The organism is Streptomyces sp. NPDC043685, assembly GCF_056436585.1.
In genome coordinates, this window is record NZ_JBWKCH010000006.1 from 1 (window position 1) to 230,686 (window position 230,686).

Below are 230,686 nucleotides of genomic sequence, written 5' to 3' on the forward strand. Positions count from 1 at the left end.
CGCCCGGTTACATTCCGAACCCGGAAGCTAAGCCTTACAGCGCCGATGGTACTGCAGGGGGGACCCTGTGGGAGAGTAGGACGCCGCCGAACAATCATTGAAAGGGTTGGACCTGGAACTTAGGTTCCGGGTCCAACCCTTTTTTGTTGCGCGTCACTTGAAGTTCACGTTGCGCTACCACCATCCACGGCATGGGTACTGCTGCAATGCTCAGGGCCGCCGGTGTCGGACTCGGTGACGAAGTCGTCGTGCCGGCCTTCGGGAACGTCGAGGTGGCCGAGGCCGTGACCATGGCCGGGGCGCTTCCGGTGTTCGCCGACATAGCCCCCGCCACCTACTGCCTCGACGTCACCGCGGTGGAAGCGGCGGTCACTTCGCGGACCGCTGCGGTGGTGGTCGTGCATCGCTTCGGCCGGCTCGCCGACATCGCTCGGCTGCACGCCCTGGGGCAGCGGCACGGGCTGCTGGTGCTGGAGCAAGGGGAGTCAGAGGCGCCGTACGACGAGATAGCCCAGCGCAGGGAGCGGGCGGCCTACCTCGATGCGAAGCTGAGGGGCGTCCGGACACCGGAGGACGGGGACGGGCACACCTACCAGCAGTACGTCGTGCGGGTACCGGGCAATGGGCGGCCCGACCGGGACGCCTTCGCGCGGGCCGTGCGGAGCAAGGGAGTTGAATGCCGCGTGCCGGTGAAGACGCCCGTGCACCGGCTGCCCGAATTCCGGCGGTGTGTTGCGCTGCCGGAAACCGAGCGTGCCTCCGACGAGACGCTTGCGCTGCCCGTGGACGCGTCCCTCACCAAGCGGGACATGCAGCGGATCGTGTCCGCCTGCAATGCCCTCGGAGGACTTCTCCAGCCCGCCTTCTGACGTGGTTGGGAGCACGGGTCTGTTCGGGGTATGATCTATTCCGTTGCCGCGGGGGAGACCTCGCAAAGCAACAGGCCCCTATAGCTCAGTCGGTAGAGCGTCTCCATGGTAAGGAGAAGGTCAACGGTTCGATTCCGTTTGGGGGCTCCACCAGAAAAGGCCCCACCCTCACGGGTGGGGCCTTTCGCGTTCCCTGAGCCTTGTCCCGTACAGGCCCTGACCCTTCGAGCTCGTAACACGATCATGGGTGGGCCTTCTTGAGGCGTCTCCAGCAGATGAGGCTGCAGGCCCACGAGACGAAGGTGTCGTGGAGTTCGGTTCGGCGTTCCCAACGGACGGCAAGGCGTTTGAACTGGTGGAGCAGGGCGAGGGTCTGCTCCATGACGTAACGGAGTTTGCCCAGGCCCTTGATGTTCGGGGCGCCCTTGCGGGAGATGACCGGCAGGATCCGCCGCTTGGCAACTCCCGGCGGGCGGGGTTGGAGTCGTAGCCCTTGTCACCGAGGAGCGAGTCGGGGCGGCGGCGTGGCCGCCCCGGGCCGTCCGGCCACGAGCGGGATGCCATCGACCAGGGCGAGGGTCTGGGTGACGTCGTTGACGTTGGCCGCGGTGGTGATGACCTTGAGCGGGTGCCTCGTCCGTCGCAGATCAGGTGGTGTTTGCTGCCCGTCTTGCGGCGGTCGACCGGCGACGGACCAGTGTCGGCGCCCCCTTTTTCGCGCGGATGTGGGAGCCGTCCACGCACGCGCGGGACCAGTCGAGTTCGCCGGCCGCGTTCAGCTCGGCGAGCAGGATGCGGTGCAGTTGGTCGAAGACTCCGGCCTGCTGCCAGCGGTCCAGGCGCCGCCAGCAGGTCTGTCCTGAGCCGAATCCCAGCTCCAGCGGCAGGAGTTGCCAGGCTATGTCGTTGCAGAGGACGTACAGGATGCCCTGCAGAGACAGCCGGTCCGGTACCGGCCGTGGGCCCGGCGACTTCTCTGGCCAGGGCGGCAGCAGCGGCTCGAACAGCGCCCACAAGTCGTCGTCCACGCTCCATGGCCGGGTGCTCACATCCTCCCGAACGGCGGAATCGTCACATCGGTCACGCCGGACCCGGGCACTACAACAAGATCAAGTTGTCGCCGGCCTGGGCATGGATGGGAGTCTTGGTGATGTCAGGGCGTAACGGGGAGGCTAGCGAGGTGCCGCGAGTACGTCCCGGAGTACGTTCGCGAGCGTGACGCGGGCCAGCTCGTGTCTCAGGGTCTTCTCGATGCCCTCGTAGATGCTCTGCATCGCCGGCTGGATGCCGTGACCCACCACGCATCCCTGGTCCGGGGTGGTGCGGTGCATTGCGAACAGCGGGCCGGGTTCCACTGCCTCGTACACGTCGAGCAGGGTCATCGACTCCAGCTCGCGTGCCAGCGACCAGCCCGCGCCCACGCCCCGCCGGGACTCCACGAGCCCGGCCCTGCGCAGCTCGCCGAGCAGCCGTCTGATCACCACTGGGTTGGTGTTCGCGCTGGTCGCGATCTGCTCGGAGGTGGCGACCTCATGGCCCTGGCGCTGGTAGAGGCCGATCCAGGCCAGCGCGTGGGCGGCGATGGTCAGCCTGCTGTTGGCGCTCATGGGCTCCTCCTCTCGGCCGCACTGCTTCATGTTACGGCAGTCGTAACAGGGCAGGTTGCAACAGCCTGTCGTAACAAATAACGTTGCGACTGCCGGAAGGGTCAATCAACGAGGTGAGAAGAATGAGCAAGCCACTCACGGGCAAAGTCGCCCTGGTCACCGGGGGGTCGCGCGGACTGGGAGCCGCGACCGTACGACTGCTGGCCGAGCAGGGCGCCGACGTCGCCTTCACCTACGTCAGCTCCGAGAAACAGGCGCAGGCCGTCGTCGACGAGGTGCACGGCAAGGGAGCCAAGGCCGTCGCCTTCCAGTCCGACCAGGCGGACACGAGCCGGGCGCCGGCACTGATCGACGACGTGGTCGCGCACTTCGGCGGCCTGGACATCCTCGTCAACAACGCGGCGATCTCCGTGGCTGGCACGGTGGACGACCCGGATGCCGACACCGCCGCACTGGACCGGATGCACGCCACCAACTACCTCGGCGTGATCGCCGTCATCCGGGCCGCCTCCCGAGTGCTGCGCACGGGCGGCCGCATCATCACAGTGAGTTCCGGACTGGGCTCCCGGGTCGGCGCCCCCGGCCTCGCCGACTACTCGGCGACCAAGTCCGGGATCGAGAGGTACACCATGGGCGTCGCACGCGACCTCGGGCCCCGGCACATCACGGCCAACGTCGTGGAGGCCGGACTGATGGAGGGCGGCATGCAACCGCCGGACCCCGAGACCCTCAAGGCCCTGGTCAGCTCGCTGTCCCTGCAACGCATGGGGCACCCCGACGAAATCGCCGCGGCGATCGCCTTCCTGGCGAGCCCCGCAGCGTCGTACGTCACGGGCGCAGTGCTGGACGCCCACGGCGGCTACAACGCCTGAACCCGAACCCCTGCCGCGCGCTCCGAAGGACATCGCGCCTTCGGGGCGCACCGCCAACGACCCGCGTGTGCGTGGACACGCCTCAAGAAGCCCGGATCGTGATCGTGTGACGAGCTCTTAGCTGCACGATGCTCAAGGCACCGCCGGGCGACCTGATGAGGAGCAGGACGTGGGAAGTCTGTTGAGGAGTGTCTCCGGGGGCCGCTGGGGAGAACTGCGCGGCGCGACGGGCACCGCGGCCGGAGGTATCCCCTCTCTGCTGTCCCGGATCGCATACGGGGATGAGGACACAGCTCGCATCGCCATCGATGACTTGGGCGATGCCGTCTGTGCGCTGGGGTTCGTTGTTGGCTAGGCGACGGCTCCCACTGTTCCGTTCCTTCTCGAACTGGTCGGGTCCCCGCACGTCGCCTGCAAGGCCGAGGTGCTGGACCTGCTGGGTTGTATATGCCGGACCGACCAGTGGCACTCCGCCGCTGCGGCGGCCCAGGACCGCAAGCACGACGCGGGCTACCGGCAGCAAACCGGCTGGGAGGCAGACTCAAGGGCAGCCGTGTACGCGGGCCGGTCAGTCATCGAGGGTGTCGCTTCCTCCGTACGGCCAGAAGAAGCAACACCTGCTCGGAAGTTGTTGCAGGTGATGGACGAGACGCCGCCGTTCCCGGAGCCATAGGCGGTTATTGGCGGGACAGCCCTCAGTCCTTGTGGAGGCCCGGGACGCGCATCGCCAGGATCGCCATGTCGTCCGACGGGGCGTCCGACGCGAAGCGCTCCACCGCGCGCATGATGCGGGCCGCGACCGCGCCGGCCGTCAGACCCGTGCAGGTCGTGAGGACATCGGCGAGGCCGTCGTCGCCCAGCATGCGGGCGCCCTCGCGGCGTTCGGTGACGCCGTCCGTGACGCACAGGAGCACGTCGCCCGGGTCGAGGGTGACCGTCTGCTCGTAGAGCTCCAGGTCCTCGATGACGCCGAGCAGCGGCTGCGGTTCCGCGGCCGGTTCGACCGTGCCGTCCTGGCGCAGGCGCAGCGGGAGCGGGTGACCGGCGCAGACCACCTTCAGCTCCGCGCTGCCGTCCTCCTGCGGCCGCATCTCGCCGTAGAGGAGGGTGAGGAAGCGGCTGCGGGCGCCTTCGTCCAGGATCGCGGAGTTGAGGCGCTCCAGGACCATCGGGCCGCTGAGGCCCTCGCGGGCCAGGAGGCGCAGGGCGTGGCGGGCCAGGCCGGTGACCGCGGCCGCGTTCGGGCCGGTGCCGCAGACATCGCCGATGGCGAAGCCGTAGGCGCCGTCGCTGATGGGGAAGAGGTCGTAGAAGTCGCCGCCGACCTCGTTGCCCTCGCCGGCCGCGCGGTAGATGACCTCCACCTCGACGCCGTCGATCAGCGGCAGCTCCGGCGGGAGGAGGCTGCGCTGGAGGGACTGGCTGATCGCCGTGCGCTCCGAGTAGAGGCGGGCGTTGTCCAGGGCCAGGGCGGCTCGGCGGGAGAGGTCCTCGGCCAGTTCCAGGATCTCCTGGCGGAAGTGCTCGTCGGTCGGCTTGCCCAGGGTGAGCATGCCGATGACGCGGTTGCGGGCGACCAGCGGGAGGACCACGGTCTCGCCGCCGACGGCGGAGGCGGTGGCGAGGGTCGGGCCGATGCCCGGGGTGACCTGGCGGGTCGTGCTGCCGCTGAGGCCGAGGCTGCGCATGGAGCTGCGCAGGGCTGCCTGGTGGGCCACCTCGCCGGGGGCCGTCCAGACGCGGGCGCCGGGGGTGGGGACCGGGTCGGGCGGCGGGACCTTCGACAGCAGGGACTTGATGCCGTCGATGAGTTCCTCGTCCTCGTGCAGCACGTAGGAGAGGTAGGGCTCGGAGGCCTGGTCGGCGATGGTGTAGACGGCGCACCAGGTGGCGAGGGTGGGGACCGTCATCTGGGCCATCAGGGCGAGGGTCTGGTCGCGGTCCAGGGTGCCGGCCAGCAGGTCGGAGGCCTCGACGAGGAAGCTGAGGGAGCCGCGGCGCAGGCGCTCCAGTTCGCCCAGACGGGCCGACTCGACGGCGAGGGCGATGCGGTCGGCGGCGAACTGGAGGCGTAGGGCCTCCTCGTTGGAGTATCTGGCCGGGGCCTCGGCGGCGACGCCGAGGGAGCCGGTGAGACGGCCCTCGACCTTGAGGGGGACGGTGACGACCGAGCGCATGCCCGTGCCGTTCAGGAGCGGTACCGCCCCGGGGACGGCGGTGAGGTCGTCGTGGACGGCGGGCATGCGGGCCGAGCCGTAGCGGCCGGGGCCGGCTTCGACGGGGACGCGGGCGAAGCGCTGGCGGGCGGAGGGGAGGCCGGTGGAGGCGCGGACCTCCAGTTCCGTCTCGTCGTCGGTGGCGAGCAGCAGGAACGCGGAGTCGCCGTCGAGCATGTCGCGCGCGCGTTCGACCGTGCGCTGGAGGAGGCCGTCGAGGTCGTCCGGGGCGGGGGAGCCGATGAAGACCTCGAAGGGGTCGGTGCTCTGGCCCTCGGAGCCGGTGGCGGAGTCGGAGGAGGGGACGCGCAGGGGCGTCTGAAGAACTGCCCGTTCGTGGTCCCGTACCAGGAGGCACACGGTTGACGGTTCGCCGCCGGTGTCACGGACGCGCAGGTGAGAGGCGTAGACGGGGGTGACGCGGCCGGTGGCGGCGCGGATGCCGTAGCTGCCTTCCCAGCGGGAGAGGCGGAGGGCCTCGGCGATGCCGGTGCTGGTGCCGGGGGTGTGCGGCCAGGCGGCGAGGTCGGTCAGGGGCTTGCCGGTGACCTGCTCGGCCGGGTAGCCGAAGAGTTCCTCGGCGTCCTCGTTCCAGGCGGTGATGTGGCCGGTGCGGTCGATCTGGATGACCGCGACGCGGACCCGGCCGTCGGCGAGGGGGAGGAGGTCGGAAGGGAGGGCCGGGCCGGCCGCGCGGGTGCCCACCGCGCGCGCGGGCAGGTCCAGCTTGAACCAGACGGTCTTGTGGGTGGGGGTGTACTCGACGCCCCAGCGGCCGGCGAGGGCCGCGCACAGCTGGAGGCCGCGCCCTCCCTCGCGGTCGGGGCTGCCCATGTTGATGGCCGTGCCCTGGAGGGGGATCTCGCGTTCGGGGTAGCGGTCGGCGACCTCGATGCGGACGCCCTCGTCGCTGCGCAGGCACAGCACGTCGGCCGAGGTGCCGGCGTGGACCACGGCGTTGGTCACCAGTTCGCTGGTGAGAACGACGGCGTCGTCGACGATGTCGGCGAAGCCCCAGCCCTGGAGGGTGTCGCGAACGAAGGAGCGGGCGCTCGCGACAGATCGCCCGACGGGCTCGAAACTGGCGGCCGCGCGCGCGGTGATCACAGAACTCCTCGACCGGTTCTCGACGTGCTGGGCTGCGGGACCGACCGGCTCGCGCCGCTGTTGCGGCAGGGCGCCCGTCGGCCGGGGGTCCGGGGGCTGTCCCCCCGGGATCAGTCCGGTGGTCATGTGTGCGGCCGCCCCTCCGATGCCCGCTCGTCTTCGTGCCACCGCCCAGGCCGGACGGACCGGCGCGGCTGGACAGCCGGATGCAAGGTTACTTACCTTCGCGGTCCGAGCGGATGCCGGTCTGCAGTGTTTCCGTCCGCAGGGTGTGCGGACGATGTGCGAAGCTGCCGAACTGTTATGGCCTGGTTCGGCCGGGGTGAAACACTGGGCAGGCTTCTTGTGAAGGTCTGGGCAGGCCGTGTGCCCGATGCGGCCCGTGGGCAGCAGCCCCATGGAACCGGACCGGTATGTCAGGGCGAGAATACGCAGTAGTAACTGGTACGCCGAGCGTGGTACCCGAGCACAGCAGAGACGGTCGACCCCTGCGGGAGGGACACAGTGGAGTCTGGCGCAGCGACGCGCGGCAAGAAGGCGCGCGCGAAAGGCGGACAGTCCCCGAGCAACCAGGGCAGGATGCGCAGCGGCACGACCGAGGTGGACACGGCGGCCCTCAACCGGCTGATGGCGGCCCTGGTGTCGATGCGGGACGGGAACTTCCGCAAGCGGCTCACGGTGTCCGGGGACGGCGTGATGGCCGAGATCGCGGCGGTCTTCAACGAGGTGGCCGACCGCAATCTGCATCTGACGGGTGAGCTGTCGCGGGTGCGGCGGATGGTGGGTCGCGAGGGCAAGCTCACCGAGCGGCTGGAGACGGGTGCCTGCGAGGGCTCCTGGGCGACGGCGATCGACAACTCGAACGCCCTGGTGGACGACCTGGTGCGGCCGGTTTCCGAGGTCGGCCGGGTGCTGTCGGCGGTGGCGGAGGGTGATCTGTCGCCGCGCATGGAGCTGCGGACGCAGGTGCCGGACGGCAACAGCCAGCCGTTGCGGGGCGAGTTCCTGAAGGTCGGGCGGACCGTCAACAACCTGGTGGACCAGTTGTCGACGTTCACCGACGAGGTCACGCGGGTGGCCAGTGAGGTGGGCACCGAGGGCAAGCTGGGCGGGCAGGCCCGGGTGCGGGGCATGTCGGGTTCGTGGCGCGATCTGACGGACTCCGTCAACACGATGGCGTACCGGCTGACGGCTCAGGTGCGGGACATCGCGCTGGTGACGACGGCGGTGGCCAAGGGCGATCTGTCCCGGAAGGTCACGGTCCAGGTCGCCGGCGAGATGCTGGAGCTGAAGAACACCGTCAACACGATGGTGGACCAGCTCTCCGCGTTCTCCTCCGAGGTGACGCGGGTGGCCCGTGAGGTGGGCACGGAGGGCGCGCTGGGCGGCCAGGCGCAGGTGCCGGGTGTGGCCGGTGTGTGGAAGGAACTCACCGATTCGGTGAACACCATGGCCGGGAACCTCACGGCCCAGGTGCGCGGGATCGCGGAGGTGACGACCGCGGTCGCCAACGGTGATCTGTCGCGCAAGGTGACCGTGCCGGCGCGTGGTGAGGTCGCGCAGCTCGCCGACACGATCAACCAGATGACCGAGACGCTGCGGATCTTCGCGGACGAGGTCACGCGGGTGGCCAACGAGGTCGGAGCCGAGGGGCAGCTCGGCGGCCAGGCGAACGTGCCGGGTGCGGCGGGGACGTGGAAGGACCTCACCGACTCGGTGAACACGGTCTTCCGGAACCTGACCACTCAGGTGCGGGACATCGCCGCGGTGACCACGGCGGTGGCCAACGGTGATCTGTCGCAGAAGGTCACGGTCGACGTGGCCGGCGAGATGCTGGAGCTGAAGAACACCGTCAACACGATGGTGGATCAGCTGTCCGCCTTCGGTGCCGAAGTGACGCGTGTGGCGCGGGAGATCGGTGTCGAGGGTGAGCTGGGTGGCCAGGCGCAGGTGCCGGGCGCGGCGGGCACCTGGAAGGACCTGACGGACTCCGTCAACACGGCGTTCCGGAACCTCACCGGTCAGGTGAGGAACATCGCCCAGGTGACGACGGCGGTGGCCAACGGCGATCTGTCGCAGAAGGTCACGGTCGACGTCTCCGGCGAGATGCTCAAGTTGAAGAACACCGTGAACACGATGGTGGACCAGCTGTCGAGCTTCGCCGACCAGGTGACGCGGATGGCCCGGGACGTGGGCACGGAGGGCCGTCTGGGCGGTCAGGCCCGCGTGGACGGTGTGTCGGGTACCTGGAAGGAGCTCACCGACTCCGTCAACTCGATGGCCGGGAACCTGACGTCCCAGGTGCGCAACATCGCGCAGGTGACGACGGCGGTGGCCCGGGGTGATCTGTCGCAGAAGATCGACGTCGACGCGCGCGGCGAGATCCTCGAGCTGAAGAACACCATCAACACGATGGTCGATCAGCTCTCGGCCTTCGCCGACCAGGTGACCCGGGTCGCGCGCGAGGTGGGTACGGACGGCCGGCTGGGCGGTCAGGCGCAGGTGCCGGGTGTGGCCGGTGTGTGGCGTGATCTGACGGACTCCGTGAACGGCATGGCGTCCAACCTGACCGGCCAGGTGCGCAACATCGCCCAGGTGGCCACGGCGGTGGCCCGGGGTGATCTGTCCCAGAAGATCACTGTGGACGCGCGCGGGGAGATCCTGGAGCTGAAGAACACCCTGAACACGATGGTGGACCAGCTGTCGTCGTTCGCCGAAGAGGTCACGCGAGTGGCCCGTGAGGTGGGTACGGAGGGCATCCTCGGCGGTCAGGCCGAGGTGCAGGGCGTCTCCGGCACCTGGAAGGACCTCACCCAGTCCGTGAACGGCATGGCCAACAACCTGACCATCCAGGTGCGCAACATCGCCGAGGTCACGACGGCGGTGGCCCGGGGCGATCTGTCGAAGAAGATCACCGTCGACGCCAAGGGCGAGATCCTCGAGCTGGTCACGACCGTCAACACGATGGTGGACCAGCTGTCCTCCTTCGCCGAGCAGGTGACCCGGGTGGCCCGTGAGGTGGGCACCGAGGGCATCCTGGGCGGCCAGGCCCACGTGCCGGGTGTCACGGGCATCTGGAAGGACCTGAGCGACAACGTCAACCTGATGGCCAAGAACCTCACCACCCAGGTGCGGAACATCTCCCAGGTCTCGGCGGCGGTCGCCAACGGTGACCTGACGCGGCAGGTCACCATCGAGGCGCGCGGTGAGGTGGCGCAGCTCGCCGACACCATCAACACGATGGTGAAGACGCTGAGTTCGTTCGCCGAGCAGGTCACCAAGGTGGCCCGTGAGGTGGGCACCGACGGCATCCTCGGCGGCCAGGCGCACGTACCCGGTGTGGCCGGTACGTGGAAGGACCTCACCGAGTCCGTGAACCAGATGGCGTCCAACCTGACCGGTCAGGTGCGCAACATCGCCATGGTGACCACGGCCATCGCCAAGGGTGACCTGACGAAGAAGATCGACATCGACGCGCGCGGCGAGATCCTGGAACTCAAGACGACCATCAACACGATGGTCGACCAGCTGTCGTCGTTCGCCGAGGAGGTCACCCGGGTGGCCCGCGAGGTGGGCACGGAGGGGCAGCTCGGCGGCCAGGCACGCGTGCGTGACGTCGACGGCACCTGGCGGGACCTGACGGAGTCCGTGAACGAGATGGCCGGGAACCTGACCCGGCAGGTGCGTGCCATCGCCCGCGTGGCGACGGCGGTGACCAGGGGCGATCTGAACCTGAAGATCGATGTGGACGCGTCCGGGGAGATCCAGGAACTCCAGGACTACATCAACAAGATGATCGCCAACCTGCGCGACACCACGATCGCCAACAAGGAGCAGGACTGGCTCAAGGGCAACCTGGCGAGGATCTCGGCGCTGATGCAGGGCCGCCGGGACCTGGAGGACGTGGCCTCGCTGATCATGAGCGAGCTGACGCCGGTGGTCTCGGCGCAGCACGGCGCGTTCTTCCTGGCCATGCCGCTCGTCGACGGCGAGGACATGAACGCCGCCGACGACGACCAGTACGAGCTGCGCATGCTGGGCAGTTACGGCTACTCGATGGGTTCGATGCCGACGTCGTTCGAACCGGGTGAGGCGCTGATCGGGACGGCCGCCACGGAGAAGCGCACGATCCTCGTGGAGAACGCGCCCAGCGGCTACCTGAAGATCTCCTCGGGGCTCGGCGAGGCGCCGCCCGCGCAGGTGATCGTGCTGCCGGTGCTGTTCGAGGGGAAGGTGCTCGGCGTCATCGAGCTGGCGTCCTTCACGCCGTTCACGCAGATCCAGAAGGACTTCCTGAACCAGATCGCCGAGATGATCGCCACCAGCGTCAACACCATCTCGGTCAACACCAAGACCGAGCTGCTGCTGGCGCAGTCGCAGGAGCTGACCGAGCAACTGCGGGAGCGCTCGGCCGAGTTGGAGCAGCGGCAGAAGGCCCTCCAGGCGTCCAACGCCGAACTGGAGGAGAAGGCCGAGCTGCTGGCCCAGCAGAACCGCGACATCGAGGTGAAGAACACCGAGATCGAGGAGGCGCGGCAGGTCCTGGAGGAGCGCGCCGAACAGCTCGCGGTGTCGATGCGCTACAAGAGCGAGTTCCTCGCGAACATGTCGCACGAGCTGCGGACGCCGCTCAACTCGCTGCTGATCCTGGCCAAGCTGCTCGCCGACAACGCCGAGGGGAACCTCTCCCCGAAGCAGGTCGAGTTCGCCGAGACGATCCACGGGGCCGGTTCGGACCTGCTCCAGCTCATCAACGACATCCTGGACCTGTCGAAGGTCGAGGCGGGCAAGATGGACGTCTCCCCGACGCGGATCGCGCTCGTGCAGCTGGTGGACTACGTGGAGGCCACCTTCCGGCCGCTGACCGCGGAGAAGGGCCTGGACCTGTCGGTGCGGGTCTCGCCGGAGCTGCCCGCGACGCTGCACACCGACGAGCAGCGGCTGTTGCAGGTGCTGCGCAACCTGCTGTCGAACGCGGTGAAGTTCACCGACTCGGGTTCGGTGGAGCTGGTCATCAGGCCGGCGCGGGACGACGTGCCGCAGAAGATCCGGGAGCAGTTGCTGGAGACCGGGTCGCTGACCGAGCCGGACGCCGAGCTGATCGCGTTCTCCGTGACCGACACCGGGATCGGCATCGCGTCCAGCAAGATGCGGGTGATCTTCGAGGCGTTCAAGCAGGCCGACGGCACCACCAGCCGCAAGTACGGCGGCACGGGACTGGGGTTGTCCATCTCGCGGGAGATCGCCCAGCTGCTGGGCGGTGAGATCCACGCGCAGAGCGAGCCCGGCCGCGGCTCGACGTTCACGCTGTATCTGCCGCTGCACCCCAGCGAGCTGCCGCCGCAGGGCTACCAGCAGCAGCTGCCCGCCCTGGAGGCCGGGGACCTGGTGGCGTCGACGTCCGAGCTGTCGGAGGCGGAGGTCGAGACGCCGGCCGAGGTGACGTCGTACCGCGAGACGCAGAACGGTCCGGCCGCCCTGTTCCGGCGGCGGCGCAGGATGCCCGAGCTGCCGCCGCGCCCCGCGCAGCTGGATCAGTGGACGCCGCCCGAGCAGGATCCGGCGCCCAAGCCGAACCGCGGCATCCGGTTCGGCGGCGAGAAGGTCCTGATCGTCGACGACGACATCCGCAACGTCTTCGCGCTGACGAGCGTCCTTGAACAGCACGGCCTGTCCGTGCTGTACGCGGAGAACGGCCGTGAGGGCATCGAGGTCCTGGAGCAGCACGACGACGTGGCGGTCGTCCTGATGGACATCATGATGCCGGAGATGGACGGGTACGCCACGACCACGGCGATCCGCAGGATGCCGCAGTTCGCCGGGCTGCCGATCATCGCGCTGACCGCGAAGGCGATGAAGGGCGACCGGGAGAAGGCGATCGAGTCGGGCGCGTCCGACTACGTGACGAAGCCGGTCGACCCCGATCATCTGCTGACGGTGATGGATCAGTGGATGCGAGGGGAATGAGGGGAACGTCGGGCAGTCGCGCGAGCATGACGGGAAGGTTCGGTGTTCACACGGAGTTGCCGACTCGGTGTGCGCATAGTCGTGTAGAAGTACAAGATCTGGGGAACCTTCTGGTCTCCTGCTGCGTTTCCGCTACGTGCGCAGTGACATCACGGTGACAGGGTGTGGCGACGGGCGGGGTGCGGCTACGATGACCGGCACAAGGACGGACGGCGCAAGGGAGTCGTCCGCTGCGGCGGCACCCACCGGTGCTTCCACAGGTCCTGCGGACAGGGGAGGCCCCACGCCGGGGCGAGGAGGGCGGGCCATGGTGCAGAAGGCCAAGATCCTCCTGGTCGATGACCGGCCGGAGAATCTGCTGGCGCTGGAGGCGATCCTCTCTGCGCTCGATCAGACGCTGGTGCGGGCATCGTCCGGGGAGGAAGCGCTCAAAGCGCTGCTCACGGACGACTTCGCGGTCATCCTGCTGGACGTCCAGATGCCGGGCATGGACGGCTTCGAGACGGCCGCGCACATCAAGCGCCGTGAGCGGACCAGGGACATCCCGATCATCTTCCTCACGGCGATCAACCACGGCCCGCACCACACCTTCCGGGGATACGCGGCGGGCGCGGTCGACTACATCTCCAAGCCGTTCGACCCGTGGGTGCTGCGCGCGAAGGTCTCCGTCTTCGTCGAGCTGTACATGAAGAACTGCCAGCTCCGGGAGCAGGCGTCGCTGCTGCGGCTCCAGTTGGAGGGCAACGGCAAGGAGACGGGCGGCGAGGCCAAGGAGTCGGCCGGGCTGCTGGCGGAGCTCTCCGCGCGGCTCGCGGCCGTCGAGGAGCAGGCCGAAGCGCTGACCAAGCAGCTCAACGACGAGTCGACGGACGCCGCAGCGGTGGCGACGGCGGCTCATCTGGAGCGCAAGCTCACGGGGTTGCGGCGGGCGCTGGACGCGCTCGAGCCGGGCACCGGAAGCGCCTCCTCGGTGTCCTCGCCGAACTGACGCGTGCGCGGGCGGGATTGTCCCCCCGTGACCGCGCGTCAGTTCCGTGCCTTCCCCGGAGCGACACGAACGGGTGAAGCCGTAGACACACGTGTCCCCTGTCGTCTCCCCCGGTAACCTCACACCCATGGCCTCACGTCCCTCCGCAGCCAAGAAGCCGCCACCCGCGAAGAAGGCGGCCTCGAAGGCTCCGGTGAAGAAGGCCGCCGCCAGGAAGGCTCCCGCGAAGAAGGCGCCCGCCAGGAAGGCCGCGGCCAAGAAGGTCGCGCCCAGACCGGCGCCCAGCCCGACCGGTGGCGTCTACCGGCTCGTGCGCGCCGTCTGGCTCGGTGTGGCGCACGCCGTCGGTGCCGTGTTCCGCGGCATAGGGCAAGGCGCCAAGAACCTGGACCCGGCCCATCGCAAGGACGGTGTCGCCCTGCTGCTGCTGGCCATCGCGCTGATCGTCGCCGCGGGCACCTGGGCCGACCTCAAGGGCCCGGTGGGCGACCTGGTGGAGATCCTCGTCACCGGTGCCTTCGGCCGTCTCGACCTGCTCGTGCCGATACTCCTCGCGGTCATCGCCGTGCGGTTCATCCGGCACCCGGAGAAGCCCGAGGCCAACGGACGCATCGTCATCGGCCTGTCCGCGCTCGTCATGGGCGTGCTCGGCCAGGTGCACATCGCGTGCGGCTCACCCGCGCGCGGCGACGGCATGCAGGCCATAAGGGACGCCGGCGGCCTCATCGGCTGGGCCATGGCGACCCCCCTGTCGTACGCCATGGGCGACGTGCTCGCCGTGCCGCTGCTGGTGCTGCTGACGGTCTTCGGGCTGCTGGTCGTCACGGCCACCCCCGTCGCGGCCATCCCGCAGCGGCTGCGGCTGCTCGGGGTGCGGCTGGGCATCGTCCGTGATCCGGCCGAGTACGAGTTCGGATACGCCGAGGACGACGAGCGCTACGAGGAGCAGTGGCGTGAGGCGCTGCCCGAGCGCCCGCGCGGCAGACGTGCGCCGGCGCCCGCGGCGTACGACCCGGAGGGTGCCGAGCAGGAGGCGCTCACGCGGCGCCGGGGCCGCCCCCGGCGCTCCGCGGTGCCCCAGCCCGACATGGACCGGCCCAGGGACGCCGTGGACGTCGCCGCGGCGGCCGCCGCGGCGCTCGACGGTGCCGTGCTGCACGGCATGCCGCCGTCACCGATCGTCGCCGACCTCACCCAGGGCGTACGGGCGGGGGACCAGGAGGCGACCACACCGACGCCCGTCCCGGCCGCACGCCCCCAGCAGCCCGGGCGCCGGCAGAACCCGCCCGAGCAGGACAGGGGCGAGCAGGAGCAGCCCGAGCCGCAGAAGCCGAGGCCGGGGGTCCGCGACCTCACCAAGGCCCCGCCCGCCGAACCCCGGGACCTGCCCGCGCGAGCCGAGCAGCTCCAGCTGTCCGGTGACATCACCTACTCCCTGCCGTCACTGGACCTGCTGGAGCGCGGCGGCCCGGGCAAGGCCCGCAGCGCCGCCAACGACCTCATCGTCGAGTCGCTGACCACGGTCTTCACCGAGTTCAAGGTGGACGCCAGTGTCACCGGCTTCACCCGCGGGCCGACGGTCACGCGCTACGAGGTCGAGCTCGGCCCGGCCGTGAAGGTCGAGCGGATCACCGCGCTCACCAAGAACATCGCCTACGCCGTCGCCAGCCCGGACGTGCGGATCATCAGCCCGATCCCCGGCAAGTCCGCGGTCGGCATCGAGATCCCGAACACCGACCGGGAGATGGTCAACCTCGGCGACGTGCTGCGCCTCGCGGAGTCCGCCGAGGACGACGACCCGATGCTGGTCGCCTTCGGCAAGGACGTCGAGGGCGGCTACGTCATGCACTCGCTGGCGAAGATGCCGCACATGCTGGTCGCCGGCGCCACCGGCTCCGGCAAGTCGTCCTGCATCAACTGCCTGATCACCTCGATCATGATGCGGGCGACCCCCGAGGACGTCCGGATGATCCTGGTCGACCCCAAGCGCGTCGAGCTGACCGCCTACGAGGGCATCCCGCACCTGATCACGCCGATCATCACCAACCCCAAGCGGGCCGCCGAGGCGCTCCAGTGGGTCGTGCGCGAGATGGACCTGCGGTACGACGACCTGGCGGCTTACGGATACCGGCACATCGACGACTTCAACCGTGCCGTGCGCGAGGGCAAGGTCAAGCCGCCCGAGGGCAGCGAGCGCGAGCTCCAGCCGTACCCGTACCTGCTGGTCATCGTCGACGAGCTCGCCGACCTGATGATGGTCGCGCCCCGGGACGTCGAGGACGCGATCGTGCGCATCACGCAGCTCGCCCGCGCGGCCGGCATCCACCTGGTGCTCGCCACGCAGCGGCCGTCGGTGGACGTCGTCACCGGCCTCATCAAGGCCAACGTGCCCTCCCGGCTGGCATTCGCCACCTCCTCACTGGCCGACTCGCGGGTCATCCTCGACCAGCCGGGCGCCGAGAAGCTCATCGGCAAGGGCGACGGGCTGTTCCTGCCCATGGGGGCCAACAAGCCCACCCGTATGCAGGGCGCCTTCGTCACCGAGGAGGAGATCGCGGGGGTCGTCCGGCACTGCAAGGAGCAGATGACCCCCGTCTTCCGGGACGACGTCGTCGTCGGCACCAAGCAGAAGAAGGAGATCGACGAGGACATCGGCGACGACCTCGACCTGCTGTGCCAGGCGGCCGAACTGGTCGTCTCCACGCAGTTCGGGTCGACGTCCATGCTCCAGCGCAAGCTGCGCGTCGGCTTCGCCAAGGCCGGCCGGCTGATGGACCTGATGGAGTCGAGGAACATCGTCGGACCGAGCGAGGGTTCGAAGGCTCGTGACGTTCTTGTGAAGCCTGACGAGCTGGATGGCGTGCTCGCCGTGATCCGGGGGGAGTCTGAAGGGTAGGGAAACAGGACGCGGTGGTCTCTCGCGGGGCGTTGCGGCAAACGGGTGTCCTGATCGTGACTCACCCGTAAGGGACGCCGGGCAACCGTTTCCCTTCGGCGTACGTCAAGTTGAGCGAAGCGAAACGCAGTGAGCCCACCATCGGACTGTCGGGCCATTCCGATGGCGTACAAAGTGACACCGCCCGGTTGCCCCACCCTTTTGTACCCCCCCTAGACTGAACTTCCAGCACAGGCGGCTACACGCTCGAAAGGCGCCCCCGTGTCCATCGGCAACTCCCCTGAAGACGAGCGTCCGTTCGAAGACGAGCGCGTCGAAGCAGACCGCGAGGAAGCCCGCCCCTCCATCGGTCGTGTCCTGCAGCAGGCTCGTATCGCCGCCGGGCTGACCGTCGACGACGTCAGTAGCGCCACCCGTGTCCGCATGAACATCGTGCACGCGATCGAGGCGGACGACTTCACCCCGTGCGGTGGGGACGTCTACGCCCGTGGGCACATCCGAACGCTGGCCAAGGCCGTCGATCTGGATCCCGCGCCGCTGCTCGCCCAGTACGGCGACGAGCACGGCGGGGGCCCGGCGCCGACCCCGGCGGCTCCCCTCTTCGAGGCGGAACGCATCCGTCCGGAGCGGCGGGGCCCCAACTGGACCGCGGCCATGGTCGCGGCGATCGTCGCCGTGATCGGGTTCGTCGGGTTCACGATGTTCCAGGGTGACGACAGCGGCAACGAGGCGAACGTGGCCGAGGGCTCCACCCCCAGCGACTCCGCCTCCCCGACCACCAAGACCAAGAAGCCCGCCGACCCCGAGCCCGAACCCTCCGACAGTGCCATCGCGGCCGCCCCGCAGGACAAGGTGACGGTGCAGGTGGCCGCCGCCGACGGCCGCAGCTGGATCGCCGCCAAGGACCACAACGGACGGATGATCTTCGACGGCGTCCTGAAGCAGGGCGACTCCAAGACCTTCCAGGACAGTTCGAAGGTGCACCTCGTCCTCGGAGACGCCGGCGCGATCGACCTCTTCGTCAACGGCAAGAAGATCGAGGAGAACTTCCAGCCGGGCTCCGTGGAGCGCCTGACCTACACAAAGGGCGACCCCGAGGCCGGGTGACCGGTCCGAAAGGTCCAGTTGATACGGGGTTGGCCGGGAAACGGCCAACCCCGTCGACGTGGGGTGTCAGCGGGACGAAGTAGTCTTGAGCCCATGCCTGAACGCCGTACCGTCGCACTCGTCACCCTTGGCTGCGCCCGTAACGAGGTGGACTCGGAGGAGCTCGCAGGCCGTTTGGAGGCGGACGGCTGGCAGCTCGTGGAGGACGCCGAGGACGCGGACGTCGCCGTCGTGAACACCTGTGGCTTCGTCGAGGCCGCCAAGAAGGACTCCGTCGACGCCCTCCTGGAGGCCAACGACCTCAAGGGCCACGGCAGAACCCAGGCCGTCGTGGCGGTGGGCTGCATGGCCGAGCGGTACGGCAAGGAGCTCGCCGAGGCCCTCCCCGAGGCCGACGGTGTGCTCGGCTTCGACGACTACTCGGACATCTCGGACCGCCTCCAGACCATCCTCAACGGCGGCATCCACGCCTCGCACACCCCGCGCGACCGGCGCAAGCTGCTGCCGATCAGCCCGGCGGAGCGCCAGGAGTCGGCGGCCGAGGTGGCACTGCCCGGCCATGGCCCGGCCGAGCCCGCCGTCGCGCCCGCGGACCTGCCGGAGGGCCTCGCCCCCGCCTCCGGTCCGCGCGCACCGCTGCGCCGCCGCCTGGACGGCTCCCCTGTCGCCTCCGTGAAGCTGGCTTCCGGCTGCGACCGGCGCTGCTCCTTCTGCGCCATCCCGTCCTTCCGCGGCTCCTTCATCTCCCGCCGCCCGAGCGACGTGCTGAACGAGACGCGCTGGCTTGCCGAGCAGGGCGTGAAGGAGATCATGCTGGTCTCCGAGAACAACACGTCCTACGGCAAGGACCTGGGCGACATCCGCCTGCTGGAGTCGCTGCTGCCCGAGCTCGCCGAGGTCGACGGCATCGAGCGCGTCCGCGTCAGCTACCTCCAGCCCGCCGAGATGCGCCCCGGCCTCATCGACGTGCTGACCTCCACCCCGAAGGTCGCGCCCTACTTCGACCTGTCCTTCCAGCACTCCGCGCCCGGCGTGCTGCGCGCGATGCGCCGCTTCGGCGACACCGACCGGTTCCTGGAGCTGCTCGACACCATCCGCAGCAAGGCGCCCGAGGCCGGTGTGCGCTCCAACTTCATCGTCGGCTTCCCCGGCGAGAGCGAGGCCGACCTCGCCGAGCTGGAGCGGTTCCTGAACGGCGCGCGCCTGGACGCCATCGGCGTCTTCGGCTACTCCGACGAGGAGGGCACCGAGGCCGCCGGCTACGACGGCAAGCTCGACGAGGACGTCGTCGCCGAGCGTCTGGCCCACATCTCCCGCCTGGCCGAGGAACTCGTCTCCCAGCGTGCCGAGGAGCGCGTCGGCCAGACGGTCCGCGTCCTCGTCGAGTCCGTCGACGGCGAGGACGGCGTGTACGGCCGTGGCGAGCACCAGGCACCCGAGACGGACGGCCAGGTGCTGCTCACGAGCGGCGAGGGGCTGAGCATCGGCCGTATCGTCGAGGCGAAGGTGGTCGGTACCGAAGGTGTCGACCTGGTGGCCGAGCCGCTCCAGGGCTCGCTCACGTCGCCTGCGTGGAGTGAGGAGGCGGGCAGATGACCGGTGTCCCGGCATCCGCGGCGGGAGGCGCCTCCGGCGCGAGGAGGGCAGCGGCCGGAGCGGGCGCTCCGGCCCCGGCGGCGTCCGCCGCTCCGGTGGCCCCGGCTGTGGCGGCCGGGACGCCTGCTGTGCGATCCGCCGACGGCGGGGCGCCCGGCGCGGGGCCCGGTGCCTCGTCCGACACGGATCATGGCGAGGATGCCGGGGCGGTGCCCGGGGCCGGTGAGACGGTGCTGGGTGAGGACACCGACGCCGACGCACAGGGCGACGGGAAGACCCCGCGAGGCGGGAAGATCGCTGCCGCGGCCGTCAACCAGGCCAGCGTCTGGAACATCGCCAACCTCCTGACCATGCTCCGGCTGGTCCTCGTGCCGGCTTTCGTCGCGCTGATGCTCGCCGACGGCGGTTACGACCCCGCGTGGCGGGCCTTCGCCTGGGCGGCCTTCGCCGTCGCCATGATCACCGACCTGTTCGACGGTCACCTGGCACGCGCCTACAACCTGGTCACGGACTTCGGGAAGATCGCCGACCCCATCGCCGACAAGGCGATCATGGGGGCGGCGCTGATCTGTCTGTCCGCGCTCGGCGATCTGCCGTGGTGGGTGACCGGTGTCATCCTCGGCCGGGAACTCGGCATCACCCTGCTGCGTTTCCTGGTCATCAGGTACGGCGTCATCCCTGCCAGCCGCGGGGGCAAGCTGAAGACCCTCATCCAGGGCGTGGCCGTGGGTATGTACGTGCTGGCGCTGACGGGGTGGCTGGCCACCCTGAGGTGGTGGGTGATGGCCGCGGCGGTCGTGCTGACCGTGGTGACCGGGCTCGACTATGTGAAACAGGCCATTGTGCTGCGCAGGCAGGGAATCGCCGCGCGCAAGGCCGCGTTGGAGGAGAAGGAAGCGTGAGTTCCACGGCCACCGACGTGGTGCGACTACTCACGGTGAAGGGCGAGACGCTCGCTGTCGCGGAGTCGCTGACCGGTGGCCTCGTGGCGGCGGACCTCACATCCGTCCCCGGGGCGTCCAAGGTGTTCCGGGGCTCCGTGACCGCCTACGCCACCGAGCTGAAGCATGAACTGCTCGGTGTCGACGCGGCCCTGCTGGCGGCGCGCGGGGCGGTGGATCCGCAGGTCGCGGCCCAGATGGCGGCCGGCGTCCGCAAGGCGCTGGGCGCCGATTGGGGCGTCGCGACCACCGGCGTCGCGGGTCCAGAGCCTCAGGACGGACAGGCCGTCGGCACCGTTTTCGTCGCCGTGGACGGACCGGCCGGAGCCGATTCCGGTTCTGCCGGCGGCGGAAAAGTGGAGGCTCTGCGGTTGAACGGCGACCGCGCGGAAATTCGTAGAGAGAGTGTACGGAGCGTACTCGCACTGCTTCTGAAGGAGCTTGCGAGCGGACAGACTGGGAATGAGCGGGCACAGGATACGGAACGGAACGGGGGGTTTTGATGTTTGCAGCCCTGAGTGAACACGACATCGCTCCCCGCACGGCCGCGGCGCAAGGCGGTACGGTGGGGCGTAATGGATGCGGCTACGCGGTCCGAGGAGGGAGCCACCGATGATTCTGCTCCGTCGCCTGCTGGGTGACGTGCTGCGTCGGCAGCGCCAGCGCCAGGGCCGTACTCTGCGCGAAGTCTCCTCGTCCGCCCGAGTCTCACTCGGCTATCTCTCCGAGGTGGAGCGGGGGCAGAAGGAGGCTTCCTCCGAGCTGCTCTCCGCCATCTGCGACGCGCTGGACGTACGGATGTCCGAGCTCATGCGGGAAGTGAGCGACGAACTCGCCCTCGCCGAGCTGGCCCAGTCTGCTGCGGCCACCCCCAGCGAGCCTGTTCCCACGCCGGTTCGCCCGATGCTGGGTTCCGTCTCGGTGACCGGTGTGCCACCGGAACGGGTGACCATCAAGGCGCCTGCCGAAGCGGTGGACGTCGTCGCCGCGTGAGGCTCTGCGCCCACACGGCATGACAGAGGCCCCGGCCGGGCCTCTCCGGGAGATCCGGAGGGGTGCCGCCCGGGGTTTTCGCCTGTCCGGGGCCGGGTGACGTCGAGCCGCTCTCGCCAAGCCTTGGGTGATGTGTGTGCGTTTGCCGGTAGGGCGTGCGGCGGTCATCGTTGAGGGGATGGCGGGGGGCAGTCCTCGGAGGTGCGGATGTACGTCGTGAAGAGCCCGTTGTCGGACGCGAACCTGAAGACCGTGTCCGAGGCGCTGCAAGGTGCCCTCGTCGATCTCGTGGACCTCGCCCTCGTGGCGAAGCAGATCCACTGGAACGTGGTGGGGCCGCGCTTCCGTTCCGTGCACCTCCAGCTCGACGAGGTCGTCGACACCGCGCGGAGGCATTCCGACACCGTGGCCGAGCGTGCCGCGGCTCTCGGTATCTCACCCGACGGACGTGCCGCGACGGTGGCCGTCGGCAGCGGGATCGGGGTGACGCCCGAAGGGTGGGTCGACGACACGACCGCCGTGGGCACGCTCGTCGAGGCGCTGGGCGCGGTGATCGCACGCATGCGGGAACGGGTCGACACCACCGGTGAGCCGGATCCCGTGAGTCAGGACATCTTCATCGGCATCACGGCGGACCTGGAGAAGCATCACTGGATGTTCCAGGCCGAGAACGGGTGACGCGGAGCGCGGGCACGGATACCGGGCCGGGCGGGAGATGTGCCACCGCTTGGCCTGCGGGGGTGCGTGGTGTGCGTGCGGGCGTATGCGGCCTCGGTGAGGTGCCTGGCGTGGCTGGCGTGCCTGTGCGCCGGTGGTGTGCCCTGGTTGGGGCCCGGGGGCGCTTCATGGCCTCGGGCTGGAGGTGGCGGCCGTGGCGGGCATAGCGCGCCCGGGGAGCCGGCGCTGGGGGTTTCGCGGGGTCGCGCTGGGGTTCGGGGCGCTGTGGTGGTGGGCCGTGCTGCGGCTGGTGACCGTGCCTGAGGCGGGGGCGCTGGAGGCGGCGGTCGCGGCCGGAGGGTGGGGGCTGAGCGTGCTGCCGGTGCATTGCGTGCCCAAGCGGCGGGCGCGGGGGGTGGTGGGAGCGGGGCGATGGCGGGGGGTGTGGAGGGTGGGGAGTCGAGGGGTGGTGGAGCGGCGGGGTGGGTGAGATTCATGCGCGGGGTCTGTCAGGGGTGTGGTGAGGGGTGGAGCGGACCTGAGCGCCATGGTGGGCTTGAGCGGTTGTGGTGGCTGCCGTCTGACCTGAGGCCGGTCAGTGTGGCGGGTGGCGCTGGGCGGGTGTGAGGGGCGATGCCGGTGCGGCGTGCGGCCCTTCTGGCGGCTGTGGGCGGCCCTGTGGGCTCGTGGGGCGATCGGGCGGGGCCCTGGCGCCCGGAGCGGCGGTGAGGGGCTCTGGCCGGCGCAGGCGGGCCGTTCCCGTCACCACGGCATGGCCACGCCCCCGTTCGCACGCAGGATCTGGCCCGTCGTGAAGGCCGACGCGTCGGAGAGCAGGTGAAGGACCGTGTGGGCGATGTCCTCGGGCTCGCCGACCCGGCCCAGAGGTGACATACGGGCCATGGCGGACTCGGTGTGTGCCTGGGACGCGCTGTCGTGCCGGTCGGTCATGGGCGTACGGACCCAGCCCGGGGCGACCGCGTTGACCCGGATGCCGTAGCGGCCGACCTCCGTCGCGAGGGTCTTGGTCAGCTGGACCACCGCCGCCTTCGCCGCGCCGTAGCAGAGCAGTCCGGGGCCGCCCGTGTCGACGGCGCCCGAGGCCATGGTGACGATGCTGCCGCCGGTGCCATGGGCGATCATCAGACGGGCCGCCTCCTGGCAGGCGTACAGCACTCCTTTGAAGTTGATGTTCCACACCCGGTCGAGGTCCTCGTCCCGGGTGTCCAGGACGGGGCTGCGATGCATGATCCCGGCGATCGCGGCCAGGGAGTCCAGGCGGTCGCAGGAGGTGAGGGCCTGCCGCAGCAGGGTCCGGTCGGTGACGTCGAGGGTGTGGGTGCGGGCCGTACCGCCGCCGTCCTTGATCAGAGACGCCGTCTCGTGCAGGCCCTCGGTGTCACGGTCCGCGCAGTGCACGGTCGCGCCCGCCTCGGAGAGCAGGAGGGCCGAGGCGCGGCCTATACCGCTCGCGGCGCCGGTGACGAACACGGTGCGGCCGGTGAGGTCGTACGCCGTGACAGGCATACAGGGACCGTACGAGCATTTCTGACGGGTCGTCAATTGGCGCGGTCGCGCCGCCGGGTGGGGGAGGCGGCCGGGGTGGGGCCCGGCTGGCAGGTGGGGCACCAGTAGGTGGGGCGTTCGCGGGAGCCGTCGCCCTGGTCGGCGACGCGGATCGAGGTCCGGCAGCGCAGACAGGGGCGCGGTGCCCGGCCGTAGACGAAGAGGTCCTGGCCGCGACGGCCCGTCGTGCTGCGGATCGGGCGGTCGCGGTTGGCCTCCAGCAGCCTCTTGGCGAGTCCGGGCAGCTTGGCGGCGCGGTCGGCGGGCAGGTCGCCCGCGGGGAGCCAGGGGGTGACGCCGAGCAGGAAGCAGAGCTCGCTCTTGTAGACATTGCCGATGCCGGCGAGGTTGCGCTGGTCGAGCAGGGCCTCCCCGAGTTCGCGGGCGGGGTCCTGGAGGACGTTGGCGAGGGCCCGGTCGGGGTCCCAGTCGGGGCCCAGGAGGTCGGGGCCGAGGTGGCCGACCGCGCGGTGCTCGTCGCTGGTGCGCAGCAGTTCCAGAACGGGGAGGCGGTAGCCGACGGCTGTGTGGTCGGTGTTGCCGAGGATCGCGCGGATCTGGTGGCCGGGGCCGCCGGTCCAGCGCCGGCCGTTGCCGTACACCTTCCAGGAGCCGTCCATCCGCAGGTGGGAGTGGAGGGTCAGGCCGCCTTCGATGCGGGTGAGGAGGTGCTTGCCGCGCGCGGTGACGTCCTGGACGGTGCGGCCGGTGAGGTCGGCCGTGGCGAAGCGGGGCACCCTGAGGTCGCTGCGGATCAGCACTGTGCCCGCGAGGGCGTCGTGCAACCGCCTCGCCGCCTGCCAGACCGTGTCACCTTCGGGCATGGGTCAAGGGTGGCACGGAGGAGGCGTGCTTCGTCGGGGCGGCTGTGTGCGGGTGGGGTGGATGTGCTCAGCCTGGTTCTCATATGCGCGAGTGGTCTTCATGTGCTCTGGCGCGGTCCTCATGGCGTGGGTGGTCCCGATGTGCTGGTGCGGTCGTCCGGTGCTCGGGCGGAGTCCTCAGGTGCGCAGGCGGAGTCCCCGGGGTGTCGCGATGAAGCCCGCTCGTTCCAGGAGCGTGCCGATGGGGGAGGTCAGGGCCTGGGCGCCGTTGACGCGCTCCACCGTGACCGTGCCGAGCGACCCGGCGCGGGCCGCCGCCGCGAGGGCCTCCGCGGCGTCGGCCAGCCGGGAGTCGTCGGCCAGTGCGCCGTCCGGGTCGGCGGGCCAGGCCAGCAGGGTCTTGCCGCCGCGCTCCATGTAGAGCGTCAGCTCACCGTCGACGAGCACCACCAGGGAGCCCGCCTTGCGGCCGGGCTTGTGACCGGCGCCGGTCGGCGGTTCGGGCCAGGGCAGGGCCGCGCCGTAGGCGTTCGCCGGATCGGCGGCGGCGAGGACGACGGCCCGGGAGGCGCCGTCGGGGCGGCCTCGGCGGCCCGGGAAACCCTGGTCGTACGCGCCGCGTCCGCCGTTCTGCCAGGGCGGGGCCGCCTGGGGGCCGTAGTCGCGCGGGGGGACCCACTCGCCCGGGGACGGCTCGGGAACGTCGTAGGGGGAACGCAGGTCGGGAAAGCCGTCGGGGCCCGGGGCACCGGTGTGGTCATGGGAGGGGGCGGAGACGTCCGGACCGGCGAAGTCATGAGCGGCGAACGGATCGGGTTGCGTGCCGGAGGCCGGTCCCGGCAGGTCCGCACCGCGGTCGCGGGCGTTGGAGACGGCGCGCAGCCGGTCCACCGCGCCGTCCATCGCGAACTGCGCCGCGCCCAGGCCCTCCACGACGTAGCCCCGACGGGCCTGGCCGCTCTCCTCGAAGACGGACAGCACGCGGTAGGTGGCCGAGAAGCCGCCCTCGACGCCCTCCGCCGAGACCGCGCCCCTGGTGACCACGCCGTGCCGGTCGAGGAGGGTGCGGGCGAGGGCGTGGGCCCGCACGGTGGGGTCGGGCTCGTGGGCGGGGAGCAGGGACCAGCGGCCGGCGACCGTCGGCGGGCCCGAGCGGGAAGCGGTGCGGGCCGCCGCCGTCAGGGAGCCGTAGCGGCCGCGCGGCATCGAGCGCTTGGCGCGGTGGGCCGTGGAGCCCGCGGTGCGGCCCGAGCCGAGCAGCGAGCGCATCGGGGTGAGGGTGTCGTTCGTCAGGCGGCCGGACCAGGCCAGGTCCCACAGCGCGTCGGCCAGCTGGGGGTCGCCGGCCTCGGGGTGGGTGGTGGCGCGGACCTGGTCGGCGATCTGGCGGAAGAACAGGCCGTAGCCGCCGGAGAGGGTGTCCAGGACGGACTGGTGCAGGGCGGTCAGCTCCAGGGGGTGCGGAGGCGGCAGGAGCAAGGGGGCCGCGTCCGCCAGGTAGAGGGAGACCCAGCCGTCCTTGCCGGGCAGGGAGCCCGCGCCGGCCCAGACGACCTCTCCGGCCGCGGTCAGCTCGTCCAGCATCGCGGGGGTGTAGTTCGCGACCCGGGACGGCAGCACCAGCTTCTCCAGGGCGGAGGCGGGTACGGACGCGCCCTGGAGCTGCTCGATGGCGCGGACCAGCCCGTCGATGCCGCGCAGGGAGTGCCCCTTGCTGATGTGCTGCCACTGCGGGAGGAACTGGGCGAGCGCGGCCGGTGGCACCGGCTCCAGCTCGTGCCGCAGGGCGGCCAGGGAGCGGCGGCGCAACCGGCGCAGCACGGCCGCGTCGCACCACTCCTGGCCGATGCCGGCCGGGTGGAACTCGCCCTGGACGACCCGGCCCGCCGCGGCGAGCCGCTGGAGGGCGCCCTCGGTGACGGCGACGCCCAGACCGAAACGAGCCGCTGCCGTGGCCGAGGTGAACGGGCCGTGGGTGCGCGCGAAGCGGGCGAGGAGGTCGCCGAGCGGGTCCTTGACGGGCTCCGTGAAGGCCTCCGGGACGCCTACCGGCAGGGCGGTGCCCAGCGCGTCGCGCAGCCGGCCCGCGTCCTCGATCGCCGCCCAGTGGTCCCGGCCCGCGATCCGGACCCTGATGGCACGGCGGCTGCCCGCCAGCTCCTGGGCCCATGAGGCCTCGGCGCCCCGCTCGGCCAGCTCCGCGTCGGTGAGCGGGCCGAGGAGGCGCAGCAGGTCCGCGACGCCCTCGGCGTCCTTGACGCGGCGGTCCTCGGTACGCCATTGGAGCTCCTGCTCCAGCTCGGCCAGCACCTCGGCGTCGAGCAGCTCGCGCAGCTCCGCCTGGCCCAGCAGCTCGGCCAGCAGCCGGGAGTCCAGCGACAGGGCGGCGGCGCGGCGCTCGGCCAGCGGGGAGTCGCCCTCGTACAGGAACTGGGCGACGTAACCGAACAGGAGGGAGCGGGCGAAGGGGGACGGCTCGGGAGTGGTGACCTCGACCAGACGGACCTTGCGGGACTCCAGGTCCCCCATCAGCTCCACGAGCCCCGGCACGTCGAAGACGTCCTGGAGGCACTCGCGGACCGCCTCCAGGACGATCGGGAACGAGCCGAACTCGCTCGCCACCTGCAACAGCTGGGACGCGCGCTGCCGCTGCTGCCACAGCGGGGTGCGCTTGCCCGGGTTGCGGCGCGGCAGCAGCAGGGCGCGGGCGGCGCACTCGCGGAACCGGGAGGCGAACAGGGCCGAGCTGCCCACCTGGTCCGTGACGACCTGGTCGACCTCGCCCTTGTCGAAGACGACGTCCGCGGCGCCCACGGGGGCCTGTTCGGCGTCGTACTCCCGGCCAGCCTTCACCGGCTCCTGGTCCAGCAGGTCCAGGCCCATCAGGTCGGCGTCCGGCAGGCGCAGCACGATGCCGTCGTCGGCGTGCATCACCTGCGCGTCCATGCCGTACCGCTCGGAGAGCTTGGCGCCGAGCGCGAGCGCCCAGGGGGCGTGCACCTGGGCGCCGAACGGGGAGTGCACGACCACCCGCCAGTCGCCGAGCTCGTCGCGGAAGCGCTCCACGACGATCGTCCGGTCGTCCGGGATGTGGCCGCAGGCCTCGCGCTGTTCGCGCAGGTAGGACAGCACGTTGTCCGCCGCCCACGCGTCCAGGCCGGCGGCGAGGAGGCGCAGGCGGGCGTCCTCGTCGGACAGTGATCCGACCTCGCGCAGGAACGCGCCCACCGCCCGGCCCAACTCCAGCGGCCGGCCCAGCTGGTCGCCCTTCCAGAAGGGCAGCCGGCCCGGCACGCCCGGCGCCGGGGAAACCAGCACGCGGTCGCGGGTGATGTCCTCGATCCGCCAGGAGCTGGTGCCGAGCGTGAACACATCCCCGACGCGGGACTCGTAGACCATCTCCTCGTCGAGCTCGCCAACCCTGCCACCGCCCTTCTTGGGGTCGGCGCCCGCCAGGAACACACCGAACAGGCCGCGGTCGGGGATCGTGCCCCCGGAGGTGACGGCGAGGCGCTGTGCGCCCGGGCGGCCGGTGATCTCACCGGTGACGCGGTCCCACACCACGCGCGGGCGCAGCTCCGCGAACGCGTCGGACGGGTAGCGGCCCGCCAGCATGTCGAGGACCGCGGTGAAGGCCGATTCGGGCAGGGAGGCGAACGGGGCGGCCCGGCGCACGGCGGCGAGGAGGTCGTCGAACTGCCAGGTGTCCAGGGCCGTCATGGCGACGATCTGCTGGGCCAGGACGTCCAGAGGGTTGGCGGGGACCTTGAGGGACTCGATGGAGCCGGTGCGCATGCGCTCGGTGACGACCGCCGCCTGCACGAGGTCGCCGCGGTACTTCGGGAAGACCACACCGGTGGAGACCGCGCCCACCTGGTGCCCCGCCCGGCCGACGCGCTGGAGGCCGGAGGCGACGGACGGCGGCGACTCGACCTGTACGACCAGGTCCACCGCGCCCATGTCGATGCCCAGTTCGAGACTGGACGTGGCGACGACCGCGGGGAGGCGGCCCGCCTTGAGGTCCTCCTCGACCAGGGCACGCTGTTCCTTGGACACCGAGCCGTGGTGGGCACGGGCGATGACCTGGGGGGCGCCCTGGGCCGCTCCCGAGCCGCCCATGAGCTCGGCGGGGGAGTGATGCTCGTCGAGGGTCTCGCCCGTGGCCCGCTCGTAGGCGATCTCGTTCAGGCGGTTGCACAGGCGCTCCGCGAGGCGCCGGGAGTTCGCGAAGACGATCGTGGAGCGGTGGGACTGGACGAGATCGGCGATCCGCTCCTCCACATGCGGCCAGATGGATGGGCGCTCGGCGCCCTCCTGGCCCTCCGCCACCGGGGAGCCGCCCAGCTCGCCCAGGTCCTCGACCGGGACGACCACGGACAGGTCGAACTCCTTGCCCGACTCCGGCTGGACGATCTCCACCTTGCGGCGCGGCGAGAGGAAACGGGCCACCTCGTCCACCGGCCGGACCGTCGCGGACAGGCCGATACGGCGGGCGGGCTTCGGAAGGAGGTCGTCCAGCCGCTCCAGGGAGAGCGCGAGATGGGCGCCGCGCTTGGTGCCGGCGACCGCGTGCACCTCGTCGAGGATCACCGTCTCGATGCCCGCCAGCGCGTCGCGCGTGGCCGACGTCAGCATCAGGAACAGCGATTCCGGGGTGGTGATCAGGATGTCCGGCGGTCGGGTCGACAGGGCGCGGCGCTCGGCGGCGGGGGTGTCGCCCGAGCGGATGCCCACCTTGATCTCGGGCTCGGGCAGGCCGAGGCGCACCGACTCCTGGCGGATGCCCGTCAGCGGACTGCGCAGGTTGCGCTCGACGTCCACCGCCAGGGCCTTCAGCGGGGAGACGTACAGGACCCGGCAGCGTTTCTTCGGGTCGGCGGGGGCAGGCGCCGAGGCCAGCTGGTCCAGAGCGGCCAGGAAGGCCGCCAGGGTCTTGCCGGAGCCGGTGGGGGCGACGACCAGCACGTCCGAGCCCTCGTGGATGGCCTGCCACGCTCCGGCCTGGGCCGTGGTGGGCGCGGAGAAGGCACCCGTGAACCAGGCGCGGGTCGCGGGGGAGAAGGCGTCCAGGGCTCGGCGTGCGTTGCTGGGCATGCGTCCATCGTGCACCTCGGCACTGACATCGGGTCCCGGCCGCCCCCTGACCTGCCGCTTCACCGCGGGAAGCGGGTGGGGGAGCGCCGCGTCGTCCGCCGCCGCGGACAATGGCCGTATGAGCGAGCGCGCGCGGCATTGGCGGTACGACGAGCTGCCCGGGGTCGATCTGCTGAGAGCCCGCTACGTGCACAAGACGTTCGTGCGGCACACGCACGAGAACTTCGTGATAGCCGCCATCGCCGACGGCGTGGAGGTGTTCCAGCACGGCGGCGGCGACCAGTACGCGGGCGCCGGGGCTCTCGCCCTGGTGAATCCCGACACCCCGCACACGGGGCGGGCCGGGGTGCCCGAAGGGTGGCGCTACGGGGCCGTGTACCCACCGGCCGAGGTGGTGGCGGAGATCGCGGCCGAGACGACGGCGCTGCGCGGGACGCCGGGATTCGTCAGCCCGGTGGTGGACGATCCGTACGCCGCCGGCCTGGTGCACCAGGTGCTGCGGGCAGCCGACGAGGGCAACGCGCTGGCCGCGGACACACTGCTGCGGGTCGCCGTGACCAGGCTGCTGCGGTCGAACGGCGGACCCATGCCGCAGCGCGAGGTGCGCACGGCGGGAGCCCGGATCGCCGCACGCGCGCGTGCGGTGCTGGAGGAACGCATGGCCCGGCCGCCGACCCTGGAACAACTGGCGGCAGGTCTGGGCACCAGCCCCTTCGCTTTGCTGCGGGCCTTCCGGGACGTCTACGGCATGCCGCCGCACGCCTGGCTCACGGACGCGCGCGTGCGGCGCGCACGGCGTCTCCTGGACGCCGGGGCGGCCCCCTCCGAGGTCGCCGTCACCGTGGGATTCACCGACCAGCCGCACCTCAACCGGCACTTCAGCCGGATCGTCGGCGTGCCTCCGGGGGCGTACCAGCGCGAGCGCAAGAACGTACAAGACCCGAGGTAGCCGCTGCCCTAGCGTGCGGGGCGTGGCAGATCAGACAGCTCTCGAAGACAACGACATCGGCGGGAAGACGGACCGGGCGGTCGTTCGCGACGCCCTGGGGGTCGGAGTGGCCGTGGGGCTCTCCGGGTTCGCCTTCGGAGTGACCTCGGCCGGCGGCGGACTCTCGCTGCTCCAGACGTGCGCGCTCAGTCTCCTGGTGTTCACCGGTGCCTCCCAGTTCGCCCTGGTGGGGGCCCTCGCAGCGGGTGGCGGCCCGTTCACCGCCGCCGCCGGGGCCTTCTTTCTGGGTGTGCGGAACGCCTTCTACGGCCTGCGTCTGTCGCAGTTGCTCGCCCTGCCGCGCGCGGTGCGGCCGTTCGCCGCCCAGTGGGTGATCGACGAGACGGCCGCTGTCGCGCTGGCCCAGCCCACCCGGCGCACCGCCCGGCTCGGGTTCGTCGTGACCGGGCTGAGCCTGTACATCCTGTGGAACCTCACCACGCTGCTCGGGGCCCTGGGCGCCGAGGCCATCGGGGACACCGACGCGTGGGGACTGGACGCCGCCGGGCCCGCGGTCTTCCTGGCCTTGCTCGCGCCGATGCTGAAGAGCGGCACCGAGCGGGCCGTCGCCGGGCTCGCCGTGCTGCTGGGGCTCGGACTGCTGCCCGTGCTGCCCGCCGGTGTGCCGGTGCTGCTGGCCGCCCTGGCGGCGCCGGTCGTGCTGTGGGCGGACGGCCGCCGCAAGGGCCGGGGGGACGCGCGGTGAACGTGTGGATCGCGATCGGGGTGACCGCCCTCGGGTGCTACGCCGTCAAACTCGCCGGGCTCCTGGTGCCCGCAGGGGCCCTGGAACGGCCCCTCGTCAAGCGTCTCGCCGCGCTGCTGCCCGTCGCGCTGCTGGCGGCCCTCACCGCCCAGCAGACCTTCGCCGACGGGCGGACACCGGTGCTGGACGCGCGGGCCGCCGGCCTCGCCGCCGCGGCCGTGGCCCTGCTGCTGCGCGCCCCGTTCCTGCTCGTCGTCGCCGTGGCCGTGCTCGTGACCGCGGGAGTGCGGGCCCTGGGCGCGGGGTGATCAGTCGATGGGCCGGCCGTACGCCCTGAGCACGCTCAACGCCTCGATCGTCACCACCGGGCGGGCCTCCAGGGCGGGTGCCGGTGCCCAGTGGCGCCAGCGGACGGGCCAGCCGCCGTCCTCCTGCTGCTGGGCCGCGAGGTGGTCGAGGGACCGGGCCATCTCGTCGTCCGTGAACCACGCGCGCGCGAGTGAGCGCGGCGTACGCGCGTAGTCGTACGGGAAGTGGTGCTCACCAGGTGCGTAGCCGGGGGAGACCGGATACGCGCCCAGGTCACCGGGGTCCAGGGCCGCGAGGCGGTGTGCGCGGACCAGGCGGCCGAGACGGTCGGCGGCCGCCTGCGCGCGCGGGCGGTCCGGGACGGAGTCCAGGAAGGCCACGGCGGCCTCGATCTCGTAGGGGTGCGACTTCTCCAGTGACTCGACCGCCTGCCAGCAGAAGTCCGTCGCCCGGAACAGCCAGGCGTGCCACACCTCGTTGCGGTGCAGCAGCCCCACCACCGGCCCGGTGGCCAGGAGATCACTGGGCGGATCGTCCACCACCGTCACGAAGGGGGCCGTGGGGTAGCCGCTCTGGCTGGGGTGGATCGCCGGGAGGGCGCCGTCCGCCGTGGAGACCGAGGTCAGGTAGCGGCACACGCGCTCCACGCTCCGCCCGGCGCAGCGCCCGACCGCGTCCAGCACGCGCAGGGCCTGCGCGGTGTGCAGCGGCTGGCTGACCGGACCGCGCAGATCGGGCTCCAGCCCGTGGCCGTACCCGCCGTCCTCGTTGCGGTAGGCGTCGAGGGCGGTCTCCACCGGGTCGGCGGCGCCGCCCCGGAAGTGGTGGGCGAAGCGGTGCTGATCGAGCACGCGCGCGGTGAGCCAGACGAAGCGCTCCGCGCGCGTGACGGGACTGTGCCGCGGGGGCGTCGGGGGGAGTTCGGTAGCTCCTGTATCGGCCATGGGTCAGACCGTAGGGCGCCAAGCGGGGCCGGCAGGCGGTCCCGGCTCAGGCCCACCCTCAGGGGCGGGATACTGGAGTCATGCGGTTGACGGTCTTCTGGCAGCGGATGGCGGAGCACTTCGGTCCCGGCTACGCCGAAACATTCGCGCGCGACCATGTGATGTCGGAGCTGGGCGGGCGCACGGTGCACGGGGCGCTGGAGGCCGGCTGGGACGCCAAGGAGGTCTGGCAGGTGGTCTGCGCGGTGATGGACGTGCCCCGGGAGAGGCGCTGACCCTGCCCACGGGCACCGGGCACCGGGCCGGGCACCGGAGACCGCTGACCGGCTCGGCCGGCCCCCCGGACAGCTGGCGGCGAGGCGTTCGCGGAGCGTCGGCGACTGGGCGAAGCGGATCGCGGAGCGTCCGTGGGGTGGGGGCGGAGCGTTCGGCGGAACGCCGGTGGGGTGGGGGAGAGCACTTCGGCGGAGCGCCGGTGGGGGGGGCGGAGTGGTTCGGCGGAGCGCCGGTGGGGGGCATTGCAGTTCGCAGAGCATCGGCGGCTGGCCTGGGCGCTCGCAGATCACCGGCGTCGGGCCGGAGCGGCTCGGTCGCAGAGGGCCGGCCGGGCACGAAGATCGCAGCCGGGCGGACGGCTGTCGGTGACGTGGGCGAGACTTGGACCGTGGCACCCACTGACGAGACCGGGCAGGCAGCCCCGCAGCCCTCAGATTCCGGCACTACGCCGCCTGCCCGGCCCCCGGTCGGCGGGGCCGGGGCGAACGGCCGCATGCCGCGCTGGCTGCCGCGCGCCCTGGTGCTCGCGCTCGCCCTCGTCGCCGCGTTCCAGCTGGGCAGCTGGGCCTTCCACCAGCTCACCGGCCTGCTGATCAACATCCTTATCGCGTTCTTCCTGGCACTCGCCATGGAGCCCGCGGTGAGCTGGATGGCCTCCCGCGGCATGCGCAGAGGACTGGCCACGTTCATCGTCTTCATCGGCGTGATGATCGTCTCGGCCGGTTTCGTCACCCTGCTCGGATCCGTCCTCGCGGACCAGATCATCAAGCTGATCGAGGGCTTCCCCGGCTACCTCGACTCCGTCATCAACTGGATCAACACGCACTTCAAGACCGACCTGAAGCGCGTCGACATCCAGGAGGGCCTGCTGCGCTCCGACTGGCTGCGCAACTACGTCCAGAACAGCGCCACCGGCGTCCTGGACGTGTCCGCCCAGGTCATCGGGGGACTCTTCCAGCTGCTCACGATCGGCCTGTTCTCGTTCTACTTCGCCGCGGACGGCCCGCGACTGCGCCGCACGATCTGCTCGGTCCTGCCCCCCGCCCGCCAGGCCGAGGTGTTGCGCGCGTGGGAGATCGCCGTGAACAAGACCGGCGGCTACATCTACTCCCGCGGCCTGATGGCGCTGATCTCCGGCGTGGCCCACTTCATCCTGCTCCAGGCCCTGGACGTGCCCTACGCGCCCGTGCTGGCCGTGTGGGTGGGGCTGGTGTCGCAGTTCATCCCCACCATCGGCACCTATCTCGCGGGTGCCCTGCCCATGCTGATCGCGTTCACGGTGGATCCCTGGTACGCGCTGTGGGTCCTGGTCTTCGTCGTCATCTACCAGCAGTTCGAGAACTACGTGCTGCAGCCCAAGCTGACCTCCAAGACCGTCGACATCCACCCCGCGGTCGCCTTCGGCTCGGTCATCGCCGGTACGGCACTGCTCGGTGCCGTCGGCGCGCTGATCGCCATCCCCGCCATCGCCACGCTCCAGGCCTTCCTCGGGGCGTACGTGAAGCGCTACGACGTCACGGACGATCCCCGGGTCCACGGCCACCGCCGCGGGGGAGAGGGACCGGGTCTGCTCACGCGCGCGCGAGGGATGTGGGCGCGGCGGCCGGGCGCCGAGCGGCCCGCGGACGACGACTCCACGGGCGGCTCCACCTCCTCCTCCTGAACGGCCTGAGCCGTCCGGGTCCTCCTGCGTCGCGACCTCCCGAGGCCGCCGCTCGCCGGATGCTCGGCGCTGTGTGGCGCGCTTGACACAAAAATCGAACATCCATTCTGATTGGGGCACCGGCCCGGCTCAACGAAGGGCATTTCGACATACTTTGGGTGGAGAAGTGCCCGAGTTATCCACAGGCCGGACGTGCGTCGGGGCGCATTGTCAGTGGCAGGCGTTAGCGTCTTTGACGTGAAGCGATCGACTCAAGCAAATCGGGTGGAACCCATGGCAGGAACCGACCGCGAGAAGGCCCTGGATGCCGCACTCGCACAGATTGAACGGCAATTCGGCAAGGGCGCGGTCATGCGCATGGGCGACCGGACCAACGAGCCCATCGAGGTCATCTCGACCGGCTCCACCGCCCTGGACGTGGCCCTCGGCGTGGGCGGCCTGCCCCGCGGCCGCGTCGTGGAGATCTACGGACCGGAGTCCTCCGGCAAGACCACCCTGACCCTGCACGCGGTGGCGAACGCGCAGAAGTCCGGCGGCCAGGTCGCCTTCGTCGACGCGGAGCACGCACTCGACCCCGAGTACGCGAAGAAGCTCGGCGTCGACATCGACAACCTCATCCTCTCCCAGCCGGACAACGGCGAGCAGGCCCTGGAGATCGTGGACATGCTGGTCCGCTCCGGGGCCCTCGACCTCATCGTCATCGACTCCGTCGCCGCGCTCGTCCCGCGCGCGGAGATCGAGGGCGAGATGGGCGACAGCCACGTCGGTCTGCAGGCCCGTCTGATGAGCCAGGCCCTGCGGAAGATCACCAGCGCGCTCAACCAGTCCAAGACCACCGCCATCTTCATCAACCAGCTCCGCGAGAAGATCGGCGTGATGTTCGGCTCCCCGGAGACCACGACCGGTGGCCGGGCGCTGAAGTTCTACGCCTCGGTGCGCATCGACATCCGCCGCATCGAGACTCTGAAGGACGGCACGGAGGCGGTCGGTAACCGCACCCGCTGCAAGGTCGTCAAGAACAAGGTCGCGCCGCCCTTCAAGCAGGCCGAGTTCGACATCCTCTACGGCCACGGCATCAGCCGCGAGGGCGGCCTGATCGACATGGGCGTGGAGCACGGCTTCGTCCGCAAGGCCGGCGCCTGGTACACGTACGAGGGCGACCAGCTCGGCCAGGGCAAGGAGAACGCGCGCAACTTCCTCAAGGACAACCCCGACCTGGCCAACGAGATCGAGAAGAAGATCAAGGAGAAGCTGGGCGTGGGCGTGCGTCCCGCCGAGCCGGCCGCCGAGCCGGGCACCGACGCCGCGGACTCCGCCGCCGCACCGGCCGACGCGACCCCGGCCGTTACCGCCCCCGCACCGGCCAAGACCGCCAAGTCCAAGGCCGCCGCAGCCAAGAGCTGACCCGTGACACGGCGAACCGACTGGGCGGAGCACGAGTACGCGTCCGGTGTCCCACGGGGGAGGGGCACCGGAGGCGACCCGGGCCCGGCCATGGACGGGGATGACGGCTTTGGGCCCGTGCCCCCCGAGGGTGATCGGCAGTACGGCGACGACACCGGGCCGCGCGGGGGCAGCTCGCGTGACGGTGGGCCGAGGGGCGGTCGTCGCCGCCGTCGGCGTGGCTTCGGGGAAGCGGCTGCCGATGCCGAGGACGGAGGTGTCCTCTCCTCGTCGAGGGCCGAGCAGGAGACACCTCCGGCGGACCCGGTCGAGCGGGCTCGGGCCATCTGCCTGCGCCTGCTCACCGGGACCCCGCGCACGCGGAGGCAACTCGCCGACGCCCTGCGCAAGCGGCAGATCCCGGACGACGCGGCCGAGGAGGTGCTGTCGAGGTTCGAAGAGGTCGGCCTCATCAACGACAGCGCCTTCGCGGAAGCCTGGGTGGAGTCCCGCCACCACGGCAGGGGGCTGGCCCGGCGCGCGCTCGCCCGGGAACTGCGGACCAAGGGCGTGGACTCCACGCTGATCGACGAAGCCGTCTCCCAGCTCGACTCCGAGCAGGAAGAGGCGACCGCGCGCGAGCTCGTCGCGCGCAAGCTCCGCTCCACCCGCGGCCTCGACCGCGACAAGCGCCTCCGCCGCCTCGCGGGCATGCTCGCCCGCAAGGGCTACCCCGAGGGCATGTCGCTACGGGTCGTCCGCCGGGCGCTGGAGGAGGAGGGCGACGACACGGAGTTTCCCGGGGACGAGGGATTCTGAGGGACGGGCGGGTGACGGCGACGCGCTCGTCCGGGGCGGCGCCCGTCCCGGATGGCGGCTAGCCCTCCACCGGCAACCCGGCCCCCCGCCAGGCCTGGAACCCGCCGACCAGGTCCGTGGCCCGGTGCAGGCCCAGCTGGTGCAACGACTGGGCGGCCAGGCTGGAGGCATAGCCCTCGTTGCAGATCACGACGACGCGCAGGGCGTGACTCGTCGCCTCGGGCAGGCGGTGGCTGCCCTGAGGGTCGAGGCGCCATTCCAGTTCGTTGCGTTCGACGACCAGGGCGCCGGGGATGAGGCCGTCCCGTTCGCGCAGGGCGGCGTAGCGGATGTCGACCAGCAGCGCGTCGCCGGCCCGGGCGGCCTCGTACGCCTGCTGCGGTTCGATCCGCTCGTAGCCCGCGCGGACGCGTTCCAGCAACTCGTCGATGCCCACGGGTGATCCGGGGGCGTGACCGTCCGGTCCGGGTGCGGTGCTCACTGCCAGTCCTCCGGTCGCTCGACCTGCTCCAGGCGCAGGATCGGGCCGCTGCGGCTGTAGCGGCGGATCTGCGGCAGCGGCGGGTAGTAGGCGTGGACGGAGATCGCGTGCCGGTCGGGGGACTCGTTGAGCACCTCGTGGACGTGGTGCCTTCCGAAGGCGCGGCCCTGGCCGGCCCGCAGCCGGCGTTGCCGGTCCACGTCCTCGGTGAGTTCCAGGGTCTTCCAGCCGTCGGTGGGCAGCCGTGCGGCGAGCGAATTCTCCTTGAGCTCGCCGGAGGCGATCAGGAAGGCGCCGACCGAGTCGGCATGGTCGTGCCAGCCGGTGCCGGTGCCCGGCGGCCAGCCGATCAGCCAGGCCTCGCTGCCGCCGGGCCCGTCCAGCCGTACCCAGGTACGGCCCTCGGGGTCGAGCGGCAGGGAGTCGATCAGCTCGGTGTCGGCGGCCGTGCGCCGGACGAAGTCGTAGAGGTCGGCCTGGGTGGGAGCTGCCTCGGAGGAGACAGCGGGAGTCGCGGAAGGGGATACAGACACGGGTGCCGTCCTGAAGGTCCTGATGAGGGTTCGCGAGCAAGGCGCGGCAGCCGACGGACAGAGCGCGGCGCGGCGCACAGGGGAAGGGGGAGGCGAAATCAGCAGGACGGGCGACACACGCAGCCCGCGTAACGGAGGAGATCCATATGGACCCTCCGCCACAGGCGCACACAGGTGTCGGTCACGCACCGGAGTACACCATGACCGTCCGGGCCGGTCAACTCACTGTCACCATGCGGACGCACCGTGACAGTGAGCCCGTCGTCCGGGCCGGGCGTCAGCGGGAGCCGGCCGACGCCCCGGCCTCTGCCTGCGCTTTCACCGGCCCGCCCATCGTGGCCTCCGCCGCCGCGTACAGGTCGGCCGGGCGCACGCCGCCCAGCGCGGTGACGAGGTGCCCGTCGGGGCGCACCAGAAGCACCGTGTGCGCGGCGGCGCCCGGATAGCTCTCGGCGACGAGCAGCTCGGCCGGGTACGGCAGGGCCGTGACCGCCGCCGCGAGCTGCGGCATGATGCCCGCGCTCACCCAGTGCCTGCGCTCCCAGACACCGGTGCCCGGCGCGACCAGCACCACGAGCAGCGCGCCGCGACCGAGCCGGTCCCGCAGCCGTACGAAGGTGCCGTCCTCGGCGGTGACCCGGACATCGGTGACCGGCGCGCCGAGCGGCGTGACGACCGGGACCTCCCCTTCGAGGCCCCGGGGCGCGAGCGGTGAGTCGGCGTACGCCCCCGGCGCGCCGAGCTGGCCCTGCCCCAGGTGACCCTCCGTGAGCAGGGCGTCGTGGCCCCGGGACGAGCCGGGCACGACGGCGCGCAGGCCGCCACCGCCGCGCAGCACGGGCAGCGCTTGGTCGGCGGCGCGCAGCCGGGCGGAGACGACCGCCCGCCGTTCCGTCTGGTAGCTGTCGAGGAGTGCCTCGTGCGGCCCGTGGTGCCAGGCCACGGCCAGTTTCCAGGCGAGGTTGTCGGCGTCCCGCAGCCCCTCGTCGAGGCCGTGCGTGCCCAGCGCACCGAGCAGATGGGCCGCGTCCCCGGCGAGGAACACCCGGTCGGCACGCCAGCGCCGGGCCAGCCGGTGGTGGACGGTGTGGACACCGGTGTCCAGCAACTCGTACGGCGGCGTGGTGCCGCCCGCCCAGCCGGCCAGGGTCTCCCGGATGCGGGTGAGCAGCAGTTCGGGGGTCACCAGGTCCTTGCCGGGGGGCAGGAGCCAGTCCAGACGCCAGACGCCGTCCGGCAGCGGGCGGGCGGTGACCTCGCCGGCCGAGGGGCCGGACGTGCGCCAGGGCGGCAGCCGGTGCAGCAACGCCTCGTCGTGCCAGGGCAGTTCGGTACGGAGCGCGGCGACGGCGTGACGTTCCACCGCCGTACGGCCCGGGAAGCGGATGTCCTGGAGCTTGCGGACGGTCGAGCGGGGGCCGTCGCACCCCACCAGATAACTGCCGCGCCACCAGGTGCCCTTGGGGCCGCGGGTGTGAGCCGTGACGCCCGAGGACTCCTGTTCGAGGCCGTCGAGACGGCTCTCCACAGCGACCTTGACGAGCCGTTCGCCCGAGAGGGCCGCGCGCAGGGCGTCGGTGAGGACGTGCTGGGCGATGTGCAGGGGAGCGGGCTCGGTGTCGTCGAAGACGATCTCGCGCATCACCTGCTTGCGCCGCATCGACCGCCATCCGGCCCAGTACGCACCGGCACGGGCGAGGGAGAGGCCGGTCAGCCGTTCCATCAGCGCGGTGGTGTCCTCGCGCAGCACGACGGTGCGTGCCGCACGGGGTTCGTCTTTGCCCGGGCCCTCGTCGAGGACGACGCAGGGCACCTCCTGACGGGCCAGCGCGAGGGCGAGCGTGAGCCCGACGGGCCCCGCCCCGACGATGATCACCGGGTCCACGGCGTGGCGCCCCCTGCCCGCGGTGGTGTCCTGAGAGACGTGGGTGAACAGGAAGGTGGAGCAGGGTGCACGATCACAGAACGTATGCAACCCATTGCCGGTGCTTGCGTCAAGTGACCAGGGGCAGTGGCGATCATGCCACTGCCCCTGAGTGTGTCACGTGAGGTGAACGCGTGTCAGACGGTGCCTCCGGCACCGGTGCCGGCCGTGCCGGCGATCTCCGCGTCGTTCGCGCCCACGACCGCGCCCGTCGACTTCTTCGCCCGCCGCAGGCGGCGCTCCAGCCAGCCGGCGAACGTGGTGAGGGCGAAGTTGAGGGCGATGAAGATGACGGCGACGACCGTGAAGCTGGCGATGACGTTGGCGCCGTAGTAGCCGCTCATCGTGTTCGCCGAGGAGAGCAGTTCGGAGTAGGTGAGGACGGCGCCGCCGAGCGCGGTGTCCTTCACGATGACGACGAGCTGGCTCACGATGGCAGGGAGCATCGCGGTGATGGCCTGAGGCAGCAGGATCAGGCGCATCAGCTGACCCTTGCGCAGACCGATCGCCATCGCCGCCTCGGACTGGCCCTTGGGCAGGGCCAGGATGCCGGCCCGGACGATCTCCGCGAGGACGGAGGCGTTGTACAGCACCAGGCCGGTGACGACCGCGTAGAGCGGACGGTCGTCGGAGGTGACGTTGGTGTATTCGGCGAACAGGGCGAGGCCGAAGATCATCAGGACCAGCACGGGGATGGACCGGAAGAACTCGACCACGATCGCGGCCGGTACCCGGACCCACACGTGGTCAGAAAGGCGGGCAATGCCCAGGACCGCGCCGAGCGGCATCGCGATGATCACCGCCAGGGCGGCGGCCTTCAGGGTGTTCTGCAGACCCGGCCAGATGTAGGTGGACCAGGCCTCGGTGCCGGTGAAGAACGGTTCCCACAGGGCCCATTCCAGCTGCCCCTTGTCCTTGAGGGTCCGGAACACCCACCACAGCAGGGCCGCGACGGCGACCAGGAAGACCACCGTGAGGATGACGTTGCGCCGCTTGGCGCGCGGTCCCTGCGCGTCGTACAGGACGGAGCTCATCGCTTCACCGCCACCTTCTTGCCCACCCAGCCGAGGATCAGGCCGGTCGGCAGCGTCAGGACCACGAAACCGAACGCGATGATCGCCGAGATCAGCAGCAGTTGCGCCTCGTTCTCGATCATCTCCTTCATCAGTACCGCCGCTTCGGCGACACCGATGGCGGCGGCCACCGTGGTGTTCTTGATGAGGGCGATCAGCACGTTCGCGAGCGGCACGACGGACGAACGGAACGCCTGCGGCAGCACGACCAGACTCAGCACCTGGCGGAAGTTGAGCCCGATGGCGCGGGCCGCCTCGGCCTGCCCGACCGGCACCGTGTTGATGCCGGAACGCAGCGCCTCGCACACGAAGGACGATGTGTAGAGAATCAGGCCTAGGACGGCGAGCCGGAAGTTGATCGTCTCGACGTCGTCCGCGCCGAGGGAGACTCCCAGTGTCTGGTTCAGGCCCAGCGACGTGAACAGGATGATCACGGTCAGCGGGATGTTCCGCACGATGTTCACGTAGGCGGTCCCGAAGCCGCGCATCAGCGGCACCGGGCCGACGCGCATGGCGGCCAGCAGGGTGCCCCAGATCAGGGAGCCGACGGCGGAGAGCACAGCGAGCTGCACTGTCGTCCAGAAGGCTCCCAGCAGGTCGTAATCCTTGAGAAAGTCGAACACGATCTCCCGTGCTTCCGCGTGTAGGGATGCGCACGCCGGTGCGCCGCCCCTTCCGGTGGACGGCGCACCCTGTCAGGCGCTGCTTCAGCTCTTGATCTCGCCGATCTTCGGCGCCGGCTCGTTCTTGTAGTCGGCCGGGCCGAGGTTCTTGTCCACGGCCTTCTGCCAGGACTTGTCGGCGACCATGTCCTCGAGAGCCTTGTTGATCTTGTCCTTGAGGTCGCTGCCCTTCTTGACCCCGATGCCGTAGTTCTCGTTGGTCAGCTTGAAGCCGCCGAGCTTGAACTTGCCCTTGAACTGCGACTGGGCGGCGTAACCGGCGAGGATGGAGTCGTCGGTGGTCAGCGCGTCGACGGCACCGTTCTGCAGACCGGGCAGGCAGGCGGAGTACGTCGGGTACGGCTGCAGCTGCGCCTTGGGAGCCAGCTTCTCCTTGACGTTCTGCGCCGAGGTGGAGCCGGTGACCGAGCAGAGCTTGGCGTTGTTCAGGTCCTTCGGCGCCTTGATCTTGTTGTCGTCCGCACGCACCAGAACATCCTGGTGGGCCAGCAGATAAGGACCGGCGAAGTCGACCTTCTCCTGGCGCTCCGGAGTGATCGAGTAGGTCGCCGCGATGAAGTCGACGTCACCACGCTGGAGCATGGTCTCGCGGTCGGCGCTCTTCGCTTCCTTCCACTCGATCTGATCCGCCTTGTAACCGAGCTTCTTGGCGACGTACGTGGCGACGTCGACGTCGAAGCCGGCGTAACCCTGCGGCGTCTTCTGGCCGAGGCCGGGCTGGTCGAACTTGATGCCGACCGTGATCGTCTTGCCGTCGCCGGAACCGGAGCCACCCTCGTTCTTGTCGCCGCCGCAGGCGGTGGCGGTCAGGGCGAGAGCGAAGACGGTGGCCGATGCGGCGGTGACCTTGCGGAGCTTCATGGTGAACATCCTTTGCCTGGTGAAGAGATGCGGGCCCTCAAGGGGTGAGCGACACGGGCGGGGCGCGTCGAACGCGACCCGCGCCGTCAGTGGTGCAGGATCTTCGACAGGAAGTCCTTGGCACGGTCGCTGCGCGGATTGCTGAAGAACTGGTCGGGCGCAGCCTCCTCGACGATTCGGCCGTCCGCCATGAACACCACGCGGTTTGCAGCCGATCGTGCGAAACCCATCTCATGGGTGACGACGATCATGGTCATGCCGTCGCGGGCGAGCTGCTGCATGACCTCCAGCACCTCGTTGATCATCTCGGGGTCGAGCGCGGAGGTGGGCTCGTCGAAGAGCATCACCTTCGGCTCCATGGCCAGCGCCCGGGCGATGGCGACACGCTGCTGCTGGCCGCCGGAGAGCTGCGCCGGGTACTTGTCGGCCTGGGCGGCCACGCCGACCCGGTCGAGCAGGGCGCGGGCCCGCTCCTCCGCGGCCTTCTTGTCCTTCTTGCGGACCTTGATCTGGCCGAGCATCACGTTCTCGAGCACGGTCTTGTGCGCGAAGAGGTTGAAGGACTGAAAGACCATCCCGACGTCGGCGCGCAGCCTGGCGAGTTCCTTGCCCTCGGCGGGCAGCGGCTTGCCGTCGATGGTGATCGAGCCGGAGTCGGTCGTCTCCAGGCGGTTGATGGTGCGGCACAGGGTGGACTTGCCGGACCCGGAGGGCCCGATGACCACCACGACTTCACCGCGGGCGATCGTCAGGTCGATGTCCTGGAGTACGTGCAACGCGCCGAAGTGCTTGTTGACGCTCTTCAGGACGACCAGTTCTCCGGTCGCGGCCACATCTTCCTTGGCCACCGATACTTCGGTCATCGCTCTCAGGCTCCGTCCTCCTCGGTTTCGGAGGACAGTAGTAACCCTCTACGACCTGCGTCATTACATCTGAGGGGAATCTGAGCATCACGATCCGATAGCAATCGGACACGTGTCGTAGCACTTGGAGCGGCGCTGATACCAGCCGGGTAACGGAAGCGGCCCGCAACCGGAACCCTCTTGACGCCGTCCTCGTCCATCAGCGTGACTGCACAGGGTGCACGCGCGCGCGTGCACCCGTTTGTGTACACATCTAGATCGTACGACCAGTGAACCGAAGGGGGCCCGGATGAGACTGCTGCTCGTCGAGGACGACAACCACGTCGCCGCCGCCCTGTCGGCGGTTCTGGCGCGGCACGGGTTCGACGTCACGCACGCGCGCAGCGGTGAGGAGGCCCTCCAGGCACTCGTGCCCGAGAGTGACTGCTTCGGTGTCGTCCTGCTCGACCTCGGCCTGCCCGACCAGGACGGTTACGAGGTCTGCGGCAAGATCCGCAAGCGCACCAGCACCCCCGTGATCATGGTCACCGCCCGTTCCGACGTGCGGTCCCGCATCCACGGCCTCAACCTGGGCGCCGACGACTACGTCGTGAAGCCCTACGACACGGGGGAGCTGCTCGCCCGCATCCACGCGGTGAGCCGGCGCACCTCCCACGAGGACACCTCCAGCGGCATAGAGACCGAGCTGCGACTCGGCCCGGTGCACATCGAGCTGCCCACACGCCGGGTCAGCGTGGACGGGTCCGTGATCCAGCTGACCCGCAAGGAGTTCGACCTGCTGGCCCTGCTCGCACAGCGGCCCGGAGTGGTCTTCCGCCGGGAGCAGATCATCAGCGAGGTGTGGCGGACCAGCTGGGAGGGGACCGGACGCACCCTGGAGGTGCATGTCGCCTCCCTGCGCGCCAAGCTGCGCATGCCGGCCCTCATCGAGACCGTCCGCGGAGTCGGTTACCGGCTCGTCGCGCCTGCCGGGTAGCGGGGCTGGGTGCGCACTCGTCTCCTCCCCCTGCTCATCGTCCTGATGGCGGCCGTGCTGCTCGCGCTCGGCGTCCCGCTCGCCGTGAGCCTGGCCGGCGCCCAGCAGCAGAAGGTCGTCGTCGACCGGATCGACGACACGGCTCGGTTCGCCGCCCTCGCCCAGTTCGTCACCGACTCGCCCGACGGAACCGCCGGCGCCTTCGAGAACGAGCGCCTGGCCACCCTCAGCAGTGAGCTGACCAGTTACTACGAGGTCTACGGCATCCGCTCCGGTGTCTTCTACCGCAGTGGCAGTGCCATGGCCCTCGCCCCCGCCGACTGGTCCCTGCCGAAGGAGGGCGAGGTCCGGGACGCGTTCGCCGAGGCTCTGCTCAGCCGCCGCAGCCACGACCCGCAGCAGGTGTGGCCCTGGCAGCGCCGCAATCTCGTGGTCGCCTCGCCGGTCATCCGGGACGGCGATGTCGTCGCGGTCGTCGTCACGGACTCGCCGACGGGACAGCTGCGCTCCCGCACGCTGCACGGCTGGCTGGTCATCGGCGCGGGCGAGTTCGCCGCGATGCTGCTGGCCGTCGGTGCGGCCCTGCGGCTGACCGGCTGGGTGCTCAAGCCCGTACGGGTGCTGGACGCCACCACCCACGACATCGCCACCGGGCGGCTCAAGTCCCGGGTCGCCGCCGCAGGCGGGCCGCCGGAACTCAGGCGCCTGGCCGCGTCGTTCAACGAGATGGCGGACAACGTCGAGGACGTGCTGGAGCAGCAGCGCGCCTTCGTCGCCGACGCCTCGCACCAACTGCGCAATCCCCTCGCGGCGCTGCTGCTGCGCATCGAGCTGCTCTCCTTCGAACTGCCCGAGGGCAACAAGGAGATCGCCTCGGTCCAGGCCGAGGGCAAGCGCCTCGCGCAGGTCCTGGACGACCTGCTGGACCTGGCGCTGGCCGAGCACACCGACGCTGACCTGCGGATCACCGACATCGGCGAGCTGACCGCCGAACGCCTCGCCGCCTGGGCCCCCACCGCCGAGGCCAAGGGGGTGCGCCTGGTCGGGGACTGCCCGCCGACGACCGCGTGGGCCGACCCGGTCGCGCTGTCCAGCGCGCTGGACGCGGTGATCGACAACGCGGTGAAGTTCACGCCCGAGGACCGGACCGTCGAGGTGACCGTCGCTTCCCGGGGCGACCTCTCCACCGTCGTCGTCGCCGACCAGGGCCCGGGCCTCACGGACGAGGAACTGGCCCGGGTCGGCGACCGCTTCTGGCGCAGCGGCCGGCACCAGAACGTGAAGGGCTCGGGGCTGGGCCTGTCCATCTCACGCGCGCTGCTGGCGGCGGGCGGCGGTTCGATCACGTTCGACCGCCACGAGCCGCACGGGCTGAAGGTGACGGTGGCGGTGCCGAGGTCGGGGCCGAGGGCGTGACGGTGCCCCGGGCAGGGTGCCCTACGGCTTGACGGACTGGTAGTAGCGCTGGGCGCCGACGTGCAGTTGCAGGGGGTCGGTGTAGATCGCCGTGCGGACGTCGACCAACTGGGCGGAGTGGACGGTCGCGCCGATGAGGTCCCGGCTGTCCAGCACCGTACGGGTCAGCCATTCGGTGAGCCGCGGATCCACGTCGCTGCGGGTGAGCAGCAGGTTGGACACCGCCAGGGTCGGCACCGGGTCGCCGCGCTGGATGGTGGGGTAGGCCGACTCCGGCATCTTGGTGGCCCGGTAGTAGCGCGTGGCGCCACCCTGGTCGTGCAGCTTGGCCACGAGCGTGGCGTCGATCGGCACGAACCGGAACGCCGAGGACGACTTCTTGGCCAGCCGGCTGAGGCCGTCCGTGGGCAGTCCGCCCGACCAGAAGAAGGCGTCGAGGCCGCGTCCCAGCCGCCGCGGCCCGGTGTCGATGCCGTCCGACGACGGCTTGATGTCCTTCTGCGGGTCGATGCCGGCGGCCTTGAGCACACCGTTGGCTATCAGCCGGACACCGGAGTCGGGCAGCCCTATGGCCACGCGCTTACCCCGCAGGTCCGCGACGGAGCGGATGTCCGAGTCGGGCGGTACGACGAGCTGGACGTAGTCGTCGTACAGGCGTGCGACGCCGCGCAGCCGGTCGGCGTCCGGGGCGTTGCCGAGCTTGTACGTGGCGACGGCGTCGGCCGCGGCGATGGCGAAGTCGGCCTTCCCCGTCGCCACGTCGGCGACGTTCTCCTGGGAGCCGGCGCTGGTCATCAGCCGCACGTTCAGGTCGGGCATGTCCTTGTCGATCTCGGTGCGCAGCAGTTTGCCGTACTCGTGGTAGACCCCCGCGCGGGTGCCCGTGCTGAACTTGATGGTTCCGCCCGGCGGCTCCTCGGCCCAGGGTCGCAGCCACCACAGCAGCAGGCCGAGGACCACGAGGGCGGCGGCGCCGACCTGCAGGGCCCGGCTTCTGCCGATCGGGGGGAGCGTCCTGGACATGCGGGCGATCCTGCCAGCCGGGGTGCCCCTCTGACCAGGGTGGGGGTCACAGGCGGGGGCGGGGGGAGTGTCGGTGGCCGCCACTACAGTCGCCCCCATGAGCTCTTCGCCCGCCGACCTGGTCCGTGAATTCCACCGCGCCTTCGGGCTGGACGCCCGCACCACCCCGACGGAGGTGCCGCCGGAGCTCGCGGCCCACCGCGGTGAACTGCTCGCCGAAGAGGCGGCGGAGGTGGCCGAAGTGTCGGTGAACGGCCCCCTCGACCGGCTCGCCCACGAGCTGGCCGACGTCGTCTACGTCGCGTACGGCACCGCCCTGGTGCACGGCATCGACCTCGACGCGGTGCTCGCCGAGATCCACCGCTCCAACATGACGAAGATCGGCCCCGACGGCGTGGTCTCGCGCCGCGAGGACGGCAAGGTCCTCAAGGGCGACCACTACGAGGCACCGGACGTGTCGGGAGTGCTGCGCAGGCAGGGGTGGGTGCCGGGCGGGGAGGCCTGAACGGGAGTGACGACCTCCGGCGCCGGGCTCCGGGGCTCCCCCGTTGCCCCCTGGCTCGGGCGGCCGGGCCGTCTCGGGCAACTCGGACGCGGGGTGCTCGGGCCGGGTCGCGCGGGCGGGCTCTGGTCGGACCCAGGGTGCGTGGGCCGTGCCGCTTTGGCCCGGGTAACCACGCAGGGTCACCAGGGTCGGGGCCGCCTGGACCTCGTCCTCCCGGGGGCCTCAGGCCCTCGGGCCTCGGGCCGCCTGGACACCGGGCCGCTTTGAATTCGGGCTGCCCGGACGGGGGCACCCGCATTCGGGGTCGGGCAAGGATCATCAAGCCGCCCGGCTCACACCCACCCCACGCCCCCGGCCCTCCTCAATCGGCAACCGGCGCCTCGGCCTCCGTCGCCCGGGGCGTGGGCTCCGGGTGCTGAGGCTCGCGGCGGCGGGTCCACCAGCTCGCCACCGGCTCGGTGTAGCGGGCGGTGAGGGGGCCGAGGACCACCAGGATGAGGACGTACGCCGTGGCCAGGGGACCGAGGGACGGTTCGATGCCGGCCGAGACCGCCAGGCCGGCGATGACGATGGAGAACTCACCGCGGGCCACCAGTGCGCCGCCCGCCCGCCAGCGGCCCTTGACCGAGATTGAGGCCCGCCGGGCCGCCCAATAGCCGGTGGCGATCTTCGTCATTGCGGTGACGACGGCCAGTCCGAGGGCCGGCAGCAGGACGGGCGGGATGCTCGACGGGTCGGTGTGCAGCCCGAAGAAGACGAAGAAGACCGCCGCGAACAGGTCACGCAGGGGGCTCAGCAGGGTGTGCGCACCCTCGGCGACCTCCCCCGACAGCGCGATGCCCACCAGGAAGGCCCCCACGGCCGCCGACACCTGGAGCTGCTGCGCGACACCCGCGACCAGGATCGTCAGGCCCAGCACGACCAGGAGCAGTTTCTCCGGGTCGTCGCTGGAGACGAACCGCGAGATGACCCTGCCGTAGCGGAGGGCCAGAAACAGCACGAGCCCGGCCGCGCCCAGTGCGATCGCCAGGGTCACGCTCCCGGCCATCAGTCCGACTCCTGCCACGAGCGCCGTGACGATGGGCAGGTACACCGCCATCGCCAGGTCCTCCAGCACCAGCACGCTGAGGATCACCGGCGTCTCCCGGTTGCCGACCCGGCCCAGATCGCCCAGCACCTTCGCGATCACGCCCGACGACGAGATCCAGGTGACACCGGCCAGCACGACCGCGGCCACCGGCCCCCAGCCGAGCAGCAGCGCCACGGCCGCCCCTGGCAGTGCGTTGAGGGCGCAGTCCACGAGGCCGGACGGGTAGTGGGTCTTGAGGTTGGAGACCAGATCGCTCGCCGTGTACTCCAGGCCCAGCATCAACAGCAGCAGGATGACGCCGATCTCCGCGCCCGTGGCGATGAACTCCTCGCTCGCGCCCAGTGGCAGCAGACCGCCATCGCCGAAGGCCAGACCGGCCAGGAGGTACAGGGGTATCGGGGAGAGCCGGAACCGGGCGGCGAACCGGCCGAGCAGGCCGAGGCCGAGAATGATGGAACCGAACTCGATGAGCAGAACCGCGGAGTGCAACGGCTCACTCCCGCCCGAGTATGGTCGCGGCCGCGTCGACGCCCTCACGGGTCCCGACGACGATCAGCGTGTCCCCGCCGGCCAGCCGGAAGTCCGGCGCGGGCGACGGGATGGCCTCGGCCCGGCGCAGCACCGCCACCACCGACGCGCCCGTCTCCGTCCGCATCCGCATGTCGCCCAGCACCCGCCCGTTCCAGCGCGAGGTCGCGGGCACCTCGATCCGCTCGGCGACCAGCCCCAGGTCCGTGGTGTACAGCAGGCTCGGGCTGTGGTGGGTCGGCTTCAGCGCGTCGATCAGCGACCCCGCCTCCGAGCTGGTCAGCCGCAGGGAGTGCGCGCAGGAGTCGGGATCGTCGGACCGGTAGACGTTCACCGTGCGCGTGCCGTCGCGGTGCGCCACCACCGACAGATGGCGGTGTTCCCGGGTCTCCAGGTCGTACTGGACCCCGATACCCGGTAGTGGCGTCGCCCTCAGGCGCGGAGCTGACACGTTGCTTCCCCTTGTCCGTCTTGTTCGTTCGATTGGTCTTGCTTGTCGTACTTTGTCGGCCTGATGAGCGGCGTCGATCATCGGACGGCCCAACTCCGCATGCTCCCATCCGGCCGTACGGTGACGACATGGGTGTCGTGACGGATATACGCGGTCGCCGGCCGCCGGAGAGGCTGGACGGGGCGGTGCACTGCGCGAGGGCGGGAAGGAGCGGATCCGGAAACGTGTCGTTGTTCTGGCGGATCTTCTCGCTCAACGCCGCCGGCCTGGTCGTGGCCACCGCGCTGCTGCTCGGCCCGGTCACCGTGTCCACCCCCGTCCTCGCGGGCGAGGCCCTCGTCCTGCTCGGCGGTCTGGCGCTGCTGCTCGCCGGAAACGCGCTCGTGCTGCGCTTCGGCCTGGCGCCCCTGCAACGGCTGGACCGGGCCATGGCCACCGCTGACCTGCTGCGTCCGGGCTCCCGGCCCGTGGTCGCGGGACCGGCGGAGGCGGCCGGGCTGATCACGACGTACAACACGATGCTCGACCGGCTGGAGGCAGAGCGGGCCGCGGGCGCCGCCCGGGCCCTGTCCGCGCAGGAGAGCGAACGGCACCGGATCGCGCGGGAGCTCCACGACGAGGTCGGGCAGACCCTGACCGCCGTCCTCCTCCAGCTCAAGCGCGTCGCCGACCGGGCGCCGGAGGACCTGCGCGAGGAAGTGGGCCAGGCGCAGGAGGCGACGCGGGCCGGCCTGGACGAGATCCGCCGGATCGCCCGCCGTCTGCGCCCCGGCGTGCTGGAGGAACTCGGTCTGACCAGCGCCCTGCGCTCGCTCGCCGGGGAGTTCACGACCCACGGGCTGACCGTGCGCCACCACATCACCGGCGAGCTCCCCGCCCTGACCCCCGAATCCGAACTCGTCGTCTACCGCGTCGCCCAGGAGGGCCTGACCAACACCGCCCGGCACGCCGCGGCCGACCGCGCCGAACTCCGCCTCCAGCCCGTCCCCGGCGGCGTGGAACTTCTCGTGCGCGACAACGGCACCGGCCTCGGCGACGCCCCCGAGGGCTCCGGCATCACGGGCATGCGTGAGCGCGCACTGCTGATCGGCGCGGCCCTGACCCTGGAACCGGCGCCGGACGGGGGCACCGACGTACGACTGCGCATCCCGGTCGCCCCGCGCGAACCAGCGACTGAAGGACCCCGCTGATGCCCCAACCCATCCGTGTCCTGCTCGCAGACGACCACACCCTGGTGCGCCGGGGCGTGCGCCTCATCCTGGACGGCGAGCCCGATCTCACGGTCGTGGCCGAGGCCGGGGACGGCGCCGAGGCCGTCGCACGCGCGCGTGAGACCCCCGTCGACCTCGCCGTCCTGGACGTGGCCATGCCCCGGATGACCGGCCTCCAGGCCGCCCGGGAACTCTCCCGCCGACTGCCCGACCTGCACATCCTGATCCTGACCATGTACGACAACGAGGAGTACTTCTTCGAGGCGCTGCGGGCCGGAGCCAGCGGCTACGTCCTCAAGTCGGTCGCCGACCGCGACCTGGTCGAGGCGTGCCGGGCGGCCGTGCGCGACGAGCCGTTCATCTACCCGGGCGCCGAACGCGCCCTCGTCCGCTCCTACCTGGAGCGGCTGCACCGCGGCGACGGCCTGCCGGAGAGGGCCATCACCGAACGCGAGGAGGAGATCCTCAAGCTGGTCGCCGAGGGCCACACCTCCAAGGAGATCGGTGAACTCCTCTTCATCAGCGCCAAGACCGTCGAACGCCACCGCGCCAACCTCCTCCAGAAGCTCGGCATGCGCGACCGCCTGGAGCTGACCAGGTACGCGATCAGGGCCGGACTCATCGAACCCTGAGCCCGGGGCGAAGGTTTCCACAGGCGGCCGAGCCACGTTCGCCGAGCGCCTACCCTTGTCCCCATGAGCAGCATCGACCGGAGCCAGTCAGTGGGCGGCACGCGCACATACGAGGTACGCACCTACGGGTGCCAGATGAACGTCCACGACTCCGAGCGATTGTCCGGGCTGCTGGAGGACGCGGGCTACGTCCGCGCCCCCGAGGGCGCCGACGAGGCCGACGTCGTCGTCTTCAACACCTGCGCCGTGCGCGAGAACGCCGACAACAAGCTGTACGGCAATCTCGGCCACCTCGCCCCGAAGAAGGCCAGCCGTCCCGGCATGCAGATCGCCGTCGGCGGCTGCCTGGCGCAGAAGGACCGCGACACCATCGTGAAGAGGGCGCCCTGGGTGGACGTCGTCTTCGGCACGCACAACATCGGGAAGCTCCCGGTCCTGCTGGAGCGCGCCCGCGTGCAGGACGAGGCGCAGGTCGAGATCGCCGAATCGCTGGAGGCGTTCCCCTCGACGCTCCCCACCCGCCGCGAGAGCGCCTACGCGGCCTGGGTCTCCATCTCCGTCGGCTGCAACAACACCTGCACCTTCTGCATCGTCCCGGCCCTGCGCGGCAAGGAGAAGGACCGTCGCCCCGGCGACATCCTCGCCGAGATCGAGGCCCTGGTGGCCGAGGGCGTCTCCGAGATCACCCTGCTCGGGCAGAACGTCAACGCCTACGGCTCGGACATCGGCGACCGCGAGGCCTTCAGCAAGCTGTTGCGCGCCTGCGGGAAGATCGACGGCCTGGAGCGCGTCCGCTTCACCTCCCCGCACCCGCGCGACTTCACCGACGACGTCATCGCCGCCATGGCCGAGACGCCGAACGTGATGCCGCAGCTGCACATGCCGCTCCAGTCCGGCTCCGACCCGATCCTTAAGGCGATGCGCCGCTCCTACCGCCAGGAGCGCTTCCTCGGGATCATCGAGAAGGTCCGCGCCGCCATCCCGCACGCCGCGATCAGCACCGACATCATCGTGGGCTTCCCCGGCGAGACCGAGGAGGACTTCGAGCAGACGCTCCACGTGGTGCGCGAGGCCCGCTTCGCCCAGGCATTCACCTTCCAGTACTCCAAGCGCCCCGGCACCCCGGCCGCCGAGATGGACGGACAGATCCCGAAGAAGGTCGTCCAGGAGCGTTACGAGCGGCTCGTCGCCCTCCAGGAGGAGATCTCCTGGGAGGAGAACAAGAAGCAGGTCGGCCGCACCCTGGAGCTGATGGTCGCCGAGGGGGAGGGCCGCAAGGACGACACCACCCACCGGCTGTCCGGCCGCGCCCCCGACAACCGGCTCGTGCACTTCACCAAGCCGGACCAGGAGGTCCGCCCGGGCGACGTGGTCACGGTCGAGATCACCTACGCCGCCCCGCACCACCTCCTCGCGGAGGGCGCCGTGCTGGACGTGCGCCGCACGCGCGCGGGCGACGCCTGGGAGAAGCGGAACGCGGCCGAGAAGGCCAAGCCCGTCGGTGTGATGCTGGGCCTGCCCAAGATCGGCGCCCCTGCGCCGCAGCCCGCCGTGGCGAGCGGGTGCGGCTGCGACTGAGCCGGGCCGCTGCCGCCCTGTGCGGTGACGGCGGCTTCTGAGGGTTACCCTGCCGATCATGCTTGTCGCCGCCGCTGTCTGCCCCTGCCCGCCCCTCCTGGTTCCCGAGGTCGCGGCGGGTGCCGCCCCGGAACTGGACGCCGCCCGGGCCGCCTGCACGGACGCGCTGGGCGTGCTCGCCGCCTCCCGCCCGGGCCGCCTCGTGGTGGTGGGCCCTCTCGACGGTGCCGGGTGCGAGCCGTATCCGGAGGGCACCCGGGGGTCGTTCCGGGGCTTCGGCGTCGACCTGGACGTACGGCTGGGAGCGGACGGGAACGCGGGTCCGGAAGCACGACTGCCGTACTCGCTGGCGGTGGCCGCCTGGCTGCTGGAGCGGACCGGGTGGTCCGACGCCCCGCTCGAGGGACTCGGGGTGGGGGAGTCGTGCGCGCCCGAGCTGTGCGCGCGGACCGGGCGGGACATCGCCGCCCGGGACGAGCGGGTGGCCCTGCTGGTGATGGGGGATGCCAGCGCGTGCCGGACCCTGAAGGCGCCGGGCTATCTGGACGAACGGGCGGCGCCCTTCGACGCGGAGGCCGCCCGGGCGCTCGGCGCGGCGGACGTGGCCGCTCTCGCCGGCCTCGACACCGTGCTGGCCCAGGAGCTGAAGGCCTCCGGCCGGGCCCCCTGGCAGGTCCTGGCGGGCGCGGCCGAGAGCGCTGACCTGGGCGGATCGCTGCTCTACGAGGACGCGCCGTACGGCGTCGGATACGTCGTCGCCACTTGGTCGTAGCCGGGGAGCGGGCGCGGGCCGCCCTTATGTCCGATGCCGCGTGACGCCCGCGGCGGGGGAGCGGCCAGCAGAAGCGGCGACGGGCGGCGACGCGCCCGCACCGCCCGGAGAGCGCGGGAACGGCGGACGGCCGGGAGCCCCCGTGCTCCGCGGCCGTCCGCCGATGTGCCTTTTCCGCCTACCGACGCGCTCAGGAAGTGGGCGGTGGCCCCTCCGGCGGCGGGGTGGCGCCCGCGGCCGGAGGTGGAGTCGTGCCGCCCGTGCCGGGCGACGTCGTCGTGCCACTCGCGCCGGGCGACGTCATGCCGCCCGTGCCGGGCGTCGTCATGCCGCCCGTGCCCGGTCCGCCGTCGTCCTTGTGCGCGAACCGGCCCATGGCACCCTTGGCCCGGCCCGTCCCCGACTGGATCCTGTCGCTGTACTTGCCCTTGGTCCTCTTGTCGACAACCTGCGCGGCCTTGTCGAGACCGTGGTGGATCTTGCCCTCGTGCCGCTGTGCGAGGTCCGAGACCTTGCCCTTGGCCGGGCCCAGCTTGGCTTTCACGTTGTCCAGGAGACCCATGGCTCACCTTCCCTGGCGCGGGGCGGTCACGTACGGGCGCCCTCACCGGCCTCGTTGTCGGCCGCCTTGTCGGTGGACTGCTGCTTGGGGATGTCGGCGACCTCGGGCTCGGTGGCCTCCGGGGCGGCTTCGGCAGCCTGCCCGGCCGCTTCCCCGGCCGCGTCCTCGCCCTTCGCCGCCGCGGTCCCGGCCGCCTCGGTCTCGGGAGCGGCCTGGGCCGTGTCCGTCTGACCTTCGGCCGCAGGCGTCTCCGCCGTGGCCTTCGACCGCCGAAGAATTCGTGCCAAAACGCCCATATCCACTCCATACGTTACTCGTGCGGGCGAAATCCCGCGTTGCCCGGTGCGTCCGTTTGCGCGGCCCGGGCCACCGCCCTCGCGATCCGGCGGCAGGAACCTCGCAACGGGCAACGACCCCGCGGCCGTGGCGTCACGTAACTCGTTCGAGACCAGGGTGGGAGGTTTGCGAGACTGGGGCGGTGAGCAGTGCACCCCCCGCCCCCCGCGTCATCGCCGTCGTCGGCCCCACCGCAGCCGGAAAGTCCGATCTGGGCGTCTTCCTGGCCCAGCGCCTCGGCGGGGAGGTCGTCAACGCCGACTCCATGCAGCTCTACCGAGGGATGGACATCGGCACCGCCAAGCTGACGCCCGAGGAGCGCGGCGGCGTCCCCCATCACCTACTGGACATCTGGGACGTGACCGCCACGGCGTCCGTCGCCGAGTACCAGCGCCTGGCCCGGGAACGGATCGAGGCACTGCTCGCCGAGGGCCGCTGGCCGATCCTGGTCGGCGGCTCAGGACTGTATGTGCGCGGAGCCGTCGACAACCTGGAGTTCCCGGGCACCGACCCCGAGGTCCGCGCCCGCCTGGAGGAGGAACTCACGCTGCGCGGCTCCGGTGCGCTGCACGCCCGTCTGGCCGCCGCCGACCCCGAGGCCGCCCGTGCGATCCTGCCGAGCAACGGCCGCCGGGTGGTCCGCGCCCTGGAGGTGATCGAGATCACCGGCAAGCCCTTCACGGCCAACCTCCCCGGCCATGACTCGGTGTACGACACCCTCCAGATCGGTGTCGACGTGGCCCGCCCCGAGCTCGACGAGCGCATCGCGCGCCGGGTCGACCGGATGTGGGACGCCGGCCTCGTGGACGAGGTACGCGCACTGGAGGCGCAGGGGTTGCGCGAAGGGCGTACGGCGTCGCGTGCGCTCGGCTACCAGCAGGTGCTCGCGGCGCTCGCCGGGGAGTGCACCCTCGAAGACGCGCGGACCGAGACCGTCCGTGCCACCAAGCGCTTCGCGCGCCGCCAGGATTCCTGGTTCAGGCGCGACCCGCGGGTGCACTGGTTGAGTGGGGCGGCGGCCGATCTCGCGGAACTTCCGCAGCTGGCGCTGTCCTTGGTCGAACGACCGGTTACAGCCTGATCACGTCATGGCATCGGGACGCCCAGGCCGTCATCCGGTTGTTCGACGGCGTGCCATCATCGAGCTTCGATCGACCGAGTTGAGTCCTAGTTGGGAGGGCGCGTGGCGATGGAGGCCGGCCCTCGCGACACCGCACGAAGCACCGATCACATCACCGCCGATCGGGATGGGACGGAGCGTGGGGACGCACCCGAGCAGGAGGCGGACCACCTCAGCTCCGACGGGCCCGACGAGACACAGGGTGTGACGGACGACGGCCCCGAGCCCGGCGAGATGTTCGCCGGCGAGGTCGAGGTCGAGCTGCGCCCGCAGCGCCGGCTCCGCATCTGGCAGCTGGCGCCCATCGTGGGCCTCGCGGCACTCGGCTCCCTGATGTTCGCCTTCCCGCTCGCCTTCGACTTCGGCGACAGCGGGGCCGTCATCGCCATGCTGGGCCTGCTGATCTGCTCCTGCGCGGCCGGCTGGGGCATGATGGCCGCCCGCCGCGTCGGCTACACCTGGCCGGGCCTGCCCGCGAAGGGCTCCGGCCGTCGACCCGACTGGCGGGTCGTCCTCGCGTACGCCCTGCTCGTGGCCGTCGTGGTGGTGCTCGCCGTGTGGCGCGTGGCCCGGCTGCGCTGATCGCCACAGAGGCGCGGGAGCGCCCTCGCGGGCACCCCGGGGCGTTGTCGCTGCCACCCCTTACGATCGAGGCATGAGCACGCGGATCGCCTTCCTCAAGGGGCACGGCACCGAGAACGACTTCGTGATCGTCCCGGACCCCGAGAACGTCATCGACCTGCCACCGGCCGCCGTCGCCGCCCTGTGCGACCGGCGCGCGGGCATCGGCGGTGACGGGCTGCTGCACGTCGTGCGGTCCGCCGCGCACCCGGAGGCGCGGGCCATGGCCGCCGAGGCGGAGTGGTTCATGGACTACCGCAACGGCGACGGCTCGATCGCGGAGATGTGCGGCAACGGCGTGCGGGTGTTCGCGCGCTACCTCCAGCGCGCCGGTCATGTGACCGAGGGAGACCTCGCGGTCGCCACACGCGGGGGCGTGAAGACCGTGCACATCGCCAAGGACGGGGACGTGACCGTGGGCATGGGCAAGGCCGTCCTCCCCGACGGTGACGTCACGGTGAGCGTCGGCGAGCGCAGCTGGCCCGCGCGCAACGTCAACATGGGCAACCCGCACGCGGTCGCCTTCGTGGACGATCTGGCCCACGCCGGGGATCTGTACGCCCCGCCCCCCTTCAGCCCGGCCGCCGCCTACCCGGACGGGGTGAACGTCGAGTTCGTGGTCGACCGCGGCCCCGGGCACGTCGCACTGCGCGTGCACGAGCGCGGCTCCGGTGAGACCCGCTCGTGCGGCACGGGCGCGTGCGCGGTCGCCGTGGCCGCAGCCCGCCGCGACGGCGCCGACCCGACGGTCACCGGCACCCCCGTCACGTACACCGTGGACGTCCCCGGCGGCACCCTGGTGATCACCGAGCGGCCCGACGGCGAGATCGAGATGACCGGCCCGGCCGTGATCGTGGCCGAGGGCGAGATCGACGCGGACTGGCTGGAGACCGCCACGTCCGCGTGAGCCGCTGCGGGTCGCCCTGGAAACACCCGCACGCCTCCCGCGCACCTTCGGCCACTCGACCCGACCCCCTCCAACCCGTCCCGAAACCACCGTTGTCAATCGGCCACTTGGCGGAAACCGAACCATGGAGGCTGTGGTGTGCGGGGGCACAAACCTCACATTCGTCCCTCGAATGGGTGATCAGTTTCACGCTCGGCGAGAGGCGGTCGGTCCGGCATGGTGGGCTCGGTAGCATCAAGCACCGGCCCGGACGGGGGACCGAAGCCGCCTCCTGAGCCGTGTCCGCTCTGGGGCACCCCGTCCGCCGGTTGACGCAGCCGGAGGTGCCCATGAGTGCGGAGGCCACGAATTCCGTGACCCCAGGCCCGTTGCCGGGCGCGGTGTCAGGACCGGTGACGCCGACAGCCCCCCGCAGAAAGGCCCGCCCCCGGATCGACCTGCGCCGTCTCGGCCGCGCCGCCCTGCTGGGCCCCGCAGCCCGCGGCCGGCTGCCCGACGCCATCAGCCACGTCGTCGACGCCCACCGCGCCCACCACCCCGACGCGGACCTCGAACCCCTGCGTCACGCCTATGTGCTGGCCGAGTCCTCGCACCGCGGTCAGATGCGCAAGAGCGGCGAGCCGTACATCACGCACCCGCTCGCCGTGACCCTGATCCTCGCCGAACTGGGCGCCGAGACCACGACGTTGACCGCGTCCCTGCTGCACGACACCGTCGAGGACACGGATGTGACGCTCGACCAGGTCCGCGACCAGTTCGGCGAGGAGGTCCGCTACCTCGTCGACGGCGTCACCAAACTGGAGAAGGTCGACTACGGCGCAGCCGCCGAACCCGAGACCTTCCGCAAGATGCTCGTCGCCACCGGCAACGACGTCCGCGTCATGTCGATCAAACTCGCCGACCGGCTGCACAACATGCGCACCCTCGGCGTCATGCGCCCCGAGAAACAGGAGCGCATCGCCAAGGTGACACGTGACGTGCTCATCCCCCTCGCCGAACGGCTCGGCGTCCAGGCCCTCAAGACCGAACTGGAAGACCTGGTCTTCGCGATCCTGCATCCCGAGGAGTACGCGCACACCAGGGAGTTGATCGTCCGCAACGCGGCCCGCTCGGACGACCCGCTCGCCGAGGTCGCCGACGAGGTGCGCGCCGTGCTGCGCGAGGCGGACATCCCGGCCGAAGTCCTCATCCGTCCCCGCCACTTCGTCTCGGTGCACCGCGTCTCCCGCAAACGCGGCCGGCTGCGCGGCTCGGACTTCGGCCGTGTCCTGGTCCTGGTGAACGAGGACGCCGACTGTTACGGCGTGCTGGGCGAACTGCATACCTGTATGACCCCGGTGGTCTCGGAGTTCAAGGACTTCATCGCCGTACCGAAGTTCAACCTCTACCAGTCGCTGCACACGGCCGTGGCGCGTGAGGACGGCCAGGTCGTCGAAGTCCTCATCCGCACGCACCAGATGCACAAGGTCGCCGAGGCCGGTGTCGTCGCCCTCGGCAACCCGTACGCACCCGCCCCCGACGACCCGGCCGACGGCGAGAGAGTCGACCCCACCCGCCCGGGCTGGCTCTCCCGGCTCCTCGACTGGCAGGAGGCCGCGCCCGACCCCGATCACTTCTGGTCGACCCTGCGCGAGGATCTCGCCCAGGACCGGGAGATCACGGTGTTCCGGCCCGACGGCGGCACCCTCGGCCTGCCGGAGGGCGCGACCTGCGTGGACGCCGCGTACGCCCAGTACGGCGAGGACGCCCACGCCTGCATCGGCGCCCGGGTGAACGGCCGTCTGGCGACGCTGAGCACCGTCCTCAAGGACGGCGACACCGTGCAGCTGCTCATGGGCCAGGACGCGGCGTCGGAGCCCTCCCGGGAGTGGCTGGAGCACGCCCACACGCCCGCGGCCCGGATCGCCATCCAGCGCTGGCTGGCCGCCCACCCGGCGCAGGCGGAGTCCCAGCACAGCGAGGCGCGGACCGCCGAGGAGCGGACAGCGCTCCGCCCGGCCGACGTTCCCGACCCGGACACGGCGGCCCCGGATCAGCCCGCCGACCGCCCCGGCACCGGCCATGTCCTCGCCGACCTGCCCGGTGCGGCCGTCCGGCTCGCCCGCTGCTGCACCCCCGTACCGCCCGACGAGATCACCGGCTTCGCCGTACGCGGGGGCGCGGTCACCGTGCACCGCGTGGAGTGCCCCGCGGTGGCGCGCATGAAGGACGGGGGGCGTACGGAGGTCGGCGTGCGCTGGGGTGAGGCCGCCGAGTGCCGGGTCACGCTGACGGCCGAATCGTTCGTCCGTCCCCATCTGCTGGCCGACCTCACCGAGGCCATGGCTTCCGAGGGTGCCGAGATCGTCTCCGCGACCGTCGAACCCCCGACCCAGCAGCAGGTGCGGCACACGTACACCGTGCAGCTGCCGGACGCTAGCCACCTGCCCGCCCTGATGCGCGCGATGCGGGAGGTGGCCGGGGTGTACGACGTCAGCCGGGCGCAGCCACAGCCGCAGAACGGCTGACCGGCGGCCCGGGCTCGGGACGGACGTGCGGGCGGGTGGGGCGGCACCCGGCGCAGGACCCGGTCCCCGGTTCGGGTGGGACGAAAGCGCGCCGTCCGCGCCTCGCACAGGCGCGCTGGTAGCCGTGGGACATGCTCCTGACCCCCCACAGCCAGGCCACCACCCACACCCGGCGCCGCCGCACCGCCGCCGCCCTGCTCACCTCGGCGATCTCCGTCTGCCTCGTCGCCGCCAGCGCCCCCGTCGTCCCGCTCGGCGTCGGCGACCGCCTCTTCCCGTACCTCGGCAACCCCGGCTACGACGTGGCGGCCTACGACCTCTCCTTCACCTACACGGGCGACAACAGCGAGCCGCTGCGGGCCGTCACCACCATCGACGCCTGGACCACCGCCGACCTGGACCGCGTCAACCTGGACTTCGCCCACGGCACGGTCGAGTCCGTCGAGGTCGACGGCGACCCCGCCCAGTACCGCACCGCCGGCGAGGACCTGGTGATCACGCCCGAGGACGCGGTCTCGGACGGCCGCTGGATGCGGATCACCGTGCGGCACACCAGCGACCCCGTCCCCGCAAAGGACCGCGAGGGCGGCTGGGTGCGCACCGCGGACGGCCTCGCCATGGCCAACCAGGCCGACGCCGCGCACCTGGTGTTCCCCTGCAACGACCACCCCTCCGACAAGGCGATGTTCACCATCCGGGTCACCGCTCCCGACGGGCACACGGCCGTCGCCAACGGGCTGCCCGCCGCAGTGGAGAAGTCCGGCGGGAGGACCACGTGGACCTACCGCAGCCGGCACCCCATGGCCACCGAGCTCACCCAGGTCTCCATCGGCCGCTCCACGGTCCTGCACCGCACCGGTCCGCACGCCCTGCCCGTACGGGACGTCGTCCCCACCGAACACCGCGCGGCCCTCGAACCCTGGCTGGAGAAGACGCCCGCCCAGATCGCCTGGATGGAGAGCAAGGTCGGCCGCTACCCCTTCGAGACGTACGGCCTGCTCATGGCCGACGCCACCACCGGCTTCGAACTGGAGACCCAGACGCTCTCCCTCTTCGAGCGGGAACTGTTCACCGAGCCGGTCTACCCCCCGTGGTATGTCGAATCGATCATGGTCCACGAGCTGGCCCATCAGTGGTTCGGCAACAGCGTCGGCCCCCGCACCTGGTCCGACCTGTGGCTCAACGAGGGACACGCCACCTGGTACGAGGCGCTGTACGCCGAGGAGCAGGCCGGCAAGCCGCTGCGGGACCGGATGAAGGCGGCCTACGGGGCCTCCGACCGCTGGCGCGCCGCCGGGGGACCACCCGCCGCCCCCAAGCCACCCGACACCGCCCGCAAGACCAGCATCTTCCGGCCCAACGTCTACGACGGCGCGGCGCTCGTCCTGTACGCCCTGCGCCAGGAGATCGGCCGCCCGGCCTTCGAACGCCTGGAACGCGCCTGGGTCACCCGTCACCAGGACGACACGGCCACGACGCGGGACTTCGTCCGGCTCGCCGCCGAAGTCTCCGGGCGCGACTTGGGCGGCTTCTTCCAGGACTGGCTGTACGGCGAGAAGACCCCGCCGATGCCGGGGCACCCGGACTGGAAGCCGGAGACGCCCGCCGAGCCGCAGGCCCCTGCGGAGCGGACCGCGCCCCGGCCCTGAGGCCCGCCCGATATCCCGGTGACGAGACGCCCCGTGCCGTGCGACCATCTTCAGGTCGGCGCGGTACGGAGCGCCGGGAATCTCCCGGACCGCCCACGCGTTGCAGACAATGAACGACTTCCCATCGACGTAAGGATCCAATGACCTCCTCTTCTTCCTCCTCCCAGGACACCAAGCGCTTCGCGCACAGCCACCCCGAGGGTCTTCGGGCCGATGCCCTGATGGAAGAGGACGTCGCCTGGAGCCACGAGATCGACGGAGAGCGGGACGGCGACCAGTTCGACCGCTCCGAGCGCGCGGCCCTGCGCCGTGTCGCGGGCCTCTCCACCGAGCTCGAGGACGTCACCGAGGTCGAGTACCGCCAGCTCCGCCTGGAACGGGTCGTCCTCGTCGGTGTCTGGACCTCGGGAACCGTGCAGGACGCGGAGAACTCCCTCGCGGAGCTCGCCGCCCTCGCGGAAACGGCCGGCGCGCTGGTGCTCGACGGTGTCACCCAGCGCCGTGACAAGCCCGACGCGGCCACCTACATCGGCTCCGGCAAGGCCGAGGAGCTGCGCGACATCGTCGTCGAGACGGGCGCGGACACCGTCATCTGCGACGGTGAGCTCAGCCCGGGCCAGCTGATCCACCTCGAGGACGTCGTCAAGGTCAAGGTCATCGACCGGACGGCCCTGATCCTGGACATCTTCGCCCAGCACGCCAAGTCCCGAGAGGGCAAGGCGCAGGTCGCGCTCGCGCAGATGCAGTACATGCTGCCGCGGCTGCGCGGCTGGGGTCAGTCGCTGTCCCGGCAGATGGGCGGCGGCAAGGGCGGCGGCCTCGCCACCCGTGGTCCCGGTGAGACCAAGATCGAGACGGACCGGCGCCGGATCCGCGAGAAGATGGCGAAGATGCGCCGGGAGATCGCGGAGATGAAGACCGGCCGCGAGATCAAGCGCCAGGAGCGCAAGCGCCACAAGGTGCCGTCCGTGGCCATCGCGGGCTACACCAACGCGGGCAAGTCCTCGCTGCTCAACCGCCTCACGGGCGCGGGCGTGCTGGTCGAGAACGCCCTGTTCGCGACCCTCGACCCGACCGTGCGCCGGGCCGAGACCCCGAGCGGACGGCTGTACACGCTGGCCGACACGGTCGGGTTTGTGCGCCATCTGCCCCACCACCTGGTCGAGGCGTTCCGCTCCACGATGGAAGAGGTCGGCGAGTCCGACCTGATCCTGCACGTGGTCGACGGTTCGCACCCGTTCCCGGAGGAGCAGCTGGCCGCCGTGCGCGAGGTGATCAGGGACGTCGGCGCCACCGGCGTTCCCGAGATCGTCGTGATCAACAAGGCCGACGCGGCCGACCCGCTGACGCTCCAGCGGCTGCTGCGCGTCGAGAAGCGGTCCATCGCCGTCTCGGCCCGCACCGGCCAGGGCATGGACGAGCTGCTCGCGCTCATCGACAACGAGCTGCCGCGTCCGTCGGTCGAGATCGAGGCGCTCGTGCCCTACACGCACGGCAAGCTGGTCGCCCGTGCCCACGACGAGGGCGAGGTGATCTCCGAGGAGCACACCCCGGAGGGCACCCTGCTCAAGGTGCGGGTGCACGAGGAACTGGCGGCGGAGCTCATGCCGTACGTTCCGGCGCCGGCGCTCTGAGCATGACCTGAGCGCGCGTCTCGTCCGACGCGAGAAGGCCCGCCCCCATGCCGGGGAGCGGGCCTTCAGCATGTGCGGGTCACTGACCGCCGTACGTCTTGCTCATGTTCTGGGGGAGCGCCTCGGCGTCCCGGCCGAGCTGCGGACCGGCCGGCCGGGTGTTGCCGGCCTGGGTCTGCCGGCCGAGCGTTCGTGCGGGCGGCCGTCATTCCTTGCCGCGCAGGCGGGCGATCTGCTGCCGGGAGAGTTCAACGGTACGCCGCATGTGCCGGTACAGCAGCGCGCGCTCGTCCTCGGTGTAGTCGGCGAACATCGCCCGCCATCCCTCGCCCAGTTCGGACCACAGCTCCATGAGCTCCCGCATCGCCTCCGGGACCGGCTCCACCCGGACCCGGCGGCGGTCGGCCGTGTCGCGGTGCCGGACCACGTAGCCGGCCTTCTCGAGACGGTCGACCAGCCGGGTCGCCGATCCGCTGGTCAGACCGGTGAGTTCGGCGATCCGGCCGGTGGTGAACGGGCCGGGCTCGGCGGTCAGCAGGTTGAGGCACTGGACATCGGTCGGGTGCAGCTTCAGGTGGTCCGCGACCGCCTGGTTGAACATGACGTACGAGGCCAGGTACCGGCGGGACTCCTGCTGGAGTTCGTCAATCAGCATGCATACCCTCGCTAAATAACTGCGTGACGCAGTAACTGTGTTGTACGGTAACCGCATGACGAAGGAATCTTACCGGCCCGTGGTGGCCGTCGCCGGAGCGTCCGGCGCCCAAGGCGGTGCGGCCGCCCGCTCGCTGCTCGATCAGGGCTTCCAGGTCCGTGCCCTGACCCGCACCCCCGACTCGGCCGCGGCCCACGCGCTGAGGGGTCTCGGGGCCGAGGTGCACGCGGCCGACTTCGACGACAGCGAGTCGCTGGAGGCCGCCCTGAAGGGCGCTGACGGATTGTTCGCGATGTCCACGCCATTCGGCTCGGACCCGGAGACCGAAGTCCGGCAGGGCATCGACCTGTTGGAGGCCGCCCGTGGTGTCCGGCACATCGTGTTCACCTCGGCAGCGCACGCCGACCGCGGCACGGGCATTCCGCACTTCGAGAGCAAGTACCGCATCGAGCGGCACCTGCGAGGGCTGGGTGTGCCCTGGACGATCCTCGGTCCGGCCGCGTTCATGGACAACTACCGGGTCGAGTGGTCGCTCGAGGGTCTGCGTGAAGGCCGGTTCGTGCTGCCGATGCCGGCCGACCGGCCGTTGACACTGATCCCCGCGCGGGACATCGGCGCCTTCGCGGCCCATGTTCTCGCTCGGCCCCAGGAGTTCGCGGGCCGGCGCATCGACATCGCTTCCGACGAGCTGACCTGCCCGGAGATCGCGGAAGCCCTGACCGGCGTGTGCGGCCGGCCGATCGTCTTCGAGCGGCTGCCGATCGCCCACGTCGAGGCGTTCTCGGCCGATCTCGCCGCGATGTTCCGCTACTTCACCGAGGTCGGCCTCGATGTGGACGTGGACGCGCTGCGGCGTGACTTTCCGGAGATCGGCTGGCATCGCTTCGGTACCTGGGCGGCCAAGCACACCTGGCCGGTCAGCTGATCCCGCGCGGTCGGCACAGAGCCGGACTCATGCCGCGAGCCTGGTGCGCAGGCGCTCGGCCGGGGTTTCCCGGCCGAGCGTTTCGCGTGGGCGGCCGTCGAGTCCTGCGGCGACAGCGGCCAGGTGCTCACGGGTGTGGACGGACACAGGTCCGTGCTCTCGGGAAAGTACTGCCGCACAACTACGAGAACGGAAGTCACCGGGGAGCGGGCCTTCAACGTGTGCGGGTCACTGACCGCCGTACGTCTTGCTCATGTTCTGGTAGAGCGCCTCGGCGTCCCGGCCCAGCTGCGGACCGGCCAGCCAGGTGTTGTCGGCCGGGCCGATCGAGGTGTTGGAGACCAGCACGGACTTGCCGTTCAGGACCCGGAACCAACCGCCGCCGGAGGAACCGCCGGTCATGTCGCAGCCGATGCGGTACATCGTCGGCAGGGATGGGCTGAGCGAGAACCGGCCGGGGACGTCGATGCACTTGAACATCTTCTCGCCGTTGTAGGGCGGCGCGGCCGGGTAGCCCCAGGCGCCCATCTTGCGGGACTCGGCCGCGGACGGGGCGGAGAAGTCCACGTCCAGCGCGGCGCCGACCGTCTCCTCCAGCGACTTGGCCCCCTGCTCCGGCTTCACGTGCAGCACGGCGTAGTCGTACGCGGCTCCGTCGCCGCCCGTCTCCGAACCGCCCTGGATCCACTGGTTCGAGGTCGAAGCCCAGTTCGCCCACCAGTTGCCGTAGGGGGCGATCTCCGTCGGGTTGGCGTCGGTCAGCTCCGCCTCGGACTTGCCGAGGTCGTTGTAGGCCGGGACGAAGACGATGTTGCGGTACCAGCCGCCGTTGCCACCGGCGTGCACGCAGTGCCCCGCCGTCCACACCAGGTTGGACTTGCCCGGGTGGTTGACGTCCTTGACGACCGTGCCGGAGCAGACGGCCGGGCCGTCGGGGGAGTCGAAGAAGACCTTGCCGACCGGCGCCGCGTTGCGGTGGTACGGCGTCTTCTCGGCCTGCGCACGGACGGGTGCCGGATCCGGGTCGCTGACGCCCTGGCCGGCCGACGCGTCCTTCGTCGTGACCGTCTTCTCGGCCTCCTCGGCGGACTGCATCCGCTCGGGCTTCCAGAGGCCCTCGATCACCGGGTTGACGAAGTCCTTGGCGTCACTGAGCCACTTGTCCTTGTCCCAGTCCTTCCAGCCGCCGTCCCTCCAGCGGTCGACGTCGATCCCGTGCTCCTTCAGCTTGCCCGCGAGGTCCGCAGGGATCTCGACCTTGCCGCCGCCGTTCGCCGCGGCCGGGGAGCTGGTGGTGCCGGGCTTGTCGCTCGCCTCGTCGTCGGAGCCGTTGCAGGCGGTCGCGGTGAGCGCCAGGGCGGTGACGAGTCCGGTGGCGGCGAGGACGGCGCGACGCCGGCGCCTGGGCGCGGGCGCATGGGTGGAACGAGTGGAACGCATGGTGGATGACCCCCGTTGGTGCGTGTGAAATGCGTGCTGGTGCTGGTGCTGGTGTTTGTGTCGGTGCCGTGAGGTGTGGGGTGTGCCGTGCTGGTGTGGGATCGTGCCGCGTCGGCAGGTCACGGGCTCACGGGCGTGACGGGCACAGGAGTGCTCCCGTGCGGGTGGATCCGCGCGACACCCCACTATGCCCGTGGAGTTGAGGGCGTACCGGGGTGGGGCGGTGAAGGTTTCCGCTGGGTGCGCCGCCCCACCGACGGCGTCGTTCAGTCCGCTGTCACCGGCCGGCGAACTTCTTGCTGACCGAGTCGTACACGCCCTTGGCCACATCGCCCAGGCGCGGACCGGCCAGCCAGCCCGACGTCACCGGGCCGATCGAGGTGTTGGACACCAGCGCCGGCTTGCCGTCCGCGCCGGTCGCGATCCAGCCGCCGCCGGACGAACCGCCGGTCATGGTGCAGCCGATGCGGTACATCGTCGGGTCCGAGGCCGTGACCGACAGCCGGCCGGGCCGGTCCTGGCACCGGTACAGCTTCTGCCCGTCGTAGGGCGGCGCGGCCGGGTAGCCGATCGCCGTGACGCTCTTGACCTGCGGCACGGCGGGCGCCTTGAAGGCGACCGGCAGCGCCGAACCGACCATCTCCTCCAGCGACTTGCCGCCGCTGCCCTTCTCCGGCGTCACATGGATGACTGCGAAGTCGTACGGAGCGCCGTCCCCGCCCGTCGAACCTCCCTGCTCGATCCACTGGTCCGAGGTCTGCGCCCAGTCGCCCCACCAGACACCGTAGGGAGCGACGTCCTCGCGGGTGGCGTTCTGAAGCGCCTCCACCGGCCGGCCGTCGTCGTTGTACGACGGCACGAACGCGATGTTGCGGTACCAGCCGCCCTTCTTGCCCGCGTGCACGCAGTGACCCGCCGTCCACACGAGGTTCGACTTGCCCGGGTGCGCCGGGTCCGTGACCACGGTCGCCGAGCAGACGGCGGAGCCCTCGGGGGAGTCGAAGAACACCTTCCCTGCCGTCGGGGCGTTGGCGTGGTACGACGGCGGTACAGCCTGTGCCTCGACCGGCTCGGGCGTCGGGTCGGTCACTCCCCGGTCACCGGAGAGATCGCCGGTGTCGACACCCTGGTCGGGCTCCTCGGCCTCCCGCATGCGGTCCGGGTTCCAGAGCCCCTCGATGATCGGGTTGACGTACTCGTTGGCCTCGCGCAGCCAGTCGTCCCGGTCCCAGTTCTTCCAGGCGCCGTTCTTCCACTTGTCGATGTCGATCCCGTGCTCGCGGAGCCGGTCCCTGATGTCGTCCGGGATCCTGAGCTTGCCGTCGTCGGAGGCCGTGGCGGACGCGGAGGCCTCACCGTCGGCCGTGGCGTCGCCCGACTCGCAGGCGGTGGCGGTCAGCGCGAGTGCGGAGGCGAGGGCCACGGCGGCCAGGACGGGGGAGTTCCTGCGGCGCGCCCTCCCCCGGCTGACGGCGGACGACGGCCTGGTGGATCGCATGATGTGACTCCCCCTGATGTGGAACGAACGTGGACGAAACCGGTGCCTGGGCCGCGATTCCCGCTGCCCTGCGGGATGTTCGGGCCGCCTCACGGTGTCCGGGAACGGCATCACACCCTATGCGGTGGCTGTGGGGGCGATCCGACGGATCCGCAACAGTTCCGTTACGGAAAGGATCTTGAGGCAACCCGTAACCGGGTGAGTGATCCGCGGTTGGTAGCGGTGGGGGGTTTGCTGTCTGTGCGCGGTCCTCTGTGCCCGTGCCCAAGGGGAGGTCAGTGACGTCGTGGCGGAATCCACCCATGCGGGGTGTGCGTCGGAGGAGGCCGCCGTGGGGCCTACGCAGGTGAAAGGTCCCGGCGAGCTCCTCGACGACAGGGCCGTCCCTGCCCCTGCGGCCCCTCCCGCCCTCACGGCACGCTCGGCGCAGGAAGGGGTGCTGCGCCGCCATTCCACTCGCGAGTCCGCCGCCCGGACTTACGCCCGTGCCCTCCCGATCGTGCCGGTACGGGCCCGGGGACTGACCATCGAGGGCGCCGACGGCCGCCGCTACCTGGACTGCCTCTCCGGCGCCGGCACACTCGCCCTCGGCCACAACCACCCGGTCGTGCTGGAAGCCATCCGCAAGGTCCTGGACTCGGGTGCGCCGCTCAATGCCCTGGACCTGGCCACACCCGTCAAGGACGCCTTCCTCACTGAACTGCTCCGCACCCTGCCGAGTGGGCTGGCCGACCGGGCACGCGTGCGGTTCTGCGGACCGGCCGACAGCGAAGCCATCGAGACCGCCTGCGCGTTGGTACGCACGGCCACCGGCCGCAGTGGCGTGCTGACGTTCACCAACGCCGGACGCTGGACCGAGTCCCTCCTCGACCACTCCAGGGCCGGGGTGCCGGTGCCCGCCGGGGTGATCGTCGAGCCGGTCCAGGGCGCGGGCGGGGTGGTCCCCGCGCCGGATGCCTGGCTGCGGGGCATGCGACAGCTCACCGCCGACCGGTCCGTCCCGCTGATCGCCGACGAGACCCGGACGGGCGTGGGCCGCACCGGCGCCTTCTGGGCGGTGGGGCACAGCGGCGTGACCCCCGACGTGATGGTCCTCTCGAAGGCCATCGGCGGCAGCCTGCCGCTGGCCGTCGTGGTGTACAGCGACGACCTCGAGACCACGGAGACCGGCATTCCCTCGGACACCTTCCAGGGCAACCAACTCGCCCTGGCCGCCGGCACGGCAACCCTCGCCCACGTCCGCGAGAACGCCCTCGCCGACCGCGCGGCAACCCTGGGTGCGCGCATGCTGCACCAACTCCGCGGCCTCGCCTCCGAATTCTCGTGGGTCGGGGACGTGCGGGGGAGGGGACTGATGATCGGGGTCGAGTTGGTGGACCCGGAGGGAGCACCCCAAGCGCCGTGTCCGGCCGCCGCCGCTGAGGCAGGCGCGGGGACGGGGACGGGCGCGGGGCCGAGGGCGGGGGCTCGCGAGGGGGCGCCGATGCCGTCGGGCCCCACCCGGCCGCCCCTTGCCGCCGCTCCCGCCTTCGCGGCCACCGTCCAGCAGGAGTGTCTGCGGCGCGGCCTCATCGTCGGCCTCGGCGGCCCACACGCGAACGTCGTACAACTTCTGCCTCCCCTGACCATCACCGATGAACAAGCGGCCGCCGTGCTGGACCGCCTGGCCGACGCGGTCGGGGCAGCGGCTCGACTCCGCGGGGGCGGCACAGCAGCCGCACCGTGAACACGGCGATCCTCTGCGGCGTGAGAGCCCACGCACGCCGCGGGCCTGCGGGCCGAGTCGTCTCTCGTCGAGGCCGTGCGGGCCTCGACCTGTCCGCCCGTCAGGTACCTGTCCGCCCGTACGCCGCATGCTCCTCCGCACTCCCCGCGCAGCCGAGGTGGAGCCCGTCGGTTCGCCCCCCACCCGCATGACTCGGAACCACGCCAAGAGGAACCTGCCTTGAACACCACCCCCCACCCTGACGACCACGCACCGACGCAGGCGTCGGGCCAAGGTTCCTCGGTCGACCCGTTGACTGCGGGGGCGCCACCTCACCCCGGTGTTCCACGGCAGCGCCCGGCGGCGGCACCGGGCGAGCGACCGGGCGAAGTCCACGGCATCGACCCCCTGGAACATCCCGCCCCGCACGTAGCCGCCCAAGCGGCCGCCACGGAGAACCTGCTCCGCTGCTGGGCGCGCGAGACCGACCAGGCCGCTCCTGCCGACGGGGTCCTCCACGTGCCCCTTCCGGCCAGCGGAACGGCCCTCCTCGCCCCCGTCCGCTACTGGTCCCCCACGGGCTGGCACCGTTTCGGCCCTCCGCGTCTCGCCGGTGCCCCTGAGCACGCCCCACCGGTCGATGCGGTCACGATCGCCGCTCTGTTCGCCAGGGAGACGGCCGCGGGCGCCCGTCGCACCGGCTGCGCCACCGACTCCGGCTCGACGGACATCCCCCGCTCCCTCACCGCTGACGCAGGGGACAGCGCGGAACTCGTCGCGGGCGTAGCCGACTCCCTGAGACGCGTCGCCGGCTTCATCACCGACCGCCGGGAACGCCCCGCCGACGGACCCGACCTCTTCCTCTCCGCCGAGCAGGCACTCCTTCTCGGGCATCCCCTGCACCCGACCCCCAAGAGCCGCGAAGGCCTCTCCGAAGCCGAAGCGCTGCGGTACTCACCCGAGTTGCGCGGCTCCTTCCCCCTGCACTGGATGGCTGTCGCCCTTTCCGTCCTCGCCACCGACTCCTCCTGGACCGAACGCGGCCGTCCTGTCGCCGCACCCCTGCTCACCGCCCGCCTGGCCGGAGCCGGACCGGTCCTACCGGACGGGTACGCCCTGTTGCCCCTGCACCCCTGGCAGGCACACCAGATCCGGCACCGCCCCGAGATCACCGACCTGCTCGACAGCGGACTGCTCCATGACCTCGGCACCCACGGCGCGCCCTGGTACCCCACCTCCTCGCTACGGACCGTCTACCGGACCCAGGCCCCCGCGATGCTCAAGCTCTCCCTGGGCCTGCGCGTCACCAACTCCTGTCGCCAGAACCTCCGTAAGGAGCTCCACCGCGGCGTCGAAGTCCACCGCCTGCTCCGCAGCGGCCTCGCGCAGCAGTGGCGGGCCGTGCACCCGGACTTCGACATCGTCCGGGATCCGGCCTGGCTCGCCGTGGACACCACGGGCGGCGGCCCGGTGCCCGGACTGGACGTGATGATCCGCCACAACCCGTTCAGTCCCTCGGACGACGTCTCCTGCCTGGCCGGCCTCGTCTCGCCGCGTCCGTACCCATCGGCCACGCCGGATGAGGCCCCGGGGCACTTCGGAAGGCACCAGCCGAGCATGCGCTCTCGGTTGGCGGAGGTCGTCACGTGTCTCGCCCGCCGCACCGGCCGGCCCCGGGGCGCCGTCGCCGCCGAGTGGTTCCTGCGCTACCTCGAGCACGTCGTGCGGCCCGTGCTGTGGCTGGACGGTGAGGCCGGCATCGCCCTCGAGGCGCACCAGCAGAACACCCTGCTTCTGCTGGACGCCGAGGGTTGGCCCACGGGCGGCCGCTACCGCGACAACCAGGGCTACTACTTCCGCGCGTCCCGGCGCGCGGATCTCGACGCCCGGTTGCCCGGCCTCGGGGAACGGAGCGACACCTTCGTCCGCGACGAGGTCACCGACGAGCGGCTGGTGTACTACCTCGCCGTCAACAACGTGTTCGGTCTCATCGGCTCCTTCGGTTCCCAAGGCCTGGCCGACGAGCGACTGCTGCTGGCCGCTTTCCGTCGCTTCCTCGAACACGTCGCCTCCGGGCCGTCCCGGCTGCGCACCTCGCTGCCCGCCCGGCTGCTCGAGTCACCCGTACTGCGCTGCAAGGCCAACCTGCTGACCCGGCTCCACGGCCTCGACGAACTCGTCGGCCCGGTCGCCACCCAGTCCGTCTACGTCACCATCGCCAACCCCCTGCACGCTTGATCACCCTGATCCGTCGCCTGACCACAACTGACCTCCTTCATCCCTGCGGACAATCCCCCTGCCGAGAGGAGCGTTCGGTGCTTCCCGCCGACCCGATCGCCGAGAGCGGACCTGCCGTCCCTGCCATCGCCGATGCGGCCTCCGGTGCAGGGTCACGCGCCTGGGACAACCGGCCCGCTGAGCGCCATGGGGTGGACGGGCAGGGCGAGGACACCTTGGACTTGCGCCTTCCGGCCGAGCTCGTCGCCCTCGCCGCCGAGACCCGAGACCTTCCCCGGCCCTCCTCCTTCCTCCCACGTCACGACGACCTCATCGACCGTGTCGCCGACTGGGGGCCGGTCGACACGCCGGCCGGCGTGTTCCACCTGGTCCCCGCCCGCCTGGAACGCGACCTCCCGCTCATCAGCAGCTGGATGAACGACCCCGCCACCGCGGCGTACTGGGAGCTGTCCGGACCGCAGGACGTGACCGAGGAACACCTGCGGGCCCAGCTCGCCGGCGACGGTCGCAGCGTGCCGTGCGTCGGCGTGCTGGACGGAGCCCCGATGAGCTACTGGGAGATCTACCGGGCGGATCTGGACCCGCTGGCTCGTCATTACCCCGCCCGGCCTCACGACACGGGAGTCCACCTCCTGGTCGGCGAGGTCGCCGACCGGGGGCGCGGTCTCGGCGGTCTGCTGCTCCGGGCCGTGGCCGATCTCGTTCTCGCGCGGCGGCCTTCCTGTGCCCGCGTCGTCGCGGAACCCGACATGCGCAACACCCCCTCCATCGCCGCTTTCCTTACCGCCGGCTTCCGGTTCTCCGCCGAGGTCGACCTGCCCGGCAAGCGGGCCGCCCTCATGGTCCGAGACCGGTCCCTCCAGCCCCTGTTGTAGCGCTGTGTCACCGCGCCATCACTCATTGAACGCAGCCCGTGCCGCCGCAGTTCCCACTCGTCGCGCGAATCTCCGAGAAGACCCGCAAGGCCTCACTCCGCGTCCAGCGCACCACCTACGCTCCGGTCCACAGGCCGCCCCCACCGCCCGCGACCACCGCCCCCACCAGCATCGCCGAGGAGCCCGAGCTCTTGATCCCACCCCCTACCCCCGCCTTGATCGCCCGTTTGTCAGTGCAGGGTCGTAGGGTGGTCGCGCTATGACGAAGCCCTCACTCCCCGAACTCCTGCATGCCGCCGTCACCGCCGTCGGTGGTACGGAGCGCCCCGGTCAGGTGGCCATGGCCGAAGCCGTCGAGGAAGCCATCGACGACGGCTCCCACCTGCTGGTCCAGGCCGGCACCGGTACCGGAAAGTCGTTGGGCTACCTGGTGCCCGCGCTCGCGCACGGGGAGCGCGTGGTCGTCGCGACCGCCACCCTGGCCCTGCAGCGCCAGCTGGTGGAGCGCGACCTGCCGAGAACGGTCGAGTCGCTGCACCCCTTGCTGCGTCGCCGCCCGGAGTTCGCGATGCTCAAGGGCCGGTCGAACTACCTGTGTCTGCATCGGATGCACGAGGGCGTCCCGCAGGACGAGGAGGAGGGCCTCTTCGACCAGTTCGAGGCCGCAGCGCCCACCAGCAAGCTGGGTCAGGACCTGCTGCGCGTACGCGACTGGGCCGACGAGACCGAGACCGGTGACCGTGACGACCTCACGCCCGGCATCTCGGACCGCGCCTGGGCGCAGGTGTCGGTGTCGTCCAGGGAGTGCTTGGGCGCGTCGAAGTGCGCGTACGGCGCGGAGTGCTTCGCCGAGATGGCCCGTGAGCGGGCCAAACTCGCAGAGGTCGTCGTCACCAACCACGCGCTGCTCGCCATCGACGCCATCGAGGGCGCCCCGGTCCTCCCGCAGCACGAAGTGCTGATCGTCGACGAGGCGCACGAGCTGGTCTCCCGGGTCACCGGCGTCGCCACCGGCGAGCTCACTCCCGGCCAGGTCAACCGCGCGGTGCGCCGGGCCGCGAAGCTCGTCAACGAGAAGGCCGCGGACCAGCTCCAGACCGCCGCCGAGGGTTTCGAGCGGCTGATGGAGCTCGCGCTGCCGGGCCGTCTGGAGGAGATTCCCGAGGACCTCGGGTACGCCCTCATGGCGCTGCGCGACGCGTGCCGCACGGTCATTTCCGCGATCGGCGCGACTCGGGACAAGTCGGTCCAGGACGAGGACGCTGTGCGTAAGCAGGCCCTCGCCTCCGTGGAGAACGTGCACGACGTGGCGGAGCGGATCACGAACGGCTCCGAGTGGGACGTGGTCTGGTATGAGCGCCACGACCGCTTCGGCGCCTCCCTGCGCGTCGCCCCCATGTCCGTCTCGGGGCTGCTGCGGGAGAAGCTGTTCGCGGACCGCTCCGTGGTGCTGACCTCGGCGACGCTGAAGCTGGGCGGCGACTTCAACGGCGTGGGCGCCTCCCTGGGTCTCGCTCCCGAGGGCACCGAAGGCGACGACGTCCCGAAGTGGAAGGGGATCGACGTCGGCTCGCCCTTCGACTACCGCAAGCAGGGCATCCTCTACGTCGCCAAGCACCTGGCGCGGCCCGCGCGGGACGGCGATCGCGCCGACATGCTGGATGAGCTCACCGAGCTGATCCAGGCCGCGGGCGGCCGGACCCTCGGTCTATTCTCCTCCATGCGCGGTGCCCAGGTGGCGGCTGAGGAGCTGCGTTCCAGGATCCCCGAGTTCCCGATCCTCCTCCAGGGCGAGGAAACGCTCGGCGAGCTCATCAAGAACTTCGCGGCCGACCCGAAGACGTGTCTCTTCGGCACCCTGTCGCTCTGGCAGGGCGTCGACGTCCCGGGCCCCAGCTGCCAGCTGGTCGTTATGGACAAGATCCCGTTCCCGCGACCGGACGACCCCCTGATGAGCGCCCGGCAGAAGGCCGTGGAGGAGGCGGGCGGCAACGGCTTCATGGCAGTCGCCGCCACACACGCCGCGCTCCTCATGGCCCAGGGCGCCGGCCGTCTCGTCAGGGCGTCGGGTGACCGCGGTGTGGTCGCCGTCCTGGACCAGCGTCTGGCGACGGCCCGGTACGGCAGCTATCTGAAGGCGTCACTGCCCGACTTCTGGTTCACGACGGACCGCAACCAGGTGCGCAAGTCGCTGGCGGCGATCGACGCGGTCGCCAGGCAGACGGAAGAGGGCCTGAGTCGAGAAGACGGCTGAGCCGCGGGGGCGGGTGCCGGGGCGGCGGCCCGCGCTCCGGCACCCGCCCCATGGACAGCGCAGGGCCCCGGAACCGGCGCAGGGGTTCCGGGGCCCGGTCTGAGGGCGACCTCGCGGGTCGGCCTGACGCGGTGCGCGCTGTCAGACGCGCCGCAGTACGGCGACCACCTTGCCGAGGATGGTCGCGTCGTCGCCGGGGATCGGCTCGTAGGCCGCGTTGTGCGGCAGGAGCCAGACATGGCCGTCCTCACGCTTGAAGCGCTTGACGGTGGCTTCGCCGTCGAGCATCGCGGCCACGATGTCACCGTTCTCGGCGACCGGCTGGCGGCGCACCGTGACCCAGTCGCCGTCGCAGATCGCGGCCTCGATCATCGAGTCACCGACGACCTTCAGGACGAACAGCTCACCGTCGCCGACGAGCTGGCGGGGGAGAGGGAAGACGTCCTCGACGGACTCCTCGGCGAGGATCGGGCCACCGGCGGCGATCCGGCCGACCAGCGGCACGTACGAGGCGGCCGGCTTGCCCGCTGTGTCCGTGGGCTGCACCGAGGCGGCCTGGTCGGAACCGCGCACCTCGTACGCGCGCGGGCGGTGCGGATCACGGCGCAGGAAGCCCTTGCGCTCCAGGGCCATCAGCTGGTGTGCGACGGAGGAGGTGCTGGAAAGGCCGACGGCCTGACCGATCTCCCGCATCGACGGCGGGTAGCCGCGCCGCTGCACGGAATCCCTGATGACCTCGATCACGCGACGCTGGCGGTCGGTGAGTCCGGAGCTGTCCGCCCGGATGCCGGGAGGTCGGCCCGGCAGGGAGCGCTTGTGCCCCTCAGGGTTCGTGGCTTCGTTCATCGCATGCACCGGCTCCAGTCGGCCCTGGGAGCGGTCCTGGGCAGTAATGGCGGCACTGTCTGCGGTGGTGGTCACGTCGGCCCCTCTCGATGGTCTCCCTGCTGGACAACGGTAGTGGCTTTCGAAAGGTTGCGCCAAACACACGTTCGAGTGAAAAATCGCGAATCATCGGACGCGGTCAGGTGTCCGGGTGTATTGGCGGCCGTGCCACCTGGCGGGCAAAAGGGTCCATTGCTGTACTCTTCACCGCCGGGGTGATCGCTCGAGGACTGGTGCCCCAGTCTGCCATCCGGCATTCCCCGGGCCCGGGACCAACCCTCATCTGTGCGGGAGTCCCACGTACTCTCCGCGCGGCGCCCACCGTATCTGCGCATGTGCCGAGGCGATACGGCTGTGCGGAAACGGATGCGGTCGCGTCCCCGCGGGCCGTGTCCACGGCGGCGCCTCAGCGGCGGTGCGGGGCCTGTTGAACCGGCCCGCCTCAGTGGCGGTGCGGGGCCTGGGAACCGGCCCGCCCGCGTCACCTGCGCCTACGTGCGCGACACGCGGTAACGGCGTGGATGTATGAGCCAATCCCCACATCTAGTGGTTGGATTGACGCAGCAGCCCAGAAGTTGTGGTCCCCCGGGTCTTGAGGCCGATGGTCATCCCCTATGCTTGGGGCTGCTTCGTGGGGCGCAAGAGGCCCGGCGAGGTTGTTGAGTCTGCTGTGAGGAGGGTTCGGAGTTCATGCACTGCCCCTTCTGCAGGCACCCCGACAGTCGTGTCGTCGACAGCCGTACCACCGACGACGGCACATCCATCCGCAGGCGCCGCCAGTGCCCAGACTGCTCCCGTCGTTTCACGACCGTGGAGACGTGCTCGCTCATGGTGGTGAAGCGGTCCGGAGTCACCGAGCCCTTCAGTCGTACGAAGGTCATCAACGGCGTGCGCAAGGCGTGCCAGGGGCGGCCTGTCACCGAGGACGCGCTCGCCCAGCTCGGCCAGCGGGTCGAGGAGGCGGTGCGGGCCACCGGGAGCGCCGAGCTGACCACCCACGACGTGGGGCTGGCCATCCTCGGCCCGTTGCAGGAGCTCGATCTCGTCGCCTACCTGCGCTTCGCCTCGGTCTATCGGGCGTTCGACTCGCTCGACGACTTCGAGGCGGCCATCGAGGAACTCAGGGCGCAGACCGGGCGGGCCGACGCGGACGGTGGAGACCGCGAGGGCGCGGCTGCGGGAAGCCAGGAAGACCACCGTGGGCCCGGAGAGGCGGAGCACGTCCCCGAGCCCGCAGGCGCCGCCGACTGACAGGCGGGCCGGACCCGGAAGGCAGCTCCGGGACCGGCCGGACGGCGGCGATATGAAGACCCGTTGCGGGCGATGAGTGAGGGCCCGCAATACCAGACAGAACACCGTGCCACGGGAACAACGGGGCACTTCAGGGCGTTTTCGCCCGCACAGGGAGGCGGCATGACAGAGACGGCGAGCGGTCCGGCACGGAGTTCCCGCGCCAAGAGCGCCAAGGCGAGCAAGGGCCTGCGTGTCGAGCGCATCCACACCACCCCGGGAGTCCACCCCTACGACGAGGTGGCCTGGGAACGCCGTGACGTCGTCATGACCAACTGGCGCGACGGCTCGGTCAACTTCGAGCAGCGTGGCGTCGAGTTCCCCGACTTCTGGTCGGTGAACGCGGTCAACATCGTCACCAGCAAGTACTTCCGCGGTGCCGTGGGCACCCCGCAGCGCGAGACCAGCCTCAAGCAGCTGATCGACCGCATCGTGAAGACGTACCGGAAGGCCGGTGAGGACCACAACTACTTCTCCTCGCCCGCCGACGCCGAGATCTTCGAGCACGAGCTCGCGTACGCCCTCCTGCACCAGATCTTCAGCTTCAACAGCCCTGTCTGGTTCAACGTCGGCACCAAGCAGCCGCAGCAGGTCTCCGCCTGCTTCATCCTGTCCGTCGACGACTCCATGGAGTCGATCCTCGACTGGTACAAGGAAGAGGGCATGATCTTCAAGGGCGGCTCCGGCGCCGGCCTGAACCTCTCCCGGATCCGCTCCTCCAAGGAGCTGCTGTCCTCCGGCGGCAACGCCTCCGGTCCCGTCTCCTTCATGCGCGGCGCCGACGCCTCCGCAGGAACGATCAAGTCCGGTGGCGCCACCCGCCGCGCCGCCAAGATGGTCGTCCTCGATGTGGACCACCCGGACATCGAGGACTTCATCGAGACGAAGGTCAAGGAAGAGGAGAAGATCCGCGTCCTGCGCGACGCGGGCTTCGACATGGACCTGGGCGGCGACGACATCACGTCCGTCCAGTACCAGAACGCCAACAACTCGGTCCGCGTGAACGACGAGTTCATGAAGGCGGTCGAGCAGGGCGGCCAGTTCGGGCTGCGCGGCCGGATGACCGGTGAGGTCATCGAGGAGGTCGACGCCAAGGGGCTCTTCCGCAAGATCGCCGAGGCCGCCTGGGCCTGCGCCGACCCCGGCATTCAGTACGACGACACCATCAACACCTGGCACACCTGCCCCGAGTCCGGCCGGATCACCGCGTCGAACCCGTGCAGCGAGTACATGCACCTGGACAACACGTCCTGCAACCTGGCCTCGCTGAACCTGATGAAGTTCCTCAAGGACGACAGCAAGGGCAACCAGTCCTTCGAGGCCGAGCGTTTCCAGAAGGTCGTCGAGCTGGTCATCACCGCGATGGACATCTCCATCTGCTTCGCGGACTTCCCGACCCAGAAGATCGGCGAGAACACGCGCGCGTTCCGCCAGCTCGGCATCGGCTACGCCAACCTCGGCGCCCTGCTGATGGCCACCGGTCACGCCTACGACTCCGACGGTGGTCGCGCCCTCGCCGGTGCCATCACCTCCCTGATGACCGGCACCGCCTACCGCCGCTCCGCCGAGCTCGCCTCGGTGGTCGGCCCGTACGACGGCTACGCCCGCAACGCGGACGCCCACAAGCGCGTCATGAAGCAGCACTCCGACGCCAACGACAAGGCCGTCCGCATGGACGACCTCGACACCCCGGTGTGGGCCGCCGCCAGCGAGGCCTGGGGCGACGTCCTGCGCCTCGGCGAGAAGAACGGTTTCCGTAACTCGCAGGCGTCCGTGCTGGCCCCGACCGGCACCATCGGTCTCGCCATGTCCTGCGACACCACCGGTGTCGAGCCCGACCTGGCGCTGGTCAAGTTCAAGAAGCTCGTCGGCGGCGGCTCGATGCAGATCGTCAACGGCACCGTGCCGCAGGCCCTGCGCCGCCTCGGTTACCTCGAGGAGCAGATCGAGGCGATCGTCGCCCACATCGCCGAGAACGGCAACGTGATCGACGCCCCGGGCCTCAAGCCCGAGCACTACGAGGTGTTCGACTGCGCCATGGGCGAGCGGGCCATCTCCCCGATGGGCCACGTCCGCATGATGGCCGCGATCCAGCCGTGGATCTCCGGCGCCATCTCCAAGACGGTCAACATGCCGGAGACGGCGACCGTCGAGGAGGTCGAGGAGATCTACTTCGAGGCCTGGAAGCTGGGCGTCAAGGCCCTCGCGATCTACCGCGACAACTGCAAGGTCGGCCAGCCCCTCTCCGCCAAGACCAAGGACAAGGAGAAGGCGGAGATCACCGAGAAGGCCGAGGAGACGATCCGTACCGCGGTCGAGAAGGTCGTCGAGTACCGCCCGGTCCGCAAGCGCCTCCCGAAGGGACGTCCCGGCATCACCACGTCCTTCACCGTCGGCGGCGCCGAGGGCTACATGACCGCCAACTCCTACCCGGACGACGGTCTCGGTGAGGTCTTCCTGAAGATGTCCAAGCAGGGCTCGACCCTCGCGGGCATGATGGACGCCTTCTCCATCGCGGTCTCCGTCGGCCTCCAGTACGGCGTGCCGCTGGAGACGTACGTCTCGAAGTTCACCAACATGCGCTTCGAGCCGGCCGGCATGACGGACGACCCGGACGTGCGGATGGCGCAGTCGATCGTCGACTACATCTTCCGCCGCCTGGCGCTGGACTTCCTGCCCTTCGAGACGCGGTCCGCGCTCGGCATCCACTCCGCCGAGGAGCGCCAGCGTCACCTGGAGACCGGTTCCTACGAGCCGTCCGACGACGAGGTCGACGTCGAGGGCCTGGCCCAGTCGGCGCCGCGCGCCCAGGAGCTGAAGGCCGTTGCCGCTCCGAAGGCTGAGGAGGCGGCCAAGCCCGCCCCGCAGCAGGCCCACACCAGCGCCGAACTGGTGGAGATGCAGCTGGGCATCCAGGCCGACGCCCCGCTGTGCTTCTCCTGCGGCACGAAGATGCAGCGCGCCGGTTCCTGCTACATCTGCGAGGGCTGCGGCTCGACCAGCGGCTGCAGCTGACGCCGAGCGCCTGAGCCGATGACGGAGGGGCACCACCCGCGGGTGGTGCCCCTCTCGTCGTGTCCGCCGCGGTGCCCGACGGTCCGCGCCTCTCCGGGGACGCGTCGCGGGCGAGGTTCAGGCGCGCCGCGCCGCACCCATCGTCCTGGCGAAGTCCACGGGGTCGCCCTCGAAACCGCGGAGGCCGGCATGGAAGCCCCAGGGGCCGGAGCCCTCCCGGGCGAACTCGGCGATCGTCGCCGCCGTCGCCCCGAGAACACCGCCGAAGTCGTCCTCGGCCAGGACGGTGTACCCCTCACGGATGCGCAGTCCGGGGTTGAGCACGCTGACGAAGGTGCGCTCGGCCGGGTGCTGCTGTATGACGACACCGACCACCACGCGCGCGTAGCGCACGTCCAGCCGGTCGAGTTCGAGCGTCATGACTTCGTCGTAGCCGAAGCCCTGGCCGTCCTTGCTGTCCCGGTTGAGCGTGATGGTGCCGTCGGGGGAGCGACGGTCGAAGTGCACCAGGTACGCCGGGTCGCCGTGCGGATCGTCCGCCAGGTAGGTCGCCGCGACCAGGTCCAGGTCGGTGGACGGCTGCCCGGTCGGGCTGGGATCCCACCGCACCGCGATCTCGACCTTGCGAAGCCCCTTGTTGAGCCCGTCCACCGAAGTCCCCTTCCCCGTACCGACCCGTCCGTCGACCCCAACTGCGCGGCGTCCACGACTGTTTGTCCATCCTGCCACGCGCGCGGGTGCAGCCGTGGGAGAGCGGTCCAGCCGACAGTGACCGACGCCACGGTCCATGGCCTTACCATGGCGCGGTGCTGGTCAAGTGGATTCGCTGCACCGTGGTGGACCGCCGCGGTTTCGAGCGGGGGCAGCGGAAGTGGGCGGGGCTTCTGGGGGAGCCGGGATTTCGCGGACAGGGGGGTGGCTGGAGCCGGGGGCGGCCGGATGTGGCGCACATCTTCGCGTTCTGGGAGAGCCGTGCCTTCTACGACTCCTTCATGGCCCGGTCCCACGACCGGCTCGCGTCGGCCCAGGCGGGCACGTTCAAGGACGCCCAGGTCAGGCTCTTCGACTACCGCTTCGACGTGAAGACCGGTTTCGAGCCGCGCTTCACCGACGCCGACCTGCTGCGCGTGGCGCTCTGCCGCGTTCACGAGGAGCGAGCCGAGCACTTCGTGCTGATGCAGGAGAAGGTCTGGAACCCGGCGATGGCCGGCTCGCCCGGCATGGTGCGCGGGCTGTTCGGTGAGGCACCGGGGAACGAGTTCCTGGTGCTGTCCATGTGGCGGTCGGCCGCGGAACACGGCAAGTACCGTACCGAACGCGTGGAACGGCTCGCCCTGAGGGCCCAGACGGAGGCGGATGTCGCGGCGCTCACCGGCGACGTCGTGGACATGGAGATGAGCTGGACGGTCTGATTCCGCCCGGCGGCGGATGCTCCGGATGCCCGACGCGGAGCGTCTCCGGGCGGCAGGTCCGGCCGGAGGAGCGTGCGACCGCGTGCCCCCTGGTGCGGGTTTCGTGTGACCTACGCTGTATGGGTGGGGTGGGAGTGCTCAGCGAACCCTCACCCGATCTAGGGTCTTGGCATGGCACGACCACGGCGCATCGTCCTTGTCCGGCACGGCGAGTCGACGGGCAATGTCGATGACTCCGTCTACGAGCGCGAACCCGACCATGCCCTGGCGCTGACCGAGCGCGGCCGGCGGCAGGCGGAGGCGACGGGCGAGCAACTGCGCGAGCTCTTCGGCGACGAGCACGTCAGCGTGTACGTCTCCCCCTACCGTCGTACGCACGAGACCCTGCGGGCTTTCCACCTCGACCCCGGACTCATACGGGTACGCGAGGAACCCCGGCTGCGTGAGCAGGACTGGGGCAACTGGCAGGACCGGGACGAGGTCCGCCTCCAGAAGGCCTACCGGGACGCGTACGGCCACTTCTTCTACCGTTTCGCCCAGGGTGAGTCCGGCGCCGACGTCTACGACCGGGTCGGCGGCTTCCTGGAGAGCCTGTTCCGCAGTTTCGAGGACCCCGACCACCCGCCGAACGTCCTCATCGTCACCCACGGTCTGGCCATGCGGCTGTTCTGCATGCGGTGGTTCCACTGGACGGTCGCGGAGTTCGAGTCGCTGTCGAACCCGGGGAACGGCGAGGTGCGGATGCTCGTTCTGGGGGACGACGGCAAGTACACGCTTGACCGGCCTTTCGACCGCTGGCGAGATCCCGAGCCGTACGGGATCACCGGATAGAGTGGCAGGGCGATGACCGCTGATTCCTCCCCCGACGTGCGCCTGGACCGCGCCCTGGCCTGCCTGCGCGGACTGTCCGTCGGGGACGCCCTGGGCTCCCAGTACTTCGTTCCGGTGAACTACCCGCTGCTCAAGCGCCGCGAGGTGCCCGCCGGAGTGTGGCAGTGGACGGACGACACGGAGATGGCCGGCTCGGTCGTCGCCGTCCTGGCCGCCCACCACCGCATCGATCAGGACGCCCTGGCCCACTCCTTCGCCGAGCATCACGACTTCGACCGGGGCTACGGCCCTGCCGTCAACCGCCTGCTGCGGCTCGTCCGGGAGGGCGGCGACTGGCGGGAACTCGCGGCCGCGCTCTTCAAGGGGCAGGGGTCGTGGGGCAACGGCGCGGCGATGCGGATCGCTCCGCTGGGCGCCTGGTACGCGGACGACCCTGAGCAGGCGACCCACCAGGCCGAGATCTCGGCCTACACCACGCACCAGCACCGCGAGGCCGTGGTCGGGGCCATGGCCGTCGCCGCGGCCGCCGCGTTCGCCGCCGCCCCGGACGGACCGCCCGGAGCCGGAGCCCTCCTCGACGGCGTCATCGATCTGGTACCGAAGAGCGCCGTGGGCGCCGGCCTGCGCCGGGCCCGGGACATGCTCGACTACGGCGATCCGGGCACGGTCGCGGCGGTGCTGGGGTGCGGACGGCGTACGACGGCCCACGACACGGTGCCCTTCGCCCTCTGGTCGGCGGCGAGAAGCCTCGGCGACTACGAGCAGGCGTTCTGGACGACCGCCCAGGTCGGCGGGGATGTCGACACCACCTGCGCCATCGTCGGCGGCGTGATCGCTGCCTCGAAGGCGGGGACACCACCCGCCGAGTGGATCGAGCGGACGGAGCCGCTGCCGGACTGGGTGCCCAGGTCGGCCTGAGCCCCGGAGCTTTCGGCGCTTTCGGAACTCTCCGTATATCTCGGGAACTCTCCGTGACCGGCCGTCCGTTGTCCTGACATCCGCTGTGTGAGCCGAGAGACCTCGGCCACGCCGGAGGTCATGCCGGGCGCGAAATGGGGGTGGTGGGTGGTCATGGAGGTTCTGCTCGCGGTTCTGATCCCATGGATGGGGGTTGTCGCGTACCGTGCCGGGCGGCTGTGGGCTGCTGGTGTGGCGCCCTCGCCTTCCGTCCCCCGCCTTCGCCCCGGCCGTGTCCCGCTCGCCGCGAACCGGCCCGGCGACCGCCGGCGGGTCTCCGGTGTACCCGCCTGCGCGCCGCCGCGGCCGCGTCGCGGTGCTCTCGTGTCAGCCGAGGCCCGGTCCGGCAGAACCGGAGAGTGCTTCGAGGTCGCTTGCGCGGACGCGGATCACCAGCCAGGCCGTCGCCAGTGCGAGGACGGCCATCGCGGCGGCCGGGATGAAGGCCGTCGAGATGCCGTGGGCCAGCACTTCGTGCCCCCACGGAGCGGGCAGCTGATGCGTCCTGGCGAACTCCGCCTTCTGTTCCGCGGACCCGTCGGCCATGAACTGCGGCAGCTGCTTCTCCGCCTCGTCCTTGGTCGCCGTGCCGAAGACCGTCGTCAGGATGGACAGGCCCAGCGATCCGCCCACCTGCTGTGTCGTGTTGAGCAACCCGGAGGCCGCTCCCGCCTCGTGCGGGGCGACCCCGGAGACCGCGGTGAGGGTCAGGGTCACGAAGTTCAGTCCCATCCCGAAGCCGAACACCAGCATCGGGCCGAGGACACCGCCGACGTACGAGCTGTCGGAGCTGATCAGTGCCTGCCAGGCCAGTCCGATCATCGCGAGCGCGGAGCCCGTGAGCATGAAGGGCTTGGGACCGAGTACCGGCAGGAACCGCTGCGACAGCCCCGCGCCGAGCGCGATCACGACGGTCACCGGCAGGAAGGCGAGCCCCGCCTCGATCGGGCTGTATCCGAGCACGTTCTGCACGAACAGCACGATGTAGAAGAACATGCCGAACATCGCCGCCGCGAGGCTCAGCATGATCACGTACGTGCCCGAGCGGTTACGGTCGGCGAACATCCGAAGCGGCGTGATCGGCTCCTTGGCCCTGGACTCGATGATTCCGAAGGCCAGCAGCAGCACCACGGCGGCGACGAAGGACCCGATGGTGAGGCTGTCCCGCCATCCCTCGTCCGCGGCGCGGATGAAGCCGTAGACCAGGGACGCCATGCCGGCGGTCGAGGTCACCGCACCCGCGACGTCGAAACGACCGCTGTGCCGCTCGGACTCACTGATGTACAGCGGGGTGAGCACGGCTATCAGCACGCCGATCGGCACGTTCACGAACAGCACCCAGCGCCAGTCGAGCCACTCGGTGAGCATGCCCCCGGCGAGCAGGCCGATGGCGCCGCCACCCGCGGAGACCGCGGCGAAGACACCGAAGGCCCGGTTGCGCTCCGGGCCCTCGGGGAACGTGGTGGTGATGAGCGCGAGCGACGTGGGCGAGGCGATCGCGCCTCCCACGCCCTGAAGCACCCGGGCAGCCAGCAGTTGCCAGGGCTCCTGGGCGAGGCCGCCCAGCAGCGAGGCGAAGGTGAACAGCAGGATGCCGGTCATGAAGACCCGGCGTCGCCCGAGGATGTCACCGGCTCGGCCGCCGAGGAGGAGCAGGCCACCGAAGGTGAGTGTGTAGGAGCTGACGACCCAGGTGAGGTCGGTCGTGCTGAACTCGAGCGCGTCTTGAATGTGCGGGAGTGCGATGTTCACAATCGTCGCGTCGAGCACCACCATGAGTTGGCAGGCCGCGATCACGGTGAGTGCGATGCCGGGGCGTCCCTCCCGGCGTGCCGCGCCTGGCTTTCGATCTTGGAGCAATGGAGAGGTTGTCACGATGAGTCCCCCACGACTGAATTAGTGAACGCTGGCGTTCACTGCCGGGTCAACGGTAGTGACCCCTCGACAGTGAACGCAAGCGTTCACTCGCGGCGTCGTCGTGCGGTACGTCCCCCTGTGTGGCCGCCCGGCGCGTCCCCCATCCCCGCAATGCCCGCTTCCTCTGCTCGTTGGAGAGAGTCAGATGGTTACCCCCAGCTGGGCGGATGCCCCCGCTCAGACGGCCGCCCGCCGCCGCGGCGCGGTACTCGAACACGCGATCCTCGAGGCCACGTTGGATCAACTCAGCACGGTCGGCTGGAGCGGCCTGACGATGGAGGGGGTCGCCGCCGGCGCCCAGACGGGCAAGGCGGCGGTCTACCGGCGCTGGCCGTCCAAGGAGGACCTGGTCGCCGACGCCCTGCGCGCCGGGCTGCCGCAGTTCGACGCGACCCCGGACGAAGGTGGGGTGCGTGAGGATCTTCTGGTGCTGTGTCTGCGCGCCCGTGACGCGATGTTCTCCCGCCCGGGCCTCGCGCTTCGCTCGGTGATTCACGAGTGCGACACGGCGCAAGCGGAACGCTTCCACGGCGTGATCTTCGAGGGAGTCGTGGAGCCCACCATGAAGATGCTGCGGGAAGTCGTCGACCGCGGGATCAAGCGAGGCGAGGTGCGCCCCGGGGCGGCGAACGGCTATGTCTTCGACGCCATGCCGGCCATGATGATGTATCGCTCCAAGATGTGCGGCTGTGAATGGGAGGATCATCAAGTCGAGGAGATGATCGACCAGTTGATGGTTCCGCTGCTGCGGGCCTGAGGGGTGCGACGCTCGGGCCGAGCATGTCCGCCGCTCCGGTCGGCCGGAGCTCCGCGCAGGCTCGCCGAGGCCGCGACACCGTCGGTGTGGACCGGGGTGTCGCGGGCGGTTCCGGGCGGCGTAATCTAGGGGCGCCATGCCGTACGAACCGCCTACTCACACCGTCGAGCGCTCCCTTCGCGCTACGACCGGAGCAAAGATCGTTGCAGGTGTCGACGAGGTGGGCCGCGGCGCTTGGGCCGGTCCCGTCACCGTCTGCGCGGCGATCACCGGACTGCGTCGGCCGCCCGACGGGCTCACGGACTCCAAGCTGCTCACCATCAAGCGACGCACCGCCCTCGCCGAGGAACTGCGGACCTGGGTGACCTCGTTCGCTCTCGGACATGCCTCCCCGGAGGAGATAGACGCCATGGGGATGACGGCCGCGCTGCGGCTCGCGGCGGAGCGTGCGCTGGATGCCCTGCCGGTCCGGCCCGACGCGGTCATCCTCGACGGCAAGCACGATTACCTCGGTGCCCCTTGGCGGGTCCGTACGGTGATCAAGGGGGACCAGTCCTGCGTGGCCGTCGCCGCGGCCTCGGTGATCGCCAAGGTCCAGCGCGACAAAATGATGGCCGAACTGGGTATCGACCATGCAGACTTCGGTTTTGCGGACAACGCCGGGTATCCATCCCCCGTGCACAAGGCCGCACTGGCGGAGCGGGGCCCCACGCCCTACCACCGCTTGTCGTGGGCGTATCTTGATGCGCTGCCCCAGTGGCGGCACCTCAAGAAGGCCCGCAGCTGGGCGGACGCAAGCGTTCCGGAGATCGAGGGTCAGCTCGGCTTCGATTTCTGACGGTTTCGTTCGTGCACATGCGTCACCCGCCGATGCGGTCCGTACTAACGTTTGATAAATATCAGCCCATGCCTCTCATTCCCGAGGAGCCTCAGATTCACGAGAGTGCCCAGGGTCCCCGCGCCACTCCGGCCAGTGGCCGTATCGCGCCGACCCCCCGTCCCGTACCCGGCCCCCGTCCCGCGGCTCCGTCGCGTCCCGGTCGTCCCGGCCCTTCGCGGCCGGCGCCGCCGGTGCAGCGTGCGCCGCGTGAGGTGGCCGCCGAGCCCGCTCCGTCGGGTCCCGCAGCCGGTGCCGCCGCTCCGGTCACTCCGCAGATCCAGCTGATCCCGGCTTCCGTGGAAGGCGCGCTCGACGCCGCCGAGGAGGCCGTGGACCTGCTGCTGGACTCCGGTCGTGCACCCGGCGACGTCCTGGTGATCACCACCGGCGAACAGCACCCGTGGGCCGCCCACGAGCTGTCGTTCGGTGAGGCCTCCTACTGGGCCCAGCACGACGCCGGCGACGACGTCTTCTACACGGACGCCGGTATCGCGGCCCGCGCCGCGTCACGTCCCGTGGTCGTGGTCGCCGTCAACGGCGGACCCGAGGCGGCAGCCGTGAGCGCCCTGTCCCTGGCCCACTCCCGGGCCGGTGCCCTGCTGATCGTCTGCGGAGACCCGCAGCGCATCAACTCGGTGCTGGGCGCGGGCGTCTGAGCCGGTGCCCCAGCGCCCGGCAGGGCGCTGGGGAATCACTTCGCACCCGCTGACGCGGCTCCGCACGGCGGGCGGTTCACCCTGCCGGGAGGGCCGAAAAGCCGTGACCACACCGGGACATCGGGGCTGGCTGTGCAGCGTTTCTGTGGCTGTCCCCGACCGTCGCGCCCACGGCGTCCCGGGCCGGTGCGTGATCACGTCGGTGGGGTACCCCTGGGTACCTGGCCGTGCGATCGCCCGCGACGGTGAGTCGAGGTGTTCGGTCCGGCTGTCCGCCCGGGAATCGTGGTGTGCCATGGGGTGGTGCGCGGTCCCGTCCCGGACCTTTGAGGAACGGCCGGTCCGGGACTCAGCGTGCCGCCGCCGCGCGGCGCAGTACCTCGGAGGCCCCGCCGGTGCGCGGTATGGGGGGCGGTGCCTCCGACGTGGCGAAGGGCTCCGGTGCCGAGGCCGAGTGAGGGCGGCGTCCGCCGCGCCCCTCACCGAGAACCTGCCAGCCGTCACGGGTCAGCGTGATGTACGCCCCGCAGCGCAGCCCGTGCAGGGTGCACGCGTCACGCAGCCCCCACATCCACGCACCGTCCTCCTCCGTCCAACGCGCGTCGCCCTCGCGGCAGTAGAGCAGCACCGCGGTGCGCACCGGCGTGCGGCGGCGCAGATCGTGCGGGATGACCCGGCGTAGCTGTGCGAGCAGCGCGTTGCGGAACATCCAGCCGTCGGCCGGTGCCGGACGGCGCACGAACGAGGCGCTCGCGCACAGCCGTTCATCAGGGTCGAGCACGGCCACGACAGCGGTCGCCGGCTGCGGGTGGTGCCGGGCGTGCAGTCCGCTGACGATCTCGCGGGGGCTGCGCAGGAGTGGGATCCCGGCGGCGGCCCATTCCGCGGGTTCGAGCAAGCGGTTGGCGGAAGCGGCGGACGTCGACGCCGCTGCCGAGGCCGGAGCGAATCCGAAGGTCACGGTCCTCCCTTCGGCTACGCGCCCACACTGCGGGCGGGGTCGGATTCCTGGGAGCGCGCACCGCAGCGAAGCCCTACCAAAGCTGGCGGACGAGCCGTGCGGGAGCGGACTTCAATTCTTCCTGTCGAACTTGATTGCGGCAACGAGCAATTGAGGCAGCCGACCGTTATCAGATGATGCGCGGCTAATATCCCCACCCTGTGTGTCGCCGGACCACCCATGGGGCGTTCGAGCCCGACACGTTCGTACGCCATGGGGGTGCGCGGCGTCCAGAGGTGCGCGCCGGGGCAGCCGCCACGAGCCGGGCGCGCCGTCAGCCCTGCACGGCCAGGACCAGCGGCAACACCCCCTGCGCACCGGCACGTCGGAGCATGCGCGCCGCCACGGCGAGGGTCCAGCCGGTCTCCGTGTAGTCGTCCACGAGGAGGACCGGGCCCTGGGCCTCGGCGAGAGCGGACGCCAGGGCGGGCGGCACGGCCAGGGCCCCGTCGAGTGCCTTGAGCCGCTGGGCGCTGTTGCTCCGGGAGCCCGGGTAGGCGTCGCCGGCGTACTCGACGGCGCCCAGCAGCGGAAGCCGGCCGATCTCCGCGATGCGCGTCCCCAAGGAGTTGATCAATTGCGGGCGGGTGCGGGAGGCGATCGTGACGACACCGGCCGGGCGGGGCTGGGCGTCCGGCACTCCCGGAGCCCAGCCGCCGGGGCCCTTCGCCCAGTCGGCCAGCACGCCCACCACTGCCTTCGCCACATCGTCGGGCACTGGCCCGTCGGCTGCCTGGGGCGAGAGCATGGGCCGCAGCCGGTTGCCCCAGCCGATGTCCGAAAGGCGTCCCAGCGCGCGTCCCGGTGCGGCTTGTTCACCGGCAGGGATGCGTCCCTTGAGGTCCACCCCGATCGCCGGCAGGCCGGTGGGCCACATCCGTCGGGGCTCGACCTCGACGCCTGCTCTGCCCAGGTCCGTGCGCGCGGCGTCGAGCGCCTCCTCGGAGGTGTCGGCCGCGAAGCGCGGACCGGCGCAGTTGTCGCACCGGCCGCACGGCTTGGCGGCCTCGTCGTCCAGTTGGCGTTGCAGGAACTCCATCCGGCATTCGGTCGTCGACGCGTACGCGCGCATCGCCTGCTGCTCGGCCTCGCGCTGACGCGCCACCCACGCATACCGCTCGGCGTCGTACGACCACGGCTGCCCGGTCGCGATCCAGCCGCCCTTGACCCGCTTCACCGCCCCGTCCACGTCGAGGACCTTGAGCATCGTCTCCAGGCGGGAGCGGCGCAGCTCCACCAGCGGCTCCAGCGCGGGCAGGGACAGCGGCTTCTCCGCGTGCGCGAGGGTGTCGAGCGTGCGGCGCACCAGATCCTCGGAGGGGAAGGCGAGCGACGCGAAGTACGTCCAGATCGCCTCGTCCTCCTTGCCCGGGAGCAGGAGCACCTCGGCGTGCTCCACCCCGCGTCCCGCGCGGCCCACCTGCTGGTAGTAGGCGATGGGGGAGGAGGGCGAGCCCAGATGCACCACGAAGCCCAGGTCGGGCTTGTCGAAGCCCATGCCGAGCGCGGAGGTGGCGACCAGGGCCTTCACCTTGTTGGCGAGCAGGTCCTCCTCGGCCTGCTGACGATCGGCGTTCTCCGTCTTGCCGGTGTACGAAGCGACCGTGTGCCCGCGCTGCCTGAGGAAGGCGGTGACCTCCTCGGCGGCGGCCACGGTGAGGGTGTAGATGATTCCGGAGCCCGGCAGATCGTCGAGGTGCTCGGCGAGCCAGGCCATCCGGTGCGCGGCGTCTGACAGCCGCAGCACACTCAAGGACAGGCTGTCCCGGTCCAGCGGGCCACGCAGCACGAGGGCGTCCGTGCCGCCGCCGGTGCCGAGCTGTTCCGCGACGTCGGCCGTCACACGCGCGTTGGCCGTGGCGGTGGTCGCGAGCACCGGCACACCGGGTGGGAGATCGGCGAGCATCGTGCGCAGCCTGCGGTAGTCCGGGCGGAAGTCGTGGCCCCAGTCGGAGATGCAGTGCGCCTCGTCCACCACCAGCAGACCGGTGGCGGCCGCGAGCCGGGGGAGCACCTGGTCCCGGAAATCCGGGTTGTTGAGCCGTTCGGGGCTCACCAGCAGGACGTCCACCTCGCCCGCCGCGATCTCGGCCTGAACGGCATCCCACTCCTCGGTGTTGGAGGAGTTGATGGTCCGGGCGTGGATGCCGGCCCGAGCCGCCGCCTCCACCTGGTTTCGCATGAGCGCGAGCAGCGGGGAGACGATCACCGTCGGACCGCTGCCCCGCGCCCGCAGCAGCGAGGTCGCCACGAAGTACACCGCGGACTTCCCCCAGCCGGTGCGCTGGACGACCAGGGCACGGCGTTTGTCGGCGACCAGCGCCTCGATCGCCCGCCACTGGTCCTCGCGCAGCCGTGCCTTGCCCGAGACGTCCCCGACGAGACGGGTGAGGACCGCGTCGGCCGCCGCTCGGAGTTCCGCGTTGTTCGTGTGCTCCATGCGACCCATACAACAGGACGGCTGTGACATTCGGAGCGGCGTACCGAGAGCTGTGGACTCAGCGACCCTGGGTGACGTGTCCCTGATCGGACTTATCCACAGGGGCAAGCGGAGGGTTTCGTTCCGCGAGATCGTCTTCGCATGACGAACCACAGCGAAACGACCGGATCCCCTGAGAACGGTGACATCAGCGGGTCTGAGACGCAGGGCGGGCACCAGACCGGAGCGCAGAAGAACAAGGGGCGTCACGCGTCCGGGCCGGACACCCCCAGCCCCGCGTACGACAGTCACGGCGGAGAACACCAGGTCACCCTGCGCACCCCGTCCGAATTGGCCGACGCCCTCCCTTACCTGCTCGGCTACCGGCCCGAGGACAGCATCGTCCTGGTCGCGCTGCACGACAGGGACGGACGAGGGCGGTTCGGCGGCCGGGCCCGGCTCGGCATCCCGGCGAACGCGGACGACTGGCCCTCCGCCGCCCGGCAGCTGTCCCAAGGCCTCGTGAGGGGCAGCGAGCGCCGAGGGGCCCGGCCCGAGTCGATGGTCGCGTTCCTGTGCCAGGAACCGGAGAAGGGCGAGACCGGCCGGCAGGTGATGGAGCGCCTGCGGCCCCTGGCCCAGAGGTTGCGTGTCGAGTGTGGCTCCATGGACGTGGTGGTGGTCGAGGCGCTGTGCATCTCGGATGGCCGTTACTGGTCCTACTGCTGCGACAACGCGGCATGCTGCTCCCCCGAGGGAGCCCCCATGGGCCTGCCCGGCACCTCGGTGCTGGCCGCAGCGGCCACGTATGCCGGCATCCAGGTGCGCGGCACCCTGCGAGAGCTCCGGGCGCGGCTGCTGCCCTGGGAGAACGCCGCGGCACTCGAGCAGGAAACGGCTCTGGACACCGCCAGCATGGCGCTCGTGCCGAGGATCCTCGACGACGTGGGCCGCGCCGCGGTGGCAGACGAAACGCTGTATCTCGCCGGGCAGACCCTGAAGCGCTTCGCCGAGGCACAGCCTGTCTCCGGCACGCTGCTGGCTGACCTTCGTGACGATGAACTGCTCGGGTGTGACGAGGCGGCCCGGCTGATCCTCGGGCTCCAGGACCGAGCGACCCGTGACCGTGCGGCCGAGTGGATGGAGGGCGACGAGGCCGCACCCGCCCTTCGCCTCTGGCGGACGCTGGCCCGACGCTGCGTCGGGCCGTACGGCGAACATGCCGCGGCACCGCTCACCCTCGCCGGCTGGGTCGCCTGGTCCACCGGCGACGAACTGGAGGCCCGGGAAGCTCTCGCCATGGCCCTGGGTGCCGATCCCGATTACCTCTTCGCCCGCCTCCTGCACCAGGCTTGCAACGAGGGCCTCGACCCGGAGGCGATCCGCAGCTGCCTGCGAGCGGGGCGCAAGGACCGTGGGGGCGTGGTGACCGATGTCCTGGAGCCGCTGGCGGACGGTGACATGCCGGATGGGCGCAGCGGGGCCGCCACGGCGCCCGAGCTCGAGGTGAGGGGCGATCCCGCGCGGGAGGCGGTGTCAGCGAAGTGTGAGCCGAGTGACGAGACGGCCCGGGTAGAGGTGCCGCGCGACGCCGAGCCGAACGGCACCCTTACACAGGCAGAGGCGCCGAAGGATGTCGGGCCGAACGACACCCGCACACAAGCAGGGGCGCCGCCCGAGTTCGGACCCAGCCACCAGCCCGCATCGGCAGCCCCGCCATCCCGCAGGCGTCGCCGCTTTCGCTCCGCCGGCTCTACCGGCGCGGCCCCCAACCGTACGAGCGTGGAAGCCGGTGACCAGGGCGCGCAAGCTCCCCGTCGGCGCACACCGGCGGCTGCCAAACGCTTCTCCGGTGCCGCTGAGACAGGTACGCGTCCGGGGCGTCCGATGACGGCCGACGTCACCCGGCCCGGCAGCGTCCGCAGGGGCCGCACCCGCGCAGGTGCGCCGAATACGACGGCCGTGCCGGGCAGGCGAGCGGACCAGGAAAGCGGGCAGTCCGGCCGCGGACCGGACGCAGAGGAGTGAGCCCTAGCCGGGCGGCGTCGAGGCGCAGGGCGCCGGGTCACGGGCGTGACTCGGAGGACGCTCACGCCGTTCACCTGAGTGGCGGAACGGCTGGAGAGGCCGTGACGCCGCACGGCCCCCGCCCCGCCGGAGCCCCCCGCCACCGGCGCCGAACCCGAACGAGGCGCACAGAGCGCAGAGGAAGCCCTCCTATGCAACAGCCGACTCCGCCCTCCTCCGCTGCCGATGACCGCCGCCTCCAGGGCGGGCCTCAACCGTCCCTCGGCCCGGGTCCCGCCCCAGCCCGGGCTGGGGATCCACCCGCCGGAGACCAGGTCGCCGCGCCGCGTCCAGCGACCCGGAGCGACGGCTACGGGCAGAGCTCCCCGGGCAGTGGGCCACATGCCCCTTCGCCGACCGGACCCGATTCGGGCCCGCCCTCGTCACCGGGTCCGGGGCGGTCGTCGCCTCGGTGGACGGATCAGAATCGTCGGCCCGGGCCGGGTCCGGACCACGGCTCGGCGCCGGCGTCCTTCCCCCAGGGGCGAAGGCCGTTCCCGGCGACGTATCCGCCCTCGCCCCCTCCCCGGGGCGCCACGGGCCCCGGGCTGCGCGGGTCCGCCGACCTGCCACCCGCCCACACCGTGATGATCGGAATCGCCCTCCCCGGCCTCGCCATCTCGACCGAGAAGGGCCAGATGGCCGGCCGTGGGCTGGAGGGGTTCTACCGTGCGGGCCGACGCGTGCTCTCCCGGTGCGAGATCCGCGTGGCCGGACGAGAACCCCTCGCGGTGCAGGCACGGATGGCCTCGGCCGACCGGGCCAGGTTCGTCGGCACGCTGCGCACCTCCCCACAGGCGGGGCCGGACCCCGAGGTGATCGTGGAGCGCAACCGCTTCGCGGACGGCACGGAACGGATCACTTTGCACAACGCGGTGCCCCGCCCGCTCCGTCTGCCGATGGAGATCGTGCTGGGGACCGACCTGGCCGACCTCGGGGCGATCGCCTCCGGCAAAGCGGGACCCGAACTCACTGCCAGTGTCCATGGCTCCGGGCTGCGCTGGTCCTGCGCCACCGGCAACGCGACCGTCACGGCCGAACCTCCTCCCGCGGACGCCCTGGCCTCGGCCGGGCTGCTGCGCTGGGAGGTCGACCTGCCGCCCGGTGGCAGCAGAACCATCGAACTGCGGGTGCGGCCGGACGGCGCCGGGCCCCTGCGTGCCGCGGGCCGGGCGGCGACCAGCCCCCTCGCGGCCGCGTGCGCGGAGGGCGACGATCCCAGAGTCCCCGCCCTCCTGCGCACCAGCATCGAGGATCTTCAGGCCCTCCTCCTGCGCGACTCCGCGAACCCAGCCGACACCCACCTCGCGGCCGGAGCGCCCTGGCGCTGCGGTCTCGCCCCCGCCGACGCGCTCGTGGCCGCCCGCATGGTGCTGTCGCTGGGCACCGGCCTGGCCGCGGGAACGCTGCGGACCCTCGCCCGGACCCAGATGACGGGTCCCACAGCGCAGTCCGGCATGATTCCCGGTCCGCTGCGGGACGCGGGACCGCACCTCCCACCGCAGTGCACCGGCACCGAGGCCACTCTGCTCTTCCCCGCCCTGCTCGCCGAGGCCCGCCGCTGGGGCCTCCCCGAGCAGGAGACGGACGCGCTGCTGCCCGCCGCCGAGCGCTGTCTGGCCTGGCTGCGGAAGACCGTGGGTGACGGCACGTACCTGCCGGACCCGAACCCGGGCGGTCTCGTCCGCTGCGACACACAGGCCCACGCCCACCGCGCCGCCGTGCTCGGCGCCGACCTGCTCGACGGCTGCGGCCGGGCAGGTGGAGCGGAACTCCGGCAGTGGGCGCAAGCGCTGAGGACCCGGTTTCGCAAGGATTTCTGGCTCGAGGACCGCGGAGGCGGCCGGCCCGCGGCGGCCCGTGCCCGGGACGGCGATCTCGTGCCTCACCTGGGCGCGTCCGCCGTGCACCTCCTCGACACAGGCCTGTTGGGCGGCGGTGAGCCTGCGCCGGGCCTGCTCGACAAGGTCCAGACGGAGCACCTCGCCCGCCTGCTCGGCAGCCCGCTCATGGACTCGGGATGGGGCCTGCGCGGACTGGGCGCGAAGGAGCCGGGTTTCAATCCGTTCGGCCATCGCACCGGAGCCGTACGGATCCACGAGACGGCGCTGGCCGTCGCGGGACTGGCCGCGGCCGGCTACGAGAAGGAGGCGAGTTCGCTGCTGCGTGGAGTGCTCGCGGCGGCCGAGGCCTTCACACACCGGCTGCCCGAGATGTACGCGGGGGAGCAGCGCACGGAGGGGAGCGCCCCGCTCCCGCACCCGGCGGCCTGCCGCCCCGCGGCCACGGCGGCGGCCGGTGGAGTCCTGCTGCTGACCACCCTCGCCGGCATCCGTCCCGATGCCCCGGCCGGGACGGTGACGCTGCGCCCGGTGCGCGGGGCACCCCTCGGCGAGGTCGGCTTCACAGGTCTGCGGGTGGCGGGCGCCCCGTTCTCCGTCCGGGTCAGCCGACTGGGGCTCGCCATGGTGGAGGAGGCAGCGGACGGGCTTCAACTGGGCGTGTGACCTGCGGCGATGTGCCGCCCCCGGATCAGTGGCAAGACAGCAGAACCCTTGCCGGGCCGCAGCGGATCAGTAAGCGAAGCGACCAGTGAAAGGAGTGTTTATCGTCAGGCAGACGACTATGATCGCCGCATGCCCTACGACCCGTCAGCGTTTCCGCCCTTCGCCGTCACCGTGGACTTGGTCGTGCTGACCGTGCGCCGCCATGCCCTGTGCGCGCTGGCGGTACGCAGGGGCGAACCGCCGTTCCAGGGGCGTTGGGCGCTGCCCGGTGGCTTCGTACGGGCCGACGAGGACCTGGCCCAGGCGGCGGCACGCGAGCTGGCCGAGGAGACCGGACTGCGCGTCCACGACCCGTCCGTCCCGGCCCAGGACAACGGCGCACATCTGGAGCAGCTCGCCACCTACGGCGACCCCGAGCGGGACCCCAGGATGAGGGTCGTCAGCGTCGCCCACCTCGCTCTCGCTCCCGACCTGCCGGCGCCCAGGGCGGGCGGAGACGCCAGCAACGCGCGCTGGGCTCCGGTCGAGGAACTGCTGCGACAGGGCGGTTACGGGCATGCCACCGAGCCGGTCGCGCCACTGGCCTTCGACCACGCCCAGATCCTGGCGGACGGGGTGGAACGCGCCCGCTCCAAGATCGAGTACTCCTCGCTCGCCACTGCCTTCTGCCCGCCCGAATTCACCGTCGGGGAACTGCGCCGGGTCTACGAGGCGGTGTGGGGCGTGGCACTGGACCCGCGCAACTTCCATCGCAAGGTCACCGGCACACCCGGGTTCCTCGTGCCCACCGGTGGGACGACCACGCGTCAGGGCGGACGCCCGGCCCAGCTCTTCCGGGCCGGCGGTGCGACGCTGCTCAACCCACCGATGCTGCGTCCCGAGGTGTGACGGGCGGGGGCGGGGACCTCGGCCCGTCCGCAAACCGGTTCGTCCGCAGGCCGGTCCAGGAGACGTCCCTGCCCGAGGGGAGTCTCGGGATGCCCGAAAAAACGGACATAGCGCGCTATCTTGCTGTGAGTGATCCAGGCCTTCGGACTGACCAGCAACCCCCGCAAAGAGCTTCCGCCCGCAGCCGATGACGTCTCTTTCGAGGCGCGGGCGGGCCGCATCACCGCGCTGCTCGGAGCACCGGGCGCCGGCAAGACGACGGTCCTCAGACTCATGCTCGAACTCCAACAGGGGCGTGGCATCACCCACTTCCGGGGCCGCCCCCTGCATCGCATCGCCCACCCCTCGCGCGAGGTCGGCGTACTGCTGGGCGATGTGCCCGGCCATCCCGCCCGCACGGTCCGCGGTCATCTGCGCATGTTGTGCGCCGCGGCCGGGGTTTCGGTCAGGCGGGCCGACGAAGTCCTCGAAGCTGTCGGGCTCGTGAGCCTGCGCGAGGAACGTCTCGGCGCCCTGTCCCGTGGCATGGACCGCCGTCTCGGCCTGGCCTGCGTGCTCCTGGCCGACCCCCACACCCTCGTGCTCGACGACCCGGCCGACGGGCTTTCCGCGCGGGAGAGCGCTTGGTTGCACGGCATGTTGCGCGCCCACGCCGCCCAGGGCGGCACCGTCCTGTTCACCACGGCCGACCCCAAGGGCGCCGCCCGCACCGCCGATCGCGTCGTCACCCTGGAACAGGGCAGGCTCGTGGCCGACCAGGAGGCCGCGGAGTTCTCGCGCACCCGCCTACGCCCCCGTGTCGCCGTACGCAGCCCGCACGCGGCCCGTCTGGCCGCTCTCCTGGCCAAACAGGCACGTACCTCGCAGCGCTCCCTGGAGGTCGTCCGAGAGGGCGGCAACCGCCTTTCCGTGTACGGCGGTACCTGCGCGGACGTCGGTGAGATCGCGTTCCGTCACGGCATCGTCGTCCACCAACTGGCCGACGAGATCGGCGACATGGGCCCCGGGGCGAGCCTCACTCAGGCAAGAGGGCACTGGGGCGAAGGCCTCGTGGAGCCAGGGCACGCTTCTGACACCGGCCACTCGGCCCCCGCGCTCCGGTCCGGGCGACTCGCACTGCCTCTCGACCCGTCGCGGCCGGCCGCGACAGACCCGGCGGAGCCTGACACGACCGAGCCACGCCCCCCGCACGCACCGCGTCCCGTCTTGGAGCCCCACTCCCCGCTTGAACCCCGCCTCTCGCCCGATCCGCATCCCGTGCTCGAACCCGGTCCCACGCCGGAGCCCCGTTCCGCACTCGAAGTGCATTCCACGGATGAACCCCACCCCGCGCTCGAACCGCGTCCCACCACCGAACCGCCTCCCGCACTAGAACCGCGCCCCGAACTGGCAACGCGCCCCACGCTCGAACCGCCTCCCGCCCTCGAACCGCTTCCCGCCCTCCGACAGCAACCCCTCCCGGACGCGCCGACGCCTGTCAAGGACGCGCACCTGCCCCTCCACGGGCAGCCGCTGCCGCCCGCCGAGCCGTCGCACCGGGTTCCGGACGGAAACCCGGCCGGCCACGCGAGCGAGACTCCACCGGCGGAGATCACACCCTCCCCGCTCCGGGCGCCCCGCCCTCCCGCCGCTCGCGCGATCCGCACACTCGACGCCCTGCCCCCTCTCCCGCCCCCCATCTCGGTGCGCCCCGCTCCCAGCCCCCTGCGTCCCCTCCGCTACGAGATCCGGCGGGCCACCGGGATCGGCACCGGGTTCCTGACCGGCGCGGTCGTTCTCGTCGTGTCCGCCGTGACCGCCGTCGTACTCGCGCGCATCGGGCACACCCCGCAGCCGCGCCTGCTGGCCGCCTGGCCGCGGGAGCTCCCCCTGCCGCCCGCGGCACTCGGCGCGGGACTGCTCGGCGCGCTGGCCTTCGGTGACGAGTTCCGGCACCCCGCCCTGGCCGCGGACCGCGGCACCGTCCCCCGCCGGCTGGGGCTGCTGGCCGCCAAACTGCTCGTCTCCTCGGTCAGCGCGCTGCTGCTGGCCGCCCTCACCGTCGGCTGCGACGCCGAAGTGCTCTATCTCGTCTACGGACCGGAGCTGGCCCAGGTTCCCGCGGACTGGGTCTCCCTGAGTGCGAATTGGCTCGGGCTCGTGATCGGCTGCGCCTGGGCCGGCGTACTGGCCGCCGGTGTCTTCCGGTCGACCACGGCCGGCCTCGCCGCCGTGGCCGCCGTCCCCCTCCTCGTCGTGCCCGTCGTGCACAAGCTCGTAGAGGGACCGTCCGTGCGAACCGCGGCCGGCCTGCCCATGCGGCTGCGGGAAGCCCTGCTGCCGCGCTGGCCCTTCGGGGGTGAGCACTACCTGGAGGCCGTCTTCGCGGTGGTCTCCCAACCTGTGGGCGGGGCCCTGACGTTGTCGCTGACCGCGCTGCTCTGCGCGTATCTCCTCACCACCCTGCGCAGCCGGTTCCGGTGACGACTGTCCGTGACCCTTAGTCCGGCCATGCGCACAACTCCCCGCAGAGCGCCCATTTCTTTCCGATAAGGCGTCAATTGCGACGGGGTGAGCGATCACCCTTTCGTGTGCTTTTCACCAAAGACCTCAAGGGAGTTGGAGAGGGCGCCGACAAAGGATGCGTGAGTACCCTTGCGCACACCATGATGACCGCCGCCCGCTCCGCTGACTCCGGCCTCGCGAGCCCGGGCGAACTCGACCGCTACCCGTACGCGGAGGCGCCCGCCGTCGACCGCGTCGGGATCCCTGCCTGGGAGGGCGCGGACCCCGAGCTCGGCCGTGTGGGCCGACGCGCCGCGGGCAGCCGCGGGCGCGGGCTGCACGGCCAACTCGTTCAGCAGCTGGGCCAGATGATCGTCTCCGGCGACCTGGGCGCCGACCGCCCGCTGGTGCCCGAGGAGATCGGCCAGCGTTTCGAGGTCTCCCGCACCGTCGTCCGCGAGTCGCTGCGCGTCCTGGAGGCCAAGGGCCTGGTGAGCGCCCGTCCGAACGTCGGTACGCGCGTGCGTCCCGTCAGTGACTGGAACCTCCTGGACCCGGACATCATCGAGTGGCGGGCTTACGGGCCGCAGCGCGACGACCAGCGCCGCGAGCTGAGCGAGCTGCGGTGGACGATCGAGCCGCTGGCCGCCCGCCTCGCCGCCGGGCACGGGCGCGAGGACGTCCAGCAGCGCCTGGCGGACATGGTCGAGATCATGGGGCATGCGATGACCCAGGGTGATGCGCTCACCTTCTCCCGCGCCGATTCCGAGTTCCACTCGCTGCTCATCCAGGTCGCGGGCAACCGCATGCTGGAACACCTGTCCGGGATCGTGTCCGCGGCCCTGCATGTCTCCGGCAGTCCGGTCACGGGCTGTGACCGGCCGAACGACGCGTCCCTGGCGCACCACGGCCGCATCTGTGACGCCCTCGCCGCCGGCGACGGGGCGGCGGCCGAGGCGGCCATGCGGCAACTCCTCACGGTCCACCCCGAGGTGGAACGGGTCGTACCCGCCCCGCGCGAGCACTGAACCCGTTCCGCGGGCGGCGCGGCCGGGTGTGCCACCCCCCTCCTGTGGCAGTGCCTGTTCGGTGATCCGCCTCCCGTCGGACCCCGTGGGATCCTTGTGATCTCGCGGGGTCCGACGGCGCGAGGGGGCAGGAACCCGACGGGACGGCCCGGTCGCCATCACGTCTGACCTCTTATGTCAGCGTCTGACCGTTTTTGTTCGCTTACGGGGTGTGACTCGGGCCACGCAGATTGGGCGTAACACTCCCGGGAAGAACGCGATGACCTAAGAGGTGACAGCCGCGGAGGGAATACGGACGCCGTACACGGCGCTGTGCATCTTCCCGGCCCCCGCCCGCACCGTCGGCCCATCCCCAAGCCGGCGGTCGGCTCCTGTCCCTCCGTGGACGGGGCCGGAAGCCGTTTTCCAACGTTCCGAGAGGTTGTTCGTGTCGGCCAGCACATCCCGTACGCTCCCGCCGGAGATCGCCGAGTCCGTCTCTGTCATGGCGCTCATTGAGCGGGGAAAGGCTGAGGGGCAGATCGCCGGCGATGACGTGCGTCGGGCCTTCGAAGCTGACCAGATTCCGGCCACTCAGTGGAAGAACGTACTGCGCAGCCTCAACCAGATCCTCGAGGAAGAGGGTGTGACGCTGATGGTCAGTGCCGCAGAGCCCAAGCGCACCCGAAAGAGCGTCGCAGCGAAGAGCCCCGCCAAGCGCACCGCCACCAAGACGGTCGCGGCCAAGGCGGTGACCACCCGGAAGGCCACCGCCACCGCCACGCCGGCGGCGCCCGCCACCGAGTCCGCCGTCGAGGAGGAGGCGCCCGCCAAGAAGGCGGCTGCCAAGAAGACGACCGCCAAGAAGGCGGCCGCGAAGAAGACCGTCGCCAAGAAGACGGCGGCCAAGAAGACCAGCGCCAAGAAGGACGACGCCGAGATCCTCGAGGAGGAGGTGCTCGAGGAGGCAGCCCCCGGCAAGGCCGGTGAGGAGCCCGAGGGCACCCCCGAGAACGCGGGCTTCGTGCTCTCCGACGAGGACGAGGACGACGCGCCGGCGCAGCAGGTCGCCGCCGCGGGTGCCACCGCCGACCCGGTCAAGGACTACCTCAAGCAGATCGGCAAGGTCCCCCTGCTCAACGCCGAGCAGGAGGTCGAGCTCGCCAAGCGCATCGAGGCGGGTCTGTTCGCCGAGGACAAGCTGGCCAACGCCGACAAGCTCGCCCCCAAGCTCAAGCGTGAGCTGGAGATCATCGCCGAGGACGGCCGCCGCGCCAAGAACCACCTGCTGGAGGCCAACCTCCGTCTGGTGGTCTCCCTGGCCAAGCGCTACACCGGCCGCGGCATGCTCTTCCTGGACCTCATCCAGGAGGGCAACCTCGGTCTGATCCGCGCGGTCGAGAAGTTCGACTACACCAAGGGCTACAAGTTCTCCACGTACGCCACCTGGTGGATCCGTCAGGCGATCACCCGCGCCATGGCCGACCAGGCCCGCACCATCCGTATCCCGGTGCACATGGTCGAGGTCATCAACAAGCTGGCGCGCGTCCAGCGTCAGATGCTCCAGGACCTGGGCCGCGAGCCCACCCCGGAGGAGCTGGCCAAGGAACTCGACATGACCCCGGAGAAGGTCATCGAGGTCCAGAAGTACGGCCGCGAGCCCATCTCGCTGCACACCCCGCTGGGCGAGGACGGCGACAGCGAGTTCGGTGACCTCATCGAGGACTCCGAGGCCGTCGTCCCGGCCGACGCGGTGAGCTTCACGCTGCTCCAGGAGCAGCTGCACTCGGTCCTGGACACCCTGTCCGAGCGCGAGGCGGGCGTCGTCTCGATGCGCTTCGGTCTCACCGACGGTCAGCCGAAGACCCTCGACGAGATCGGCAAGGTCTACGGCGTCACGCGTGAGCGGATCCGTCAGATCGAGTCCAAGACCATGTCGAAGCTGCGCCACCCGTCGCGTTCGCAGGTGCTGCGCGACTACCTGGACTAAACACGGTCGTACGACGCTGAAGGCCCGGCCCCCCTCGGGGGCCGGGCCTTCGCGGTGCTGTCCCGCCGCGGGTGCGGGGTCCGGCGAGGTGGATCACTCTGGGTGTCTCACGGACACCACGGAGTGAGGAGAGCGTATGCGTCGCCGACTGGCACGAGCTGTGGGCCTGTCGCTGGCCCTGGCAGCCGCCGGATCCGTCATATCAATGGGCTCCAGCGCCCCTGTGGCCGCCGACAGCGTGGTCATAGGCGGGTTTCCCATCGAGGTGTCCCAGAGCCCGTGGACGGTGGCCCTGTCCAGTCGTGACCGGTTCGGGGGTACGCGCGCGGGCCAGTTCTGCGGCGGCGCTGTGGTCGGCCCCACCACCGTGCTCACCGCGGCCCACTGCCTGGACGAGGGTGTCCTCGGCGGGCCGCCGGAGCGGGTGCGGGATCTCAAGGTCATAGCGGGGCGCACCGACCTGCTCACGGGCAGCGCGGGCCAGGAGATCGCCGTGCGCCGCACCTGGGTCAACCCGGCTTACGACGGTCTCACCAACGCCGGGGACTTCGCCGTGCTCACCCTGGCGCAGCCGCTGCCCGGCGACTCGGTCATCCCCATGGCCGCCGACGGTGACCCCGCGTACGCGGCCGGCGAAACCGCGACGGTGTACGGCTGGGGCGACATCTCGGGCGCGGGGGAGTACCCGAGCGGTCTGCGGGCGGCGCGGGTGCGTGTGCTTCCGGACACGCTGTGCGAGCAGGCGTATTCGGGCGGCGCCGACGGTACCTACGACGCCAGGAGCATGCTCTGCGCCGGGGAGGTCGAAGGGGGCCGCGATGCCTGCCAGGGGGACAGCGGAGGGCCGCTGGTGGCTCAGGGGCGGTTGATCGGGCTGGTGTCCTGGGGGATCGGCTGCGGACGGGCAGGCAACCCCGGGGTGTACATGCGGGTGTCCGACATCGTGCGGACGCTCGGCTGGACACGAGCCACGGACGGTGTGTGAGGCGTCCGACGGAGCATGAGGCCGGCCTGGGGGACGAGGAAGGGCGGTTGCCTCTGGTGACCAGAGGCAACCGCCCGTTCACCGGCCTGTGCCGGGCTGGCTCGTCGTCGGACGCGAGGTGTCAGCGCTCTTCTTCGGCGGCGTTCGCGGGAGCGGCCGTGAGTCGCTCCGTCTCGTCCTGTATCTCAGCGGCGATCTTCTTGAGTTCCGGCTCGAACTTGCGGCCGTGGTGGGCGCAGAAGAGCAGTTCGCCGCCGCTGAGCAGTACGACGCGCAGGTACGCCTGGGCGCCGCAGCGGTCGCAACGATCAGCGGCCGTCAGCGGGCTCGCGGGGGTCAGAACAGTAGTCACGTCGCCTCTTCTCTAGCTCGACGAGCTGTCGTACCAGGGTCAACATCCAACCAGCCCCAAAACGTTCCCGCTCGTGGCTTTTCCTCGAAAGAATCTTGCGAGGCGGCTGTCTGCTGCCGGTTGGCGGCGAATGTGCCGTATTGCGTGTCTATGTGTCTTACGGGGCTTCGCGTCGTATCGGTGGTCGGTCCTCCCGGCTGGGTTGCCGGTTGTTCATGAGGACGTGCCCGGAGCCTAAATGGTTCATGCCTGGAAGGGAACGTGATGTGTGCTTCACTCCATCAAGGGATCGAACGTACATGCGAGTCTGGACTAGGGTGAGTTTCCGACGAGGGTGGCGTTACAACGGCTCTACCAGGCCTCGGTACCCTCTCACCGGTGACTGAAGCCGCGCCCTTACCCATGAGGGCCCCATCTGAAATTCAGCGAGGAGCGAACCGCGTGACCGCCGAGACGTCCGTGCCGTCCACAGCTCTGCTGGCAGGAGCAGACCGGGACGGTTCCAACTACACCGCGCGGCACCTGCTCGTCCTCGAGGGGCTCGAGGCCGTCCGCAAGCGCCCGGGTATGTACATCGGATCCACCGACAGCCGTGGCTTGATGCACTGCGTCTGGGAGATCATCGACAACTCCGTCGACGAGGCCCTCGGCGGATACTGCGACCACATCGAGGTGATCCTCCAGGACGACGGCTCCGTCGAGGTCCGGGACAACGGCCGGGGCATCCCGATCGACGTCGAGCCCAAGACCGGCCTCTCCGGTGTCGAGGTCGTCATGACCAAGCTGCACGCCGGCGGAAAGTTCGGCGGTGGCTCGTACGCCGCCTCCGGCGGTCTGCACGGCGTCGGCGCCTCCGTGGTGAACGCCCTGTCCGCCCGGCTGGACGTCGAGGTGGACCGCAACGGGCACACCCACGCGATCAGCTTCCGGCGCGGTGTCCCCGGCGCCTTCGCCGGAAACAGCCCGGAGTCGAAGTTCGAGGCCAAGAGCGGCCTGCGCAAGGCCAAGAAGATCCCGAAGAGCCGCACCGGCACGCGCGTGCGGTACTGGGCCGATCGCCAGATCTTCCTCAAGGACGCCAAGCTCAACCTGGAGACGCTGCACCAGCGCGCCCGCCAGACGGCGTTCCTGGTGCCCGGCCTGACCATCGTCGTGCGCGACGAGTACGGGCTCGGTGAGGGCGGCAGCAAGGGTGAGGAGTCGTTCCGCTTCGACGGCGGGATCAGCGAGTTCTGCGAGTACCTGGCGAACGACAAGCCGGTCTGCGACGTCCTGCGCTTCTCCGGGCAGGGCACCTTCAAGGAGACCGTCCCCGTCCTGGACGACCACGGGCAGATGACGCCCACCGAGGTCACCCGCGAGCTCGGCGTCGACGTGGCGCTGCGCTGGGGGACGGGCTACGACACCACGCTCCGGTCGTTCGTCAACATCATCGCCACGCCCAAGGGCGGCACCCACGTCGCGGGCTTCGAGCAGGCCGTCGCCAAGACGATGAACGAGGTGCTGCGCGCCAAGAAGCTGCTGCGTGTCGCCGAGGACGACATCGTCAAGGACGACGCCCTGGAGGGCCTGACCGCGGTCGTCACCGTGCGTCTCGCCGAGCCGCAGTTCGAGGGGCAGACCAAGGAGGTCCTCGGGACCTCGGCGGCCCGCCGCATCGTGAACAACGTGGTCTCGAAGGAACTGAAGGCGTTCCTCACGTCCACCAAGCGGGACGCCGCCCAGCAGGCCCGTGTCGTCATGGAGAAGGCCGTCGCCGCGGCCAGGACGCGTATCGCCGCCCGGCAGCACAAGGACGCGCAGCGCCGCAAGACGGCCCTGGAGTCCTCCTCCCTGCCGGCCAAGCTCGCCGACTGCCGCAGTGACGACGTCGACCGCAGCGAGCTGTTCATCGTCGAGGGCGACTCCGCGCTCGGCACGGCGAAGCTCGCCCGGAACTCCGAGTTCCAGGCGCTGCTGCCGATCCGGGGCAAGATCCTCAACGTGCAGAAGTCGTCCGTGACGGACATGCTGAAGAACGTCGAGTGCGGCGCGATCATCCAGGTCATAGGAGCCGGCTCGGGCCGGACCTTCGACATCGACGCGGCCCGCTACGGCAAGATCATCATGATGACCGACGCCGATGTCGACGGTTCGCACATCCGCACCCTGCTCCTGACCCTGTTCCACCGCTACATGCGGCCCATGGTCGAGGCCGGCCGGGTCTTCGCGGCGGTGCCGCCGCTGCACCGCATCGAGATCGTCCAGCCGAAGAAGGGCCAGGACAAGTACGTCTACACGTACTCGGACCGCGAACTGCGCGACACGCTCATGGAGTTCCAGAGCAAGGGCATCCGTTACAAGGACTCCATCCAGCGCTACAAGGGTCTCGGTGAGATGGACGCCGACCAGCTGGCCGAGACCACGATGGACCCGCGTCACCGCACCCTGCGCCGGATCAACCTGTCCGACCTGGAGGCCGCCGAGCAGGTCTTCGATCTGCTGATGGGCAACGACGTGGCGCCGCGCAAGGAGTTCATCTCCAACTCGGCGGCGACGCTGGACCGGTCGCGGATCGACGCGTAGACGTCGGCGGCCTGTGACACCGCGGCCGGGCCCGGGAGGGCCCGGCCGCGTGGGGCTCTTCGCACGGGACGTGCCCAGCCCCCTGCCGGGGGTTGCGGGCCCGTCGCCCCAAGGGGCGGGCGCGGCCGGTGCGTTACGCCACTGCGAAGGGACGCGTGCGGCCACCAGCAGGTCAGTCACCTGATGGGGTGAAGAGCAAAGGGAAGAAGAGTCGGGGATCTTCCCGTTCTGTCCATCCTTGGGCATGCAGCCAAGCAAGGGCCGTTCCCGCGGCGGCGGGACCGGCCAGGAGAGTCGGGTCGATCCTCTCGACCGCCATGAGCCGGTCCCGGCCGAGGAGGCCGAACAACTCAGGTACGAGGATCCCTGGTACGACGCCCTGGCCTCCGGCTGGGGCGAGTCGGCCGACGCCGGGGCACCCGCCCCCTCGGTGATCCCGTCGGCGCGGGGGGAGAGCGAGCGGGTGGCCGCGGCGGGCGATGTGTACCTGGAGGTGCAGCGCAGCGCGGCCTTCCAGGAGGTGAGGAGGCGGTACCGGCGGTTCGTGGTGCCGGGGTTCGCGGCCTTCTTCGTCTGGTACCTGGGCTATGTCGTGGCGGCCACGACCGCGCCGGAGCTGATGGCGCGGCCCGTGGCGGGAGCGGTGAACGTGGCGATGGCGGCGGGGCTCGGGCAGTTCCTGTCGACGTTCCTGCTGACCTGGGCGTACGCGCGGCACGCGCGGCTGCGCAGGGACCGGGCCGCGCTCGAACTGCGCTGGGACACCCAGGAACTGACGCGTGGCGTGAACGGTGGTGGGTCGTGACGGAGGAACACCAGACGCTGGCGCTGCTGCTCTTCAGCGCGTTCGTCGCGGTCACGCTGGGGATCACGACGTGGGTCAGCCGCAACCGGCGCGGCTCGGCGGAGGAGTTCTACGCGGGCGGGCGGCTCTTCTCCCCCATGGAGAATGGTTTTGCCATCGCGGGCGACTACATGTCGGCCGCCTCCTTCCTGGGAGTCACCGGCCTCATCGCGCTGTTCGGTTACGACGGGCTGCTGTACGTCGTCGGGTTCCTGGTGGCGTGGCTGGTGGTGCTGTTCCTGGTCGCCGAACTGGTCCGCAACTGCGGCCGGTTCACACTCGCCGACGTCGTGGCGTCGCGGATGAGGGAGCGGCCGGTGCGGATCGCGTCGGGGACGTCCTCGGTCACGGTGTCCGTGCTGTACCTGGTGGCGCAGATGGTCGGAGCCGGCAGTCTGGTGGCGTTGCTGCTCGGGGGGACGAGCGAGGCCGCGCGGTCCTGGACCGTCATCGGGGTCGGCGCGCTGATGGTGATCTACGTGTCGCTGGGAGGGATGCGGGCGACCACGTGGATCCAGATCGTCAAGGCCGTCCTGCTGCTCGGTGGCACCATCGCGCTGACGGTCCTCGTCCTGGTGCGCTTCCACGGTGACGTGGACCGGCTGCTGCTCACGGCGGCCGAGCGCAGTGGGCACGGGCAGGCGTTTCTGGCGCCGGGGCTCAAGTACGGCGGGGACTGGACCGCCCGCTTCGACTTCATCAGTCTGGGACTGGCTCTGGTGCTGGGCACGGCGGGGCTGCCGCACATCCTGTCCCGGTTCTACACCGTGCCCACCGCGCGTGCCGCCCGCAGGTCGGTCGTCTGGGCCGTCGGGCTCATCGGGGGCTTCTACCTCATGACGATCGTGCTCGGGTTCGGCGCGGCCGCCGTCTTGGGGCCGGACGCGGTACGGAGCTCGAACGCGGCCGGGAACACGGCGGTGCCGCTGCTGGCGCTCGATCTGGGCGGTGGCGCGGGATCCACCGGCGGCACGGTTCTCTTCGCGATCGTCGCCGCGGTCGCCTTCGCCACGATCCTCGCCGTGGTCGCCGGCATCACGCTGGCGTCCTCGGCGTCCGTGGCCCACGACCTGTACGCGTCCCTGCGGCGCCGGGGCGGGAAGCCGCGCAGCGAGGTGGCCGTGGCCCGTGTCGCGGCCGTCGGGGTCGGCGTGGTGGCGATCGCGCTCGGACTGCTGGCGCGGGATCTCAACGTGGCGTTCCTGGTGGGTCTGGCCTTCGCCGTCGCCGCGTCGGCGAACCTGCCGGTGCTGCTCTACTCCCTGTTCTGGCGCGGCTTCACCACACGGGGTGCCGTGTGGGCCGTCTACGGCGGCCTGGTCCCGGCCGTGGTGCTCGTGGTGCTGTCCCCGGTGGTCTCGGGCAGCCCCGACTCGCTCTTCCCGGGCATCGACCTCCAGTACTTCCCGCTGCAGAACCCAGGTCTGGTCTCGATCCCCTTCGGCTTCCTCGCGGGCTGGCTGGGCACCGTCACCTCGGCGGAGGTCCCGGACGAGGCCAAGCACGCGGAGACCGAGGTCCGGTCGCTGACCGGGGCGGGAGCGGCGTAGGGCAGGGCAGGAGCGGCGTAGGACGGGGGCAGGAGCGGCGTCGGGTCGGGAGCTGTCGCCAGTCGTCAGCGGGCCGCCCTAACCGCGGGTCGCCCATACGTAGCGGTGTTCCGGGCGGCCCGCGTCGCCGTACTTGAGGGTCAGCCTGGCCCGTCCGGTGCGCTCCAGGAGCTTCAGATAGCGCTGGGCGGTCTGGCGGCTCACCCCGGTCCGTTCGGCGATCTCCTGGGCGGACAGGGGCTTGTCCGCGCTCATCAGGGACTGGCGGACCAGCTCGGCGGTGGTGGGGGAGTGGCCTTTGGGCAGGTCCGGCTCCGAAGACGCGGACAGGGCGCCGAAGATGCGGTCCACCTGGGCCTGCTCCGCCTCCCCGCCGCCGTCGAGGGTGCGGCGCAGCTCCGCGTAGGCCTCCAGCTTGGCGCGCAGACCGGCGAAGGCGAACGGCTTGACCAGGTACTGCAACGCGCCGTGCCGCATCGCCGCCTGCACGGTGGAGACGTCCCGGGCCGCCGTCACCATGATCACGTCGCTCTGATGGCCGCGCCGCCGCATCTCCTGGACGACCGCGAGTCCCGTCGCGTCCGGCAGATAGTGGTCCAGGAGCACCAGGTCCAGCCGGGGCAGGGTCTCCATCCGGCGCAGTGCCTCCTCGGCGCTGTGGGCCTCCCCGGCGACGTGGAAGCCCGGCACCTTCTCGACGTAGGCGGCGTTGACCCGTGCGACTCTCGTGTCGTCGTCCACCACCAGGACTTCGATCATCAGGACTCCTCCTCGGAGGTCTGCGGAGCTGACGGCACGGTCAGGGCGGCCGGTCCGGGACCCGGCTCGGAAAGCGCCTCGGGCAGGACGACGGTGAACTCCGCGCCCCCGCCGTGTGCTTCGCCGACGGTCGCGCTGCCGCCCTGCCGCTCGGCCAGCCTGCGCACCAGGGAGAGTCCGATACCCCGCTCCCGGTGGGCCGGCGGCTTCTTCGTGGACCACCCCGTGGTGAAGATCAACTCACGGTGCTCCGGCGGGATCCCCGGCCCCGTGTCGCGCACCCTGAGGGTCACCTTCCGTCCCTCCGCGCGCAGTTCGACCTCCACGCGCGCGTGCGGCGTCCCGGCGACGGCGTCGAGGGCGTTGTCCACCAGGTTCCCCACGACGGTGACGAGGCCCTGGGGGTCGACCAGCCGGTCGGGCAGCCGGGTCCGGTCCGACACCCACAGGGCGACACCCCGCTCGGCCGCGACGGTGGCCTTGCCGACCAGGAGGGCGGCGAGCAGCGGGTCCTCGATCCGCTCGGTGACCTGTTCCGCGGTGGCCCGGTGATCGCCGACCACCTCACCGACGAACTCGACGGCGTCGTCGTACATCTCCAGCTCCAGCAGGCCCAGAAGCGTGTGCATACGGTTGGCGTGCTCGTGGTCCTGGGCGCGCAGGGCGTCGATCAGGCCTCGGGTGGAGTCCAGTTCGCGGCCCAGCTGCTCCAGCTCGGTGCGGTCGCGCAGGGTCGCCACGGCGCCTCCGTCGTCGGTGGGCATGCGGTTGGCGACCAGCACCCGCTGTCCGCGCACGGTGAGCAGATCCGTGCCGGTGACGCGTCCGGCCAGCACATCGGCCGTACGGCCCGCACCGAGCGCCTCGTCGGGGGAGCGGCCCACCACCACTTCCCCGAGCCCCAGGAGGCGCTGTGCCTCGTCGTTCACGAGGCGGATGCGGCCGGTGCGGTCCAGGGCGACGACGCCCTCGCGGATGCCGTGCAGCATCGCCTCGCGTTCCGACAGGAGCGCCGCGATGTCCGAGAAGGCCAGGTCCCTCGTCTGCCGCTGGACCCGCCGGGAGATGAGCCACGCGGCCAGCGCGCCCACGGCCAGGGCGCCGCCGGCATACGCGAGCAGCCCCGGGATGGCGTGGATCAGCCGGGCCCGGACGCTGTCGTAGGCGATGCCGACCGAGACCGCGCCGACGACCGTGCCGTCGCTGTCGCGCAGCGGCACCTTGCCCCGGGCGGAACGGCCCAGGGTGCCGCTGTCGATCTCCATGACCTCCTTGCCGGCCAGGGCCTGGCCCGGGTCGGTCGAGACGGTGCCGCCGATCTGCTCGCGGTCCGTGTGCGACCAGCGCACGCCCCGCCAGTCCATCACCACGACGTACTCGGCCCGGGTCGCCTTCCGGATCCGCTCCGCCTCCTGCTGGACCGGGCCGTCCGGTGACGGAGGCGTGTCCCTCACCTCGTCCGCGAGCCCGGGCTGCTGCGCTGTGGTCTGCGCGATCGCGAGGGCGCGGCGCATCGCCTGGTCGTCCAGCTGGTCGCCGAGAGGCGCGAGGAACAGTCCGGTCGCGAGGACCGCGACTCCCGCGGCGATCGCCACCTGCATCAGCAGCACCTGCGAGAACATCCGCCGGGGCAGGCCGAGGCGCAGACGGCGTGCGGGGGGAGTGGCGCTCATACCCAAGACGGTACGTGCGGCCGGGCGGCGGCCGTAGACCGGTGTGGCACGGATCTCCAGATCAATGTGTGCCCGGGCGTGATCGGCCTCCGGAGCCGCGGTGCCGGACCGGACGGCTCGCGGGCGGAGGGCCGGTGTGGCCCGCGGGCATGCCGGGCGGTCAGCCGGCCAGGGCCGTCGTCAACCGCACTTCGCGCACCGCCACCACGTCCATGCGCGCGGGTGAGCCGAGGACGGATGCTCCGCAGCTCTCCTGGCGGGGCGGGAGCGCCGTTTTCTGGGCCACCTCGACCTGCCAGCGGCGTCCGTCGGTGTGGGCGACGGTCACCTCCCAGCGCGGGGCGGTGCCGACCGTCCGGACGACGCTCAGCGTCTCGGCGCCGTATTCGCCGGTCGCGGTGCGCACGGCCAGTTCGGCCGCCTGCCCGGGGCGTTCCCATGCCGAGCTGCCCCGGCAGCCGTCCACGACGATGCGCCCCTCGCGCGCGCCGTGCAGGACCTCCTTGAGCGAGTGCGCCTCGGCCCGGCCGTAGGCGTATCCGTACGGCAGCACGAGCGCGGTGGGGGAGAAGCGGTGGCCACCCAGATGGGTGACCTCCCAGACGCCCTCGACCCCGGACGTCGCCAGCTCGGCCGCCAGGGGCCGGCCGAGGAGGGCGCAGCAGCGGTCGCGCTTGCCGTTGGTGCAGACGAGGGCGAGCGGATCCCCGTCGTGGGGCCGGCCGCCGAGCACCGCGTCGAAGGTGTGGTGGTCGCCACGGCCGAGCGCGGCGAAGTCGAGACCGAGCAGATCCCCGGGATCCGCGGTCGAGGCGCTGTGCAGCCACACGTTGCCCGGGACGACGTGGGCCGCGTACACCCGGCGTGCGGCGGGCATGCGGCGGTCCGCGTGCCGCCCGGGGCGGCGGATCAGCGCGATCCGAACGCCCGTGTCCTTGGCGGCCGCTTCCAGGGCACGGCCCAGGGCGGGGTCCAGGTGGCTCGAAGTGAGCGCCTTGGCACCCCACGGACCGGGCTGTTCCAGCAACAGCCACGTCCTCGCGGTGGCCGCGGTTCCCGAAACGGGCTCGTCGGAGTCTCGGGAGACGCTTGAGCACGTACTCACAGAGGTGAGCCTAACCTGACTTCGCCCGGAGTGACTTTTGGCCCCGCCCCGCGCTACTCCGGCAGTGGTCTGCCGGTGATCCGGCACCGGCCGTCGTCCCCCGTGGCCTTGATCGCACGGCTCGTATCCTGGGGCGGTATCCCCATCCCCACGTGTGCCGGGAACGCGAGCCGGTGCACGCGTCGGCGCTAGAGAGGTCGAACGGTGAGCCAGCCCAGTCCGCAACCGCAGCAGATCCCGGTCGTCGTCCTGGCGGGCTTCCTGGGCTCGGGGAAGACCACCCTGCTCAATCACCTCCTGCACCGCAGCGGAGGCAGCCGGATCGGCGCGATCGTCAACGACTTCGGGGCGATCGAGATCGACGCGATGGCGGTGGCGGGAGCGCTCGGCGACTCGACGGTCTCCCTGGGCAACGGCTGCCTGTGCTGCGCCGTCGACGCGAGCGAACTGGACCAGTACCTGGAGCGGCTCGCCGAGCCCTCCCTCGGCATCGACGTCATCGTCATCGAGGCCAGCGGTCTCGCCGAACCGCAGGAACTCGTGCGGATGCTGCTCGCCAGCGAGCATCCCGGCGTGGTGTACGGCGGGCTCGTCGAGGTCGTCGACGCCGCCGAGTTCGACGCCACCCGGGCCAGGCACCCCGAGATCGACCGGCATCTCGCGCTGGCCGATCTCGTCGTGGTCAACAAGCTCGACCGGGTGGCGGACGGCGACCGCGTCCTCGGGCTGGTCCGGTCCCTCGTCGACCGCGCCGCCGTCGTCCCCGCCCACTACGGCCGGATCGACCCCGAGTTCCTCTTCGACTGCCGGCCGAGCGAGGAGCGCATCGGGCAGCTGTCCTTCGACGACCTCCACCAAGACGGCGACCCCGAGGCCCCCGGCGGCGACCCGCACGACCACGCCGGCCACCTGCACGCCGCCTACGACAGCCTGTCCTTCGTCTCCGCGGCCCCCCTCGACCCGCGCCGCCTGATGACGTTCATGGACAGCCGGCCCGAGGGGCTCTACCGGATCAAGGGCTACATCGACTTCGGGCCCCACGACGTCCGCAACCGCTACGCCGTCCATGCCGTCGGACGGTTCCTGCGCTTCTACCCGGAGCCCTGGCCGGCCGGGGACGAACGCCTCACCCAGCTGGTCCTCATCGGCTCCGGGATCGACGCCCCGGCCCTCGAGAAGGAGCTCGAGGCGTGCGGGAGCGAGGCCCCACACGCCGACGAGCACGGCATGTGGGGCGTCCTGCGGTACGTACGCGACCTCGAGGGGGACGGCACGGACCCGGCCTAGACCGGTCCGGCCACCACCGACACCGTCTTCGGCAGGGACACCCCCGAGCCGTCGCGGCGCGGGTCGATGTCCGGGAGCTCGGCCGGGGTGCCGTTCTTCTGCGCGGCGAGGGCCGGGACCGGGCCCGCCCAGGCCAGGGACAGGCAGTCCTCGCCCTTCAGGAACCGCTGGCAGCGGACGCCGCCGGTGGCGCGGCCCTTGCGCGGGTACTGGTCGAACGGCGTCAGCTTGGCCGTGGTCTGGACGGAGTCGTCCAGCGTGCCCCGGGAACCGGCGACCGTGAAGACGACGGCGTCCACGGCCGGGTCCACCGCCGTGAAGGAGATGACCTTCGCGCCGTCGGCGAGCTTGATGCCCGCCACACCGCCGGCCGGACGGCCCTGGGGGCGGACCTGGGACGCCTGGAAACGCAGCAACTGCGCGTCGTCGGTGATGAAGATCAGGTCCTCCTCACCGGTGCGCAGCTCGACCGCGCCGACGATCCGGTCGCCCTCCTTGAGGGTGATCACCTCGAGTTCTTCCTTGTTGGCCGGATAGTCGGGCACCACGCGCTTGACGACGCCCTGCGCCGTGCCGAGCGCCAGCCCCGGTGAGGACTCGTCGAGCGTGGTCAGGCAGACCACCGTCTCGTCGTCCTCCAGGGAGACGAACTCCGCCAGCGGGGCGCCTCCCGCCAGGTTCGGCGCCGGCAGCGACTCCGGGAGCTGGGGCAGGTCGACCACGTTCACCCGCAGCAGCCGGCCCGCGGAGGTGACCACGCCCACCTCGCCGCGGGCGGTGGCCGGGACCGCCGAGACGATCACGTCGTGCTTCACGCGCTTGGCACCCGAGTCCTCCGCGAAGGGCTCGTTGTTCGCCGTACGGGCCAGCAGACCGGTGGAGGACAGCAGCACCCGGCACGGGTCGTCGGCCACCTGGAGCGGCACGGCCGCGACCGGGGCGCCGCCCGACTCCAGCAGGACCGTACGCCGGTCGGTGCCGAACTTCTTGGCGACATGGGCCAGTTCGGAGGAGACCAGCTTGCGCAGCTCCGTGTCCGAGTCGAGGATCCGGGTCAGCTCCTCGATCTCCGCGTTGAGCCGGTCCTTTTCCGATTCCAGCTCGATGCGGTCGTACTTCGTGAGGCGGCGCAGCGGCGTGTCGAGGATGTACTGCGTCTGCACCTCGCTCAGCGAGAACTGCTCCATCAGGCGCTGCTTGGCCTGCGCGGAGTTGTCGCTGGAGCGGATCAGGCGGATGACCTCGTCGATGTCCAGCAGGGCCGTCAGCAGACCCTCGACCAGGTGCAGCCGGTCGCGCTTCTTGCCGCGGCGGAACTCCGAACGCCGCCGCACCACGTTGAAGCGGTGGTCGAGGTAGACCTCCAGGAGCTCCTTCAGACCCAGCGTGAGCGGCTGCCCGTCGACCAGCGCGACGTTGTTGATGCCGAAGGACTCCTCCATCGGCGTCAGCTTGTAGAGCTGCTCCAGCACCGCCTCGGGCACGAAGCCGTTCTTGATCTCGATGACCAGGCGCAGGCCGTGCTCGCGGTCGGTGAGGTCCTTGACGTCGGCGATGCCCTGGAGCTTCTTGGAGCCGACCAGGTCCTTGATCTTGGCGATGACCTTCTCCGGGCCGACCGTGAAGGGCAGCTCCGTGACGACGAGGCCCTTGCGGCGGGCCGTCACGGGCTCCACCGACACCGTCGCCCGGATCTTGAACGTGCCCCGGCCGGACTCGTAGGCGTCCCGGATGCCGGTCAGGCCGACGATGCGGCCGCCCGTGGGCAGGTCGGGGCCCGGGACGTGCTTCATCAGGGCGTCGAGATCCGCGTTCGGGTACCTGATCAGATGGCGGGCGGCTGCGATGACCTCGCGCAGGTTGTGCGGCGGCATGTTCGTGGCCATGCCGACCGCGATGCCCGAGGCACCGTTGACCAGGAGGTTCGGGAAGGCGGCGGGCAGGGCCACCGGTTCCTGCTCCTGGCCGTCGTAGTTGGGGTTGAAGTCGACGGTGTCCTCGTCGATCGACTCCGTCATCAGGCTCGTCGCCTCGGCCATCCGGCACTCGGTGTACCGCATGGCGGCCGGCGGGTCGTCGTTGCCCAGCGAGCCGAAGTTGCCGTGGCCGTCGACCAGGGGGACCCGCATCGAGAAGGGCTGGGCCATGCGCACGAGGGCGTCGTAGATCGACGCGTCGCCGTGCGGGTGCAGCTTGCCCATCACCTCGCCGACGACGCGGGCGCACTTGACGTATCCGCGCTCGGGGCGCAGGCCCATCTCGTTCATCTGGTAGACGATGCGCCGGTGCACCGGCTTGAGGCCGTCGCGGGCGTCCGGCAGGGCGCGGGAGTAGATGACCGAGTACGCGTACTCGAGGAAGGAGCCCTGCATCTCGTCGACGACGTCGATGTCGAGGATCCGCTCCTCGTACGAGTCGTCGGGCGGCGGGGTCTTCGTGCTGCGGCGGGCCATCGCTGCCGGCTCCTTGCTGCTGCGATCCAGATCTGACGCGGACCATTGTGGACCGCCGCACTGACAAGCGGGACCAGGGCCCGGGGCAAGCGGCGCCTCCGCACGCGGACCGAGGTCGCCCCCGGGAACTTCACCAGGGCTTCGCGCGCTTGCATACAGTGGCAGGACCGGCAGGAATCCGCGGTCTGAACAACCGCTCAGCGAGCGAAGGGACGTACATGCCCATGGGTCACACGGCCACAGCCCAGGCAGGCTCCGGAGGCCTGACAGCGACCGAGCACCGCCTGGCCAACGGCCTGCGCGTGGTGCTCTCCGAGGACCACCTGACCCCGGTCGCGGCGGTGTGCCTCTGGTACGACGTCGGCTCACGCCACGAAGTCAAGGGGCGTACCGGCCTGGCTCACCTTTTCGAGCACTTGATGTTCCAGGGATCCGCCCAGGTCAAGGGCAACGGCCACTTCGAGCTGGTCCAGGGCGCGGGCGGTTCGCTGAACGGCACGACCAGCTTCGAGCGGACCAACTACTTCGAGACCATGCCCGCCCACCAGCTGGAGCTCGCCCTCTGGCTGGAGGCCGACCGGATGGGCTCCCTGCTGACCGCGCTCGACGACGAGTCGATGGAGAACCAGCGGGACGTCGTCAAGAACGAGCGCCGCCAGCGCTACGACAACGTCCCCTACGGCACGGCCTTCGAGAAGCTGACCGCCCTCGCCTACCCGGAGGGCCACCCCTACCACCACACCCCGATCGGCTCGATGGCCGACCTGGACGCGGCGACGCTGGAGGACGCGCGCGCGTTCTTCCGCACGTACTACGCGCCGAACAACGCCGTGCTGTCCGTGGTCGGCGACATCGACCCCGAGCAGACGCTGGCCTGGGTCGAGAAGTACTTCGGCTCCATCCCCGGTCACGACGGCAAGCCCGCCCCGCGCGACGGCTCGCTGCCGGAGATCATCGGCGAGCAGCTGCGCGAGGTCGTCGAGGAGGACGTCCCCGCGCGTGCGCTGATGGCCGCCTACCGGCTGCCCCACGACGGCACGCGCGAATGCGACGCGGCCGACCTGGCCCTCACCGTCCTCGGCGGCGGCGAGTCCTCCCGCCTCTACAACCGCCTGGTGCGGCGCGACCGTACGGCCGTGGCGGCCGGATTCGGCCTGCTGCGGCTCGCCGGGGCGCCCTCCCTGGGGTGGCTGGACGTGAAGACGTCCGGTGACGTGGAGGTCCCGGTCATCGAGAGCGCCATCGACGAGGAGCTCGCCCGGTTCGCCGAGGAGGGTCCCACGGCCGAGGAGATGGAGCGCGCCCAGGCCCAGTTGGAGCGCGAGTGGCTGGACCGCCTCGGCACGGTCGCGGGCCGCGCCGACGAACTGTGCCGGTACGCCGTGCTGTTCGGCGACCCGCAGCTCGCCCTGACGGCGGTCAACCGCGTCCTGGAGATCACGGCGGAGGAGGTCCAGGAGGCCGCCAAGGCCCGCCTGCGCCCCGACAACCGCGCGGTGCTCGTCTACGAGCCCGTCGCCGACGAGACCGACGAGACCGCAGCCGCGGCCGGCGACGAGAACGAGGAGGCGGCCAAGTGACCGAGCTCGCCACGATGGACTTCCACCCCCGGCCGCAGGCGGGCGAGGCCCGCCCCTGGGCCTTCCCGGCCCCCGAGCGCGGCACGCTCGGCAACGGCCTGACGGTGCTGCGCTGCCACCGCCCCGGCCAGCAGGTCGTCGCGGTGGAGGTGCTGCTGGACGCCCCCCTGGAAGCCGAGCCGGCCGGCCTCGACGGTGTGGCCACGATCATGGCCCGGGCCTTCTCCGAGGGCACCGACAAGCACTCCGCCGAGGAGTTCGCCGCCGAGCTGGAGCGCGCCGGAGCCACCCTCGACGCCCACGCCGACCACCCGGGCGTCCGGCTCAGCCTGGAGGTGCCCGCCTCCCGGCTCGCCAAGGGACTGAACCTGATCGCCGACGCCCTGAGGGCGCCCGCGTTCGCCGACAGCGAGGTCGAGCGGCTGGTCCGCAACCGCCTCGACGAGATCCCGCACGAGCTGGCCAACCCCTCACGGCGCGCCGCCAAGGAGCTCTCCAGGGAGCTGTTCCCGGCGGGCTCGCGCATGTCGCGGCCCCGGCAGGGCACCGAGGAGACGGTCGCATCGATCGACTCCGCGGCCGTGCGCGGCTTCTACGAGAAGCACGTCCGCCCCGCCACGGCCACCGTGGTGGTCGTCGGCGACCTGACCGGCATCGACCTCGACGCCCTGCTCGGGGAGACCCTGGGCGCCTGGACGGGCTCCTCGGCCGAGCCGCGCCCGGTGCCGCCGGTGACCGCCGACGACACCGGCCGGGTCGTCATCGTGGACCGCCCGGGCGCCGTCCAGACGCAGTTGCTGATCGGCCGTATCGGCCCGGACCGGCACGACCGCGTGTGGCCTGCGCAGGTGCTCGGCACGTACTGCCTCGGCGGCACCCTCACCTCCCGCCTGGACCGCGTCCTGCGCGAGGAGAAGGGCTACACCTACGGCGTGCGGGCGTTCGGCCAGGTCCTCAGGTCCGCGCCGGACGGCACCGGTGCCGCGATGCTCGCCATCAGCGGTTCCGTGGACACGCCCAACACCGGCCCCGCCCTGGAGGACCTCTGGACGGTGCTGCGCACCCTCGCCGCCGAGGGGCTGACCGACGCCGAGCGGGACGTCGCCGTGCAGAACCTGGTGGGCGTGGCGCCGCTGAAGTACGAGACGGCGGCGGCCGTCGCGAGCACGCTGGCCGACCAGGTCGAGCAGCACCTGCCCGACGACTACCAGGCCACCCTGTACCGGCAGCTCGCGGCCACCGGCACCGTGGAGGCCACCGCGGCGGCCGTGAGCGCCTTCCCGGTGGACCGTCTGGTGACCGTTCTCGTCGGTGACGCGGCGCAGATCAAGGCACCCGTCGAGGCCCTCGGCATCGGCGAAGTCACCGTCGTCGCCGCCGAGTAGCGGCACACGCTCAGGGGCCCTGGCCGTCTTCGAAGGCGCCAGGGCCCCTTTATGCCCGAATTGATACGGAGGTTGCCTGTCTGCCCTGTGGGATGCGCTACAAAAGCCGGGATTCATTTGGGAATTGAAAGTGACGCCGCTTAGCGTCATCCGGGCTGTTCGTCAGGCAGTGCGCCGCACCCGCGGCACCGGACAGTCATCGCCGAGTCCCCGTACGGCGCGAGCCAGGGGAGCCGGGGACCCATCGCAGTCCCTGGGGTGAATCGGACGCCCGCGCCAGTGGCGAGGGAGTCCGTAGGAGACCTTCCTGCTCCGAACCCGTCAGCTAACCCGGTAGGCGAGAGGGAAGGAAAGGACCAGCCACTTCATGGCGTTCACTCGCGCCACCGGCAAGCACCGTCGTCCCAGCAGGATCCAGCGCGGCACCGCCCGCGCGGCGGGCGTCGCGGCCCTCGCCACCACCGGCGTGATTGGCACCGTGGCGGCCCCCGCGGCCTTCGCCGCCGAGCCCACCGCCGAGCAGACGGGGCTCACCCCGGTCGTCACCATGGGCGACACCGTGGCCCAGCAGATCGACGCCCAGGCCATCGCGCAGCAGCAGGCCGCCGAGGAGGCCGCCGCCAAGCAGAAGGCCGAGGAGGCCGCCCGCAAGCGTGCCGCCGAGGCCGCCCAGGAGGCCAAGGAAGCCGCCGAGAAGGCCCGTGAGGCCAAGGAGCGCGCCGCCCGCGAGGCCGAGCGCAAGCGCCTCAACGCCTTCGTGGCCCCGATCTCCGGCTCGTACGTCTCCACCGGCTACAAGGCGAGCAGCGGCCTGTGGTCCTCCGGCAGCCACACCGGCGTCGACTTCCACGCCGCCACCGGCACCTCCGTCCACGCGGTCGGCGCGGGCACCGTCGTCGAGGCCGGCTGGGGCGGCTCCTACGGCAACCAGATCGTGATCAAGATGCACGACGGGACGTACACGCAGTACGGCCACCTGTCCTCGATCGGCGTCTCGGTCGGCCAGCAGGTCACCCCGGGCCAGCAGATCGGCCTGTCCGGCGCGACCGGCAACGTCACCGGTCCGCACCTGCACTTCGAGGCCCGCACGAGCCCCGAGTACGGCTCGGACATCGACCCGGTCGCCTACCTGCGCTCGCACGGCGTGAACGTCTGACCGGCACCTCATCGCACTCCCCGAAGCCCCGGCTCCCCGAGCCGGGGCTTTCGGCGTTCACGCCGGCGGACTGTCCAAAAAATATTCATGGATTCCCGCTTGCCGTCGGAAATTCCCGCTCATTGCAATAGAGTCACGGAACACGCGCCGCTCGCCGGCGTTTCACGGGGATTAAGCGGAGGTCGGTCATGCGTATTCCCGCGCACTCGGTGTGCACGGCCATCCGGGACGACATCGTCGCCGGTGTCCACGCGCGCGGCAGCCGGCTCACCGAAGAACTCCTCGCGCGCCGCTACGGCGTCTCGCGGGTCCCCGTGCGGGAGGCGCTGCGCACCCTGGAGGCCGAGGGCTTCGTGGTGACCCGGCGGCACGCGGGCGCGTGCGTGGCCGAACCCACCGAGCAGGAGGCCGCCGACCTGCTGGAGATGCGGCTGCTGCTGGAGCCGCTCGGCGCCGCACGGGCCGCCCAGCGCCGCACCGAGGGGCATCTGAAGGTCCTGCGCGGCCTGGTCCGGCTGGGCCAGGAGCGGGCCCGCCGGGGCAACAGCGACGATCTGCGCTCCTTGGACGGCTGGTTCCACGAGACGCTCGCCCAGGCCTCCGGCAGTCCCGCGCTGACCTCGATGCTCACCCAGCTCCGCCACAAGATCGCCTGGATGTACGCCGTGGACGCGCCGCTGAGTCCGGTGGAGTCCTGGGCGGAGCACGGCGCGATCGTGGACGCGGTGGCGCGCGGCGACAGCGAGCGCGCGCGGGCGGTCACGGCGCTGCACACCGAGCGCGCGACGGGCGCACACCGCTTGCGTTCCGGCTCCGTCGGGGAAGGCGCCGAGCGTGTGAGGAACTCGCAACATCCCGTAAACACGGCGAGCCTGCGGCATTAACACGGCAGCCGTATACAAAGAGAGCAGTCAATTTCCGGGGGTCTCTTTCAGCTGCCCGGATTCCTGAATTCGTTCCCCATTTCGGCGTCAAATGGCGAAGGGCCCGCCCGGTGAATTCGGACGAGCCCTTCGCTGTGCACCCGATCGGGCGCCCGGGATCAGACGGTCTCGGGCAGTTCCTCGAGACCCTCGGAGACCAGCTTCGCGAGCCGGTCCAGGGCGGCGTCCGCGCCCTCGGCGTCGGAGGCGAGGACGATCTCCTCGCCACCCTGGGCGCCGAGGCCGAGGACGGCCAGCATGGAGGCCGCGTTGACGGGCTTGCCGTCGGCCTTGGCGATCGTCACCGGGACGCCTGCGGCCGTGGCGGCTCGGACGAAGATGGAGGCGGGACGGGCGTGGAGACCCTCGGCCCAGCCGACGTTGACGCGGCGCTCAGCCATGTGTTGCTGCCCTTCGCTTTTCAGGGTTGTCTAGACCAGTTTCCCATATCGTGAAGCCGTACCGGGAGCGGTCCTCGGACCGCCCCGGGGTGCCGTCGGATCGCGGCCTCGACCCGACTGACGCCCTCCACAGACTGCCTCGCGCCGCTGTCGGACGCTAGCCGTACTCTGGGGCCCATGCAGACCTCGCCGGACCGGCACGAGTATCCCGCCCACTGGGAAGCCGACGTGGTGCTGCGCGACGGGGGCACCGCGCGCATCCGGCCCATCACCGTTGATGACGCCGATCGCCTGGTCAGCTTCTACGAGCAGGTCTCCGACGAGTCGAAGTACTACCGCTTCTTCGCGCCGTACCCTCGCCTGTCCGCCAAGGACGTCCACCGCTTCACGCACCACGACTTTGTGGACCGGGTGGGACTCGCGGCCACGGTGGGCGGCGAGTTCATCGCCACCGTACGCTACGACCGGATCGGCGCCGACGGAACGCCCGCGTCCGCACCCGCCGACGAGGCCGAGGTCGCCTTCCTCGTCCAGGACGCCCACCAGGGCCGCGGAGTCGCCTCCGCCCTGCTGGAGCACATCGGAGCCGTCGCCCGCGAGCGCGGCATCCGCCGTTTCGCCGCCGAGGTGCTGCCCGCCAACACCAAGATGATCAAGGTGTTCACGGACGCCGGCTACACCCAGAAGCGCAGTTTCGAGGACGGCGTCGTCCGTCTGGAGTTCGACCTCGAACCCACCGACCGCTCCCTGGCCGTGCAGTACGCGCGCGAGCACCGTGCCGAGGCGCGCTCCGTGCAGCGGCTGCTCGCGCCCGGCTCGGTCGCCGTCATCGGGGCCGGACGCACCCCCGGCGGGGTGGGCCGCAGCGTCCTCGGCAACATCCGGGACGCCGGCTACGGCGGCCGCCTCTACGCGGTGAACAAGGCCTTGCCGGAGGGGCAGAAGGAGCTCGACGGGGTGCCCGCGCACCGCTCGGTCCGGGACATCGACGGCCCGGTCGACCTCGCCGTCGTCGCGGTGCCGGCCGATCACGTCCCCGAGGTCGTCACCGAGTGCGGCGAGCACGGCGTCCAAGGGCTGGTCGTCGTCTCCGCCGGGTACGCCGAGAGCGGCCCCGAGGGGCGCGAACGCCAGCGCGCACTCGTCCGGCAGGCCCGCACGTACGGCATGCGGATCATCGGGCCGAACGCCTTCGGCATCATCAACACCTCCCCCCGGGTGAGGCTCAACGCCTCCCTCGCCCCCGAGGTGCCGCGCCCGGGCCGGATCGGCCTGTTCGCCCAGTCCGGCGCCATCGGCATCGCCCTGCTCTCCCGGCTGCACCGGCGCGGCGGCGGTGTCACGGGCGTCACCGGAGTCTCCACCTTCGTCTCCTCCGGCAACCGCGCCGACGTCTCCGGCAACGACGTCCTGCAGTACTGGTACGAGGACCCCGACACCGACGTCGTCCTCATGTACCTGGAGTCCATCGGCAACCCCCGCAAGTTCACCCGCCTCGCCCGCCGCACCGCCGCCGCCAAGCCCCTGGTCGTCGTCCAGGGCGCCCGGCACGGCGCCGCGCCCCAGGGGCACGCCGTCCGGGCGACCCGGCTGCCGCACGCGACCGTCTCGGCGCTGCTGCGGCAGGCCGGTGTGATCAGGGTCGACACCATCACCGAGCTCGTGGACGCGGGCCTGCTGCTCGCCCGCCAGCCCCTGCCCGCCGGGCCCCGGGTGGCGATCCTCGGCAACTCCGAATCGCTCGGCCTGCTCACCTACGACGCCTGCCTGGCCGAAGGGCTGCGCCCGCATCCGCCGCAGGACCTGACCACCGCCGCCTCCGCGGCGGACTTCCACGCGGCCCTGTCCCGCGCGCTGGCCGACGACCGGTGCGACGCCGTCGTCGTCACCGCCATACCGTCGGTGGGGGAGGGCTCGGTCGGTGACGCCGCCCTCGCGCAGGCCCTGCGCTCGGCCGCGGCCGCGGCCCCTTCCAAGCCGGTCCTGGTCGTCCATGTGGAGCTCGGCGGCCTGGCGGAGGCCCTGTCGGCGGCGGCGAGCACGGCCCCGCAGACCCCGGCGGACCCCGACGCCCCCCGCCCGGCCCCGCGGGCCGCCGGGAACTCCGGCGAAGCCGCACGGCCGGCCCCGCGGGCCGCCGGGAACTCCGGCGAAGCCGCACGGCCGGCCCCGCAGACCTCCGGGGACCCCGGCGAAGCCGCACGGCCGGCCCCGCAGACCTCCGGGAACTCCGACCAAGCCCCCCGCCCGGTCCCGCAGGCCGCAGTGGACCCCGACGACACCCCCCGCCCGGCATTCGCCGGACGACGCCCTGGGGCCCCGGAGGCCCAGGCCGCCGCCGAAGCTCTCGAGGGCGCCCACCTCATCCCCGCCTACCCCGCCGCCGAGCGCGCCGTACGCGCCCTCGGCCAGGCCGTCGCCTACGCGCAGTGGCGGCGCGACGCCGCCGAACCCGGCAAGGTGCCCGAGTACGAGGACATCGACGAGAAGGGCGCCGCCGCGCTGATCGACGGCCTGCTCGCGCGCGGGCAGGGCCTCACGCTCGGCACGGACGAGACCTGCGACCTCCTCGGTCACTACGGCGTCCGGGTCCACCGCGCCCTGCCCGCACCGACCCCCGACGCGGCCGTCGAAGCCGCCCGCGCCCTCGGCTACCCCGTGGCCCTCAAGGCCACCGCCCCGCACCTCAGGCACCGCGCCGACCTCGGCGGCGTCCGGCTCGACCTCGCGGACGAGGAGCAACTGCGCCGGTCGTACGCCGAATTGACCGAGCTGTTCGGCTCGCCGGAGGAGCTGCGGCCGGTGGTGCAGCGGATGGCGCCGCGCGGCGTGGACGTCGTCGTACGCGCCGTCATCGACCCCGCGGCCGGGGCCGTGCTCTCCTTCGGGCTCGCCGGGGCCGCCTCGCAGTTGCTCGGCGACACCGCGCACCGGCTGATCCCGGTCACCGACCGGGAGGCGACCTCGCTGGTCCGTTCGATCCGCACCGCCCCCCTGCTGTTCGGATGGCGCGGCTCCGCACCCGCCGACACCCGCGCCCTGGAGGAGCTGCTGCTGCGGGTGTCCCGGCTGGTCGACGACCACCCCGAGGTCGTCGCGGTCACCCTGGAGCCGGTCGTCGTCGCCTCGCAGGGCCTGAGCGTCCTCGGCGCCTCCGTACGCCTCGCGCCGCCGCCCGCCCGTGACGACCTCGGCCCGCGGACCCTCCCCGCCTACTGACAGGGGGCGAGCTGTCCCTCGCACTCAGTGGTCCCCCGTAGGATGGGCGTCATGGCCAAGACCAGTACGACGACCCAGGGGCTGCGGGCGGCGATCGAGCGCAGCGGCTACTACCCGGCCCTCGTGGCCGAGGCGGTGGAGGCCGCCGTGGGCGGCGAGCCCATCCGGTCGTACCTGGTCCACCAGGAGACGACGTTCGACCAGAACGAGGTCCGGCGGCACGTGACGGTGCTCGTCCTCACGGACAACCGCTTCATCGTCAGCCACACCGACGAGCAGGCCGCCGACAGCACCTCCCCGACCCCCTACGCCACCACCTCGACCGAGTCCGTGAAGATCGGCCGCATCTCGTCGATCGTGGTCAGCCGCGTGGTCGCCAACCCCGAGTCCTACAAGCCGGGCACCCTGCCCCGCGAGGTCGTCCTCACCATCGGCTGGGGCGCCGTCTCCCGCATCGACCTGGAGCCGGCCGCCTGCGGCGACCCCAACTGCGAGGCGGACCACGGCTACACCGGCAACTCCACGGCGGACGACCTCAGCCTGCGCGTCAGCGAGGCAGGGGACGGACCGGAGACCGTGCGCGAGGCGCTCGCCTTCGCACAGGCCCTCTCCGAGGCGACCGCGGACGTCACCCGCTGATGGCACAGCCCAAGACGGTCTGGGACGACCACCCCGAACCGCTCACCGTCGCCTCCGCACCGGTACCCGAGTACGGCAGCGGATCGCTCGCCGACCTCCTGCCCACCCTGGCCGCAGGCCTGGGCGTACCGGACATGAGCGCCACGATCACCGAGCTGACCCCGGCCGACCGCAACTGCGTGTTCCTGATCGACGGCCTCGGCTGGGAGCAGCTCAGGGCGCATCCCGACGAAGCCCCCTTCATGGCGTCGCTGCTCGCCACCTCCCGCGGAGGCACCGGGCGTCCGCTCACCGCCGGCTACCCGGCGACCACCGCGACCTCGCTCGCCTCCGTCGGCACCGGCCTGCCGCCCGGCGCGCACGGCCTGCCGGGCTACACCGTGCGCAACCCCGACACCGGCCAGCTGATGAACCAGCTGCGCTGGCAGCCGTGGACCCCGCCCGGTCCCTGGCAGCCGTACCCCACGGTCTTCCAGCTGGCGCACGCGGCCGGGGTGCACGCCGCGCAGGTGTCGTCCCCGACCTTCGAGAACACCCCGCTGACCAAGGTTGCGCTCAGTGGAGGCACGTTCCTCGGACGGCTGTCCGGCGAGGACCGCGTCGACCTGGCGGCCGAGCAACTGGCCGCGGGCGACCGCTCCCTGGTCTACACGTACTTCGCCGAGGTCGACGGCGCCGGGCACCGCTTCGGGGTCGACTCCGACGCCTGGCGCGGCCAGCTCATGTACGCCGACCGCCTGGTCCAGCGCCTGGCCGAGCAACTGCCGCCGCGCAGCGCCCTCTACGTCACCGCCGACCACGGCATGATCGACGTGCCCTTCGACGAGCAGCACCGCATCGACTTCGACGAGGACTGGGAGCTGAGCGCCGGGGTCGCCCTGCTCGGCGGCGAGGGCCGTGCCCGCCACGTCTACGCGGTGCCCGGCGCGGCGAACGACGTGCTGACCTGCTGGCGCGAGGTGCTCGGCGAGCAGTTCTGGGTGGCCTCACGCGACGAGGCCATCGCGGCCGGTTGGTTCGGCCCGCACATCGACGAACGGGTCTACGGCCGGATCGGCGACGTGGTCGCGGCAGCGCGTGACGACGTCCTGCTCATCGCCTCCGAGCGGGAGCCGAAGGAGTCGGCGATGGTCGGCAACCACGGTTCGATGACCCCCGCCGAGCAACTGGTCCCCCTGCTCGAAGTACGCTCCTGAAACAGCCCCGCCCCGACCTCCCCACGCCGAAAGGTGCTCACTTCCCCATGCCCGAGCTGGTGTTCTTCTGCGGAACGATGGACTGCGGGAAGTCGACGCTGGCTCTCCAGATCGAGCACAACCGCTCGGCGCGCGGCCTTCAGGGCATGATCTTCTCGCGTGACGACCGCGCCGGCGAGGGCAAGCTCTCCTCCCGCCTCGGCCTGGTCACGGACGCGGTGGAGGTCGGGGACGGACAGGACCTCTACGGCTACCTCGTCGACCACCTCTCGCAGGGCGGCCGCGCGGACTACGTGATCGCCGACGAGGCCCAGTTCCTCGCCCCGGAGCAGATCGACCAACTGGCCCGGGTGGTCGACGACCTGAGCCTCGACGTCTACGCCTTCGGCATCACGACCGACTTCCGCTCCAAGCTGTTCCCCGGCTCGCAGCGGCTGGTGGAACTGGCCGACCGGGTCGAGGTGCTCCAAGTGGAGGCGCTGTGCTGGTGCGGAGCCCGCGCCACGCACAACGCCCGCACGATAGGCGGGGTGATGGTCGTCGAAGGCGCCCAGGTCGTCGTCGGCGATGTCACCCACTCCGCAGACGAGATCGGTTACGAGGTGCTGTGCCGCCGGCACCACCGCCGCCGCATGACCGCCGCGACGGCTCGCGCGGCGGCCCTGTCCCCGGACGTGCTGCCGGTGACGTCCGCCTGACCCGCGGCAGGCCGGGCCGTCAGTCCGGCCGTTGCAGCAGCGCGAACCGTGCCCCTTCCGGATCCGCCACGTGCGCCACCCGCCCGTGCGCGGTGTCGTGCACCGGCTCGATGACGTGCCCGCCCAGGTGGACGAGCTGGTCCAGGGCGTCGTCCACGTCGGCGACCTGGAAGTACGTGACCCAGTGCGCCCCCCGGTCCCGGGGCAGGCCATGCCCCAGGCCGTGGATGCCGGCGACGGGCCCGCCGCCCAGGTGCAGGGTCACGTGGTCGAAGTCGGCGGAGACCTCCGGCTCCTCCTCGTAGCCGAACACCGTGCGGTAGAACTTGGCGGCGCTCGCCGACTCGTAGGTCAGCAGTTCGTTCCAGGCGGGTGTGCCGGGGACGCCCGCGACGGCGGTGCCGAGATGCGCGGCGGCCTGCCAGATGCCGAAGATCGCGCCGGAGGGGTCGGAGCCGATGGCGAGGCGGCCCGCGTCGGCGGCGTCGAGCGGGCCCACTCCGATCGTGCCGCCGCGGCTGCGCACCGTCTCGGCCGTCAGATCCACGTCCTGAGAGGCGAAGTAGGGCGTCCACGCGATGGGCAGATGGCGGTCCGGAGGCAGCCGCCCGATGCCGGCCACCTCGCGCCCGTCGAGCAGCGCGCGCACATACGGGCCGAGCTGTTGCGGGCCCGGCTGGAACTCCCAGCCGAACAGCGCTCCGTAGAACTCCTCGGTCGCGGCCGGGCTGTGCACCATCAGGCTCACCCAGCAGGGTGTGCCCGGCGTGTGCCGAGCGGATGTGTCACCGTTCGGCCCGGCGGACCCCCGTGCGTCGGTCATCGTCACTCTCTTCTCGGCCTCGCGCCGGCCGTGTTCTCCGCAGCCCTGCCGGGGCAGCCCTGTGGGGCGTCCCCAGTCCGGGAGAATGCCCGATGTGCGGGCCCCTGTCCCTTGCGGCGCGCTTGTCGACTTGTGTCGTTCAGCTGTACAGCATGTGCTTGTTCGCGTACGGCGGGTGATCGTCCCGCTCCGGCCGAGCAGAGTAGCCGGGCGGGGACGGCTCGGCCACCCGGTGCGCGAGGATGGGGGCCATGAACGCCATCATCTCCGCACCCGATCTCGCGAGGGGCCTCGCGGGTGCCCACCCGCCGGTCCTGCTCGACGTCCGCTGGCAGCTCACCGCGGCGAAGGCGGCCGGCGAGCCGCCGTTCGACGGCCGGGCGGCGTACGAGTCAGGGCACCTGCCCGGAGCCGTCTACGTGGACCTGGACCGGGAGTTGGCCTCCGCGCCGGGCGCGGGCGGACGCCATCCGCTGCCGGACCTGGCGCACTTCGGTGCCGCGATGCGCCGGGCGGGCGTGTCGTCCGGGACACCGGTCGTCGTCTACGACGGCGGCCAGGGCTGGGCGGCGGCCCGGGCGTGGTGGCTGCTGCGCTGGACGGGTCACCCGGACGTGCGGGTCCTCGACGGCGGGTTGCCGTCCTGGGAGGGGCCGTTGGAGACGTCCGTGACGGTTCCGGCGGAGGGTGACTTCGTGCCCGAGCCGGGGGCGACCGGGCTGCTCGACGCCGATGCCGCCGCCGCGCTGGCCCGGTCCGGGGTGCTGCTGGACGCGCGGGCGGGGGAGCGCTACCGGGGTGAGGTGGAGCCGATCGACCCGGTGGCCGGGCACATCCCGGGCGCGGTGTCGGCGCCCACCACACAGAACGTCGGGGCCGACGGGCGGTTCCTGCCGGCCGGTGAACTGCGCACGCGGTTCAAGGAACTCGGCGTGGGCGACGGCGTACGGGTCGGTGTGTACTGCGGGTCGGGGGTCTCGGCGGCCCACGAGGTCCTGGCGCTGGCGGCCGCTGGCATCCCGGCCGAGCTGTACGTGGGGTCTTGGTCGGAGTGGTCCTCGGACCCGGACCGGCCGGTCGCCGTCGGGCCGGATCCGCAGTGACCTGACACGAGGTGAGGGCCGCGCCCGGCAGGCGCGGCCCCGCAACCCGACAGCCGGTCCGGCTACTCCTGCTTCTTGCGCCGCGTCCCGAACACGATCTCGTCCCAGCTCGGCACGGCCGCTCTGCGGCCCGGGCGCACCCCGTCCGCCTCGGCCTGGCGGTCGGTGGCGCCGATGAGCCGGTCGCGGTGGCTGCCCACGGATCGCGGCATGAGGACGTCCGCGTAGGCGGAACCGGCTCCGGCGGAGGCGGCGGGAGCCGGGGGCTCCTCCTCCTCGACCTCGGCGACGACGGTCTCCTCCTCGGGCTCCGCCGGGGGGAGTTCGGGAACCACCAGGTCGCCGCGGAAGCTCGGCACCGCCTCCAGCAGGCTGGTCAGCGAGTCGCGTTCACCCGTGGCCTCCTCGGCCGGTTCGGACGCCTGGGCGGGCAGCCCGGGCCGCTCGGGGCGGTCCAGCGGCCTGTCGCGTGGCAGGCGCGCGATGCGGGGGACGAACGGGAAGCTGGGCTCTGGCGCGGCCAGGTCGTCGGACTCGCCGATGAGGGAGCGGGCTTCGTCGTCGACGGCCTGGACGAGCCGCCGGGGCGGGTCGTAGGTCCAGCTCGCCGAGTGCGGTTCGCCCGCGACGCGGTAGACCAGCAGGACTTCCCAGGTGCCGTCGTCGCGGCGCCACGAGTCCCACTGGACGGTGTCCTTGTCGGCGCCGCGCAGCAGCAGCCGCTCCTGCACGGCCTCACCCAGCGGCGGACCGGAGTTCTCGCCGGGGCGGCGGACCGGGGTCTTGCGGGCCCGTTCGGCCATGAAGGCACGCTCGGCGAGCACGGGGCCCTCGAAGCGGCGCACCCGGTCGACGGGGATGCCTGCCATCTGCGCGACCTCTTCCGCGGTCGCGCCCGCACGTATACGTGCCTGGATGTCGCGGGGGCGGAGGTGGCTCTCCACCTCGATCTCGATCTGGCCGAGACGGGGACGGTCGCCACGCACGGCGGCGCGCAGGCGTTCGTCGATCGGAAGCGTGTACTCCGTAGAATCGGCAGCCTTCAGCACCAGCCGTGTGCCGTCATTCGAGACGGCCACGACACGCAGTTCGGGCATGGGGACCTCCCGGGTGGTGCCTGCCGACGTCACGTGCGTCGCTGCTTCCGCTAGTCGAGTGTGGCCTGCCCGGGTGCAGCCTGCCACAACCTTGCCGAGTTGCCCGGCGTGTCGGGCGCGGGCCCTGGAACGCCGTTATGGCACGGTTACCTATTCGCAACGCTAAGTGACGAACCCTGTCACCCTGTGCAACTAGCCCCCTCCCGGCGGTCCTTAAAGGCCCCGTACACCCTTACGGGAGACCGGACCCAGGGCTCGCCACAGTACTCCATTTGGGCCACCTGCGTGGATTGGCGCGCCGTCCGACTTCTCGCAAGAGGGGGGACTCGGCCGTCACTTGCCCCCGTTTTTCGATCTTGAACGTGGGGAACTTCACGTCATCGCCGGGAGCGCCGTCACCGGCGCGTCGCCTACGCGCCCAGAACCCTCCGCAAGTAGTCGTTCTGGAACCGGCGTTCCGGGTCGAGGCGATCCCGCAGCGCCGTGAACTCGCCGAAGCGCGGATACACCCCGGAGAAGTACTCGGCGTCCCGCGTGTGGATCTTGCCCCAGTGCGGACGGCCCTCGTGGGCGGTGAAGATGCGCTCGGCGGCGGTGAAGTACCGCTGGTAGGGCGTGCCCTGGAACATGTGGACGGCGATGTACGCGGTGTCCCGGCCGGAGGCGGTGGACAGCGTGATGTCGTCGGCGGGGGCGGTGCGCACCTCGACGGGGAAGCTCACCCGCAGGCCGGAGCGGTCCACCATCGCCTTCAGCTCGCGCAGCGTCTCGACCACCGCCGCACGCGGAACGGCGTACTCCATCTCCACGAAGCGCACCCGGCGCGGGGACGTGAAGACCTTGTAGGGGATGTCCGTGTAGGTCCGCGCGGACAGGGCCTTGCTGGAGATCTGGGCGATCGCGGGGATCGTGGCGGGCACCGCGCGGCCGACCCAGTTGGCCACCTGGAAGACGCCGTTGGAGAGGAACTCGTCCTCGAACCAGCTCTGGAGCTGCGGCACCGGCTTCTCCGGGCCCGCGCTGCGGTTGTTGCGCTTGGTGTTGGTGCTGCCGGTGTGCGGGAACCAGTAGAACTCGAAGTGCTCGTTCTCGGCCCAGAGTTCCTCGAAGTCCGCGAGGACCTTGTCGAACGGCATCGGCTCCTCGCGGGCCGTGAGCAGGAAGACCGGCTCGACGGCGAACGTGATCGCGGTGATGACGCCCAGCGCGCCCAGGCCGATGCGGGCGGCGGCGAAGACCTCCGGGTTCTCCTTCTCGGAGCAGGTGAGGACGGAGCCGTCGGCCGTGACCAGTTCCAGGCCCTTGATCTGGGCGGCGATCGAGCCGGAGTCACGCCCCGTGCCGTGCGTGCCGGTGCTGGTGGCGCCGGAGACCGTCTGCTCCATGATGTCGCCCATGTTCGTCAGCGACAGACCCTCGCGCGCGAGGGCGATGTTGAGCCTTTTCAGCGGGGTGCCGGCCTCCACGGTGACCGTCATGTTCTCGCGGTCGATGCCGCGGATGCCGGTCAGCAGGTGAGGGCGGATCAACACGCCGTCCGTCGCGGCTATGGACGTGAAGGAGTGTCCGGTACCGACGGCCTTCACTTTCAGGCCGTCCTCGGCCGCCCGCCGCACGGCGGCGGCCAGTTCGTCGACGGATGCCGGGGTGACCTCGCGCGCGGGTCGCGCGGTGACGTTGCGGCCCCAGTTACGCCACGTGCCGTTCTTTCCGTGCGCTGTGCTGCTCAACGGAGCCTCCCCGACCCGGTGCCGGCCGCTTGAGCCGGCGGAAACCGAGGAAACCCACCGCGACCGCGACGGCCCCGGCCACGGCCGGAACCCCGTACCCCGCACGCGCCCCGGCCGCGTCGATCACCCAGCCGGCCGCGGAGGAGCCGAGTGCGACCCCCACCGCGAGCCCGGTGCTCACCCAGGTCATGCCTTCGGTGAGCTGCGCGCGTGGTACGTGCTCTTCGATGAGGGACATGGTCGTGATCATCGTGGGAGCGATGGACAGACCCGCAACGAACAGCGCCACGGCCAGAAACGGCAAGTTTCCGACCAGTAGGAGGGGGATCATACTCACGGCCATGGCACATACGCCCAGCAGCCACCGTCGTTCCGGCGCCCCGGCGAAGTGCAGCAGCCCGAAGATCATGCCCGCCACACAGGAACCCGCCGCGTACACGGCGAGGACGACGCTCGCCGCGGCCTTGTGGCCCTCCTCGTCGGCGAAGGCCACGGTGACGACGTCGACCGCTCCGAAGATCGCGCCGGTGGCGACGAAGGTGGCCACCAGGACCTGGAGGCCCGGCGCGCGCAGCGCGCTGCCGCCGCCCTTCCGCTCGCGCGGGTGCGGCTCGGGTTCGGTGGCACGCTGCGCGGTCAGCCAGAACACGCCGACGGCCAGGAAGCCGGCGGCCAGCAGCGGGCCGGCCTCCGGGAACCAGGCCGTGGACAGACCGATGGAGATGATCGGCCCGAAGATGAAGCACACCTCGTCCACCACGGACTCGAAGGAGTACGCGGTGTGCAGCTGCGGGGTCCCGCGGTACAGCGCCGCCCAGCGGGCCCGGATCATCGCGCCGACGCTCGGCACGCAGCCGATGCCGGCGCAGGCCGCGAACAGCACCCAGTCCGGCCACCCGTAGTGCGCGGCGAACAGCAGGAGAGCGGCCGCCACGAGCGAGATCAGCGTGGCCGGGCGCAGCACCCGCCGCTGCCCGTACTGGTCCACCAGGCGCGAGACCTGCGGGCCGGCCACGGCCGCGGCCAGCGCGATGGTCGCCGACAAGGCACCGGCCAGCCCGTACCGCCCGGTGAGCTGGGAGACCATCGTGACCACGCCGATGCCCATCATCGACAGCGGCATCCGGCCGAGGAAGCCCGCAGCGGAGAAACCCTTGGAGCCGGGAGCGGCGAACAGGGCGCGGTAGGGGCTGGGCAACGGGGTCTCCGAAGGGCTCGGTAAGCTGCGAACGCAGTCGACACAGCTTACGGCCCGGAACGCCCCGACGCACCCGTCCGGCCCGGCGCCGGACGGCCCCGGAGCGGGGGCGCCGCGCGGGCGTCCCCCCGCCGTTTCCCGGCTGTCGGTGCCGGGTGGCAGGATCGACTCATGCCAGACGCGCGCGATGTCAGCCCCTACGACGCCCTGCTCCTGCTCTCGTTCGGCGGCCCGGAAGGCCCGGACGACGTGGTCCCGTTCCTGGAGAACGTCACACGTGGGCGCGGCATCCCCAAGGAACGCCTCAAGGAAGTCGGGCAGCACTACTTCCTGTTTGGCGGGGTCAGCCCGATCAACGACCAGAACCGCGCCCTGCTGGACGCCCTGCGCAAGGACTTCGCCGAGCACGGCCTGGACCTGCCGGTCTACTGGGGCAATCGCAACTGGGCGCCGTACCTGACGGACACGCTGCGCGACATGGTCCGCGACGGCCGCCGCCGCATCCTGGTCCTCGCCACCAGCGCCTACGCCTCGTACTCGGGCTGCCGCCAGTACCGCGAGAACCTCGCGGACTCGCTCGCGGCCCTGGAGGCCGAGGGCCTGGAGCCGCCGAAGGTCGACAAGCTCCGGCACTACTTCAACCACCCGGGCTTCCTGGAGCCCATGATCGACGGGGTGCTCCGGTCCCTCGCCGAGCTCCCCGAGGACGTCCGGGACGGGGCGCACCTCGCCTTCTCGACGCACTCGATCCCGACGGCCTCCGCCGACACCTCGGGCCCCGTCGAGGAGCACGGCGACGGCGGCGCCTACGTGAGGCAGCACCTGGACGTGGCGCGGCAGATCGCCGACGCCGTGCGAGAGCGCACCGGCGTCGACCACCCCTGGCAGCTCGTCTACCAGTCCCGCTCCGGCGCCCCGCACATCCCCTGGCTGGAGCCGGACATCTGCGACCACCTCGACGAACGGCACGCGGCCGGTGTCCCGGCCGTCGTCATCGCCCCCATCGGCTTCGTCTCCGACCACATGGAGGTCCTCTACGACCTCGACACGGAGGCCAGGGCCCGGGCCGCGGAGCTGGGGCTGCCGATGCGGCGTTCGGCCACCGTCGGCGCCGACCCGAGGTTCGCCGCCGCGGTCCGCGAGCTGGTCGTGGAGCGCGCCGCCGCCGAGCGCGGGCAGGACGTGACGCCGTGCGCGCTGGGCGCCCTGGGCGCGAGCCACCACCTCTGCCCGGTCGGCTGCTGCCCGGCCCGCGCCCCCCGTCCCGCCGCCGCCGGCGCCGACAGCCCCTACGCGTGAGGAGTCCCGTGACCGACCCCCTGCACTCGGACCTGCTCGCACTCGCCCAGGAGGCCGCCGGCCGCGCCGGCGCCCTGCTGCGGGACGGCCGGCCGGCCGACCTGGCGGTCGCCGCGACCAAGTCCAGCCCCATCGACGTGGTGACCGAGATGGACATCGCGGCGGAGAAGCTGATCACGGGCCTGATCGCCGAGCGCCGTCCGGACGACGGCGTCCTCGGCGAGGAGGGCGCCGCCACGGAGGGCACGAGCGGTGTCCGCTGGGTGATCGACCCGCTCGACGGCACGGTGAACTACCTGTACGGCCTGCCCACCTGGGCCGTCTCCATCGCCGCCGAGCAGGACGGCGAGACCGTCGTCGGCGTGGTCGCGGCACCGATGCGCGGCGAGACGTTCCACGCCGTGCGCGGCCGGGGCGCCTGGGCCACCGGCGCCTGGGACGGTGAGCGCCGGCTGGCCTGCCGTCCCGCGCCGCCCCTGGACCAGGCACTGGTCTCGACGGGCTTCAACTACGTGGCCGACGTCCGCGCCCACCAGGCCGACGTGGCCCAGCGGCTGATCCCGCTGCTGCGCGACATCCGGCGCGGCGGCTCGGCCGCGGTCGACCTGTGCGACGTGGCCGCGGGACGCCTCGACGGCTACTACGAACGCGGTCTGCACCCCTGGGACCTCGCCGCGGGCGACCTCATCGCCCGGGAAGCGGGCGCGCTGACCGGTGGACGCCCCGGGGAGCGCCCCTCAGGCGAGCTGGCGGTGGCGGGCACCCCCGGCGTCTTCGAGCCCCTCCAGCGCCTCCTGGAGGACTTCGGCGCCTGGCACGACTGAGACGGACGAGGGCTCCCCGACCACGGCCGACGGCACGCTGAACTCCAGGTGAACGCGCGCCCAACCGGTCCCGCGCGCGGTCTTCGGGCGGCCCTGCGGCAAGGAAGCGGGCCCCGGCGCTGGATTCACCGGGGCCCGCTTCCTGCGGCCTGATCAGACGCTCGTCGCGCTGACCTCCACACCGTGCTCGGCGGCGAGTCGGCGCAGGTCGTCGAGCTCGCCCTGCTCCACGTCGACGAGGAACTCGTCGCCCTCGTCGCGAGCCCGGGACAGATCGGACTCGGTCGCCCTTATGCGCTGCAGAAGTCCTGCGGTGAATGCGTCCATGCTGCGCCCCCTCGTCCTGGGTCGTGGGTCGATGGCACGGGGGTGTGCCGTTCGGAAGGGACGATCACGCCGCATGTGGATGCCCAGCGCCGCACGGCCGGGCGGCGACGGTGCCGGACACCCACGCCCGCCCTGCGGAAAAGCGGATTGATGCACACCGCATGGTGCTGCGGCGCCGACAGAGCGTGATCGTGGGATGTAAAGCCGTCCTCCCCAAGCTCCCTTCCGTGGAAACCTAACCGGAGGAGAAAATCTCGTATTCCCTCGTGCGGTCACCGCCCTCTCACCCGCCTTACCTCCGACTTATGACCGAAAAGGGCAGGATGGAGAGCAACACACCACGACACCGTCGTAGACCCCTGCCCGCGTGCGCTCGATGAGGGCTGCGCGGGCGGACATCAGGAAGGACCAGGAACGTGCGCGTACTCGTCGTCGAGGACGAGCAACTGCTCGCCGATGCGGTGGCCACCGGACTGCGCCGGGAGGCCATGGCCGTCGACGTCGTGTACGACGGCGCGGCCGCCCTGGAGCGCATCGGCGTCAACGACTACGACGTGGTCGTCCTGGACCGCGACCTCCCGCTCGTGCACGGCGACGACGTCTGCCGCAAGATCGTCGAGCTCGGCATGCCCACCCGTGTGCTGATGCTGACGGCCTCCGGCGACGTCAGCGACCGGGTCGAGGGACTGGAGATCGGCGCCGACGACTACCTGCCCAAGCCGTTCGCGTTCAGTGAGCTCATCGCCCGCGTGCGCGCCCTCGGCCGGCGCACCAGCGTGCCCCTGCCGCCCGTCCTGGAGCGCGCCGGGATCAAGCTCGACCCCAACCGCCGCGAGGTCTTCCGCGACGGCAAGGAGGTGCAGCTCGCGCCGAAGGAGTTCGCCGTCCTTGAGGTGCTGATGCGCAGCGAGGGCGCCGTCGTCTCCGCGGAGCAGCTCCTGGAGAAGGCGTGGGACGAGAACACCGACCCGTTCACCAACGTCGTGCGCGTGACGGTCATGACCCTGCGCCGCAAGCTGGGCGAGCCGCCCGTCATCGTCACCGTCCCCGGCTCCGGCTACCGGATCTGAGATACCCCCGTGGCAACGACTCCCGCGCCCCCGCAGGCGCCCCCCAAGCCCACCTGGGACCCCAGGCGGCCCGTGCCGCCCTTCCCCTGGCTGCGCCCGACGATCCGCATAAGGCTCACGCTGCTCTACGGCGGCATGTTCCTGATCGCGGGCATCCTGCTGCTGTCGATCATCTACCTGCTGGCCGCGCAGGCCCTCAACGTGGGCAGCGACCTGCCCTTCAAGATCGTCGAGGGCAAGGTCACCAGCGACATCTGCAACCTGCCGGACCAGGCCTCGCCCAACGAGTTCAACAGCGCCATGAACGCGTGCGTCAACGAGCAGCGCCGGCACGCCCTGGACAGCCTGCTCAGCCGCTCGCTGCTGGCCCTGCTCGGCCTGGCGGTCATCGCCTTCGCCTTCGGCTACGCCATGGCCGGGCGCGTGCTCTCCCCGCTGGGGCGGATCACCCGTACCGCCCGCGCGGTGGCGGGCTCCGACCTGTCCCGCCGGATCGAGCTGGACGGCCCGGACGACGAGCTGAAGGAGCTGGCGGACACCTTCGACGACATGCTGGAGCGGCTCCAGCGGGCCTTCACGGCCCAGCAGCGCTTCGTCGGCAACGCCTCCCACGAGCTGAGAACGCCGCTGGCGATCAACCGCACCCTCCTCGAAGTGCACCTGTCCGACCCGCAGGCGCCCGTGGAGCTCCAGCAGCTCGGCAAGACACTGCTGGCCACCAACGAGCGCAGTGAGCAGCTCGTCGAGGGCCTGCTGCTCCTCGCCCGCAGCGACAACCAGATCGTCGAGCGCGGGCCGGTGGACCTCGCCGAGGTCGCCGAGCAGGCCATCGACCAGGTGCACGGCGAGGCCGAGAGCAAGGGCGTGCGCATCCGGGGCGAGCAGAAGCCCGCGGTCGTCCAGGGCAACGGCGTGCTGCTGGAGCGGATCGCGCTCAACCTGCTGCAGAACGCCGTGCGCTACAACGTCCCCGAGGACGGCTGGGTCGAGGTCACCACCGAGGTCCAGCACGGCCAGGCGGTCCTGGTCGTGGCCAACACGGGTCCGGTCGTCCCGGCGTACGAGATCGACAACCTCTTCGAGCCGTTCCGGCGGCTGCGCACCGAGCGGACGGGCAGCGACAAGGGCGTCGGACTCGGGCTGTCCATCGTCCGGTCCGTGGCCCGGGCGCACGGCGGGCACATCTACGCCCAGCCGCGCGAGGGAGGAGGACTCGTGATGCGAGTCACGCTTCCCATCTGAGATCATGTCGCCGATCAACTCGGCGGCACACGGGGATGTTCGCTTTGCGCGGAATTTTTTGGACCTCGCCGTACGGGCCCCGTGTGTGATCGATCACAGGGGCACCTTTCCGGTCATTTACGTTCCGTGATCATGCACGCTGTCGGAAAGCCGGGAAAATCCCGGTTTTCGGGGGTCTTGATCACGGGAAGTACACGGTGAGACGCCTTTGTAGTGCGGCATTCGGACCGTGTACGGTCCCCATCGCCATCCAAGCCGATCACTCATGAGGAGTCCGGTTGGGTGTCGATTGAGTAACAGACCTTGATGTGAGGCAAAATCTCCGCCTCAGGTCGGGCACAAGTCCGGCCTCTCACGCGTTACGTGCGCTGGAGACACCGCAGACACCCAGAGGGGGAGAGCGACCATGGCAACCGATTACGACACTCCACGCAAGACCGACGACGACGTCGACTCGGACAGTCTCGAAGAGCTGAAGGCTCGGAGGAACGACAAGTCGGCCTCCGCCGTGGACGTCGACGAGTTCGAGGCCGCAGAGGGCCTCGAGCTGCCCGGAGCCGACCTCTCGAACGAGGAACTGGCAGTCCGGGTGCTCCCGAAGCAGCAGGACGAGTTCACCTGCATGAGCTGCTTCCTGGTGCACCACCGCAGCCAGCTGGCCCGGGAGAAGAACGGTCAGCCGATCTGCCGCGACTGCGACTGAGGGCGGGTCGGCCGTGACTGGCTCGACCCCTCCCTGGAAGCGCCGCTTCTCCAAGCGGAGGGCGGACGAAGGGCCGACGGACGGCCCGCGGTACGGCACGCGTGACGACGAGCGGGGCTCAACCGGTACGGGGCCGGCCTCGCTCGAACCGGCGGCGGACCGGGGTGACCTCCCGGCGTCCGTGGAGGTCCCCGCACCCGTCGCGAGACGGCGGGCGGGGGCGATCCGGGAGCGGGCCAGGGAAGGCGCCCGCAAGGGCGGCGACCGGGCCCGGGCCGGGCTCGCCCACCTCGCCGACCGCATCATCGATCTGGCCCCGCGCGTCCCCGTGCGGGACCTGGCGACACTGCGCAGACAGTTCCCGGGCCTCGGGCCCGAGGAGCTCGCGGACAAGCTCGTGGCGGGCGCCGCGAAGGCGACGGCGACGGTCGGCGCGGGCATCGGCGCGGCCGCCATGCTCCCCGTGCCCCTGGCGATGCCGACCGAGCTGGCCGCCGAGGTCACCGGCGTCGCGGCGATCGAGCTGAAGATGATCGCCGAACTCCACGAGGTCTACGGCGTGCGGCCGCCCGGCAACCTCAAGCAGCGCAGCACCGCGTATCTCGACTCCTGGTCGGGGGAGCGCGGCATCGACGCGTCCAAGCCGACGACGTTCAGCACGGCCCTGAACAGCCGCATGAAACGCGAACTGCGCCAGCGGATCATGAAGCGGATGGTCCGCAACATGCCGAACCTGATGCCGTTCCTGGTGGGTGCCGCCGTCGGGGCGGTCATGAACCGCGGCGAGACGAGAAAGCTCGCCGAGCGGATCCGCCGTGACCTGCGCAAGATCCAGGTGCCCTGGGAGTCCCTGGAGGCCCTCCCCGCCCTGGAACGTCCTGCGGACGCCCTGGAGCTGGACAAGATCACCCACGATCCCGTGGGCCACCACGACGACCGCCCGGGCGACGGCGGTGACGGCAGGCACGACGACGGGCGCTGAGACCGTAAGCACAGCGACGCCGAGGCCGTGGGCATGGCGACGGGCGCTGAGGCCGTAAGACGGCAACGGGCACTTGGGCCGTAAGCACGACGACGGGCGCTGAGGCCGGCCGCGCGCGGCGGCCGGGTGAGGTCCCGCGCAGGTGTGCTAGGCCGCCTTCGCCGTCCTCAGCGCCTCCGCCAGGCGCTCCGGCTCGCGCGTGGACAGGTACAGGTACGGCGTCGGGTCCTGCGGGTCCGTGACCTCCACGCGCAGGGCCGTGGGGATGTACGCGCGCAGCAGCAGGAAGGCGCGCGGGTCGGCCTTGTAGGTGCGCCAGGCGCGGGCCTCCTCCGCGTCCAGCACCTGCGCCTCGCCCAGGGCCGCCACCGGGATCTTCGCCTCGCCCGCGATCAGGGAGTCGCCCACCACGCGGATGCGGACCGAGCCGTACGAGCTCGCGGCGACGGCCGCGACCGCGGTGCCTCCGGCCAGGCCGCCGAGCATCGGCAGCGTGCCGAACGGGAGCAGGACCAGGGCCATGGAGACGCCCACGAGGAACGAGATCAGCCACCAGGTCCGCGGGGCGGTGAGGCGTTCTTCGTAGGGGGCGGCGGAGAGCTGCATGAGGCCAAGCTTGACACGGTGTCCGGAAGGAGCCGACGCGCGGGTAAGGTCTCCGGCTGTGAGTGGTACTTCCCCAGCTCTTCGGCCTCCGATCGACGCCGTGCGACCGGTGCGGCATCCGGACGCGCCCGCGCCCGGTGAGCTCCTCGGCGCGCACTACGGCGCGTGTTTCGGCTGCGGCGGCGACCAGCCGCACGGGCTGCACCTGGAGGCCCGGGCCGGCGAGGGCGTGTCGCTGACCGCCGAGTTCACCGTCCAGCCCGCCCACCAAGGCGCCCCCGGCCTCGCCCACGGAGGCGTGCTCGCGTCCGCCCTGGACGAGACCCTCGGCTCGCTGAACTGGCTGCTGCGCACGATCGCGGTGACCGGGCGGCTGGAGACCGACTTCGTACAGCCCGTGCCCGTCGGCACCACGCTGTACCTGGAGGCGGAGGTGACGGCGGTCGCCGGGCGGAAGATCTACTCCACCGCGACCGGACGTGTCGGCGGCCCGGACGGGCCCGTCGCCGTGCGCGCGGACGCGCTCTTCATCGAGGTGAAGGTCGACCACTTCGTCGACCACGGCCGCCAGGAGGAGATCCAGGCGGCCATGAGCGACCCGGACCAGGTCCGGCGGGCCCGGGCCTTCGAGGTGAACCCGTGAGCCGGCCGCCGCTGGACGTGCTCATCCGGCGCGTGGATCCGGACGTACCCCTTCCGTCGTATGCGCAGCCCGGGGACGCGGGCGCCGATCTGCGCACCACCGAGGCGTGCGAACTGGCGCCCGGGGAGCGGGCCGTGCTGCCCACGGGGGTGTCTGTGGCGTTGCCGGAGGGGTACGCGGCCTTCGTGCACCCGCGATCCGGTCTGGCCGCTCGCTGCGGCGTCGCCCTGGTGAATGCCCCGGGGACGGTTGATGCCGGGTACCGTGGGGAGATCAAGGTGATCGTGGTGAATCTCGACCCGCGCGAGGCCGTGCGGTTCGAGCGCTTCGACCGGATTGCCCAACTGGTGGTTCAGCAGGTCGAGCGAGTCCGCTTCCGCGAGGTGGCGGAACTCCCCGGCTCCGCGCGGGCCGAAGGGGGCTTCGGGTCCACCGGAGGCCATGCCGCGGTGGACGGGACGAGCGGCACAAGCGGTCAGGCCGCCCTGGGCGGTCAGGCGGGTGGGAATCGATACGCTTCGGTCGTATCCGACCGGGAAGGACAGTGACGTGTTCGGACGTCGCAAGAAGAGGGATGCCGCCGAGGACGCGGCCGGCGAGGCCGAGCAGGTCGTCGACGGTGTCGACACCGATGCGGACGAAGAGCGCGAGCGCCTGAGGCTCGAGCCGGCGCCGCGCCCCGACGGGCCCTGGGACAGCTCCGAGGTCCGTGACCCGAGCGAAGGCCGGGTCGACCTGGGCGGTCTGTTCGTGCCGGGCGTCGACGGCATGGAGCTCAGGGTCGAGGTCGCGGGCGACGCGATCGTCGCTGCGACGGTCGTGCTGCGCGACAGCGCCATCCAGTTGCAGGGCTTCGCCGCTCCCAAGCGCGAGGGCATCTGGGGCGAGGTGCGCGAGGAGATCGGCACCGGCATCACCCAGCAGGGCGGCATCGTCGACGAGGTCGAGGGGCCGCTGGGCTGGGAGCTGCGCGCCCAGGTGCCCGTGCAGCTGCCGGACGGCACCGGCGGCTTCCAGGTCGTGCGGTTCGTCGGCGTGGACGGCCCCCGCTGGTTCCTGCGCGGGGTCATCTCCGGGCAGGGCGCGGTGCAGCCGCAGGCCGCCGGGCTGCTGGAGCAGATCTTCCGGGACACGGTCGTGGTGCGCGGCGAGGGCCCGATGGCGCCCCGCGACCCGATCGTCCTCAAGCTGCCGAACGACGCCCAGATGGTCCCCGAGGGCGTTCAGCAGGAGGAGGGCTCCCGTTTCGCGGGCGGAATGGGTCAGCTCCAGCGCGGACCGGAGATCACCGAGGTCCGCTGACCCCGCAGAGACACCAGGGCCGCACCCCACCGGGGTGCGGCCTTTCTCGTGCGCGGAACCTTGACGGCGCATTGGTCTGTACCTACCGTCTCCGTCCAACGCGTCTGTTCATAAAGGCGCTTCACGTTCATATATGAGAACGGAAGGCCCCCCACGCATGCGCAGAACCGCACTTCTCGCCGCCTCGGCCGCCCTCGTCGCCGGTGCTCTCGTCCGGCCCGCCGGTGCCGCTCCCCGGGCCCCCGGCGCCCCCGCCACCTTCGTCCACCCCGGAGTCACCGTTTCCCAAGGACAGTTGGACTTCGCCCGGTCCAAGGTCACCGCCGGTGCCCAGCCCTGGAAGGGGGCCTTCGACCGGATGATGGCGAGCAAATACGCCGACCTGAACCGCACGCCCAGGCCCCGAGCCGTCGTCGAGTGCGGTTCGTACTCCAACCCGAATCACGGCTGCACGGACGAGCGCGAGGACGCCATCGCCGCGTACACCCAGGCGCTCGCCTGGTACATCACCCGCGACGAACGGCACGCCCGCAAGGCGATCGAGCTGATGGACGCCTGGTCCGCCGTGATCAGGGACCACACCAACAGCAACGCGCCCCTGCAGACCGGCTGGGCCGGTTCCACCTGGCCCCGGGCCGCCGAGATCATCAAGTACACCTACACCGGCACCTGGGCGAACTCCGGCCGCTTCGCCACCATGCTCCGCACCGTCTACCTGCCCGAGATCATCAACGGCTCGAACTCCAACGGCAACTGGGAACTGTCGATGATGGAGGCCGCCGTCGGCATCTCCGTCTTCCTGGAGGACAAGGCCTCCTACGACAAGGCCATGGCGAAGTTCCGCACCCGGACGGCCGCCTACGTCTACCTGGAGTCCGACGGAGCGCTGCCGAAGACCGTCCCCACCCAGAACCTCGACACCCGCGACAAGATCGTCAGGTACTGGCAGGGGCAGTCGACCTTCGTCGACGGGCTCAGCCAGGAGACCTGCCGCGACTTCACCCACACCGGCTACGGCCTCTCCGCGATCTCGCACATCGCCGAGACCAGCCGCATCCAGGGCCAGGACCTCTACGGCACCGACGTGGGGGAGCGGCTGCGGCACGGGCTCGGCTTCCACGCCAAGTACGAGCTGGGCACCGCCGTGCCGGGCTGGCTGTGCGGCGGCTCGCTCAAGCCCGGCCTCGGGCCGATCACCGAGGTCGGCCACAACGCCCTGGCCAACCGTCTCGGGCACGCCATGACCAACACCGTGACGCTGACCCTGCGCGGCCGTCCCGCCGGGAGCAACAACCTCTTCGTCGCCTGGGAGACCCTCACCCACGGCGACAACCCGGCCTGAGCCGCCTCGCCCGGCCGGGCGCGTCAGGGTTTCGTCAAGGACGGGCCCGCTCACGCGCCCGGCACCGGCACGCCGCCCCGGCCGGCCGTAAGGTCGACGCTGCGCGGACAGCAGACCGGAAGACGATGAGGCCATGGCACGCGGCAGGCTACGTATCCACCTCGGGGCGGCACCGGGCGTCGGCAAGACCTGGGCGATGCTGTCCGAGGCGCACCGCCGCATCGAGCGGGGCACCGACTGCGTGGCCGCCCTCGTGGAACACCACGGCCGGCCCCGCACCGAGGCGCTGCTGCACGGTCTCGAACACGTGCCGCGCCGGGAGCCGGAGCACCTCGGCGGCGCCCGGACCGAGATGGACCTCGACGCCGTGCTCGCCCGCCGCCCCGAGGTCGCCCTGGTGGACGACCTGGCCCACACCAACGCCCCCGGCTCCCGCAACGCCAAGCGCTGGCAGGACGTGGAGGAACTGCTCGCGGCCGGCATCGACGTCGTCACGACCGTCGACATCGGGCACCTGGAGTCCCTCGGCGACGTCGTCGAGTCGATCACCGGCGTACGGCAGCCGGAGACCGTGCCGGACGAGGTGGTGCGGCGGGCCGACCAGATCGAGCTGGTCGACATGGAGCCCGAAGCCCTGCGGCGGCGCATCGCGCACGGCGACGTCCACCGGCCCGACGAGGTCGACGCGGCCCTGTCGCACCACTTCCGGCCCGACACCCTCACCGCGCTGCGCGAGCTGGCGCTGCTGTGGGTGGCCGACCGGGCCGGAGCCCACCTCACCCGGTACCGCGGCGAGCACCGGGCGCCGCGGACCCGGGGCGCCCGCGAGCGGATCGTGGTCGGCCTGACCGGCGGTCCCGAGGGCCGCACGCTCCTGCGCCGCGCCGCCCGGCTGGCCGGGAACGGCGCCGGCGGCCAGGTGCTCGCCGTGCACATAGCGCGCAGCGGCGGGCCGGCCTGCGCCCCGCCCGGCGAACTCGCCCACCTGCGAGCCCTCGCCGAGGACCTCGGCGGCACCTTCCACCACGTGGTCGGCGACGACGTACCGGCCGCGCTGCTCTCCTTCGCCCGCGGGGTCGACGCCACCCAGATCGTGCTCGGCTCCCCGCGCCGCACGGCCTGGCGGCACGTCGTCGCACCCGGCGTCGGCGCCACCGTCACGCGGGATTCCGGACCCGGCCTGGACGTGCACCTCGTCACCCACGGCGAGGCCGCCGAGGGTCGCGGCCTGCCGGTGGCCCGGGGTGCGCGCCTCGGCCGCTCCCGGCGGGTGTGGGGGTGGATCGCCGCCACCGCCGGCCCGCCCGCCCTCACGGCGCTGCTGAGCACCGTCGACCTCGGCCTCACCAACGACATCCTGCTGTTCCTGGCGCTGACGGTGGCGGCGGCCCTGCTCGGCGGGCTGCTGCCCGCGCTGGCCTCGGCGGCGGTCGGGTCGCTGCTGCTGAACTACTTCTCCTCACCGCCCCTGCACCGGTGGACCATCGCCGACCCGAGGAACGCCGTCGCCCTCGTGATCTTCGTGGCGGTCGGCGCGGCGGTGGCCTGCGTGGTCGACCTCGCCGCCCGCCGCACCCACCAGGCGGCCCGGCTGCGGGCCGAGTCGGAGATCCTGTCGTTCCTCGCGGGCACCGTGCTGCGCGGCGAGACCGGCCTGGAGGAACTGCTGGAGAGGGTCCGGGAGACCTTCGGCATGGAGTCGGCCGTCCTGCTGGAGCGGGCGGGCGACGGCGCGCCGTGGACCTGCGCGGGCCGGGCCGGTCAGGGGCCTTTCGTCGAGCGGCCCGGCCAGGCGGACGTGGACGTGCCGGTCGGGGACCACCTGGCCCTCGCGCTGACCGGCCGCGTCCTGCCCGCCGAGGACCGCCGGGTGCTGGCCGCCTTCGCCGCCCAGGCCGCCGTCGTCCTGGACCGCCGCCGGCTCACGGAGGAGGCCGACCGGGCCCGCGCGCTCGCCGAGGGCAACCGCATCCGCACGGCCCTGCTCGCCGCCGTCAGCCACGACCTGCGCACGCCCCTGGCCGGGATCAAGGCGGCGGTGTCCTCCCTGCGCTCCGAGGACGTGGAGTGGTCCGAGGAGGACCGGGCCGAGCTGCTGGAAGGCATCGAGGAGGGCTCCGACCGCCTCGACCACCTCGTCGGCAACCTCCTGGACATGTCCCGCCTCCAGACCGGCACCGTCACGCCGCTGATCCGTGAGATCGACCTCGACGAGGTGGTGCCCATGGCGCTCGTAGGCGTCCCCGACGGCAGCGCCGCCCTGGACGTGCCCGAGACCCTGCCCATGGTCGCCGTCGACCCCGGGCTGCTGGAGCGGGCGATGGCCAACCTCGTCGAGAACGCCGTGAAGCACGGTCCGCCCGGCGTCCCCGTGCTGGTCGCCGCCAGCGCGCTCGCCGGCCGGGTCGAGGTACGCATCGTCGACCGGGGCCCGGGTGTCCCGGACGAGGCGAAGGACCGCGTCTTCGAGCCGTTCCAGCGCTACGGCGACGCCCCGCGCGGTGCGGGCGTGGGTCTGGGGCTCGCGGTGGCGCGCGGCTTCGCCGAGGCCATGGGCGGCACCCTGAACGCCGAGGACACCCCCGGCGGCGGGCTCACCATGGTCCTCACGCTGCGCGCGGCGGGAGCGCGCCCGGAGCCCCACCCCACGGCGGAAGCGGAAAGGCAGGCCTCATGACCCGCGTCCTGGTGGTCGACGACGAGCCGCAGATCGTGCGCGCCCTCGTGATCAACCTCAAGGCACGCTCCTACGAGGTCGACACGGCGCACGACGGCGCCACCGCCCTCAGGCTCGCCGCCGACCGTCACCCCGACGTGGTCGTCCTCGACCTCGGGCTGCCCGACATGGACGGCGTCGAGGTGATCCGGCGCCTGCGCGGCCGGATGCGGACGCCGGTCCTGGTGCTGTCCGCCCGGCACTCCTCCGACGAGAAGGTCCAGGCGCTCGACGCGGGCGCAGACGACTACGTGACCAAGCCGTTCGGCATGGACGAGCTGCTGGCCCGGCTGCGGGCCGCCGTGCGCCGCGCCGAGCCCGCCGGAGACGGGGACGTGATCGTCGACACCGGCGAGTTCACCGTCGACCTGGGCGCGAAGAAGGTCACCCGCGCGGGCAAGGACGTACGGCTGACGCCCACCGAGTGGCATCTGCTGGAGGTTCTCGTGCGCAACAGCGGCCGCCTGGTCGGGCAGAAGCAGCTGCTTCAGGAGGTGTGGGGGCCGGCGTACGGGACGGAGACGAACTATCTCCGCGTGTACATGGCCCAGTTGCGGCGCAAGCTGGAGGCGGACCCCTCGCACCCGAAGCACTTCATCACCGAGCCGGGCAGGGGCTACCGCTTCGAGCAACAGGCTCTTCGCCCTTCGTCCCCGAGCCCCGGTACGCTTCAGACATGAGTGCTGTTCCTCGTTCCGAGAAGCCGGCGGGCCGGTTCCGGCGCATGCTCGACCGGCTCTCCTCGTCGCAGGAGGACCTGGAGTCCGAGGAGCTGCGCGAGGACACCGAGACGGCCGGCTGTACCCGGATCGGAGACTGTCAGGACCGCCAGATCGTGACGGTTACTGGTACCTTGCGCACGGTCACCCTTCGGCCGCGCGCCGGAGTCCCGGCCCTGGAGGCCGAGCTGTTCGACGGCTCCGCCGCGCTGGACGTGGTGTGGCTCGGCAGGCGCTCCATCGTGGGGATAGAGCCGGGGCGCAAGCTGATCGCATCGGGCCGGGTCTCGATGAGCCGGGGCCGCCGGGTGCTGTTCAATCCCAAGTACGAACTGAGACCCCTCGGACGGGAGTAGCCGGTGACGTCGCTCGACAAGCCGACCGAAGAGACATCTGCGGACGACGCCCGGGCGGTGACCGAGGCCGCCCTGTTCGAGGCGTTCGGCGGCGTGCGGGGCATGGTGGAGACGGTGCTTCCCGGTCTCCTCTTCGTCACCATCTACACGATCAACAAGGACCTGCACCTGTCGGCGATCGCGGCGCTGGCCGTGTCGCTGGTGCTGGTGGTGGTCCGGCTGGTGACGAAGGACACCGTCAAGCACGCCTTCAGCGGCGTCTTCGGCGTGGCCTTCGGTGTCGTCTTCGCGATGATGACCGGCAACGCCAAGGACTTCTACCTGCCCGGCATGCTCTACACGCTGGGTCTCGGCCTGGCCTACATCATCACCACCCTGTGCGGGGTGCCGCTGATCGGCCTCATCCTCGGCCCGGTCTTCAAGGAGAACCTCTCCTGGCGCACCCGCAACCCCGGCCGCAAGAAGGCCTACGCCAAGGCCAGCTACGCCTGGGGCGCGATCCTGCTCGCCAAGTGCGCGATCCTCTTCCCGCTGTACTGGTGGGCCGACACCACCCAGCTGGGCTGGGTCCTGGTCGCCCTGAAGATCCCGCCGTTCCTGCTCGCCGTGTACCTGACGTGGGTGTTCCTGGCCAAGGCGCCCGCGCCGATCGACGTGTTCGCGGAGATGGAGGCGGAGGAGAAGGCCGCCGAGGAGCGCGAGCGGCAGGCCGCCGCCCGGTCCGCCGAGCAGTGATTCTCCGAAGCTGACGAAGGGGCGTCCCGAGCATTCGGGACGCCCCTTCCGTCTGTTGCGTCTGTTGCCCCCGTGTCCGGCGGGGACGCGCTCAGCTCGCCGCGTTCCGCCGCACCGACAGCAGGTCCTCCAGCTGCTCCTCACGGGCCTGCGCGGCCACGAAGAGGAGTTCGTCGCCGGCCTCCAGGGAGTCCTCCCGGGAGGGCGTCAGCACACGGTTGCCGCGGATGATCGTCACCAGGGACGTGTCCTGCGGCCACTCGACGTCACCGACCTGCGTGCCGGCCAGGGCCGACTCCTCGGGCAGGGTCAGCTCGACCAGGTTGGCGTCGCCGTGGCTGAAGCGGAGCAGACGGACCAGGTCGCCGACGCTCACCGCCTCCTCGACCAGGGCCGACATCAGCCGCGGGGTGGAGACGGCGACGTCCACGCCCCAGGACTCGTTGAACAGCCACTCGTTCTTGGGGTTGTTCACCCGGGCGACGACGCGCGGGACGCCGTACTCCGTCTTGGCGAGGAGCGAGACCACCAGGTTCACCTTGTCGTCGCCGGTCGCGGCGATCACGACGTTGCAGCGCTGGAGCGCCGCCTCGTCCAGGGACGTGATCTCGCAGGCGTCGGCGAGCAGCCACTCGGCCTGCGGGACGCGTTCGACCGAGATGGCGGTCGGCGCCTTGTCGATCAGCAGGACCTCGTGGCCGTTCTCCAGCAGTTCGCCCGCGATCGAGCGGCCGACGGCGCCGGCTCCGGCAATGGCGACCCTCATCAGTGACCGCCCTCCTCTTCGGGACCCTTGGCGAACGCCGCCTCGACCTTGTCGACCTCGTCGGTGCGCATCATCACGTGGACCAGATCGCCCTCCTGCAGCACCGTCTGCGAGGTGGGCAGGACCGCCTCGCCGAGCCGGGTCAAAAACGCCACGCGCACGCCGGTCTCCTCCTGGATCCGGCTGATCTTGTGGCCGACCCAGGCGGTGGAGGTGTGCACCTCGGCCAGCTGGACACCGCCGGTGGGGTCGCGCCACAGCGGCTCGGCACCGGAGGGCAGCAGCCGGCGCAGCATCTGGTCGGCCGTCCAGCGGACGGTCGCCACGGTCGGGATGCCCAGGCGCTGGTAGACCTCCGCGCGGCGGGGGTCGTAGATGCGGGCGGCGACGTTCTCGATGCCGAACATCTCGCGGGCCACGCGGGCGGCGATGATGTTGGAGTTGTCACCGCTGGAGACGGCGGCGAAGGCACCTGCCTCCTCGATGCCCGCCTCACGCAGGGTGTCCTGGTCGAAGCCGACGCCCGTGACGCGGCGCCCGCCGAACCCCGAGCCCAGCCGGCGGAAGGCGGTGGGGTCCTGGTCGACCACGGCGACCGTGTGCCCCTGTTGCTCCAGGTTCTGGGCCAGTGCGGAACCCACCCTTCCGCAACCCATGATCACGATGTGCATGGCCTCACACCACGCTCCCCGCAGACCGGCCGGCCTGCGTCAGTGTTCTGCTCATGTCTCTCTCTCGGGTCGCCGGGCAGCACTTCGCGGCCTTCTGTGCGGACCGCCAGGACCATCATGCCGGTGGAACCACGCCATGATGCCCTCCGGGGGCGGTGCCGCGTTCGACCGCCGGCTCCAACGTATCCGCAAAGCCGACAAGGGCGCCGAGGGTCCCGACGGACCCCGGCCGGGGGAGGAACCCGCCATGAACCACGAGATCGACGTCCTCGTGCTGGGCGGCGCGGGCGTGGACACCGTCGTCCACGTGCCCGAGCTGCCCGTGCCGTTCGCGGACAGCCACATGATCCGGCCCGGGATCGTGACACGGGCGGGCCAGAGCGGCGACTTCGTCGCCCTCGGCACGAGCGCGCTGGGCCTGCGCACCCACCACCTCGACCTGCTCGGCGACGACCCCGAGGGCGACCTCGTCCGCGCACTGCACCGGGAGCACGGCATCGGGCTCACCGCCGTCCCGCAGCCCCTGGGCACCAAACGCGCGGTCAACCTCGTCGGCCCCGACGGCAGACGGTGCTCCCTCTACGACGCCACCCGGGCCGCCGACACGGACCGTCTGCCCGAGGCCACCGTGCGCGCGCTCGCGGCCGTCAGCGGGCACGCCCACGTCGTCATCACCCAGCCGTGCGCCCAGGCGCTGCCCGTACTGCGCGAGGCGGGCCCGACGATCTCCACCGACCTGCACGACTGGGACGGCTCCAACCCCTACCACGAGCCCTTCGCCCACCAGGCCGACCTGGTCTTCCTGTCCTGCGCGGCCCTCACCGACCCGGAGCGGACCATGCGGCGGATCACCGAGCGCGGCCGGGCCCGGATCGTCGTCGCCACCGCCGGGGCGGACGGCGCGTACCTGCTGGCCGACGGGGAGCTCACCCACGTACCCGCCGCCGTGCCACCGGCCCCGGTCGTCGACTCCAACGGCGCGGGTGACGCCTTCGCCGCCGGGTTCCTCCACGCCTGGCTGAACGGCGCCTCACCCCTGCGCAGCGCCCGGTACGGCACGGTGGCCGGCGCCCACGCCTGCACGATCCCCTCGACCCGGACCGCCGCCATCGGGCCGGAGGAACTGCGCGCGGGCGTGGCTAGCGCGCCCCCGGTGACACGTCCTTGCGGCGGCTGATGCTGCGGACACTCGCGACGGTCAGGATTCCGAGGGCGACAAGGGTGGCCGCGGCGCCGATCAACTGGGCGGGCGTGTGCATGGGACCTCCAGGGGCGGCAACGGCCGGAAGACGGACGGGGCTTAGTCATATAGGCATGCCAAGCGGATGACCTGCGGAATCCGCAGCGGTACGGGCCCGGGAATTCACCCGGAGAGCAGACGGGACGCCGATGGGGGGTGGCGGGTGGGCACCCCCGCAATCGAACGCCTACGATCCTCTGTTGTGTCCAAACTGACCGACGTGCCCAAACGGATCCTGATCGGGCGCGCACTGCGCAGTGACCGGCTGGGCGAAACGCTCCTGCCGAAGCGCATCGCACTCCCCGTCTTCGCCTCCGACCCGCTGTCCTCCGTGGCGTACGCGCCCGGCGAGGTGCTGCTGGTCCTGTCGATCGCGGGCGTGACGGCCTACCACTTCAGCCCGTGGATCGCCGTCGCGGTCGTCGTGCTGATGTTCACCGTGGTGGCCTCGTACCGGCAGAACGTGCACGCCTACCCCAGCGGCGGCGGCGACTACGAGGTGGCGACCACCAACCTCGGTCCCAAGGCCGGCCTGACGGTCGCGAGCGCGCTGCTCGTCGACTACGTCCTCACCGTCGCCGTGTCGATCTCCTCCGGCATCGAGAACCTCGGCTCCGCGATCCCCTTCGTGGTCGAGCACAAGGTGCTCTGCGCGATCGGCGTGATCGTGCTGCTGACCCTGATGAACCTGCGGGGTGTGAAGGAGTCGGGCTCGCTGTTCGCCATCCCGACGTACGTCTTCGTCGCGGGCGTCTTCACGATGATCGCCTGGGGTGCCTTCCGCGGACTGGTCCTGGGCGACAGCATGCGGGCACCGACGGCGGACTACGTCATCAAGCCCGAGCACCAGGGCCTGGCCGGCTTCGCTCTGGTTTTCCTGCTGCTGCGCGCCTTCTCTTCCGGCTGCGCCGCGCTCACCGGTGTCGAGGCGATCTCCAACGGTGTCCCGGCCTTCCGCAAGCCCAAGTCCAAGAACGCCGCGACCACCCTGGCCATGATGGGCCTGCTGGCCGTCACCATGTTCTGCGGCATCATCGCCCTGGCCGCCGCGACCGACGTCCGCATGGCGGAGAACCCGGCCAGGGACCTGTTCCACAACGGTGTGCCGCTCGGCGGGGACTACGTCCAGAACCCGGTCATCTCGCAGGTCGCCGAGGCCGTCTTCGGCAAGGGCAGCGTCCTGTTCATCATCCTGGCCGCCGCCACCGCGCTGGTGCTGTTCCTCGCCGCCAACACCGCCTACAACGGCTTCCCGCTGCTCGGCTCGATCCTCGCCCAGGACCGCTACCTGCCGCGCCAGCTGCACACCCGCGGCGACCGGCTGGCCTTCTCCAACGGGATCGTGCTCCTCGCCGGAGCCGCCGGACTGCTGGTGGGCATCTACGGCGCCGACTCCACGCGCCTGATCCAGCTGTACATCGTCGGCGTGTTCGTGTCCTTCACGCTCAGCCAGACCGGCATGGTCCGGCACTGGAACCGCCACCTGGCCGCGGAGAAGGACCAGGCCAAGCGCCGCCACATGGTCCGCTCCCGCGCCATCAACGCCTTCGGCGCGTTCTTCACCGGCCTCGTCCTGGTCGTCGTGCTGCTCACCAAGTTCACGCACGGCGCCTGGGTCGCCCTGCTCGGCATGGTGATCTTCTACGCGACGATGACGGCCATCCGTAAGCACTACGACCGGGTCGCCGCCGAGATCGCCGCCCCCGAGGGCCCCAGCGACGACCTCGTACGGCCTTCCCGCGTCCACTCGGTCGTGCTGATCTCCAAGATCCACCGCCCCACGCTGCGCGCGCTGGCCTACGCCAAGCTGATGCGCTCCGACACGCTGGAGGCCCTGAGCGTCAACGTCGACCCGGCGGAGACCAAGGCCCTGCGCGAGGAGTGGGAGCGGCGCGGCATCGACGTCCCGCTGAAGGTCCTGGACTCGCCCTACCGCGAGATCACGCGGCCGATCATCGAGTACGTCAAGAGCCTGCGCAAGGAGTCGCCGCGCGACGCGGTGTCCGTGATCATCCCCGAGTACGTCGTCGGTCACTGGTACGAGCACCTGCTGCACAACCAGAGCGCCCTGCGGCTGAAGGGCCGGCTGCTGTTCACGCCGGGCATCATGGTCACCTCCGTGCCGTACCAGTTGCAGTCCTCCGAGGCGGCCAAGCGGCGGGCCCGCAGGCAGCAGGACTGGAACGCGCCCGGGTCGGTGCGGCGCGGTCCCGCGCAGGTGCGGTCGAAGGAGTCCTCCGAGCCCAAGTCCTGAGGATTGCCGACGCGACGGCTCGTGTGAAACGGCCGGGCGACAGCCACGTAGACTGGTGGGCTGTTGTCAGGCCGTTTTTCGTTCGGCCCTTTCCCCTCACGTGTTTTGGAGTCACCCCGCCATGCAGGCAGAACCGAGGAAGTCGCTGGTGGGGGAGGAGTACGAGGTCGAGGTCGGCCCCGTCGCCCACGGCGGTCACTGCATCGCCCGCACGTCCGAGGGGCAGGTGCTGTTCGTCCGGCACGCCCTGCCCGGTGAGCGGGTCGTGGCCCGGGTGACCGAGGGCGAGCAGGGCGCGCGGTTCCTGCGCGCGGACGCCGTGACGGTGCTCGACGCCTCCAAGGACCGGATCGACGAGCCCTGCCCGTTCGCCGGCCCCGGCCGCTGCGGCGGCTGCGACTGGCAGCACGCCAAGCCCGGCGCGCAGCGGCGCCTGAAGGCCGACGTCATCGCCGAACAGCTCCAGCACCTGGCCGGGCTCACCCCGGAGGAAGCCGGCTGGGACGGCACGGTGCTGCCCGCCGAGGGCGACAAGGTCCCCGCGGGCCAGGTCCCCGCGTGGCGCACCCGCGTCCAGTACGCCGTCACCGCCGACGGCCGGGCGGGTCTGCGCCGGCACCGCTCGCACGAGGTGGAGCCGATCGACCACTGCATGATCGCGGCGGAGGGCGTCAGCGAGCTGGGCATCGAGAAGCGGGTCTGGACGGGCATGGACTCCGTCGAGGCGATCGCGGCGACGGGCTCCCAGGACCGCCAGGTGATCCTCACCCCGAAGCCGGGCGCGCGCCTGCCGCTGGTCGAACTCGACCGCCCCGTCTCCGTCCTGCGTGTGGACGAGCGCTCCGGCGGCGTCCACCGCGTCCACGGCCGCCCCTTCGTCCGCGAACGCGCCGACGGCCGCACGCACCGGGTCGGAGGCGGCGGCTTCTGGCAGGTCCACCCGAAGGCGGCGGACACGCTGGTCACGGCCGTGATGCAGGGCCTGCTCCCGCGCAAGGGCGACATGGCCCTCGACCTGTACTGCGGGGTCGGCCTCTTCGCCGGCGCCCTCGCGGACCGCGTCGGCGACCAGGGAGCGGTCCTCGGCATCGAGTCGGGCAAGCGGGCGGTGGAGGACGCGCGGCACAACCTCGCGGACTTCGAGCGGGTGCGGATCGAGCAGGGCAAGGTCGAGAGCGTGCTGCCGCGCACGGGCATCTCGGAGGTCGACCTGATCGTGCTGGACCCGCCGCGGGCGGGAGCGGGCCGCAAGACGGTCCAGCACCTGGCCTCGCTGGGCGCGCGGCGGATCGCGTACGTGGCGTGTGATCCGGCGGCGTTGGCGCGGGACTTGGGGTACTTCCGGGACGGGGGGTACCGGGTGCGGACGCTGCGGGCGTTCGATCTGTTTCCGATGACGCATCATGTGGAGTGCGTGGCGATTCTGGAGCCTGCCGCAAAGGGCGTCTGACCTGCTGTTTCTTGCGAATCGGCCAGTACGGCCGGGCGTGCTCGACCTGTTTTCCCGGAGTGCACGAGGTGAAGCGCGTCGTCTGCTGACGCCGTCTGACCTGGCGTTCAGGGAACGTGCCGGGATGGCGGTGCGATCTCCGCGCCTGTCGGCGTGAAGGGAGGCTGACCGCCTCGACGCTCAGTTGGCGCTCGTCCTGATGGACCGTCACTGATCGGGCCGTTGGTGCTGCCGCTCGGCCTTCACTCCCCCTTTGCCGAAGACCACGCCGTGGCCTCGCGTGAACGGTTCACGCAAGGCCCGGGTGAAGCGGCCCGCCAATCGCTCATTCGAAGCGCTTCGATGCCTCCCGAGGCAGCAGTAGTGCGTCATGCGATCGACGCCCACATACAGCAGACGTGGGCGTCGAAGGAATCTTTGAAGCGACCCTTGTGTGCCCATGGGTGTTCACTTAATCTCACAGCAGCGTCGAAGCGCTTCGATTGCGTATGGCTCGACAGTGATGGGATGTCCGCTCTCAGCTCAGGGTTGACGCAATGACGCCGAACGTCGCCTCCATGTCCTTGGGCCCGGCCTGGGTGAAGCCCGAACCTCGCCCAGGAGCACGGGAGTTCGGCTGGCAGGACAGGCTCCCGGGGCCGATGCGGGCAGGCGGCTTCGGCAGGTCCTCCCGTCTCACCTCCATCGCCCCGCCCTGGACGGGCCGGCCGCACGGTTCGCAGAGCCGGGTGCCGAGCCGGGCGTCGTCACGCATCACCCCCTGGCACGGCCGGACGGCGATCAGCCTGGCTGGTTCAGCAATCACGCCCAGAACAGAGGACATGCATGAAAAAGTCTTGGATTCTCCCCGTGATCACGCTTGTCGCAGCCGCGCTCGGGGTGACGGCGACAGGTGTGAACCCGGCCTCCGCCGCCCCCAACACGCCTTTGCGGGTCATGCCGTTGGGCGACTCGATCACCTGGGGTGCGGGAAGCAGCACGGGTAACGGCTACCGGGGTCCGTTGTGGAACGAGCTCGCAGCGGACGGCCATCCGCTGGACTTCGTCGGCACGGTGCAGAACGGCTCGATGTCAGACCCCGACAACGAAGGCCACCCCGGGTACCACATCAACGAGATCGCCGCACTCGCCGACGCCTCGCTGACCCGCTACCGGCCCAACGTCGTGACGCTGCACATCGGCACCAACGACCTCATAGGGGCGTCCGGGGCCAACGCCGCCATCACCGAGCTGAAGTCGCTGGTCAACCAGATCACCGCCGACGTTCCCGACGCGACCGTCCTCGTCGCCTCCCTGGTCGTGTCCACCAACAACTCGGAGGAGCAGTGGCGGGGCACCTACAACCAGGCCATCCCGCAGATCGTGAGGGACGCGCAGGCCGCGGGCAAACGCGTCGCGTTCGTCGACATGAGCAGTCTGACCACGGCCGACCTGGCCGACCCCCTGCATCCCAACGACTCGGGCTACCAGAAGATGGCCGACGCCTTCCACCGTGGCGTCCAGGCCGCGGACAGCGCCGGGTGGCTGAAAAACCCCGCTCCCGCGCCCGCCCGTGTGCAGTCCGGCATCGCCGGCAAATGCATGGACGTCAACGGTGCCGGCACCGCCGACGGGACCGCCGTCCAGACGTGGGCCTGCGGCAACGCTGCCAACCAGTACTGGTCCGCCTACACCGACGGCACCCTGCGCTCCCTGGGCAAGTGCCTCGACGCCGCCGGCGGGGCCACCGCCAACGGCACCAAGGTGCAGCTCTGGGCCTGCCACGGTGGTGCCAACCAGGTGTGGCAGCCCTACAACGGCGGCTACCGCAACCCCGCCTCCGGCCGCTGCCTCGATGTTCCGGGCTCGTCCACGGCCGACGGCACACAGCTGGTGCTGTGGGACTGCAACGGCGGCTCCAACCAGAAGTGGACCACTCTGACCACCGGATGAACCCCGAGCCCGGGATCCGAGCCCGCTCCGGGCTCGGATCCCGGGAACCCCGGGCACGTGAGGTCGAGCACCTGTGTGCAGCGCCGGTCGGCGGGGGCCGGCTGCATGGTGCGGTGTCGGCGGGTGGGTGGACGCGCTACCGGGAGAACGAGAAGTACAGGCTTCGGCCGTAGTCGCCCGTCGCCGTCGTGGGGGCGCCGCTGGGGCCGAGCGCGGCCGGCGCGTCGAACTTGGTGCCGATGGCCGGGATGGCGTCGAGGAAGGACAGGTCTCCCTTCGGGAAGGGCGGCGCGGTGTGGCGGGGGTCGGGTCCGAACCGGGGCGTGAAGAGGCGCAGGTAGAGGTCCTCGTCCTCGGAGACCACGGTGAGACGTCCGGCGGTGGTGTGCAGGGACGCCCAGCGGACGTCCGCGTGGTAGCCCTTGAACTCCGGGTACACCCAGCCGTCGGCGCCGGTCGCGGTGTCGTTGTACTGCTTCGTCCAGACGTCCGTCGCGACGCCGCGCAGCCGGTTCTTCCACACCCTGTGCGGTCCGTGGCCGAGCCATGTCACGCCGGTCACCTGCGCTTCGGGATGGTCGAAGCCGACGCCGAAGAGGTCGTGCTCGCCGGTGAGGTGGTAGCGGTAGTCCAACCGCAGCCAGCCGCTGGGGTGCAGACGCCACCGGACGTGGCGCAGGACGCCGGAGTACTCGGCCTCCACCGTGTAGGCGTCGCCGTCGGGCCCGTGTGTCAGGCGGGTGAGGTCGGCCGTTCCGGTGGTGGGCAGCGGGCCGCGGGACAGCGCGAAGTCCCTCCCCCGGTGGGTGACGCCGGCCAGCATGCCCGTCGTGGCGTCGAGCGTGACGGTGGTGTGGCGGGAGGCGAGGGTGAGCCTGTCGTCCGCGAGCCGGCCGCGTACGACCGGTCCCGGGCCCGTCCGTACCAGTCGTCGGGCCTGGTCCGCGGCGGATGTGATGGCCCAGGTCCAGCTGCGGATCTCACGGCCGTCGGCATCGGTGACGGTGAGAGCCACGGCGTCGGCGCGTCGCCAGCCGTACGGCAGGGGCAGGCGCAGCACTCCTCGCGCGCCGGGCTCGATGTCGGGAGCGGAGGCGGTGCCCTGGGCGCGCACCGTGTGGCCGTCCCGCCGCTGCGACGGGGTGCGGAAGTCCAGGAGCCGCCAAGTGAACCGACAGATACGGGTATTGGTGAAGGCGTAGTGGTTGGTGAGGCCGATCCGCCCGTCGAAGTCGTCCGGCAGGCCGGAGGCGAACCGCTCCGGCTCGGCGAGCTGTACGGGAGACCAGATGTCCTTGATCGTGTAGAAGCTGGCCTCCTTCTCGCGGAAGGGGCCGAGGATGCCGTCGGGTGCGGCGTTGCCCGCCACGTCGATGGCGCCGCCGAGGTCGTCCCGCACGATGCCCTCGTCGATCAGTGACCACAGGAAGCCGCCAGCGGAGAGCCGTTCACGGCCCATCAGCCGCCAGTAGTCGTCGAGGCCGGCGCCGGCGCCGCCGTCGTACAGGCCGTGGAGGAACTCGGTGGGCATGAAGACGTCGCCGCGTTCCTGGAGGATGCGGCGCGTGCTGTCGTAGGTCTCGTAGTGGTCGGTGTTGATACCGCCGAAGTTCGCCCAGGGGTGGAGAACGGTGCGCCGCTGGGGGTCGTGGCGGGCGTAGTCGTCGTCGAGGGCGGTGTTCCAGCCGCCCTCGTTGCCGTTGCACCAGAACAGGATCGACGGGTGGTTGACGTCACGGGTGACCATCTCGGCGACGAGGGGCCTGCCCGCCGTTTCGTCGTAGGACTTCTGCCAGCCGGCCAGTTCGTCGAGCACGTACAGCCCGAGTTCGTCGGCGAGGTCGAGGAAGTGCGGGTCCGGCGGGTAGTGGGACATCCGGACCGCGTTCATGTTCATCTCCCTCATCAGGAGGATGTCCTTGCGGCTGATGCGCGCGCTGGTCGCCCGGCCGGACGTGGGCCAGATGGTGTGCCGGTTGGCTCCCTTGAGGAGGATCCTGACGCCGTTGACGTACACGCCGTCGCCGGGGCGGACCTCGACGGTGCGGAAGCCGAATCTCTCGTCGACGCGGTGGACGGTGCGGCGGTCGCCGGTGCGGAGCGCTACCTCGACGCGGTAGAGGTGCGGGGTCTCCGCCGTCCACTGCCGGGGCGAGCCGACAGTGGTCCTGAGGGTCACCGCCGTGGCGCCGGGAGCGACGGCCGCGGTGAACGGGGTGCCGACCGGGCGCCCGGAGAGGTCGGTGACCCGGGCGACGAGACGGTCGGCGGGACCGGTACCCGACAGATGGGCGTCGATCCGCAGCGTGCCGTCGGCGCGGGCGTCGACCGCGACGCGTTCGATGTGCTGGAGCGGGAACGCCTCGAGATGGACGGGGCGGTAGATGCCACCGAAGTTCCAGTAGTCCCCGAGGCGTTCGGCCCGGTTGACGGAGTCATCGGTGGACTCCTTGCTGACGGTCACCTCCAGGAGGTTGTCCTGCCCCGGACGCAGCTTTCCGGTCACCTCGTGCCGGAACCGGTAGAAGCCGCCGCGGTGGACGGGCCCGGCCGGCTCGCCGTTGATCCACGCCTCGGTGTCGGTCATCGACCCCTCGAAGACGAGGAAGACGCGCCTGTCACGCCAGTGGGCGGGCGGGGTGAAGGTGTGCCGGTAGCGGCCCTTCTCCTCCGGGCGCAGATTCCAGCCGTAGTTGTACGTGCCGTATCCGTGGAATTCCCAGTTGGACGGCACCGGGATGCTGCCCCAACTGCCGCTGCGCCGCCCGCTGGTGCACAGGAAGTCCCAGTCGGCCGGGTGGTCGGCGTCTTCGCCGGACAGGTACAGGCGCTCGGTGCGCGTGGAAGCGTCCGTTCCGTCGGCCGTCCCGGCCTCGGCGGCCCCGGCCGAGCCGGTGGGGAGGCCTCCGGCGAGGGCCGCGCCGGCTGCGCCCAGGATCAGAACGCCACGGCGTGAAAATTGCATGACATCTCCAGCCTTCAGAAAGACGAGGCCCAGGGCGCGTTCCGCGAAGTGGGTCCCCGCGACCCCACAGGCCGGTTCCAGCCGTTCGCGCAGTGGTGGTGGGGCCTTCTCAGCCCAGGGCGGGTGTCAGGTGAGGCGCCACTGCTGGTTGCTGCCGCCGTTGCAGTTCCAGAGTTGGACCAGTGCGCCGCCGGCGGTGGAGGCACCGGTCACATCCAGGCACAGGCCTGACTGGACGCCGGTGATGGTGCCGTCGGAGTTGCGGTTCCACTGCTGGTGGGTGCCGCCGTTGCAGTCCCATATCGCGACTTTGGCGCCGGCCGTGGTGCCGGTCGCGTCGAGGCACTTCGCACCGCCGTAGACGGTGAGCTGCTTGGCCGACGTGCTGGTCCACTGCTGGTTGGTGCCGCCGTGGCAGTCCCAGATCTGCGCCTGGGTTCCGTTGGTCTGCGAAGAGCCGGGCACGTCCAGGCACTTGCCGGAGCCGGTGGCGTGGACCGGACCTGTGGTGGTCCCGCCGGAGCCGTCGAGTCCGAAGAATGTGATGGCCCGGGCCGCCATGCCGCTTTCGGGCAGGGAGTGCCCGACGCCCTGGAAGCTGTTCGCCTCGACCGGTGCCTGCGCGCCGGCGGAGCCGTAGCGGGTGCGGGTCCAGTTGGACTGCGGGGAGTCGGTGAAGACCGGGGTCTGGCTCACCCCGAGCACATTGGTCCACTGCTTGATCTCTTCACCGAAGTTCGCGTAGTACAGCGCTTCGTCCTCGGTGCCGTGCCACAGCTGCATCCGCGGCCGGGGGCCGGTGTACCCGGGGTAGGCGTTGCGGACGAGGTCGCCCCACTCCTGCGGGGTCTTGCTGATCTTGCCGGTGGCGCAGTCGGTGTTCCAGCCGGAGCCGTCGGTGGTGGCGAAGCAGCCGAACGGCACACCCATGAACGCCGCGCCGGCCTTGAACAGGTCGGGGTACGCGCCGAGCATGACATTGGTCGTCATCGCGCCGGACGAGGCGCCGGTGATGTAGACCCGGCCGGCGTCGGCGTTCATGTTCTGCAGGGTGTACCGGACCATCTGGGCGATGCTCGTGGGGTCACTGCCCCCGTCGTGCTTGAGCGCCTGGGGCGAGGAGACGTCGAAGCACTGCCCGCTGACGTTAGCGTCCGGGTAGACGACGATGAACCCGTGCTGGTCGGCCAGGCGGGCGAACTCCGTGTTGGAGTAGAAGGCGGGCCCCGTGCCGGTGCAGTAGTGCACCGCCACCAGCACGGCCGGGCGGGCCGGAGCGTTGTCGGGCCGGTAGACGTACATCCGCAGATTGCCGGGGTTGCTACCGAAGTTGGTCACCTCGGTAAGTGACGCGGCCGACGCGGTGGTGGCCGAGGCGCCGGTCAGTACGAGCGCCGCGATCAGCGGCGAGATCGCCATCACCAGGGCTACCAGCACATCCGTGACGCTTCTCTTCTTGGACTTCCGGGACATGATGTGTCCTTTCTGGAATCCGGCCGACCGGGGGAGAGCCAGGTGGTGAAGCGCTTCGACGGTTCCATTGACCTGGGGGTGGTGTCAATGCCTCGCGGTAAGCGAGGCAGCGTCGCTTCCATTCCTCTGTTTCAGCAGAGAATTCGCGGCAACTCAGGGTATTCAGTGAGGACTTCACCACTCGCTGAAGGCTGCCGACCCGCCTTGATCGCCGGTGGACGCGTCGTCCACGAGCTGCTGGCCCTGCCGGTCGCAGTGGATGTAGAGCGTCTCGAGAAAGAGATTGCTGAGTCCGCTTACGTTTCGAAGCGCTTCGACAATATGGTGCGAAGAAGGCCGGCATGCGAAAGGTGCTGGACGTTTCGAAACACTCACCGGCCCGACCACACCGACTTCGTGCGGGGGAGCGACAGGGAGGGGTTCCTGGCCTGGTGAGGTGACGCGGCCTGCGTCTCGGGCCAGGTCCCTCCGCCGTGGCGGGGCCGCCGGCCGTGATGGCCGCGGCCCCGCTCGGGTGTGTGGGTCAGGACGGGTCGCCGTACTGCAGGCCGCGTCCGTTGGTACCGACGTAGACACGGCCGTAGGTGTCGGGGTCGCCGGTGATGACGCCGACGCCGCCGATGGCGCCCCACTGGTGGGCGTTGTCGTTGACGCGGAGCCAGGTGGCGCCCTTGTCGGTGGAGCGGAAGACGCCGGTGACGTCCTTGACGGTGCCGATCAGGTACAGAGCCTGGTAGTTGGTGCCCGGCTTGGCCTTGCCGAAGCCGAGGGCGGAGGCGGACTGCACCGTCTTGAGGGTGGTGAAGGTGCGGCCGCCGTCGGTGGAGTGCAGCAGCCCCTTGCCGCCGCCGGCGATCCACAGGTCTCCGGCGATGCCGGGGACGGCCTTGAGCCGGCCGTCGGGCAGGCCCGTGGCGCGGGCGGTGAAGGTCGCGCCGCCGTCGGTGCTGGCGTAGAGCGTGCCGCCCGACAGCGAGTAGAAGGTCCTGGCCGAGGAGCGGTCGGCGACGACCACGGCGTCGTTGCCCAGGCCGCTGACCCTCGACCAGCTCGCCCCCTTGTCGGTGGAGCGGTAGGGGGCCTGTCCGGCCTGCGTCCAGACGAGGGTGGAGCCGTCCGCCGCGAGCGCGACATGCCCGTCCTGGGCACTGGCCACCGGCTCGGCCTTGAAGCCGTTCCAGCTGCGGCCGCCGTCGGTGGAGTAGGCGCCGTCCTGCGCGCCGCCACGACCGACACGGACCATCATCGAGGGCTTGGCCTGGGCGAAGTCGATGTCGGTGCTGTTGGTCATCATCGGGTTGCTCAGCCGCCCCGAGGGCACCTTGGTCAGGGAGTCATGGCGGAAGCCGCCCTGGTCTCCCATGGCGGTGATGACGGCGGCGCCGCCGGGAGGGGCGATCGCGTCCAGCAGCGCGGTCTCCTCCAGCCCTCGGGCGCCCATGCTCCAGTGGCTGGTGCCGCCGCTGTCGGAGGCATTGGCGTTCTTGCTGCGCAGGATGCCGTTGCCGGTGCCGTAGAGCACGTGCCCGGAGTTGAAGGGATCGATGGCCAGGGCGGTCATCCAGTGCCCGGTGTGGGTGCCGACGTACGGGGCGGCGGAGGCGTTGCGCTTGGACTTGTCGGCCAGTGCCTTCCAGGTCGTGCCGCCGTCGGTGCTGCGGTAGATCTCGTCCTCGGGCCACCAGCGGCCGAGGGTGGTGACCATCACCGTGGAGGACTTGCGCGGGTCGACGGCCAGACCGGAGAACCCGTAGGAGCCCTTCGACGGGGAGATGCTCTTCCAGGCCCCGCTCGCCGGCGTGTACTTCCACACCGAACCGCCCGTCACGCCGTTGGGACCGAGGGCGTCGGTGTACGTCAGGTACAGCGAGCCGTCGCCGGAGACGACGCCGTGCTGCGGCAGTTGGCCGGTGGGCTGCCCGGGGACGGCCTGCCAGGTGGTGCCGCCGTCGGTGGAGCGGTACAGGGAGGTGGACTTGTCCGCGACACCGACGTAGACCGTCTTGCTTCCGGCCGGGCCGTACGTCACGAAGGAGATGCCGGCGCCGCTGCCCGCCCCGTCCTTGACGGGGAACGAGGAGACCTGACTCCACGTCACGCCGTAGTCGGTGCTGCGCCACAGGCCGTTCTTGCGGGTGCCCAGCAGGAGCGTGCCGTGGTTCGCGGGGTCGATCACGAGCCGTTCGCCCGCGCCGCGCCCGTCCTCGTTGCCGCCGATCTTGAAGGGCAGATTCGTGCGCTTGAAGGTGCGGCCCCGGTCGGTGGAGCGCAGGATCGCGCCGTTGCCCGCCCACTCGTTGGTGTAGGTGCCCGCACCGAGATAGAGCCGCTTGGGGTCGACGGGGTCGGTGGCCACCGAGTCGATGCCCAGCAGGTTCCAGTCCTTCTCGCCGATCCAGTCGGTCAGCGGGATCCACTGCTCGGCCCCGGTGTCCCAGCGGTAGGCGCCGCCCATGTCGGTCCGCGCGTACAGCAGGCCCTTCTCCCGCTGGTTGAACACCAGTCCGGTGACATAACCACCGCCCACCACCTGGGCGTTCTTCCACACATACGGACCGGCCGCTGCCGTGGTCCGCGCCGTGCCCGCCCCGGCCGCCCGGGTCTCGGCCGTCTTCACCAGCTTCCACTGCTGGCCGCCGCCGCCTTGGTTCGGATACTGCGCGACCGCGGCACCCTGAGCCGTGGAACCCCCGGAGACGCCCAGGACCAGGCCGCTCCTGCGGGAGGTGAAGGTGACGGCGTCGGAACCGCTCACCTGGTCGATCCGCCACTCCTGCGAGGCGGCGGAACTGTCGGTCTGCTGCTCGGCGGCTGCCTTCTCGGCGGTCGAACCGCCCGCTATGCCCAGCACTTTGCCGCTGTTGCGGTTGACCAGCTCGTAGTAGCCGTCCCCGGTGGACCGCAGCCTCCACTGCTGGTTGGCGGTGTTCTGGTCGGTCCACTGCTGGATACGGGTGCCGTCGGCGGTGGAGAAACCGTTGACGTCCAGCACCTTGCCGCTGCGCACGGAGACCAGCCGGTAGTAGGCATCGCCGTCGACCGTCGCGGCCTGCGAGTCCTCCTGCACGAACAGGAAATACGGCACGAGAACGGCGGGCACGCCGAGCAGCAGACCGGTCGCGGTCCAGCGGCGGCGGTGACGCCCGCGGCGCCCGCCGTTCAGGGGGTTGTTCATGGGGAGGCGTTCTCCTTGCACACTGTTCAACAGAGGAAGCGGGAATCCGACGCCGTACGTGGCCGGATCCGCTTCCTTGTTGTCACAGGTTCCGCGCAGGGTTGCCGCGAGCCGGAAACTTTCTCAGATCACCTCGTGGGGCGGTAGGCGCGCCGAACAGCGTCTGGATGACGCTGTTCCAGGAGTTGCGGTGTGCTCCTCCTGGCCCACGCCGCCATCTTTTTTGATCAGCCGGCTGGAGGAAGGCTCGCGTCCGGCTCCGTGGGGGTGATGCGCAGCAGTGCCGCGGAGGGCGCGGTGGGCAGGGTCACGGTGAGGTCGGTCGTGTCCGGGTTCCAGACGGCAAGGGCCTGACTCGCGGCGGGGTACAGCACCTCGGCACGGGCCGCGCCGCCCGCCCGTTCAGGCAGCCGGAGGGTGATGGTGGCCTCGCCGCCCGAGCGGCGCCAGACGGTGAGGTAGGTCGTGGCGGGGGTGTGCAGGGCCAGGGCGATCCAGGGGTCGTCCCAGCCGGGGAGGCCGAGCGGCCAGGACGGCACGGCCCCCGGCAGGTCGGCGCGGACGGCTTTGTACACGGCGACCGCCTCGTGGACCAGGGCGCGGGCCTCGGGCCCCAGTTCCGGCAGGTTGCCGGAGAGGTGGACGCGGCCGAGGAGGGCGCTCGCCATGGTGAAGGCGACCTCGTCGAGGGAGTCCTCCGCCTGCGGATAGGCCCACACGGCGCCCTGCTCGGGGGTGACGGCGGTGGGTGCGGAGGCGGCGATGGGCGCGTAGAGCCGCAGGTTCTGCTGGTCGCTGGTGGACTGCAGTTGCAGCCGCGACAGCAGGGCGTGGTCCCAGCGCATGCCGCCCGAGGCGCAGTTCTCCACCACCAGGTGCGGATGACGGTCCAGGATGCCGTCCAGCCAGTCGAGGTGGGCGCGGTTGTGGCCGAGCAGACCGGCGCCCGGGGTCTCGCCGGGGTGGGCACTGGTGCCGGAGCCGGGGTCGATGTTGTGGTCGAGCTTGAGATAGCCGACGCCCCATTCGCCGACCAGGCGGTCCACGACCTGGTCCAGGTGGGCGCGGGCCGCCGGGTGGCGCAGGTCCAGGTGGTGCCGGCCGGTCTCCGTGAGGCGGACGCCGTCGCGGCGGAAGAACGCCTCGTCGGGCAGGGACTTGGCCATGGGGCTGTCGACGCCGATGACTTCAGGCTCCAGCCACAGGCCGGGGACCATGCCGCGCTCCCGGATGCGGTCCAGCACCTCGTGGATCCCCTTGTCGCCGGGGAAGCGGGAGGCGGCCGGTTCCCAGGCGCCGACGGTGGTCCACCAGCCGCCGTTGTCGCCGTCGTACCAGCCCGCGTCGATGACGAAGTACTCGGCGCCGGCCTCGGCCGCCGCGTCGATCAGCGGCAGCAGTTTGTCGGTGGTGGGGTCGCCCATCAGGCAGTTCATGTAGTCGTTGAAGATGACGGGCAGATGCCGGTGGTCGGCGTGCGGGCGGCGGTGGGCCCGGCGGTAGCGGGTGAGCGCGGCGAACGCGGCGTCGGGGCCACCGTCGGCGCTGAAGGACAGGGCGGCGGGTACGGTGCGGAACGCGGCGCCGGGTTCCAGGGGGTGGCGCCACCCGTGATGGGCGTCGGTGGGTCCGAACAGCGCCGCGTAGGCCGCCCGGTCGTGCTCTTGGCACTCCCAGCGCCAGCCCCCTCCGTTGTGCTCGATCTGCCACACGAAGGTGCGGCCGGTCCGCCGGTCCGTCAGCCCGCCCATGGGCAGGTGTCCACAACTGGACCAGGTGCCCTGGCCGTTCAGGGCGAAGCCGGCCTTGCCGTGCCCGTATCCCACGCGTCCGCTGACGCCGGGGGTGGTCCGGCGCATCTGCTGCCGCTGCCAGCGGCACTCGGAGAGCCAGTCGTTGTCCGCCCACAGCACGTCGACGGCGTCGACGGCCGCCGGGTCCTGCGGGGTGAGGCAGCCCACCGTGAGTGAGCTGACCGACTCCAGGTGCAGTGTGGTACGCCCTTCGTTGCGCAGGACCACTTCGCTGCGGAGCACGGGGATGCCGTCCGGCGACCGGTAGGTCACCTCTGCGGCCAACCCGGTTTCGGGGTCGTGGAGATGCACGGTCAGCGTGTGCCAGTCACCGTCGCGGGCCGCGCGGTGGGACCGGTGGCGCAGCCGCCCGCCGAGAGCGGTCCCGGTCAGACGGCTGCCCGACCAGTCACGGCCGTGACCCGCGGCCGTCACCTCAACCAGCGGCAGGGAAGCACCGGGGTCGCTGCCCGCTTCGTCGGGCAGTCCGAGATGCGTCAGGCGGGCGCTGCCGTCGTCGCCGAGGACGAACTCGAGACGCAGGGCGTCATGACCCCAGCAGAAGCTCCGCTGATCGTTCTCCATGATGTCCTTTCCAGGTCAGGGGCTGCATGGGACCGCGCAGCCACCGGGCGGCGGTTCGTGGGCTGTTGGGCCGGTGTCTCGGTGCGGGCCGTGCTCGCCGACGGACTCGACGGGGTGGCGGGCGGCGCGGTGACGCACAGGGGCAGCGCGGCGCCAGAAACGTAGTGGCCGCTGGTGCAAAGCCCCTGTTCTCGTGGATGTCCCAGGTACGCCGCCCAGGCGGACGGTCCCATGTCCGGGGGCGGCGGCCGCTCAAGTCGATGCGCTTCGACATTTCTTGTGAGACTACGACCGTGTCCTGATGGTGGCAATGGACCGCGAAGGTCACTTTTCGATAACAGGCGCGGTCGGGCGGGAGGGCGCGCACCGTCCTCCATGCGGCTTTAACCCATGTAAACAGGCCTCCTGGGAGACCTCTCAGAGAGGAACGCCGACGCCGCATGAACGCGTTCGACGGCTGGAGGACTTGTGATGGACGCATGGCTCAGTGTCATGGCGCTGTCGAAGCGCTTCGACGCTTCCCCATCGAGCGAGGGGCGAGTGTCCGAATCCTGAGGTTCCCCGCGTCGCCCAGGCGCTGCGCCCACCCCGGCCAGCCCGGGCGCGCCGCCCCCCCCTCGACCGCCCCGGACACGCGGACCCTGCCGGCCCGAACCCGTCGTCACCTGCCCACGGGATCACCCTCGGCACCGTCGCCGAGGCCGCGCAGCGTCATGTGGCCGCCGTGGTGCAGCGGAGTACCCGGTCGCAGACGGGTCACCTCGTGCCCCGTCTCCGCGTCGAAGAGGTGCACCTCGCCGTGGCCGCCCCGGCTGACGGCGATCCAGTCGGACCCCGGTGAGGCGGCCACCGCCCGGCGCTGGACGCCCTCCCAGGGGGTGCCGCCGCGACGCGGAGCACCCTGCATGGCCGGCAGGGGAACCCGGCGGACGGTGCCGTCGGACGTGCCCAGGAGGACCAGTTCATCGCCGTCGGGGTGGATGCGGGTGAAGGCGGTGTGGCGCCGGGCCAGGGCCAGCCGGAAGACGAGCCCGGGGCCGAGGTCCGTGTGAAGCGTGCGGCCCGTCTCCAGGTCGTGCCGCCACGCCTGGTTGGTCCATTCCGGCCAGCGCAGCGGGTCGGGGTCACCGCCGCGCAGCGTGCTCCACAGCGCCCGCCGGCGGGTGTCGAGCCGGAGGTACCAGCCGCGGGCAGGCGACCCCCACGGGACGACCGCCTCGTCGACGAGTACGTCACCCGCCCACCGGGCCCGGTGCACTCCCTCGCCCGTGGCCGCGAACACCTCTCCCGTGCCGGGTGCCTGCGCGTCCCCGTGGCCGTCGTCCGGCAGCGGCAGGACCGCGTGCGGTGCGACCTCGGGGCAGCCGGGCGGTGCCGCGAGGACGTCGGCGAACCGGTGGACGGCCAGCTCCCCGGGCTGTCGGTGCCGGAGCACGATCAGCGGATCGTCGCCGCCCAGCACCGTCACCCCCGGTTCGCCGACGCGGGTGCGCACCCGTGCCGTGTCCCCGGTGTGCAGGTCGAGCACGGTCAGCAGGTCCGACCACGGTTCGGCGTTCTCGCCCAGTCCGGTGGTGACGGCCAGCCGGCGACCGGACGGATCGCAGGCGAGGTGCTCGGCCGGCACGGCGACCGGGACCGCGCGTTCCACGAGCCTCTCGGCGAACGGATCGAGTACCAGCAGCTCCCCTCGACGGTCGTCGACGCAGGCCACCCGCCCGCCCGGCAGCGCCAGGAACCCGGCGTGCTCGGAGAGGTGACGGCCGGTGAGGCGTCCCACGACGGTGCCGTCCGGCACGGTCAGCACATGGACGGATCCGTCCACGTGGTCGGAGACGAGCAGGACGGGTGCGGGCATGGGTCCCTCCGAAAACCAGTTTGATGAAAACGATTATCATGTATCTTCGGTGCGTTCCCGGTATCCGAGAAAGAGCGAGGGCATCGATGCTGCGCGCACCGTCGAGATTCGTCCGTGGCTGGATCACCGCAGCGATGGTGGGGTCCATGCTGGTCGGCTGCGGCTCGTCGCCCGAGGAATCCGCGAGCGACAAGGCCGGGCCGACGGCGAGGACGGACGTCGGCGTCGAACCCATCAAGGCGTCCCTGGAGTTGACCGACACCAACGGCGTCGAGGTCTCCCTGAAGAAGGAACCCGAGCGGATCGTCTGCCTGTTCGCGCTCTGCGACGACATCCTGACCGAGCTGGGCATCGTCCCGACGGCCACCAACAGCGCGTTGCTCGCCCACCCGGACTTCCTGGGGGAGGAGAAGGCCAAGGAGGTCGACGTCATCCCCGGCGGATTCATCGCCCCGGAGGTGGAGGCGATCCTCTCCCACAAGCCCGACCTCGTGATCGGCCTCGGGGACACGCACGGCAAGCTCGCCCCGGCACTCAAGGGCGCCACGACGTTCTGGGCCATGCAGCCCGAGACGTGGGAGGACAGCGTCGGATACCTGCGCGATGTCGCCGCGCTGACCGGGCGCACCGCCGAGGGCGAGAAGGCCGAGAAGACCTTCCGGACCACACTCGCCGCCGCCGAGAAGGCCCCCAGCGACAAGACCGCCCTCATCATCTACGGCAGTGACGAGAACTTCGGCGTCGCGACCCCGGAATCCGACGTGGTCGCCGGCCTCTTCCCCAAGATCGCCCGATATCCGTGGAAGTCCCGTGGCGTGCAGGGCGGTTACAGCCTCGAAGAGATTCTCGTCCAGGACGTCGATGTGCTGTTCGTCGAGACGCTGAGCTTCGGCGACGCGGACGGCAAGCTGTCGGAGAAGCTGGCCGAGAACCCGCTCTGGGGCAAGATCCCGGCGGTGCGGAACGGCGACGTCCACGAGGTGAACTCGGAGGTGTGGGCCAAGGGCCGCGGCACCCGCTCACTCGGCATCGTCCTCGACGAGGCCACGGCCGCCCTGCGGTGAGGGCGCACCTCTCGGCACCCGCCGCACCGGGCGGACAGCGGGCCTCGCGCGGCGCGCGCAGGGGGCAGCCGCTCCTGGTGGTCGTCCTGCTGGCCGTCTCCTCGGTCTGCGCGCTCAGCCTCGGCACCCCCTATGTCCCACCGCACCGGCTGGTCGCCGCGATGCTGGACGGGGACACCACGCTCGCCGGGATCGTCGTCACGGAACTGCGCGTGCCCCGACTGGTGCTGGCACTCGTCGCCGGAGCCTGTCTGGGCGCGGCCGGGCTCGTGCTCCAGGAGGCGCTGCGCAATCCCCTGGCCGTGCCGGAGATGCTGGGTGTGTCGTCCGGTGCCGCCCTCGGGGTGGCCGCACCGCTGGTGCTGAGCCTGTCGCTGCCCGCCGCCGTCCAGCCCATGGCGGCCATCGGCGGGGCCGCGCTGGGCGGCGGTCTCACGCTCCTGGCCGCCGGGCTCGGCCGCGGTCCGTCCGCGGTGCTGCTGACCGGCGCCGCGGTGGCGGCCGCGTTACAGGCCGCACTGCTCGTCCTGATGGTCATGGCCGACCAGTTGGACCTCCAGCTCATCTACCGGTACCTGCTCGGCTCCCTGTCCGGCCGGACCTGGGACCACGTGGCGGGTCTGTGGCCGTGGCTGCTCGTCGCGGCTCCCGCGCTCGTGCTGTGCGCGCCGGTGCTGTCGGTGATGCGGCTGGGCGACGAGGACGCCGAGGCGCTGGGGGTGCGCGCGCAGCGCGCCCGGCTGGCGGCACTGGCCATCGCGGTGGTGCTGATCGCCCCGGTGACGGCCGTGTGCGGGCCCGTCGCGTGGGTGGGCTTCCTCGCCCCGCACCTGGCCCGGTGGTTCAACCCGGCGGCGGGGGCGGTGCGCTGGCTCGCGTGGTCCGCCCTCTGGGGCGCGGTCGCCGTGGCCGTCGCCGACCTCCCGGCCCGGCTGGCGCTCGCGCCCGTGGAGACACCGGCCGGTGCGTGGACGGCCTTGCTGGGGGTGCCGGCCGGCATCGCGCTGATGCGGTCGGGCGGTCGCGGTCGGGCGGCCAGGCGCCGGCCGACCGCCTCGGACGCGGTGCGCGAGCCGCTGCCCGGGCCGGGGAAGGAGGCTCCGGGTGTCGCGGCCGACCTCCCTGGTGCACGGGCGTCGGGCGACGTCGGTGCGGGCGCGCCCGGGCCCGAAGAGCTCGGCGACGGCTGCCCGCCTTCTTCCGGGGCGACCAGGACGGAGGACGTACGGTGACCCGGCGATTCGTGGCTCTCGCGGCACTGGCCGTCGTGTGCGCCGGTGTGGAGCTGGTGGCCGGGCGCGGCATGTCCCCGGGCGTGGCCTGGGACGTCCTGAACGGTGGCGGTGACGCGACGGAGCGCCACATCCTGTTCCAACTGCGCCTGCCCAGGCTGCTGGTGGCTCTCGTCACCGGTGCCTGTCTCGCCGTCGCGGGGCTGGTCCTGCAGTCCGCCCTGCGCAATCCCCTCGCCGGGCCGGAGGTGACGGGTGTGACCCCGGGGGCGGTGCTCGGAGCCGTCACCGCGACCGCCCTGGGGTTCGCCGGGTGGGACTCGCCCCTGGCCGTGGTCCTCGCCGCGTGCGCGGGCGGGTGTGCCGGAGCCGCGCTGCTGTGGCTGCTCGCCGGCCGTGGACGCGGTGACCCCGCGCAGACCGCCGTGCACGGAGTGCTGGTGTCGGCGGTGCTCGGCGGACTCACCGCCATGGTGCTCCTCGTGAAGCCGGGTGAACTCGGCAGTGTCGTCCAGTGGCTGGTGGGCACCACGGAGGGCCGGGTGTGGCAGCACTGGCACCTGTTGTGGCCGTGGGCCCTCGTCTGGGGGGTCGCGGCCTGGTCGTCGGCCGGGCCGTTGACCCTGCTGCGCTGCGGGGACGACATCGCCCTGGCCGCCGGCCTCTCGGTCCGCCCGGCCCGGACCCTGGCCCTGCTGAGCGCGGTGGCGCTGACGGCGGGTGCGGTGGCCGCCGTCGGGGCGCTGGGCTTCGTGGGACTGCTCGTTCCGCACCTGGCAGTGGCCGTCTTCGGTGCGGACCTGCGGGTGAGCCTGCCCGGCGCCGCCCTGGTGGGCGCGGTGGTGGTGTGCGGGGCGGACGCGGCGGCGCAGCTGTCCTCGCGTCTGCTGGCGGGGGCGCTGGACTCCGGACGGCTCACGCTGCCGGTCGGGGCGCTCACCGCCTGCCTCGGCGCCGCGTTGCTGCTGGTCGTCGTGCGCCGCATGCCGAGCCGTACGTTCTGACGTCGAATCGAGGACAGAGCATGACCGAGTCCGTGGGGATCCACGTCGAGGGGGTCCACTTCGGCTATCCCGGGCGACCTGTACTGCGGGGCGTCGACCTGACCGTCCGGCCGGGCGAACTGACCGCTCTCATCGGGCTGAACGGCTGCGGCAAGTCGACCTTGCTGCGGCTGGCCGCCGGGCTGCTGCATCCGGACGAGGGGCGCGTTCGCCTCGGAGGGGACGACCTCGCCCGGCTGTCCCGGCGCGCCACGGCCCGGAGGGTGGCTCTGCTGCACCAATCCGCCCCGGCGGTGCCGGGTATGACAGTGTGTCACCTCGTCCGCCAGGGGCGGTACGCGGCGCGCGGGCCGCTGGGCATGCTGCGTGAGGGCGACGACCCCGTCGTGCACCGGGCGCTGCGGGACGTCGGGGTGGAGGAGTGGGCCGACCGTGACGTCGACGCGCTGTCCGGAGGTGAGCGGCAGCGGGTCCGGCTGGCGATGGCGCTCGCCCAGGACACGCGCGTCCTGCTGCTCGACGAGCCGACCACCTACCTGGATCTGCACCACCAGCTCGGCGTGCTCCAGACGGTGGTCCGCCTGCGCCGGGAACGCGGGCTCACGGTGGTGATGGTGCTGCACGACCTCGCCCACGCGGCCCGGTTCGCCGAACGGGTCGTCGCCCTGCGCGACGGCCGTGTGGTGGCCGACGGGGCACCGGGGGAGGTGGTGACCCCGAGGTTGCTGGCGGACGTGCTGAAGGTGGCGGGACGGGTCGGCCGGGATCCCGAGGGAGGCTGGCCGGTGTGTTACCCAGATCACCCTCTCCCAGCTCTAGAATATGAAAATCAGATTCATTAACGTGTGTCCCACGGCGCTCACACGGACGCCGTAACTCCCGTATGTAAAAGGAGAGTTCATGGACAACGAGCAGATCTTCACGCCGATCGCCGACCAGGGTCAGCTGGCCCACGCCTCGGCCTCCCACTCCAACGCGCTCGTCGAGAACCCCTTCGACGACAACGAGGAGTAAGCGAGGGTCCAGCCACCCTCGACCGTGGGCCCGCCCGTTGCCTTCCGGGCGGGCCCACGCCCATCCCCACCTTTCGTCAGGAGGATCGCCGTGTCCCGCAGCCGACTCGTCCCTGGTGTCGAGGTCGTCACCGTGCCCGGGCGAGGGCTCGCCGTCCGGACCCAGGAAGGGGAGTTCCTCAGTGTCAGGACGGGGAGTGCGGACGAAGACGTTCTGCTCTCCCGGCTCACCGGCGTGACAACGGGCCCGGTGGGCGAGGAACTCGACCGTGTGGTGCGGGCGTTCGAGGAGGCAGGCCATCTGGCGGAAGGGCCGCAGGACTCGCGGTGGCCCGCGGCTCGCCGGACCGTCCGGATCCTCGGCGACCCGGTGCTGACCGAACCGCTCGCCGCGCAGCTGGCCGCCCTGGGTGCCCGGCCTCTGACGCCCGAGGTGGTCACCGCCTCGGGCGGATCACCGGTGGGCGTCGAGGACCTGCTCGACGGAGAGCCCTCCGCGGTCGTGTGGTGCCTCGACGGCCCCGTACCGGACGGGCTGTGGGACGCCGCCGACACCCTGCCCGACCACGGCGTCGCGTGGCTGCGCTGCCACCGCGAGGGCTGGCAGGCGTACGTCGAGCCGGTGGCCGCCGCTCCCGGAGACGTCACCTCGGCACACGTCCGATCCCGCCGTCTCGCCGCCACCCCCGCACACCGCGAACTGGCCGCCTACTGGAGCGGACCCCGTACGTCCGGCGCGCCGGTCCGGCTCACCCCGCCGGCCGCCACGCTGCTCGCGGCACTGCTCGCCGACGATCTCGGCCGGTGGGCCACCGGCGCCCCGGACACGGCCGGCCTCCCGGCCCGCCGCCGGCTCCGCCGCGTGGACCTGCGCACGCTGACGGTCACCGAGCACCCCGTCCTCCCGGTGCCCGAGGTCGCACCGATGCCGGAGACGGACGGATGACAACGTTCCACGCGACCGTGGAGGAACTCGCCACCGACGTGCTCCTCCCGGCCGGCGACGGCCCCTTCCCGGCCGTCCTGCTGCGCACGCCCTACGACCGGACCCGGCACCGGGCCGAGGCGCGCGGCTGGGCCCGCCGGGGTTTCGCCGCCGTCGTCCAGGACGTGCGCGGCCGGTTCGCGTCACCGGGCCGGTGGCACCCCTACGCGAACGAAGCCGCCGACGGCGCGGCGGCAGTCCGCTGGGTCCGGCGGCAGCCGTGGAGCGACGGCCGGCTGGTGGCCGTCGGCGCCTCCTACGCGGCCCACTGCGCCCTCGTCCTCGCCCTCGACGTGCCCGACGACGCCCGGCCCGACGCCGTTCTCGCGGCCGTACCCGCCCTCGGCCTGGCGGAGACGGCACGCGAGGCGTCCGGCGTGGAGCGGCTGGCGTCCCGCGCCGGATGGTGGGCCGCCCACGGTGACCGACCGGACTCGGACGAGAGGGCGCTGGACACGGCCCTCACGGCGGACCCCGGTCTCCTCACCCACCTGCCGCTCACCGGCCTCCCCGAACGACTGGGCCGCGGACTGCCGTCCTGGACCGACCTGTGGCGGCACCGCGACCGCGGACGCCTGATCGCGCGGGCGGCGCACGCCGCCGTGCCCCTGCTCGCGGTGGGCGGCCACCACGACCACTTCACCGAGGACACCGTCGCACTCTGGCACGCCTGGGGCGGCCCCTCGGCGCGGCTGCTGCTGGGCCCCTGGGGCCATGGCCTCGGTTCCACACCCGGCCCCGACGCCCGCCCGGCCCACCGGGTGAACCTCGGTGAGCTGTACGTGCGCTGGACCCGCCGCGCCCTGGCCGGTGAACTGGCCCCCGGCCGCCGTGGCTCTCAGGCGCTGGGCGCATCCGATCTGTGGCTGTCCGCCACCACGGAGGGCGAACCGCGCACCCGGCGGCCGCGGCTGCTGCACGGGGCCGCGTTCACCGCCGACCCCGGCCGGCCCGTCCGCTCCGACGATCTGACCGTCCCCGCCGACGGCCCGCCCGACCGCTGCCTGCTTCTCACCCCGCCGCTCCCGCGTCCGCTCGACCTGGTCGGCCCCGTCAGCGTGCGCCTGCGGGCCACGGCCCACACACCGTCCGCCGACTGGGCCGCTCGGCTGGTCGCCCTCACACCGCGGGGGACCGCCGAGAAACTCGCCGTCGGAGTCGTCCGGCGCGACGAACGGGCAGGCATTGAGGCCGCGTTCACCGTCGGCCTCGGCCGGATCGCACGTCGGCTGAGCGCCGGCGTCCGGCTGCGCCTGGAGATCGCCGGACACCATTTCCCGGCCCACGCCCGCAACCCCCACACCGGGGACGACCCGGTGACGGCCGGCCGGCTGCACGCCTCCCGGCGCGAGATCGACCCGGACAGCGTGGTGCTGAGCCTGCCCGTGCTCCCGTCCCGCCCCACCCCCGTCGACCCCGCCGAGGAGATCCTGAGATGACGACGCTGTCGCTGGAAGCACTCGTCGACCCCGTCTGCGGCATCGTCCGCTCGGTCGAGCCCGTCGCACACCCCGCCGGTGCCCCGCCCCGCTACACCGCCCTCACGGCCGCGATCTCCGACGCCCGCAGACACGGCCTGTGGCCCGCCGACCGGGTCTCCCTCGGCACCACCTTCGGCGACCCGGCACAAGCCCGTGTCGCCGCGATAGCCGAGGGGGTGGAGCGGTACTGCGGCAACCGCGTCCCGCCGCCCGGCCACCCCGACGCCCCCGTGCGGGCCACCGCCACCGAACTGGCAGACAAGGGCCTGCGGCTCTACGGCCCGGGTGACCTGCCCGCCTACGCCGACTGGCAGTACGCCCGGGAGAAGTTCCCCTACCGCCCCCTCACCCCCGACACCCCGGCCCTGTGGACACGCGGCACCGAACTGCTGCCCGGCCAAAGGACCACGGAGGTCTGGGCGCCCGTCGCGCTCACCCATCTCAACTGGCGCCAGGGCGAACTGCGCGAGCTGCCCCGCACCCACCACCTCAACTACGCCGGGATCGCCACCGGACAGGGCCTCGACGACGCCGTCGAACGCGGCCTGCTGGAGATCGTCGAACGCGACGCCCTGGAACTGTGGTGGCATCTGGACGGCCCGGCCCGCGGCATCGACCCGGCGAGCGTGCCCGGCCTCGCCGACGACCTCGCCGGTTCCGCGTTCGACGTCCACATCGTCGAGATGCACTCGGAGTTCGCCCCCTGCATGGCCGCGCTCGTGCACGACCCGCGCCTCGGTCTGTACGCAGCCGGGTTCGCCTGCAAGTACGACCCGGCCGAAGCCGCCCGCAAGGCCGTCCTGGAAGCCGTCCACACCTGGGTCTTCACCCAGGGCCTGACCGGCTCCGGCGGCTGGGTGTTCCAGGCCGTGGAGGCCGGACTGCTCGCCCGCGGGCTGTACCTGGACCACCGGGCCGACGGCCGTTACCTCGACGTGTGCGGCGAGCAGTTCGAGCACGTGAGGGACCTGGGCGCCCATGTGCAGGTGTGGCTGGACGAGAGGATGGCCACCGAGGCCAGGCGGTTCACCGAGCCGGCGCTCGGGACCGTCTCCCTCGACGAGGTCGAACGCGGCAGCCGGCAGCGGCTGGACCGCACGCTGCACGCGGGCGGCCACCGGGTCATGACCTTCGACCTCACCACCGAGGACGTGGCCGAGACCCCCCTGCGCGTCGCCCGGGTGCTCGTCTCCGGGCTGCTGCCCAACGCTCCGGCCGCCTTCGGCTACTTCGGCTGCCCACGCCTCGCCGAGGCCGCCGTCGCCCGAGGGTGGCGCACGAGCCCGCCGAGCGCGCCGGAGGACTTCACTCTGGCGCCTCCGCCGCACATGTGAGGGCCGCATCCGTGGAAGACCCCTGCGCAGACCGCCCGGTGGACCTCGTCACCGCCCTCGCCCGCGCCCGCTCCCCGGAGCCGCCCGGACCCGACACCCCCGCCGGGGGAGCGGTCCGGGCCTGGCCCGGACCGCCGCGCCCCCTCCCGCCGGCCGGCCCGGCCGACCTCGACCTGGGGGCCCTGCTGCGTTGCTCGCTGTCCGCGGTGGACGACTCCGGACGCCTCAGGCCCGTGTCCTCCGCCGGTGCACTGCACCCGGTGGACGCCGAACTGCATGTGGGCGCGGGCTGCTCCTTGCCGCCCGGCCGCTACGGCTACGACCCGCTGCGCCACCACGTCCATCGCCTCGGCCGGCAACCCGAGGGCACACCGCCCGGCGTGACCGCCGAACTCTCCGTCACCGCCCGGCGCACGGTCTCCCACTACGGCCACCGGGCCTGGCCGCTGCTCCTGCTGGACACCGGGCACGCCGCGGCCGCCCTGTTCCTCGCGGCCCGCGCGCTGGGCACGGACGAGCCCGAGGTGCGGCTGGACGGTCTCGCCGAGAGCCCCCTGGCCGCCGTGCACGTCCCGCCACCCGGCGGGCGGGGCGGCCCGGCGCACCAGGAGGGCGGGCGGGCCCAAGGCCCGGACGGCGGCGCCGGGTTCCCGGACCCGCCGGGAGGCACGCCCACCCCCACCGAACTGCTGGCGCGCCGCAGTACCTCACCGCCTCTGCCCGGCACCCCGCCGAAGGGCGCGCTGCTGGCGGTTCTCACCACCGCGGAACGGGCGGGCACCGGCGCGCAGCGGGAGGCCCGCTCCGCCGCCGCACGGCCGGGCGGCGGTGACCTGCGCTGGTGCGTCGCGGTGGGCCCGCCGGGCCCCGCCCTGGTGGCGCTGTCCGCCGACGGCACGACCCTGCGGCGGCACGCGGTGGGAGAGGCCCGCCCGACCCTCGCTGCCTGGGCCGCGGGCCAGGCCTGGATCGCGGACGCGGGCGCCGTCCTGCTCGCCCACGGCTGCCCCGCGGACGCCGACGCCGCGCACATCCGCCGCGTCCACCTGCGGGCCGGCTTCGCCGTCCACCTGGCCCACGTCACCGCCCTGCGCCACGGGCTGGCGGCTCGGCCCGTCGGCTCGTGGCAGCAGGCGGACCTCGGTGCCGCCCTCGGCACCACCCCGGGCCGGGACTGGGTCGTCCACGGACTGGCCCTCGGCACCCGCCACGCCGACGAGGAGAACACCACGTGATCGTCCACCCCGAGCTGCGCCGCGCCGCCGGGGGCGCCCGGCGCCCCCTGCTCGCGTCCACCGTCCTGCTGGGCGCCGTCACCCTGACCCACCTGGCGCAGGCCGTACTGCTGGCCCTCGCGCTCGCCCAGCTGGCCCGCGGCGACACCGGCCCGCTTCCGTGGCTGCTGGCCGCGGTGCTCGCCGTCGTGGCCGCCCGCGCCGGGCTCGCCCTGTGGCAGCGGCGCACCGCCACCCGTGCCGGGGCCCGGGTCAGGGTGGCCCTGCGGGACGAACTCCTCACCCACCTGGGCCGGCTGGGGCCCGCCCACCTGACCACCGCGAGGGCCGGAGCCGTCCGCACCACCCTCGTCGACGGGGTGGAGGGCGTCGACGCCTACGTCTCCCGCTACCTGCCCCAGCTGCTGATCACCCTCACCGTGCCGCCCCTGGTTCTGGCCGCCCTGGCCCTGGTCGAACCGTGGGCACTCCTCGGCCTCGTCCCCGCGCTGCTGCTGGCCCTGGCCGGTCCGCGCGCCTGGGACCGGCTCCTGGCCGCCCGCGGCAAGGAGCACTGGGACACCTACGAAGGGCTCGGCGCCGACTACCTGGAAGCACTCCAGGGCATGCCCGCCCTGCGGGCCGCCGGCGCCGTCGGGCGCACCCGAGCACGCCTGGAGGAGCGGTCCGCCGCGCTGCACCGGACGACCGTCGCCAAACTGCGGGTGTCCCTGGTCGACACCGCCATCACCGACCTCGCCATCCAGGGCGGCACCGTCGCGGCCGCGCTCCTGGCGTGCCGGTCGGCCGTCACCGGCTCCACCACGGCGACCGGCACCTATCTGGTGCTGCTGCTGGCCTCCGAGTGCTTCCGGCCGGTCCGCGACCTGGCCCGCGAATGGCACGCCGGATACCTGGGCGTGTCGGCCGCGGACGGTCTCGCTGCCCTGCGCACCGCCGAGCCGGCCGTCCCCGACACCGGAGAGGCCCCCGCCCGCTGGACGGCCCCTCCCGAAGTGCGCTTCCACGACGTCCGGTTCACCTACGACGGCACACGGGCGGCGGCCCTCGACGGCGTCTCCTTCAGCGCGCGGGCGGGACGGACGACGGCGATCGTCGGCCCTTCCGGCGCGGGCAAGTCCACGCTGCTGGCCCTGCTGCTGCGCCACCACGACCCGCAGGAGGGCAGGATCACGCTCGACGGGCGTCCCACGACCGAGTACACCCTCGACTCGCTGCGGCGGGGCATCGCCGTCGTGTCGCAGGAGACCTACCTCTTTCACGCCAGCATCGCCGCCAACCTGCGCCTGGCCCGGCCCGGCGCGACGGACGACGACCTGACCCGGGCGGCACGCGTCGCCGGAGTCCACGACGAGATAACCGCCCTCCCCGACGGCTACGACACCGTCCTCGGCGAGCGCGGCGCCACCCTCTCGGGTGGCCAGCGCCAGCGTCTCGCCCTCGCGCGCGCCCTGCTCGCGGACGCCCCGGTGCTGGTCCTCGACGAGGCCACGAGCGCGGTCGACGAGCGCCGCGAAGCGGACATCCTGCGGGACCTGATGGACGCCGCCAGCGGCCGGACCGTCCTGGTGGTCGCCCACCGCCTGGCCGCCGTCCGGCACGCCGACCGGATCGTCGTCCTCGACGAAGGACGGGTCGACGCCGTCGGGGAGCACGCCGGCCTCGTCGAGGCCGGCGGCGTCTACGCGCGGCTCGTCGACGCCGGCCGCGCCCACCGAGGAGAACTCGCCGCATGAGCACCGCCACCTCCACCGACACCACCTCCACCGACACCACCTCCACCGGCACCACCTCCACCGGCACCACCTCCACCGGCACCTCCGCCCCCTCCGGCGCGGACGTGCCCGCGCGAGGCGCGTTGCGGGCCCTCCTCCCCGCCCTCGCCGCTCACCGCGCCATGACGGCCCGCACCTGCGCCGCCGCCCTCCTCGAACAGGGCTCCCTCGTCGCGCTGCTCACCCTGGCCGCGCACACGGTGGGTACCGCCGTCATCGAAGGGCGAGCCCCCTCGGCCGCCACCGTCACCGCACTCGTCGTCCTGGTCCTCGTCCGCGCCCTGACGACCTGGCGGGAGATGGACCTCTCGCACGACCTGGCCTACCGGGTGCTGGCCGTACTGCGGGTGCGCGTCTTCGACGGACTCGCCCGCAGCGCGCCCGCCCGCATCGCGGGCCGGCGCAGCGGCGACCTCGCCGCCACGGCCATGGCCGACGTGGAGGCGCTGGAATTCTTCTACGCCCACACCACCGCCCAACTGCTGGCGTCCGCGACGGTGTTCGCCGCCGGCTCCCTGGTCCTCGCCGTGGTGGAGCCGTGGCTGCTGGCGGCCGTACTCCCGGTCGCGGCCCTGCTCGCCGCGGCGCCCTTCGCAGACGCGCGCGAGCGCGCGGCGCGCGGCGGCCGCACCCGGGCGGCCGTGGCGAGGCTGTCCGCCGACACGGTGGAGACCGTCGACGGGCTGCGCGAACTGCTCGCCTTCGGCCGGCTGACGGAACGCTGCCGCACGCTGGCGAAGCGGGGACGGCAGGTGGGTGACGCCCAGCGTGCCGAGGCCACGTGGGAGGCGGTCGCCGCGTCGGTGCGCGACCTGCTCATCGTGGCCGCCGTCCTGGGCGTGGTCACCGCTGCGGCGCAGTCCGTGACCTCCGGCCGGCTGCACGGCGCGTGGGCCCCGGCGGCGATGGCCCTGGCCCTGTCCGTCCTCGGTCCGGTCGCGGAGTCGGCCCGCGCCCTGAGCCAGGCCGTGGCACTGCGCGCGGCGGCCGCCCGCGTCGGCGCGGCCGTCACGGCCCCCGCCCTCGCCCCGCCGCCCCGCGCTCCCCGTCCCCTGCCGCCCGGCCCGTTGGGTGTCCGGCTGCACGGCGTGCGGTTCGACTACGGCGGACAGCCCGTGCTGGACGGCGTCGACCTGACCGTCCCGCCGGGCCGGACACTCGCCCTGGTCGGTGTCTCGGGAGCCGGCAAGTCGACCTGCGCCCACCTCCTGGCCCGGTTCTGGGACCCCTCCCGGGGAGCGGTCCAGCTGGTGCCCGCCCAGGGCGACCCCGTGGACATCCGGGACGTGAGCGACCCCGAACTGCGCAGGGTTGTCGTCCTCGTGGGACAGGAGACGCCCCTCTTCCACGGCACACTCGCCGAGAACCTGCGGCTCGCCGCACCCGAAGCGGACGACGACCTGCTCGCCACGGCAGCGCGCCGGTGCGGCGTCGACAGGATCGCCGCGATGGACACCCTCGTCGGGGAGCGCGGCGCGACGCTCTCGGGAGGACAGCGGGCCCGCATAGCCCTCGCCCGTGCGCTGCTGGTACGCCCGCGCGTCCTCATTCTCGACGAGTCCACCGCCCACCTGGACAACACCGGCGACGCCCAGCTCGCCGCCGCGCTGCGGGAGGAGGGCCGCACGACGATCGTCATCGCCCACCGGCCGGCCACCATCCGCCGTGCCGACCGCATCGCCGTCCTCGACAAGGGCCGCATCACGGAGGAGGGAACCTGGGAGGACCTCACCAGCCGCCCCGGCAGCGCGCTCAACCGCGTGCTCACCCGTCCCTCCTGAGCACGGGACGCCGGGCTCGGGGGCTCAGGGGTGTGCCTTCTCGTACAGCGCCCGGGTGATCGCCAGCCACGTCTCCCTCGGCAATGCCGGGATCTGGTCCTCCTCCCTGTCGATCAGGAGTTCCTCCAGGATGTGGCGGTCGGCCGGGGCATCGGAGGAGGCGATCGAGCTGAGGTACTTGGTGAGCCGAGGGCTCTGGGTCTTCGTGGTCCGGGGTTCGACGAGCCAGCTGAAGAACCAGCGGATCATGCGGGCGGTGCGCCGGGTGTGGAGGTCGGTCACGTACGGGTCCGGGAGGTCCGGGGGCTGGGTGATCCGGAAGCCGACCGCCAGGAGGCCGGCGAGGAGGTCGCGGGCCGACTCCTCCGCCTGGACGGCGGGCGGGAGATGTTCGAGGACGATGTTCTGGGCGTCGTAGGACAGGGGTTCCCGCAGGAGGGACAGGAGGTCCTCGTGGTGGGCCTGGGCCAGGCGTTCCTCGGCCTTGTGCCGGAGGTCTGTGGCGTGTCCCGAACGGTTCGTCGCGCAGGTCAGGTCCTCGGCCAGGGCCCGGATCTGGGAGGTCTCCATACGGGCACGGCGGCTCTTGTGTCCCCAGAGCTTCGAGACCGTCGAGCGTCCCGCGACCGGCTGGTCGAAGAGCTCCGGCAACGCCGCTTCCCACAGCGCGCGTTGCCGGTCCGGCGTCAGCCGCTCGGTGATCGCTCTCATCGCCGGGGCCGCCGCGGAACCCATGCCGGCCCCCGTGGCGTGGCCCGTCGTGTGGCGGGTGACGGACACGTCCGCCCGTGGGGGGAACTCGGGCGGCGGGTTCGGCGGCGGCGGGTACGGGGGCGGCGTGCTCGGTGGCTCCGGGTATCCGTGGTGGACCCCCTGACCTGGCCGTTCGGAGTGTGCGTGCTGCCCGGGCTGCCTCCGCTCCACGGCCTGCCCGGATGCGTACGCCCCCTGTGCCGCCGCAGCCACCGACCCGTCCGGTGACGACGCCGACGACATGGACTCCGTGCCGGACCGCCGCGCTTCCGTCGCTTCGAGTGCGTCCTGCCCCTCCTCCGTGGCACGCCCCGCTTGCGCTGTCGTCGGCTCCGACGTCGGGCGGAAGTGCTGAGGGGGTGACTCCGGTGTGGTGAGCTGCTGTCGGTGCCACTCCGGCGGGGAGGCCCAGCTCGCGTCGGAGGCGGAGGTGGGCTGCTGGGCCGGTGGACGAGCGGGGAACTCGTCCTGGATGTGCGGCTGTTGGGCCGGAGCGGGCTCCTGGCGCCGTTCCGGGGCCGGGGGTGGGGAGATCACGGGGACGGAACCCGTGTCCGTGGTCGCCGGGCTCTCGTATCTGGCGGGCCACACTGCGCGGAGCCGGGCGTGGAAGTGCCGGTGGTCGGGGTCGGTCGTGTTCGGGTCGGTGTCCAGCAGGCGCTGGTACTTGACGGCGGGCCATTGCAGGTAGTGGTCCACGAGGGTGGCGGCGAGTTCGGCGGCCAGGTCCGTGCCGGGGTCCAGCAGGTCGATCCGGCGCAGACGGCTGTCCTCGGTGGGGGAGACCCGCCAGGCCGGGACGAACACCACCCGGTACGCCTGGTCGTCCATCGTGTCGAAGGTGGCGAACTGCCAGCTTCCCGAACCCGGGTCCAGCGAGGAACCGAAGATCCACCACAGGCCCCACAGCACCAGAAGCGCCGGCTCGGGCAACTCCCGCACCGGGGGCACCGGTCGATGTTCCCGGACTTGGGCGTGCGCCTGGGCCAGGCACTCGTCCAGCTCTCCCACGAGAGCCGACACCCGGGCCCCCGGAGTGCGGAGGAACTGGGCCACCAGACAGAGCAGCGGGCGCCGGACCAGCCGTACGTTCTCCCACATGCGGTCCCGCATGTGGCCGGCCAGGGCGTGGAGCCGTTCGCGCGGCATCGGCTCGATCCGTCCCGTCACCCGGTCGGCCCAGCCCTGCTCCGCCCAGGGAACGGCGCCCAGGCTGACGCAGTACAGCGGCACCAGGAGCTTCGCCGGTCCCAGCAGCGCATGGCACACCGTGCTGTCGCGCCCCTGGGCGTCGGAGCCCGGGGTGCGGCGGACGAGGAGGACTCGGCCGCCGGGGATGATGTGCCGGACCAGGCTGGGGCGTTGTTCGCCGCCCATGACGCGAAGGACGGGGCCGAGCCGGTCGGCGAGTGCGCGGGCCTCGGGCTCGGGGCAGGAGTAGGCGACCGCGGCGATCCCCGCGCCCCGGTGACCGAGGTTGCCGGCCCAGCGGAACACGACCTGGTGCACCCGGTCGTCGGGTGCGGCCGTGTCACCGGGCCGGCCGGGCTGCGTCCGGGTCACAAGCCCACCGCCGCCGGTCCGTCCTCGGTGCCGTCGTCGAGCAGCCCGCACATGGCGAGCACCGAGATCAGCGGCTCCAGCACCCGCAACGGCCGGGTGCCGTGCGGGAATCTGCCCTCATGGTCGTGGCTGCCGGTGGCCGAGGCGAAGTGCAGGGTGCAGCGCAGCACGCTGTCGAAGGGGCTGACCCACGCCTGCCCGGTGTGGTGGCGCAGGAACGCGTAGGCGTCCCGGCTCTCCTCCGTGAACCGTTCGGCCAGCCGCCGCTGCGGCGGGGGTTCGCCCAGCCAGCGGTCCACAGGCGGTTCGAACCGCACCAGATCGCTTTTGTTGATCACGACCGCCGCCGCCACCCCGAGATACTGCCCGCTTGCCCGCGGCAGCCGGTCCAGCACGGTCTGGAACGCCGGATCACCGCCCCGGGTGTAGCCGAGGTCGCCGCGCAGCGGGTCGAGATACGGCATCGGCAGCGCCCGCAGCGGGTCCACCACGAAGATCAGCGCGTCCACGCCCACCATGAACCGGGTCAGCGCGTCCGTGCGGCGCAGGTCCTCGCCGGCCAGGTCGAAGAAGGCCACCGGCCGGGCCGTCCCGTCCGGGCGGCTCAGCAGCAGCGCGTCCACGAACGCGGCGAACTCACCGGCGCTGCGGGTGTGTTCCAGCATCGTCCCGGACCGCAGCCGCTCCACCCGCTCGGTCATGAACGTCTGGTGGTCCTGCGGGTTCACCGACTGCATCTGCAGCCCGTGCCGCTTCAGACCGCCGTCGGCGATCTCGGCGATCATCTGGGTCAGCAGGTGTGTCTTGCCGGTGGCCGAGTCCCCGACCATCGCCACGGTCAGCGGACTGCCGTTGGTCAGGTACGGCACCGGGATGTAATGGGTCTGCTCGCCCTCGGAGTTGCCGCACCGCTGATAGGCGGAGCGGAGGGTGTCCGCGAGACGCAGCGGACTGATCCGCCGGTCCACGTGCAGCTTCTCGAACAGCTGCTTGTCGTTGCGGGCGAACAGCTGCTGCTCGTCGTAGGAGATGACCTCCAGGCAGTACGGGCAGAGGATCTCCTGGGCGGTGGCGCCCGGCGGCATCGGAGCGGTCATCGGCGGGTGTCTCCTTCGGACCGGCTCCCGCCGGGCTCGTTCGTGCCGGAGGTACGGCCTCCGCTGATCCAGGTGCGCAGCCGGCCGCGCTCGCGGGCCGGATACTCGTAGCCGGTGAACGGTGCCGGCGGCGCCTCGCCGTACCGGGGCCCGTCCGCGCCGTAGCCGCCCGGGTCCCCGGCGGGCTCTCGCTCCGGGTGGTACGGGGCGTGCGCCGGGGGCGGCGGGGCGAGGGAGGCGTGCTTGCGGCGCCGGATCTCGTCGAACTCCCGCCGGTGGTGCTCCAGTGGGTCCGGCAGCAGCACGCTCGCCGCCTCGGCGGCGACCTCCGGCACCAGGGTGCGCAACAGCGTGTCCGGCGTCGGCCGGTCCTGGGCGTGCCGGGCGAACACCTGGCCCAGCGTCTGCGTCACCGACCGCTGCGCGGCAAGGTCGGCGGGCGGTCCGTCGGCGTTCCCCGGCCGGCCGGTGACCAGGTGGTACATCACCTGCGCCACGCTCCACAGCGCGTCCCGGGCCTCCGTCGTGCCCACCCCGGCCCGCTGCTCGGGCGAGGCGTAGGGCGGGATGCCGTACGGCACCCGGGGACGCCCGGCCCGGACCACCGAGCCCAGGTCCCACACCTGCACGCCCTGCGCGTCCCAGCGGACGGCGCCCGGCACGATGCCCCGGTGCACCAGGCCGACCGCCTCCATCAGCCGTACCGCCAGCACCAGATCACGCTCCACGGCCCGCTGGTCGCCCATCGACACCCGCTCGGTCGGCCCGGACAGCGGGCGCCCGCGGGGTACGGCGTACAGCACGAACGGCGTCAAGGTGTTGACGTCGTAGCCGACCGGCGTCGGGAAGAGGCCGCCGAAGCGGGTGCCCGCGTACGCGCGGTGCAGCGCCAGCGCCGCGGTGATCTCCGCCTGGAGCAGGGCGTACGCCTCCCGGTCCGCGCCCGCCTCCCGCGGCAGCCGGACCTGGAAGCCCTGCCAGCCGTCCTCGAAGCGGACCGGCCGGGCCAGCGCGGGCGGCCGGACCAGACGCGGTCGGTCCGGCCCGAACCTGGCCCGCACCCGGTGCGTGACGCCTTGCGGCGAGACGAAGGAGAACTCCACGGCCGCCTCCCGGGACGCGGCGGATCCGGTGCCGGGCTCCCGGCCGGTGTGCTCGCGTGGCCGCACCCGCTCCGGGCGGTCACCCTCCGCGTCGTGGACGGACTCCTGACGGGCCGTCGGCCGGGGGGCGGCCGCCGCGTACGGCTCCGGCGCGGGCCCGAACCGGTCCGGGTGCGGTGCGGGTCGGTGGTCGTTCACCATGACTTCCCCACTGTGTTGGTCCGTGCGCCCGGGGCGCGGTCGGTCGTCGTCGTACGGGTACGGTTCACCGCTGCGCCCATTCCTCGCCGGGATCCGGGACGGTTCCGGTCGGGCCGCGGTCCGGGCCGGGGAGGGGACCGTCGTCGGCCCAGGTGCGCACGCGCACGTTCTCCACCACACCGGCACGCAGCGGGACCAGCCGTAGCGTGCCGGCGAAACGGCCGGACTCCGTCCACACCATCGCCGCCGGTACGCCGTCGGGGCCGAGCCCACCCGCGCGCACCTCCACCGCGGGCCGTACGGCCTGCGGGGCGAACGCGATGGACCGCGCCTCGGCCGGGTCCCGGCTGAGCAGCGAGAGCTGCGCCGGGGGGCACAGCAGCAGTGGCCTGCCCTGATCCGAACCGGTGTTGAGCACGTCCCGGACCCGCTGCGCCCCGATGCCGAGCAGGGCCGAGGCGTCTCCCCGTGGCCGGTCCTGCCGGGCGTAGGGCGGGGCGGGCACCACCCCGTTGTCGCGCAGGCTCAGCCCGGCCGCCGCGATGGCCCGGGACACGGCGGCCTCCAGCGTGGTCGGCGCCCCGCCCACTGGCCCGGTACCGCCCGCACCGCCGTGGGAGCCGGTGTGGCCGTGCAGCGCGGCCACCGTCGCGTCGGCCAGGTCGGCCACCAGGGTGGGCACCAGGTCGGGGCCGCCCTCGGCCGCGCCCCGGTGCAGCCAGGGCGGGTCCACCCGGGGCACATGCCGGGCGCGGCCGCCGGGCGCGTCGGCAGGCTCGGCCCGGCCGTCGGCCGACGCACCTGCCGCCGGGGCGTCGGGCCAGTCGGCTTCGGGCCAGTCGGCGTCCGGCCAGGACGAGTCCGGTTCCGACGGGTCCGGCTCCGAGCGGTCCGGGCCTGGCGGGTACGGCCCGGGCGAGTACTGCCGTGCCGGGGCCGGGTGCCACGCGTACGGGGGTGCCGCGTACCCCTGTGTCGCGTCCGGCCGCGCCGGAACCTGCCAGGCGCCGGGGGCCTCCGCCCGGTCGTCCGGCCAGGACGACTCGTCCCAGCCGGGGTCGGACCAGCCGTCCGCACCGGCCGGTCCCACGCCGGAGGTGTACGGCGGGCCGGACACCGGGTGTCCCGCGTCCGCCTCGACGGCCGCGCCCCGCAGCACCGCCGCGAGCGTCCGGGCGCCGTCCGCGCACCGGGTGCGTTCCTCGGCCGCCCACCACTGCCGGCGCAGCGCGTCCGCCAGGACGGCGTCCACCCGGGCCAGACACGGCCCGAGTTCACAGGTGCCGGTCGCCTCCCACCAGTCGGCCACCGCGCGGCGCCACCAGGCCCCGACGCACAGCGCCGCACCGAGCACCCCGGTCAGCACACCCCCGAGCACCAGCTCGCGCGGGACGCTCACCACCAGGGTGAGACCGAACCCGGCACCCGCGCCGGCCGACAGGGAGAGGGCACGGGCCAGTTCCGCCCGGTGCACCCGGCCGCCCGCCGCCCGGCCCGGCCGGACCGCGCCGGCCAGTGCGCCGCCGAGCAGGAACACCGCCGCGGGCAGCAGCGCGAGCAATGTGCCGGGCCATGGCGCGAGCGCGCAGACGAAGGCGGCCAGCGCCGTCGGCACCAGCTGCCCCGCACGGGCGCGGGCGAAGTACAGCGGCACCGCCGCCGACATCCGTCCCAACGACTCCTCCGGGCACGCCCGCTCCAGATCCCGCAGCCGGGCGGCGGACGGTGTCGGAGCGACCCGTTCGGCGAGCGCCGACAGCCGGGCCGCGACCGCGCGCAGCGGCAGCCCCGAGGTCAGCCAGCGCGCGGTGCAGCGCTCCAGCCCCTCGTCCGACTCGCCGCCACGCGACCGGCGCAGCCACGTCTCCTCCGGCAACGCCACACCCCCGTCGGCGAGCCGGGCCAGCGCGTCGCCGTGCGGGACGCCGGGCGAGCCGCTGTCCCGCAGCACACCGGCCACCACGTCCCGGTACCGGTGCAGCGACTCCATCGCCCGTGCCATCGCCGAGGGCACCGAGTCCGCGACCTGGCGGCCCGTCAGGAGTGCTCCCGCCGAGCTCAGCCCGGCCCGCGCCTCGGCCAGGTCGTCCACGGCCCGCACACAGGCGGCGCGGGCGGCGTCGGCGGGGCCGCCCGGACGGAGCAGCGCCGTCACCGGACGTTCCGGGCCCGGGCCGAGCAACTCGGCCAGCGCCGACGGGAGTTCCTGGGCATCGGGCGGCCCGGCCACCGGCACCTCGCCCCCGGCGAACCGGGCCAGCGCGCCGGTCCACGCGCTGTCCCGCGCGTCCGGTGTCAGATCGTGCTCCAGTACCCGCAGGGACAGCGTGGCCACCGACACCGGGGAGTCGTGCAGTTCGGACAGCACCTTGTCGAAGATCTCCGGCACCCGCAGCAGATCGGTCAGCGCGGCCAGCGCCGCCTCGGTTTCCGCGGCCGGGTCGGTGGTGCGCGGATCGTGGCCCGCCCGCGGATCGGGTGCCCACAGCACCCCCGTACCGGAGGACTGCAGCACGGACGCCAGCCGCAGCCGACGCCCACCCTCCACCGGGCGGTCGTCCGGGTACGACGCGTCCCGGTCCTCCGGGCCCGGGAACGACGCGGTCCGGTACGGCGCGTCCGGGGACGGCGGGCTCGCGGACCGGGACCGCTCCAGGTCGCCGACGACCAGGCAGAGCAGGCTCACCGCGCCCAACGTCGGGGCCGCCGCGACCAGTTCGTACGCCGCCGCGTGCGCCGTCAGCCCGTCGGGCTCGTCCACCACCAGGAACCGCAGGTCCCCGGCGTCGCCCCGGCCGCTGTCCGGCAGCCGCGCGCCCACCCGGCGGCGCAGATCGGCGCCGTCCGCGGGTACGTCCCGGCCGCCCCGGAAGTCGAGGACGACCACCGGGCTCCCCATCGCGCTCACGCGTGCCACTCCCGGCTCTCGCGGGCCTCGTCCCCGTCGGACGTGATCTCCTCGTCGGGCCAGTCGGCGTCGCCGTCCGCGTCCGAGATGCCCCACGGCGCGGCGGAACCGGCGCCGGGCCAGCCCGGGTCGGGTTCGGCGGCACGCGGGAAAGGCGGGTACTCCGGCGCCCGAGCGGGCGACGGTCCCGGCGCGGGCCACCCGGCCGGCGCCTGCCGTGCCGTGGGACGGCCGGCGGGCGGCACCGAGCGGACCCGGCCCGGGTCCGGCGGCGCTGTCCGGCCCACGTCCTGGCGCGGACCTTCCGCCGGAACCCCGGCGGCCGGGGGAGGGGTGTCCGGCCAGTGCCGGGTCCGCTCGTCGTGCGGGGCCGACGACGGCCACCGCGCGTCCTCGTCGCCGCCGTGCCGGGCGGCGGGCACCTCCCCGGCGTGCGGGGCACCGGGCGCGGGGCCGGGCCGGGCGGACGGCACACCCTCCGGCAGGCTGCCCGCGTCCGGCCCGCCGTCGCCGCCCGGCCTGCCGTGTGCGGGCACGTCCCAGCCGTCGGCGCGCCGGGGCGCGGCGCCGCCCGCCGCCCCGTACGGATCGGCGGACCGCCCGCCGTCCGCCCGGCCGGGGGACTGCGGACGCTCGTCGGGGCGCTGCTCCCAGGACCGGTCCCGGACCCGGGCCGAGGGCCCGTCCGAGGCGCGGTCGGAGACCCACCGCTCCTCCTCCCGGTGCCGCGGGTCCTCGCCCGCGCTCCGGCTCTCGCGGACCCACGCCTCCAGTTCGCGCAGCGTCGGGTGGGCACGGTTCTCGCCCTCCGGGAAGGGCAGGTCGAGCGCGTCGGGGAGGGTCTCCGCCCAGAACTCGCGCAGTCGGCGCGTCCAGTCGGTCACCCGTGCGCCGTAGCGCCGCTCCCGCTCGTCCAGCAGCCGCAGCTGACGCGGCGCCACCTCGTGGACCAGCTTCAGGTACAGCTCCGAGGGCTCGCTTCCCGAGGTGCCGAGCCCGCGCGGCAGCGTGTTCATCACCACCTTGCAGTAGCTCTGCACGATGTTCTCCTCCGCCAGCAGCGCCCAGCGCTCGTACGCCCGCAGCAGCCCGGCCCAGCTGGAGATGCCGTCCTGGAAGTCGGTGAGCGCCAGCTGGATGCCGAGCGCGTCCTGGCCGGCGTCGTCGTGCAGCCGGATGCGCAGCCGTTGCGGGGACGCCGGGTCGCCCTGGTAGTCGATCTGGCCGTTCCACAGCGCGCACAGCAGCCGGTTCAGGATGTGCGCCCGGTCGTCGGGTGTGCTCGCCAGCCAGTCGTCGCGATACCCCAGCCGCTGCCGCCAGCGCAGCACGTCCTCGTCGCGGCGGTTCTCCTGCGCCCTGGCCCACTGGCGCAGCACCTTGCGGGCCTCCGGCACCTCGGTGAGGCTCATCTCGCTGCGGAACAGCACCACGGAGATCGAGTCGGTGTCCACGGCCCGGTACTCGATGGTGCGCTGACTGTCGGGAGGCAGACGCAGATGCTTCTCCAGGTAGTTGTCCACCGTCACCCGGCGCGAGCCCGGATAGGTGATGAGCACCTTCAGCCGCCCGTTGCCCTCGGGCGTGAACGCGGCCGGCAGCAGACCGGCCAGCTTGTACCGGAACTGCTCCAGAGCCCGCGCGCTGACCTGCTGGGACGCTTCGGCGTCGCCCGCCTCGGCGGCCAGCAGCGTGCTCATCCTGGGCAGCAGCGCGCGGGCCTGCCGGCCATCGGCACGCTCGGAGAACAACCGCTGCACCCGGTGCTTGAACGCGGCCTTCACCTCCGACACGGCCGCGTCCGGCGAGTAGCGGCCGGCCGCGAAGGCGCTGCGGCGCAGCTCGGCGTCGACCAGCTTGTGCAGCAGCGCGGCCTCGTCGCCGTTGGGCCCGAGCTGGTGACTCTCCACCAGACGCTCCATCAGCGCCTGGTAGAAACGGCCCAGATTGCCCTGCGGGGGCAGCAGGTAGGAGACGCCCGTACGGTCGTCGTACAGCTCCTTGACCTGCGCGGCGTGTGCGCGCGGCTGGTCGTCCACGTGCTTGCGGAACGCGTCGGCGACCGCGTGCACCTCGTTGCGCAGCAGATTCGCGGCCTGCCGCCAGCGGGGCTCGTGCTCGCTCCAGGCGCGGTGCCAGACCGTGCGGGCCCGCCACTTGTACCAGCGGTCCTGTTCCTCCAGCGCGGCGGCCACCTCGTCGTCCGCCCAGCGCAGCCGGGGCCCCACCACCCGGCCTCTGATCCTCGGCACCGGTGGCGGCTGCACCTCGACTCCGGCGGGCCGCGCCGGGTCCTGCCGGCGGTTGTCGAGCATGCCGAGGAAGCCGAGCCGGGCCACCGTGTTGGTCTCGCCGGGCACCCCCGACACCACCCGGCCCAGCGTGAACAGGTCGGTCTTGAGCAGCAGTTGCTCGACCGCCGCGCGCGGTGAGAAGCCCTCCACCAGCACCGGCATGCGATGCGCGACCTGCCGTTCCAGGTCGGCCAGCAGCCGGCGCATCTGCTCCAGCCGGTCCCGCAGCGCGGTCTCGATCTCGCCGCTGCCGCGCGGCAGCGGATCCGGCTCGGTCACCTCCAAGGGCTCGCGCCGCCACAGCTCGCCCAGCCCGGCGGCGGTGAACATCTCCCGGACCAGTGGCGCCGTCTCGTGCGGTACGGCGGCGGAGACGTCAGTCAGTCCGGTCACCGCGTGGGCCAGCATCTTGGCCGCGACCAGTTCGGCCAGCTCGTCCAGCGGTGCCGTCATCGACGCGACCAGGCTGGTGGAGATGCCCTTGCGGCCGATACCGGTCGCGGAGCGAGTCCGGCGGCTGATGTCGCCGTTGACGAAGTTGCTGGCGAACGTCTGGTAGTCGTCGTCGCGTCCGCCGCCCTTGGCCTCGCCCAGGTTGAGGTCGGTGCCGATCAGGGACACCACCAGGGAGACGATGGAGCGGCGCAGGTCGTCGGGGCGGATGCCGGCCGTCTGGCTGAACAGGAACGCGGTGGGCACGGTGCCCGGCCGCAGCGACACCGGGTGGGTCTGCGGGTAGCGGATGCGCAGCGACTCCTGGAGGTCCACGTCACCCAGTTCCGCCTCCGCGTCCGGCGCGTTCTGCTCGTCCACCAGCCGGGACAGGTCCACCACCGCGCGGGCGGCGTTGAGTTCGGCCTCCCGGCCGCCACCCTTGGCCTCGGGGAACGCCGACGGCATGACCACCAGCGGATAGATACGCGCGCCCCGGAACTTCTTGTCCTTGAACGCCTGCCCGATCAGATGCAGGTAGTCCAGGAAGATGCCCGCGCCGGTTCCGCCGGCCACCGAGAACGCCACGAACACGTCGCAGCCGTTGATGGTGTCGCCGCCCACCTCCTGGAGTTCCCCGCCGGACCCGGCGATCGCGTCGATGGCCCGGTGCAGCGGGGTCAGCACCGGCGCGGGACCGTTGGCGAGGGTGGCGAACAGCGCCGCGCGGCCCACCGTGGGCAGCTGGCCGGCACCGTTGCGCAGCGGGTTGATCTTGGGTTCGCCACCGTGCGGCGGCAGCCAGTCGGACACCTCGTCGCGCAGCAGCGCGCGCAGCATCCGGGTCACCTCGGGCGAACTGTCGTAGTCGGCGGGCAGCAGGTCGTGCGTGGCGCGCGAGGTGCGGCTGTAGGCCTGCCGCAGCGCGGTGTCCGCGCTCAGATGCGGCAGCCGGCCCAGCTCCGCCTCGCTGTAGTCGGCGTACACGAACTGCAGGCAACCGGGCAGTTCGTAGGGCAGCCGGCCGTTGCCCGTGAGGGCGGTGCCGTCCGGACCGCAGAGTTCGGCGCGCAGCCGGCGCTCCAGTTCGGCGCCGATCAGGCCGCCTGTGCCGCCGAGGCCGACGAACAGCATCGGCTGGAAGATCTTCATGGCTTCGTTTCCCCCCCTGTCCGGTGCCCGCGCACCGGACGTTCGATGGGCCCCGGGTCCCGAGGGAGGACCTGTCGTGGGCTGGTGGTGCGGTTCCGGTGGCCGGGCCGTCTCGTGGGGCGGCCCGGCCACCGGTCGTCCGTTCTCCGGTGTCAGGTGGCCTCGTCGAATTCGTCGTCGTAGGAGGAACCCCGGTGCGAGGAACCGCCGTACGAGGAACCGCCGTACGGGTCCCGCCCTCCGAGGTCGTCCGCGTCCCTCCGGTCGGACGGCGCCGGGACGGGCCGCAGCCAGCGGGGCAGCAGGTCCGCGAGCCGGCGGGGTGAGCGCCGGGCCGCGGGCCGGCGGCCCACCGCGCCACGCTCCGCCCGCAGCCGGACCCGGCCCTCCAGCGGGATCTCACGGGCCAGCGGATACGACTGGTCGCGCCCGTCCGGGGTGCGCAGCCGGACCCCGGTACGCGGGTCGCGCTGCACGGCGTACCGGCCGGTGGGGGACGGGTCCAGACGGGGGCTGGGGCCGTCCGGGCCGGACACGTCGAACCGGTACCAGGGGTCGCGCTTGCGGGGCACCGTCGTCTCGCTGGTCGTCCGCTCCCCGGATTCGTCGGACACGGTGAGCCGGAGCAGCAGTCCGCCCGGTGAGACGCCCTCGCGTGCCTGCCTGCGGTGCCACACGAACCAGACGAGCGACGCGGCCAGCAGCACGGCGCCGGTGACCAGCGCCCACCACCACGCGTCCCAGACCCGATGCGGCCAGGAGGGCACCGGCGTGATGTCCACCTTCACCAGCTTCGCGTCGAGCGGCCGGGCGGAGTCGTCCGCGTCCGACACCTCCACCCGCGCGCTCAGTTCGCGCGGGCTCAGCTGCCCGCCGACGGTGAGCCGGCCGGCCCGGTCCACGGAGTCGCCGGGGGCCAGCGTGACCTCGGTGAGGGAGAGGGCGACGGCGCCCGGCTCGGTGTCCCGCAGCGCCAGGCGCAGGGTGTGCGGCCGGTCCGAGTCGTTGGACGCCAGCAGCCGGAACGGCACGCTGCCGCCGGGGTGCACCTCGGCGTCGTCCACCCGGAGCCCGGCCCGCACCTCGGGGTTGGGCGAGGCGGTACGGGTCAGGAACGGGCGGTGATCGGCGGTCAGCCCGACCGCACCGAGCACTCCGACGGCCTTGAGCGCGCCTTTCGCCGCCCGGGGGATCGTCACGGCGCCGGTGAAGCGGCCGTCGGCGGCCTTCTCGTCCCCGTCGTCCCCGCCGTCGGAGAGCGCCAGGTCCAGGGGTTCGAAACCGTCACCGGTCAGCCGCCCGGAGACCCGCAGCCTGCGCAGGTCCGCGGGGTCGCCGATGCCCTGCTCGTCGCGCGTCTGGAGGGTCAGTTCGACGCGGGCCTTCTCGCCCGGCCGGGGCGCGGCGGGCGTCATCACGATGGAGGAGCGCACGGCACCCCGCCACTGCACGGAGACACTGGCCAGCCGGTCCCGGTGGCCCTGCGGAGCGTCGAGCCGGACCTGCCAGCGGCCCGGCCGGGGGTCGGTGATGCGCAGCGATTCCACCTCGCCACCGGACCCGGCCGACGTGAACGTCGAGCCGTCGGACCGGCTGCCGGGCTCGACCTTCCGGCCGCGCGGGTCGTAGTACGTGGCCCGCACCGCGCGGTCGCCCTTGGAGACGACGATGGTGGCGAGCGTCGCCAGCGGGGACAGCGGTACGGAGATGTCCGCGGGCGGTGTGTCCTTGCGGGGTGGGTCGGTGACCAGGCAGCGGGCCCCGGCGAAGGCACGCTGCACGGCGTCGCCCAGGGTCTGGGAATCCGTCGCCCTGTCCGCGCGGGGGCGGGCCGCCTCCAGGTCGGCGCACCCGCCCCGGTAGCCGCCTTGCGCCATGTCCCGCAGCGCGTCCATGTCGACGTCGTCGCCGAAGCCGAGCGGCCAGATCTGCACCTTCGCGGCGCGCGCCTCGGCCAGCGCCTTGGTCAGCTCACGGCGGCCGTTCTCCGTGCGGCTCTCCTCGTCGGTGCCGTAGGAGGGGCTGTCGGTCACGTCCAGCTTGCCGTCGGTGAGCAGGAACAGGATGCGCGGGCGGCTGCCGTCGCGTTCGCTCAGCCGGGTCACGGCCTGCCTGATCGCGTTCGGGAAGTCGGTCCCGGTGCCCTGTCCCGTGCCGCGCCGGGCCAGCTTGCCGATGCAGCCGTCCATCTTCTCCCGGGCCACCGCGTCGAGCGCGGTGGTCGGGCACACCTCGTCCACCGGGCTCTGGTCGTCGTTGTCGGCGCTGGCGAACCCCAGCACCGTCATCCGCGACGCCGGGGATATCTCCCCGACCGCGATCCGCCCGGCGGCGTCCCGCTCCCGCTCCACGTCGGCCGCGCTCAGAGAGTTCGACTCGTCCACCGCCACGGCCAGGTCCACGGCGTCCGTGGCGGTCGACGCGGCCGGGGCGAGCGGCGTGGGCGGGGCTGTCCGGCCGAGCGCGGTCTGCCCGAGCAGCAGCAGCGCCAGCACGGCGGCGGCCCGCCGGGCACCGAGCCCTCGCCGTCCGGCGGATTCCGTACGGCGCGCCGCGCGGGCGCCCGGCGCGGTACCGGCGCCAACTGCTCCACGCCGCGTAGCGGTTGCCGTACCGGTGTCGTATGTCGTACGGGTGTCGGACGCCGTACGTCCCCCTCGCCCCCGTGCCGCGCGTCCCGGGCCGCCGCGCACCGGTGCGGTGTCGTATGCGTCCATGTCGTCTCCCTCAACTGTCACTTGATAGGCGTAGATGTCGGGCATGCGAAGCCGATGCGGGCCCGCGTGCGCCCCGGGTGACGGCAGCCGGTGCCGCCGTCCGCGCCTTGGCGCGCCGGGGTCAGCCGAGCAGCAGCCCGGCCGTCGCCGACAGAGCCCCCGGTACCAGCCAGACCGCTCCCCAGCGGATGCACCGGTACTTCCGCATGAGGATGTGGCTGTGATCCACGGCCTGGGTCAGCAGCCAGGCCGTGACGTCCTCGCCCGCCCTGCCCACCGCCTCGGCCACGCCGCCCGCCCCGGCCGCCGTGTGCACCGCGACGACATCGGCGAAGAAGGTGATGCCGGGCCCCACCCGCTCAGTTCCGCCATGCGGCAACACCGCCCGAACGAGTGACACGGACCCCGCCAGCCACATCAGCAGCCCCGCCCCGACCAGCACCAGCCACACCACGGAGGGCCGGTCCGGCGGGCGCTGCCCCACCCCGACCACCAGGGGCGGCACACCCAGGGACACCGACAGCAGCACCGACGCCTTGATGTCCGCCCGCCCGGTGTCCTCACGGACCGTGGCCAGCAGCCGCTCGGCGACGAACCGCGTCTCCGGGACGGCGGACGCCGGCGCGCCCTGTGCGGCCGTCACCGCCGGCCGCCCGGGTCCCCGTCCGACGGGCCGCCCCAGATGTCGTCGTCCTCTTCGTCGACCCGGTCACGGGACCCGGCCCCGGACGCCGCGCGCCCGGCACCCGGGGAGGAGGATCCGCCGTAGGTGTGCTCGTGGCCGCGCTCGCCGATGTGCGCGGACCTGCCGTACCCGTCCCGCGCCGCCGGCGGACCGGTCTCGTACCCGACGGTCTCCTGCGGCTCGCCCCACCAGTCGTCCTCCTCCTGGCGCGGCGCCCCGGCGGTCCGCGCCGTCCCGCGCTCCGGGGCGTCGTACGCGGCCGTGTCCCCGCGCGCCGCGGTGTCCGGCCAGTCCTGCCGGGCCGCTCCTGTCGTGGCGGCCGGGGCGACGGGCGCGGGCGGGAGCGCGGCACGGGGTTCGAGCGCCGGGAGCGCAGGCTGGTCCGCCGCCCGGCCGGGAAGCACCATCCGGCGGATGTACGCGTCCAGTTCGGGGGTGTTCACCCGCCCCTCGTGCGCCATCCTGACCAGGAACTCGCGGTTGGCGCGCTGCTCCTCGGCCTGGCTCTCCATCATCATCTTGACCAGCCGGCCGACCTCCTCGGTGCTGCCGGACGCCATCAGATAGGCGTACTTCTCCGCGTCGGTGCCGTGCGCGATCGCCGCGAACCCCCGGAAGCGGGCGGTCACCCGCTGGGCCTCCGCCTCATCCTTGCGGGTCTGGCTGACGAAGCCGATCTGCGTGCGGTCGGTGCCCACCTCGACGAACACCTTGGTACGCAGTCCCACCTCCTGCCCGAGGTCGGCCCAACGGCCCGCCTCGATGTCCAGCCGTACGGCCTGGTTGGCCTCGTGCGCCTGGTCCACGGAGTACCCGGTGGTGACGCCCTGGAGCCGGTCCACGATCTCGGGCCCGAGGTCGTCCTCGACGCTGAACAGGCGCTTCTCCACCACCAGTCGGTAGTCGATGACCTCCCAGCGCAGTTTCACCCGGGTCTCGAAGAAGGTCGCCGAGCCGTAGGCGGGCAGCTTCAGCGCGAACGAGGTCGTGTGCCGCCCGCAGGCGACCTCGCAGACACTGGTCGGCCGGGACCACCGGCTGAGCCGGTCGCGGTGGTCGGCGCCCCGCGCGGTGATCACACTGTGCCCACCGTCCTGGTAGTAGAGCACGGAGGCCACCTGCGCGCCCCAGTGCTTGAACCCCCGTCCCTGCACGATCCGTTCGCGCAGGAACGGTCCGGCGAGGTTCTCCGGGATCACCAGTTCCTCTTCTTGTCCCGCCGTCACCTCTGCTCCTCCCCCCGGCCGCCCTGGCCGCGTCCCGTCGCCGCCATCGCGGCCACCACATGGCGGGCGAAGGCGGCGGTCATCGGTTCCTCCGGCGCGTCCGCCATCAACCGCAGCAGCCAGCGCAGCCGTTCGGCGTCCCGACGGCCGCGGATCATCCGGGGCAGCAGCCACAGCAGCGCCTGGAGGATCTCCCCGCGCCGGCCGGCCGTGCCGTCGGCCGGCTCCTCCGCGGCCGCCTGCTCGAACACATAGGCGCGCCCCGCCCGTCCGGGCACCGCGGCGTCCGCCTCGGCCGCCCGCAACCAGGTCGCCAGACCCTCCGTCGCGCTCTCGTGCGACAGCCGGTTCGCCAGCGACCGCCACAGCAGGTCCGCCAGCGGCTCGGCCGCGCTCTCCACCGCCACGGCCACCGCGAGCGCGAGCGGCCAGTGCGCCCGCCGGGCCAGCTCCGCGTCGGTCACCTCGACGGACGCGCGCGGCACCGGCGGTCGTTCGTCCTGCCCGGTCCGCGCGTGCTGCCCGGCACCGCCCGGCTGCCCCGGCATCCCGCCCGCGAGCCGCACCCCGCCCGGCCCCCACACCCGGCTGACGGATGCCGGGACGGACCTGGCGGCGTCCGCGGGAGGCGCGCCGGGGCCGTCGCTCTCCTCCGCCTGCCACATGTCGTCGGTCCGCGCGCAGAACAGCCGTACGGCACAGAGCATCGCCAGGTTCAGCTGCTCGGCGGAGCCGTGCTCGGACCAGTCGCGCAGCACGGTGGCCGCCTCCCCGGCCCGGCTGCCGGCCACCAGCCGGGCCGCGCCGTACGAGGCGACGAGCGCCTGGGCGCCCTCGTCCCGGCCACCGATGCCGCACAGCAGCTCCATGGCCTGCCGGGTGTCGTCCACGATCCGGCCGGAGCCGAGGGCCAGCGCCGCCGTCCAGCGCAGCGCCGCCACCGGGGCGCCCGCCCAGTCCTCGACCACGCCCCGCACCGCCGACCGGTACGGCTCGCGGCCGGCGGCCTGGGCCAGCGCGGTCGCGGCGAAGAAGCGGCGCCGGGTGTCCTTGGCCACTGACAGCGGCCGGATCAGTTCCGAGAAGCCGTACCCGAGGTCGGCGGTGGCGAGTTCGCCCGCCACCACGGCGGCGCGCACCCACACCTGCGGCCGGGGGTCGCCCGCCAGGTCGCGCAGCCAGCGTGTCACCGGACCGCGGGCCGCGTGATGCCGGTGCCAGACCTCCGCCAGCACCGAGCCGGCCAGCGCCGTGCCCCGGTAGGCGACCGTGCGGACCGGCACGGGCACCCCGCCCACCGACTCCTCCTCGCCGGTGCGCACATCGGCCCGGCAGGCGGCGAGCAGCCCCTCCCAGTCCTCCGCGAACACCGGCCGCCCGTGCGCCCGCCCGGGCATCCGTACGGCGAGGATCTGCTGGGCGAGAAGTTCGGCGGCGTCGGCCACCGAGCTGACCGCCTCCCCGTCCAGCACCGCGAGCGCGATCCGGAACGAGGCCTCCCGTACCCGTGAGGCGGTGGTGTCCACCGGCCCGTCCGTCCTGGCCCGAGCGGGCTCGGGCGCCGCGGGCAGCGCGTCGGCCGCCCCGGTGAACCACTCGCGGGCCTGCCGGCGTGCGATCTGGCCGCAGGCGTCCAGGAGCTCGTCCCGGCCGAGCTCGCCGCGCACATGCCGGGCCACCCGTTCCGCGACCAGCTCGGTCTCGGACGGCCGCAGCGCCTCCGGGAGGATGCCGAGCGCGTCCAGGAACAGCGGGTGCTTGAGGATCTGTTCGCCCCGGCCCAGCGCGTCCGGGTCCGGGCAGTCGGCCAGGTGTCTTACGAGCTGCCACTCCAGGAGTTCCCCGGCGGGCGCCGGCGGGCACGCCAGGCCGTAGCGCCCTCCCAGCAGATGTCCGGCGGGCGAGGAGGGGGAGACGACCAGCACCGCGTACGACCCCTTCGCGGCGAGCCGCGCGGCGAGCGCGTCCAGGTGCAGCTCCTGCGGTGGGCTGAAGCCCCCCGTGTTCTCCGGGAGTTGAACCAGCAGGCCACCGCCGTCCAGCACACCGTCCGCCACCGCGCCCGGGTCCGCGGAGAGCAGCCCCAGGTCGGACGGGGCGAGCCGGGTGACCCGGCCCCGGGTGAGGACTCCGGTGCCCGTCCGCCCCTCGGGCTCCGCCGCCTCGGGTACGGGCTTCGCCGCGCCGGGCGCCGTGTCGCGTACGGCGGTGGTGACCTCGTCCAGCAGGCAGAGCCCGGTGGTGAGGCGGCCCGTGCCGGGCGGGCCGCCCAGCACCAGCACCCGGCGCCCGCGCAGGACCCGCTTCAGCGTGGGGTAGCCCGCCGGGGCCCGGTAGACCTGGCGCAGCCGGTCCAACTCGTCCTCGGGCACGTCCCCGAAGACCGGCGCCGCCGTGTCCCGGGCGCCGACGTACACATCGCCGAAGTGCGCGCGGTCGAAACTGGTCCGGTCGAAGACGCTGCTGTTGCCCCGGATGTCGAACCGGGCCTGCGCGGCCCGCTGGATCCGGGCCGCCGCGCGTGCCTCGCCGGGCATCCCCGAGTCGGCCAGCGGGTCCCGGGTCGCCTCCCGGAAACGCTCCTCCTGACGTTCCCGCCGCTCCGCGCGCTCCGCCTCGTCCGCCCGGTCCCGGTCGCCGTCCGGCCCCGCCTCCCCCTCGGCGTCCCCGCCGGAACCCTGGCCGGGCCGCCGTTCGCCGTCCTGCCACGCCGGTTCGTCCCCGGGCTGCCACCGGTCCGGTCCGGGGGACGCGCCCCCGGACCCACCGGCTCCGGCGCTCTCGGCGCTCCCGTTCTCGCCGTCGCCGCTCAATGTGACTCCCCGGTGCGGTCGTTGTCGTCCCCCGCGCGCCGGGCGCTGTCCGGGGCGTCGCGGCCGGTGGCTCGTCCGCCACCGTCGGGCGTGGCGCGGCTCTGCGCCCCGCGGTCTCCGCGCGCCCTGTCGCCGCTGGTCGGCCAGTCCTCCTGGGCCGCGCCCGCGCCGCCTCCGAAGTGGACCGGTGCCTGGAAGGTCGCGCGGTCCTGGACGACGCTGGTGCCGCCTTCCACCTTGATGTCCCAGTGGGCGCCCCCACCGGTGTCCACCGGCCACGCCTCAGCCCGGAGCGCCCGGTGATCCTCGCCGGAGGCGGGCCGGCCGGCCGGGGCCGGGGCGGCGTGCCCCGGTTCCCTCCCCGGTGAGCGGTCTTCCGCCTGGGTTCCCGTGGACGCGCCACCCCCGTTCTCCCCCGACGGCGCGTCCACGGGAAGCGTGTCGAACCCTTCGTCGTCCGGCACCCGGGGCCGGGCCTCGCCCGGCACGTGGAACCACGCGGTGACCGGGCCCTCCTTCAGCGCGACCCGGGCCGAGCGGTACGCGGAGGGCTCCACGAACCGCCCACCGTGCCGGACCACTTCGTGGTGCAGCGAGTCGGAGACCACGAGGACCAGATCGCGCCCCGAGTGCTCCAGCACCGTCCGCGTCACCGATGAGTCCGCCAGCCGGCAGACCAGGTCCATCGCATGGCCCGACAGACCCTCCTCGTCGTGTTCCACCGGACCCACGTGCAGTCCGACGCGCAGGCCGAGCCGGCGTGCCAGGTCTTCGTTGCCCACCCGCTGACGCTGGTGCATCTCCGCCAGCCAGGTGCCGAGCAGCCGGACCGGCGGGATGCGCGCGTCCACGGCGGCGATGAACCCGTCCCCCCGGTCTTCCAGGTGCAGCATGGACTTCGCCACGCCCGCCGCCGCGAAGGACGCGTGGGCCAGGTCGTAGATCCGTCCGCGCATCCGTCGCTTCGCGCCGTCGAGGTAGTTGCCCGATCCCCGGGTGTCCACGCTCATCAAAGTTTTGTAGACGGCTCCGTCAGCCATCTGCCCACCCCCTGTCGTGCAGTGACCGACCGTCAGCATGGCGGCTCACGCCGGCTCGCGATGTGGTCGTTTACACATCCGGTGGCGGCACATGGATCGCGCGCCGAAAACGCGCGCCTCTCACGCTGTGCCGTTTCGCGCCGGGCACTTCAACACAACCTCACCCACCCCTTGACAGAGGCGTGTTCAAAGGAGTGTGGCAGGGGTGTCCGCTGAGGGGAGTGGGGCTGGTGGCGGTACGAAAGCCGGTCAGGGAGCCGGGAACCCGATGTTCCCGCCGGCCGCCAGCAGCCGCAGCGCGTCGTGGTCGATCAGCTCGACGCGGCGCGGCCGGGTCCGGACCACACCGGCGGCCCGCAGCAGCCGCAGCGACTTGGCGACCGCCTCGCGGGTGGCGCCCACGGCGTCCGCGAGATCGTGCTGGGCGAACTGCGCCAGCACCGGGAATTCGTCCCCGGGCCCGCCCGCGTCGCGTATGCCCGCCTGACCGGAGGCCGCTCGCTGGAGTTCTCCGAGTTCCAGCAGTCGCCCGGCCACCCGCTGAATGACGGTCAGGGAGGCGAGTGTGCGCCGCTCCTCGTCGGACGTGCGCAGCCGGGAGACGAGCTGGGCCATGAGCAGCGCCGACACCTCCGGGTCGCGCCCGGCGAACGCGCGGAACCGGGCACCGGGCACCACCAAGGTACGTACCGGACCCAGCGCGGTGACGGAGGCGCTGCGTGGGATTCCGCCCAACGCGGCCATCTCGCCGACGAGTTCACCGCGTCGGCGCAGCGCCAGGATCAGCCGGGCCGAGGACCGGTCGGTCGCCGTGGACACCACGGCCCACCCCTCCAGCAGCACCAGCACATGGCTGCTGTCGTCCTGCTCCCGCAGGAGATGCTCATCCGCCCGGAACGTCCGCTCGACACTGATCCGGAACAGATCCTTCCGCGCTTCGGCGCTGAGGACATCGAGGAACGTGCGGTCCTGCACCACCAGGGCCATGAATCCGGACCTTCCGGCAGAGGCCGGAGGTCCGGCCGAGGGCCACGAGAAGGAATGAAGCGAATGGGGCCTGCCACTGTACCCGCGCCCCCGCCCGGAAGAACCGTCCCTGCGGACACCGCCGCTGTACGTCGAACACGGGATCTACGGCACCCGGGAAACCGCGGGGGAGACGCATTCGACGGGCCCGCCGTACCGGCCGGCCGCCGCGTATCTCCTGGACGAGGCCGTCGGCTTCGGCGCGAGCAGCGGGCGGGGGTACGGGCCGAGTGAGGGCCGGGCCGGCGTCGGCCGGCGCCCGGGGGCCCGGGGCGTCCGGTCTGCGTTCCCGGCTCCGGTCGCCCCGCGAGGCGGGGGACACGGGCTCCGGGCGGGCTCCGAGTAGCCGTTCGCGCCTCCCATGCCTGATCGTTTTCGGTCAGGCAGCCGGTTCCGTGTCCTCCTGCGGGGGCGGCGGGCGTCGTCGATCCGGCCCCGGGTGCCGTCGTTTTCCGGCTGCTGCCCGGGGGTCGGTGGGCATGCCGGGCGGGGTGGTCGGCCGGTATGGCTTGATCGGATCGCCTGTGCGATCGCGAATCGGCCATCCGTGCGGGCGGGGCAGCCGGATCCCGGGGCGGGATCCGGCCACTACAGGTACCGGGGAGTTTCGCGGTTATCCGATGTATGAACCAACTAATTCCCGGAAGCGGTATTCCGCCCCGGATTACTCGGTGCGAATTCGCACAGCTGATCCCTCGCGCAATCCGCGAAAAGGAAAGAGGATTACCCAATTCCGCGCCGTCGAAGCCCCTGACCTCAGGGACGGCTGGAAAACACCAGCGAACCGGCCCGGCCGCTCAGGTATTGTCGTCCAGGCGCTCCGGTGAGGACGGTGGGTGAAGTTCTGGGGGGGAACATCCGTGGGCGAGCGGCTCGGTTTCAAGATCCTGGGGCCCCTGTCGGTGACGGCGAACGGCCGTGCGCTCACCGTCGGCGGTGCGCGCCAGCGAACGGTCCTGGCTCTGCTGCTGCTCAACCCTGGCCGGATCGTGCCGGTCGACGCCCTCGTCGACGGTGTCTGGAACAGCGGCCCGCCCGCCACCGCCCGCACCCAGATCGCGATCGTGATCGCCGCCCTGCGCAAGGCCTTCAAGGCCGAGGGCGTCACCGAGGACATCATCGTCACCACCCACCCCGGATACGTCCTCAGATCCGAGGGGCACGCGGTCGACTCGGTGGACTTCGCCCGGCTGGTCAAGGATGCCGAGACGGCCGTGGAGCAGGGCCGGCACGCCGACGCGGCCGACAGCTACGCGCATGCCCTCGCCCTGTGGACGGGCCCCGCCTTCGCCGGTATCGCGAGCCCGATGGTGGAGGACGAGGCCGCCCGGCTCGAAGGACACCGTCTCAACGCCTACGACGACGCCACCGCCGTCCTGCTGGAACTCGGCAACCACCAGGATCTGGTGCCGGAGTTGGCGGCCGTCGTGCGGGAGCATCCGCTGCGCGAGCGCACCCGGCACCATCTGATGCTCGCGCAGTACCGGTCCGGGCGGCGGGCCGAGGCGATGGGCACCTTCCGGGAGGCGCGCGCCCAGTTCATCGAGGAACTCGGCATGGAGCCGGGCCCCGACCTCCAGGACCTGCACGACGCGATCCTGCGTGACGACCCCTCCCTCGCCCCCGCGCCGCCGGTCGTCACCACCGACGCCCTGCGCTCCGACACCGTCATCGTCCCTTCCGAACTCCCCCCGGACGTGCCCGGCTTCACCGGCCGCGAGCCCGAACTGGCGGTGCTGGACCTGCTGGTGGCTGACCGGGACCGGCAGCAGGGGCCCGCCTTCGGGCTGATCACCGGCATCGCGGGCGTCGGCAAGACCGGCCTCGCGGTCCGCTGGGCCCACCGGGCCGCCGCCCACTTCCCCGACGGACGGCTCTTCGCCGACCTGCGCGGGTACGACGAGGAGCACGAGCCGACCGTCGCCGCCGACGTCATCAGCCGCTTCCTGCGCTCGCTGGGTGTGCCCAGTGACCAGATACCGCCGGAGACGGAGGCGCTCGTCGCGCTGTACCGCAGCGTGCTCGCCGAGCGGCAGGTGCTCGTCGTCCTGGACAACGTCCGCTCCTACGCGCAGCTGCGCACCCTGCTGCCCGGCAGCGGGCGCTGCGCCGTGCTGGTCACCAGCCGGGACCAGCTGGAGGAACTGGTCACCTGGCCGCAGGAAGCCCGGGTGCACCTCGGGGTGCTGCCCGAGCAGGAGGCCGTGGAACTGCTCGGCCGGATCGTCGGCACCGAACGCATCGCCTCCGCCCGCGCCGACACCGTACGGCTGGCCGAGCTGTGCGACCGGCTGCCGCTGGCCCTGCGCATCGCCGCCGCCCGGCTCGCCTCCAAACCGCACTGGACCGTACGGCACCTGGTGACCCGGCTCAACGACGAGGCACGCCGGCTCGACGAGCTGAGCCAGGGCGCCTCCCGGGTGCGGGCCAGCTTCGCGCTGTCGTACCGCTATCTGCCCGCGGACGCGGCGCTGCTCTACCGGCGGCTCGGCCTGCTCGACGTGCCGGACTTCGCGGCATGGGTCGGCGGCGCGCTGCTCGACATCGACGTGCTGGACGCCGAGCGGATCATGGAGGACCTCGTCGACGCCCAGTTCCTGGAGGTCGTCGGCGTCGACGCGACCGGACGGCTGCGCTACCGGCTGCAGAACCTGATGCGCCTGTACGCCCGCGAGCGGGCCTACGCCGAGGAGCCGCCGGACGCCCAGCGCGCCGCCCGCGAGCGCGCTTTCCGCACCTGGCTGACGATCGCGGAGGAGGCCCACCGGCGGGAGTACGGCGGCCATTTCAGCGTCGTGCACAGCGACGCGGCGCGCCGGCCGGTCGACCCCGTCCACCTCGACGAACTCCTCGACTCGCCGCTGGAGTGGCTGGAGGCGGAACGCCTGTCGCTGGTCGCAGCGGTCGAGCAGACGGCCGCCCTGGACATGGCCGACCTCGCCTGGGACCTCACGGTCTCGGCGGCGGTGCTCTTCGAGACCCGGCACTACCTGGACGACTGGCGGATCTGCTCCGAGGCGGCGCTGGCCGCGGCCCGCAGGACGGGCGACCTGCGCGGGCAGGCCGCCATGCTCCACCAGCTCGGCGGCGTCGCCCAGTCCTACCGCCGGCTGGAGGAGGCGTACGCCCGCTACAGCGAGGCGCTGGAGCTGTTCGAGCAGGCCGGCGAGGAACACGGGCAGGCGCTGAACCTGCGCAACCTGTCGATCCTGGACCGGTTCCGCGGCAACCTGGACGTCGCCATGGAGCGGCTGCGGACGGCCCGGGACATCCTGCGCCGGGTCGGCGACACCTCCTCCGAAGCGCACACGCTCGACAACATGGCACAGATCGAACTGGACCGCGGCGCCACCGAGCCGGCGATGAAGCTGAGTCTGGAAGCGGTCCAGCTCATGGAGTCGATCGGCGGCGGCAGCCGGCGCGGCGCCGCCCAGACCCTGCACCGGCTGGGGCGGGTCCATCTGGCCCGCTTGGACTTCGACCTGGCGGAAAAGGCGTTTCAGCAGGTGGTCGCGCTGGTCACCGACAAGTCCGACCGGGTGGGGCTCTCCTACGCCCTGCTGGGGCTCGGGGAGAGCCGCCTGGGCGCGGACGAGGTGGAGGCCGCCGCCACCACGCTGGCCGAGGCGCTGGAGATCGTCGAACACATCGACGCCCCCCTCGTCGACGGCCGGATCAACCTCGCCCTCGGCGACACGCTGCGCCGGCTGGGCCGCCACGACGCGGCGCGGGAACGGCTGACCGCCGCCCACGACGTCTTCGTCCGCGCCGACGCCCCGCAGTGGCGCGCGCAGGCCGAACGCGCGCTGGCCCGCCTGGAGGCCGAGGAAGGCTGACGCCGGGCGGCGGCGCGGCGGGGAGGGCCGGGGAGGGCCGACGCCGGGCGGCGGCGCGGCGGGGAGGGCCGGGGAGGGCCGACGCCGGGCGGCGGCGCGGCGGGGAGGGCTGGGGAGGGCCGACGCCGGGCGGCGGGGCGAGGAGGGCCGGGGGGCCGGGCCCCCAAGTGCCGTTGTAGACGACCGATACCCCACCGATAAGCGGGCTGCCTACGTTCGGCCGGTACCACTGTCAGCCGAAACGTGGAGTACACGATGCCGCCTGTCGCCAAGGCGCCCACCTTCGCCGTGATCTCCGGCGCCCAGGTCCACCGGGTCCTGGCGGACCGGCACCAGGAGGTGGTGCGTCTGATCGAAACGGCGTACCGCGTCCACGGTGCCGGTGACACCGTCAATCCGCCGTCCTACTTCCTGCGCTTCCCCGACCGGCCCGCCTCCCGCATCATCGCGCTCCCCGCGTCGATCGGCGGCGGCATCGGAGTGGACGGCCTGAAATGGATCTCCAGCTTCCCCGACAACGTGGCGGCGGGCCTCCCGCGTGCCTCCGCCGTGCTCATCCTCAACGACCCGGGCACCGGCTATCCGCTGGCCTGCCTGGAGAGTTCGATCATCAGCGCGGCTCGTACGGCCGCCTCGGCGGCGCTGGCCGCCGAGACCCTCACCAGGGCCCGCGGGGAACGGCCGCGCCGCGTCGGTTTCTTCGGCACCGGTCTCATCGCCCGGTACATCCACCAGTATCTGGCGGGCACCGGCTGGGGGTTCGACGAGATCGGCGTGCACGACCTGTCGGCCGAGCACGCCGCCGGGTTCGCCGGACACCTCGAGCGCTCCGGGGCCGGGGGCCGGGTCACCGTGCACGGGTCGGCCGAGGACCTCGTCCGCGGCAGCGACCTCGTCGTCTTCGCCACCGTCGCCGGCACCCCGCACGTCACCGACCCCGGCTGGTTCGGCCACCACCCGCTGGTGCTCCACGTGTCGCTGCGCGACCTGGCGCCCGAGGTGATCCTCTCCGGCGCCAACTTCGTCGACGACGTCGAGCACTGCCTGAAGGCCGACACCTCCCCGCACCTGGCCGAACGGCTCAGCGGCGGAAGGGACTTCATCGACGGCACCCTCTACGACGTGCTGACCGGCGCGGCCGGTGTGCCCGCCGGCCGGCCCGTGTTCTTCTCGCCGTTCGGACTCGGCGTCCTCGACCTCGCCGTCGGCAAGCACGTCTACGACCGGCTGCTCGACTCCGGTGAACTCGCCGTGGAGGAGGACTTCTTCCACGAGCTGCGCCGCTACGGCTGACCATCGCCCGCCACCCTTCGAGGATGGGGTACACCTGTGACCACACTGCTCGACTCACCGCCCCGAGCGGCCGGCGCGCCACGCCGGTCCCTCACCGTCCGCGTCGACGAGACCGTCCTGCCCCCGCACGACCCGCTGGACCTGTACACGGCCCTGCGCGCCCGGGCCGGCGACGAGGTGTTCCTGCTGGAGAGCCTCGCCGCCCCCGAGGAGGACGGCAACGGCGCCGTCGTCGGCCACGGCCGGCTCGCCGAACTCCAGGTGCATGCCGACCGCGTCACCGTCGACGGGGCCCCCGCCGTCGCCGAGGCGCTGCGTGCCGCCGCCGCCGACCTGGGCCTGGCCGAACTGCCGGACGGCGCCCGCGCCCTGGCCGACGCCGACCAGGTGTGGGACCTGCTGCGGGCCGCCCAGCGGACGTTCACCGTGGAGACCTCGGCGCCCGCGGACGGATACGCCTTCGGCTTCCTGGCCACCGTCGGCTACGGCGCCGCCTGGCACATGGAACGGCTGCCCGAGCGCACCGCCGACGGCGGTCCCGACCTCGTCCTGACCCTCTTCCGCGAGGTCGTGCGCTACGACCTCGACGCGGGTACCGCCCGGCTGCTCACCGCCCGCTGCCCCGATTTCCCGCCCGCCGCGGTCCCCGGCCTCGTCGCCGGCGTCGCCGCCGGACTGCGCCCGCCCGCGCCCGAACCCGCCCCGCTGCCCGCGGCGCCCGCCCCGCGCACGGTCCGGGACAGCACCGACGAGCGGACCTTCCTGGCGAAGGTGGAACGCTGCCTGGCGCACATCGGCGTCGGGGACATCTACCAGATCCAGATCGGTCACCGCATAGACGTGGACACCGAGCTGACGCCGCTGGAGGTCTACCGGCGGCTGCGGCACCGCAATCCCTCGCCGTACATGTACCTCGTCCCGCGCGACGGTTCCACGCTCATCGGCGCCAGCCCCGAGGTGCTGTTCCGCACCGAGGGCGACCGGATCGTCATGCGGCCCATCGCCGGCACCACCGCGCGCAGCGGCGACCCGGCGGTCGACGGGCCGCGCATCGAGGCACTGAAGGCCAGCGAGAAGGAACGTGCCGAGCACGTCATGCTGGTCGACCTGTGCCGCAACGACATCGGCCGGGTCAGCACACCGGGCACGCTGGACGTGCAGCGGCTGATGACCGTGGAGACGTACTCGCACGTCTTCCACCTGGTCTCCACCGTCGAGGGCGTCCTCGCGCCCGGCGAGGACACCTGGTCGGTGCTGCGCGCCACCTTCCCGGCCGGCACGGTCACCGGCGCCCCGAAGATCCGGGCCATGGAGATCATCGAGGAGCTGGAGAGCGCCCCGCGGCGGATGTACGCGGGCGCGGTCGGCCTGGTCGACGTGCGCGGCTGGTCCCGGCTCGCCCTGTGCATCCGCACCATCACCCACGATGGGACGGCGTACTCCACCCAGAGCTGCGCCGGCATCGTCGCCGACTCCGATCCGCTCGCCGAGTGGCACGAGACGCTGCACAAGATGGGCGCCGCCTACTGGGCGCTGACCGGTGAGGAGCTGCTGCCGTGAAGGTCCTGCTCGTCGACGCCTACGACAGCTTCACCCACATCATCGACCAGTACCTGCGCACGCTGGGCGCCGAGACCGACGTGGTGCGGTCGGGCACCCGCACCCCGGCGCAGCTCGCGGCCCGGGGCGCGCAGGCGGTGGTGCTGGGGCCCGGGCCGGGGCACCCGGCCGACTCCGGGCACGTGGAGCTGGTGCACACCTTCGCCGGGCGGGTGCCCCTGCTCGGCATCTGCCTCGGCCACCAGGCGATCGCCCTCGCCTACGGGGCACGGATCGCCGTCGCCGCCCGGCTCAAGCACGGCAAGACCAGCCCCGTCACGCACGACGGTGCCGGGGTCTTCACCGGCCTCGGCGGCGAGGTGACCGCCACCCGGTACCACTCGCTCGTCGTCGAGGAGCCGCTGCCGCGGGAGCTGACCGTGACGGCACGGGCCGCCGACGACGGCTATGTCATGGGTCTGCGGCACCACGCGCTGGCGGTGGAAGGGGTGCAGTTCCATCCCGAGTCCATCACCACGGTGGGAGGAATGCGGCTGCTGGAGAATTTCCTGCGGATTCCCGAACGGGCCGTCGCGCCCGTCTCCTGAGGAATGCAAATCTCCCGGCGCAGGGCCCGTGCGAGCTGTGGGGAGGGGCCCCGCAACCCCCGCACAACCCCTGGAATCTATGCGTCCGAATTTCCCTTTAACCCATTGTGACCTGCGAGTATATCGCCGTTATTGCTCCAGCGGAGATCGCGGAAGCGCCTCCGATAATCGACTGAAGCCGTAGCTCCGTAATTTTCTCGGTGTCGGGACGGAACGGGCCGGACCGAAGCCAGGAAAACAAATGACGGGGAGACGGAAATGCAGCTCACACAGATCAAGAAGTCCGGGATTCACGCTCTTGTCGCCGCCGCCTTCACGGCCGGCGCCCTGTTCACCAGCGTGGCGGTGGCCGGCCAGGCGCACGCGGCTCCCCACAGCGCGGTGGCCGTCACCGAGAACGTGGACCCGTGGAGCAACCCCGGGGCCGGTGGCGACGTGGACCCGTGGAGCAACGTGACCGCCGGTGGCGACGTGGACCCGTGGAGCAACACGGCCGCCGGCGCCGACGTGGACCCGTGGAGCAGCGTGACCGCCGACGCCGATGTGGATCCCTGGAGCTGACGCCCGCGAGGCACTGGTCCGGGACCGGATGACTGAAGGAGAACCGGAGTGAACGCAAGGACCGCACCGGGTGGACCGCAACGGTCCTGGCCCGAGCTGCTCGGCTCCGTCCTGAACGGTCGCGATCTGTCCGAGCCGGACACCGCGTGGGTGATGGACCAGGTGATGCGGGGCAACGCCTCCGACGCCCTGATCGCCGGCTTCCTGGTGGCGCTGCGCGCCAAGGGGGAGACGACCGGCGAACTGGAGGGGCTGGTGCGGGGGATGATGGCGCACGCAGTACGCATCGACGTGCCGGGGAGGACCGTCGATGTGGTGGGCACCGGAGGGGACGGGGCGAAGACCGTCAACATCTCCACGATGTCCGCGGTCGTGGCGGCGGGCGCGGGGGCGCGCGTCGTCAAACACGGCAACCGCGCCTCCAGTTCCGCCTCGGGCTCGGCCGACGTACTCGAAAAGCTCGGGGTGAGCCTGCGGCTGCCGCCGGGACAGGTGGCGGCACTGGCGGAGGAGGTCGGGATCACGTTCTGCTTCGCCCCCGACTTCCACCCCGCGATGCGGCACGCGGCGGTCGCCCGGCGCGCGCTCGGCATTCCCACCGTCTTCAACGCCCTCGGACCGCTGACCAACCCGGCGGCGCCCGCGGCCCAGGCGGTCGGCGTCGCCGACGCCCGGCTGCTGCCGCTCGTCGCCGGGGTGCTGGCGCGCCGGGGGGTCGACGCGCTGGTGTTCCGCGGCGACGACGGGCTGGACGAACTGACCGTCACCACCACCTCCACCGTCCTCACGGTGGAGGGCGGCACGGTCCGCCAGGAGTCGTTCGACCCGCGGACCCTCGGCTTCGGGTACGTCCCGGTCGAGGCGCTGCGCGGGGCGGACGCCGGATACAACGCGGACGTGGCGCGACGGATCCTCGACGGTGAACGGGGACCGGTGCGGGACGCCGTCCTGCTCTCGGCCGCCGCCGCCCTGGCCGCGCTGGAGCCGGCCGGCGGACGGACGGTGACCGAACGCCTCGCCCCGGCCGTCGGCCGGGCCGCCGAGGCGATCGACTCGGGCGCGGCCCGGTCCACCCTCGAACGCTGGGCCGTGGCCAGCGGCACCCACGCCCTGGCACCGGCGGCCTGACGATGGGCTTCCCCACGACCACGACGCCCCCGGTTCCCGCCGTCAGGGCGGGGACCGGGGGCATGGGGCCCGGGCGGGGAGCGGAGCCCGGGCGGGCCGTGGGGCCGCGGGGGGTGACCGGCGTGCGGCGGGGGCCGTGGCACGGGTCCGGGCGGACCCGCACGCGGCCGGGCCGCAGCGGTGTGCCCGGCGGATGCGCCTGCGGCGGGCCGCGTCACGCGGCGGTGACCGGCCGGGGGGCGGGCACGGGCGGTTCCGGGGCCGGCGCGCGGAGGAACCAGGTGAGGGCGGGGGAGGTCATGGCCGTGGTGATCAGGGCCATCAGCACCAGGATGGTGAACAGGTCCGGGCCGATGACGCCCAGTTCCAGACCGAGGTTGAGGACGACGAGCTCGGTCAGGCCGCGGCAGTTCATCAGCGCGCCGACCGACATCGCGTCCCGCCAGGACTGGCCCGACAGCCGTGCCGCCGCCGTGGTGCCGCCGAACTTGCCGAGCAGGGCCACCGCCAGGACCGCGCCGGCCCACAGCCACTGGGCGGCGTCACCGGTGAGCAGCGAGACATCGGTGCGCAGGCCGGTGCTGACGAAGAACAGCGGCAGCAGCACCGGGACGGCGAACGCCCGCAGCCGGGCGGCGGACAGCTCGACCGCCCGGGAACCGCGCGGCATGACCACGCCGAAGAGGAACGCGCCGAACAGGGCGTGGATGCCGATGCCGTCCGTCACGAAGGCCGCCACGCACAGGCCGGCGAAGACGAACACCAGGACCGAGCTCTCCGCGGCCTTGCCGGCCTGCCGGGTCAGCCGGGCCAGCAGCGGCCGGACCAGGTACATCATGCAGGCCACGAAGACCAGTGACCAGGCGGCGGTGACGGCCGCCTGCTCCATCGAACCGCTGGTGCTGACCGCCGCGACCAGCGCCAGCAGGCACCACGCGCTGACGTCGTCCACCGCCGCGCACGCCATCGCCAGCGACCCGAGGGGAGTGGTGTAGAGGCCGCGGTCGGTGAGGATCCGGGCCAGCACCGGGAACGCGGTGATGCTCATGGCGACGGCGACGAACAGGACGAACGGCAGCCGGCCCACCCCGGCCGGAGCGAACGGGCCGTACATCCCGAGCGCCAGCAGCGCGCCCAGCGCCAGGGGCAGCGCGATGCCGACGTAGGAGACGGTGACGGCTGTACGGCTGTGGCCGCGCAGGGCCGACAGGTCCAGCTCCAGGCCGACCAGGAACATGAAGGCGAGCAGGCCGAGATGGCCCAGCACCAGCAGGTGCGGGAGGATCTCCGCCGGGAACAGCCAGTGCTGGGCGGCGGGGGAGATCCAGCCGAGCAACGACGGGCCGAGCAGGATGCCGAGGGTGATCTCGCCGATGACCGGGGGCTGCCCGATCCGGCGGAAGAGCACCGCGCCGACACCGCACACGGCGATCACCACGGGAACGGCGACGAGCAGGCCGGGCAGCGGGTCAGGAGCCGACACGGGCTTCTCCTTCCAGGGGTGAGGGAATGGCGAGCGTGGGTGCGGGTGCGGGTGCGGGTGCGGGTACGGGCAGGGCGCGGGCCGGCGCCGGCCCGGCCTCCGGGGCCGGGGCCGACGCGGCCGCCGACCAGCGGGCGTACCGGCGTCTGCCGTAGAGCAGCGGTGACTTGCCGTCGGTCTGGGTGACGCGGGTGACCCGGCCGAAGACGGCCGTGTGGTCGCCGACCTCCACGGCGTGCACCACCGCGCAGTCCGCCACGGCGAGCGCGGCCTCCGTCAGGTGCGGCCCCGCGGCACCCAGCGGGAGCCGCCACTCGGCGTGCGCGAACCGGTCGGTGCTGCCGGAGGCGAACAGGTCGGAGACGGCCCGCGCCTCCTCGTGCAGCAGGTTCAGGGCGAAGTGCCCGCTGTCCAGGGCGGCGCGCAGGGTCGGGCCGGCGGTGCGCAGGCAGACCACCAGGGTCGCCGGGTCCAGCGCCACACTCGCCAGCGAACTGCACGTCATGCCGCGCGGGGCGCAGTCGGCGCCGAGCGCGGTCACCACGCTCACCCCGGAGGGGAAGGACGCCATCAGGGGGCGTATGTCGGTGGAGTCCGGCGCGGCGGCCGATGCCGCCGAAAGGTTCGAAGGCGCCGAAGGATTCGGAGGGGTCGTGGGGGTGGTCGTGGTCGTCTCAGCTGTACCAGTCATGTGGTCGGCTCCTGTCGGAAGCAGGATCGGGTCCGGATGCGGGACGGTGCGGGTCCGCCCGGCGGACTGCGGGGGTTCAGCGCCGCCGGGCTGATCCATGGCCAAAGCGGCCGGGGACTACTTGCCGTGCAGGCGGCGCAGGTAGTCGTAGGCGCTGGGCAGCGTGTCCAGCAGGTGCTGCTGCTCCTGCTTGACCTTGGCGAACAGCGGCTGGGCACCCGCGACGGACTCCGGCTTGTGGGCGAGCGCGGGCAGCGGCGTGTCCGGCTCCAGGCCGAGGCCGGCGAAGATGCAGTAATAACTGCCGTTGGTCCAGAAGTTGCGGAACTCCGCCTCGAAGTTCCCGTAGTACGTGGACTCGTCGGCGATCGGCGAATTGACCGGAAGCCCCGCCTTGTACGCCTCGATCTTCCGCTGGATGTTCTCAGGCAGCTTCAGTTCCTTCTGGGCCCGCCAGAACGGCGAGTCGTCGCGCGGTGCGTAGTAGAAATGCGCCTGGATGAAGTCACGGGTGTCGTCGAACATCACCTCGATCTCCTGGTTGAAGCTGTCCACCAGGGCCGGGTTGAAGGTGCGGTCGGGGAAGTGCTTGGCGAGCTGGTAGATCGCGGCGGTGATGAAGTAGATGCCGGTCGACTCCAGCGGCTCGAGGAAGCACGAGGAGAGTCCGATGCTCACCACGTTGTTGACCCAGGCACGGCGGTTGCGGCCGACCCGGAAACGCACGTGGTTGAACTGCGTCTCCGCCGGGTCGAGCCCCCACATCTCGCAGAACTCGGCGGTCGCCTCGTCCTGCGAGGTGAACTTGCTGGAATAGACGTAACCGGACCCGAAACGGCCCAGCATCGGAATCTTCCAGGCCCAGCCGGAGGACATCGCGATGGCGGAGGTGTACGGCTCGACCCCGTTCGCCTCGTCGTCGTGCGGCACGGCGGTGGCCACCGCGCTGTCGCACATCAGGTGGTCGCTCATGTCGACGAACGGCTCGCCCAGCGCCTTGTTGATCAGCAGTCCGCGGAAGCCCGAGCAGTCGACGAACAGGTCGGCGTCGAGCACCCGGCCGGACTTGGTGTGCAGGGCCGTGACGTAGCCGCGCTCGTCCTGCTCGACCCGCACCATCTCGTCCTGGACGTGCTCGACGCCCTGCTTGTCGGTGGCGAAGCGACGCAGGAAGTCGGCGACCAGGGCGGCGTCGAAGTGCCAGGCGTACCGGGTGGACTCGGTGCCGTCGAGCCACTTCGGCGACTTGTTGGCGTCCATCACCGGCGGCTCGCGGAAGCAGGCGTAGTCGAACGGCTCGTCGGTGCGGCCCTCGTGTCTGTTCTTGTACCAGTAGTGCGACAGCGGTGTGTTGTCGTGGTCGGGCAGGATGCCGAACGGGTGGTAGAAGTGGTCCGGCCGGCCGTTGTCCAGGGTGCGTGCCCCGGGCTCGCCGCGGCCCGGAGTGCGCCAGTTGACGAAGCGCACGGCCATCTTGAAGCTGGCGTTGCACTCGCGCATCCACTCCTCCTCGGGTATGCCGAGGTAGTCGAAGAGCACGCGGTGCAGATTCGGCACGGTGGCCTCGCCCACGCCGATCCGGGGAATGGCCGGGGCCTCCAGCACCTGGATGTCGACGGTGCCCTGGAGCGCCTTGCCGAGATAGGCGGCGGTCATCCAGCCGGCCGTGCCACCGCCGAGGATGACGACTTTGCGGATGCGCGAGTCGGTGTCGTTCGTACCGATGTCGGTCATAGGAAGGCTCATTTCTCCGGTCGGGTGCGTCCGTGCGCCGCTGTGTGCAGCGCCTTTTCACACTGTCGAGTGGATTTACACGCCAGAATCGGCTGACTCGCTATGCGGCATCTATAGGTGGCCGGAATTGCCGCTTGAGCAGGTTCGTATGGGTGAGGTATAGGCGGCTCGACGATTCTCGGTAGGCGTCGAAAACCGCCCGCAACTCCCAGCAGAGGATGGCTGCATCAGATGCCGTACGAAGACGGGAAGGCCGTTTCCCAGGGACCGGGCGGACTTCCCGGCATGCCGCTCGCGGAACTCCGGGGAATCCTCGCCGTGGTGGGGAACACTCCGCTCATCGAGCTGGAACGGCTCGCACCGGACTTACCGGTACGGCTGTTCGCCAAGGCAGAGCGGTTCAACCCCGGCGGCAGCGTCAAGGACCGGTCGGCGCTCTCGATGGTGCTGAACCGGATCCGCTCCGGGGAACTCGTGCCCGGTCGGTCCACCGTGATCGAGTCCAGTTCCGGAAATCTCGCTATCGGACTCGCCCAGATCTGTGCGTACTTCGGACTGCGCTTCATCTGCGTGGTCGACGCGCGCACCACCCAGCAGAACCTCGCGATCCTGCGTGCCTACGGCGCCCGGGTCGAGGTCGTCACCGACCCGGACCCGGTCACCGGGGAGCTGCTGCCCATGCGGCTGCGCAGGGTGGCCGAACTGCTGGCCTCGACATCCGACTCGTACTGGCCCGACCAGTACGCCAACCCGCTCAACCGGCAGGCGCACCTGACCACGATGCGCGAGATCGCCGAGGCGCTGGACGGCAAGGTCGACCACCTGATCCTGGCGGCCGGCACCGGAGGCACCCTGGGCGGCTGCGCCGAGTACATCAGGCAGAGCGGCCTGACGACGACCGTGCACGCGGTGGACGCCGTCGGCAGCGTGCTGTTCGGCCGGAGCACCGGCTGCACCCGGCTGGTGCCGGGCCACGGCGCGTCGATCCGGCCCAAGCTGCTGCGGCCCTCGGACGCCGACCACGTCGTCCACGTCACCGACCTGGACTGCGTGAGGGGCTGCCGCCGGCTCGTACGGCGTGAGGCGATCCTCGCGGGCGGCTCCTCGGGAGCCGTGGTCTCCGCGCTGGACCGCATCGCACCGAGCCTGGAACCGGGTTCCAACGTCGTGCTGATCCTGCCCGACGGCGGAGACCGCTACCTCGACACGATCTACGACGACGCCTGGGTGCGCCGGCACTTCGGCGAGGTCGCCGAGCTCACGCAGGACACCGACCTGCCGCCCCAACTCGTCTCTGATGAGCAGGAGTTGGCGGATATAGGGCACCGATAGCGGGCCCCGCCACCATGAAACGCATCCCCGAACACCACCACCCGAGGCCCGCGTGGCCGCACACCGATGCACGGAGGCATCCCATGACCACTCAGCTCCCGGCCCTGGACGACGGGCAGAAGGCGGAGATCAAGGACATCGTCTGCGACATCCTCGAGCTGGAACTCGACGAGGTCACCGACGTCAGCCTGTTCAAGGAGGAGCACGACGCCGACTCGCTGCGCACCATCGAGATCCTCTCCTCCCTGGAGCGGACCTTCGGCATCGCCCTGACGCAGTCCGAGCTCAGCCGGATGGTCAACCTCGCCGGCGTCTACGCCGTGGTCGCCGAGGCGCAGGTCAAGTGAGCGGGGACGCGACGCCGGGGCGCGGCGGGCGCGGCGCGCGGCACCGGGTGGTCGTCACCGGCCTCGGTGTGGTGACGAGCATCGGTACCGGTGTCGACGCCTTCGCCGCCGGCCTGCGGGCCGGCCGCAGCGGCGCGAAACCGATCGGTGCCTTCGACACCACCGGCTTCGCGTACTCCAACGCCTGCGAGATCACCGACTTCGACCCGGCGGCCTGGCTGACCGCCCAGTCCCCGGACGACCTGGGCCGGGCCGCGCAGTTCGCGGTCGCCGCGAGCCGGATGGCGGTCGCCGACGCGGGACTGACCGCACAGCAGGTGCGCGACGTGCGCTCGCTGGTCTCCGTCGGCACCACCGACGGCGAGTCCCGCGACCTCGACCACCTCACCGCGCTCCAGGTCGCCGAGGGCGACGACGCCCTCGACGAGGTGGCGGCCCGCCGGGTGTGGCCCGGCAGGCTGTCGGCCGGCATCGTCCGCGAACTCGGCCTGGAGGACGTGGAGACCGTCACGGTGCCCACCGCCTGCGCGGCCGGCAACTACGCGGTCGGCTACGGCTACGACGCCATCAGCTCCGGAGACGTCGAGATGGCGCTGTGCGGCGGCGCGGACGCGCTGTGCCGCAAGACCTTCACCGGCTTCTACCGGCTCGGCACCATCGCGCCCGACGTGTGCCGCCCCTTCGACGCCGACCGGCAGGGCATCCTGACCGGCGAGGGCTCCGGGATCCTGCTGATGGAGTCGCTGGAGTCCGCGCTCGCCCGCGGCGCCCGGATCTACGCCGAGGTGCTCGGCTACGGCCTGTCCTGCGACGCCAGCCACCCGGTCGCCCCCGACCGGGACTCCATCGCCCGCTGCATCACCGCGGCGCACCACAACGCCGGCATCGAGGCGACGGACGTCGACTTCATCTCCGCGCACGGGACCGGAACCAGGGCCAACGACGTCACCGAGGTCGGCGCGATCCGGCAGGTCTTCGGCGACACCCTGCCGCGCACGGTCTCCATCAAGTCGATGATCGGCCACACCATGGGCGCCGCCAGCGCCCTCGCCTCCGCGGCCTGCGCGCTGGCACTGCGGGACGGCTTCATCCCCCCGACGATCAACCACCGCTCGACCGACCCCGAGTGCGCGGTCGACTGCGTGCCCAACGAGGCGGTCGAGGCGGAGCTCAGGGTCGTGCAGAACAACGGGCTCGCCTTCGGCGGCAACAACGCCGTCCTGGTGCTCGGCAAGTGGGAGCAGGCGGCGTGAGAGCCGGCAGCCGCGATTGTGAGAGGAGTTGACGAGCATGGCGCTCCAGGCGAACGCCGCCGCGCCCCGGCTGGCGATATCCGGCTGGGCCGTGTCCTCGCCCTACGGACTGGGCAGGCAGGGCTTCACCGAGGGCCTCAGGTCCGGGCTGCGTGCGGTCGCGCCGGTGGACGCGGCGACCTGGCCGGTCCCCTACCCGGAGGCCGGGCTGATCCCCGGCTTCGACATCAGGGCCGTCCTCGGCCGCAAGGGCACCCGTTCCATGGACCGGGTCACCGGCATCGCGGCCACCACGGTCGGCATGCTCCTCGACGAGTACGGCACCCGGCTCGCCGCCGACCCCGAGCGCACCGGCCTGGTGCTCGGCACCTCCGGCAGCGTCCAGTCGATCATGGACTTCACCCGGGACGCGCTCACCGGCGACAAGCCCTACCTCGTCGACCCGGCCCGCTTCCCCAACACCGTCATGAACTGCCCCGCCGGTGCCAGTGCCATCCGGCACACCCTCAAGGGCCCCAACGTCACCGTCTCCGGCGGCGCCACCACCGCCCTGCTCGCCCTCCAGTACGCCTCCCGGCTGCTGCGCGGCGGACACGGCACGGCGCTGCTGGCCGGCGCGGCCGAGGAGTTCTCCGTACAGCGGGCCCGGCTGGAACGGGTCGCCGACCACGACGGCGCCGAACCGCAGCCGCTCGGCGAGGGCGCCGCGCTCTTCCTCCTGGAGGAGGCGTCGGCCGCCCGCGAGGGAGGCCGGCCCGTGCTCGCCTCGGTCCTCGGCTCCCGGTTCCGCGCCTTCCAGGACAAGGGCCGGGCCGGAGCGGCGCTGGAACGCTGTGTCGCCGACGTGCTGGCCGACGCGGACGCCGCCCCCGGCGACGTCGAACTGATCGTGCCCGGCAATCCGCCCGGGCTGCTCGGCAAGCAGGAGGAGTCCGCCCTCGACGGGCTGACCGGCAACCGGCTCCCGGTGCGCTCCCTGGTCGGCGACGCCGGCGCGGCCTCCGCCGCCTTCCAGCTCGCCGCCGCGCTGGCCGAGGCGGAGAGCGAACCGAGCCTGGTGGACCGGCTCGCCCTGATCACCGCGGCCGACCGCGACGGCACCGTCGGTGCGCTGCTGCTGCGGCTGGCCTGAGACATCCCGCGGCCCCCCGTCCCGTCACCGAGGAAAGAGGCACGTCACATGTCCGACACACCGAGGCCGGTCGCCCTGGTCACCGGCGGTTCGCGCGGGATCGGGCGGGCCGTCGTGGAGACCCTCGCCCGCGACGGCCATGACGTCGCGCTGTGCTACCAGTCGAACGAGGAGGCGGCGGCGCTCGCCGCCAAGTCCGCCGCCGCGCACGGCGCCCGCACCCTGGCCCGCCGCGTCGACGTCACGGACCGGGCCGCCGTGGCCGCGTTCGCGGCCGAGACCGAGGAGCTGCTCGGGCCGGTGGACGTGGTGGTCACCGCGGCCGGCATCGTCCGCGACCAGCACCTGGCGATGATGGCCGACGAGGACTGGGACGCCGTGCTGCGCACCAACCTCGACGGCACCTACAACGTCGTCCGCACGCTCGCCTTCCCCATGCTCAAGCGCCGCCGCGGCACCGTCGTCACGCTCTCCTCGGTCGCCGCCGCGGGACACGCCACGCAGACCAACTACTCCGCGTCCAAGGCCGGGATCATCGGCTTCACGGCGGCCTTCGCCAAGGAGGCCGGACGCTCCGGCATCCGCGCCAACGCCGTCGCCCCCGGCTTCATCAGCACCGACATGACCGGCGGCCTCTCCGAGAAGCACGCCAAGGAGATGACCCGCCGCATCCCGCTGGGCCGCTTCGGCGAACCCCAGGAGGTCGCGGAACTGGTGTCCTTCCTGGCCGGCGACCGCGCCGCCTACATCACCGGACAGGTCTTCGCCGTCGACGGCGGACTGGTCGTCTGAGAACCCCATCCGCCCAAGGGAGTCAGCCATGCCACGCGCCGCCCGGCCGCCGCGCTTCTACTTCAACCTGCGCAGCCCCTACAACTTCTTCGCGCTGCGAGAGCTGCGCGAGAACCACCCCGGCCTGCTCGACCGGCTGGAGTGGCGGCCCTTCTGGGAGCCCGACGAGATCAGCCGGAAGCTGCTGGCCGAGGCGGGCGCCGAGTTCCCCTACGTCCCGATGTCCCGGGCCAAGCAGTTCTACATCCTGCGGGACGTGCGCCGGCTCGCCGCGGCCCGCGGACTCACCCTGACCTGGCCGGTGGACGCCGACCCGTGGTGGGAGCCCGCGCACCTGACGTGGTTCCTCGCCGAGCGCCGGGGCCTGGGCCGGGCGTGGGTGGAGCGGGCGGGCCGGGCCCGCTGGCTGGAGGGCCGTGACCTGTGCGACCCGGCCACCGTGCGTGAACTGGCCGTCTCCATCGGACTGGACGCCGAGGAGGCGGGCGCCGTCACCGACGACCCGGAGATCCGGGCGCAGGGCGCCAAGGCCCTGGTGGACGTGGCCCGCGACGGCGTGTTCGGAGTGCCGTTCTTCATCAACGGCTCGGAGCCCTTCTGGGGCCTGGACCGGGTCGCCGACTTCGCGGCGACCTTCCCCGAGCACACCTCGGCGCCCGCCGCGCAGAACCCCGAACCGGCCGAGCCCGGCATCGCCCTCGTCGGCGGCCCCGCCTCCGACCTGAGCCACGCGGGAGGCTGCGGATGAGCACCTCCGTGCAGGCTCTGCCGCTGACCTCGATCCAGGAGGCGATGTGGACCGCGTACCGCATCGCCCCGGACAGCGCCGCCTACAACATCGTGATGCCGCTGCGGCTGAGCGGCCGGGTCGACCCCGCCGCCATGGACGCCGCCGTCACCTCGGTCGGACAACGCCAGGAACTGCTGCGCTCGGTCTTCGCCGAACACGGCGGACGCCCGGTCCGCATCGCCTCCGGCACCCCCGTCGTACGGCTGGAACTGCGGGACCTGGACGGAATCGACGAAGGCGGGCTGCTGCGCGCCGTCGAGGAGGCCGGGGCCCGGCCGTTCCGGCTGGAGTCGGGGACCTTCCGGGTGGTGCTGCTGCGCCGCGCCGACGACGACTGGGCGCTGGTCACCTCCGCCCACCACATCGTCAGCGACTTCACCTCCCGCTGGCTGCTGGTCCGTGACGTCCTCGTCGCCTACGCGGCCCACGCCGCCGGCACCGCCCCCGACTGGCGCCCGCTGAAGGGCACCTACACCGAGCACGCGGCGGCGGAGCTGGCGCACACCGCCTCCGAGGCCGGGATGCGGGCCGCCGCCGCCTGGCGGGAGTCGGTCGCCGGATCGGCCCCCGCCGAACTGCCGCTGGACCGGCCGCGCCCCCGGGTGCGCTCGCTGCGCGGCGACACCGTCGTCCGGCGGCTCGCCCCCGAGGCCGCCGACGGGATCGGCGCGGCGGCGGGCGCGGCGGGCGTGACACCCTTCGCCTATCTGCTGGCCGTGTTCCAGTCGCTGACCCACCGCTGGACGGGACAGGACGACTTCCTGCTCGGGGTGCCCGCCTCCAGCCGCTCCGGCCGCGGCCAGCGGGACGTGATCGGCTGCTTCCTCAACACCATCCCGGTCCGGGCGGAGTTCGGGCCCGGCACCACCTTCCGGGACGCCGCCGCACAGGCCGGCGAGCGGATCATGCGGGGCATGCTGGGCGTGCGCTACCCGTGCGGACTGGCCTTCCCGCAGGCCACCCTGTTCCGCGCCGCGCTGTTCCTGGTCCACATGGACCGCATGGAACCGCCGGTGCCCAACGTGCCGCCGGGCCAGGCGATCGGCCGTGCCATCCCGTACGCCGGGCTCGACATCGCCCTGATCGACGTGCCGCAGCAGGAGGGCCAGCTGGACCTGCTGCTGCGCATCGAGCAGACCCCCGAGGGCGTGACCGCGGTCTTCTCCTACGACACCGACGTCCTGGACCGGACGACCGTCGAGCGGTTCGCGGACGGTTACGAGCGGATGCTCACGGCCGCCGTGCGGGACCCGCACGCCCGGATCACCGATGTCGAACTGACCGCCGACGCCGACCTGGACGCCGTCCTCGCCCTCGGCTCCGGCGAGACCGGCGCCTTCGACGACTTCAACTCCTTCAACTCCTTCGATTCCTTCGAGAAGGCATGGGACCACCGATGACCACCACCACGATCGCGGTGATCGGCGCGGGCATCGGCGGGCTCGCCGCCGCCGCGGCCCTGCACCGCCGCGGCATCGACGTCCACGTCTACGAGCGCGGCGACACCCTGCGCGAACAGGGCGTCGGCATGCACCTCGGCCCCAACGCCACCCGGCTGCTGACCCGCATGGGCCTGGCCGGACAGCTCGCCCGACGGGCGGTGCGGCCCGAGGCGCTGGAGGTCCGCGCCTTCCACGACGGCTCCACGGTGGCGCGCCAGGAGATGGGCGCCGCCTGGGAGGAGCGGTTCGGGGCCCCCTACCTGACCGTGCACCGCGGCGACCTGCACCGGATGCTGGCCTCGCTGCTGCCCGCCGAGCGGGTGCACACCGGGCGCGAGCTGACCGGTTACGAGGAGGGCGCCAAGGGCGTCACGCTCCGGTTCGCGGGCGGCACGGTCACCCGGGCCTCCGCGCTGATCGGCGCGGACGGCGTGCACTCCCTGGTCCGCCGTCGGCTGACCGGACCCGAGCGGCCCGTGTACTCCGGCAACTGCGCGCTGCGGGGCCTGGTCGACGCGACCGCACTGCCGGACCTCGACCCCGCGCGGATGTACATGTTCGCGGGCCCCAGCGGGCGCGTACTGCTCTACCCGGTCAGCGGCGGACGGCAGTTCACCTACGTCGCCGTCGCCCCGGCGCCCGAGGGGCCCGACGAGTCCTGGACGAGCGCGGCCGGTCCCGCCGACCTCGACGCGGCGCTGGCCGGATGGGCGCCGCAGGTGCGGGCCCTGGCCGGCGCGGCGCGGGACGTGCGCCGCTGGGCGCTGTACGACCGGGCGCCGCTGGAGCGGTGGAGCACCGCCCGCACCACGCTGCTCGGCGACGCGGCCCATCCGATGCTCCCGCACCACGGACAGGGAGCCAACCAGGCCATCGAGGACGGGGTGGCCCTCGCGATCTGCCTCGACGAGGAGGCATCGGGAGCCGCGGGCATCGCCGCCGCGCTCCGCCGTTATGAAGCGACCCGCCGGCCGCACACGACCCGTGTGCAGCTGGGTTCACGGGACGGACAGCCCACCACCACACAGAAGAGGAACCCTTCCATGACCAACAACCTCGGCAACAACGGCTCGAACAACAACCGCAGCGTCAACAACCGCAACGTCAACAACCAGGCCGCCGATGTGGCGTGGATCCTCGCCAACGACGTCGAGGCCAACTTGAACGACAACAACATCAACAACAACCTGCGCAACAACGCCGCCTGATCGCTCACCGGCGAACAGTCCACGGCAACCACGAGCCCCCGGCGCCCCTCGGCGCCGGGGGCTCGCCCCTGTCCACGGTGTCTGGGCGGAGCGTATAGGTGGCCGATAAACGCCCGATAGCGCTGCGTTCAACCATGGGCCACACCTCACCGCGCAGAAGGGACACCCCATGGCTGAACACATGAGCGACGAAAGCGTGTACCGCGTCGTGCTCAACGACGAGGAGCAGTACTCGATCTGGTGGGCCGACCGCGCCCTGCCCGCCGGCTGGCACGCAGAGGGCACCGAGGGCAGCCGCGAGGAGTGCCTGGAGCGCATCAACACCCTGTGGACCGACATGCGCCCGCTGAGCCTGCGCCGCCGCATGGCCGAGGCCGGCGCCGGCAGCTGATCCGCACCGCCGATCCCGATGGAGGAGAGATCGTGAACGAGCCTGCGAAGTCGGGACGCGTCCCCGGCCATCTGCTGATACTCCCGCTGTTCCGTGCCCAGGCCGCCCGCACCCCGGCAGCGGCCGCCGTCGTCCGCGCCGACGGCACCACCGTCACCTATGCCGAACTGGCCGCGCTCGCCGACCGGTTCGCGGCCGGGCTGCGGTCGGCCGGGGTGCGCCCCGGCGACTTCGTCGGGGTGTGCCTGCGCCGAAGCCCTGAGCTGGTCGCCGCGTTCCTCGGCGTCTGGCTCGCGGGCGCCGCGTACGTGCCGCTGGACCCGCACCACCCGGCGGCCCGCCTGACGGCGGTCCTTGCGGACACCGGCGACCCGGTCGTCCTCGCCGAGCGGGCCACCGCGCGGAACCTGCCCGGCACCGTCCGCACGCTGACCGTCGAGGACATCCAGGGCATCACCGGCGCCGAGGGCGAACTGCACCACGAGGGAGTGCAGTTCGCGGTCGACGCCGACCAGCCCGCCTACGTCCTGCACACCTCCGGCTCCACCGGCCGCCCCAAGGGCGTGCTCGTGCCGCACGGCGGGATCGCCAACCGGGTGCGCTGGCTGGCGCACCGGCACCGTCTGGGCGCGGGCGACCGGATGCTGCTGAAGACGACCGTCGGCTTCGACGCCGCCGGCCTCGAACTGTTCTCCCCGCTCATCGCCGGCGGTGCCGTGGTGCTCGCCCCCGAGGGCGCCGAGCGCGACCCCGCCGCCCTGCTGCGGGCCGTCATCGACGGTGGCGTGACGATTCTGCAGGGCGTGCCGTCCGTCTACCGCCGCCTCGTCGAGGAGCCCGGCTGGGAACGCGCCGGCGCCCTGCGCCTGCTCTTCAGCGCCGGAGAGCCGCTCCACGCCGAGCTGTGCCGTGCCCTGCACGACCGGGTGCCCGGGGCGGAGATCTGGAACACCTACGGACCCACCGAGGCGTCCGTCGACATCACCGAGCACCGCTGGGACCCGGCGCAGGAGACCGGCGCCGTGCCGATCGGGCGGCCCATCGGCAACCTGCGCGTCCTCGTCCTGGACCAGGCCGGGCGCCCGGTCCCCGTGGGCGTCCCCGGCGAACTGCACGCGGGCGGAGTCGGTCTCGCCCTCGGTTACCTCGGCCGCCCCGACCAGAGCGCCGAGCGCTTCGTGCCCGACCCGCACCGGGAGGGCGCCCGCCTCTACCGCACCGGCGACCGGGCGCGCTGGCGGCCCGACGGCGTCCTGGAGTACCTCGGCCGCCTGGACCACCAGGTCAAGGTCAACGGTGTCCGGATCGAACCCGGCGAGATCGAGGCCGCGCTCGCCGCCCACCCCTGGGTGCGGGCCGCCGTCGCCGCCGCGGTGCCCGACGGCCGCGGCGGACACCGGCTGGTCGCCTGGGTGCAGTCACGCGGCGAGCCGCTCGGCCCGCAGGAGCTGCGCGCCTTCCTGCGCCACTCGCTGCCGGAGCCGCTGGTGCCGACCGCCTACGTACCGGTCACCGAGTTCCCGCTCACCCCCAACGGCAAGATCGACCGGTCCGCGCTGCCCGACCCGGCGGACGCCGCCGCCGAGACCGCGCACATCCCGGTCCGCACACCCGCCGAGCGGGTCGTCGCCGAGGAGTGGGCGCGGCTGACCGGCACCCCGGCCGCCGAGATCGGCGCCGACCACGACTTCTTCCAGCTCGGCGGGTCCTCGCTGATGCTCAACCGGCTCGCGGCCGGTCTGACCCGGGCGGCCGGACGGCACATCCCGGCCACCGCGCTGCTCACCGCCACCACCGTGGAGCAGCAGGCCGCGCTGCTCACCGCCGGCCGGGCGGCGGACGACACCACCGCACCCACGGCACAGCGCTCCGTGACCCCGGTCGTCCGCGACCCGCACGGTCTGCCGCTGTCGCCCGGCCAGCAGAGCATGTGGCTGCTGGACCGGCTGCGCCCCGGCAGCGCCGAGTGGAACGCGCCGGTTTTCCTGACCCTGCCCGCCGAGTACGACGACACGGTCGTACGCGGGGCGCTCAGCGCGCTCGCCGCCCGCCACGAGATCCTGCGCACCCGCTACCTGCTGCGCGGCACCGAGCCGGTGCAACTCGCCGACCTGCCCGCCGAGTGGGACGTCCGCTTTGCCCGCGCCGACACGGCGGACGAGCTGAACGCGCTGGTGGAGACCGAGTTCGCCCTCCCCTTCGACCTGGTGCGGGGGCCAGTGCGCCGGGCCCTCGCGGTGCGCGGCCGGGGCACCCTGACCCTGCTGCTGAGCATCCACCACATCGCCTGCGACGGCTGGACCTCCGTCGTGCTGGAGCGCGACCTCAAGGCGCTCGCCGAGGCCTTGCACACCGGCACCGACGCGCACCTGCCCGCCCTGCCCGTCCAGTACGCCGACCACGCCGTCCACCGGCGCGCCCGGCTGACCGACACCTTCCTCAGGTCCGAACTCGCCCACTGGAAGGACACCCTGGACGGCATCACGCCGGTCGACCTGCCCGCCGACCGGCCCCGCCCGGCCACCCGGGACGCGGCCGGCGCCGCGCACGTCTTCACCGTGCCGGCCCCGCTCGCCGAGCAGGTCGCCGCGCTCGGCCGCAGCCGCGGGGCCACCTTGCAGCAGACCCTGCTGACCGCGTTCGCCGCCCTGGTGGCCCGGTTCAGCGGCAGCTGGGACGTCCCGGTCGGGGTGCCGGTCGCCGGACGGCACGGCGACGAGGCCGCCGAGGTGGCGGGCTACTTCCTCAACACCCTGGTGCTGCGCTGCGACGCGCCCGCCGGTACCCCGTTCAGGGAGGCGCTGGTCCGGGTCCGCGACACCGCCCGTACGGCCTTCGCCCACCAGGAGCTGCCCTTCGACCGGCTGGTGACGGAGCTGGACGACACCCGCGACCCGGCCCGCACCCCCCTCTACCAGGTGATGTTCGACGTCCACGAGGAGGGCCGCACCGGCACCGCGGTCGACGCCGGTGACGTGGCCGCCTTCCGCGGCGCCTGGCGCACCGCCCGCACCGACCTGACCTTCGTGCTCCAGCGCCGCCCCGACGGTTCGCTGCTCGGCCTCGCCGAGTACGCCACCGCCCTGTTCGACGCGGCCACCGTCGAGCGGCTGGCCGACTGCTGGATCCGGCTGCTGGAGTCGGTCGCCGCCGACCCGGACCGCCCCCTGGCCGACATCGACCTGCTGCCCCCGCCGCTGCGTGCCGAGCTGCTTGGCCGCGGCCCGGGCCGGCCGGAGCCCGGCACGGTCACCGGACCCGAGCGCACCGTCGACGCGGCCATCGCCGCGGCGGCCCAGCGCGCGCCGCAGGACACCGCGGTCGTGTGCGGCGGCGAGAGGTGGACCTACGAGCGGCTGGACCGCCGGGCCGAGGCGTTCGCCGCCGGGCTGCGGGCCGCGGGCGCCGGCGAGGGCTCGGTGGTCGCCGTCCTGCTCGGCCGCACCCCCGACCTGGTCGCCGCGTTCCTCGGCGCCTGGCGGGCGGGCGCCGCGTATGTGCCGCTGGACCCGGCCGCCCCGGACGAGCGCACCGCGCACGTCCTGGCGGACGCGGCGGCGACGGTCCTGGTCACCGACGGCACCCACGCCGCCCGGCTCACGGGCCGCTTCGACGGCCGCGTACTGGACGTGAGCACGGTCGCGCAGACCGCCGGCACGGAGCCCGCGCGGCCCGTCCCGGCCGTCGCCGACGACCCCTCCCGCCTCGCCTACCTGATGTACACCTCGGGCTCCACCGGGCGGCCCAAGGGCGTCGCCGTCGAGCACGGCTCGCTGCTCACCATGCTGCGCGCCTCCCAGGCCCACCTGGACTTCGGCCAGGGCCCGGACGACGCCTGGCTGGCGCTGGCCCAGGTCACCTTCGACATCTCCTGCACCGAACTGTTCATGCCGCTGGTGGCCGGGGGCCGGGTGGTGCTCGCCCGGGAACAGGAGCAACGCGACCACGCGGCCCAGCTGCGGCTGATCGACGAACACGAGGTCAGCCACCTCCAGGTGGCCCCGACGCACTGGCAGCTGCTGCTCGACGCGGGGCTCGGCCGCCGTCCGATCGTCGGCCAGACCGGCGGCGAACCCTGCCCGCCCGCTCTGGCCCGCGAACTCTCGCGCCGTCTGATGCGGTTCATCAACGAGTACGGGCTGACCGAGACCACCATCGCCGCCACCCGCTGGGACGCCGACGACACCGCCGCCGGTGTGCCCGTCGGCCGCCCCTACCCGCACGTGACGGCGTACGTCCTCGACGACCGCCTCCAGCCCGTGCCGTACGGCGTCACCGGCGAACTGTGCGTCGGCGGCGACGGGCTCGCCCGCGGCTACCACGGCCGCCCCGGCCCGACCGCCGCCGCCTTCGTGCCCGACCCCTACGGCCTGGCCGGGGCCCGGCTGTACCGCACCGGCGACCGGGCCCGGATGCGGCCCGACGGCACCCTGGAGTTCGCGGGCCGCGCCGACGGCCAGGTCAAGATCCGCGGTCGCCGGGTGGAGACCGGCGAGGTGCAGGGCGTCCTCGTCGAGCACCCGGCCGTCGCCCAGGCCCATGTCACCGTGCACGGCTCCGGGCCCGAGGCCGCCCTGGTCGGCTACTGGACGCCCGCCTCGGACGCCGGGCCCGTCACCGACGGCGAACTGCTCGACCACTGCGCCCGCCGGCTGCCCGACTACATGCTGCCCGCCTTGCTCGTGGGCCTGGAACGGCTGCCGCTGACCCGGCACAACAAGGTCGACACCGCCGCCCTGCCCGTGCCCGACCTGGCCGCCGCACTCGCCGACGAGCCCTACAGCGCGCCCGAGGGACCGGTCGAGGAGGCCCTCGCCGCGATCTGGTCCGAGGTGCTGTTCGGCGACCCGGCCGCCCGGCCGGTCGGGGCCCGCCAGGGCTTCTTCCGCATCGGCGGCAACTCGGTCCGCGCGGCCCGGGTGATCGCCCGCGTCCAGGAGGAGTTCGACGTCGAGCTGCCGCTGAGCGCCGTCTTCGAGCGGCCCACCGTGCGGGGCCTCGCCACCGCCGTGGAAGAGGCCGTGCGCGCCGAGATCGAATCGCTCACCGAGGCCGAACTGGCCCTCGCCCACCGGGAGTACCAGCCGTGACCGCACCCACCGCACCGAACCGGGAAGAGCTGGCGGCCGACCTGCTGCGCCGCCGGCTGGCCGCCCGCGCCGGGGGCCGCCGCGCGGTCCCCGCCACAATCCCGCGCGCCGACCGCTCGCAGCCCCTCGTCCTGACCCCCGGACAGCGCAGCCTGTGGTTCCTGCACCAGCTCGACCCGGACAGCCCCGAATACCTGCTGCCGATGGTGTACCGGCTGCGCGGCGCCCTCGACACCGGTGCCCTGCGCCGCGCCTTCGACACGCTGGCCGCCCGCCACGAGATCCTGCGCACCCGGTACGTCCTCGACGGCACCGAACCCCGCCAGGTGATCGACCCGCCCGGCCCGGCGGACTTCGCCGTCGTCCAGGGCGGCGAGACAGACGGCGAGGCCGACGCCGACGCCGACGCCGACGGCCGCGCCGTCGCCTTCGCGGAGGAACAGGCCGCCCGGCCCATCGACCTCGCGGCCCGGCAGCCGCTGCGTGTACGGCTGCTGCGGCTCGCCGCGGACGACCACGTGCTGGTGGCGGTGGTGCACCACATCGCCTGCGACGCGATGACCCGGCCGCTGCTGCTGTCCGAGCTCTCGGCCCTGTACACGGCCGCCGTCGAGGGCCACGACCCGGCGGGCGCGCTGCCCGAGCCGACCCTCCAGTACGCCGACTACGCGGCGTGGCTCACGAGGCGGGACGGCTCACCGGCCGCTGCCGCCGACCTGGCCTGGTGGCGGGAGCGGCTGGCCGGACTGGCCCCGCTCGGGCTGCCCACCGACCGTCCCCGGCCCGCCGTCCGCGACGGCGGCGGCGCCATGACGCGCTTCGAGGTGCCCGCACCGGTCGCGGAGAGCCTGCGCGCACTCGCCCGGGACGAGGGCGCCACCGCCTTCATGGTCCTGCTCGGTGCCTGGCAGCTGCTGCTCGGCCGCTACGCCGGCACCACCGACGTGTGCGTCGGCACCGCCTCCTCCGGCCGTACCCGGCCCGAGCTGCGCCGGATGGCCGGCTACGCCTACAACACCCTGGCGCTGCGCGCCGCCTGGCGGCCCGGGACGCCCTTCCGCCGCTTCCTCGCCGACAGCCGCACGGCCGTGCTGGCCGCCTTCGACCACCAGGGCACCCCCTTCGACCGGATCGCCGACGAGGTGGAACCGGAGCGGGACCTGTCCACCACGCCCGTCTTCCAGGTCATGTTCGACCTCGTCTCCGGCGAGGGCGGTCCCGAGGGCCCCGAGCTGCCCGGCGTGAGCGTCGCGCCCGTACCGGCCGAGAGCCGCGTCTCCCGCTTCGACCTCACCCTGCACCTGACCGAACGGCCCGACGGCACCCTGCACGGCAGCCTGGAGTACGCCACCGCGCTCTTCGACGCGGCCACCGCCGAGCGGATCACCCGCCACTACCGGACCCTGCTCGCGGCGATCGCCCGGGCCCCCGGCACCCCGGTCGCCGACCTCGACGTCCTGGACGCCGCCGAGCGCGCCCTGCTCCTCGACGGCCCGGCCACCCCCGTGGGCACCGACCGCCCACTCGAACCCGGGGCCCTGCGCCCGGTCTTCGAGACGATCGCCGCGCAGATGGCGGCCACCCCGGACGCACCCGCGCTGCGGCACGCCGGCAGCACCGTCACCTACGCCGAACTCGACGCCCGAGCCGACCGGTTCGCCCGCCGCCTCACCGCACTGGGCGCCGGCCCCGAGGCCGTCGTCGCCGTCCTGCTGGACCGCGGCCCCGACCTGGTCGCCGCGCTGCTGGGCATCTGGCGGGCAGGCGCCGCCTACCTCCCGGTCGACCCGGCCCACCCGGACGACCGCGTCGCCCACATGCTGGCCGAGACCGCGACCGCCCTGGCCGTCACCGAGACCCGGTACACCGGCCGCCTCACCGGCGTGCGCACGGTCGTCGTCGACGACCCCGCCGAGCGGGCCGCGCTGGAGGCGGCCGACGCCGAGCTGCCCGCCGCCCACGACCTGGACCGGCTCGCCTACATCATCTACACCTCCGGCTCCACCGGGCGCCCCAAGGGCGTCCTGATCAGCCACCGCGGCCTCGCCAACTACCTGGGCTGGACGGTCCAGGCGTACGCGAGCGCGGGCACCGGGGGAGCGCCGCTGTTCTCCTCGATCGCCTTCGACCTGGGCGTGCCCGACCTGTACACGCCGCTGATGACCGGGCAGCCGGTGCACCTGCTGCCGCAGGACGTCGACACCGCCGACCTCGGCGCGCTGCTCGCGGCAGGCGGACCGTACGCCTTCATCAAGCTCACCCCCGGCCATCTCAACCTGCTGGTGGAGCAGTTGGGCCCGGACCAGGTGCGCCGACTGGCCGGACTCGTCATCGCCGCCGGTGACTCCTTCACCGCCCGGCTCGCCGAACGATGGGCGACGGCGGCGGGGGAGGGCGGCACCCGGCTGGCCGCCGAGTACGGGCCGACCGAGATCACCGTCGGCAACTCCGCCTATTTCCTCGACGGACCGGTCGCCACCGAGCTGGTCCCCATCGGCCGGGCCGTCCCGCACACCACGATGTACGTCCTGGACGACCGGCTGCGCCCGCTGCCCACCGGCGTCCCCGGCGAGGTGTGGATCGGCGGCACCGGACTGGCCCGCGGGTACGCCGGCCGCCCCGACCTGACCGCCGAGCGGTTCGTGCCCGACCCCTACGGCCCGCCCGGCAGCCGCCTCTACCGCTCCGGCGACCTGGCCCGGGTGCTGCCCGACGGCAACCTCGACTTCCTCGCCCGCGTCGACCACCAGGTCAAACTGCGCGGCTACCGCATCGAGTTGGGAGAGGTGGAAACCGCGCTCACCGCGCACCCGGCCGTCACCGAGGCCGTCGCGATCGTCCGCGAGGACACCCCCGGCGACAAGCAGCTCGTCGCCTACGTCGTACCGGCCCCCGGCGCCGGAGCCGACGAGCTCGGCCCCGCCGTCCTGCGCGCACACCTCGGCACGTCCCTGCCGCCGTACATGCTGCCCTCCGCCTACCTGACCCTGGACGCGCTGCCGCTGACCGGCAACGGCAAACTCGACCGGCGCGCCCTGCCCGCGCCCGGCCGCGCCGCCACGGCCGTCGGCGCGCACGTCGAGGCTCGCACCGACGCCGAGCGGGCCATGGCCGCCGTGTGGGCGCGGGTGCTCGGCCTCGACACCGTCGGGGTGCGCGACAACTTCTTCGACCTGGGCGGCGACTCGCTGCGCGCGGTCGCACTGGTCGGCGCGCTGCGCGCGGCCGGCTGGGAGACCAGCGTCCGGGACGTCTTCGAGCACCGGACCGTCGAACGCCTGGCAACGGCCGTCGCCCGCACCGGCGCCCCGGCCGCCGACGCGCCCCGGACCGTCGCCCGGTTCGCGCTGATCGACGCCGCCGACCGGGCGGAACTGCCCGCCGACGTCACCGACGCCTACCCCGTCTCACGTATCCAGGCCGGGATGCTCGTCGAGATGCACGGCGGCAGCGGCGAGAACCGCTACCACAACATCACCTCCTTCCGGATCCGCGAC

General features: G+C 72.1%; 171 protein-coding genes, 1 tRNA gene, 1 rRNA gene, 3 pseudogenes and 1 riboswitch (1 of these 177 cut by a window edge). Of the genes and pseudogenes, 113 read left to right on the forward strand and 63 right to left on the reverse strand.

Going from position 1 to position 230,686, the window contains the following annotated elements; all coding sequences use genetic code 11:
• From rrf to AC0665_RS20255, 3 genes are all read left to right on the forward strand, one after another.
• A 5S ribosomal RNA gene (gene rrf / locus AC0665_RS20245) occupies positions 1 to 92 on the forward strand; the annotation flags it as partial.
• Positions 93 to 206: 114 nt separating this feature from the next.
• The gene (locus tag AC0665_RS20250) at positions 207 to 869 is read left to right on the forward strand and encodes a DegT/DnrJ/EryC1/StrS family aminotransferase (RefSeq protein WP_478705705.1); all 663 of its coding nucleotides are present in this window, start codon (positions 207 to 209) and stop codon (positions 867 to 869) included.
• Positions 870 to 943: 74 nt separating this feature from the next.
• Positions 944 to 1,019 (forward strand) — tRNA-Thr (locus tag AC0665_RS20255).
• A 91-nt stretch (positions 1,020 to 1,110) separates the two neighbouring features.
• Here AC0665_RS20255 and AC0665_RS20260 read toward each other — a convergent pair.
• Together AC0665_RS20260 and AC0665_RS20265 are read right to left on the reverse strand one after the other, a co-directional pair.
• Positions 1,111 to 1,918, reverse strand: a pseudogene (locus AC0665_RS20260) (IS5 family transposase).
• Between the two features lie 123 nt (positions 1,919 to 2,041).
• A complete protein-coding gene (locus AC0665_RS20265) occupies positions 2,042 to 2,476 on the reverse strand; it encodes an Rrf2 family transcriptional regulator (RefSeq protein WP_388246105.1) in 435 nt (144 codons plus the stop codon).
• Between the two features lie 122 nt (positions 2,477 to 2,598).
• On the opposite strand from AC0665_RS20265, the gene AC0665_RS20270 reads away from it, so the two are divergent.
• Complete coding sequence (locus tag AC0665_RS20270; RefSeq protein ID WP_478705501.1) at positions 2,599 to 3,348, forward strand: SDR family NAD(P)-dependent oxidoreductase; 750 nt, start codon at positions 2,599 to 2,601, stop codon at positions 3,346 to 3,348.
• A gap of 695 nt (positions 3,349 to 4,043) precedes the next feature.
• Here AC0665_RS20270 and AC0665_RS20275 read toward each other — a convergent pair.
• Complete coding sequence (locus tag AC0665_RS20275) at positions 4,044 to 6,797, reverse strand: SpoIIE family protein phosphatase (protein WP_468402386.1); 2,754 nt, start codon at positions 6,795 to 6,797, stop codon at positions 4,044 to 4,046.
• 378 nt (positions 6,798 to 7,175) lie between these two features.
• Between AC0665_RS20275 and AC0665_RS20280 the strand changes: the two genes are divergently transcribed.
• The 10 genes from AC0665_RS20280 to AC0665_RS20325 all read left to right on the forward strand — a co-directional run bounded on the left by AC0665_RS20280 (position 7,176) and on the right by AC0665_RS20325 (position 22,306).
• Positions 7,176 to 12,638, forward strand: coding sequence for a HAMP domain-containing protein (locus tag AC0665_RS20280; protein ID WP_468402388.1), 5,463 nt, complete (start codon positions 7,176 to 7,178; stop codon positions 12,636 to 12,638).
• A gap of 307 nt (positions 12,639 to 12,945) precedes the next feature.
• Positions 12,946 to 13,626, forward strand: a complete 681-nt coding sequence (locus AC0665_RS20285) for a response regulator (protein WP_468402390.1) — start codon at positions 12,946 to 12,948, stop codon at positions 13,624 to 13,626.
• Positions 13,627 to 13,753: 127 nt separating this feature from the next.
• On the forward strand, positions 13,754 to 16,522 hold the full coding sequence (locus AC0665_RS20290) for a DNA translocase FtsK (protein WP_468402392.1): 2,769 nt from the start codon (positions 13,754 to 13,756) through the stop codon (positions 16,520 to 16,522).
• A 261-nt stretch (positions 16,523 to 16,783) separates the two neighbouring features.
• Positions 16,784 to 17,629, forward strand: coding sequence for a helix-turn-helix domain-containing protein (locus AC0665_RS20295; protein ID WP_468402394.1), 846 nt, complete (start codon positions 16,784 to 16,786; stop codon positions 17,627 to 17,629).
• 93 nt (positions 17,630 to 17,722) lie between these two features.
• Entirely contained in the window at positions 17,723 to 19,225 is a 1,503-nt protein-coding gene (gene rimO / locus AC0665_RS20300; protein ID WP_478604584.1) for a 30S ribosomal protein S12 methylthiotransferase RimO, read from the forward strand.
• On the forward strand, positions 19,222 to 20,127 hold the full coding sequence (gene pgsA / locus AC0665_RS20305) for a CDP-diacylglycerol--glycerol-3-phosphate 3-phosphatidyltransferase (RefSeq protein ID WP_478705502.1): 906 nt from the start codon (positions 19,222 to 19,224) through the stop codon (positions 20,125 to 20,127). Before rimO ends, pgsA begins: the two co-directional genes overlap by 4 nt.
• Positions 20,124 to 20,669, forward strand: coding sequence for a CinA family protein (locus AC0665_RS20310; protein WP_478604580.1), 546 nt, complete (start codon positions 20,124 to 20,126; stop codon positions 20,667 to 20,669). The genes pgsA and AC0665_RS20310 overlap by 4 nt, the downstream gene beginning before the upstream one ends.
• A 109-nt stretch (positions 20,670 to 20,778) precedes the next feature.
• Positions 20,779 to 21,159 (forward strand): helix-turn-helix domain-containing protein, encoded by a 381-nt coding sequence (locus tag AC0665_RS20315; RefSeq protein ID WP_003993396.1) that lies wholly within the window; start codon positions 20,779 to 20,781, stop codon positions 21,157 to 21,159.
• Between the two features lie 207 nt (positions 21,160 to 21,366).
• Positions 21,367 to 21,837, forward strand: coding sequence for a Dps family protein (locus AC0665_RS20320; RefSeq protein ID WP_363121670.1), 471 nt, complete (start codon positions 21,367 to 21,369; stop codon positions 21,835 to 21,837).
• A 202-nt stretch (positions 21,838 to 22,039) separates the two neighbouring features.
• A complete protein-coding gene (locus AC0665_RS20325; RefSeq protein WP_468639715.1) occupies positions 22,040 to 22,306 on the forward strand; it encodes a hypothetical protein in 267 nt (88 codons plus the stop codon).
• Between the two features lie 272 nt (positions 22,307 to 22,578).
• On the opposite strand, the gene AC0665_RS20330 is transcribed toward AC0665_RS20325, so the two are convergent.
• From AC0665_RS20330 to AC0665_RS20340, 3 genes are all read right to left on the reverse strand, one after another.
• Positions 22,579 to 23,343 (reverse strand): SDR family NAD(P)-dependent oxidoreductase, encoded by a 765-nt coding sequence (locus AC0665_RS20330; protein WP_478604575.1) that lies wholly within the window; start codon positions 23,341 to 23,343, stop codon positions 22,579 to 22,581.
• Between the two features lie 32 nt (positions 23,344 to 23,375).
• Positions 23,376 to 24,206, reverse strand: coding sequence for an Fpg/Nei family DNA glycosylase (locus tag AC0665_RS20335; RefSeq protein WP_478705503.1), 831 nt, complete (start codon positions 24,204 to 24,206; stop codon positions 23,376 to 23,378).
• A 177-nt stretch (positions 24,207 to 24,383) separates the two neighbouring features.
• Positions 24,384 to 29,300, reverse strand: coding sequence for an ATP-dependent helicase (locus AC0665_RS20340; protein WP_478705504.1), 4,917 nt, complete (start codon positions 29,298 to 29,300; stop codon positions 24,384 to 24,386).
• Positions 29,301 to 29,418: 118 nt separating this feature from the next.
• Between AC0665_RS20340 and AC0665_RS20345 the strand changes: the two are divergent.
• From AC0665_RS20345 to AC0665_RS20355, 3 genes and pseudogenes are all read left to right on the forward strand, one after another.
• A pseudogene (locus AC0665_RS20345) lies at positions 29,419 to 30,386 on the forward strand (AraC family transcriptional regulator); the annotation flags it as partial.
• A complete protein-coding gene (locus tag AC0665_RS20350; protein ID WP_468402408.1) occupies positions 30,272 to 30,994 on the forward strand; it encodes an AzlC family ABC transporter permease in 723 nt (240 codons plus the stop codon). The pseudogene AC0665_RS20345 and the gene AC0665_RS20350, both read left to right, overlap by 115 nt.
• Positions 30,991 to 31,302 carry an AzlD domain-containing protein gene (locus AC0665_RS20355; RefSeq protein ID WP_363121675.1) on the forward strand — a complete coding sequence of 104 codons (312 nt, stop codon included), beginning with the start codon at positions 30,991 to 30,993 and terminating at the stop codon, positions 31,300 to 31,302. Before AC0665_RS20350 ends, AC0665_RS20355 begins: the two co-directional genes overlap by 4 nt.
• Here AC0665_RS20355 and AC0665_RS20360 read toward each other — a convergent pair whose 3' ends face one another.
• Complete coding sequence (locus AC0665_RS20360) at positions 31,303 to 32,247, reverse strand: hypothetical protein (RefSeq protein ID WP_478705505.1); 945 nt, start codon at positions 32,245 to 32,247, stop codon at positions 31,303 to 31,305.
• 80 nt (positions 32,248 to 32,327) lie between these two features.
• Here AC0665_RS20360 and AC0665_RS20365 point away from each other — a divergent pair, with 80 nt between their 5' ends.
• The 4 genes from AC0665_RS20365 to recX all read left to right on the forward strand — a co-directional run bounded on the left by AC0665_RS20365 (position 32,328) and on the right by recX (position 36,388).
• Positions 32,328 to 32,522 (forward strand): DUF3046 domain-containing protein, encoded by a 195-nt coding sequence (locus AC0665_RS20365; protein ID WP_363121677.1) that lies wholly within the window; start codon positions 32,328 to 32,330, stop codon positions 32,520 to 32,522.
• 389 nt (positions 32,523 to 32,911) lie between these two features.
• Entirely contained in the window at positions 32,912 to 34,186 is a 1,275-nt protein-coding gene (locus AC0665_RS20370) for an AI-2E family transporter (protein ID WP_478705506.1), read from the forward strand.
• A gap of 273 nt (positions 34,187 to 34,459) precedes the next feature.
• Positions 34,460 to 35,590, forward strand: coding sequence for a recombinase RecA (recA, locus tag AC0665_RS20375; protein WP_478705507.1), 1,131 nt, complete (start codon positions 34,460 to 34,462; stop codon positions 35,588 to 35,590).
• Between the two features lie 3 nt (positions 35,591 to 35,593).
• A complete protein-coding gene (recX, locus tag AC0665_RS20380) occupies positions 35,594 to 36,388 on the forward strand; it encodes a recombination regulator RecX (protein ID WP_478705508.1) in 795 nt (264 codons plus the stop codon).
• Between the two features lie 58 nt (positions 36,389 to 36,446).
• Here recX and AC0665_RS20385 read toward each other — a convergent pair whose 3' ends face one another.
• From AC0665_RS20385 to AC0665_RS20420, 8 genes are all read right to left on the reverse strand, one after another.
• Positions 36,447 to 36,869, reverse strand: a complete 423-nt coding sequence (locus AC0665_RS20385; protein WP_478705509.1) for a rhodanese-like domain-containing protein — start codon at positions 36,867 to 36,869, stop codon at positions 36,447 to 36,449.
• The gene (locus tag AC0665_RS20390) at positions 36,866 to 37,402 is read right to left on the reverse strand and encodes a cupin domain-containing protein (RefSeq protein ID WP_468639655.1); all 537 of its coding nucleotides are present in this window, start codon (positions 37,400 to 37,402) and stop codon (positions 36,866 to 36,868) included. Before AC0665_RS20390 ends, AC0665_RS20385 begins: the two co-directional genes overlap by 4 nt.
• A gap of 98 nt (positions 37,403 to 37,500) precedes the next feature.
• Complete coding sequence (locus AC0665_RS20395; protein ID WP_311314449.1) at positions 37,501 to 37,548, reverse strand: hypothetical protein; 48 nt, start codon at positions 37,546 to 37,548, stop codon at positions 37,501 to 37,503.
• 131 nt (positions 37,549 to 37,679) lie between these two features.
• Positions 37,680 to 39,287 carry an FAD-dependent monooxygenase gene (locus AC0665_RS20400; RefSeq protein WP_478705510.1) on the reverse strand — a complete coding sequence of 536 codons (1,608 nt, stop codon included), beginning with the start codon at positions 39,285 to 39,287 and terminating at the stop codon, positions 37,680 to 37,682.
• Between the two features lie 176 nt (positions 39,288 to 39,463).
• Positions 39,464 to 40,360, reverse strand: coding sequence for an amino acid ABC transporter permease (locus tag AC0665_RS20405; protein WP_478705511.1), 897 nt, complete (start codon positions 40,358 to 40,360; stop codon positions 39,464 to 39,466).
• The gene (locus AC0665_RS20410) at positions 40,357 to 41,022 is read right to left on the reverse strand and encodes an amino acid ABC transporter permease (RefSeq protein ID WP_468402428.1); all 666 of its coding nucleotides are present in this window, start codon (positions 41,020 to 41,022) and stop codon (positions 40,357 to 40,359) included. The genes AC0665_RS20405 and AC0665_RS20410 overlap by 4 nt, the downstream gene beginning before the upstream one ends.
• 84 nt (positions 41,023 to 41,106) lie before the next feature.
• Positions 41,107 to 41,943: a glutamate ABC transporter substrate-binding protein gene (locus AC0665_RS20415; protein WP_478705512.1), complete on the reverse strand. Its 837-nt coding sequence runs from the start codon at positions 41,941 to 41,943 to the stop codon at positions 41,107 to 41,109.
• An 86-nt stretch (positions 41,944 to 42,029) separates the two neighbouring features.
• Positions 42,030 to 42,806: an amino acid ABC transporter ATP-binding protein gene (locus tag AC0665_RS20420; protein ID WP_363121688.1), complete on the reverse strand. Its 777-nt coding sequence runs from the start codon at positions 42,804 to 42,806 to the stop codon at positions 42,030 to 42,032.
• A gap of 289 nt (positions 42,807 to 43,095) precedes the next feature.
• Here AC0665_RS20420 and AC0665_RS20425 point away from each other — a divergent pair, with 289 nt between their 5' ends.
• Both AC0665_RS20425 and AC0665_RS20430 read left to right on the forward strand, forming a co-directional pair.
• The gene (locus AC0665_RS20425; RefSeq protein ID WP_306930534.1) at positions 43,096 to 43,782 is read left to right on the forward strand and encodes a response regulator transcription factor; all 687 of its coding nucleotides are present in this window, start codon (positions 43,096 to 43,098) and stop codon (positions 43,780 to 43,782) included.
• Between the two features lie 9 nt (positions 43,783 to 43,791).
• The gene (locus AC0665_RS20430; RefSeq protein ID WP_478705513.1) at positions 43,792 to 45,198 is read left to right on the forward strand and encodes a sensor histidine kinase; all 1,407 of its coding nucleotides are present in this window, start codon (positions 43,792 to 43,794) and stop codon (positions 45,196 to 45,198) included.
• Positions 45,199 to 45,219: 21 nt separating this feature from the next.
• Here the strand turns inward: AC0665_RS20430 and AC0665_RS20435 are convergent, their stop codons facing one another.
• Positions 45,220 to 46,221 carry a TAXI family TRAP transporter solute-binding subunit gene (locus tag AC0665_RS20435; RefSeq protein WP_478705514.1) on the reverse strand — a complete coding sequence of 334 codons (1,002 nt, stop codon included), beginning with the start codon at positions 46,219 to 46,221 and terminating at the stop codon, positions 45,220 to 45,222.
• A 97-nt stretch (positions 46,222 to 46,318) separates the two neighbouring features.
• On the opposite strand from AC0665_RS20435, the gene AC0665_RS20440 reads away from it, so the two are divergent.
• Positions 46,319 to 46,726, forward strand: a complete 408-nt coding sequence (locus tag AC0665_RS20440; protein ID WP_468402437.1) for a pyrophosphohydrolase domain-containing protein — start codon at positions 46,319 to 46,321, stop codon at positions 46,724 to 46,726.
• 361 nt (positions 46,727 to 47,087) lie between these two features.
• Here the strand turns inward: AC0665_RS20440 and AC0665_RS20445 are convergent, their stop codons facing one another.
• Positions 47,088 to 48,305, reverse strand: coding sequence for a cation:proton antiporter (locus tag AC0665_RS20445; RefSeq protein WP_478705515.1), 1,218 nt, complete (start codon positions 48,303 to 48,305; stop codon positions 47,088 to 47,090).
• A 4-nt stretch (positions 48,306 to 48,309) separates the two neighbouring features.
• On the reverse strand, positions 48,310 to 48,795 hold the full coding sequence (locus tag AC0665_RS20450; RefSeq protein WP_478705516.1) for a cation:proton antiporter regulatory subunit: 486 nt from the start codon (positions 48,793 to 48,795) through the stop codon (positions 48,310 to 48,312).
• A 224-nt stretch (positions 48,796 to 49,019) separates the two neighbouring features.
• Between AC0665_RS20450 and AC0665_RS20455 the strand changes: the two genes are divergently transcribed.
• The 4 genes from AC0665_RS20455 (at position 49,020) to AC0665_RS20470 (ending at position 52,988) form a co-directional block, all read left to right on the forward strand.
• Positions 49,020 to 49,985 carry a sensor histidine kinase gene (locus AC0665_RS20455; protein WP_478604531.1) on the forward strand — a complete coding sequence of 322 codons (966 nt, stop codon included), beginning with the start codon at positions 49,020 to 49,022 and terminating at the stop codon, positions 49,983 to 49,985.
• Positions 49,985 to 50,638 carry a response regulator gene (locus AC0665_RS20460; protein ID WP_478705517.1) on the forward strand — a complete coding sequence of 218 codons (654 nt, stop codon included), beginning with the start codon at positions 49,985 to 49,987 and terminating at the stop codon, positions 50,636 to 50,638. The genes AC0665_RS20455 and AC0665_RS20460 overlap by 1 nt, the downstream gene beginning before the upstream one ends.
• Before the next feature lie 63 nt (positions 50,639 to 50,701).
• Positions 50,702 to 52,216: a tRNA (N6-isopentenyl adenosine(37)-C2)-methylthiotransferase MiaB gene (gene miaB / locus AC0665_RS20465; protein ID WP_478604529.1), complete on the forward strand. Its 1,515-nt coding sequence runs from the start codon at positions 50,702 to 50,704 to the stop codon at positions 52,214 to 52,216.
• Positions 52,217 to 52,274: 58 nt separating this feature from the next.
• Positions 52,275 to 52,988, forward strand: coding sequence for a class III extradiol dioxygenase subunit B-like domain-containing protein (locus AC0665_RS20470; RefSeq protein WP_478604526.1), 714 nt, complete (start codon positions 52,275 to 52,277; stop codon positions 52,986 to 52,988).
• Between the two features lie 190 nt (positions 52,989 to 53,178).
• On the opposite strand, the gene AC0665_RS20475 is transcribed toward AC0665_RS20470, so the two are convergent.
• Entirely contained in the window at positions 53,179 to 53,550 is a 372-nt protein-coding gene (locus AC0665_RS20475) for an antitoxin (RefSeq protein WP_478705518.1), read from the reverse strand.
• 26 nt (positions 53,551 to 53,576) lie between these two features.
• Complete coding sequence (locus tag AC0665_RS20480; protein WP_468639676.1) at positions 53,577 to 53,846, reverse strand: hypothetical protein; 270 nt, start codon at positions 53,844 to 53,846, stop codon at positions 53,577 to 53,579.
• A gap of 182 nt (positions 53,847 to 54,028) precedes the next feature.
• On the opposite strand from AC0665_RS20480, the gene miaA reads away from it, so the two are divergent.
• The 6 genes from miaA to hflX all read left to right on the forward strand — a co-directional run bounded on the left by miaA (position 54,029) and on the right by hflX (position 62,324).
• A complete protein-coding gene (gene miaA / locus AC0665_RS20485; RefSeq protein ID WP_363121701.1) occupies positions 54,029 to 54,967 on the forward strand; it encodes a tRNA (adenosine(37)-N6)-dimethylallyltransferase MiaA in 939 nt (312 codons plus the stop codon).
• 108 nt (positions 54,968 to 55,075) lie between these two features.
• Complete coding sequence (locus AC0665_RS20490; protein WP_468404761.1) at positions 55,076 to 55,588, forward strand: hypothetical protein; 513 nt, start codon at positions 55,076 to 55,078, stop codon at positions 55,586 to 55,588.
• Between the two features lie 73 nt (positions 55,589 to 55,661).
• On the forward strand, positions 55,662 to 56,534 hold the full coding sequence (dapF, locus tag AC0665_RS20495; RefSeq protein WP_468402453.1) for a diaminopimelate epimerase: 873 nt from the start codon (positions 55,662 to 55,664) through the stop codon (positions 56,532 to 56,534).
• 329 nt (positions 56,535 to 56,863) lie between these two features.
• Complete coding sequence (locus tag AC0665_RS20500; protein WP_478604520.1) at positions 56,864 to 59,041, forward strand: RelA/SpoT family protein; 2,178 nt, start codon at positions 56,864 to 56,866, stop codon at positions 59,039 to 59,041.
• A 131-nt stretch (positions 59,042 to 59,172) separates the two neighbouring features.
• Complete coding sequence (locus tag AC0665_RS20505; RefSeq protein WP_478604518.1) at positions 59,173 to 60,690, forward strand: M1 family metallopeptidase; 1,518 nt, start codon at positions 59,173 to 59,175, stop codon at positions 60,688 to 60,690.
• Between the two features lie 140 nt (positions 60,691 to 60,830).
• Positions 60,831 to 62,324: a GTPase HflX gene (gene hflX, locus AC0665_RS20510; protein ID WP_468402459.1), complete on the forward strand. Its 1,494-nt coding sequence runs from the start codon at positions 60,831 to 60,833 to the stop codon at positions 62,322 to 62,324.
• Positions 62,325 to 62,529: 205 nt separating this feature from the next.
• Here hflX and AC0665_RS20515 read toward each other — a convergent pair whose 3' ends face one another.
• On the reverse strand, positions 62,530 to 62,979 hold the full coding sequence (locus AC0665_RS20515) for a MarR family winged helix-turn-helix transcriptional regulator (protein ID WP_468639684.1): 450 nt from the start codon (positions 62,977 to 62,979) through the stop codon (positions 62,530 to 62,532).
• Positions 62,980 to 63,034: 55 nt separating this feature from the next.
• Here AC0665_RS20515 and AC0665_RS20520 point away from each other — a divergent pair, with 55 nt between their 5' ends.
• Positions 63,035 to 63,904, forward strand: coding sequence for an NmrA/HSCARG family protein (locus tag AC0665_RS20520; protein ID WP_478705519.1), 870 nt, complete (start codon positions 63,035 to 63,037; stop codon positions 63,902 to 63,904).
• A 27-nt stretch (positions 63,905 to 63,931) separates the two neighbouring features.
• Here AC0665_RS20520 and AC0665_RS20525 read toward each other — a convergent pair.
• The 3 genes and pseudogenes from AC0665_RS20525 to AC0665_RS20535 all read right to left on the reverse strand — a co-directional run.
• Positions 63,932 to 64,086, reverse strand: a pseudogene (locus tag AC0665_RS20525) (IS30 family transposase); the annotation flags it as partial.
• A gap of 46 nt (positions 64,087 to 64,132) precedes the next feature.
• Positions 64,133 to 65,344 carry a trypsin-like serine peptidase gene (locus AC0665_RS20530; protein ID WP_478604514.1) on the reverse strand — a complete coding sequence of 404 codons (1,212 nt, stop codon included), beginning with the start codon at positions 65,342 to 65,344 and terminating at the stop codon, positions 64,133 to 64,135.
• 277 nt (positions 65,345 to 65,621) lie between these two features.
• A complete protein-coding gene (locus AC0665_RS20535; RefSeq protein WP_478705520.1) occupies positions 65,622 to 66,842 on the reverse strand; it encodes a trypsin-like serine peptidase in 1,221 nt (406 codons plus the stop codon).
• A 346-nt stretch (positions 66,843 to 67,188) separates the two neighbouring features.
• Here AC0665_RS20535 and AC0665_RS20540 point away from each other — a divergent pair, with 346 nt between their 5' ends.
• From AC0665_RS20540 to AC0665_RS20555, 4 genes are all read left to right on the forward strand, one after another.
• Complete coding sequence (locus AC0665_RS20540) at positions 67,189 to 68,568, forward strand: aminotransferase class III-fold pyridoxal phosphate-dependent enzyme (RefSeq protein WP_478705706.1); 1,380 nt, start codon at positions 67,189 to 67,191, stop codon at positions 68,566 to 68,568.
• 219 nt (positions 68,569 to 68,787) lie between these two features.
• The gene (locus AC0665_RS20545) at positions 68,788 to 70,785 is read left to right on the forward strand and encodes an IucA/IucC family protein (RefSeq protein WP_478705521.1); all 1,998 of its coding nucleotides are present in this window, start codon (positions 68,788 to 68,790) and stop codon (positions 70,783 to 70,785) included.
• A 77-nt stretch (positions 70,786 to 70,862) separates the two neighbouring features.
• On the forward strand, positions 70,863 to 71,660 hold the full coding sequence (locus AC0665_RS20550; protein WP_478705522.1) for a GNAT family N-acetyltransferase: 798 nt from the start codon (positions 70,863 to 70,865) through the stop codon (positions 71,658 to 71,660).
• Between the two features lie 259 nt (positions 71,661 to 71,919).
• Positions 71,920 to 73,914, forward strand: coding sequence for an ATP-dependent DNA helicase (locus AC0665_RS20555; RefSeq protein WP_478705523.1), 1,995 nt, complete (start codon positions 71,920 to 71,922; stop codon positions 73,912 to 73,914).
• Positions 73,915 to 74,055: 141 nt separating this feature from the next.
• Here AC0665_RS20555 and lexA read toward each other — a convergent pair whose 3' ends face one another.
• Positions 74,056 to 74,835 (reverse strand): transcriptional repressor LexA, encoded by a 780-nt coding sequence (lexA, locus tag AC0665_RS20560; protein WP_030845416.1) that lies wholly within the window; start codon positions 74,833 to 74,835, stop codon positions 74,056 to 74,058.
• Between the two features lie 654 nt (positions 74,836 to 75,489).
• On the opposite strand from lexA, the gene nrdR reads away from it, so the two are divergent.
• Together nrdR and AC0665_RS20570 are read left to right on the forward strand one after the other, a co-directional pair.
• A complete protein-coding gene (gene nrdR, locus AC0665_RS20565) occupies positions 75,490 to 76,050 on the forward strand; it encodes a transcriptional regulator NrdR (protein ID WP_478705524.1) in 561 nt (186 codons plus the stop codon).
• A 162-nt stretch (positions 76,051 to 76,212) separates the two neighbouring features.
• On the forward strand, positions 76,213 to 79,104 hold the full coding sequence (locus AC0665_RS20570) for a vitamin B12-dependent ribonucleotide reductase (RefSeq protein ID WP_468402479.1): 2,892 nt from the start codon (positions 76,213 to 76,215) through the stop codon (positions 79,102 to 79,104).
• Between the two features lie 117 nt (positions 79,105 to 79,221).
• On the opposite strand, the gene AC0665_RS20575 is transcribed toward AC0665_RS20570, so the two are convergent.
• Entirely contained in the window at positions 79,222 to 79,755 is a 534-nt protein-coding gene (locus tag AC0665_RS20575; RefSeq protein ID WP_478705525.1) for a TerD family protein, read from the reverse strand.
• Positions 79,756 to 79,910: 155 nt separating this feature from the next.
• Here AC0665_RS20575 and AC0665_RS20580 point away from each other — a divergent pair, with 155 nt between their 5' ends.
• The 3 genes from AC0665_RS20580 to AC0665_RS20590 all read left to right on the forward strand — a co-directional run bounded on the left by AC0665_RS20580 (position 79,911) and on the right by AC0665_RS20590 (position 82,265).
• The gene (locus AC0665_RS20580) at positions 79,911 to 80,516 is read left to right on the forward strand and encodes a YdbC family protein (protein WP_468402483.1); all 606 of its coding nucleotides are present in this window, start codon (positions 79,911 to 79,913) and stop codon (positions 80,514 to 80,516) included.
• Positions 80,517 to 80,687: 171 nt separating this feature from the next.
• Entirely contained in the window at positions 80,688 to 81,347 is a 660-nt protein-coding gene (locus AC0665_RS20585; RefSeq protein ID WP_363121716.1) for a histidine phosphatase family protein, read from the forward strand.
• 12 nt (positions 81,348 to 81,359) lie between these two features.
• A complete protein-coding gene (locus tag AC0665_RS20590) occupies positions 81,360 to 82,265 on the forward strand; it encodes an ADP-ribosylglycohydrolase family protein (protein ID WP_468402486.1) in 906 nt (301 codons plus the stop codon).
• A 366-nt stretch (positions 82,266 to 82,631) separates the two neighbouring features.
• Here the strand turns inward: AC0665_RS20590 and AC0665_RS20595 are convergent, their stop codons facing one another.
• Positions 82,632 to 84,179: an MFS transporter gene (locus AC0665_RS20595; RefSeq protein ID WP_478604490.1), complete on the reverse strand. Its 1,548-nt coding sequence runs from the start codon at positions 84,177 to 84,179 to the stop codon at positions 82,632 to 82,634.
• A gap of 187 nt (positions 84,180 to 84,366) precedes the next feature.
• On the opposite strand from AC0665_RS20595, the gene AC0665_RS20600 reads away from it, so the two are divergent.
• The 3 genes from AC0665_RS20600 to AC0665_RS20610 all read left to right on the forward strand — a co-directional run bounded on the left by AC0665_RS20600 (position 84,367) and on the right by AC0665_RS20610 (position 86,514).
• A complete protein-coding gene (locus tag AC0665_RS20600; RefSeq protein ID WP_468639703.1) occupies positions 84,367 to 84,978 on the forward strand; it encodes a TetR/AcrR family transcriptional regulator in 612 nt (203 codons plus the stop codon).
• 136 nt (positions 84,979 to 85,114) lie between these two features.
• On the forward strand, positions 85,115 to 85,816 hold the full coding sequence (locus AC0665_RS20605) for a ribonuclease HII (RefSeq protein ID WP_363121720.1): 702 nt from the start codon (positions 85,115 to 85,117) through the stop codon (positions 85,814 to 85,816).
• A 68-nt stretch (positions 85,817 to 85,884) separates the two neighbouring features.
• Positions 85,885 to 86,514, forward strand: a complete 630-nt coding sequence (locus AC0665_RS20610) for a hypothetical protein (RefSeq protein ID WP_478604488.1) — start codon at positions 85,885 to 85,887, stop codon at positions 86,512 to 86,514.
• 349 nt (positions 86,515 to 86,863) lie between these two features.
• Here AC0665_RS20610 and AC0665_RS20615 read toward each other — a convergent pair whose 3' ends face one another.
• Together AC0665_RS20615 and AC0665_RS20620 are read right to left on the reverse strand one after the other, a co-directional pair.
• Positions 86,864 to 87,475: a hypothetical protein gene (locus tag AC0665_RS20615; RefSeq protein WP_363121722.1), complete on the reverse strand. Its 612-nt coding sequence runs from the start codon at positions 87,473 to 87,475 to the stop codon at positions 86,864 to 86,866.
• Between the two features lie 313 nt (positions 87,476 to 87,788).
• Positions 87,789 to 89,954 (reverse strand): RecQ family ATP-dependent DNA helicase, encoded by a 2,166-nt coding sequence (locus AC0665_RS20620; protein ID WP_478705526.1) that lies wholly within the window; start codon positions 89,952 to 89,954, stop codon positions 87,789 to 87,791.
• Between the two features lie 141 nt (positions 89,955 to 90,095).
• On the opposite strand from AC0665_RS20620, the gene AC0665_RS20625 reads away from it, so the two are divergent.
• From AC0665_RS20625 to AC0665_RS20655, 7 genes are all read left to right on the forward strand, one after another.
• Entirely contained in the window at positions 90,096 to 91,961 is a 1,866-nt protein-coding gene (locus AC0665_RS20625) for a DUF4192 domain-containing protein (RefSeq protein WP_478705527.1), read from the forward strand.
• A gap of 626 nt (positions 91,962 to 92,587) precedes the next feature.
• The gene (locus AC0665_RS20630; protein ID WP_478604621.1) at positions 92,588 to 94,507 is read left to right on the forward strand and encodes a glycogen debranching N-terminal domain-containing protein; all 1,920 of its coding nucleotides are present in this window, start codon (positions 92,588 to 92,590) and stop codon (positions 94,505 to 94,507) included.
• A 129-nt stretch (positions 94,508 to 94,636) separates the two neighbouring features.
• A complete protein-coding gene (locus AC0665_RS20635) occupies positions 94,637 to 95,395 on the forward strand; it encodes an NUDIX hydrolase (RefSeq protein WP_478705528.1) in 759 nt (252 codons plus the stop codon).
• A gap of 129 nt (positions 95,396 to 95,524) precedes the next feature.
• On the forward strand, positions 95,525 to 97,858 hold the full coding sequence (locus AC0665_RS20640) for an ATP-binding cassette domain-containing protein (protein WP_478705529.1): 2,334 nt from the start codon (positions 95,525 to 95,527) through the stop codon (positions 97,856 to 97,858).
• Positions 97,859 to 98,019: 161 nt separating this feature from the next.
• Positions 98,020 to 98,907 (forward strand): FadR/GntR family transcriptional regulator, encoded by an 888-nt coding sequence (locus tag AC0665_RS20645; protein ID WP_363121728.1) that lies wholly within the window; start codon positions 98,020 to 98,022, stop codon positions 98,905 to 98,907.
• Positions 98,908 to 99,334: 427 nt separating this feature from the next.
• Positions 99,335 to 100,876, forward strand: a complete 1,542-nt coding sequence (locus tag AC0665_RS20650) for an RNA polymerase sigma factor (RefSeq protein WP_468402505.1) — start codon at positions 99,335 to 99,337, stop codon at positions 100,874 to 100,876.
• A 136-nt stretch (positions 100,877 to 101,012) separates the two neighbouring features.
• Positions 101,013 to 101,861: a S1 family peptidase gene (locus AC0665_RS20655; RefSeq protein ID WP_478705530.1), complete on the forward strand. Its 849-nt coding sequence runs from the start codon at positions 101,013 to 101,015 to the stop codon at positions 101,859 to 101,861.
• A 121-nt stretch (positions 101,862 to 101,982) separates the two neighbouring features.
• On the opposite strand, the gene AC0665_RS20660 is transcribed toward AC0665_RS20655, so the two are convergent.
• Positions 101,983 to 102,213, reverse strand: a complete 231-nt coding sequence (locus tag AC0665_RS20660) for a DUF7455 domain-containing protein (RefSeq protein ID WP_363121731.1) — start codon at positions 102,211 to 102,213, stop codon at positions 101,983 to 101,985.
• Positions 102,214 to 102,654: 441 nt separating this feature from the next.
• Here AC0665_RS20660 and AC0665_RS20665 point away from each other — a divergent pair, with 441 nt between their 5' ends.
• The 3 genes from AC0665_RS20665 (at position 102,655) to AC0665_RS20675 (ending at position 107,172) form a co-directional block, all read left to right on the forward strand.
• Positions 102,655 to 104,778 (forward strand): DNA gyrase/topoisomerase IV subunit B, encoded by a 2,124-nt coding sequence (locus tag AC0665_RS20665; protein WP_468402509.1) that lies wholly within the window; start codon positions 102,655 to 102,657, stop codon positions 104,776 to 104,778.
• A gap of 244 nt (positions 104,779 to 105,022) precedes the next feature.
• A complete protein-coding gene (locus tag AC0665_RS20670; protein ID WP_478604474.1) occupies positions 105,023 to 105,583 on the forward strand; it encodes a DUF485 domain-containing protein in 561 nt (186 codons plus the stop codon).
• The gene (locus tag AC0665_RS20675) at positions 105,580 to 107,172 is read left to right on the forward strand and encodes a solute symporter family protein (protein ID WP_478705531.1); all 1,593 of its coding nucleotides are present in this window, start codon (positions 105,580 to 105,582) and stop codon (positions 107,170 to 107,172) included. The genes AC0665_RS20670 and AC0665_RS20675 overlap by 4 nt, the downstream gene beginning before the upstream one ends.
• A gap of 78 nt (positions 107,173 to 107,250) precedes the next feature.
• Here AC0665_RS20675 and AC0665_RS20680 read toward each other — a convergent pair whose 3' ends face one another.
• The 3 genes from AC0665_RS20680 to AC0665_RS20690 all read right to left on the reverse strand — a co-directional run bounded on the left by AC0665_RS20680 (position 107,251) and on the right by AC0665_RS20690 (position 110,709).
• Positions 107,251 to 107,931 carry a response regulator gene (locus AC0665_RS20680; protein WP_363121735.1) on the reverse strand — a complete coding sequence of 227 codons (681 nt, stop codon included), beginning with the start codon at positions 107,929 to 107,931 and terminating at the stop codon, positions 107,251 to 107,253.
• Positions 107,931 to 109,604 carry a sensor histidine kinase gene (locus tag AC0665_RS20685; RefSeq protein WP_478510912.1) on the reverse strand — a complete coding sequence of 558 codons (1,674 nt, stop codon included), beginning with the start codon at positions 109,602 to 109,604 and terminating at the stop codon, positions 107,931 to 107,933. The genes AC0665_RS20680 and AC0665_RS20685 overlap by 1 nt, the downstream gene beginning before the upstream one ends.
• A 160-nt stretch (positions 109,605 to 109,764) precedes the next feature.
• Entirely contained in the window at positions 109,765 to 110,709 is a 945-nt protein-coding gene (locus AC0665_RS20690; RefSeq protein WP_478510911.1) for a sucrase ferredoxin, read from the reverse strand.
• A 204-nt stretch (positions 110,710 to 110,913) separates the two neighbouring features.
• Between AC0665_RS20690 and AC0665_RS20695 the strand changes: the two genes are divergently transcribed.
• Positions 110,914 to 111,996 (forward strand): CobW family GTP-binding protein, encoded by a 1,083-nt coding sequence (locus AC0665_RS20695; RefSeq protein WP_478604470.1) that lies wholly within the window; start codon positions 110,914 to 110,916, stop codon positions 111,994 to 111,996.
• On the opposite strand, the gene AC0665_RS20700 is transcribed toward AC0665_RS20695, so the two are convergent.
• Positions 111,993 to 114,449 (reverse strand): DNA gyrase/topoisomerase IV subunit A, encoded by a 2,457-nt coding sequence (locus AC0665_RS20700; protein ID WP_478604468.1) that lies wholly within the window; start codon positions 114,447 to 114,449, stop codon positions 111,993 to 111,995. The two genes, AC0665_RS20695 and AC0665_RS20700, sit on opposite strands and share 4 nt — an antisense overlap.
• A 218-nt stretch (positions 114,450 to 114,667) precedes the next feature.
• On the opposite strand from AC0665_RS20700, the gene AC0665_RS20705 reads away from it, so the two are divergent.
• From AC0665_RS20705 to AC0665_RS20720, 4 genes are all read left to right on the forward strand, one after another.
• Entirely contained in the window at positions 114,668 to 116,029 is a 1,362-nt protein-coding gene (locus AC0665_RS20705) for a M16 family metallopeptidase (RefSeq protein ID WP_478604465.1), read from the forward strand.
• The gene (locus AC0665_RS20710; protein WP_478510906.1) at positions 116,026 to 117,414 is read left to right on the forward strand and encodes a M16 family metallopeptidase; all 1,389 of its coding nucleotides are present in this window, start codon (positions 116,026 to 116,028) and stop codon (positions 117,412 to 117,414) included. Before AC0665_RS20705 ends, AC0665_RS20710 begins: the two co-directional genes overlap by 4 nt.
• A gap of 190 nt (positions 117,415 to 117,604) precedes the next feature.
• A riboswitch (cyclic di-AMP (ydaO/yuaA leader) is annotated at positions 117,605 to 117,769 on the forward strand.
• Between the two features lie 12 nt (positions 117,770 to 117,781).
• A complete protein-coding gene (locus AC0665_RS20715) occupies positions 117,782 to 118,570 on the forward strand; it encodes a M23 family metallopeptidase (RefSeq protein WP_468402528.1) in 789 nt (262 codons plus the stop codon).
• Between the two features lie 188 nt (positions 118,571 to 118,758).
• Entirely contained in the window at positions 118,759 to 119,454 is a 696-nt protein-coding gene (locus AC0665_RS20720; protein ID WP_478604463.1) for a GntR family transcriptional regulator, read from the forward strand.
• Positions 119,455 to 119,612: 158 nt separating this feature from the next.
• On the opposite strand, the gene AC0665_RS20725 is transcribed toward AC0665_RS20720, so the two are convergent.
• Positions 119,613 to 119,894: an HPr family phosphocarrier protein gene (locus tag AC0665_RS20725; protein WP_033308341.1), complete on the reverse strand. Its 282-nt coding sequence runs from the start codon at positions 119,892 to 119,894 to the stop codon at positions 119,613 to 119,615.
• A gap of 177 nt (positions 119,895 to 120,071) precedes the next feature.
• Between AC0665_RS20725 and AC0665_RS20730 the strand changes: the two genes are divergently transcribed.
• Genes AC0665_RS20730 through AC0665_RS20745 form a run of 4 tightly spaced genes read left to right on the forward strand, consistent with a single transcriptional unit; the run spans position 120,072 to position 125,646 of the window.
• Complete coding sequence (locus AC0665_RS20730; RefSeq protein ID WP_478604460.1) at positions 120,072 to 123,113, forward strand: bifunctional acetate--CoA ligase family protein/GNAT family N-acetyltransferase; 3,042 nt, start codon at positions 120,072 to 120,074, stop codon at positions 123,111 to 123,113.
• Positions 123,114 to 123,155: 42 nt separating this feature from the next.
• On the forward strand, positions 123,156 to 123,752 hold the full coding sequence (locus tag AC0665_RS20735) for a DUF5998 family protein (protein ID WP_363121744.1): 597 nt from the start codon (positions 123,156 to 123,158) through the stop codon (positions 123,750 to 123,752).
• Positions 123,752 to 124,948 (forward strand): nucleotide pyrophosphatase/phosphodiesterase family protein, encoded by a 1,197-nt coding sequence (locus tag AC0665_RS20740; protein WP_366052815.1) that lies wholly within the window; start codon positions 123,752 to 123,754, stop codon positions 124,946 to 124,948. The genes AC0665_RS20735 and AC0665_RS20740 overlap by 1 nt, the downstream gene beginning before the upstream one ends.
• A 47-nt stretch (positions 124,949 to 124,995) precedes the next feature.
• Positions 124,996 to 125,646, forward strand: a complete 651-nt coding sequence (locus AC0665_RS20745) for a thymidine kinase (RefSeq protein ID WP_363121746.1) — start codon at positions 124,996 to 124,998, stop codon at positions 125,644 to 125,646.
• Positions 125,647 to 125,665: 19 nt separating this feature from the next.
• Here the strand turns inward: AC0665_RS20745 and AC0665_RS20750 are convergent, their stop codons facing one another.
• The gene (locus AC0665_RS20750) at positions 125,666 to 126,469 is read right to left on the reverse strand and encodes a VOC family protein (RefSeq protein ID WP_478604457.1); all 804 of its coding nucleotides are present in this window, start codon (positions 126,467 to 126,469) and stop codon (positions 125,666 to 125,668) included.
• A 251-nt stretch (positions 126,470 to 126,720) separates the two neighbouring features.
• Between AC0665_RS20750 and AC0665_RS20755 the strand changes: the two genes are divergently transcribed.
• Positions 126,721 to 127,572 (forward strand): sulfurtransferase, encoded by an 852-nt coding sequence (locus AC0665_RS20755; protein WP_478705532.1) that lies wholly within the window; start codon positions 126,721 to 126,723, stop codon positions 127,570 to 127,572.
• Positions 127,573 to 127,634: 62 nt separating this feature from the next.
• On the opposite strand, the gene sepH is transcribed toward AC0665_RS20755, so the two are convergent.
• From sepH to AC0665_RS20770, 3 genes are all read right to left on the reverse strand, one after another.
• Complete coding sequence (gene sepH, locus AC0665_RS20760; RefSeq protein ID WP_478510899.1) at positions 127,635 to 128,669, reverse strand: septation protein SepH; 1,035 nt, start codon at positions 128,667 to 128,669, stop codon at positions 127,635 to 127,637.
• 410 nt (positions 128,670 to 129,079) lie between these two features.
• Positions 129,080 to 130,399: a D-arabinono-1,4-lactone oxidase gene (locus AC0665_RS20765; protein WP_468402545.1), complete on the reverse strand. Its 1,320-nt coding sequence runs from the start codon at positions 130,397 to 130,399 to the stop codon at positions 129,080 to 129,082.
• The gene (locus AC0665_RS20770) at positions 130,359 to 131,597 is read right to left on the reverse strand and encodes an MFS transporter (RefSeq protein ID WP_468402547.1); all 1,239 of its coding nucleotides are present in this window, start codon (positions 131,595 to 131,597) and stop codon (positions 130,359 to 130,361) included. The genes AC0665_RS20765 and AC0665_RS20770 overlap by 41 nt, the downstream gene beginning before the upstream one ends.
• A gap of 171 nt (positions 131,598 to 131,768) precedes the next feature.
• On the opposite strand from AC0665_RS20770, the gene AC0665_RS20775 reads away from it, so the two are divergent.
• Both AC0665_RS20775 and AC0665_RS20780 read left to right on the forward strand, forming a co-directional pair.
• On the forward strand, positions 131,769 to 132,896 hold the full coding sequence (locus AC0665_RS20775) for a ferrochelatase (RefSeq protein ID WP_478604451.1): 1,128 nt from the start codon (positions 131,769 to 131,771) through the stop codon (positions 132,894 to 132,896).
• An 8-nt stretch (positions 132,897 to 132,904) separates the two neighbouring features.
• Positions 132,905 to 133,720 (forward strand): inositol monophosphatase family protein, encoded by an 816-nt coding sequence (locus AC0665_RS20780; RefSeq protein WP_363121753.1) that lies wholly within the window; start codon positions 132,905 to 132,907, stop codon positions 133,718 to 133,720.
• Between the two features lie 153 nt (positions 133,721 to 133,873).
• Here the strand turns inward: AC0665_RS20780 and AC0665_RS20785 are convergent, their stop codons facing one another.
• Entirely contained in the window at positions 133,874 to 134,047 is a 174-nt protein-coding gene (locus AC0665_RS20785) for a hypothetical protein (protein WP_363121754.1), read from the reverse strand.
• Positions 134,048 to 134,463: 416 nt separating this feature from the next.
• Between AC0665_RS20785 and AC0665_RS20790 the strand changes: the two genes are divergently transcribed.
• The 4 genes from AC0665_RS20790 (at position 134,464) to AC0665_RS20805 (ending at position 138,044) form a co-directional block, all read left to right on the forward strand.
• A complete protein-coding gene (locus AC0665_RS20790; protein WP_003993508.1) occupies positions 134,464 to 135,117 on the forward strand; it encodes a response regulator transcription factor in 654 nt (217 codons plus the stop codon).
• Positions 135,118 to 135,126: 9 nt separating this feature from the next.
• The gene (locus tag AC0665_RS20795; RefSeq protein ID WP_363121755.1) at positions 135,127 to 136,359 is read left to right on the forward strand and encodes a sensor histidine kinase; all 1,233 of its coding nucleotides are present in this window, start codon (positions 135,127 to 135,129) and stop codon (positions 136,357 to 136,359) included.
• Between the two features lie 406 nt (positions 136,360 to 136,765).
• On the forward strand, positions 136,766 to 137,062 hold the full coding sequence (locus AC0665_RS20800; RefSeq protein ID WP_003993510.1) for a DUF4193 domain-containing protein: 297 nt from the start codon (positions 136,766 to 136,768) through the stop codon (positions 137,060 to 137,062).
• A gap of 13 nt (positions 137,063 to 137,075) precedes the next feature.
• Positions 137,076 to 138,044: a hypothetical protein gene (locus AC0665_RS20805; RefSeq protein WP_478604445.1), complete on the forward strand. Its 969-nt coding sequence runs from the start codon at positions 137,076 to 137,078 to the stop codon at positions 138,042 to 138,044.
• 147 nt (positions 138,045 to 138,191) lie between these two features.
• Here the strand turns inward: AC0665_RS20805 and AC0665_RS20810 are convergent, their stop codons facing one another.
• Positions 138,192 to 138,650 (reverse strand): DUF3093 domain-containing protein, encoded by a 459-nt coding sequence (locus AC0665_RS20810; protein WP_363121757.1) that lies wholly within the window; start codon positions 138,648 to 138,650, stop codon positions 138,192 to 138,194.
• Between the two features lie 58 nt (positions 138,651 to 138,708).
• On the opposite strand from AC0665_RS20810, the gene AC0665_RS20815 reads away from it, so the two are divergent.
• From AC0665_RS20815 to AC0665_RS20850, 8 genes are all read left to right on the forward strand, one after another.
• Positions 138,709 to 139,293 carry a PaaI family thioesterase gene (locus tag AC0665_RS20815; protein ID WP_468402556.1) on the forward strand — a complete coding sequence of 195 codons (585 nt, stop codon included), beginning with the start codon at positions 138,709 to 138,711 and terminating at the stop codon, positions 139,291 to 139,293.
• On the forward strand, positions 139,290 to 139,841 hold the full coding sequence (gene dut, locus AC0665_RS20820) for a dUTP diphosphatase (protein ID WP_468402558.1): 552 nt from the start codon (positions 139,290 to 139,292) through the stop codon (positions 139,839 to 139,841). Before AC0665_RS20815 ends, dut begins: the two co-directional genes overlap by 4 nt.
• Before the next feature lies 1 nt (position 139,842).
• Positions 139,843 to 140,595 (forward strand): DUF3710 domain-containing protein, encoded by a 753-nt coding sequence (locus tag AC0665_RS20825; protein WP_107459963.1) that lies wholly within the window; start codon positions 139,843 to 139,845, stop codon positions 140,593 to 140,595.
• A 157-nt stretch (positions 140,596 to 140,752) separates the two neighbouring features.
• Positions 140,753 to 141,937 (forward strand): alginate lyase family protein, encoded by a 1,185-nt coding sequence (locus tag AC0665_RS20830; RefSeq protein WP_478604443.1) that lies wholly within the window; start codon positions 140,753 to 140,755, stop codon positions 141,935 to 141,937.
• Between the two features lie 133 nt (positions 141,938 to 142,070).
• A complete protein-coding gene (locus AC0665_RS20835) occupies positions 142,071 to 144,614 on the forward strand; it encodes a sensor histidine kinase (RefSeq protein WP_478604440.1) in 2,544 nt (847 codons plus the stop codon).
• Complete coding sequence (locus AC0665_RS20840; RefSeq protein WP_478604437.1) at positions 144,611 to 145,333, forward strand: response regulator; 723 nt, start codon at positions 144,611 to 144,613, stop codon at positions 145,331 to 145,333. The genes AC0665_RS20835 and AC0665_RS20840 overlap by 4 nt, the downstream gene beginning before the upstream one ends.
• Positions 145,330 to 145,728: an OB-fold nucleic acid binding domain-containing protein gene (locus tag AC0665_RS20845; protein WP_363121764.1), complete on the forward strand. Its 399-nt coding sequence runs from the start codon at positions 145,330 to 145,332 to the stop codon at positions 145,726 to 145,728. The genes AC0665_RS20840 and AC0665_RS20845 overlap by 4 nt, the downstream gene beginning before the upstream one ends.
• A gap of 3 nt (positions 145,729 to 145,731) precedes the next feature.
• Entirely contained in the window at positions 145,732 to 146,463 is a 732-nt protein-coding gene (locus AC0665_RS20850; RefSeq protein ID WP_468402566.1) for a DUF3159 domain-containing protein, read from the forward strand.
• A 91-nt stretch (positions 146,464 to 146,554) separates the two neighbouring features.
• Here the strand turns inward: AC0665_RS20850 and AC0665_RS20855 are convergent, their stop codons facing one another.
• Positions 146,555 to 147,229: a potassium channel family protein gene (locus AC0665_RS20855; RefSeq protein WP_142158687.1), complete on the reverse strand. Its 675-nt coding sequence runs from the start codon at positions 147,227 to 147,229 to the stop codon at positions 146,555 to 146,557.
• Positions 147,229 to 147,900, reverse strand: coding sequence for a potassium channel family protein (locus tag AC0665_RS20860; protein WP_033308364.1), 672 nt, complete (start codon positions 147,898 to 147,900; stop codon positions 147,229 to 147,231). Before AC0665_RS20860 ends, AC0665_RS20855 begins: the two co-directional genes overlap by 1 nt.
• Before the next feature lie 247 nt (positions 147,901 to 148,147).
• Here AC0665_RS20860 and AC0665_RS20865 point away from each other — a divergent pair, with 247 nt between their 5' ends.
• From AC0665_RS20865 to AC0665_RS20875, 3 genes are all read left to right on the forward strand, one after another.
• Entirely contained in the window at positions 148,148 to 149,077 is a 930-nt protein-coding gene (locus tag AC0665_RS20865) for an adenosine kinase (RefSeq protein ID WP_478705533.1), read from the forward strand.
• A 265-nt stretch (positions 149,078 to 149,342) separates the two neighbouring features.
• The gene (locus AC0665_RS20870; protein ID WP_468631386.1) at positions 149,343 to 151,394 is read left to right on the forward strand and encodes an APC family permease; all 2,052 of its coding nucleotides are present in this window, start codon (positions 149,343 to 149,345) and stop codon (positions 151,392 to 151,394) included.
• A gap of 121 nt (positions 151,395 to 151,515) precedes the next feature.
• On the forward strand, positions 151,516 to 152,844 hold the full coding sequence (locus AC0665_RS20875) for a class I SAM-dependent RNA methyltransferase (protein WP_468402574.1): 1,329 nt from the start codon (positions 151,516 to 151,518) through the stop codon (positions 152,842 to 152,844).
• 517 nt (positions 152,845 to 153,361) lie between these two features.
• Here the strand turns inward: AC0665_RS20875 and AC0665_RS20880 are convergent.
• A complete protein-coding gene (locus AC0665_RS20880) occupies positions 153,362 to 153,667 on the reverse strand; it encodes a hypothetical protein (protein WP_478604431.1) in 306 nt (101 codons plus the stop codon).
• 2 nt (positions 153,668 to 153,669) lie between these two features.
• Between AC0665_RS20880 and AC0665_RS20885 the strand changes: the two genes are divergently transcribed.
• On the forward strand, positions 153,670 to 154,776 hold the full coding sequence (locus AC0665_RS20885) for a ricin-type beta-trefoil lectin domain protein (protein WP_478705534.1): 1,107 nt from the start codon (positions 153,670 to 153,672) through the stop codon (positions 154,774 to 154,776).
• Between the two features lie 136 nt (positions 154,777 to 154,912).
• On the opposite strand, the gene AC0665_RS20890 is transcribed toward AC0665_RS20885, so the two are convergent.
• The 5 genes from AC0665_RS20890 to AC0665_RS20910 all read right to left on the reverse strand — a co-directional run bounded on the left by AC0665_RS20890 (position 154,913) and on the right by AC0665_RS20910 (position 166,625).
• Positions 154,913 to 157,741, reverse strand: coding sequence for a glycoside hydrolase family 2 TIM barrel-domain containing protein (locus tag AC0665_RS20890; protein WP_478705535.1), 2,829 nt, complete (start codon positions 157,739 to 157,741; stop codon positions 154,913 to 154,915).
• Between the two features lie 126 nt (positions 157,742 to 157,867).
• On the reverse strand, positions 157,868 to 159,214 hold the full coding sequence (locus AC0665_RS20895; RefSeq protein WP_478705536.1) for an extracellular catalytic domain type 1 short-chain-length polyhydroxyalkanoate depolymerase: 1,347 nt from the start codon (positions 159,212 to 159,214) through the stop codon (positions 157,868 to 157,870).
• A gap of 523 nt (positions 159,215 to 159,737) precedes the next feature.
• Positions 159,738 to 162,389 (reverse strand): RICIN domain-containing protein, encoded by a 2,652-nt coding sequence (locus AC0665_RS20900; RefSeq protein WP_478705537.1) that lies wholly within the window; start codon positions 162,387 to 162,389, stop codon positions 159,738 to 159,740.
• A gap of 227 nt (positions 162,390 to 162,616) precedes the next feature.
• Positions 162,617 to 164,767 (reverse strand): alpha-galactosidase, encoded by a 2,151-nt coding sequence (locus AC0665_RS20905; protein WP_478705538.1) that lies wholly within the window; start codon positions 164,765 to 164,767, stop codon positions 162,617 to 162,619.
• A gap of 661 nt (positions 164,768 to 165,428) precedes the next feature.
• On the reverse strand, positions 165,429 to 166,625 hold the full coding sequence (locus AC0665_RS20910) for a hypothetical protein (protein WP_478604413.1): 1,197 nt from the start codon (positions 166,623 to 166,625) through the stop codon (positions 165,429 to 165,431).
• An 86-nt stretch (positions 166,626 to 166,711) separates the two neighbouring features.
• Between AC0665_RS20910 and AC0665_RS20915 the strand changes: the two genes are divergently transcribed.
• From AC0665_RS20915 to AC0665_RS20965, 11 genes are all read left to right on the forward strand, one after another.
• Positions 166,712 to 167,689, forward strand: coding sequence for an ABC transporter substrate-binding protein (locus AC0665_RS20915; protein WP_478604410.1), 978 nt, complete (start codon positions 166,712 to 166,714; stop codon positions 167,687 to 167,689).
• A gap of 77 nt (positions 167,690 to 167,766) precedes the next feature.
• Entirely contained in the window at positions 167,767 to 168,921 is a 1,155-nt protein-coding gene (locus tag AC0665_RS20920) for a FecCD family ABC transporter permease (RefSeq protein ID WP_478705707.1), read from the forward strand.
• A complete protein-coding gene (locus tag AC0665_RS20925) occupies positions 168,918 to 169,925 on the forward strand; it encodes a FecCD family ABC transporter permease (RefSeq protein WP_478705539.1) in 1,008 nt (335 codons plus the stop codon). The genes AC0665_RS20920 and AC0665_RS20925 overlap by 4 nt, the downstream gene beginning before the upstream one ends.
• 20 nt (positions 169,926 to 169,945) lie before the next feature.
• Complete coding sequence (locus AC0665_RS20930; protein WP_478705540.1) at positions 169,946 to 170,767, forward strand: ABC transporter ATP-binding protein; 822 nt, start codon at positions 169,946 to 169,948, stop codon at positions 170,765 to 170,767.
• 58 nt (positions 170,768 to 170,825) lie between these two features.
• Positions 170,826 to 170,939, forward strand: a complete 114-nt coding sequence (gene amiA / locus AC0665_RS20935) for a streptamidine family RiPP (RefSeq protein ID WP_240797855.1) — start codon at positions 170,826 to 170,828, stop codon at positions 170,937 to 170,939.
• A 90-nt stretch (positions 170,940 to 171,029) separates the two neighbouring features.
• The gene (locus AC0665_RS20940; protein ID WP_478705541.1) at positions 171,030 to 171,884 is read left to right on the forward strand and encodes a hypothetical protein; all 855 of its coding nucleotides are present in this window, start codon (positions 171,030 to 171,032) and stop codon (positions 171,882 to 171,884) included.
• The gene (locus AC0665_RS20945; RefSeq protein WP_478705542.1) at positions 171,881 to 173,362 is read left to right on the forward strand and encodes a CocE/NonD family hydrolase; all 1,482 of its coding nucleotides are present in this window, start codon (positions 171,881 to 171,883) and stop codon (positions 173,360 to 173,362) included. Before AC0665_RS20940 ends, AC0665_RS20945 begins: the two co-directional genes overlap by 4 nt.
• A complete protein-coding gene (locus AC0665_RS20950) occupies positions 173,359 to 174,738 on the forward strand; it encodes a YcaO-like family protein (RefSeq protein ID WP_478604396.1) in 1,380 nt (459 codons plus the stop codon). Before AC0665_RS20945 ends, AC0665_RS20950 begins: the two co-directional genes overlap by 4 nt.
• Positions 174,739 to 174,749: 11 nt before the next feature.
• Entirely contained in the window at positions 174,750 to 175,973 is a 1,224-nt protein-coding gene (locus tag AC0665_RS20955; protein WP_478705543.1) for a SagB/ThcOx family dehydrogenase, read from the forward strand.
• Positions 175,970 to 177,709 carry an ABC transporter ATP-binding protein/permease gene (locus AC0665_RS20960; RefSeq protein WP_478604390.1) on the forward strand — a complete coding sequence of 580 codons (1,740 nt, stop codon included), beginning with the start codon at positions 175,970 to 175,972 and terminating at the stop codon, positions 177,707 to 177,709. Before AC0665_RS20955 ends, AC0665_RS20960 begins: the two co-directional genes overlap by 4 nt.
• Positions 177,706 to 179,529 carry an ABC transporter ATP-binding protein gene (locus tag AC0665_RS20965; protein WP_478705544.1) on the forward strand — a complete coding sequence of 608 codons (1,824 nt, stop codon included), beginning with the start codon at positions 177,706 to 177,708 and terminating at the stop codon, positions 179,527 to 179,529. The genes AC0665_RS20960 and AC0665_RS20965 overlap by 4 nt, the downstream gene beginning before the upstream one ends.
• Before the next feature lie 24 nt (positions 179,530 to 179,553).
• Here the strand turns inward: AC0665_RS20965 and AC0665_RS20970 are convergent, their stop codons facing one another.
• The 11 genes from AC0665_RS20970 to AC0665_RS21020 all read right to left on the reverse strand — a co-directional run bounded on the left by AC0665_RS20970 (position 179,554) and on the right by AC0665_RS21020 (position 200,500).
• Positions 179,554 to 181,845, reverse strand: coding sequence for a hypothetical protein (locus AC0665_RS20970; protein ID WP_478705545.1), 2,292 nt, complete (start codon positions 181,843 to 181,845; stop codon positions 179,554 to 179,556).
• Positions 181,842 to 182,942: a hypothetical protein gene (locus AC0665_RS20975; RefSeq protein WP_478604381.1), complete on the reverse strand. Its 1,101-nt coding sequence runs from the start codon at positions 182,940 to 182,942 to the stop codon at positions 181,842 to 181,844. The genes AC0665_RS20970 and AC0665_RS20975 overlap by 4 nt, the downstream gene beginning before the upstream one ends.
• Positions 182,939 to 184,246, reverse strand: a complete 1,308-nt coding sequence (locus AC0665_RS20980; RefSeq protein WP_478705546.1) for a protein kinase family protein — start codon at positions 184,244 to 184,246, stop codon at positions 182,939 to 182,941. Before AC0665_RS20980 ends, AC0665_RS20975 begins: the two co-directional genes overlap by 4 nt.
• A 64-nt stretch (positions 184,247 to 184,310) precedes the next feature.
• Positions 184,311 to 187,154, reverse strand: coding sequence for a hypothetical protein (locus tag AC0665_RS20985; protein WP_478705547.1), 2,844 nt, complete (start codon positions 187,152 to 187,154; stop codon positions 184,311 to 184,313).
• Positions 187,151 to 191,032, reverse strand: coding sequence for a tubulin-like doman-containing protein (locus tag AC0665_RS20990; protein WP_478705548.1), 3,882 nt, complete (start codon positions 191,030 to 191,032; stop codon positions 187,151 to 187,153). The genes AC0665_RS20985 and AC0665_RS20990 overlap by 4 nt, the downstream gene beginning before the upstream one ends.
• A 152-nt stretch (positions 191,033 to 191,184) precedes the next feature.
• Entirely contained in the window at positions 191,185 to 193,749 is a 2,565-nt protein-coding gene (locus tag AC0665_RS20995; RefSeq protein ID WP_478705549.1) for a vWA domain-containing protein, read from the reverse strand.
• A gap of 121 nt (positions 193,750 to 193,870) precedes the next feature.
• Entirely contained in the window at positions 193,871 to 194,392 is a 522-nt protein-coding gene (locus AC0665_RS21000; protein WP_468631437.1) for a Pycsar system effector family protein, read from the reverse strand.
• A complete protein-coding gene (locus AC0665_RS21005) occupies positions 194,389 to 195,660 on the reverse strand; it encodes a hypothetical protein (protein WP_478604365.1) in 1,272 nt (423 codons plus the stop codon). The genes AC0665_RS21000 and AC0665_RS21005 overlap by 4 nt, the downstream gene beginning before the upstream one ends.
• Positions 195,657 to 198,473, reverse strand: coding sequence for an ATP-binding protein (locus tag AC0665_RS21010; RefSeq protein ID WP_478705550.1), 2,817 nt, complete (start codon positions 198,471 to 198,473; stop codon positions 195,657 to 195,659). The genes AC0665_RS21005 and AC0665_RS21010 overlap by 4 nt, the downstream gene beginning before the upstream one ends.
• Positions 198,470 to 199,513, reverse strand: a complete 1,044-nt coding sequence (locus tag AC0665_RS21015; RefSeq protein ID WP_478705551.1) for a hypothetical protein — start codon at positions 199,511 to 199,513, stop codon at positions 198,470 to 198,472. The genes AC0665_RS21010 and AC0665_RS21015 overlap by 4 nt, the downstream gene beginning before the upstream one ends.
• Positions 199,514 to 199,762: 249 nt before the next feature.
• Positions 199,763 to 200,500: a Crp/Fnr family transcriptional regulator gene (locus tag AC0665_RS21020; protein WP_478705552.1), complete on the reverse strand. Its 738-nt coding sequence runs from the start codon at positions 200,498 to 200,500 to the stop codon at positions 199,763 to 199,765.
• Positions 200,501 to 201,399: 899 nt separating this feature from the next.
• Here AC0665_RS21020 and AC0665_RS21025 point away from each other — a divergent pair.
• From AC0665_RS21025 to trpD, 6 genes are all read left to right on the forward strand, one after another.
• Positions 201,400 to 204,375 (forward strand): AfsR/SARP family transcriptional regulator, encoded by a 2,976-nt coding sequence (locus AC0665_RS21025; RefSeq protein ID WP_478604355.1) that lies wholly within the window; start codon positions 201,400 to 201,402, stop codon positions 204,373 to 204,375.
• Positions 204,376 to 204,630: 255 nt separating this feature from the next.
• On the forward strand, positions 204,631 to 205,668 hold the full coding sequence (sbnB, locus tag AC0665_RS21030; protein ID WP_478705553.1) for a 2,3-diaminopropionate biosynthesis protein SbnB: 1,038 nt from the start codon (positions 204,631 to 204,633) through the stop codon (positions 205,666 to 205,668).
• A 36-nt stretch (positions 205,669 to 205,704) separates the two neighbouring features.
• A complete protein-coding gene (locus AC0665_RS21035; RefSeq protein WP_478705554.1) occupies positions 205,705 to 207,228 on the forward strand; it encodes an anthranilate synthase component I family protein in 1,524 nt (507 codons plus the stop codon).
• Positions 207,225 to 207,815, forward strand: coding sequence for an anthranilate synthase component II (locus tag AC0665_RS21040; RefSeq protein WP_468402634.1), 591 nt, complete (start codon positions 207,225 to 207,227; stop codon positions 207,813 to 207,815). The genes AC0665_RS21035 and AC0665_RS21040 overlap by 4 nt, the downstream gene beginning before the upstream one ends.
• A gap of 258 nt (positions 207,816 to 208,073) precedes the next feature.
• A complete protein-coding gene (locus tag AC0665_RS21045) occupies positions 208,074 to 208,376 on the forward strand; it encodes a hypothetical protein (protein ID WP_478705555.1) in 303 nt (100 codons plus the stop codon).
• Between the two features lie 48 nt (positions 208,377 to 208,424).
• A complete protein-coding gene (trpD, locus tag AC0665_RS21050) occupies positions 208,425 to 209,504 on the forward strand; it encodes an anthranilate phosphoribosyltransferase (RefSeq protein WP_363121914.1) in 1,080 nt (359 codons plus the stop codon).
• A 214-nt stretch (positions 209,505 to 209,718) separates the two neighbouring features.
• On the opposite strand, the gene AC0665_RS21055 is transcribed toward trpD, so the two are convergent.
• From AC0665_RS21055 to AC0665_RS21065, 3 genes are all read right to left on the reverse strand, one after another.
• The gene (locus AC0665_RS21055; protein ID WP_468402638.1) at positions 209,719 to 210,987 is read right to left on the reverse strand and encodes a cation:proton antiporter domain-containing protein; all 1,269 of its coding nucleotides are present in this window, start codon (positions 210,985 to 210,987) and stop codon (positions 209,719 to 209,721) included.
• Positions 210,974 to 211,678 (reverse strand): flavin reductase family protein, encoded by a 705-nt coding sequence (locus AC0665_RS21060; RefSeq protein ID WP_478705556.1) that lies wholly within the window; start codon positions 211,676 to 211,678, stop codon positions 210,974 to 210,976. The genes AC0665_RS21055 and AC0665_RS21060 overlap by 14 nt, the downstream gene beginning before the upstream one ends.
• Before the next feature lie 117 nt (positions 211,679 to 211,795).
• Positions 211,796 to 213,412 (reverse strand): tryptophan halogenase family protein, encoded by a 1,617-nt coding sequence (locus tag AC0665_RS21065; protein WP_468631454.1) that lies wholly within the window; start codon positions 213,410 to 213,412, stop codon positions 211,796 to 211,798.
• Between the two features lie 285 nt (positions 213,413 to 213,697).
• On the opposite strand from AC0665_RS21065, the gene sbnA reads away from it, so the two are divergent.
• The 11 genes from sbnA to AC0665_RS21120 all read left to right on the forward strand — a co-directional run.
• Positions 213,698 to 214,744 carry a 2,3-diaminopropionate biosynthesis protein SbnA gene (sbnA, locus tag AC0665_RS21070; protein WP_478705708.1) on the forward strand — a complete coding sequence of 349 codons (1,047 nt, stop codon included), beginning with the start codon at positions 213,698 to 213,700 and terminating at the stop codon, positions 214,742 to 214,744.
• Between the two features lie 83 nt (positions 214,745 to 214,827).
• The gene (locus AC0665_RS21075) at positions 214,828 to 215,091 is read left to right on the forward strand and encodes an acyl carrier protein (RefSeq protein ID WP_104781157.1); all 264 of its coding nucleotides are present in this window, start codon (positions 214,828 to 214,830) and stop codon (positions 215,089 to 215,091) included.
• Entirely contained in the window at positions 215,088 to 216,344 is a 1,257-nt protein-coding gene (locus tag AC0665_RS21080) for a beta-ketoacyl-[acyl-carrier-protein] synthase family protein (RefSeq protein WP_366052858.1), read from the forward strand. The genes AC0665_RS21075 and AC0665_RS21080 overlap by 4 nt, the downstream gene beginning before the upstream one ends.
• Positions 216,345 to 216,381: 37 nt before the next feature.
• Positions 216,382 to 217,476: a beta-ketoacyl synthase N-terminal-like domain-containing protein gene (locus tag AC0665_RS21085; RefSeq protein WP_363121919.1), complete on the forward strand. Its 1,095-nt coding sequence runs from the start codon at positions 216,382 to 216,384 to the stop codon at positions 217,474 to 217,476.
• Positions 217,477 to 217,524: 48 nt separating this feature from the next.
• A complete protein-coding gene (fabG, locus tag AC0665_RS21090; RefSeq protein ID WP_363121920.1) occupies positions 217,525 to 218,268 on the forward strand; it encodes a 3-oxoacyl-ACP reductase FabG in 744 nt (247 codons plus the stop codon).
• Between the two features lie 28 nt (positions 218,269 to 218,296).
• Positions 218,297 to 219,016: a DsbA family protein gene (locus AC0665_RS21095; RefSeq protein WP_468402647.1), complete on the forward strand. Its 720-nt coding sequence runs from the start codon at positions 218,297 to 218,299 to the stop codon at positions 219,014 to 219,016.
• Entirely contained in the window at positions 219,013 to 220,458 is a 1,446-nt protein-coding gene (locus AC0665_RS21100) for a condensation domain-containing protein (protein ID WP_468402649.1), read from the forward strand. The genes AC0665_RS21095 and AC0665_RS21100 overlap by 4 nt, the downstream gene beginning before the upstream one ends.
• The gene (locus AC0665_RS21105; RefSeq protein WP_478705557.1) at positions 220,455 to 221,708 is read left to right on the forward strand and encodes an FAD-dependent monooxygenase; all 1,254 of its coding nucleotides are present in this window, start codon (positions 220,455 to 220,457) and stop codon (positions 221,706 to 221,708) included. Before AC0665_RS21100 ends, AC0665_RS21105 begins: the two co-directional genes overlap by 4 nt.
• Before the next feature lie 181 nt (positions 221,709 to 221,889).
• The gene (locus AC0665_RS21110; RefSeq protein ID WP_468404767.1) at positions 221,890 to 222,099 is read left to right on the forward strand and encodes an MbtH family protein; all 210 of its coding nucleotides are present in this window, start codon (positions 221,890 to 221,892) and stop codon (positions 222,097 to 222,099) included.
• A gap of 32 nt (positions 222,100 to 222,131) precedes the next feature.
• Positions 222,132 to 227,189 (forward strand): amino acid adenylation domain-containing protein, encoded by a 5,058-nt coding sequence (locus tag AC0665_RS21115; protein ID WP_478705558.1) that lies wholly within the window; start codon positions 222,132 to 222,134, stop codon positions 227,187 to 227,189.
• A protein-coding gene (locus AC0665_RS21120) for an amino acid adenylation domain-containing protein (protein ID WP_478705559.1) crosses the window boundary here: on the forward strand, positions 227,186 to 230,686 show its 5' portion. The gene runs 2,976 nt beyond the window's last position; 3,501 of the gene's 6,477 nt are visible here — the first part of the coding sequence; it begins with the start codon at positions 227,186 to 227,188; the stop codon falls past the right edge of the window. Before AC0665_RS21115 ends, AC0665_RS21120 begins: the two co-directional genes overlap by 4 nt.

Coding starts and splice junctions, on each gene's coding strand:
- AC0665_RS20930 (WP_478705540.1), top strand. CDS start 169,946: ATGACCGAGTCCGTGGGGATCCACGTCGAGGGGGTCCACTTCGGCTAT.
- AC0665_RS20630 (WP_478604621.1), top strand. CDS start 92,588: ATGATCGGAATCGCCCTCCCCGGCCTCGCCATCTCGACCGAGAAGGGC.
- miaB (WP_478604529.1), top strand. CDS start 50,702: ATGAGCAGCATCGACCGGAGCCAGTCAGTGGGCGGCACGCGCACATAC.
- AC0665_RS20975 (WP_478604381.1), bottom strand. CDS start 182,942: ATGACCGCTCCGATGCCGCCGGGCGCCACCGCCCAGGAGATCCTCTGC.
- pgsA (WP_478705502.1), top strand. CDS start 19,222: ATGACCGGTGTCCCGGCATCCGCGGCGGGAGGCGCCTCCGGCGCGAGG.
- AC0665_RS21045 (WP_478705555.1), top strand. CDS start 208,074: ATGCAGCTCACACAGATCAAGAAGTCCGGGATTCACGCTCTTGTCGCC.
- AC0665_RS20335 (WP_478705503.1), bottom strand. CDS start 24,206: ATGCCCGAAGGTGACACGGTCTGGCAGGCGGCGAGGCGGTTGCACGAC.
- AC0665_RS20570 (WP_468402479.1), top strand. CDS start 76,213: ATGACAGAGACGGCGAGCGGTCCGGCACGGAGTTCCCGCGCCAAGAGC.
- AC0665_RS20945 (WP_478705542.1), top strand. CDS start 171,881: ATGACAACGTTCCACGCGACCGTGGAGGAACTCGCCACCGACGTGCTC.
- AC0665_RS20905 (WP_478705538.1), bottom strand. CDS start 164,767: ATGGAGAACGATCAGCGGAGCTTCTGCTGGGGTCATGACGCCCTGCGT.
- AC0665_RS20755 (WP_478705532.1), top strand. CDS start 126,721: ATGAACGCCATCATCTCCGCACCCGATCTCGCGAGGGGCCTCGCGGGT.
- AC0665_RS20585 (WP_363121716.1), top strand. CDS start 80,688: ATGGCACGACCACGGCGCATCGTCCTTGTCCGGCACGGCGAGTCGACG.
- AC0665_RS20505 (WP_478604518.1), top strand. CDS start 59,173: ATGCTCCTGACCCCCCACAGCCAGGCCACCACCCACACCCGGCGCCGC.
- AC0665_RS20625 (WP_478705527.1), top strand. CDS start 90,096: ATGACGAACCACAGCGAAACGACCGGATCCCCTGAGAACGGTGACATC.
- AC0665_RS20605 (WP_363121720.1), top strand. CDS start 85,115: ATGCCGTACGAACCGCCTACTCACACCGTCGAGCGCTCCCTTCGCGCT.
- dapF (WP_468402453.1), top strand. CDS start 55,662: ATGAGCACGCGGATCGCCTTCCTCAAGGGGCACGGCACCGAGAACGAC.
- AC0665_RS21020 (WP_478705552.1), bottom strand. CDS start 200,500: ATGGCCCTGGTGGTGCAGGACCGCACGTTCCTCGATGTCCTCAGCGCC.
- fabG (WP_363121920.1), top strand. CDS start 217,525: ATGTCCGACACACCGAGGCCGGTCGCCCTGGTCACCGGCGGTTCGCGC.
- AC0665_RS20700 (WP_478604468.1), bottom strand. CDS start 114,449: ATGGCCCGCCGCAGCACGAAGACCCCGCCGCCCGACGACTCGTACGAG.
- AC0665_RS20515 (WP_468639684.1), bottom strand. CDS start 62,979: ATGCTGATTGACGAACTCCAGCAGGAGTCCCGCCGGTACCTGGCCTCG.
- AC0665_RS20620 (WP_478705526.1), bottom strand. CDS start 89,954: ATGGAGCACACGAACAACGCGGAACTCCGAGCGGCGGCCGACGCGGTC.
- AC0665_RS20950 (WP_478604396.1), top strand. CDS start 173,359: ATGACGACGCTGTCGCTGGAAGCACTCGTCGACCCCGTCTGCGGCATC.
- AC0665_RS20475 (WP_478705518.1), bottom strand. CDS start 53,550: ATGGGTCTCCTGGACAACGTGAAAGCCAAGCTGGGCCCGGCCAAGGGC.
- AC0665_RS20855 (WP_142158687.1), bottom strand. CDS start 147,229: ATGAGGGTCGCCATTGCCGGAGCCGGCGCCGTCGGCCGCTCGATCGCG.
- AC0665_RS20745 (WP_363121746.1), top strand. CDS start 124,996: ATGCCCGAGCTGGTGTTCTTCTGCGGAACGATGGACTGCGGGAAGTCG.
- hflX (WP_468402459.1), top strand. CDS start 60,831: ATGACCTCCTCTTCTTCCTCCTCCCAGGACACCAAGCGCTTCGCGCAC.
- rimO (WP_478604584.1), top strand. CDS start 17,723: ATGCCTGAACGCCGTACCGTCGCACTCGTCACCCTTGGCTGCGCCCGT.
- AC0665_RS20440 (WP_468402437.1), top strand. CDS start 46,319: ATGAGCTCTTCGCCCGCCGACCTGGTCCGTGAATTCCACCGCGCCTTC.
- sbnA (WP_478705708.1), top strand. CDS start 213,698: ATGCCGCTCGCGGAACTCCGGGGAATCCTCGCCGTGGTGGGGAACACT.
- AC0665_RS20285 (WP_468402390.1), top strand. CDS start 12,946: ATGGTGCAGAAGGCCAAGATCCTCCTGGTCGATGACCGGCCGGAGAAT.
- AC0665_RS20845 (WP_363121764.1), top strand. CDS start 145,330: ATGAGTGCTGTTCCTCGTTCCGAGAAGCCGGCGGGCCGGTTCCGGCGC.
- AC0665_RS20865 (WP_478705533.1), top strand. CDS start 148,148: ATGAACCACGAGATCGACGTCCTCGTGCTGGGCGGCGCGGGCGTGGAC.
- AC0665_RS20320 (WP_363121670.1), top strand. CDS start 21,367: ATGTACGTCGTGAAGAGCCCGTTGTCGGACGCGAACCTGAAGACCGTG.
- AC0665_RS20610 (WP_478604488.1), top strand. CDS start 85,885: ATGCCTCTCATTCCCGAGGAGCCTCAGATTCACGAGAGTGCCCAGGGT.
- AC0665_RS20715 (WP_468402528.1), top strand. CDS start 117,782: ATGGCGTTCACTCGCGCCACCGGCAAGCACCGTCGTCCCAGCAGGATC.
- AC0665_RS20290 (WP_468402392.1), top strand. CDS start 13,754: ATGGCCTCACGTCCCTCCGCAGCCAAGAAGCCGCCACCCGCGAAGAAG.
- AC0665_RS21085 (WP_363121919.1), top strand. CDS start 216,382: ATGGCGCTCCAGGCGAACGCCGCCGCGCCCCGGCTGGCGATATCCGGC.
- AC0665_RS20415 (WP_478705512.1), bottom strand. CDS start 41,943: ATGAAGCTCCGCAAGGTCACCGCCGCATCGGCCACCGTCTTCGCTCTC.
- AC0665_RS20330 (WP_478604575.1), bottom strand. CDS start 23,343: ATGCCTGTCACGGCGTACGACCTCACCGGCCGCACCGTGTTCGTCACC.
- AC0665_RS21110 (WP_468404767.1), top strand. CDS start 221,890: ATGAGCGACGAAAGCGTGTACCGCGTCGTGCTCAACGACGAGGAGCAG.
- AC0665_RS20890 (WP_478705535.1), bottom strand. CDS start 157,741: ATGCAATTTTCACGCCGTGGCGTTCTGATCCTGGGCGCAGCCGGCGCG.
- AC0665_RS20480 (WP_468639676.1), bottom strand. CDS start 53,846: ATGGGCGTTTTGGCACGAATTCTTCGGCGGTCGAAGGCCACGGCGGAG.
- AC0665_RS21095 (WP_468402647.1), top strand. CDS start 218,297: ATGCCACGCGCCGCCCGGCCGCCGCGCTTCTACTTCAACCTGCGCAGC.
- AC0665_RS20500 (WP_478604520.1), top strand. CDS start 56,864: ATGAGTGCGGAGGCCACGAATTCCGTGACCCCAGGCCCGTTGCCGGGC.
- AC0665_RS20520 (WP_478705519.1), top strand. CDS start 63,035: ATGACGAAGGAATCTTACCGGCCCGTGGTGGCCGTCGCCGGAGCGTCC.
- AC0665_RS20590 (WP_468402486.1), top strand. CDS start 81,360: ATGACCGCTGATTCCTCCCCCGACGTGCGCCTGGACCGCGCCCTGGCC.
- amiA (WP_240797855.1), top strand. CDS start 170,826: ATGGACAACGAGCAGATCTTCACGCCGATCGCCGACCAGGGTCAGCTG.
- AC0665_RS20840 (WP_478604437.1), top strand. CDS start 144,611: ATGACCCGCGTCCTGGTGGTCGACGACGAGCCGCAGATCGTGCGCGCC.
- AC0665_RS20725 (WP_033308341.1), bottom strand. CDS start 119,894: ATGGCTGAGCGCCGCGTCAACGTCGGCTGGGCCGAGGGTCTCCACGCC.
- AC0665_RS21075 (WP_104781157.1), top strand. CDS start 214,828: ATGACCACTCAGCTCCCGGCCCTGGACGACGGGCAGAAGGCGGAGATC.
- AC0665_RS20730 (WP_478604460.1), top strand. CDS start 120,072: ATGCAGACCTCGCCGGACCGGCACGAGTATCCCGCCCACTGGGAAGCC.
- AC0665_RS20915 (WP_478604410.1), top strand. CDS start 166,712: ATGCTGCGCGCACCGTCGAGATTCGTCCGTGGCTGGATCACCGCAGCG.
- AC0665_RS20270 (WP_478705501.1), top strand. CDS start 2,599: ATGAGCAAGCCACTCACGGGCAAAGTCGCCCTGGTCACCGGGGGGTCG.
- AC0665_RS20835 (WP_478604440.1), top strand. CDS start 142,071: ATGGCACGCGGCAGGCTACGTATCCACCTCGGGGCGGCACCGGGCGTC.
- AC0665_RS20720 (WP_478604463.1), top strand. CDS start 118,759: ATGCGTATTCCCGCGCACTCGGTGTGCACGGCCATCCGGGACGACATC.
- sbnB (WP_478705553.1), top strand. CDS start 204,631: ATGCCGCCTGTCGCCAAGGCGCCCACCTTCGCCGTGATCTCCGGCGCC.
- AC0665_RS20750 (WP_478604457.1), bottom strand. CDS start 126,469: ATGACCGACGCACGGGGGTCCGCCGGGCCGAACGGTGACACATCCGCT.
- AC0665_RS20340 (WP_478705504.1), bottom strand. CDS start 29,300: ATGCCCAGCAACGCACGCCGAGCCCTGGACGCCTTCTCCCCCGCGACC.
- recA (WP_478705507.1), top strand. CDS start 34,460: ATGGCAGGAACCGACCGCGAGAAGGCCCTGGATGCCGCACTCGCACAG.
- AC0665_RS20635 (WP_478705528.1), top strand. CDS start 94,637: ATGCCCTACGACCCGTCAGCGTTTCCGCCCTTCGCCGTCACCGTGGAC.
- AC0665_RS20470 (WP_478604526.1), top strand. CDS start 52,275: ATGCTTGTCGCCGCCGCTGTCTGCCCCTGCCCGCCCCTCCTGGTTCCC.
- AC0665_RS20965 (WP_478705544.1), top strand. CDS start 177,706: ATGAGCACCGCCACCTCCACCGACACCACCTCCACCGACACCACCTCC.
- AC0665_RS20435 (WP_478705514.1), bottom strand. CDS start 46,221: ATGTCCAGGACGCTCCCCCCGATCGGCAGAAGCCGGGCCCTGCAGGTC.
- AC0665_RS20600 (WP_468639703.1), top strand. CDS start 84,367: ATGGTTACCCCCAGCTGGGCGGATGCCCCCGCTCAGACGGCCGCCCGC.
- AC0665_RS21100 (WP_468402649.1), top strand. CDS start 219,013: ATGAGCACCTCCGTGCAGGCTCTGCCGCTGACCTCGATCCAGGAGGCG.
- AC0665_RS21060 (WP_478705556.1), bottom strand. CDS start 211,678: ATGACTGGTACAGCTGAGACGACCACGACCACCCCCACGACCCCTCCG.
- AC0665_RS20785 (WP_363121754.1), bottom strand. CDS start 134,047: ATGGACGCATTCACCGCAGGACTTCTGCAGCGCATAAGGGCGACCGAG.
- AC0665_RS20460 (WP_478705517.1), top strand. CDS start 49,985: ATGCCCCAACCCATCCGTGTCCTGCTCGCAGACGACCACACCCTGGTG.
- nrdR (WP_478705524.1), top strand. CDS start 75,490: ATGCACTGCCCCTTCTGCAGGCACCCCGACAGTCGTGTCGTCGACAGC.
- AC0665_RS20800 (WP_003993510.1), top strand. CDS start 136,766: ATGGCAACCGATTACGACACTCCACGCAAGACCGACGACGACGTCGAC.
- AC0665_RS20980 (WP_478705546.1), bottom strand. CDS start 184,246: ATGGTGAACGACCACCGACCCGCACCGCACCCGGACCGGTTCGGGCCC.
- AC0665_RS20735 (WP_363121744.1), top strand. CDS start 123,156: ATGGGCGTCATGGCCAAGACCAGTACGACGACCCAGGGGCTGCGGGCG.
- AC0665_RS20910 (WP_478604413.1), bottom strand. CDS start 166,625: ATGCCCGCACCCGTCCTGCTCGTCTCCGACCACGTGGACGGATCCGTC.
- AC0665_RS20655 (WP_478705530.1), top strand. CDS start 101,013: ATGCGTCGCCGACTGGCACGAGCTGTGGGCCTGTCGCTGGCCCTGGCA.
- AC0665_RS20900 (WP_478705537.1), bottom strand. CDS start 162,389: ATGAACAACCCCCTGAACGGCGGGCGCCGCGGGCGTCACCGCCGCCGC.
- AC0665_RS20810 (WP_363121757.1), bottom strand. CDS start 138,650: ATGCAGCTCTCCGCCGCCCCCTACGAAGAACGCCTCACCGCCCCGCGG.
- AC0665_RS20860 (WP_033308364.1), bottom strand. CDS start 147,900: ATGCACATCGTGATCATGGGTTGCGGAAGGGTGGGTTCCGCACTGGCC.
- AC0665_RS20990 (WP_478705548.1), bottom strand. CDS start 191,032: ATGAAGATCTTCCAGCCGATGCTGTTCGTCGGCCTCGGCGGCACAGGC.
- AC0665_RS20490 (WP_468404761.1), top strand. CDS start 55,076: ATGGAGGCCGGCCCTCGCGACACCGCACGAAGCACCGATCACATCACC.
- AC0665_RS20670 (WP_478604474.1), top strand. CDS start 105,023: ATGCAGCCAAGCAAGGGCCGTTCCCGCGGCGGCGGGACCGGCCAGGAG.
- AC0665_RS20830 (WP_478604443.1), top strand. CDS start 140,753: ATGCGCAGAACCGCACTTCTCGCCGCCTCGGCCGCCCTCGTCGCCGGT.
- AC0665_RS20535 (WP_478705520.1), bottom strand. CDS start 66,842: ATGCGATCCACCAGGCCGTCGTCCGCCGTCAGCCGGGGGAGGGCGCGC.
- AC0665_RS20365 (WP_363121677.1), top strand. CDS start 32,328: ATGCGGTTGACGGTCTTCTGGCAGCGGATGGCGGAGCACTTCGGTCCC.
- AC0665_RS21105 (WP_478705557.1), top strand. CDS start 220,455: ATGACCACCACCACGATCGCGGTGATCGGCGCGGGCATCGGCGGGCTC.
- AC0665_RS20405 (WP_478705511.1), bottom strand. CDS start 40,360: ATGAGCTCCGTCCTGTACGACGCGCAGGGACCGCGCGCCAAGCGGCGC.
- AC0665_RS20775 (WP_478604451.1), top strand. CDS start 131,769: ATGCCAGACGCGCGCGATGTCAGCCCCTACGACGCCCTGCTCCTGCTC.
- AC0665_RS20265 (WP_388246105.1), bottom strand. CDS start 2,476: ATGAGCGCCAACAGCAGGCTGACCATCGCCGCCCACGCGCTGGCCTGG.
- AC0665_RS21015 (WP_478705551.1), bottom strand. CDS start 199,513: ATGGCTGACGGAGCCGTCTACAAAACTTTGATGAGCGTGGACACCCGG.
- AC0665_RS21065 (WP_468631454.1), bottom strand. CDS start 213,412: ATGACCGACATCGGTACGAACGACACCGACTCGCGCATCCGCAAAGTC.
- AC0665_RS20680 (WP_363121735.1), bottom strand. CDS start 107,931: ATGATCGAAGTCCTGGTGGTGGACGACGACACGAGAGTCGCACGGGTC.
- AC0665_RS20360 (WP_478705505.1), bottom strand. CDS start 32,247: ATGGCCGATACAGGAGCTACCGAACTCCCCCCGACGCCCCCGCGGCAC.
- AC0665_RS20895 (WP_478705536.1), bottom strand. CDS start 159,214: ATGTCCCGGAAGTCCAAGAAGAGAAGCGTCACGGATGTGCTGGTAGCC.
- AC0665_RS20555 (WP_478705523.1), top strand. CDS start 71,920: ATGACGAAGCCCTCACTCCCCGAACTCCTGCATGCCGCCGTCACCGCC.
- AC0665_RS20315 (WP_003993396.1), top strand. CDS start 20,779: ATGATTCTGCTCCGTCGCCTGCTGGGTGACGTGCTGCGTCGGCAGCGC.
- AC0665_RS20685 (WP_478510912.1), bottom strand. CDS start 109,604: ATGAGCGCCACTCCCCCCGCACGCCGTCTGCGCCTCGGCCTGCCCCGG.
- AC0665_RS20530 (WP_478604514.1), bottom strand. CDS start 65,344: ATGCGTTCCACTCGTTCCACCCATGCGCCCGCGCCCAGGCGCCGGCGT.
- AC0665_RS20880 (WP_478604431.1), bottom strand. CDS start 153,667: ATGTCCTCTGTTCTGGGCGTGATTGCTGAACCAGCCAGGCTGATCGCC.
- AC0665_RS20275 (WP_468402386.1), bottom strand. CDS start 6,797: ATGACCACCGGACTGATCCCGGGGGGACAGCCCCCGGACCCCCGGCCG.
- AC0665_RS20420 (WP_363121688.1), bottom strand. CDS start 42,806: ATGACCGAAGTATCGGTGGCCAAGGAAGATGTGGCCGCGACCGGAGAA.
- sepH (WP_478510899.1), bottom strand. CDS start 128,669: ATGCCCGAACTGCGTGTCGTGGCCGTCTCGAATGACGGCACACGGCTG.
- AC0665_RS20250 (WP_478705705.1), top strand. CDS start 207: ATGCTCAGGGCCGCCGGTGTCGGACTCGGTGACGAAGTCGTCGTGCCG.
- AC0665_RS20885 (WP_478705534.1), top strand. CDS start 153,670: ATGAAAAAGTCTTGGATTCTCCCCGTGATCACGCTTGTCGCAGCCGCG.
- AC0665_RS20705 (WP_478604465.1), top strand. CDS start 114,668: ATGCCCATGGGTCACACGGCCACAGCCCAGGCAGGCTCCGGAGGCCTG.
- AC0665_RS20425 (WP_306930534.1), top strand. CDS start 43,096: ATGAGACTGCTGCTCGTCGAGGACGACAACCACGTCGCCGCCGCCCTG.
- AC0665_RS20995 (WP_478705549.1), bottom strand. CDS start 193,749: ATGGACGCATACGACACCGCACCGGTGCGCGGCGGCCCGGGACGCGCG.
- AC0665_RS20875 (WP_468402574.1), top strand. CDS start 151,516: ATGCAGGCAGAACCGAGGAAGTCGCTGGTGGGGGAGGAGTACGAGGTC.
- AC0665_RS20740 (WP_366052815.1), top strand. CDS start 123,752: ATGGCACAGCCCAAGACGGTCTGGGACGACCACCCCGAACCGCTCACC.